The sequence below is a fragment of the Lacipirellulaceae bacterium genome (assembly GCA_040218535.1).
GTDB lineage: Bacteria > Planctomycetota > Planctomycetia > Pirellulales > Lacipirellulaceae > Adhaeretor.
Genome location: JAVJRG010000008.1, coordinates 1 through 230,686 on the forward strand (window position 1 = coordinate 1; position 230,686 = coordinate 230,686).

Here is a 230,686-nt window from a genome sequence, read left to right on the forward strand (position 1 = left end):
AGATACACTGTCACATGCGGTAAACTTTGCGAATCGGCTGCTGTGGCTGGGAAGGAAGCGCTGCTCAGATACACTTGCCTTGCTGGTTGGTGTTTTGCCTTACAGCTGTGGCTTGGAAGGAAGCGCTGCTCAGATACACTAGACACATGAGCTTCCCGCAGCGTCTCCACGCTGTGGCTTGGAAGGAAGCGCTGCTCAGATACACTAAGGGTACTGCCAGGGGGTAGCCGGTTGATGCTGTGGCTTGGAAGGAAGCGCTGCTCAGATACACTACCTCAAGATCAGCGTCGACGGCCTGGTCGGCTGTGGCTTGGAAGGAAGCGCTGCTCAGATACACTCTCTTAATTACGCAACACCCTAGTCGAGTCGCTGTGGCTTGGAAGGAAGCGCTGCTCAGATACACTGCAACGTAGGGAAGTACGGCCCCTTGTTAGGCTGTGGCTTGGAAGGAAACGCTGCTCAGATACACTAGACTTTAATCATTCAATATCGAAATACGTGCTGTGGCTTGGAAGGAAGCGCTGCTCAGATACACTTGGCGTTGAGCGGCGTCAATCACGACGTGCGCTGTGGCTTGGAAGGAAGCGCTGCTCAGATACACTCGGCTCGACCCCATAGGTGTCGTCTCCGCAGCTGTGGCTTGGAAGGAAGCGCTGCTCTGATACACTACTTACCGACGCAATGAACCGCGTGAAGGTGCTGTGGCTTGGAAGGAAGCGCTGCTCAGATACACTCGCACTCACGATGCTGGCCAACGAAGCGAAGCTGTGGCTTGGAAGGAAGCGCTGCTCAGATACACTTAATTGATGAGCCTGACACACCTTTAGTGGGCTGTGGCTTGGAAGGAAGCGCTGCTCAGATACACTGACTGACCAGGACTTCAGTGAGTACGATCCGCTGTGGCTTGGAAGGAAGCGCTGCTCAGATACACTCGGAAGCTATTGACGATTGCCTAGAACAGATGCTGTGGCTTGGAAGGAAGCGCTGCTCAGATACACTCTCAACCACGCGCGAAACGTCCATGAAATGGCTGTGGCTTGGAAGGAAGCGCTGCTCAGATACACTCCCGCCCTTGCCTTTCCGACTCTGGCCGAGCTGTGGCTTGGAAGGAAGCGCTGCTCAGATACACTGAAATGAACCCAAAGCGTTTTGATGCGAGTGCTGTGGCTTGGAAGGAAGCGCTGCTCAGATACACTTGCAAGAGCTTCGCGTGCTGCTTCCTCGGAGCTGTGGCTTGGAAGGAAGCGCTGCTCAGATACACTACCCGTCCTCACCGTAAGTTTCGGTTCGTTGCTGTGGCTTGGAAGGAAGCGCTGCTCAGATACACTCATTCAGGGGCTCGTAAGTTCAATCAAGAAGCTGTGGCTTGGAAGGAAGCGCTGCTCAGATACACTCGACCGTCGTGATCAATCCGGCAGTCGCGCGCTGTGGCTTGGAAGGAAGCGCTGCTCAGATACACTGGTCCACATGACACTCAGGCCGCCGTATGAGCTGTGGCTTGGAAGGAAGCGCTGCTCAGATACACTCCGTGCAAGGTAGGATGCACGACCCGGCATGCTGTGGCTTGGAAGGAAGCGCTGCTCAGATACACTCGACATCGACATCGACATCGGCTGCCCGGCGCTGTGGCTTGGAAGGAAGCGCTGCTCAGATACACTCGGTTGTCGTTGTGCCGCAGGCTGAGGAAGGCTGTGGCTTGGAAGGAAGCGCTGCTCAGATACACTGCCTTCGCTTTAAACAGCGAAGTCGTAGCAACTTGCGGCCACGGTCATAACTAGAAAAGGAGCAATTGGTCGGGGATTTCTTCCACACTTGTGCGATTTCTCCCAAGAAAAACTTCCATTTTGCCAAACTGACGATCGGTCACCGCCAGCAAGCGGACTTGGCCGTCGGGGGGAAGTTGCGCTTCGATCCGCCGACGGTACGAGTCGCTATGTTTCTCACTCACGCAGTATCGGGCATACACGGAAAATTGCAACATGCTAAAGCCCTCGCGCAGTAGCAACTTGCGGAACTGCGTGTAGCGACGGCGGGAGCGACGCGTTTTCACAGGCAGGTCGAACATCGCAAACAGCCACATCGCTTGGTACTCCGAAAGGGCCATCAGTTTACACCTCGGGCAGCACAATTTTTTCGCGCTCCCCTAAAAAGACTTCGGCAAGGGAACTGGCCGTTCGAGCCATCGCGTCGAACACCGTCCGCTGCTCGCCTTCAAGTTTCGCCCGTACGAGAAGCGACTTGATCAAACGCTGCTTCACCGCTGGCGTCAGTTCGCACTGCGGTCCTTCGTCAACGAGCAGGCCCACCACCTCGCGATCCACCAACGGTCGCACCGGTTCCATCAGATCGTCCGCCAACGGATAGGTGGCATACTTGTTGTGATGATGCACGCCGAGGGACGGATGCAACCCGGCGGCACAGATCGCCCGGGCGACAATCGCCCGCAGCACGGTGTATCCGTAGTTGAGCAGCGCGTTGCCATCGTCGAGCGACTGATCACGGCGGAACCCTTTCGAGTCAGCCCCCGTCAGTCTTGGGTCAGCGAACAACTGTTGCCAGTATCGCCGTGCCGCGCGGGCTTCGACATTCGCGGGATCGCCGGAGCGGACCTGACTGACCAGTTGCCCAAGCCCCGCATCATTGCCACGAAGTTCCGAGAGTAAGTTCGATTGAGCGGTGATCTTCGCCCGCACGATTTGCCGCCAGACGCGTTTGCGCACCGGCAACTTCGCGGAGGCCTGGGCGGCGAAGCGTTCGACCTGGGCAAAGTGCGCGGCCAGCGGCAACAACATGCCGATCGGCAAGTGCTTGCCATCGCAGGTGATGAACACGCCACCCGCCGAAGCGATCCCCGCAAGAACCGCATGCGTGTAGTGGACCTGTGGATGCGACACGACCAGCACCGCCACGTCGACCAGCGGCAACCGCGCGGGCGTTTGATCCTTGGCCTCAACCACCAGATTCGCATCCCGCACAAATAACTTCGCGGGCGACTGCGACAGGTCGAGGATGCGGTTGTTCATGAGGCCAGGAATGAGAACGAGGGAATGCCCTCCTGGCCGACGGGAGTCCGGTTTTGTATCTATTTCGCAGGATAATTGGCGAGCAAAGCCGGTGCAAAGAAAAATGCGGCGTGGCTCGGCGGGATTCGCTGCTCAGTTACACTACTTTGCGCTGTTCGCTGCTAGCGTGGCGGCCATACTTTAATCACTCGCCTGACTTACTTCGCCGAGTGGGCCAACCGTAACTTTCTGGCACCCTTCTTTGAATAATGCATTAGCACTCTTGCGAATCCGCGCCCCGGGCTCTTTCTTGCGGACGGTTATTGGGCGGGCGTCGCTGTGGAGGACTAGCTCGACTTGGCTGCCGGAAATCACCGTCACGCGGCAAAGCCGTTCATTTTCCGTGCCCGGCTCTAGCAGCACATGTTCGCCGCCGGCGAGGGAGAATTTGAATTTACGCTGCTTGCCGTGGTCGCGTTGGATGATCGGCTCCTGGCGGGCTTTGCGTTGCATCGCCTCGAAGCGGGAGACGAGCACGCCTTCCCATTTTTTCTCCTTGCCGTTCTTATCCAGCACGGCGACGACCTCCAGGTGATGGTTCGAGCCGGGGTTCACGTAGCGGCGTTTGCTTCCCTTGCCGATCGGCATCGGGTTGTCCGACTTGCGGATGCGGGCGCGGTGGATCGGCACAGTGCGACCGTTCTTGCCGTGCAGCGACGGGTGGTTGTTCTTGTCGGCGAACGCTTTCTGCGGCGTGCCGCCGATCGCTTTGAGTTGGGTGAGAACCGCTTCGCGCACGACCGGGTCGATGATCGCCTCCACTTCACCCTTGCTCATCGCTTCGAGCGGCTTACGGACGGCGTGAAAGGTTTCCGGCTGTTCGGAATCGTCATCCGCTTCGGGACGAGGCTTGCTGAGGATCGTCTCCTTGTGCAACGGGCCGTTGAGCTTTTTGCTGACGCGAGAAGAGACGTTGATCGCGGGAACCAATTCGCGGGCTTCGCTAACCAGTTCGTTGAACGGGTGATCGACCTCGGCGAACAGCTTGTGCTGATCCGGCCCATAGCGTTCTTCGGCTTCTTGTGCCGCTAGGCTTAGTTGTTGGACCGCGCGGGCATCGGTGAGGCCGATAACGATGGCATCAATGGCGTGGTGACGGTGGTCCTCCCGGTCCTTATCGTCAGAGTACCCGATGATCGAGTTCAGGTTCCAGCGTTGCCGCAGGTAGGAGGTCGCGCGACCGGGGCTGACCTGCACTTTGAACTTGCCGAAGCCGAGCTCGTCGCGTTCGATCTTTCCGCCGTAAAGCAGGCCCAAGTATTCCGTGGCGAGCTTGGCGATGTAACGGGTGTCGCTAAGTTGCTTTTTCGTGAACTCGTCCTGCTCGGGCAGTTCCTCAGCCAGAAAGCGTTGCAGCTTGATGCCGCGGGCGTCGCCGCGGAAGCGTTTGACGCGGGCGATCATCTCGTCCCAGTAGTCGGTGCCGTGGTAAGCCTCCCACGGCATGCGATTTCCTTTGCGGGCGTTCTCCTCGTGGTAGCAAAGCGTTTTGTTCGTGAACGAGTTATCCAGCGAACGGCTGAAGGGGATGATGTGCTCGATCTGGAATTGCGATTCGTTTCCGACTAATTGCTTCATGTTGATCGACTTGCCGGAGAACGGGCAGACCCAGCCGCACTCCTCGGCGAGACGCACTTTTAAGACATTGTCGCGGGTGCAGTAGTTTTCGTGCCCCATCTCGCGGAGGATTTTCTCGTACGCTTCTTCGCGGGACTTGGTGTTTTGGTTGCGGCGGTCGGTCAGGTCTTGGCGACGTTTGCGACTGTGCTTCAAGTCTCGGGCCATTTCGACGCGAAACGCCCACGGTTTGTGCTTCGCTTTTTTGAGGATCGCGTTAATCACCTTGCGGAATTCGCTCATCGCCCGTTCGACCGCCGGGTTGCGTAACTCGGGGAAGGCTCCTTCCTTGTGGTAGCCGGTCGGGCGAACCGGGGGTAGCTCGTCGAGCGGCTCAATTGTGGCGAACGTCTCCGGATCGAGTTCCCGCCGGATGGTTTGTAGCGCGAACCCTTCGCGGAGCTTTAGTAAATAACGCTCAATCGTGTGACGGGAGTAGGCCGCGTAGGCATCTTCCAGCTTCGCCCCAGCAGCCGCTTTGGCACGGTCCGCGGGGATGCCTAACTCCGTTTCCAAACGGTTGGCGAGTGCTTGCTCGTTGTCGAACTGAAGGATTTCATCAACGAGAATGTCCTGGTCGTTGGCGGAAAGCTCTGTCCACGATTCGCCCAGCGCGTCTTCGAGCTTTGCGTAAGTGCGGTTGCCGATGAGTTTCTTGTCGCCCGCTTTCTCGAAGTTGAACTCCCAGTGGCGACCGTAATCTTTGGACTTCTTCATGCCAAGCAGCTTCTTGATTGCCGCCCAGGAGAGGCCGTCGGTTTGCAATAGCTCCGTGGCGAGCTGTTGTTTTTGCTCCTCGGTCAGATCGACAATCTCCCCATCGGGAGCGGTGACACGCAAGTCGTTCACCCGCTGCAAGACGCGGAACTCCTGAAACGGCAGACAAGCCGCCGGAGCACGGCGTTTCGTGGGATCGATGCTGCAACGCCCGATTAAGTGTTTTTGCGATTTAAGTGGCCGCTGGAAGAAGATAGCCGCGTGGATTTCTTCTTTGAGTTCGTCGGTGAGTTCCTTATGGTGTTCTGCTTGGGCGTTCCAAATCGCTTCGAACTCTTCCCAAAACATGTGACGGCTGGTCCAGCGGGAACGAATTCTTTGTTCTTCGGGATCCAGCGTAGTGAAGTACGAACCGATGGTTGGAACATCCGCTTTGTCCATGAGCTTATAGAGGTCAGCGATGCCAGATTTCACTTTGCCGGTTTCTTCCTCGTCACCCCCCGCTTTGCGATTGGAGAGAAACCCGCGCCGCTGAGCGAGTTGATAGAGGGCACGCCCGACCGCGTGCAACGGGAGCTTCTCGTCGAGAGCGCGTTTACGGAGTTCATAAGGCAGCAGTTGATCGCTGACGCGGTCGCCGCCGAGGCCTAATTCCTCGCGCAGCTTCTGATCCACTGCCAATAGATGTTCATGCCGTTGGTCGTTCTTGGCGGCTTCGCAAGGCGGCAACAAACCGTTACGGCAGAGTAAATTGAACAGCTTCTTCATCCGCCGCCGCCGCCGAAAATTCTGCCGGCGCGGCCCCCGCGCATCACGCCGAGCCGTGGCACGGCTTTCATCCTTACCCTTCTCAATATCGCCGAGGACGCCCGCCTCGAATCGTCGGACGCCACTAGCCACTAAGCCGAGCGGGTTCCCTTTGTCATCGCAAGCGATCACTGCCCAGCCGACTGATGACGGGCCGAGGTCGATTCCCACGAGATAAGGTTGCCCGTCTTGCAGGTGCTGCCAGGTGTATTTCATCGTTGAGAATCCCAAAGAACAGGTTAGGAAAGTGAGGAAAGCAGGCTTGTCAAAAGAGAAGAAGGAGATACGATTGCTTTTAGTGTATCTGAGCAGCGTTTGCCTCCAAGTCATAGTAAGGCTTTCGCGAGCCGCCAGGCAATGTTCCCCGGAACAACCTGTGACGCCCCCCAGCGGGGCGTTTTTTTTGGGGGGAGGAGAGGGGGGCCGCCTTGAATTCTTGGAACAGCGGCATCACTATTCTATCGAACCTGTGGCCCTTGCGGCAGAGGCTCTAAGGTGGCCTAGGTTAGAGGCGAGGTGCTGATACTGCCTAGCTACCATCGTTCCGTCCACGTGGCCCATCAGTTGCCCCAGAGTGATTGGGTCAACTCCATTAAGCAAACCCTGCGTCGCGTAGGAGTGCCGGAAGCTATAAGCACAGAGCCCAGGTAGATTCATCAGTTTCTGGAACCTTGTAAATCGACATTTCATTGCATCTTTCGTCCACGGCCGATTTCGGAGGTTTCTAAAAAGGGTTCCATCGGGATTCACCCGAGCGTATGACTCTACAATTGCTTGCGCTTTTTCGTTTAGAATGAGAATACGACGACGACGCTGTCCTTTGGATTGGGCCATCGGAAAGATTGCAATTCCATTGGCAAAATCGCAGTATCGAGCTTCTAGTGTACGCGCTTCGATTGGGCGACAGCCCGTCTCCCAGAGAAAAATGAGAAGGTCCCGAAAGCGGGGCTCCTTGAGATGCGTCTGAAGCTCTTGCCAGTCGGAAGGTGATAGGACAACCTCGCGGCGCTGTCTTGGAGGTTTCTCCTCAATGTACATAAGCGGATGAGTATGCAGGAGATTCCTCTTTACTGCCCACGAGAAAGCTCGTTGCACATGGCCAATTGCCTCGTGGCGAGTAGTATTTCCCCACGTAGACTGTCGAGAGATCCACCCTGAGACATGGTCAGGAGATATATCAGCGACTCGAAGACGAGAGCCAACACTCTTGGCAAACGAGCTTAGATAGAAGCGACAAGCGTCGTATGTAGTTGCTGCGCGGTGTGTCTTTACCCAAGCGAGATACGAGTTCAGAAGCTCTTGGACACCCGTCACATAAGTCTTTGTTGCCTCAGAACTCGCCATGAGCTGATGGTATTTGGCGAAAGCAGCTTCCTTGTCCTTTCCAAGGGGAATCTGCTTCCCAGCGATCTGAACGTACCAGCTACGTGTGAATTTTCGATAGAAAGGCTTTGGTTGACGCATTGCGAACCTCATAGGAAGGAGTCGAAACCACTGCGAAGCGGATCGATAGGTTCGCGCCTGAGACCTGACTTGGTGGGTCCCTTCAGTGCAGATTACGCGGGGAAGCCCCCAATTGTTCTGCAAACTCTGCAATTATCTCTGCAATCGGACATTCGAATTGACGTAAGTCCAGTCGGGCTGAGAGGATTTGAACCTCCGACCTCTGCGTCCCGAACGCAGCGCTCTAGCCAAGCTGAGCTACAGCCCGATGGAGTGAGGCTTCGGCGAAAACTTTCGCCTCGCAAAGCCACCTCTTGAAGTATAGAGGTCGGGGAATTCTCGGGGAAGATGGCGGTAACGGCCCTTAAGCCCTGAGATTCTTTGGTGCCGCGGCCTCTCCTGTTGACGGAATGAGAGCGTTCTCAGCGGCCTGTGTATCTTGTACGATGATACTTCGCTCAAGGGCCTTCCATTTGGGGACACGGTTGCGTTGTACGCTTATCTTACGTTACTAACTGGTCGTCGTTCGGGAACGAATTTTTCGTTGGACCCGTCTCGCGAAACCCTCATCGGGCGGGGCAGTGATTGTCATATCACGCTGCTTGATCCCAAGTGTTCGCGGGTGCACGCGGCTGTGCGATCTACCGATGAGGGGTGGGAGATCGTCGATAAAGAAAGCCGCAACGGCATCGCGGTCAACGGTCAAAAGGTTCGACAGGCGACTCTGGGCGAAAGCCATCACATTCACCTGGGGTCCAGTGAGTTCGCATTTCATCTCAGCGACGATCCGCCGACGGCCGAAGCCACCGACCCGCTGATGGTCCAGACGATTGTGCAGGATTTGCCAATCGCCGTTCAGCAGACCAACGAGGAACTCCTCGAAGCGTTACCCACGCCAGAGCAAGTGCAAGAGTTGGTGCTGCTCTATCAACTAAGTATTCAATTGCTCGGGCGCGAGGAACCTGATCAAGTCGTGCAAGTGGCGCTCGGTCTGCTTGCTGAGCGAACCAAGGCGGCCGTGGTGGCGTTTCTTTGGGTGGATGATGGAGGCCACCTTCGCCCGCAGGAAGTCTTGCCTCCCGAGAAAGCTGATCGAGTCACCCTAAGCGAGAGTCTCACCGAGCTGGTTCTGCAACAGGGCCACGCCATTTGGGTCGCGAATCAGCCTGCCGAGCAGCAAACGGCAACTTCCACGGTCAGCGAATACGCTGATGCGGTTTGTGCTCCGCTGGTAAAGAAGAGCCGCGATGGGGAACGCAATACCTTGGGGGCTCTTCATGTCTATCTCGAAGATGGTCGATTTCGGCAGTCTGATTTCGACTTTATCATCGCGGTAGCAAATCTGCTTACGATTGCCCTTGTGCGAGCCCAAGCCAAGAAACGTTTGCAGTCGGAACACGATCGACTCGTTTCCACCTCACCAGGTTACGAGGACTTGATTGGCGAAAGCAAGCCGATGGTTTCCCTGAAAACCAAAATCGAGAGAGTTGCGAAAGCTCCCGGAGCGGTGCTCATCCGCGGCGAGAGTGGTGCCGGGAAGGAACTGGTAGCGCGGGCGATCCATCGTCTTAGCCCGCGGTGCGAACAGCCGCTCGTGTCAGTCAACTGCGCTGCGATTCCTGCGGATCTCATTGAAAGCCAACTATTCGGGCACAAGCAAGGTTCTTTCACGGGCGCTGACCGCGATCACATTGGCTATTTCCAACAGGCCAACCTTGGGACGCTCTTTCTTGATGAAGTAGGTGAACTCCCGCTGGAAGGGCAGGCCAAGCTGTTACGGATTCTTGAAGGGCACCCCTTCTTGCCGGTTGGCGCTACCCAAGAAGTTTCCGTCGACGTTCGGGTGGTTGCTGCAACAAATCGCGATCTGCAGGCGTTCGTTCGGGAGAAAAAATTCCGTGAGGACCTCTACTACCGCTTGAGCATTTTCGAGCTTCAGATTCCTCCGCTAAGGGAACGCGGGGATGACATTGGTCTGCTCATTGATTTCTTCCTGCAGCATTATCGTCGGGAGCGAGGGCGACCGAATCTTCAACTTGATGAGAAAGCTCGCAACAAGCTTGTCAGCTACCATTGGCCGGGTAATGTGAGGCAGTTGCGCAACGTCATGGATAGTGCCGTCGTTTTGGCCGAGGGCGATGAAATCCTACCCAACGATCTTGGCCTCCGCGATAGCGGCCAGCCCGAGCTAGAAACCCTGGAAATCGAAGCCTGGGAAAAGAAGCTTATTGTCGAAGCTCTCAAACGGACCGATGGCAACGTGCCCGACGCGGCTAAGCTGTTGGGCATCGGCAGAGCCACGCTTTATCGCAAGATCGAGACTTACCATATTGAACGCTGATTTTTGAACCACGGAGATACGGAGAACACGGAGAGAAACTAAAAAGCTACCGTGAACTAGAAAATATCCTCTGCTGAGATTTACCTATTTTTAATGCGCTGAGCTTTATGCACCGAATCAATAGAAACCCCTCCGTGTTCTCTGTGCCCTCTGTGGTTCAAATCCTAGCGTATCCATTCATCTGCAGCTTCACGTTGCTCTTGACTTTAGGTAGTCCGTGCATAGCCCAAGAGTGGTCGCGCTTTCGTGGGCCCAACGGCTCGGGGGTAGCAGAGAACGTCAGTTTTCCTGCCGAATGGACTGAGGACGACTATCTATGGAAAGCGGAACTCCCCGGCAAAGGGCACGGGTCGCCCATCGGTTGGGGGGACACGATCTACGTCACCGCCGGCGACTCAGAGAGTGGGGACGTAAAACTACTCGCACTGGACGTGGCGAGCGGTGAGCCCCGTTGGACAGAAACGTTCCCGGGCTCCACGTATCGCATGCACCAGGCGAACAGCTATGCTTCCTCCACTCCCGCGGCAGACGAGCAGCATGTTTACTTGAGCATTGGTCAGGGAAGGCAACTTGTTGTGCACGCGGTGACACATGACGGTAAGCCGGTTTGGAAACGCAACCTCGGCGAGTACGCCGGGGTGCACGGCTTTGGTGTTTCACCCGTTGTCGCCGATGGTGTCGTCTGCGTGCAGTGCGATACGGCAGATGGTGGCTTTCTGTCAGGGCTCGATGCGGCAAGCGGAAAGTTGCTCTGGAAGATCGAACGACCGCCGGGGAAGGCGTCCTATGCAACGCCTTGCGTTTATGAAACAGCCGAGCAGGGCAGGGCGTTTGTTTCCTGCAGTATGGAGGGGGGGATGCAAGCCATTGAGGTCAGTAGTGGAAAGCTGCTGTGGGAATTTCCGAGAGTCTTTCCAGCGAGAACCGTTAGCTCGCCGCTACTCGCGGCCGGTGAAGTCTTCAGCCAATGTGGTGGCGGAGGGAATGGCAAACAGCTCGTCTCGGTTCCGATCCCAGGCAGCGGTGACACTCAGCCCGCTAAGCCTGCGATTTTCAGTCGCAACATCCCCTACGTTCCCACCCCCGTCGTGGTCGAAGATCGGATGTACCTGTGGCACGACCGGGGCAAAGTGAACTGTTTAGGCCTGCTGACCGGAGAAAGTCTCTGGGTTGAAAGGGTAGGAGGTAACTATTTCGGCTCCCCGATCGTTGCCGGGGACAAGATTTATTGTATGAGTGTCGATGGTGAAGTGGTCGTCATTTCCGCGGGAGAGAAGTTTGAGGTACTGGGGCGAAACGCTCTCGACGAACCAACTAATGCAACTCCAGCGGTATTCAAAAAGAAGTTGCTTCTGCGAACCGAGTCAAAATTGTTCTGCCTACCTGATAACGGATAATCGTTTCCCTTTTATTCACCACAGAGGCACGGAGGACACGGAGATGAATTCTGACAGGATTTACGAGATGAACAGGATAAACACTCCAAAATAATCCTGCCGATCCTGTAAATCCTGTCAAAAAACCTCCGTGCCCTCTGTGTCTCCGTGGTTCAATACAACAGGATGAACCAAATACTAGACTATGCGTGGCTCACTCGAAAACCGCCGACGGACCGAATCGCTCACGCGCAATGCGCTTGAAAAGCACCAGCTTACAAGACTCAACGAACTGCTGGCAGCGATTCTGCCGACGAATAAGTTCTACGCGGAGAAACTGCGTGATATCCAGTTACCTCTGCGGAGTCTCGACGAGTTCTTCAAGCTGCCGATGACGGTCAAGGACGAGCTTGCCAGTGAAAAGAAAAGCCGTGAAAAGAAACAAGGTGAAGAACTAGCCCGGCCGGAGAATCTCACTTGGCCTCTCCAGCAGTACGTTCACTTTCATCAGACTTCGGGAACTCACGGAAAGCCTTTGGGAGTTTTCGATACAAGCGAGGATTGGCAGTGGTGGATTGACTGTTGGCAGTATGTGCTTGACGCTGCGGAAGTGACCTCAGAGGACAGGGCTTTCCTGGCTTTCTCGTTCGGACCGTTCATCGGGTTTTGGAGTGCGCACGATGCTTTGGTGGCACGGGGAGCGCTGGTGGTGCCTGGGGGTGGGATGAAGACCCTCGCGCGGCTCGATCTCATGCAACGCACGGCAGCGACGTTACTCCTCTGCACACCGACCTACGCAATGCACTTGGTCGAGGTGGCTGAGGAGCACAAAATCAACTTGGCGAAGTTTGCCGTCAACAAAATCATTGTCGCCGGCGAGCCCGGCGGATCCGTGGCAAACGTTCGCGAGCGAATCGAGACGGCCTGGGATGCCCGCCTGATTGACCATGGCGGTGCCAGCGAGATCGGCCCGTGGGGCTACGGCGATACCCAGGGACGGGGACTCCATGTCTTAGAGAGTGAATTTCTGGCGGAGTTCGTCTCCTTAGAGCATGGTGGTCAGGCGCGGCCGGGCGAACTTTCTCAGATGGTGATCACCGCTTTGGGACGCTACGGGATGCCAATCATCCGCTATCGAACCGGCGACATGGTACGTCCTACTTGGTTGGAAGACGGCACGAATCGATTCGTTCTTCTGCGAGGTGGTGTTCTCGGGCGGACTGACGACATGATGGTCATCCGCGGTGTGAATATCTTCCCCAGTTCCATTGAGCAAATCATCCGCAGTTTCCCCGAAGTGCTAGAATATCGACTCACCGTCCGAAAGCGCGGGGAACTCGACGAACTGGTCGTCGAAATCGAAGATCGTTTGCAAGAACCGACGCGTATCGCGGAGGAATTGAGTCTACGACTGGGCCTAAAAGTTGAGGTCCGCCTTGCCCCCATGATGTCGCTCCCCCGTTTCGAAGGGAAGGCAAGGCGATTCGTCGATCTTCGTCGCGAGTGATTCGATAATGAATCGCTGAGGGTGGCTTAGGACGAGCAGCAAAGGCAACATAAATATGCAACCTGTTTCATTGCAGTTGATTGACGACGACCACTTGCAGATCGTCTGGAGTGACAGCGTCGAGCACGCCTACCCGCTTCGGACGTTACGCGAACGTTGCCCATGCGCGAGCTGCAACGAGAAAAGAAAAGCGCCAGAGCCCGATCCGATGCAATTGACCGTGCTGAAGCCCGAGGAAACCCAGCCGCTGAAGATCACCAAAATGGAGCCGATGGGCCGGTATGCCTACTCGGTTCATTTCAGCGATGGCCACGACACGGGGCTGTTCACGCTGGAATTCCTGCGTGCACTAGGCGAAGAACTCCAGTAACTCCACGCTCCGCGTGGAAGAAAACTTGGAAGCGGATTCCCAGTCCTTATGGTTTCCTATGAGCAGCCAGCGCTGATTGCGGAGTGGAGATTTTGAGCTAGAAGGTTTTCACCCCTACGCCAACCACGCGGAGCGTGGTTTTACTGTTCCTGTCCTGGTAGGCTCGGCAGCCCCGAAAGAGGATTCGCCGGAGCTTCATCAGACTCCTCATCCTCAGCTTCTTTCTTCACGACCAAGTCTTTGCGGCTTAAACGGATTTTCTTGTAGACGCTATTGTCGATCACGTAGTACCAATCGCCGAAACGCTCGTTCAAATCCTTGACCCGCTGTTTTGCTTCTTTGATCTTGTCGTTGTACTCGTCCCGTTTCCGTTGATTCTCTACCTTGATCCGAGCACGTTCCGCTTTGATTTCTTCCAGAGAAGGTTCTTCTGAAGCAGTGTCGTCGCCCTCTTCGTCTTCTTCAGGCTCAGATGCCTCGGGTGCGGATGCTTCATCATCGCTTCCCGCGGCCACATCAGTCGATTCTTGTTCTTCTTCCTCCTCTTCCTCTTCGACAGTTTCGTCAACCGGCTCATCAGCTTCGGTTCGTGCGTCTTCCGCCGATTCAGTTTCTTCTGATTCGCCGCTTGTGTCTTCTTCTTCAGTGCCGGAAGGCAAGGGAGGGAGCTTCTCGTACTCGGGCTCTTCGATCACGTCCTCGTTCAGTCGCGCTGTGACGAACAAGTAGCGATGCACTCCTTCAGTGCCTTCCTCAGCCGGTTCCCCGTCTAACTGCAGGCCGCCGAAGCGGAGCAAGTATTCGACACCATCGTTCATCGTGACGATGATTTCTCCTTCGCTGGAGAGAATCTCGATCGGTCCGCCCGGGACGAGCCGCTTAGGAGCGTAGCCGCGGCTCATCAGGTTCTCCATGGCGGCTTGGCTTTCCAAAAGAAGTTCGCCCGCTTTTAATGAGGCGCTAATCCCCTTAGGCTTCCGCTCGACGTCGATAATCTTGAGATCGTCCAGCGCCTCGGCGAGCTCTTTGAGAGCATCCTGGTTGAGCTCCTCATCCTCAGCTAGCTCAACCTCTTCGATCTTACGAGCTTCAGTGTTGATCGCCCGAATGTTCTCAACGGCCCACTCCGCTTCCTTGCGATCGTAGCTGAACGTCATTTGTTCCCGTCGCTGGAAATCGGTAATGTCGCGGCTCAGTCCCCCCTCGGTCAGCACCATGCCAAGCTCAATCGAGTAGTCATTCATGTCGAGCTGCTTGATGTCAAACGCATTCAGCTTTAACAGATCGTCCTCGATCCAGTCCGCAAAGTTGGTCGTCAAGTTCTCGGCACTCGCTTCGACCACGTAGACGATGTCTTGAGTTCCTTTGCGAACATAACGCTGCTCGGGAGTGCCCTTCACCTCATCGCCGATGATTAGGTCGATCAGTTTCTCATCCTTGTCATCCATCATGGTGACCCGGATGCCAACTCCCTCGCTCTTGGCGTTGAGCCCTTTGGAAAGCGGATCGACGACGCCGAACTTTTCGTGATCTTCCTGCGAGCTAGCCGCAATTCTGAGCACTTCGAGCCCCACCAGTCCTGTGGCCGCATCGGCCATCTGTTCTGCAGCGTCGGCGGGGTAGCCTTCTTTCGAGGGGATGGTCCAAAGATTGTCTTCCTCGGCAACTTCGAACTCGCGAGTCTCGGTGGTAGCTGGGTCAAACTTGATGATCTGCAGCCGCTTTGGCGCTTCGACATCGAAATCGGCCGTCAGTTCGTCTCCAACCAATTGGGCTGGGTCGAATGCTTCCTCAACTCCGCTGCCAAAATAGCCGGCGCCGAGGCTCACGATCGCAATGGCGAGAAAGATCAACGTCTTTGCAGATTCAGTCATAACAAATTGAAGTAATCAGTGGTGGAGAATGCAAACTTGGTTACGAAGCACAAAGGTGGACCGAGGGAGCTACCGCAATCTTTCCTTCGCCACGCCCAGGCGTTCCTGCTCTCGGCGATGGAAGAAGACGGCCGTCGCTAGAAGCAATGGTGGTACGAGTGGGATGAACAGGCCGAGCAGTTTGTACTTGAGTTTGACTCGGTCGATTTGGTTATCCATATCGTTCTTCAGTTCTTTCGCTTTCCGCGTCCGCTCGTTCTCAATTGCCGTTTGCTCTGCGATTAGCTTCTTCCTCGCACGTCTATAAACCTGTGCTGTCTTTTGGTCTTTCTCGTTGCGAGACAGACCCTCGGCTTGTTCGATCTTGTCGACCTGCTCCTGAAAAGCCTTCTGTGCCGCCTCGTCCTGTTCGTCCAGGTCTTCGTTAAAGTCCTTTTGCGTCTTCTCGGCTTTGACCATGTACTCCATCGTCGCGTTCTCAATATCGGTGAGCCGCTTCAGCGGGCGAGTCCTTTTGCGAATATTGATGAACCGATCATCTCCGGCCAATTGGTCGAGGACGTTTAGCATCAGCGTCACGTTTTGGGTCGAGGGCAGGAAGTTTTCCAAGCCGCGGGCGCGAATATCGAAAAAGTCAGGCAGTGTCAGATCAATGTCGGCGACGACGACGACATTGATTTCCTTTTCCTCTTCTTCCTCCGACTCCTCTTCGCGGTCGGCCGGATCGGTCTCGTCGGTGAACTCTTCTTCCAGCACGGCTTCTTTTTCCGCAGGCTTTCCAGAAATCTGGGCCGCGACAATATAGGCATACGTGTTGGCTGGGCCCAGTTCGCTGGTGTCACGCCAAGGCTCCTGATCCCCGCGCTGCTTACCCCTCACGGGCGTTGTTCCGGAGAGCTTCGCGCTGGTGGTTGCCAGCGGCTCGAACTTCAGTTCCGAAGTGCCGTTGCCTGCCTCTTCATCCTGTCGTATCGAACCGGGATAGAGCAGCATGACTTGATTCAAGCCAGAGGTAATGTCGTTATCGTCGTTGAACGGTTCGACCGTATCGTTCCCTTCATCAATGAATACCCAACCGAGGGTTTGAATTCCCCAGGCGGTGAAGTCAGGACGGTAGTTCTGCCAGACAACGCTTGCCGGGTTGAAACTGACTTCGAGCAATTGCCACAGTTGATCAATGTCGCCCTTGGGAATCGGCTGGCCGCCACCCATCCCCATCATCCCCATTCCGCCGCTGACGCGCGGTTCGCCGGTTCCAGGAACCATTTGCCCAGGGAAAAAGAACGGAAACGGATCCTCGAAAATAGCCGTTGGAATTCCCGAGCGAATCGCGTCGATAAAGTTATCCATCTCCGCAGGGCCTAGCATGGAAGGCTGCAAGGCGAGCAAGCAGTCGTACTTCCCGACGATCGGCTTGCTTGGGTCAACGGGCTTAAGCTCATACTGCTTGTCGAGTTCTTCGATCAGCGCGTATCGCCCACGACCCCCCTCGTTCAAGTCGATGTCCATGAACGGCAGGTCGGTGTCGACAATGCCTAGCACTTTTCGCTCTGACTGAGCGACCGTCAGGATTGACCGCACCAGTTCATACTCGACGGGGATGCCTGTATTCACAAAGGGGACGGTCACCTTGTCGAGTCCCGAGGTGAAGCCCACGCCCAAGAAAAAGTCCTGGCTCTCCCCACCCTCGGGCGGCGTGTATTCCTGTGGCGTGATGCCAAAGTTCTTCTCTGCTTTCTCTGCATCGGGGCCGAAGTTGGGAATGCGATGCAGCACGACGCTAATCTTGCCCTCGCCCAAGGCTCGCAGTTCTTCGAGCGTCGTCAGCAAATTGCGCTTGGTCGTCGCATACTCGTCGGGGACATCGGGGCTGATGTAAGCGTCGATTTTGATTTTGCTAACTTCGTCGTTGTCACGCAGCTCAGAGATCAGTCGCACGGTATCAGCAGAGAGCGAGTTCAAGTCCTCGCTTGTCGCGTCGATTCGCGCGAAGTTGTGTTCCTGAACGAACATCGTTATGCCGATGGCGGCAGCCCCCAGACAAAGCGTGCGCACCAAAAAGTGGCCTGCCATGCCGGAGGTCTCCTCCCCAGCGCGCCAATGACGGCGACCAATGAGCACCATGCTGAGATAAATCATCACCGCGGCGATACTCAGGAAGTAGACGACACCGCCAATGCTGAGGACACCGCGCTCGAAATCCTTGAACTGCTCGATCGCACTCCATTGCCGCAGAGCGTCAGCGATCTTGGGGAAGTCTTTGAACACCCAATCCGCCACACCAAAGATTGCCAGCGGCAGGTTGAATAGCGTTCCAAGAATAAATCCAACGGTCAGATTATCCGTCAAGAAAGAGGCCACCATGCCTACCGAAATCATCGCAATGCCAATGAACCAGTAGCCAATAAACGTGCTGACGTAGAGCCCGGGGTCAGGGTTCCCTAAGCCGTAAAGAAACACGACCATAATCGAGAAGGCCGAGAACAGCAGCGACACCGTGAAAATCGCCACGCCGGCGAGGAATTTTCCCAGAACAATGTCGATGTCATTCGCGGGCACGGTCAGCAGAAGTTCATCCGTCCCTTGGCGGCGCTCTTCCGCCCAGATGCTCATTGTGATCGCCGGAATAAACACAAGCATAATGAACGGCAACCAGCGACTCAGTTGATCGAGGTTTGCTAGATTACGCGTGAAGAACTCAGGCGACCAAAAGGTTGCTAGTCCGCTCAATACGGCAAAGACGCAGATAAAGACGTAGCCTGTTGGGCTCGAAAAATAGCTGACGAAATCACGCTTAAAAACAGCTTTGAGAACGGTCCAGTTCATAGGTGGATTCAGTACTCTGAAGTTGGTAGATCGGTGTACGGTTGCGTTTAGGTAGTCTCGACAGCGCCGGTGAGTTCGTGGAATCGTTCGTCGAGGTTGGGTTGCTCAACCGTCAATTCCTCGGGTGTGCCATCGAATACCAAGCGGCCTTCGTTGATGAACACCACGCGATTACACATCGCTTGAACTTCCTGCAGGATATGCGTCGAGAGCAAGATTGTTTTCGTTTCTCCTAACTCGCGGATCATGCGACGGACCTCGCGAATCTGATTCGGGTCGAGACCCGCCGTTGGTTCGTCGAGGATCAGGACGTCAGGGTCATGCAGCAGGGCTTGAGCCATGCCAACACGTTGACGATAACCTTTCGAGAGCTTGCCTATCGGTTTGCGGATGACGCTTGAAAGGTTACAGGTATCAACAACCGCATCCATTCGAGTTTCAAGCTCGCGCCCCGTAAGGCCACGAGCCGTTCCGAAAAATTCTAGCAGGCTATGCGGAGACATGTCCGGGTAGAGCGGGCCGTTTTCTGGCAAGTATCCCAAATGACTTGCACCAGCGATGCGGTCGCTGGCCATGTTGTGCCCAGCAATCCAAGCGGTTCCTGTAGAAGGAGCCAGATACCCGGTCAGCAGTTTCATCGTGGTGCTTTTGCCGGCACCATTGGGTCCCAGAAAGGCCGCAACCTCGCCCCGCTTGATTGAGAACGTTACGTTTCTACTGGCTGCGAAACTTCCGTAGAACTTCGAAAGCCCACGGGCTTCGATCATGGCTTCGGAGCCCGTGGCTTCCGCTCCGCCAAGGCTTGCCTCAGGAGCAGTTTCTGGAGTCGTTGTCATCATCATCCCGTCTTGAGAGTTGTCTCATGGCCGATCGGCGGGCACTACAGGTGGCAGAACAAGGTTCTGTGACCAAACTGGCTCAGGACCGTCCCAGTGTAGATCCTGTTGAAGATACGGCCAGGAAGCACAAGTCGTTACGCCTCAACAACTTGTAATGCCTCATAGCTGTCACCTGAAAATGACCGCCCAGGCTAGCCTAGCAGCGTAACCTTGCCTAATCGGACTGTCTATACCCGCAAATTACGCGGTTATCGCTTATAAATTCGCCTACGCGGACCGAATGGGATTGGTTCGGGAACAGAGGAAAAAAAGTTCAACCCCTCGAATCAGTCGCATGCCGCCGCCATGTCTCGTCGTCACGTTCGGGGAAATCGCTCCGATAGTGGACGCCTCGCGATTCCGTCCGCCGGAGGGCCGCGTCGATCATCACGCCGGCGACCGTGAGCATGTTCTGCAATTCCCAGCCTCGAGGATCATCGAGTTGCTGGGAAAGGACATAGCGCTGCCAGCCAGCGATCGTATCCGCGGCTTTCAATAGACCTTTCTCATCACGTCGCACGCCAACCGAGCGCCACATCAGGCTCTTAAGAGAGTTTCGCACATCTCCCAAATCGAGTATTTGAGAAGGTTTGTCGTTGGTAGGATTCTCTAGCGGGATCGCTTGGAACGTGTCTGACTGTTTGAGCGCTGCCTCGGCGGCGCAGGCACCCGCCCGTGCTCCGTACACGAGACCTTCGAGCAGGCTGTTCGAGGCCAGACGGTTCGCACCATGCAGACCGCTGCTGGTCACTTCGCCAGCAGCCCAAAGTCCCGGCAAGCTTGTCGCACCGTTCTCATCCACCTCAACGCCACCAATCATATAGTGGGCACCGGGCCTCACCGGAATGCGATCTTTCGTGATGTCGATTCCGAATTCTTGGCACTTCTTGGCGATCCCCGGGAATCGACTTAGCACGTGCTGGGGATCAAGGTGGCTTAGATCGAGATACACGCACGGCTGACGTGTTTGCTCCATGTGATTGACAATCGCCTGGCTGACAATATCGCGAGGGGCGAGTTCGGCGCGTTCGTCAATCGCCGGCATGAAGCGTTCGCCCGATTCGTCCACGAGGTGCGCGCCCTCGCCACGAACCGCTTCGGTGATGAGGCTACGACCACTGCCCGCGATATAGAGTACCGTTGGGTGAAACTGCATAAATTCCATATCACGCAGTCTCGCACCAGCACGAAACGCCGCGGCGTGGCCATCCCCTGTGGCAACCATCGGATTGGTCGTTTCACGATAGACCTGCCCGACGCCTCCCGTGCAGAGAATCGTCTGCTTTGCCCAGACGAAAGTCTTTCCGTGATGAGGATTCCATACTAAGGCACCGACACAAGCGTTGGTGTTCGTTGAGTTGGGATGCGTCAGTAAGTCGATGGTGAACGTGTTCTGCCAAATCTGGGCTCCGAGTTCCACGCGAGCACGGCTAATCATCGCTCGCATGATCTCCTTCCCTGTTGCATCACCAAGAGCATGCGCGATGCGCCGCACTCCATGTCCCCCCTCGCGACCAAGGAGCAGCTCGCCATCGTCCTCCGTATCAAACGAAGTTCCCCATTCGATGAGCTGTCGGATATGCCCCGGTGCTTCGCGGACGACCATTTCAACAACTTCACGGTCGCAGAGGTTGGCTCCAGCAACCAGGGTATCTTCGATGTGATCCTCAAAGCGATCTTCAGGCGCAAGCACGCCTGCGATACCTCCTTGAGCGTAGGTAGAATTCGATTCCTTCAACTCGTCCTTGGTGACAACCAGGGCAGACAGCGAAGGATCAATCGCCATCGTCGCCCGAAGCCCAGCGATGCCGCCACCAACGATCAGCACGTCTACAAAGTGGTGAGGTATTCGCTTCGGATGAAAAGGGACGAGGTACTGGGGAAGAGAGTCCATGCTCATGGTTTACCAAATGTGTCATTCCGACGGGAGGCTCGCCGACCGAGGAATCCGGTTTATACTCTCATGAGAGTAAAGAACCTTATAGAGATTGAAGCTTGATTCCTTGGTTGCCGGGTCTCCTCTCGGAATGACATGCGATAGAATTCGCACTTTACTTATCTCCAGCCGCACCTTTGACGTAAGCTCGCACTCGATCGCGATACTTGAGCGGTGCCTGGTTGCGATACGCCTCATTAAGGTTGCGAAGCTTGTCTTTGTTGATGTTTGATTTGAAACGCTTGGGGCCATTGTTTCCCAGCCCCAGACTACGGAGCGCCTCGTTGAGTTCCGTAGCCGCTTCACCTGCGTCATCCCCAGGACCTGCCGCTCGCTCCTTGAGGTTTTTCCAACGGTCGACGAAACGTTGCAACTCATTCTGATCCCAACCGAGCTTATCGAGCATCTTTTCATCGACTTTTTTCTTGGCAAGCTGATCTTCCAGTTTTTCGAGAACCAAGTCGGTCTGCTTCTGTGCGAACTCCAGGTTGGCTGCGTCGCCCGGCTCAGTCTCGCCCTCAGGCGGAGCGCCGTCGCTGGCGTTGCCTTGCGAGGCATTGCCACCCTGAGGTGTACCGTTTGGGCTGCCTGCTTGATTTGAATCGCCTTCAGGCGATTCGGACTTGTCGCCTTGATTCTGTTCAGAAGAGGGTTCGCCGGGAGGTTGCTGACCAGGTGGTGGCGATCCTTGCTCACCTTCTTGGGGAGCATTACCCTCGGGTTGCGCGCCTTGAGGACCGTCCTTCTGGCTGGACTCGCCCCCAGCTTGATCGCCTTGTCCGTCCTTTTGTTCGGAACCTTCGCCCGCCTGATCGCCGCTGGACTCGCCGGTTTGTTTGTCGGCGGCTGTGCCGTCGCCCGCTTGTTCGCCGGTTTCACCTTCGCCGGTCTCATTGGCCGCATTGGCTCCTTCGTCGGCAGCGGTGTTTTCGCCGGCTCCACCCTTGCCTTGGTCGTCCGCTTGCTGGCCGGCGCCTTCTTGTCCTTCGCCGCTTCGGTCGCCGCTTTGGCTGCTTTCGGTATCTGACTCTTGCTTGTCGCGAGATTCGGACGGCTCCTCACTACCAGCTTCCTGGCCTTCCGCCTGGTTGTCCTTTTCCCGCGATTGCTTTGCGCTGGCTTCGGGGGTGCCTTGTTCTTCGCCGGGGTTTTCCCCTCCGCCGGACTCGCTTTGATTGCGATTCGGGTCGCTATCGGGGCCTTCCGAAGGTTCGCCTGCGTTTTGCTTCTCCATCTCGCTATCCGGTTTCGGCTGAGCGGCATCGGGCTGCGCTCCATCCGGTTGCTGGCCCCCTTCGCCAGCAGGCTGTTGTCCCTCAGCACCTTGCTCCTGAGGCTGAGCACCGTTTTCTTTCCGTCCTTCGCCTTCTTGAGGTTTTGCTTGCTCACCCTGAGGATTTTGCGGTTGCGATTCGCCCGCTTGAGATTGGCCACCTTTCGGTTGATCACCTTCAGGCTTGCCCTCTTGAGTTTGCCCGGGTTGATTCTCTCCCGACTCACCCTCACCGTTTGGCTGATTCTGTTGCTGTCCCTCTTGCTCATTCAGATGATCAGCGATTCGTTCAAACGCTTCGCCGTCGTCAGAACCATCTGAGGCCACGGGTTCCTGGTTTTGTTCTCCCTCTTGACCACCTTCCTGTGGGTTCGGATTCGGTTGACTTGGTTGATCACCGTTTTGCTTGTTGCCTTGCTCACCCGGTTGTTGTTGACCTTCTTGCGGCTGGTTCGCACCGCCGCCCTCATTTAAGCCATTCGGTTGGCCCTGTTTGGGATTGTCGCCGTTGGGTTGTTGGCCTTCGCCCCCTTCACCACCTTCGCCGGGTTGGGCCTGATTTTCCTGATTGCCTTCGCCACCTTCTCCCGGTTGTCCTTCACCGCCATTCTCAGCAGTCTTCTCACCAGCTTGGCTACCCTCGCCGCCGGCACCTTCTTGGCCCTCAGCGCCGCCTTCGCCGCCACCTTGATTTTGCTCGCCCTCACCGTTCTGCTCGTTCGGGTCTTGTGCCTGTTGGTCTTGATTGGGAATGTCGGGACGCTCAGCGGGACCAACGATTTTCATGCGGCGGTGTTCGCTAACTCCGAGATTGGCTTCAGGCCGTCGATTGTCGCGAGCCGTCGCCCAATACTCCAGCACGTCGCCCGGCTTGAGACCGACTGATTCAGGCGTGAAAGGCAGACCGCCGGTGAACTTGCCAGTGAAATCTTCATCCAAGAGTCGACCAATCTGAATATCGCGTTCGCCGGAAAGCCCCACCAACGAAACACGACTCACGGCAAAGTCAGGATCGCGTGCTTCGGCTTCGATCCGAATCGTTTCGTCAGATCGCACCTCAATCTCCGGCTCTTTAGGGCTGACGACGCTGACTTCGGGGGCGTAGTCCGGAGTGACCTCGATGCGATACTTGGCGGGGTCGCTGTTCTCACGGCCTTCGGTCGAAATCATCCGCAAGGCGTAGCTTTTGTGCTTCGGCGTGCGGCGATCCTCTTGCAACGCCAACGTGAAGCTAACCGTTGCCCGATCTCCGTTGACGCTCATCGCAAGGTCTCGGCGACCATCAGCGGCGAAATCAACGTGGGCAGATTTGAGGGGCAGATTCGAAACGGCAGAAATCGTCACTCGGGTGCCCTCAACGCCACGAACATCACCCGTGTCGGCAACCGTTTGCGAGGGAAAACCTGTATAGGAAGGATACTCGTAGCGAACCCCAGTCACGACGATCGTCGGTCTGGAGTAAACCGTAATCTTGTGCTCTCGGCTACGAGCGTCGCCAGCCGTGATCCAGTAGATCAAGTCCTGCTGGATTCCGCGTTGAACGCCCCCTTTCTGGCTACCTCGCCGTTTGGCTGGCATGGAAACCGCATAGCGATCAGTTTCCCCTTGACGGGTCATTAGCATTTGCGAGTCGATGATTTGCTTATCAACCGACGAGTAATGCAACTCGACGGGCTCTTCCTCACCGAGGCCAAGTATCTCCGCCGAGACCTCCAGACGTTCGCCTCGGGCAAGACTTGTGTCACCCGGCGCGATGTTTGCGATCTGCACTCGGCTCGGCGCTGCAATATCTGACCAGGGAGCAAGGACTCGCCCGACGGTCGCCGTGGGATCTTTCGGAGAGAACACTCGGTAGAGCGCACAGAGTGCGACGACCGCAACAAGTACGTATCCGAGACGGATGACCGAGGAACGGTCAATCACGCTCGCCATCGGGGATTCGTTCAGTCGATCAGCGGTCTGCTTTTGAATCGCCTGATAGACTTGTGAGGCCATCGGTTGCTTCCGACCGCGGAACAAGAGCAAGCTGAGCAGACTGTTCTTGAGTGTCGGGCTGTTCGACTCAATCGTTTGTGCTGCATAGATCGGATTGATCGGTCTCAGCAGCGGCAGAAACGACCGCCAGACGTGCCAGGCGAGCCCCGCAAGAAATCCAAAGAACAACAGCGAACGTCCAGCAATGCCCAAACCTCCCGGGACGACCCAGTGATCGAGGATTGCCGCTGTCAGTAAGAACAGAAGGATACCGATCAGCATCGTGATGATCCCGGCGGTCAGGTCGACCGATTTCAACCCGCGCCGCGTTTTCTGGATCTGCTGGTCGATCAACTGCTGATCTTGCTGCGGCAAGCTGCCTTTCGCAGACTCAGCAGGAGGTGGCGGTGCAACGGTAGGCATGCGCGAGAGGTAGAGATTCGACAATAGAACGTTTGAAGTGGAAAGATTGAGCCGCGAGGCGTAAGCCCGCGGATAGTCACTTCATTATACGCGAGAAACCTCGAAAAGTGAGACGCTCAAGAGAGTGAAAAAGTTCCCCGAGTCTGCTGGGCTAGGCGGACGTAACGATTTGCTCGACAATTCGGTTTTTGAACCGCGAATGATCGAGAAGAAGTTGCTTTCCCCAACGGCATGGCGTGAACTTGTGAGTGGCCGGCGTCGCGGCCTCATTGCCATTTTGCTGCGCTGCTGTCTCCGCGTGCCAGAACTCGGCTACTCTATGGCAACGTGGTGGAGGAATCGGCAGTACGATCTCGGCAAGAAAGCGATCCACCAAGCGGAAGTCCCCGTAGTTTGCATTGGGAATCTTACGGTAGGCGGAACGGGAAAAACGCCGATGGTGGAGTGGATAGCTCGACAGTTCCGCAAACGCGACGTGCGTGTCGCAATCCTCAGTCGCGGCTACGGGGCAGAGCAGGGGGCTAAGAATGATGAAGCATTGGAGCTCGAACTTGCGCTGCCCGACGTTCCCCATTTGCAGAATCCCGACCGGGTTGCCTCAGCAAACGTGGCTGTCGAAGAACTTGCGAGCCAACTGTTGCTGCTTGATGATGGCTTTCAGCATCGACGCTTAGCACGAGACCTCGACATCGTTCTGCTCGATGCGAGCGAGCCGTTTGGCTACGATCACCAACTCCCGCGTGGAACATTGCGGGAATCGCTAGCCGGCTTGTCGCGTGCGCAAGTCATGATTCTAAGTCGTGCTGACATGCTTGGCTCCGCTGAGCGGCAACAGGTTCGTACCCGTGCACTCGAGTATGCACCTAACGCGACTTGGTGCGAGGTCGTCCACAGTCCAGCAGCGTTGGTGAGTGCAACGCAAGGAGTGGACCCAATCGGAGACTTAAGCACCAAACGTGTCGTGGCGTTTTGTGGAATCGGCAACCCGTCCGGGTTTCGCCATACGCTCAAGTCTCTCGCCTGCGAGCCCGTAGGCTGGCACGAATTTCCTGACCATCACGGCTACACACGAGAGGATGTCGAACTGCTCGCCGAGCTTTGCCGCTGTTCAGACGCAGAACTCTTGCTGTGTACTCGGAAAGATCTCGTGAAGCTGCGAGTCGACCACATTGGCGAAACTCCGCTACGAGCGGTGGGCGTAGAACTTGAGTTTCAAAGCGGCGAAGAGGAGTTAGTCGCGATTCTCGCAGCGCTAGTTCACCGAGCATTCAGTAAATCCACACTCCGTGTGGATGAGTAGCTCGGGAGAGTTTACTTTTTCTTGTGGGCGTATGCCCTCATAGTTTCCAACCAAACACCTTCGCCTACCACACGGAGTGTGGTTATACGATTGGCTACCGTGCTCGGTGGACGACGATTTCGTTCACGACCTGGCTGTCTCCCACCAGGAGCATCGCCTCGTGTTGGGCCACTTGCTTCGCGTGGTAGCTGATGCAGTTGCCTTCAAGCACATAGTGATGATCATCGTTCACGGCCACTTGAAAGCTGCGTAGCGCTCCGGGAATTCTCGCGGCGACTTTCAATGCGATTTCTTCGGCGAGTCTTCGACGAAGTGCCGCTTCTTTCTGGGCGACTCTCAGCAAGGTTTGCAGACGGACGGCCTGATGCGGAGCTGCGCTGACCGTAGGCTTCTCGGGATTAGCGAGTTCCGTGGCGACTTCGGTCTCGGAATCGAGCGGGGCTGACTTCTTGAACGAACGGCTTGTTGTCACATTCGCTTCGTTATGGCTCGCATCATTGCGGAGCAAACTGCTGGTCATCTCGACCTCCTTGAATCCCTCCCCAGGGACTTTCTAGGGCGGTCAAGCCCTAGAAAAATTACGCGGCAGTTCGCCACGACCATCTGCAATCCCTTAAGCGTTGTGAGCGAACTTAGCCTTGCCGCAAGTACCAGGCTATAGACGCAACTTATCCCGAACTTCTTATGACCGTCAACCTGAGTATGTATTCACGGGCGGACAGCTCTTGCGAAAATGACTGCCAGCAGTGCTAGCTGGCGGAGAGCTTGCCGCGGGCGACTAATGCCTCGACGACTTGTGACGCCAACTCTTCGGGGGTTCCGTCGCCGCCGGGCAACGTAATCTCTGCGTTGAGGGGCGCTTCGTAAGGGGCGTCGATTCCCGTGAAGTTTTTGATTTCTCCGGCTCGCGCTTTCTTGTAGAGGCCTTTCGGATCGCGTGACTCGCAAATCTCGATGGGCGTGTCGACAAAGACTTCGATGAATTCGTCTCCGGTCGCTTCGCCCGCGTTGACGGTAGTTCGGACCGAGTCGCGATCTTTTCGATAAGGACTAACAAACGCGGTAAGCGTCACAAGACCAGCATCGGCCATTAGTCGGGCTACCGCCCCTACGCGACGGATGTTCTCTTCCCGATCTTGCTGACCAAAGCCCAGACCGAACCGTTCGCCGAAAGCCTCGTCGAATTGCTCAGCCAACATCGCTGGCGTTGCGTTCAATCCGTGCCGGACATTGTCGCCGTCAAGCACGTACGTACGCACGCCCCGCTCGTGAAGCAACCGATCCACGGCATTGGCGACCGTGCTCTTGCCGCTCCCGGAAAGTCCGGTAAACCAGACAACACAACCGCGGTGACCGTTGAGCTGCTCACGCTGCTCGCGAGTCACGGACGATTGGTGCCAGACAACGATGGGGTCTTCTTTACTCATATTCAACTTTTCATCAATAAGACTCAGCGAGTCCTGCCAGTTCGCAGAGGTTTGCCGACACAACCGGTTCGGGGCAGCTCCATACGAGGAAAAACAGCGCCTCGCGGCACCATCGGCCTACCGGGTGGCCTGCAACGTAGCCTGCTCCCTTGGCGGCGGCTAGGGCGGCTTGGGTGCTGCGAAGTGCCAAACTATTGACTCTCGTGCGAAGTTGTTCGTTAGAGCAAATCGGCGCGCCATCTAAGGCGGATAGCAGCGCTGAGATGGACTGTTCGTAGTCAGCTTCGAGTGCATCGAGCGGCGTTTGGAGGTTGTCTCGTTTGATCGTCTCGTCGCGCAGGAACTTAATCGCTGCTTGTGACAATCCAAGTGCGAGGGTCGAAGTTTGCAGTCCGCCGGTTTTGCCGCCGACGCCTTGCTTCATCACTTCTGGAACAGGACCAGCCAGCAGGTAACGCTCGTCGACCATGACGTTGTCGAGCTTGACTTGTCCCGTGTGGCTTGAAGTGAGGGCGACCAATTGGGCGTGAGGCGGGCAGCTGACTCCAGGCAGGTCGGTCGGAACGACGATCACGATTTGCTCTTCAGTAGCTACTCCCTCCTCGACGATCTGTGCACCAACGACAACATGCTCCGCGTGAGGTCCGCCGGTGACCCAGGGGCTCATGCCGTTGAGCAGAAATCCGTCGTCAGTTTTTTCGGCCCGCAGCAACGGCTCCTTCAGGTGCCGCCCGCTGGTGGTAAGGTGCGAGATGCCCACCGTTGCGAACGAATCCCCTTTGCCGAGGGCGGGCAACAACTCTGCTTTCAGAGCTTCGTTCTGAGAAGACTCGATCCGGCGGCACGCTCCGGTGCGCTGGGTCAAAATAAAGGTCGACGTCAGGCAAGCGGCACTCAGAGCCAAGTGCCCGCGGGTGATCATCCCCTGATCCCAAGCCTGCCCGCCATACTCCGTGCCGATGAACCACTCGAACACACCATACTCGCCGCACAGGCGAAGTTGTCCGGTGGGCCAGTCGCCCGAGCCGTCAAGCTCGCGAGCCAGCTCAGCAAGCTTCTCGCACAGCTCAGTGAGGGCAGGGTCTTCAGGGGTGGTAATTCTGGTAGCGGGCATATCTTAGGGGCGAAATAAAAGACGTTGGACAAAATGGCAGTGGTTGCCACGCGAGGACAATTCGCAAACCACTGTTTGGAAACGATTTGCAACTAGCAGCGACCGAGTTCTGTCGGCGGAATGGAACTTTCTGGCGAGAGAACTGGACAGAATGTCTTAGCGTGACATGCCAACAGAACGCTCACCATCACACATTTTACCGAACAGCGGTGCGTTGGGCAGGTGCTAGTTTTGGGCCATAGGACCAAGGCGAACTTTTAAGACGTGGTGGTCGAACACTGCACCGACACCCTCAAGGCTGAATCTACCTGGGTTTAGATTAGGATGATGTCGAAGTTGACGTTGAAGCGATCTGCTCGTACAAAAACTCGGGTGCAAAGTCTGCCCCATTGGGCCACGTTAACGTTTCTAGTTCGGGATGAACCTCGAATTTTTGGAACTCTTGCAGATCCCTCAGCGGTTCGAAGACGGGACCCCATAGCTCGTCGGCCAGGTCGACTGTGCCTGTTGTTCCATCTTGGAACTTCAGTTGGATACGGTACCCATCAATGTAATTCGCTTGGATGACTCTTGGGATCATGCTTCACTCCAAGGGAGCAATTCGATTGAGTGGATGTCTGCTTCGGGCGAGATTCCAATCTTCCATGAGCTCATCAACATGAGCCTGCCGCCACTCCTCGACGAGTCTGAGTGCACGTCGATTTAACGAGCCTTCGGTCACTTCACCCGTTTGAATATCAATGGCTGCATCTTGCCCCGCATACTTCGCATGAAAATGCGGTGGAGAATGATCATTATAGTAGAGCGCGATGACGATGCCAAAAAAGCGACTTACTTCCGGCATCTTAGCGCCCCCTTACATGCAGCAGCCAACGCTGATTTCGCCTACCGCACGCTCATGTCCGAGCTCAAACCACCCGCGGCAACCAAGTAACCCTTCTCAACGTAGTCAGTCACCATGCGATGCGCGCTGAAGCGGGCAGCGAGCGTCGCGATGCTGTTGGTCATGTAATCAATCCACTCGCGGGGTAAGCCGTCGGCATCGCGACTGTAGAACAACGGGATGATGTCGTTCTCGAGTACTTCGTAAAGATGTTCGCCATCGCGGGCGTCGCCCGCTTCCACATCGGCGTGGGTGGTGCCATGGCCGATGGCGAAACCGTTCCTTCCGTTGTAGGCTTCGGCCCACCAACCGTCGAGAACCGAGAAGTTCAATCCGCCGTTGAGTACGACCTTCTCACCGCTCGTGCCGGAAGCTTCCAGCGGACGGCGCGGATTGTTCAGCCAAACATCCACACCCTGCACCAAGTGGCGGGTGACGTTGATGTCGTAATCCTCGACGAACACAACACGCCCGGCGAAGCGGGGATCGTGCCGTAGGTTGGCAATGTTTTGGATCAGTTTCTTACCGGGCTCATCCGCCGGATGCGCTTTACCTGCGAAGATGAACTGCACGGGACGATCTTCGGCGTTGACGATATCTGCCAAACGATCGAGGTCGTGCATGAACAAGTCGGCTCGCTTGTAAGTGGCGAAGCGACGAGCAAAACCGATGGTCAGTGCGTTCGGGTCGAGGATATTTCGTGAGGCCTCGACGATGGACTCGTCCTCATTGCGGCGGCGGCTCTGGCGGCTCACGCGGCGACGGACGAACTCGATTGCACGGTTTTTGAGCGCGTTATGCGTTTCCCACAATTCACCTTGGTCGACGCCGAAGATGGGCTGCCAAGTGTCTGGGTCGCCCATTTTGTGGACCCAGCCGCTTTCGAAATACTTGTCGTACAGCAGGTGCATCGGATAGGCGAGCCACGAAGGGATGTGGACGCCGTTGGTGATGTGGCCAATGGGGACTTCTTCTTCCACACGCCACGGCCAGAGGTGGGCCCACATGCGGCGGCTGATATGGCCGTGAAGCGAGCTAACGGCGTTGGCGCGCCGCGAAAGCTTCAAGCCGATAACCGTCATGCAGAAGGTTTCGGCTTCGTTCTGCGGCTCGACGCGGCCCAAGCCCATGAGCTGTTCGTAAGAGATGCCCAGCTTCTCGCGTAGTGGGCCTAAATGCTCTTCGATCAGTTTGCCATCGAAACGATCGTGACCGGCAGGCACTGGCGTATGGGTGGTAAAGACCGTGTGCGAGGCGACTTCGCGAAGTGCGTCGTCGAAGGTCAATCCATCGTCGGTCATACGCTCGCGAATCACTTCCAGCGGTGCAAACCCGCTGTGACCTTCGTTCAAGTGATAGACACCAGGCTTGATGCCCAGCTCGCGAAGTGCTTTCACACCGCCGACGCCAAGAACCAACTCTTGGCGGATCCGTGTGCGGGTGTCGCCACCGTATAGTCGGGAAGTGAGTTCGCGATCTTCCGGCTTGTTGCCGTCGACATCGCAGTCGAGCAGGAAGAGCGAGACGCGGCCCACGTTCATCTTCCAAAGCTTTGCTTTGATGACGCTATCGCGCGTTTCGACCTCGATGGTGATCGGGTTACCCTCGGGGCAGAGAGCTTGCTCCATCGGCAGGTTCTCAACCTTGGTGTCGAGATACTCTTCCTCTTGCAGGCCTTCCGAGTTGAGGTGCTGCTTGAAGTAACCTTGATCGTAGAAAAGACCAATGGCTACCAAAGGTACGCCCAGTCCACTGGCAGACTTGATGTGGTCGCCAGAGAGGACACCCAAGCCACCGCTGTAAATCGGGGCTGACTCGTGAATGCCAAACTCGGCAGAGAAATAGGCGACCGGTTTGCTACCCAGGACGCCAGCGTTACGGGCACCCCAAGTGCTTTGAGTGTTCTCAAGATAATCCTTCAGCCGGCGATGGGCCTGATTGATGCGGGTGTAGAGAACCATTTCTGACGCCCGTTGCGAGACCTGCTCGGGGGTCATTTCCGAGAGCAACGCAATTGGGCTGTGGTCAAGCTGTCGCCAACGCACTGGATCAAGGTCGCGGAAGAGGTTGATCACCTCAGGGTGCCAGCTCCACCAAAGGTTGCGAGCCAAGGTCATGCACTTGTCGTACAACGCCTGTGGGGTGATTTCGGTCCAGTTGGCACGGTCGAGGTTGGTTGCGGCGGCAGGGGGGAGTTGAGTTTGGCTCATAGTGAGTTTCCCAAGACTTCTAGTGATACTTGTATTATGCGAGTGGCAGTCATGCCTTTTCGTACAGGTTGAAATGCAGGCGTGGAATTCCAAGAGGTTTTCACGCCAGCAGCGGGCGATTATACCCCATTGACCAGAATCCGCGACGCCAAACCGTAGGGAAAAGCGGAATGTTCGGTTGTGGAAGTTGGCAAGCTGGGGCGAGTTCGTCGCCCGATTGCTCAATCGTTAGGCAACTCTGCGGCGTGTCCGCGCGTTCGCGACGGTTACAAGACTCATTAACCCTGCCAACAACAGGCTGGAAGGTTCAGGAATCGTCTGGGAAACGCGGGTGAAGGTTAGTCTAGCGATCGGTGGTATTAACTGCCCGCGGGAGGGAGTGTCTGTAACAAACACGCTTACTGCATCTCTTCCACCGACCCGAGTGATGGGTTCGTGGGGATCACTTGCAGGGTTGTTCAAGGAGAATGCGGTCCCCTCCTCGGTACCTGCGTCGTAGAAGGAAGTGAACTCAAAGACTTGGCTTTCCACAAAGCCGGGGCCGCTTGGGTCTCGCAAATCGACATCGTGGATCCCAACGAACCAGTCGGGCGTGGGAGCGACCATTGTGAGGAACGTGACAAGCGGGAAATCATCCGAGACATTGATGGTTGGGTTTGATCCGGTGTGCCTTTCTATCGCGGAACCCGCTTGCTGTGCATTGAAGATTTCCCGTTGGATGTTTCTTGTGGAGCCGGTTTCAGCAACATTCTCGACCCCTAGAGTGGCCAATTCTCCAGCAGCCCAGAAGCTAACGCCCGCGTTGTGCACGGCCCCAACGACTGTCGAGAAGTGTGCGCCGTTGGGGTAGTTGAGCGGGTGGTCCGTTGCGTTCCAAAGGTCTTCGAAGAGAACTTCGTAAGTGGCTTCAGCAGCCACGGCGTCAGTCGGAGTGCTCAATTGGAGATGGAAAAACGTTGCAATGGTGAAACAAAAATAGAACCTGCGCATGGGTAGCTCCCGGCGGGGGGAATGAGTACGAATCGTGAACTGATCAATAGAGAGCGGAACCACCAGTTGGTCCCAGCGAGCGGAATGCTTTGGATCAGATTCGTTAGCTACTCAGCAATTCAGTGAGAATGCATTAAGTCAGATTGATTGCACGCGTGCTGTCTGCTACCGAGTTTACCCGGACCCCGGCGGTTTGCAACAAGCTCAGGTGCAGATTCATCAGTGGCGTCTTGCCCTCGAAGCGGCGATGGACACCACCGCGAACATGTCCGCCCCCGCCACCGGCTAGCACGATGGGCAAATCGTCGTGCGAGTGGCGGTTACCGTCGCTGATACCGCTGCCGTAGAGAACCAGCGACTGGTCGAGCAGCGTTCCATGTTCATCAGAAATTGAGTCGAGCTTCTGCAAGAAGTAGAGCAACTGCTCGACGTGGTAGCGATTGATCTTGGCGATCTGTTCGAGGTTTTCTTTCTTGTTCTTGTGATGGGAGAGCGAATGATGACCTTGGCGAACGCCGATAGGTTCGTAGTTAATGTTACTCCCCGCCCGACCGAACATCAGCGTGCCGACGCGTGTCATGTCCGTCTGAAAGGCGATAACGAGCATGTCGGTCATTAGCCGGAGGTGTTCCGCGTAGTCCTCGGGAACGCCTGCAGGACGTTCGAAACCATCGCCTGTCCAGATGCCCGTCCGGGTCTTCGAGGTGGAGTCGAGACGGCGCTCGACGCTGCGGACACCTTCGAGATACTCTTCGAGCTTGTAACGATCGGCACCGCTAAGCTTGCGTTCGAGCCCTTTGGCGTCCTCTTGGACCAAATCGAGAACGCTTTGCTTCCGCTGTTGTCGTAGATGTTTTGATTGGGCTTTGTCCGCTGGCGTGCCGGTATCGAATAAGCGATCGAAAACCAATTGTGGGTTGGTTTCTTGAACGGTCGGCGTGTTGGGGGTTCGCCATGAAATGTTGTGGCTGTAGGCGCAGCTGTACCCGCTATCGCAGTTGCCCGCGTTTTTGCCCTTTTCGACACCAAGTTCGAGCGAGGCAAATCGTGTTAGACCTTGGAAGTATCGAGCGGCTATCTGATCAACCGAGATGCCGACCTGAATGCCTTTGCCGCTGGTCTTCTTCGGTTGCATGCCAGTGAGGAACGTCGATGCGTTGCGTGCATGATCCCCTGGACCGTCGCCGTTTGGCCAACCAGCGTAGTTGTCGAGTCCCGAGAGGATTTGAACTTTCTCACGCAAGGGAGCAAGAGGCTCAAGTGTTGGCGACCATTTGAAATCAGCGCCTTCCCCTCTGGGCGTCCAGGTGGCCATGTCGGCGCCATTTGGAATGAACAGATAGGCGAGCCTAACGGGCGCTTTAGCATTTTCTGTCGCCGCCCAAAGCTTGCGAGGCAGGGCGCTGGGCAACAGTGGCAGTGTCAGCGCGGTGCCAATTCCGCGTAGGAAAGTGCGGCGACTGGCGATCGATAGTTTCGCGGATTCGCTCATTCTCTTAGTCCATCCTCTCGCATTTGAAACGGTGCACTGTCAACCACAGCATGAATCATTGCAGCGAGTGTGTCGCCGTTCTGCTTCGTGGCTGCGGCGATTTCGTTGACCGCACACTCATCATGATACTCTAACCCTCGGCCCAGGGCATAAGTCAACAGTTGGGCAGCGAGAGCTTTACGGACGGCATCGAAATCTTCCAGTAGGACATCTCGTAGGCCCAACGCACCGACAAACTCCCGCCCGTCGGGCAATTTGCCACTAGCATCGATCGGCAGATCGTTTTCTTTTTCGCGGAACTTGCCCAGGGCATCGTAGTTCTCCAAGGCGAAGCCCAACGGGTCCATTCGCTCATGGCAAACGGTGCAACCAGGGGTTGAGCGATGCAGTTCCAGTTGCGCGCGGAGCGACTCAGGCTCCTCGCCAGCTTGCGTCGGTTCTAATTCGGGAACTCCTGGAGGTGGCTCGGGTGGCGGATCGGCGAGTAGGTGTTCGAGAATCCATTTTCCGCGAAGCACCGGCGAGGTTCTGTCCACAAGCGATGCCACCGAGAGCACGCTGGCGTGCGTCACTAACCCGGCGCGACGCTCGGGTGGCAACGTCATCCGTTGGAAAGATTCCGGCGACTTCCCCGCGGGCCACTCCAAGCCATAGTGCTTGGCGAGTCGCGCATCGAGGAAACTGTACTCAGCGGTGAACATCTCTTTGAGCGGCTTCTTAACGCTGAGCATGTGACGCAAGAACAAGAAGGTTTCGTCTCGCATGGACTGGGCGAGGGCGTCCTCAAATTCCGGGAAGACTTGCTTGTCTCGCTCCAGGTCTTCCAGCTTCCTGGTCTCTAGCCACTGCTCGCCGAAGTGGCGCAGGAAGGCATCGCTCTTGCCGCCCTCAAGCAGGCGATCGACTTGCGTGTGGAGTCCGTCGCGGAGTTTCCCCTGGCTGGTGACTTTACGAAGTTGTTCATCAGGCATCGAGAGCGTCAGGAAATAGCTTAGCCGGGTTGCCAGCTGATGATCGTCCAGGCGGTAAGTCGCCCCATTCTCTTCGGCTGTCGCTTCGGCTGGGGATTCGTCGCGGAAGAGAAACTTTGGGGACACGAGCGTTGCTTGCAGGACAAGTTGCATTGCCTGTTGATAGGTTTCTCCTCGAGTTCTTGCCGCGGAGACGAAATCCACGAAGCGGTCAATTTCTTGCTCAGTCGCTGGGCGACGGAAAGCGCGTGACGCAAGTCGATCAATTTGTTTGCGAGTCGGTGCTTGCCACTGGTCTGTTGAGGCCCACGCTTCGGTCGAGGGTTCCCAGCTCAGCAGGGATTTCGACGCCGCCAATCGCTGCTTGCCAACGGGCCCCACAACAGTCAGGGAAAGAACAAACAGATTGCGGTCGCGTCGTGACTTGTCTTTGGCTTTTGGCTCGTAAAGATCGTTAGTAAATGCAACAGCGACTTTTTGCTTGCCCTTTTCGGCATCAAGAGGAATGACATACGTGTGCGGGTCCTCTTCGTCGGCGGCGACGCCGAAAACGCTGAGCGATTTACCACCGAGTTCAATTCGCATTTCCGCCAGCTCATTCGGGTCGCCCGCCTGGGTTGCATAGCAGTTCACACGTAGGAAATAGCGTCCGGTCTTCGGAAAGTCGACCTTCGCTTCGATCGTTCCGTTTGCGTACAACAATCGCGTGTCGTCAGAAATGAGCTGTCCGCCGCGAAGTTGCTCAGCGGTGTAGCTGCGACTTGGTTCGAGGATCGACTCGGGCGCAGGGATCGCCTTAGCAGCAATCTCCTCGGCGGCGTCCAAGTACTTTTCCAGCAACAGGGGTGAAAGCGAAAGCACGTCGCCGTTGTTGTCGAAGCCGTGCCCCAGTTCGTCACGCGGCAAGAGCTCAGAGACATCGAGTTCGATGCCGGTGAGATCGCGTACCGTGTTGGCGTACTCCACGCGGTTGAGTCGCCGCATCGTGACTCTGCCGGGCGATTGCGGTTGCGAGCAGTCGAGCGAATGCAGTTCGCTATCAAGCCACTTTGCGAGTTCAACTTTTTCGCGCTGGCTAGGTTGCTCCGCATAGTCGGGTGGCATATCGCCCCTCTGCAGGCGGTTGAGCACCCGTAGCCAAGTCCGTCGTTCGTCGAGGAGCTTGCCGGCCTCGTTTAACTTTTCGAGATCCATTCCTCCTTCTGAGGCCTCACCCATGTGGCATTCGAAGCAGTAGTTCTCCAGAAGCGGAGTGAGAATGTGCTCTCGCGTCGGGCGAGGTTCGAGGTCCTGCTCGGCAGTCGCCGATCGACTGCACGTGAGAAAGACAAGAACGGCGATGGAGGCACGAATCAACAAAGCGGGGCGTCTTGAGGTGGGATTCGGTGGGACGCAGGTGAGACAGTTTATTTTAGCGGAAAGGCTTACCACTTCCAAATAACGATAAACTAGAAGCCCCGTTTTGCCGCTGAGCTTGCTCAGCGCTCCTGACTTTCAATCGCTGAGCAAGCTCAGGAGCCTAATCTGATGAAATATCAACGCAATTGCGGTTCGAAGCCATCAGGCTTAAAGTGGAGTTCCATCAAGACTCATTTATCACAGAAAAACAGCGACTCTTACGATAACTAATGTCACTCGCAAACGCATACGGCCCGACTCATTTCGGCCTCTCTTTCGAGTTATTCCCGCCCAAGACGGATGCTGGTGTAAAGGCCTTAGGTCGTCACGTCTCCGAGTTGATTGCCTTCAACCCGAGCTATATGACGTGCACCTACGGAGCGGGGGGCTCAACGCAAGATCGAACGCTGGAAATCATCGGCGACGTCCACAGGCAGCACAAAATCCCCGTCGCGACACATTTGACTTGCGTAGGGAGCACCCGCGACGAGTTGCGCGCCTATCTGCAACGGGCTCTCGGTGCGGGCGTTGAGAATGTCGTCGCGTTGCGAGGCGATCCGCCAAAAGGCGAGACCGAGTTCAAGCCGGTGGCCGGGGGATTCTCCTACGCGAATGAACTTGTCGAGTTCATCAGGGCCGAGTTCCCCGACATGGGGATCGCCGTTGGGGGCTACCCAGAGACTCATCAAGAGGCTCCCAGTCCAGAAGCCGACCTCAAAAATCTCAAACGCAAAGTCGACGCTGGTGCCGATGCGATCATCACACAGTTGTTTTATGACAACGCGGACTTCTTTCGCTTTCGCGATCGTTGCGAAGCCATCGGTATCAGCATTCCCATCGTTCCCGGTTTGTTGCCCGTAACTAACGGCAAGCAAATCCAACGAATCGCGTCGTTGTGCGGTGCCACGTTACCGACCGATTTTGTAGCCGCGTTAGAAAAACACGAAGAAGCTTCAGAAGGACAGTTTGAAGTCGGCGTCGAGTTTGCCACGAAGCAAACCGCCGAACTCCTCGAAGCCGGCGTGCCGGGGATCCACTATTACGTTTTGAATAAGTCCGCAGCGACTAAGCGTGTCCTTGAGGCCGTCGAAGTGCCGGTGGGATAGGTAGAGGACACTAACAAACCAAAATGAGAATTTGTTTCGACAAATGCCTAATCGTCGAGGTATGATTAAGACATGGTCACTGCGAATACGATCGATCGCTTTCTTGGGTTCGATACCCAGAAATTTTCTCCGGATATGGCGAATGCAATTCTTGCATTTCAAGCCACGAACGAAGTGCAGCAGCGGGTTCAAGAGCTAGCCGAGAAGGCCAACTTCGGGACTCTCACAGAGGAAGAACGCAGCGAGTATTTCCAGTACATCGAACTCGACGAAGTACTCATGATAGCGAAGGCTCGAGCTCGAAAATATCTAGCCAAGCAAGTGTGACCGGTGGATGCAGCAACTCAGGCTCGAGTTCGTGAGCGTGCTAACGGGCAATGTGAGTATTGCCGTCTGCCCGACCTCTTCACCACGATTCCATTTCATGTGGAACACGTCATCGCGCAAGTTCACCAGCCGAAAGATAGCGAATCGAATCTGGCATGGGCTTGCCCTCATTGTAATTGGAATAAAGGCCCTAATCTCTCGACGCTCGATCCCGAGACCAAAGAGAAAGTTGACTTGTTCAATCCAAGGGTTGACCATTGGAGCGAGCATTTTGCGGTCAAGGATTACGAGATCATTGGGCTTACACCCACGGGTCGTGGCACTGTAGAACTGCTGAAAATGAATCGCCCAGAAAGGATTGAGGTTCGTCGGCAAGTTCTGTAGCTCGCCAAGACTCTCGCTCATTTTGTACTCATGACAGACCTCACCGGCAAAAACTTGGGCGACTACTGCGTTTTGCGACGCTTAGGTGCTGGGGGAATGGCCGAGGTTTATCTGGCCAGTCAGGAATCGCTCGGACGGCAAGTGGCGTTGAAGATTCTTCAGCCTTCGCTCGCTGGTGATGGGAACTATGTGCAACGCTTCATGAACGAAGCCCGGGCGGCTGCCTCGCTGGTGCATGCTAACATCGTGCAGATTTACGAGGTCGGGAAGTCAGAAGGCATTTACTTCATTGCCCAAGAATATGTGGCAGGGAAAAACCTCTCTGAAGTCTTGCAGCGTCAGGGCGCGCTGCCACCGCGGTTGGTGCTGAATGTGTTACGGCAAGTTGCTGCCGCACTGCACAAGGCGGCAGAGCAGGGGATCGTGCATCGCGACATCAAGCCGGAGAATCTGCTGCTCAACAACAGCGGCGAAGTGAAGGTTGCCGATTTTGGCTTGGCACGCGTGCGAGATGCGGGCAATCAGTCGCTCACACAGGCCGGCGTGGCGATGGGTACGCCGCTGTACATGAGCCCTGAACAAATCGAAAGCCGTGGCGTCGATCTACGGAGCGACCTCTACTCGCTGGGCGTGACCGCCTACCACCTGCTTGCCGGTCAACCGCCCCACACCGGCGAGACGGCTTTAGCGATTGCCGTGCAGCACTTGAATGTTGCCCCAAAGCCGCTCTCGGAAGTGCGCGATGATATTCCCGCGGGGCTTGTCGAGGTGGTTGAACGTCTAATGGCAAAGTTACCCGAGGAGCGTTACGCTTCACCCGGCGAACTGCTGACGGACTTGCGAGAACTGGCCACCGCCGCCCAAGGCGAGGGTTGGGGCGACGGGCCGGAGAATTGGCCACTTGCTGAATGGATCACCGGCCCCAACGGAACGGTCACTCCCAGCGGCAACGCCGCCACGGTCGCTTCGACACGCAGTACGACACGCAAGTTGAATGCGGCAATGAAAACCCTGGCGATGCTCCAGCCGCCAAAGAATAGTCGACGTCGAAAAGTAGCGATTATCGCCGGCGCATTAATGGCCGGCTTTATCCTGAGTATCGTCACACGCCCGCGCAACTATCTACGCGAACGCGAGCCCTCATCCGTCGTCAAACGCGACACCGCCTGGGCGCAAATCTACCAGGCCAACCTCGCCCCCAGCGAAGAAGCGTGGCTCGCCGTGGGAAAGAACTTCCCAGATGCCGACCCTTACGAGAAGCTACTCGCCGACCAGGGCTTAGTGCGCTATTACCTGCTTCTCGACGAGAACAACAAAAAGGCGCTCGCCAAGCTACGGGAACTAGACAGTCAAACCCAATCCGCCGACACGCGACTCTCCACCAAGGCGTTCATCAAAGCAGCCTTGGTCGTTACGGAGCATCGCCTCGGCAACGCCACCGCGGCCCGTACCGAGCTGGGCAAACTGACGCCGCAGATGTCGGACCTCTTGCGTGAGTCCGACCGGCGGCTTTATGAGTTACTGCAAACGACGCGGGGCGAGTTGGGGCAGTGAAGCAGGTTGAGCCGCCGCTGAGTCAGCTCGACAAGCAAAGAATACTTGCGAAGAAGCTCTTAGAAGGCAATGAGAGATCTACTCTGTCACTGTAGAGTAGAGAATTGGTTTTGCTCCGAGTGCGTTTTCCAAAGCTGAAACGAGTATGTGAGGCTGCTTCTTGAATTCGACTATGATTTGGAAGTTGACTCCAGGAGGACAGTCTTCCATCCATGTTTCTATAAGGTGGTTTTCATGGCACTTCGTGACATTGAAACCGATGCCGCTGGCTCTCGAAAACGCGAACCTCCAAGAATCGTGCGAGTCGTACTCAAAATCTGGCAAATCGTAGTTGAGTTGCAGGGCTGTGCATACAGACTCAAGGCGAGCATCTGAATTAGTGGCAAAGTACGCGACAGTCATTGAACCGAAAGATTGAAAAAACGACGAGAATTCCACTATTCTTTTGAAATCAAATAATGGGTGGCTGGGGACGAGCCCCGCGAGCCCCCAGTTCTTCAGTGACTGCGAGCATTTGCTAGCTTCAACTCAAGATACACCATCCAACCACGCAGCCGGAATGGTATCTAGTATCAACGGCACATCCCGCACGCCCGCAAACCAAGCGGCGCTGGACCATTTCCATTCCTCGGGCCTCTCGACCAGCCCGCGTCTAACGGGGTTGAGGTGAATGTAATCAATCATTTTCAGTAGCGTTCCACCAAACGTGACGTTTCGATCGTAGCCACCTCCTGATTGCCAAAACAGTCGTTCGGTTTTACTACCACGTTTACGCGAGATTCTGGGAATCCAATCGGGTGCCTCAAGGGCTAAGTATTCAATTGCCTTCCTGGCGACGGGGGCTTTGATGGCCCCGCGAATAGCTGCGATGTCATAAAGGGTTGCGTTGGGATGAATGATCAAGTGAACGTGATCTGGCATGAAGACATAGGCCCAGACTTGAAAGTTCAGCTCACTTCGCGCTGATTCGATAGATTCTGCCATCCACTGGCAGGTTCGTTCTGCCTGAAGGAACTTGAAGCTTTGGTAGCAGGAGAATGTTAGGGCGTGCGCGTGTCCGGGGTCGTTATAGTTGCGACGATGGGTTCGCTTTTGAGTCATCATGAAATTCTAGAGCTTGTTTTTGCTTCTCTGGGGGCTCGCGGTGCTCGTCCCCAGCCACCCTGTCACGGAGTTACTGTAACCCCTTGCTCAGCTCAACTGATCAAGCCAGCGACGGCAATCCTCGAACGTATCAAACACCAACTCCTCAGGCACGAGGCCGGGGATTAGTTCGATGCGGTTGAGCATGTCAGATGGTTGCTCTTTTAAGCCAGAGAAGGCGATCCGTTTGCCCGCCTGGGAGAGTTGTAAGACGGTGTCTTCTAGGGCGTAGAGTCCGGATTGGTCGATGTACGGCACGCGCTCCATTCGAATGACGACTGTCTCTGCTTCCTTGGGCAACGTTGCCGTGAGGGACCGTAAACCAGAGCTAAAGCCGAAGAACAGCGGGCCGTAGAGATGCTTGACGAACACTTTGGGCTCGACGACGACGGAGGTCGGCTCGTCGTCCCAGGTGGGCTCGGGGTCGAGTGGCTTGATGGTTGATTCGGCCTCTGCCAGATCGCTGGCTTGCTTCATGAACAGCAGGCTCGCGAGGATGACACCTGCACCGACCGCGTAGATAAGATTTCCAAAGATGGTGCAGAGCAACACCACGATCATGACAAACGCATCCGCACGCGGGATATGCTTGAGGTGGCGGATGCTCTTGTAGTCGATGATGGCGACGCCAACAGAAATCAACAGACCAGCTAGCACACTCAGCGGGATGTAGTACGCCAAGGTTCCTGCCCCCAGCAAGGCGGCCAACTGGAACAGTCCGTGCGTGATCCCGGCAAGTCGTGTCTTCGCGCCGGCGTTGATGGCAACGACCGTTCCCTTCGTGGCACCAGCGCCAGGGATGCCGCCGAAAAACGAAGCGATGATGTTGCCGATGCCTTGGCCAATCAGTTCCAACTTGCTATTGTGCTGCCCTTTCGTCAGGTTGTCCGCGATGACTGAGGTCAGCAGTGAGTCGATCGAGCCGAGTAGTGCTAAAGTAAAGCCGGATTTGACGATAAATCCGTAGTATTCCGAGGGGACTTGAAAAATGGTGCCGATCTGGATGGAAGGGATTCCTGTGGGAATGTCTCCAATGGTGGGCACGTCCAGGCCGAGAAAGATGGCAGCCCCGGTTCCTACTAGCAGTGCCACAAGTACCGAAGGGACCTTCTTGGTCACTTTCGGAAAGGCGTAATTCACGACGAGTGTGAGGACGCCCAATCCGACAGCCGCCCAATTCAATGAGGCGAGCGGCTCGCTGATTCGCGTCAGAACTTGGACCGTGGACTTGGGAGAAGAGCTCCCCATCAAAGGCCACAATTGTAGCAGAATGATAATGAGTCCCACGCCACTCATGAATCCTGAGACGACAGGGTAGGGGAAGTACCGCACATACTTTCCGACGCCGAGCAGACCAAGGGCTACCTGAGGCACACCTCCCACGAAGAAGCTCGCCAGAATGATCCCAAGGCCAGCTTCCAAACTTCCGGTCGCGTCAATCGCGTAGACAACGATCGATGCAGAGACAACCGTCATCGGACCCGTGGGACCTGATGCTTGTGTCGGCGTACCGCCAAACAGGGCGGCGAACACACCGACCGCAATCGCTCCGTAGAGCCCAGCCTCAGCGCCTAGGCCCGACTGCACTCCGAAGGCAAGTGCTAACGGCAAGGCAATGATTCCCGCGACAAGCCCGCCGCTGAGGTCACCCTTCAGATGTTTCAAGTCGAAACCCATGGCAATTAGATGTAGAGAAGTTCAACTGGAGTACTTGCGACACGCTTAGTCGGCGCAATGTCAGATTCGATTTCTGGCAAGACGCTAGTTTTCATGGGAACCTGTTTGAAAACAAGTCCCGCCAAAGATGAAGGCGTCCTCGTCGCAAGTGACCTGCCGCCACATTCCATTGCAAAGGAATGGCGAAGCAATTCTCAGACTCCAAAGCACCCTTGCCCAGCGGTTTCGGAAGCGCCCCAGAGGACAGGAAAGCCGTGGAAAACAAGCTGTTCCGCGGGCAGCAAAAATACCTGAATGAATACTGAACAAACGTATAGTTTTTGGCCACCTTTTTTGCTAGTTTTATGTCTGTGCGGCAAAGGGTGCTAGCTGACCCTGCTGCCGTTCGGTGCTTATTTTTAAGGCAATTTGCAAGCAAAGGGGACTATCCATGGACCAATCGCGACAGGCAGGCTCAGATCACGGTGGGCGGGTGAACAGCGGCCGACAAGACCGCGATTTCGACATCTTTCTCGCCTCGGAACACGACCCCGAACCCCAGCCCGAGCCGGGCGATTTTTGGATCGAGAATCCAACCTGCGAAGACGACGGCTGGGACGAAGCGGCATAGGGAACCACCAAATCTTTCTCAACCACCTCTCTGTTTCCTCTGTTATCTCCTGTTCATTACTTCTACGGAGTGCCGCTTCGATGCTGTCGCGTGAAATCGTCTTGGAAGTGAAACGGTTGCTCGACGAGGGAGGGCTATCGCAACGCCGGATTGCGAAACTCTTGAAAGTCAGCCGCGGGACCGTAGGGGCCATCGCGAGCAACAAACGCGGTTTGCACGGTCGCGAAGAATTGCCGTACGTTTCACTGCAACTTTTCGCGAAGCTGCCTTCGCGCTGTAAGAAGTGCGGCGGGTACGTTTACGCGCCTTGTCTGCTGTGCCGAGCGCGAGAGTATCGCCGACGTGAAGAGAAGATAAGACGTTTCGAGAAAGTTGCCTAACTCATCCTGCAAAGTTGTTTGCAGCCACGGATCGCACGGATTTCACGGATGATATCTTTCTAACTAAAAATTCGTGTCATCCGTGCGATCCGTGGTTAAAAGCTAAAGCTTGTCATTGAAGAAAGTATAGTAGTGCTCTTCCCTCGCCACTCGCTGAACGTACAAAGCCGCTTCCAGCAAGTGATAGTCGCCCCACATGCAGGATTCGCCATAGGGAATCTTGGCACCGTCGGGAATGTAATCCCAATTGCGAGGTCGATGATAGATCGTGTGAAGCAATAGGCCATCGTGCGCTGGGTCGGTTGCCAGGTAGGGTTCGTCAAGGAGAGTCCGCAACACGGTGAGTCCCGCTTGCCAATATTTCTCTCCGCTTGCGTCTTCGCCGTGATTGCTGAGCCACCGTCCTAACCTGAGCAAACCTTGGCAAGCAATCGCCGCGGCGGAACTATCGACCGGTTCGTGGTCGTTCATGGGCTCAGCGGGTCGATCGAGATAGTCCCCCAGATGGACCAGTCCCGGCGATCCCGTGTCCCAGTAGGGAATGCCATCGGTGGGCGTTTCACACAGGTAGAAGTCGCAAGTCGCCTCTGCGGCCTTTTGCATGAAAGCGACAATGCTCGCTCGACCACCTTGTGCTTCTAACGATTCGTCGGGCACGGTATCCAAGAATTCCAACTGCTCTGCGAAGCCGAGCATCACCCAGGCAAGTCCGCGCGTCCACGTCGTAAATGGCGAGTAACCCTGCTGCGTGCTTGGGCACCGATAACGGCCATCGTTGGGGTTGAAAATGCTCTCGTGGACGACACGTCCGCGGATGTCGTACGCGTCGCGAGGTTCTTCTGAATCCTCACCGTAGTAGACGTTCCACTGAGCTGTTGCGCGCGCGTGCTCGATCAGACGCGCGATCAAGTCGACCGGCTCGTCGTTCTCGCTCAGCACCCGATGGCCAAGCTGGTGCCCGAGGGCCAGCGAACGCAGCGACCGAATCGTGTCCGAAAACAGCGAGTGCGGACCGTTAAAGGAATAGATATACCCGCCTCCCTCATGCGTCCGGCTCCAACGCATCGCTTGCACGGCAGCGGAGGCTTTCAAGGCAACTTCAAAGGCGTGAAGCTGGCCCTCGTCGCGGGGCGTTTTTCCTTCGAGCATCAAGCGGCGGAGATTGCCATAGGTGCTGACGTTATTGAAACCGTGATCATGCACGCCAAAGTGTGTGACGTGAGCGGGCATCGCTTCACGCGTGCCGCGGATGCCGATGTCCAGCAGTTCTTCGTTGCCGGTCGCCTCAAACGCTAGGATGGCCGATCCGTACTGAAAACCTTGTGTCCACTCGGTCCAACCTTGTGCTTCATACTTGCCAGCACGCGTGATGACCGGGGTCGGGGATCCAGGTGTGAAGCTTCTGGCGATGCGCGGTATCTTCTCCGTGGCCAGTTGCCACAGTGTCTGGCACTTAGGAAGTAGGTCTGCAGGAACGAGTTTAGAATCGACGTTAATCATTGAGCATGACTGAAAGAGTGACAGACTGGGCGAGTAGTTCTTGATGAGTTACTATGACTCGCAGAGGCGGTCTCGGCAACGGTTATACTTTCCTGGCATTATCAGCCTATCTCACGTGATCAATATGCCGCATTTGCCGAAGTCGCTGCAGAAAATCGAGAACTATGCTCGTAGCTTCTCGCATCTCGAATGGGCACCTCTATTAGCGTTGTTGTTGGCCGCTTGCTTGACTTGGGGATTTATCGAATTGGCGGACGAAGTGAGCGAAGGGGAGACCGCGTCGCTTGATGAGCAAATTTTGCTCGCGATGCGTAATCCGGCGAACTTGAATGATCCTATTGGACCGGAGATTGCTGAAGAAATCGGTCGTGATTTGACCGCCCTAGGTGGAATCGCGATTCTTGGGTTGCTCACCGTTTCGACGGTCGTGTTCCTTTTCCTTCTGCCTATGCCCAGGGCGGCCATTTATGTGGCTCTCGCAACCACCGGCGCCGTGGGGATCAGTCTCGTTATGAAATCCGCCTTCGCTCGCCAGCGGCCTGACTTGGTTTCACACGGCTCGCACGTCTATACATCTAGCTTTCCTAGTGGCCACTCGATGATGGCCGCAGCGGTATATCTAACGCTGGGTATGTTGCTTGCCCGCATGTTAGCCAAACGACGTTTGCAGATTCTCGTCGTATCCATTGCCGTACTGTTAACCGTGGGCGTTGGAGTCAGCCGTGTTTATTTGGGCGTGCATTGGCCCACCGACGTCATTGGTGGCTGGGCGGTCGGTGGAGCGTGGGCGCTCGTCTGCTGGTACCTTGCTGGCTGGCTGCAGAGCCGCGGGCAGCTCGAACGCGAAGTCGAAGTGCAGAAAAAAACAACGGAATAGCGGTCGTGAAACTGCTCAGCCTTTCACCGGTGCGAGCAGCGGTAACCGCTCGCGCGAAGAGACAACCACGCCACCGGGACGCTCAACGGTAATCGCAAAGAGTGTTGCCTCGTTGACGGGCACACGAGCATCAATGGGAATAAGCGTGTCGGCATTCGCATCGGCGATGTCGAACACCCCACCGTCGACCGGGTGGGCTTCATTCCGGTCGGCGTCAAAAATCCAAAGTTGGTACTGTTCTTTCGTGGGGTCGTTCTTCGCCAGGCCGTGGAAGCGCATGATGCCTTGTTGCGTTTTGGGATCCCAGAGGACTTCCCCTTCCGCAGTCTTAGCCGTTTCGTCGGCTCCGCGAGTCCAACTCACGCGAATGACTTGCGAGCCAGCTTGCTTCTCCGCGGCGGTCAAACTGGCTTGGAGCTGCTCGGGGGAAAACGACTGAGCTTGCGGAGCGGGTCGCAAGATGAACGCAGCGAACAGAATTGATGCCGCCAGCAGCATCAAACCGGCCCAGTTCCTACTGCTTGGCTGCGAGCTTGGCAAGGCTAGGGTTGCTGGCGAATCTGTGCTAGGTGTCGCACTAGAAGCTGCCAGGATTCGCTCTCGCAGCGAATCCGACAAATCTTCGTCTGCCGCAACGGTCGACGCGAGCTGTACCTCGGTCGCGACAATATCGTACTCGTCGCCTGTGAGGTCGCTCTCTAAGAGTAACGCATCAAGTTCAGCTTGTTCTGCTTCCGACAAACCAAAGAGTGCTTGATCGGCGAGGAGGTCATCGAGGCGATCGCTAGTGGGGCCGTTATCACGATAGGAAGTAGTCATGACGAGACGCCTCCCATCGCGTTAGGCTCACCCAATAACCGTCGCAACTGTTGGAGGCCGCGACGGGCATTGGTTTTGACCGTGCCGAGCGGCATGTCGAGTTTCTGACTAATCTCTGATTGCGTCAGACACGCGTTCAATGCGAGGTCAAGAACCTGTTGTTGTTGGTCGGGTAGTTGATTCATTGCATCACGGGCACGAGCGGCTTCGTCGCTAAGCAGGGCTTGTTGGGCCGGGTCGGTTTGTCTCGGTTCTCCGCTGAGGGAACGGTCGTCGGTTTCAATCTCGCGGTCGGTTGCCGAGTCGATTTCCTGTCGTGTGGTCAAGCGGCGACGATGATCAATCAAACGCCGGCGAGCAATCATCGCAACAAAGGTCGTCTCTGCTGCCACGTCCGCGTCGAACCTTGCGGCATACTTCCATAGTTGAAGGAAGATTTCCTGCGTCAAATCTTCCGCGTCGGCATTCCCGCGGCAATAACGACGTGCCAGCGACCAGACCAGCCCGCCATAGCGATCCATGCAGAGCTCCATCGCCGCGGATTCACCACGAGCAATTCTCGGGAGCAAAGGTTCGTTTATTTCCGACAACGGGGAGTCTTTCAAGGGAAAGAAGATGATCTTTCGCGAGAATCGGATTGAGGGCGGGGTCAGTGATGACCCCGCCCTCGTCCGTAAATCTTGCTTCAATAGTACGTGTGCAACCATGTAACTTATTGGGGTAGCAGCACGGCGTCAATCACGTGGATCACTCCGTTGGAACATTCGATATTGGCAATCACCACCTTGGCATTATTGATCATAATGCCTTTTTCATTGGCCACGATCTTCACTTCTTGCCCAAGCACGCTTTTTGCACTGTCTAGCTTCACAACATCCTCAGCTCTCGCTTTTCCTGAGAACACGTGGTAGGTGAGGATGTCTGCCAACTTCTGCTTGTTCTCAGGCATTAGCAAGGTCTCGACCGTCCCCTTTGGCAGAGCGGCAAAAGCTTTATCGGTGGGGGCCAGTACGGTGAAAGGCCCTTCACCTTGTAGTGTGTCAACCAGACCAGCAGCCTTTACTGCAGCCACCAGCGTGTTGAAATCCTTGTTAGCGATGGCCGTCTCAACGATGGTCTTACCGGCCTTTACAGGTGCTGCATTTCTGGCAGAGCCAGCATGTTCCTGTTTAGGCTCTGGCGGCAGCAACACAGAGTCGATCACATGGATCACACCATTCGATGCGACGAGGTCAGCTTTGATGACCTTCGACTCATTGATGAATAGTGCGTCTTTATTTAGCGACAACTTAATTTCCGACCCCGCGACGGTCTTCGCCTGCTTGTGTTGCTTAGCGAGCCCGATGGCTTGCTCCGCACGCACGTCACCGGCGACGACGTGATACTTGAGAATTGTCGCCAGCTTCTGTTTATTCTCGGACTTCAACAATGTTTCGACAGTGCCCTTCGGCAGCTTGGCGAAGGCCTCGTCGGTGGGGGCAAAGACGGTTAGTGGACCTTTGCTCTGCAGCACGTCAACGAGCCCTGCCGCCTTTGCGGCTGCGACCAGAGTCTTGAAATTCTCTGCCCCGGCTGCGATTTCAACGATGTTGGGCTTCTCATGATGTTTGACTTGGAATCGAGTTGTCGCGGCATGCTCCTGATGAGCTACCGTCGTTTCATGAGCTGACGAACACTTATTTGCCGTCTGTTGCTTCGAGTAGGGGCATTCGCCAGCAACGCTTTGACTGGCAGTAAAGCCAATCAGCAGGACCGTTGAGAATGCTAATAGGTGGGAAGTCTTCACGGGAATCTCCTCAATTCATGTTTGTGCGTTAGAAAAAATCTTTGGGCACCCAGCCGACTGCCTCTTGCAGTGGCGTTACAAACATGGATTTCGCAGAAGGCGAAAGAGTGGATTCAGAAATTTGAGTTTTTTGGCTTTCGAACGCAAGCAGTGTAAGAGAGCTTATTGCTTGCCCAACCGTTGCCCGTCTTGAAGCAGGCGCTCGCGGAGTTGTTCGTAGGGGACTTCTTGAACGGTGAGATCGCCATCAATGGCCATCACCGCCGCGGTGGCAGCAGATTGCCCCAAGGTCATGAAGACCGGCTCCATGCGGATTGAGCCAAAGGCGATGTGTGTTGCCGACAGAGCCCAGGGAACCAAAAGGTTTTCACATTCATCGGCTCGCGGCGTTAGTGCGCGGTAAGAGATGCGGTAGGGCGGGCCGTTCAGTCGGCTTTGAATGTCGCCCTCATTCTTCACCATGCCGTTGTGAACGATCCGTTGGGTGTTGTGTGAATCGAGGGTGTAAGCGCCCAAACCAACCGAATCGACGACCGGCAGTTTATTCCGACAATGTTTTTCGGTCATAACAAATTCGGAAGCCATTCGACGTGCTTCGCGCACATACAAGTTGTATGGCCAGTTGTCATTGTCTGAGAATTCATCTTTGGCGAGTCCCCATATGGCGTGGGCTTTGCGGACGTTCTCTGGCACGCGTGGGTGATTCTGCACGGTCCAGACGAGTCCCAACTGCCAATCGCGATGCTTTTCCGCGACTTCTTCTCGTTCCTTGTGATTGAGTGTGGCCCAGTTCCAATCCGGTCCGTAGTTCCCTGCGATCAAGTCGCAGGAAATCCCACTGGCGTTGTTCGAGTCCGTTTTGCGATTGGGCATGAGATTGGTCTCAAAGAACCGGCTATGCTGACCGACCTCGATTGCGCGAAAGAGAATCTCGTAATCTGAGTCGTCATAGTTCGCGGGCTTCTCAATCATTCGGCGATTCGTCGGCACGTCGGTCAGCACCATACGGTAACAATACGCTTGAAAGCGATGATCGCCTGTGCCAACGGGACCACCCATCGTCGGGTTCACGCCTGGCAACAGGCCGCTGCTTGCATCACCGGGCATGACGTAAGGATCGATGCCATCGGGTAGCTGGCAGCCACGCAGCGGACCGGTGATACCGTTGCCAGCTTCGTCGAATTCGGAATTCGATTCCCGCCCCACGCGAAACGATACCTTGGCTGCCGCCATGAGATCGCCCTCGTAAGAAGCATCGATGAACATCTTTCCTTTGACTTTTTGACCATTCTCCAGGTGCAACGCGGTAATGCGTTTGCCTTCCATCGACACACCCGTTTCCAGATCAATCCTTCCCAGAACGATACCGACGCCGGCCTCTTTAACGAGCTCGTCGAAAACAGCTTCGGCCACTTTGGGCTCGAACGTCGAAGCGAGCTGTCGCTCGTCGTCGAGTGCCGGGGGGCCTTGGCCTTTGTTGGCGAACTCTTCTTGCGGTTCGTGTTCCCAGGCTTCCGCTTGTTGGTAGTGCAAATAGACGCGGCGATAGAACTCGTGACTCAGCCCGCCCAGAATGTCCGTGTTGCCAATGTCGGTCCAACCAAGACCGCTGCTCGTCATCCCGCCGAGATGGCCGTATTGCGAAACGAGAATCACCGTCTTGCCCATCCGTGCCGCTTGCACGGCCGCGGTCACCCCGCCCGAGGCGTCGCCGTAGACGACGATATCAGCTTGTAATAGGCGATCCTCCTTTGCCGTGGCGGGTCGATCTCCGAAAGCGAAGAAGCAAACGCATAAGGAAAAGAGAAGCCGTGTCGGGTGATTCAACATGATTCGGGTCAGCAAACGGAGGACGCAGGACGAAATCGCCAACCGTTTATAACACACCCTGCGGCATGAGATGAATTGCTGACAGAAAAACCCTCGTCCCCATCATGTGGTGAGCATGACGTGGCGAGGGCTCGGTTCTCAAGAGAACGTCAGTAGGGGACGCGGCCGTTACTTGCCTAACCTCGAACGTTTTGCCTTGAGTTGCTGAACTCCACCGCCAACGCTCCTGCGAAGGGATTGACTAGCGGACGGGCTCTGCACGCGGGAGCGTTGGAATTGCTGCCCGGTTGCCCGTTGCGTCGAGAAGTTCGAGGACGAACTTCGACCGCGGAACTGCTGCGGGAAGGATTGCCCGCTGCGATTGCTCGGTGGCGAGACAACCTTTTGCGAATTACCGCGCTGCGTCGGTATTTGCCAATTGCGATTCGTCGGCAGAGCGTTCTGGAAGGTACGACTCTGTGGCGTGCTGCCGATTGCTCGCGACTTGCCGGATTGCTGGACCGTGTTGGATGAACCCGCACGGGCTTGCTCGCGCAGCCGCTGCTGCTGATTCTGCAAGAAGTTGTTGATCGTCTGCTGCTTTTCGCCAAGGCGACGATTCGTTTCTAACTGTTGGTTCGCTTGACCTCGGCTTTGCAAATCCAACTGACGACGAATCTGTGTCGCCTGAGACGTCGTCGCGTTCCGATTCAAGTCAGAACGACCCTGGCCGAGTACTTGTGTTTCGGCTCGCAATCGTTGCGTCGAGTTCGTCGTGATCGGCTTACCGGCTTGGTACTTCTCAGGCAAGCGAAGCGTGTCACGGACAAACTGACTGCCCTTCGCCTTACCTGCGTTGGTTGCTTTATGCAGCACTTCCTGCTGAGCACGGAGGCGAGCCAGGTTGCGAACACGATCGGAACCGCGAAGCGCATCGAGTTGCTGTTGTTGGCTGACGCGTTGCAGCTTTGCCTTGGTGTTGTTGTTCGAGGCAAACTGTCCCAGCGGCACTACCAAGTTGTTCAACTTGTTGGTGCTCGCTTGCAGCACGTTCTTGCCTTTAGGACCTTTGCCCTTGAGGACGATCTCGTCCGGCAGGCGACGATCGAAGTTGGGATTGGCACGCCCATCACGTGGGCCGACGGCTCCGGCACCCTTGCGGAGACCGTCGAAATGGTGTCGGTAATTGTCAATCCAGTGCGGATCGCGTCTTCCGTCATGCCAGCGATGGTATGCGAAGAAAGGATCGTAAAAATGGCTGTGTCCGCGGTGCTTGCGGAGGTGAACGTCGTACCACGGTCGCAAACCGAGTTGCGTGTACTTTGGGTGGAAGCCAAAGTAGTAGTGACGGTATGGTGAATTCACATAAAGGCTCGAAAGGAGCAGCGAGGAATTCACGACATGCCGAGGTGTGTACCGCAGGGTGTGCCAGCGATGGTGACCGTTCCAGAAAACCGGCGCGAACAACAGTCCACGTCTTGCCAGAGGGTAGTCCCAAAAACCGGCGACGTAAACGAATCCCCGAGGCGTCCACACATAATGGTCGGGGGTCCAAATCCATCCCACCTGTCCTGCGTACCAATAGCCAGGACGCCAGACGTAGCGGGCTTGGTTCCAAGTCCAACAGCCGGGAATCCAAAAGTGCGAAGTACTCGGCGCTGGGGAAACGGGACCTTGTTCTAAGGTTTGCGGAGGTTGCGGCAAGAACTGCACTTCTTGTTGACCAGCCGCGGCCCAAAACCCGCTAACCCATTGGAAGCCACCAGGCACCTTTGACCAATGGCCGGGAACCCACTGACGTCCTGGAGGGATCTCGCGCCAGACGCCGCTGATCCAAATGAAGTCGTCTTGCTCAACCGAGAACATCCAGTAGCCAGAGAGCCACTGCACGTTGTTCCCCTCAGGTCGTACTTCGGGTGGCAGCTCGTCAATCGGCTCGGGCGGAGCGCGATCAATAATAGGAGCGTCGGCAGGATCGATATCCAAAGCGATCGGTTCAGCGAATGCTTCGTGAATCGGTCCGCGTTCTAATACGTTGAGGTCCTGTTGCGCATCAACTGCCTGCGGTGGTGCTGGCGGAGCTTGCGCGAAGACCGTCCGCGTGAGGAAGACGAGCGCCAGGCTGATCAGAGGAGCAATGACTAAAGTACGAGTAGGCCGTAGCATGGTGACCTCCATCAAATGGTGAATTTGCTTCGCGGGGCAATTGCCCGGTATTCAAGGTTGCAAGCAGCGTGCCGAAGCGATTTTGGCGGTTTTTCGCGGGTTTCTTAGCGAAACCAGAAGTCAATTTCGTTCTGGAGCGTTATCAGTTCGATCACAGGAAAGTAGCCGAAGGCCGGTCGACGCAGTTACGCGGGTGCGTCAGAATCAGGGCTCGATTTTGAACAGGAGGTAGCAGAGGAAGCAGAGTAGAGTCAAAACTATGACTCTGCTGTCTCTGCTACCCCCTGTTCTAAACCAAATGCATAACACGCTAAGTAAATAGAACCTATGTCGAAATATGCCTCATTGCTAATCTTCGTTCTGCTTTTCAATTCCGCTGCTCCTGTCGCGCATGGCGACGCCAGCTCCGACTTCGCCAAGCTATTGGATGACTCTTGGGAATCGAACATCCAGGAGTACCCACTTTGGGCGACCTCCGCAGGGGACCATCGGTTCAACGATAAATTGCCGGCGATTTCAGTCGCCGATGCCAAGCGTCGTAGCGAGAAGACGCGCGGATTTTTAACGCGGTTGGAAGCGATTGATCGATCGCAGCTCAAGCTGGCAGATCAGACCAATTACGACATCTTTGCTCGCCAACTGAAGGAAGATCTCTCCGAGTTTCAGTTCGGGACTCACCTGGTGCCGATCAGCAATCGCACCGGCTTTCACATCGAGTTCCCCGAACTGCGTCGTGATGTGCCGTTGGAGAACACCAAGGACTACGAGAACTACATCGCTCGTCTAAATGGTTTCGGGCAATACGCAGACGGCCACATCGAATTGATGCGTGCGGGGATCGAAGCTGAGAAGACGCTTCCTGCGGTCATTCTAAAAGGCTACGAGCCGACGATCGAAGCACATATCGTCGAAGATCCGAAGAAGAGTTTGCTGTATGAACCCATGAAGGAGTTCCCCGCGAATGTCCCCGAGAGCGAGCACGAGCGTCTGAGGGCTGAAGCCCGCACGGCGATTGCCGAAAGCGTCGTGCCTGGCTACCAACGTTTCGCAGACTTCATGAAAAACGAGTACGTACTTGCGACGCGTGGTTCGATCGGAGCTTCGGCACTTCCCGATGGTCGTGATTTCTATCGTTATCGGGTTCGTCGGTTCACGACGCTCGATCAGACGCCGCAAGAGGTCCACAACATCGGGCTCGCCGAGGTGAAGCGGATTCGTGCGGAGATGGATGACATCATTGAGGATGTCGGCTTCGAGACCCCGGAGGGGAAGGAAACGTTCGAAGCATTCACGGACTTTCTCCGCACTGACCCCCAGTTTTACGCACCCAACGCGGAGCAACTGCTCAAAGAAACGGCAGCGATTCTCAAGCGGGCCGATGGCGAGCTGCCAAAGCTGTTCGGCAAGCTGCCTCGCACTCCCTACGGCTTGCGTCCCGTGCCTGATTACATCGCTCCGCGGACGACGAGTGCCTATTACCAACGCCCGGCGGGTGACGGTACGCGGGCCGGGTTCTTTTATATGAACACCTTCAACATCAAGAGCCGTCCGCTCTACACGTTGGAGGCACTTTCGCTGCACGAAGCGGTGCCGGGTCACCATTTGCAATTGGCACTGCAGCAAGAGATCGAAGGGATGCCGAAGTTTCGTCGCTTCTCGAACTTTACTGCTTACATCGAAGGTTGGGCGCTCTACTCAGAACGGCTTGGGCTGGAGATGGGATTCTACGAAGAACCCTACAGCGACTTTGGCCGTCTGACGATGGAAATCTGGCGGGCGAGCCGGCTGGTGGTCGACACCGGCATCCATTTCTTCGGCTGGACGCGCGGACAAGCGATTGAGTTTCTGCGGTCCAATTCGGCCATGAGCATGCACAACATCGAAGCAGAAGTCGATCGTTACATCGGCTGGCCCGGGCAAGCACTGGCGTACAAAACGGGCGAGTTGAAAATCCGCGCATTGCGAAAACAAGCGGAAGACGCGCTAGGAGACAAGTTCGACATCCGCAGCTTCCACGATATGGTGCTAGCCAGCGGAGCGATTCCGCTGGATGTGCTAGAGGGGAATGTGCAGCGGTGGATTGAGGAGCAGAAGTAGTCAGGCTATTGGTGGCGAATCAAATTGGTCATCCCGACCCGACCAAGGTGATTCCGCCGACAATCAAATACATCACCAGCAGCAACCACCAAGTAAACACGACCAGCCGGTTGGCTTCGTAGCCCAGGGCGTAGCAGACGAGTCCGCCGAGAGCGACGAATGCCAGCAGCAGCGACATTGTCTCTCCGCCAAAAAGCCGACTGAACGCCAGCGTAAGCGCGGCGACGGTAAAAGCAATCAGCATCTGTTGCATCGAGAAGCGGATTTCCCAGCGGGGACGCTCAGTCGCTTGCGTTTCTGCTTTCATCGCGGCGATTTGTTCTGCGAAGCTGCCGGTATCGGAGGGGTCTGCCGCCTCGCCTTCCAGCATGGCTCGCAGCTCCGCCTTGCGGCGTTGGCGGCGTGCGATCAGTGCCCGCTCTTCTTTCATCACGAAGTACCAGCCCACAGCGACCAGAGTCACGAAGCCCCAAAACAGCAGATTACAGCCGCCCATTTGCGTGTAGACGGTCAACCCAATGGCCAGCACCGCGGTGAGAATCAGCAGGTGCTTCATCGAGAAGCGAAACTCGGTCAGCCACTTCGCGTCGAGTTCGATCGGGGCAACCGTCTGCTCGTCGTAGACTTCGTTCACATCCACCGAGAGGCCGGCACGCTTGACTTGGTCCGCCGTGCGTCGCTTCTCATGCTCGAGAACCTCGGGATCAACCGGCTCCAGTTCGAGCTCAAAATCATCGTCGTCATCGTGAGGATCATTTACAGGCATGGTGCTATTGTTGACAGAGAGTTAGGGTAATGACAAGCAGTGTCTATGGACCCGCCCTCCTTTCGATCGCCGTGTTTCCATCCAATGCACTTACTACTCACTGCTCTTGGCAGCTACGGCGATGTTCTCCCGATGGTGGGGATCGGCTCTGCGATGCGTTCTCGCGGCCACGAAGTGTCGATCATCACCAACCCGCACTTTCGACCGGTTGTTGAAGGGGCCGGTCTTGAGCTGGTGCCAATTGGAACGAATGAAGAGTACGACGAACTAGTTGATCACCCCGCACTTTGGCAGCCGATTGCTGGGCCGAAGTTCTTGCTCGAGTTTACGGCAAGTTACCTTGGTGAGCTTTATGAATTGATCGAGGCAAACATTCAATCAGGCGAAACCGTGCTCGGCTCTCATGGGCTCGATCTCGCGGGGCGCATCTATTCTGAGAAGCATCTCGTTCCCCAGGCGACCATTCACTACGCCCCGCTCGCTCTGAGGACGGTTTACGACACGCCGAATTTCATCGGAGCGTTCACCCAACCACCAACACCACGTTGGATGAAGCGATTCCAATTTTGGCTGGGCGATAAACTGATGATCGATAAAGCGCTAGGCGGCGAAGTCAATTCACTACGGTCGGAACTTGGGCTCGCACCAGTGTCGCGTCTCTATCGTCAGTGGCACAACTCACCGCAGCTCACACTGTGCCTGTGGCCTGAGTGGTTTGGCCCCCGCCAGCCCGACTGGCCTGATTCGGCGAGCTTGGTTGGGTTTCCGCTGTGGGATTCTGACGCTGGCACAGAACTTTCCGACGACGTGGTCGATTTTCTTGAAAATGGGGACGCCCCGATCGTTTTCGCCCCCGGGTCGGCGAATACGCAGGCAGAGAAGTTCTTCGCCACGGCTGTCGAAGTCTGTGAGCGGCTAGCACAGCGAGGCATCCTGCTCACGAAGTACCCCGAGCAACTCCCGCAGAATCTACCCGCGACGATCCAACACTTCAGCTTCGTTCCGTTTAGCAAGCTGTTGCCTAAAGTCGCCACGCTGGTTCATCATGGGGGCATCGGCAGTAGTGCGCAAGCTCTGGCAGCAGGCGTTCCGCAGCTCGTCATGCCGATGGCCTACGACCAACTCGACAACGCCACACGTTTGCAACGCTTGGGAGTCGGCGACTGGCTCATGCCCAAACATTTCAATGCTAACAAAGTCGCAAACCGCCTGGCCGTGCTGCTTCAGCATCCCGGCACCCGCAAACGTAGCAAGGAACTTGCACGCCGTTGCGCTGAGAGCAACTCTCTCGAAGCCGCTTGCGAACAGCTCGAGTTGCTTGCTCAGCATGAATGAAAGTCGATCTATCTCCAACTTAGTCGGTCTGCGAAAGCGTTCCTTACAAGAAAAACAATTCGCCCGTCTGTGAGTTTTCTCTCTATTCTCACGCAAGATTGCAGCAACAATAGTGACTAGGCTTGGGGTTCGAGGGACTTGTGATTGTCGCGGCACCTGAAATCTCCTAGGAGCGATTCGATGGCCAAAGTGATGACTAAAAGCAGGTGGGGATGCCTCATCGCGACTCTCTTCTTTCTGACTTCCGTAGGCTGCGAATCGCCTGAGCTGCCGGGTGTAATCGCTGATGATACCGAGACAGAACAAGTGGAAGCTGTCTCAGAAAAGACGGCGACAGCCGACGGCATGAAGCCTGATGCAAACAACCCAAAGCCGCAAGACAAGCAGGTGGCCGCTCCGATGCCGATGATGATGAAGGCTCCCGATCCCGCCTCAATTGTCTTCAAGGATGATGTCTCTTCAAATGTTGAGCCACCAACGGGGCTTGATGGTTTGGTCTTCCTGGATCAGAAAGAAGAGCGAGTGCGGCTAAGCGACTACCTCGGCAAGAAGAACGTGTTGCTGGTTTTTACTGAAGGGTTCTCGAAGATGTTGTGTCCTTTCTGCACAACACAGACCTCGCGGCTGATCGCGAATTACTCGAAGTTTGCCGAACTGGATACGGAGGTGCTGGTCGTTTATCCCGGCACGCGGGATCACATTGACGAGTTTATTGAAGCCGCCACGAAGACCGAGAAGAAGCAAGTCGACCAAGTGCCGTTTCCGTTGCTCTTCGATGAGCAACTGGCCGCGGTTGGATTCTTCGGGATCGAGTCGAACCTGGCACATCCCTCTTCTTACTTGATCGACAAGCAAGGCAACGTGCGCTTTGCCTACGTGGGCGTCGATATGTCCGCCGATCGACCTTCAGTGAAGTTGCTACTTGAAGAAGCGAAAGCCGCCCAGGGAGAGTAAATGCTTCTCAATAGATATCTTTCTTACCCTCACCCTAGCCCTCTCCCGCAAGCGGGAGAGGGAACTTTGGATGGACGCTAAGCTTTTCTCAGGAGCAAGCCTTGTCAGAGTCCGTCTCGTCACAGGAGAAAGCTGCTCTGCTGGCTAAAGAGCGAGGGCTGCTCACTGAGGACAGTTTCAGGCAGGTTCAAGAGCGAGCTGATCAAACGGGTAGCAGCGTCCTCGATGTTGCTGTTGAGCTTGATCTTCTGTCACCCGTGCAGGTTGATTGGCTCTCAGCACTTGCCGATCCGCAAAGTATAGCGCCGGGATACGAGTTGCTCGATGTCTTAGGGCGGGGCGGCATGGGCGTGGTTTATTTGGCACGCCAGGAGAAGCTCAATCGCAAGGTCGCTCTGAAGGTGATCCACCTGGAACGCCTCAACAGTTCGAACGTGTTGGGGCGAACCCAGCGCGAGGCGCAGGTCACCGCCGGTCTGCGGCATCCGCATATCGTCGCGGCTTTCGACTTTGGCATGCATCAGGGGCGTGCGTTTTTGGCGATGGAACTGGTCGAAGGAGAGGATCTCGACTCGTACCTCACGCGGAGCGGGCGTTGCGATGAGCGGGTGGCTTGGTCGATTATCCGCCAAGCCGCGTCCGCGCTGGCCTACGCAGCCGGGCAGGGCGTCGTCCATCGCGACGTCAAGCCGGGCAACATGCTGCTTACCGAACCGATTCCCGGGGTAGAAGTTGGCGAGGGAGTGCCGTTCGTGAAGGTCGTCGACTTCGGTTTGGCTTTCCAATCTGAAGAAGTCGACGCGACACGCCTCACTGCCGCTGGGGGAACACTCGGCACCCCGGCATATATGGCGCCTGAGCAACTCCAATCGACCGATGTCGATCAGCGGGCCGATATCTATGCTCTCGGTGCAACAGCTTTTCATCTGCTTGCTGGAGAGTCTCCCTTTCAGGATTCAACGCCGATGGACGTGATGGTTGCCAAGACGACCGGCAACCAATCCTGGCGTGAGAAACTTCCAGAAGATGTTTCTGAAGCCTCGCGAAAACTGGTCTTATCGATGACCGACCATCAACCTGCAAATCGCCCAGTCGATTATAGCGCGTTGCTCAGGTCGATCGATGAAGTGCTCGGCAAGGCTCCCGTAACGCGCTCTGACTTGTTGGCGACGCAAGTTCTTACGCCAAACCAAACGCGAGCAATCGTCGGGCCGTCCACCATGGCGACGGATACCGTGGCGGACGAATCGATCTCCTCGACAGTGGACACACCAGCTTCGAGATCTGCTGCAGGAAGCAAGAGCGGTATTCTCGTGGGAACGGTGGTCGGAGTCGTCGCGGCAGTTGGTGCGTTTCTGAGTGTACGCGCTTTCTTAGACGCTTCCTGGTCCGCTCCGGATATGCCAAGTGCTGCGAAAAAAAAGGTTGAGCCTGAGTACGTTCTTTCGGACGAGGTGAGCATCCTGTTCAACGGTATTGACGCGCCTTTCGGGCGGGGGATCAGCCCTGGCGGGACTTGGCGGCCTCAGCAGACCGAGGCTTTTGGCAACGTGCTCGTAGGGGACGAAGGTGCTTCTCTCGGTTATGATGTTTCTAAGTTGCTAGGTGCGAGATTTCAAAGTTCCTATCAACTGCAGTTACGCGTGGTGATAGATCAGGACGATGTCGCCGAGATTTCGCTAAACGGCTTACAGGACGTGACGACTGGGAATATTCCCGCGGTTCGTATCTCGGCAGAGCACGCGCAGTTTGGCATGATCAATGAAAGATCGCGAGAATTCGCACCCACCAAAGAGCCGACAGTCATCCAACTGAATGAGTATCAGGATGCCGCGGAGTCGCCCCAAGAGAATCTACTGAGAATCGCCAGCCATCAGGGGCATTGCTTTATCGAATTGAATGGGCAACTCTTGCACACGTTACCTCGGAAAGGCGAAGCAGCGAAAGCTTCTTCCAAGGGTCGCCTTGTGGAAGTCGTGACTCTTTCGGTGAGGCAAGGCAAGCCCTTATTTGCGGATATGAAACTAATTGGGATCCAGCCAAGTCAGAAATGAAACGAGGGTGAGTTAGGATGAGTTCCGAAGGTGAAAGTGCCGACTCGCTCGCTGACCAGGATCGTCCTGAGTTCATGGTCGTCCTCGGTTTGTTGCCGCCCTACACCGAGGAGGATATTCACAAGGCCTACTTCGAGAAGGCCAAAGCGGCACATCCTGACCATGGCGGCAGTACGGGCGACTTTCATCAGTTGCACGAGGCCTTCGAAAGTGCCATCCACTACATTGAGCATCGCACCGACAAACGCTCGTGGATTGCTTCGCAAGTCAAGAAATACATGCAGCAAGACATGGCGCTCCTTCGGCTGAGAGAGCTGGGAGTCGAAATCGAGTATGAGGTCATCGACTGGCTGCGAAAGTCTTTCGGTGACTTCGCGGAACTGACGGAGAAGGTCATCCGAGTACGACTTGCCGATTCGACCGGCGGCAACGAAGTACTCGAATGTATCGCTGAGAACGCCAAAGTTTTTCACGGGCTTCTCAGGCTAGAATTACCGAATTGCCAGGTCGCTGATGCCGCAGTCAGCGCTCTCTCAGGCTTGGAGCTTCTCGAACAACTCGACCTCAGCGGTAATCGCATCGGCAGAGCTTCTCTAGGTGTTCTGCTTGAGCTTCCCGAACTGAAGGAAGCGGTCGTGACCAACACGAACATCGGTTGGTTCGGACGCCGCAAGCTGGGGCGGCTGAGTGTCAAAAAACTGAGTTGATCCGCGAATGGACTTATGCAGGCTGAGGGACATCAGCTGCGTTGATTTCAACATGATCGACACGGTGGCCTGTAGATTTGACATTCATAATTGCGGACTGAATCGCTGATTCAAGCGACTCGGCCTCGCGATGAAAATCAATGCTGAAAATCCCGTTGGAAGTACCAGGGGTCCCATCGTCGCAGCCTGCGGCGAAAAGCGCGTCAGCTAGTTCCTCGGTTAGTTCGACAGCGCCACTGAGTACGAGGCTAAATTCATATTTTGCCATAGTTCATTGCCTTCCGCGTTACGATCCATGAGAGCAACGATTTACTGCCCGGCGGATGTCTTTCGCATGATCTTCCGGATTTCGCGGTGTTGAGTAGACGGCTTTCTTGCAACCATCGCGGCTCTGTTGTGGACAAAAAATCCTGCCCCAGACGTGTGCGCGCCCTGATGCCTTCAGTACTACCCAACCTTTGCTTTCCGCATAACTAATGGCAGCATGAATATGTTTGTTGGGATGTTTGGCCACAGAGTTAGCTCAAGCTGCTGCTACAGTTCAAAGCTTAAAGGTATTATACCCACCTACAGGTTACGCTTACAGAGCAACAAGAGTCCACCACCCAAGGCGATCAGCAATGATGCAGGCTCAGGAACAGCGACGACCGAAAAATCAATATAGCCTGTTGTCCTAGCAACTCCCCCAGGGTTGAAGGCATCTGATCGTTGTATCTGGAGCTCAATACTGTAGTCTCCTGGCTCGAAAGAGCCTAACGAATGCAAATATTCGTGCGGGCCAAAAATAGTTGCGGTGGCGCTAAGTCCATACTCAATGGAAGCGATGACTTTAATGAGATTACCATCTGTGGAATGCTCTACCTGGACGCTTGCGGAGGTTGGGAAGTGCGCCAGTTGGGGTAGTGTGAGGAGCAATGGCGCACCTGATGTTAGTTGGACACTGTTTTGTGAAGGTGTCGCGGGTGGGTCCTGGAACGGTGGAAAGAACTTCCAATAGCGACCAACATCTTCAGGAAATTGCGGTCTTATTAAGGGTTGCCGACCGCCACTACCGTCGCTGGTGATGTTTCCTAATTCAGTTGGTGGGCAGTCTGTACAAGTCGGTACGAAAACCGTGTTTCCATCCGCATCTTGCTCGATAACGAGGAGATTGGAGTACGCTACTGTGCTGTGAGAAAAGAGGACTGTCAAGATTACTTGGTACAGTAATTTCCAGCTCATGATTAAACCACTTTCGATAGCCTGGTACAAACGCCGTATTGCCTTTCTGGCCGAAAGTGAAACGCGATTGTCACTGAAAATCGACGAAATCTGTGAATCGATGCACCTAATAGCGCACAACAGGTTGCCATTGGCTGGCCGTGCGAGTGTCCCCTTGAGGGGTGACAATCGGAGGCGCGGCGGGAGCGACTCCGGCCGCTTGCAGCGAAGCAACACGAGTGGAGATCTCCGGCTGGAAACGATTGATCGTTAACGAACGTTGATAGTTGGCGAGTGCCTGTGCGTGATCGCCGGACATTTCGCGCAGGCGGCCCAAAGCTGTGAGCGCACGGCTATTCTGTGGTTCGATGGTGATCGCTTCGACAAGTTTCGTCGTGGCTTGTGGCAGTTGGTTGCTTTCCTCAAGCAAGCGCGCCAGTTCGATCCGCGGATCGGCTAGCTTCGGGCTCCGCTGTGCCCAACCTTCGAGCAATCGGAATGCAGCATCAGGGCGGTTGGTCTCGCTCAGGAGCACGGCCAGCCCGCGGTAACATTCCGTGTGATTGGGGTCGTATTCCAAGCACTGATTGTAGAGTTGCTCCGCCTGGGCCAGATTTGCCGTGTTGTTTTGCAGCTTGGCGGCTTTGTGTGTTGCCGCGGCCAAGTTGTAGTAGCTGGTGGCGTCTTTGGGATTGGTGGCCACGGCACGCTGGAACTGATCGGCCGCCTGCGCGTAGTTGCCGGACTGATACAGACGCACGCCCTCGGCATTCATCGCGTGGGTATTCATTTGCTGGCAACCTGAAGCAACCAGGCAGGGCAGAGCGGCGGCGAGCAATCGGGAAAGCGTCGAATTCGACATCACGGGCAACGCGCGGAGCGTTCTCCTCGGGCGGTACAGTTAGTTCCGTCGCGGAGCGTAGCGAAGAGTTTTCAGAGCTGCAAGTTCGGCTCAAAGAGGTTGCTAGCAGTGGACTCCTCCTGAGCCGCCAGGCGTAAGCCGGCGGGTTGAACTCTCACTGGCTCAACCCGCCGGCTTACGCCTGGCGGCTCACGGGGCGTTGCAATCGTTACGGCCCTCACAAGTGCGACTTTCGCGTAAGTTTCCGCAGAATTCCAGGGTCGAATCCTTTCTCAGATTTGCAATGTCGCCGAAATCGGGAATGTTTGCGTGACCTCCCAAGTCACTCATAAGCTAAGCTCCCCGCTGGCTCCCCTTCCCGCCTCGCGACCCCCTCGCACAGGAGACTCCCACCGTGGCCAAGACTTCAACTGCACGCAAGACCAAGTCCACTTCGAAGAAGACCGCCAGCTCGACGAAGGCCAAAACTGCCTCAGCGAAGAAGCGTACCGCCAAAAAGCCTGCCGCCAAGAAGTCAGCCAAGCCGCGTAAGGCGAAACCTCCCGGTGAAGAAGAAGTGACCATCGACCGTCGCCGTGGTCAGCGTCGCGAAGAAGCGACAGATGCCGCACCGAAGGCCGAACGTCGCGATAAGGTGCAGCGTCGTCGCCAGATCGATCCCACCACCTGCGAGCGTGATTATTCCGAAGCCGAAGTGGAATTCATGAACGCCATGGACGAATACAAACGGACCAGCGGCCGGATGTTCCCAACCTGCAGTGAAGTGCTGGAAGTGATTACTTCCATCGGCTACGCCAAAGTCACGCCTGCTGAGCTAGCGATTCTCGGTCGTGCTCCCGTCGCACAGGAAACCGAAGAGGGAACTGTTGAGGAAGGAAACGAAGAGGCTGGCGAATTCGCGGAAGAGGCTGAATTGGTTAGCTAAGCTGGAAGCGGAGAAGTGTCCAGGTTTTGAGAACGCCGTGGTGAGAGCCGCGGCGTTCTTTCGTTAAGGAAGGGAATCCGCAACGATGTCGCGTAACTCTTCGGGACTGACTTCACCGAGTTGCTTCCCACGTGCGTCGAGTTTCTCGTTGACTTTGATGGCCGTCTCTTGCATCACGCCATGCGTCTCTTCCGAACCTCCGGCCAACACAAAGTTCTTGCCGCGCGTCAGGCGTTTATGGCCATCTTCGGCATCAAAAGCCAACCCAAGTAGGGCAGCGTTTCTGTTGGGACCCTTTTCATCGGGCTTCTTGGGAAGTCGTGAACTCATGGATGCTTCACTTTGGGTTGCAGTCGATGGCGGATCGTGACGGTCATTGCCGCTCGTACTATCCTAGGCACTGGCAGCACTGAGGCAAGTCGAGTGCTGTAGGACGGCCACTCCTGGCCGTCGCTGGGCACACCGCACTGTGGCTGACGGGCAGGAGTGCCCGTCCTAAGCTGCGATCAATCAGCGACGACGGCTCCAGGCCCGTAAGGCGTTCTCGGCTGCCTCGCGACTATCTTTCGTCGCGTCCTTTTTCGGAAGCGGAGGCAGCTTGCCGGGCTCTTTCTTCTTTTTCGAATCAGAAGCCTCATCGATGGACGAATCCTCTGGCGACTCTTCGTCTCTTACGTCGGCCGTGTCGAGGGCTATGGTTTCCGTCGGTTCGCTGGGCAGCTTGTCCTTTGGCAACGGAATAGCACTGGTCTCGTCCATCTGCATCGAGAGAGTTTCTCCTGGACGTTTGACGGGCTCGTCGGGTCCGAGGAGCCAACTGTCGATATCGAGTTCCACTGAGTCGCCGGTCGGGATGTTGGCGGCTCGCTCAACAGCCTCGGCGACGGACTTCACCTTGGGCAACTTCTCGTTCTTCAGGCCGCTACTAATACGGACCTGAAACTTCAACGGTCCAACGACAAGCTCGTCGCCAGCTTTGAGCTCGACTTCGCCTTCGGTTTTCTGGCCGTTGACGAGCGTTCCGTTGCGGCTGCCAAGATCTTTGACCGTGACGCGATTTTCTCCGCGTGAGATCATGCAGTGCTTGCGACTTATGGACGTACTACCGACGCACAGGTGGCATTCTTGGCTCCTGCCAATGGTGAATTCGCTTTTTTTGACGACGATTTTTGCGCCCTTTTTGGCGCCCGCCAGCACTTTTAGAGTGACTTCCATTGCCCCATTCCAGTCATTAGAAAAGGTGCCTCCCCTCAAAAAAACACACGCAAGGGTGTAAAGACCCCACACGGCAGCTATCAACGCAGCAACGCGTAGCAGCCAACTGCCAGCAATCCTGGCTTGTGATTGAGGATATTATTTCGCTGAGCGAAGCCCCCCACGGGCTGTTCAGCGGGAATAGTCGTTTCGTGTCTGTATTATAAACCAACGCAAATTGTATACAATGACATTCGCGTTAATATAATTCTATCTCAATAGCCAAATAAGGCCATCCTTTGACTCGTAGCTTTCGCGGCGATCCGCACGATTTCTTGTCCATCAAACGAGATCATGCCGTCTTATTGAGAATCGTCGAGCGAGCGTCGACTTCTTGAATGGGGCTATCTCTTGCGGACCCACTCATCGGAAGTAAGTCGTTTCTCAATCTTTGTTTGCGTTGATTCTTGGGATTCCCGAAGAGGCTCAGCCGGATTGAGCAGTAGATCAAGCGATTCTGCAATTCGATTCGCCCAATTTTCACATGCTTTGCTAATGTCGACGTGCACCCCAGAGGCCTCCTGGATGCCTGAAAGTTCCTCCGCATAAGGAGACGCTGACAGCAGCAACGCCCCATGCTGCAATACGGCCCCGCGACGACGTCTTTGAGCGCTGCCTAAGATTTTGATCGAACCGGGTGCAGTTTCAGTCGGCACTACCAAGTCGTCGTCGGTACGTCGCTGAAAACAGAGAAAGGGCTCATCAGGCTCATCTTCTGTGGGCAGTTTCTTGGCGAAGTCGTCCCAGAATTTCAGCGTAATATCCTGTTGAGCTAGAGCATCAATCGCCGCTTGGTGGACGACGCGGTAAATCCGGCTCGGCTCCTGAACTGCGGCGTGGTCTGAAGGCAAGCATAGAGAGTAGGTGAGTTCCTGATCGTGCAGCAGCGTGCCGCCGCCCGACAATCGGCGCACCACCGGCAACGACTGGCTACCCGTGTGCGATTGGCGGTCTTCGTACTTTTGAAAGTAACCCAGCGAGAGTATTGGCTCGCTCCACTGGTAGAAACGGAGCGTTGCAACGCCCTCGTCCGCCGCTTCCTCAAGTAAGCACTCGTCCACAACCATGTTCCGCACACCCGATTGGGGCGGATCGATGATCAAGCGGCAGGGGAACATAGTTCGTAGTTCCGCCTTTAGGCGGCTTACGGTCTACACATTGTTGAAGCTAGAAACCGCCTGAAGGCGGAACTACAAACTTAACTACAAGGACACATTAACACCGGCTGCCGCGCGGCTTGCACTTCATTGGGGCGGCTGATGGCTGTGGTGTGCGGCGATTCATGGAGCAGTTCGGCGTCCTCTTCGGTGATCTTGAACAGGACTTTGGCGAACGCGTCGAGCGTCTCTTTGCTTTCCGTTTCGGTTGGCTCGACCATGATCGATTCGGGGACGGTCAGCGGAAAGTAAACTGTTGGGGCATGGAAGCCGTAATCGAGCAGCCGCTTCGCGAAATCCATCGCCGTGACGTCTTTCTCCTTTTTCATGGCTGCCGCGCTGGCCACAAACTCGTGCATGCAGCGGTCACCCTGTGGGACCGGCAGGATGTTCTTCACCTGGCTGAGTAGGTAATTCGCGTTTAATACAGCATTGTCCGAAACGGCCCGCAACCCATCGGGGCCGTGAGTACGAATGTAGCAGTAAGCCCGGAGCAGCACACCGACGTTGCCAAAAAAGCCGCGAACACGACCGACCGACTTGGGGCGATCGTTGTCGAGGTGATATTTCTCGCCCCGCTTCACAACAACTGGTGCAGGCAAATAGGCTGCTAACTTCTCCGCCACACAAATCGGCCCCGCTCCAGGACCGCCGCCACCATGCGGGCCGCTGAAAGTCTTGTGGGGATTGTAATGTTGCATGTCCGCGCCCCCACTCCCCCCAGAACCCCAGTCTCCCGGGCGGGTCACGCCGAGGATGGCGTTCATGTTGGCCCCGTCGAGGTAGACCAGCCCGCCCCGCTCGTGCACCGCGTCGGCGATCTCCGCCATTGCCGGCTCGAAGATGCCAACCGTATTGGGGTTCGTGATCATCAGCACGGCAATCTGGTCGTCGAGCTTCCCGCGGAAGTCTTCCATGTCAACGCTGCCGTTGGTGAGCGTCTTCACAGTGACGACTTCAAAGCCCGCCATCACGGCGCTGGCAGGGTTCGTGCCGTGTGCGTTGTCGGGCACTAATACTTTGCGGCGTTGCTGGAGTTCGTCGATGTCCTCAAAGTAAGCCGCGGCGACCAAGAGTGCCGCGTACTCGCCATGTGCTCCCGCCGCAGGTTGGAGTGAGCAAGCCGGCAGGCCGGAGATTTCCTGCAGATACTCCTGCATCTCGTAGAGCACATGCAGCATCCCCTGCAGCGTTTCTTCCGGCTGATAGGGGTGCAACGCCGCGAACGCGGGCATTGCCGCGGCCCGTTCGTTCCGCTTGGGGTTGTACTTCATCGTGCAACTGCCCAGCGGATAGAAATGCGTGTCGACCGACATATTCTGGGTCGAGAGGTTCGTGAAGTGCCGCACAACCTGCGGCTCAGAAACCTCTGGCAACTCGGGCGGCGTCTCTGCCAGCGATGCCGCAGGCAGCAAGTTACCGAGCCGTTGCTCAGGGACATCACACTGCGGTAATCGACCACCACGGGCGCCGGGCTTGGAGAGATCGAAGAGGAGCTGGGTGTCGCGGGAGTTGCGCATATCGTTTCGTGTTGGTGTTTACTAATACACGTAAATACTACACTTAGTTTAACGCACAAGAAGGCTACGAGCTACGGCTTGCGGGGTTAAGCAGCTAGCGGGAGCTTTAGTAGAAGTTAAAGTTCAGACCTTCGACAGGACTCTCTGCCTCTTCCGGCTTGGGGGCCCGTTTGTTGTTCAAGCCCTTCCACTTTTCGAGTTCTGCTTGCAATTGCTTGGCCTTTTCGGGCTTGTCCCAAGCTTCGTAAAGTGCAACTAACCGCATTGTCGCTTCGGGCACCATAAATCGGTAGCGAATCGGAATTGAAGCGATGTTTTTGGTGAGGTTCTGATGACTATCCAGAAGCAACGGTTCTGCTTCAGCGAACTTGTTCTGTCCCAGGAATATTTCCCCAAGAAGGCTTGTCGCGTCGTGGCGAACGAACCAGTCCGGAGAACCTTTTGTTGTTTCGCGAATCCATTGCAATGGTTCCTCAGCATTCGAGTGCTTGCCTTGTTTAATCAGGCAGTAAGCGTTGCGCTCAATGGCAAAGAGAATTGAAGCGCCATCTTGCTCACGCCCAAGTTTTTGAAGGTCTGTCGCGTAGGTACCGTAGAGTTCTTGTGCTTCGGAATACATTGCCCTTCGTTCGCACAGAAATGCTAGGTTGTCCGTTGAGGAGAGCGTTTCGGGGTGAACATAGCCAAGCGCTTCACGGCGCAGTTTCACGACTTCTTCCGCTAACGGGAAAGCCTTGTCAAGAAGTCCTAGGGCGATGTAGAGGTGAGCCAGATCATGCATCGTTTGCAGGGTCGAAGGATGTGCCACACCAAGGACTTTCTCGCGAAGGCGAAGGGTTTCCGTGTACAACTCGCGCGACTTCTCCGCTTGGCCTTTGTTCAAGTAAAGACGTGCTAGTAGATGCATCGACTCAAGCGTAAGTGGGTGGTCCCTTCCGAGTTTTCGCTCGAATTCCCCCTTGGCTTCTATAGCAAGGGGGAAAGCTTCTTCAATCCGGCCTGCCAGTAGGTAAATTCCTGACAAATTATGCTTCGAGGTGATGGTTTCGAGATGATCCTCACCGAGCGTTTTGCGTTGCAACGCAAAAGCTTCTTTCTGAAGGCTGAGAGCTTTCTCACTTCGCCCTGCTTGTTGATAGGTGCTGGCCAAGCTCGACAAGGTAGTTAGTGTGTTGATATTCTCTGCGCCAAAAAGTTCCCGCATTAAGGCTAGCGTTTCTTCATAAAGCGCCACGGCTTTGTCAAGCTGTCTCGTTGTCAAATAAGCCTTAGCGGTGTTATGCATTGAAACCAGGGTTTCAGTATGTGTCTCGCCAAGCACTTTCTTTCTCAATCGCAAAGTCTTTTCGTGCAACCTAAGTGCTTCTTCAGACTGCCCCAAGTTGAGTAAGGCTTCCGCGAACTTGTTGCTCGCATCAAGCGTCTTGGGGTCTTCTTCACCTAGATTCTCGACGCGATACTTCAACAACTCTTGAACAAGTTGGGAGGACTTTTTCCATTGCCCTTGACGATGAAGTGATTCAGCTAAGAGTTCCACCGCCCGCACTCGCAGTGGGTGGAAAGGAGGCAAGCTGTCGTGGCTCTCGAATAACATACTTTCCAATTGTTCAATGGCCGCGGCATGCTTCCCAGATTCTTGATAGGACTTTGCGAAACCTAAAACCGATTTCAGCGTGTAGAGATGATCTGCTCCTAAATGTTTCTTCATCAGGCTTTGTGTTTTCTCGTGAAGCAAAAACGCTTTCTTTTTGTCGCCCGCTCCATAGTAGGTGTGGGCTAGGTTGTTCATAGCCAAGAGCGTGGTCGGATGGTGCGGTCCCAGCTGGGCCTTCATCAATTCAAAGACCTCCTGTTGAAGTTCAAGCGCTTTCTCTGCGTTGCCCGCAGAGCTATAGCTGGTCGCCAGATTGCCCATCGAAGCCAGCGTGTCCGGATGGTTAGGCCCCAACTGTGCGGCAAGCTTTTCGTGGGCCTGCTCTTGCAGTTTGAGAGCCTCGTCAGACCTGCCCTCGGCTTCGTAGCTAACGGCTAAATTGTTCACGTAAGTGAGTGTGTTGAGGTGTTCCGCCCCCAAAACTTTGTGTGCCAAGTCTACGGCTTCCTCTTGCATGGGTAGTGCGGTCTTCCAGTCGCCAGATTCTCGATAGGCTCCCGCCAAGCTATCGATCGAGGAGATTGTGTAAGCGTTGTCCGCCCCTAACGTTTTGCGTCGTAGCTCGAGCGTTTTCTTGTGTAACGCTATGGCCTTCGGGAACTCACCCAAGTCGGCATAAATGTTTGCGAGGGTGTGTTGAGCTCGAAGCGTCATGGGGTCATCGACGCCAAGGCTTTCTTGCCAAAGCCGAACGGCCTGCTCGCACAGCGTCTCGGCCTCTTCAGGAACTCCCAAACCTTCATAAGTATTGGCGAGGGTGAACAGCAGGCTCGCCTTCGTTTGGGGGTCGTCGGCGAAGCGTTCGTCAAGCTGCTCTGCCGCCCAATCCATGACTTGAGCGACCGTAAGATGCCGACCGGCGACATCTGGATCGGGGGCTCGGAAAGCGGCTACCAGGAATTCAGAAACGGTTTCAGCCTGTTCCTTAGCGCGAACCGCCTCATCACGGGCACTGAGCGCATCATCCCGCGCCACCTCAAGCTGCGTGTTCGCCTCGGCCAGTTCGACGTTCTTCTCCCCAAGCTTCGCATTGCTCGAAGACACGACCCCCGCAATCGTCGCGGCACTAACAACGCCCGCCACCAGCGTTGCCGCGGCTGAGCCAACCAGCCGTGGATGCTTGCGCATCCAGCGACGTGTGCGACGGGTGAGCGGCTCGGGGAAGGCATGGACCGGTTCGTCCGCCAAATAACGCTCGACATCGTCTGCAAGTGCGCGAACCGTGTCGTAACGGTTAATTGTTTCGAGAGCCATTGCCTTCGCGCAGATCTTGCTGAGCGCGACATCAATTTCCGGATTCCCCTGCCGAGCCGTCTTGCTAGGGCCTTTTTGAACCGCTTCCAAAATCTCTTCCAGCGTCTGGCCCTCAACCGGCTTGCGATTGGTGAGCAATGTGAACAGTGTCGCCCCCAAACTATAGACATCCGCGGCAGGTCCCAACTTGTCGTGCTCGCCGCGGGCCTGTTCGGGGCTCATGTAGTGGGGTGAACCGATTGCCGAGCCCAACTGCGTGGCGTCAACGACACTGCCGGAGCGAGGAACAAGCGGCGATTCGACAGTCGCATCGGTCGTCGCCTCCTGTGGCGATTCTTCAGTAGCTCCAATTGGTTTCGCAAGTCCCCAATCAACGACCAATGTTTCGCCATACTCACCCAGCATCACATTGCCCGGCTTTAAGTCGCGATGCAGCACCCCGCGTTGGTGGGCGTAGTAGACGGCGTTGCAGACATCGAGAAATCGCCCCAACAAACGGCGAAGCCTCACCGTACGATCCGTTTGGTCGCTCGCCTCTTTGCTTTCGTGAAACTGCTTGATCGCCGTGGCCAGGTTGTCGCCCCGGATGAAACGCATCGCATAGTAAGGCCGTCCATCCGCAGAAGAGCCGAGTCCATAGATCGGCACGATCCCTGGGTGTTCCAACCCGCCGGTGATTTCTGCTTCTAAGAGGAACCGCGAACGACTGGCTGCATCGTCAGCGTACTGCGGCTTGATCTCTTTGAGCGCGACTTCGCGGTCCAGTTCCGTATCGAGGGCGACGGAAACCTTCCCGAGGCCGCCTTCGTCATGGGGACGAATAATCTGAAACCGCGGACCATCCGAGGAAGGTTTAGGAGCGTTAACATCACCCCCCGAAGAAGGCCCAACGGTGCCGTGAATGTCCTCGCCTCGTGTCGTATCCGCCATGAGGTACTTCTCCGAGAAAAGAATAGCTGCTCAATAACTATTCTAATATGAACCACGGAGGCACGGAGGACACGGAGTTTTTTAGACAGGATTTACAAGATGAACAGCAAGGTAGGGTATGCCGAGGAACGAGGCATACCATGAACTTGTAATCGGTATGCCTCGTATCTCGGCATACCCTACATGAAAATCCGTGTCATCCGTGAAATCCGTGGCCAAAAACTCAGCTCACCGCAAGTGTTGGCGTTGACTCGTCACTGTGCTTGCCCGAGAGTGCCGCGACTAACCCGTCCATTTCGGCCTTCGTACGCTTCTCGGTCACGGCAACAAGCAGGCAATCGTTGAGTTCCGGGTACCAAGCTCCAAGCGGCACGCCCGCCATGTAGCCAGCGTCAAGGGCGGTCTTAACCAGTTCATCGACTTGGCCTTCCGCGTCGCGGATGACGAACTCTTTGAAGGTGGAGGCTGTGAACGCCAAGCTAAAGCGTTCATGTTGGCAGAGTTGGTCGGCCAAGTAGTGAGACTTTTGTAAACAGAGATTAGCAGTTTCTTTGAGTCCCTGCGGGCCTAGTTGCGAAAGATAAACACTCGCACGCACGGCAAACAACGCTTGGTTACTGCAAACGTTGCTTGTCGCCTTGTCGCGGCGAATATGTTGCTCGCGAGTTTGCAAAGTAAGGACAAAGCAGCGGTTGCCGCGGCGGTCGGTAGTTTCGCCGACGATTCGCCCTGGCATTCTCCGGACGAGCTTCTCATCGCAGGCCATGATCCCTAGTACCGGACCACCATAATGCATTGGCGTTCCTAGCGATTGCCCCTCCGCGACGGCAATGTTCGCTCCGTAGTCGCCCGGCCGTTTCAAGATTCCTAGAGAGATCGGGTCGAACACCGAGATCAACAACGCGCCCGCCTCGCTGGCCGTCTTCGCCACCGCTTCAGCATCTTCAACACAACCGAAGAAATTCGGCTGCTGCAGAACAACCGCGGCTGTCTGATCGTTAACGACGCTGGCCAATTCGTCAGCGTCGATGACGCCCGCAGGGCAGGGCAGGGTGACCAGCTCGACGCCAAGATTTTTCAGATAAGTCGCGATCGTCTGACGGTATTCGGGATGCAAGTTCGAAGGCACAACCACGTTCCCTGTGCGGCGCGAGGAACTGATCGCCATGAGGACCGCCTCGGCGGTGCTGCTGGCACCGTCGTAAAGGCTACTGTTGGAGACTTCCATCCCCGTAAGCCGGCAGATGAGCGACTGATACTCGAACATCGCCTGCAAGTTGCCCTGGCTTGCTTCGGCTTGGTAAGGCGTGTAGGAGGTGTAGAACTCGCTGCGACCGCCAATCGCATCAACCACGGCGGGAATGTGGTGATCGTAGGAGCCACCCCCCAAGAAGCAAACCGCTTGCCCGGCATGTGTGTTTTTCGAAGCCAGCTCCGCTAAGTGCTGATCAAGTTCCAACTCCGAAAGCGCAGGAGGCAACGCCAATGGTCGTGCGAGCTTCAGCTCGCCGGGAATCGGTTCAAAAAGTTCCTCAATCGATTGAACGCCAATCGCGGCGAGCATCGCTTCTTGATCTTCGGGCGTATTGTAGAGATAGGGCACAGCTCAACCTTCTTCTTGGCACTGCTTCTGATAAGCCGCGTAGTCCAACAAGTGATCCGTACTGGCGTCGCTGACTTTAATTTTAGCGATCCAACCCTCTTCGTAGGGCGAGTCGCTCAACTTCTCCAGCGTATCGGGTAGCGATTCATTGACCGCGATCACCTCGCCAGCAACGGGGGCGTAGACATCACTGACCGCTTTTACGGACTCAACTTCACAAAAGGCTTCTTCGGCACTGACCTGCTTGCCTACGGTCGGGAGTTCCATGAACACGAGGTCCGTTAGCGCTTCGACTGCGAATGCGCTGATGCCAACGATGGCGACCTGGGCACCATCCTCCTCAGCGATCGAAACCCATTCGTGCGTTTTGGCGAAATGCAAGTCTTCTGGATTCACTGTATTAGTCCTTTTGTTTGTAGTTCCGCCTTTAGGCGGCAAGGTGCTGGAAGAGGTGTTTATATGTGAGGCCGCCTAAAGGCGGAACTACGAACTCGCTCGCTTGTAAAACGGTAACTTCACGATTCTCGCAGCATGCTGCTTCCCTCGAATATCAACGGCAAGCTCGGTCCCCAGCTTGGCGAACTCACGCTCGACATAGGCCATTGCTATCGGCTTCTCAAGCGTCGGCGAAAAAGTGCCACTGGTCACTTCCCCAACAACCTTCTCGCCGCTGATGACCTTTGCTCCCTCGCGCGCGGGACGCTTGCCTTCAATCTCTAGTCCCACTCGCCCCGATAGATTCTCATCCGAAACTGCTGCAGCAACTGCTTTGCTACCCACGAACTCTCGGCCCTTAGCGTTGACCGCAAAAGTCAGTCCCGCTTGCACAGGATTGATTTCTTCGGAAAGCTCGTGGCCGTAGAGCGGCATCGCGGCTTCGAGACGAAGTGTGTCGCGGGCGGCTAAACCGCAAGCGAGGGCCCTGGCTTTCTCGCCGACACTGAGTAAAAGGTTCCAAATCGGTTCAGCGTAGTTGGCGGAACAAATAATCTCGGCCCCGTCCTCGCCAGTGTACCCGGTGCGGCTGAGGTAGCAGGGCTTGTCTTCGACTTCGGTGTAGGTGCCGTGGTAGTTCTTCAACTCGGTCAGCTCGAAATCGACTAGAGGGTCCAGCAGTTCAATCGCCTTCGGTCCTTGCACGGCGATCATTGCCGTGACGACGGTCAGGTCCGTCATCCGGACTGTTTCGTCCTCAGCAGGCGGGTTCTGTTTCAGATAGTCGCGAAGGGAATCGACGATTTTCTCTCGATTGCTCGCGTTGACGACCAATTGAAAAGCGGGTTGGTCGACGCCTACTTCGCTAGCCTCAGCTTGATCGAGCAGACGGTACACCAGGACGTCGTCTAGAATGCCACCGTCCTCGCGGCAAACCAGCGAGTAGCGGATTTGCCCAGGCTGCATGTCGGTCACACGGCGTGTGAGCAGCCGGTCGAGTAAGCCTTCAGAACCGGCTCCCGAAAACTGGAGCCGCCCCATGTGCGAAACGTCAAACAGACCAAGCCGCTCTCGCACGGCGGTGTGCTCTTCGACGATCGACGTGTACTGCACCGGCATCGACCAGCCGGCGAAATCGACCATGCGTCCGCCATGTTCAGCGTGCCAGTCGTGAAGCGGGGTCTGCAGCAGCGTTTCCGTACTCATGACTGCATTTTAGCCGTTTACGGCTTAGCCGCTAGCGGCGTCGTTTCTTCTTGTGCTTTCCCTTCTGCTTCGATCGCTTGGCGTTCTTGACAATGCGGAAGTCGAGTTCCCGTTTGTCCAAATCCACAGACGCCACCTCGATTTTCACTTTGTCGCCTAGGCGGAACGTATTCCCCGAACGGAACCCGGTGAGCACATGCCCGCTGCGGTCGTACTTGTAATGGTCGTCATCCAGCGAACTGATGTGGACCAGCCCTTCGGCGGGGATTTGCGTTGCCGTGACGAACATGCCGAAGCTTTCCACGCCCGTGACGATGCCGTCCATTTTCTTGCCGACTTTGTCTTCAAAATACGCAAGCAGCTTCACTTTGGTGAGTTCCCGCTCGGCGTTGGTGGCACGTTGCTCTCGCTCGCTACAGTGATCGCCCAGCGAGAGAATCGCTTGATACTCCTGAACCGGTTTCTTGCCTTCGGCCAAAGCTTCGATCAAACGGTGGATCGTCAAATCGGGATAGCGGCGAATCGGCGACGTGAAATGGCAATAGCAATCGGTCGCCAACGCGAAGTGTCCTTCATCTTCGGGACTGTAGATCGCCTTTTGCATCGATCGTAGCGTCGCAAAGTTGACGGCGTGCTGGCGTGGGTCGTCCTTGACTTGGTTCAAAAGGTCTTGCAAAGCGAAGCGACTGGAAAGGTCTTCGGTTTTCAGCCCCAAAGCTTTCACAAATTCAGTCAGCGCTTTCAAACGCCGTGGGTCGGGCGCTCCGTGAACACGCCGCAGGAATATCAGCCCTTCATCGGCCAGACGTTCCGCCACGGCAATGTTCGCCGACAGCATGAACTCCTCGATGATCTGGTGACTCTCGGTGTTCTCTTGCAGATGCGCCCCGCTAACGCGACCGTCCTTATCGAGATCAATTTCCAACTCCGGCATGTGCAGCTCAAGCGCACCCCGTTTGAACCGCCGCTTTCGCAGCATCATCGCTAACGTGTGCATATCGCCCAACAAGCGGTGGACTTCAGGAGTGAGTTTTGACTTCCAATCCTGCGGGTCAGCCAGATACTCGTCCACTTCTTCGTAGGTGAACCGCCGGCAGCTCTTGATGGCGCCTTTATAGACGTCCGTACCAATGCGAACTCCTTGAGGATCAAATTCAATCTTCGCGGTCACGCAGTATCGCACCCGATCCGGCTGCAAGCTCGCCAGATTGTTGGAGATGATCTCCGGCAGCATCGGAATCACGCGGTCGGGCAGATAAACGCTCGTCGCTCGGTCGCGTGCCTCGCGGTCGAGCGGTGTCTTCGGCTGAACGAAGTGGGAAACGTCGGCGATGTGTACGCCCAGCAACCAATGCCCGTTTTCAAGCCTTTCGAGCGAAATCGCGTCATCGAAATCACGCGCTGTGAGCGGGTCGATGGTGATGACCGTTTCACCGGTGAAGTCGGTTCGGTTTTCAGGGATCGACTCGTCGAACTTGACAGCCCTGTCGCGGGCTTCCTCGAGTGCGTCCTCAGAGAAATCACCCGGCAGGTTGAATTCGTGAATGACCGAAATCGTATCAACGCCCGGCTGCCCACGCTGGCCGAGAATGTCAACAATCACCCCCTCGCCGTCACGGACGTTCGAGGGGAAGCGAACCATCTCCATGACGACTTTATCGTCGGTGCGAGCCCCCTTCGCCCCGGGGTCGCCCACGTAGATGGGTTTGGTGAAGACGCCGCCATCGACTTGCACAAGCGCCATATCGGCCTGCTCGAAATACGTTCCCACGAACCGATTGGTCGCCCGTTCGACAATGTCGATCACGCGACCTTCGGGTTTGCCCTTACGCCCGAGTTTGCCGTCGAGGCGAATCCGGACCGTGTCGCCACTGGCCGCATCGCCGGCAGCATTCGCGGGGACGAAAATATCGGAGTCACGACCCTCGCTCTTGGCGGTCCCTTCAGGGCGGACAAAACCGTACCCGCTGTCGTTCCGCCTGAACACGCCAGTGATGTGCTTGGGTCGTTTGTTCTTCGCCGGCTGCTTGCCGACTTTCGAAGCAGGGTGATCTTCCTTCACCGGGCAAACGAGATGACTCGGTCCGTAGGCAAGTTCCTTTTCGCGGACGAGCTTCTTCACTTCCTTCTTAACGCGGGAAACATCGTCGTTCTCCAGCCCAAGCTTCTTGGCGATGACTTTTGGTTTGACGGGGCGGTAACGCTCGTCATTGACGTGGCGGAGAATGGCTTCGCGGAGGTTTGACATAATCTAGAACTTCTTATTTTGGCGCAAAGACGCGAAGGACGCGGAGAATCGCAAAGAGATAAATATTGAGCCACAGATGAACACGGATAATCACAGATGATTATTTCGAGATGAAAACAAACGAGTCAGCAGAATCAAAGTATTTGGATTAGTTCTTAGGAGTTTCTCAGCGCTTCTTTGCGTCCTTAGCGCCTTTGCGTCAAACACTATTAGCTATCAAGACTGACTAACTTCCCCTTTGTACAACTTCCGCCCGATCTGCGAGAAGTATTGCGTCCACGGGCTGTCGACGTTGGGGCAATCTTTCATCAGTTGCGTGAAGCTGGCCATCTTGGCGTCGAAGTTGTCGAGGTGGTGCAGGGCAACCGCTTCAAGGGTCATCGGCAGCTTGCTGCTGCCATACTCGTACTGACCATGGTGGCTGAGGATCATGTGCTTGATCTCGACGATCAGCTTCTCCGGCAACGGCATGCCATCTTTCTTCACCGCCTCGGCGCACTTTTGGTCAACCATGGTGAGCGCCATCGCCATGTGTCCCAGGAGTTGGCCCTCGTCGCTGTAGGCGATGTCGCGGACGTAGGTCAGCTCGTCCACTTTGGCGGCATCGTGCAAGAAGACTCCCAGCAACAGCTTGTCACCATCAAGGTCGGGATAGCGGGGAGCGACCAGCAATGCCAATTCGGCAAGGCTCAGCACATGATCGAGCAAGCCGCCTTGATAGGCGTGGTGATTCTTCATCCCCGCGGGGGCGCGGCAGAACTTCTCCATGAACACTTCGTCATCAAGAAATGCCGCTGCGAGTCGCGCGACCGGGGCTGACTTGATGCCGCGCATGATTTCTTCGAATCGTTCGCGCATCTTTGTGATCTCGCCCGTTTCGAGCGTCATGTAGTCAGACTCGTCCACCTCGTCTGGCCGCGCTCGACGAATCCGGTTGGCGATCAGTTGGACATTCCCCTGAAAGAGCTGCGTCGCGCCGTCCACATAGACGTAGTCGCCGTTCTCGAACGCTTTATAATCGTCCTCGCTAGCATTCCACATCCGGGCCTGCACGGCACCACTGCGGTCGGAAAGCTCGACCTGCAAATAGAGGTTGCCGTTCCGGTTGGGACGAAGCTGCTTCTCGGAAGCGAGGAATACCTGTTGAACTTGAGCGTTGTGGCCAAGCTGACTAACGAATTGACGTTCCATGTGGATAGGGGTTTGGAATTAGGGGCGAGTGCTGTGAAGAATTGAAGGCAGCCGCGAGCTAACAGCTCGCCGGAGCATGGCCAAACAAGCATCCTACCAGAACCAGTCGAACAAAGCTGGGGGCGATTACGCGTTTCAAGGCAGTTCTTCCTTGTTTAGAATGCTGTGTTTGCTGACGCTGCGGCGACCGAGTTTGGTCGCGGCTGTCATGAATGTCGTCAAGCGAACACTCGCCCCTAACCCCTCGCACCTCGCCCATGGCCAAGCAACCCAAATCTGCGATCTCCCCCACCCGAGCCGAGGACTACCCCGAGTGGTACCAACAGGTTGTCAAGGCGGCTGATCTGGCTGAAACCTCCGACGTGCGGGGGTGTATGGTCATCAAGCCGTGGGGCTATGCGATCTGGGAGAACATCCAGCGGCAGCTCGACACACGGTTCAAAGCCACAGGGCACGAGAACGCATACTTCCCGCTCTTCATCCCCATGAGCTTCCTGGAAAAGGAAGCCGAGCACGTCGAGGGTTTCGCCAAGGAATGTGCCGTGGTGACGCATCATCGGCTGGAACCCGACCCCGACGGCGGGTTGCGTCCCGCGCCCTCGGCAGAGCTGCAAGAGCCGCTGATCGTGCGTCCCACGAGCGAGACCATTATCGGTGCGACGTTTGCCCGTTGGGTCGAATCGCACCGTGACTTGCCGATTCTCATCAACCAATGGGCCAACGTCGTCCGCTGGGAGATGCGTACGCGGATGTTTCTTCGGACCGCGGAGTTTCTTTGGCAAGAGGGGCACACCGTGCACGCGACCGAAGAAGAGGCCGTCGAAGAAACGAAGCAGATGCTCGACGTCTACGCGGACTTTGCCGAGAACGTCATGGCGATGCCGGTCATCAAGGGCGAGAAAACCTCCGGCGAGCGTTTCCCCGGGGCGGTCGCCACGTACAGCATCGAGGCGATGATGCAGGATCGGAAAGCGTTACAAGCGGGGACGAGCCATTTTCTTGGGCAGAACTTTGCGAAGGCGCAGGACATCAAGTTCCAAAACGTCGCTGGCAAGTTGGAACACGCCTGGACGACCAGTTGGGGTGTTTCGACGCGGCTCGTTGGCGGACTGATTATGACCCACGCCGACGATGACGGGCTCGTCGTGCCACCGAAGCTCGCACCCGCACACGTGGTTCTGCTCCCTATCTACCGCAAGGAAGAGGAGCGTGCCGAGGTGATGCCGTATGTCGAATTGCTTAAGAAGGAACTCGAAGCACAGCAGTTTGCTGGCGAGCCGATCCGCGTGAAAATCGACGACCGCGACATGCGCGGCGGCGAGAAGAAATGGCAGTGGGTCAAACGCGGAGTTCCGATCCGCGCCGAAATCGGCCCCCGCGACGTGGCCGGCGAAGGCGTGTTCGTCGCCAGGCGTGACGTGGGTGGCAAAGGGCAGGGCACCCCCCGCGGTGAATTCGTTCAGAGCATCTCCCAGACGCTTGCCGAGATTCAGCAGGGCATGTTTGACCGTGCGAAGCAAGCACGCGAAGATGTGAGCGTCAAGATCGACGATCTCGACGAGTTCAAAGCGTTCTTCACGCCGAACAATGAAGAGCAGCCAGAGATCCACGGCGGACTCGCTTACTGTCACTTTGTCGATGCGCCGGAGATCGAAGAGACGCTCAAAGAGCTAAAAGTCACGGTGCGTTGCATCCCGCTCGAAGGCGATGACGAGCCGGGTGAGTGCCTGTTCACCGGCCAACCAAGCCAGCGACGTGGTGTGTTTGCTAAGGCGTATTAAGTTTCCGTAGGGTATGCCGAGGCACGAGGCATACCGGACACAGGTGCATGGTACGCCTCGTGCCTCGGCGGTACCCCACGAACTTCCCATGGGCAGCATCAACTCTCCCAAACCGGTTCTCCTCCTCATTGCTGCAAGCAGTCGCTACGAGTCTGCGCTCACTTGGGGATTGCAACAAGCCGAACAGCAGTTCGGCAAGACGGCCCTCGTAAGTCCCGCTTTCGAATTCACCGAAACGGACTACTATCTCGAAGAGATGGGCACGGATCTAAAGAAGCAGTTTTGGGTTTTCGAGCAGATTATCGATCCGGTATCACTGGCTCACATGAAGCTGGCGACCAACGATCTTGAAACAGAGTACAGGTACAAGAAGCTGCACCCGGAACGTCGGCCGCTGAATCTTGATCCTGGCTATCTGACGCTCGCCAAACTGATTCTCGCTTCGACGAAAGACCACGCCCACCGTGTGTATCTCCAACGCGGTATTTACGCAGAAGTAACGCTCCAGTTCCGCGGCAAGGCTTGGCAGGCGTTGCCTTGGACCTACCCCGATTACCAACGCGAAGATTTCCAGGCGTTCTTCACAGAATGCCGTGAGGTGCTAAAGAAGAAGCTGCAGCCATTTCCGCCGTGAGAAGGTGGTTTGCTACCGGGTGGCTGGGGACGAGTTGAGCGAGCCCCCAGTCGGTGGCTTTCTGGGGGCTCGCGGGGCTCGTCCCCAGCCACCCCTTTCGTTGTGTCGTGCTTCACTGATTTGGTAGTCTCGTGCTTTTTCTAGGTGCTTTTCCTGAGTAGACTACCACTATGAAACAACTACTCGCTTGGATCGGTATTGCGGCTGTCTCTGGTGTCGTTCTTGGGGTCGTGCTCGGCTACGTCGAGGCGAAGCCGTGGGCGTTTTCGGTGCCTGAACCGGGAGGGATTTCAGAGCTCTCTCATGCGGGGCATAACCATGATGAGGACGCGAAAGTTCCCGAGCTCGCGATCGACGAGCCGGTCTTCGAATTTGGCAACATGGAGATTGGCACCTCGCGGCGTCATTCCTTCCCCATCACCAACAAGGGCGAAGTGCCACTCACCGTGAAGTTTCTCAGCAATACGTGCCAGTGCACCGCGGTTGAGCTTGATGGGAAGATGGCCGAGGGGAGTCCTCCTTTGGTCTTGGCACCGGGTGAGTCTTCGACCGTTGAACTCGAATGGATCGCGAAAGGTTCTCCACGCACGTTTCGCCACGGGGCGACCTTCGAGACGAGCGACCCAGCACGCAGGCGGCTAGAGATCCAAGTCACCGGCGAGTTGGTTGATTCAACAAGCCTCAATCCGGCCGTCTTGCATTTCGGGGTCGTGAAAGTGGGACAGCCAGGTGAGGCGAGTCTCACGATCACTTCCTATGTGGAATCGGAATTAAAGATCCTTGAGCACGAGATCGTCGATAAAAGGTTCGCCGAACAGGTAGAACTCGACTTTCAAGAGCTCCAGCCCTTTGAGCTTTCCAACCCAACGGCGAAGGCGGGGCTGCGAGTCGTGGCCAAGTACCAGCCGGGCAAATCACTCGGTCCCTTCCAAGGATTTCTCAAGCTCAAAACAAATTTGTCGCGGGCAAGTCAGTTAACCGTTCCGATCGCAGGTACGGTCGTGGGAGACGTTTCCATGCACGGACCTGGCTGGAAACGCAACAAGGGACTACTCAAACTTCCTCCCATCAAGGGCGACAAAGGAGGTGAGGTCAAGCTGAAGATGGTGGTCCGTGGTTCGGAGGTGGACGGTTCTCAGATTGCCGTTGCCAGCACAAGCCCGTCGGTGCTGAAAGCTGAACTGAGCGAGATCGAAGAAATGCCAGGAGATCTCCGTCATGTGAATCTGACAGTCAGCATTCCTAAGGGCACCCGCCCAATGGCCCGCCTCGGCGGCGATCTTGGTAAGGAAGGGGAGATCGTCGTAAAAACGGGGCACCCTGTCACTCCCGAGTTCAAACTGCGGGTGGCGTTTATCGTGCAGTAGGCGGCTAGACAAACTGCTGTAGGGAACGCCATAGAGGGTGTTCCCTACAGAGAGTCATTGCGACTGCGGTGGCTTGTCGTGCTGGCAAACGGTAGGATTGAGAGTCCTCACCCTTCCTCCATTGCTAGCACTTTGCGGACGCGAAACGACGCATGTCTCGACCACGATTCCTTCTCTTGGCTCTAACACTTTTTTCTTTCGCTCTCTGGGGGATTACCGTTGCTGCAAAGGATGCTGCGACCGAAAAGGGTGGCTACGAGCGCAACACGGAGGAAGCTCGCAAGGCGAAAGACTACGTCGAGTTAAACGGACCCATCTTTGAGGGTTGGACGAAGCCCGAGGTCGCGCTGCTCTTCTCCGGCGAAATGAATGGCTATCTCGAACCGTGCGGTTGCACGGGACTAGAGAACCAAAAAGGCGGTCTGAAACGACGGCATACGTTGCTGAAGCAGTTAGAAGCCAAGGGTTGGCAAATCGCCAAGTTCGACATGGGCGGACTGACGCGCCGACGTGGGCATCAGGCGGAGATCAAGTTCCGCTACGCGCTCGACTCGCTCGTGAAGTTGGGCTACGACGCCGTTGGGCTTGGCTCGAAGGAGTTGCAACTCACGACCGACGAACTGGTGTACGCGATCGCCAACGTCCCGCCTGAGGAAAACCCGCTCGTCTCTGCGAATGTTGGTATCTACAGTTTCGACAGTGGCATGACCCGCACGCACCATGTCGTGACGGTTGGAAATCGCCGCTTCGGGGTGACGTCCGTTCTGGGAAGCAAGTATGAGAAACTGTTGGCCAATGTGACCGACGTCGTCTACCGTTCGCCGTCTGAAGGACTTGCCCAAATCGCTCCGAAGCTGGCTGCTGAGAAGTGCGACACTCAGGTCCTGATGGTCTACGGCACCAAGGAGGAAGCAAAACTTCTGGCCCAGCAGTTTCCGCAGTTTGACTATCTCGCGGTTGCCACAGGAGGGGATGTGCCGCCGCTGAAAATGGAGGCGGTTGGAAACTCCAGCAGCCCAACGCGGATCGTCGAAGTCGGGCACAAAGGCATGTATGTCGTCGTCGTTGGTTTGTACGACGATCCGGCTAATCCGATTCGCTATCAATCCGTTCCGCTTGACGGTCGGTTTGACGATTCCGAAGAGATGCAAGCGATGATGGTGCGATATCAACAGGAGTTGGAACTGCAAGGTCTTGATGGCCTTGGACTCAATGGCAGTCCGCACCCACAGGGCAAGTTCATCGGCAGTGCCGCTTGTGCCGACTGCCATACGACCGCCATGGAGATTTTCGAGGGCACACCCCACTCGCACGCGACCGAATCGATCATCAGCATTTCCGATCCTTCCCGGCATTTCGATCCTGAGTGCCTAAGCTGCCACGTGACCGGCTGGAATCCGCAGCAGTATTTTCCCTATGCCTCGGGCTACATGAGCCTGGAGAAAACACCCCACCTACGAGCCAACGGCTGCGAAAACTGCCACGGCCCCGGTGCGGCTCACGTCGCTGCTGAAATGGGTGAGGTCGACGTCAACGAAGCGGAGCAGGAAGCGCTCCGTGCCGCCCTGCGTTTGAAGATCGTCGAGAACGAGGGAAACAAAGGCAAACAAGTCATGCCGCGCGGCGGCGTGGTCGAAAACTGCATGCGCTGCCACGACCAAGACAACAGCCCCGACTTCGACTTCCAAAAGTACTGGGAGGAAGTGAAGCACGAAGGGGTGGATTGAGTTGGTGTGGCACGCGTGGCCCGGGACGAGCCCCGCGAGCCCTCAGCCCCCCAGCATCCTGGATGTCTACTTCGTTCTAAGCATTAGCCAACCGCCACGCATTGAAGTCTGCCACGGTGTCGTCCTCCTTATTGCCATCGGGCAGTTTGAAATCGAGGAAATTCGTCGGGTCGCATAGCTCAGCGATCGATTCCACGACCACGTCGGGGCCGAAGGCGTACTTCTCCAAATCTTCGCGGTGAGTAGAACCCGTGAGCGTCAGCACCGTGCGGTACCCCATCTGCACTCCGCCCAGGATGTCGGTCTCCATCGTGTCGCCGACCATCACCGTTTGCGAAGTCGTCAGCATCAGTTCCTTGCGTGCGGCTCGCATCATCACCGGGCTTGGCTTGCCGACGCTGAATGCCTTGCGACCGGTCACTGTTTCAAGATAAGCCACGGTTGCTCCGCAGCCAGGGCGCGTGCCGGTCTTCGTGGGGCAATTCGGGTCCATGTTTGTGGCAATGAGCTTTGCACCGCCGAGGATCATGTTCACAGCATGTTCCAGCGTATCGAGCGTAATTGTGCGGCCCTCGCCCACGACGACAAAGTCAGGATCGTGGTCGACGATCGAGTACCCATTCTTATGTAGCGCTTGCAGCAGTCCTCCCTCGCCAATCACATAGGCCGTCCCTTCGGGTTTGTGCTTCGCTAAGAATCGAGCCGTTGCCATCGCACAAGTAAAGATGTGCCGCTCCTCGACATGAATCCCCATCCGTTGCAGCTTCGTCGTCACATCGCGACGGGTCCGTTGGCTATTGTTGGTGAGGAAGAGGAAAGGAATATCTTGGGCTAGCAAGGCGTTGATGAAATCATCCGCTCCGGGAATCAATTGACTCCCACGATAGATGACACCGTCCATATCAATGAGGAATCCGTTCTTGGCCATTGGTTTCTCCAAACATTGAGCGATTCAGCCTACGGACGTAGGCTTCCAGCAATCAGAGAAAGCAACTTATGTGCCGCTTTGCACAAACGAAGGTCGCTTAGGATGCAGGCAGCATTTTGGGCTGTTTCGCCAACAGCCCGATGCTAGCTGCAAGGCCTTTCGGCACCCGTCCGCAAAGAGAATGAGCAGCCTTTTGGAGCGCCATCGGCTGAGTTTCGTCTCCGGCTGCAGAAGTCTCGGAGGCATTGCTGCTTGCTGGACGCAGAGATCGAATAATTGTATACAATATCGGCCTGGACGCTTCCTCCTGAGCGAGCTGTTCTACTGTCTCGGGTCTTTACTCACTAGGAAAGATTGTCGTATGAGATTCTTTGCCTGCATGTTCTTTCTGCAATTCTCTGTATGGAATGGTGTCCGTGCGGCCAATTGGGAGCAAGTCAGCATCCCCGTCGCTCCCAGCGATCACAAGGCCTGGGAGTTGCTCCCCATCTCCGACGACTTTAGCTACAAGGCGCCGCCCCTAGAGAAACCACAGGCATTCACCAAGCGTTGGAAAGACACGTTTATCAATCCCTGGAAAGGGCCTGGACTCACCTCGTTCGACCCGGGCCATTCGTATGTTCTCAACGGGCACTTGGGAATCGCCGCGAGTCGCAAACGCGATACCAACAAGGTCCGGGCCGGAGCGATTTCCTCTAGGGAAACTTTCCGGTACCCGCTCTACATTGAGGCGAGCGTCAAGCTGAGTGGTTTGGTCATGGCTTCGAATGTCTGGATGCTTAGCGCTGATTCGACGCAGGAGATCGATGTGGTCGAAGCGTACGGCAGCCAGCGCCCTACGGAGTCGTGGACATCGCACCGTTTGCACTTGAGCCACCATGTGTTTATTCGCAAGCCCTTCAAAGACTATCAGCCGACCGACGAAGGCAGTTGGTACTACGATGGGACAAATTGGCAACAGAACTTCCATCGCGTCGGAGTCTTTTGGCGCGACCCTTGGCACCTTGAGTACTACGTCAATGGAAAGAAAGTCAGAACGGTCTCAGGGAAGGAGAAGATTGATCCCCACAACTACACTCGTGGAACTGGGCTCAGTAAGCCGATGCATATCATTATTAATACGGAAGACCAGGACTGGCGATCCGACAAAGGTACCACTCCAACCGATAAGGAATTGGCTGACACGAACAAGAGTATCTACTGGGTTGATTGGATTCGCGTTTATCAGCTTGTCGACTCAAAGTGATGATGGATCTCCAATCTTTTCACTGCCAACGGCTAGCTTTCCACAATGAAGCTCATGTGCATTTCCGCATGCCTGAAATGGAACAGGTCCCATTCCTCTCGGCTCAGCTTTCCGAAACCAGGGTGGAGTGCGCGCACGGAGACTTCTCCCATGCGCCCTGTTGCTTTGCGCAAAAGTTCCAAACCTTCATCGGTTGATGTTTCGTCGGGCACGAAGTTGGCAGGGGCTTTGAAACCCGACGGAACTGCGTCGTGTAGGAATTTCTTCTTGAACACGAACTTTAAAAGAAATCTCGCTGGAGCGGGAAGCATTCCACCGCCGCCATCAATCGAGAGGTCGAGCGTTCCGGCGAGATGCTTGTAGATCTGGCCCTTCGACCAATTGCCGATCGTCGGTGCATCCATGTCAGCGAGCCGCTCAGCGTCGGCAAGCACCTCTTCGTGCGATCTGTAACGCACTTTGCGACGTCCTTCGACCTTTTTGGTGTTCACAGGTTCGACGGTAGTAGCCATGTTTCAACCTTTTTAGTCGATCGATAGTTTTGGTATTAGCCAATGATGAACACGAATAAACGCTGATGAGAGATGTTCATCTGTGGTTCCTAATCAGGCGCGCTTCTTGCCCTTATTCTTTTTACCTTTGGCACGAGTTTCTGTATCTTCCTTTACCCTCAGTAGCGTATTCGCCCAAAAGGCTTCGTACTTGCCAATCCAGCGTTCAATGACATCGCGTAGCGATGCAGCGTTGAGCGAGTTGATGCGTTTCCGGCCTTCACTGCGTGTGCTGACGAGATTCGCGTCGCGAAGCACGTCCAAATGCTTCATTACGCCGAAACGGGAGAGGTCAGGGAAGTTTTCGACAATCTCCGTCGTCTGCCGCGGACCATCACGCAACAGGTCGAGGATCTCCCGCCTGGTGGGATCGGCCAGTGCTTTCCAAATGGGGTCGTCGTCTTTTGGCATTTGAATTCTCTGATAGATCGCTGAATTATTCGGAAGCTTCCTTCACGCTCTCCAACACGTGTTGCCAGCCGTAGACGACGCCTTCACGATGCTCGGGGAGGATGTCACCCAAGGCCTGGTGTCGTAGCATGATCTCAGTACCGTCGGCAATTTGTGTTAACCGAAATTGGATATGCCCCGCCACGGCATACGACATAAACATTGGGCCTTGGATTTCGATCAGCGTGGGTGGTTTGATCACTTGAACGAAGCCCCACAGATGCCCCTGGCCGTTGCCAAGATCACGAAACCACCGCCCGCCGGGCCACTGTTCGAGCACCATCGGCATCGGCTCGTTCCGCGGCGTGACACTGTCAACGCTCAGTCGCTTGAGCAGCGAAGCATAAGCGTCGCCAATCGCAGCGTTGATTTCAATCGATTGGGTCAAGTCGAGTTTGAATTCTTCCAGAACGGCCATGCTTTTCTCCTTGCCGAGTAAGGGGGAAATTTAGAAGCGTGCTTTTCACGAAAAGTTATTGACGAGGAAATGACCTCTCGCTATTGTTTCTTGAATGTAACGTGACTGTTTAGTAACGTCAATTGTTTTTTCTGATAAACACAAGGAGCCGTTGCGATGTCCTGCCAACCGAATCCGGTCAATTGGTTTGAAATCCCTGTCACCGATATGGATCGTGCGTCGAAGTTTTACGGCACAGCGTTCGATACGGAAATTACGCCCGCCGAAATAGGCCCAAACAAGATGGGCTGGTTCCCCATGGAGCAGAACGTGCCTGGAGCTGCTGGAACGTTGATTATGGGCGACGGCTACTTGCCTTCCCATGAGGGTTCGCTCGTCTACTTCCACGTCGCGGAAATCGATCCGGCTCTGGAGAAAATTACTACCGCCGGCGGGAAAACCTTGGTTCCACGCACGAGCATCGGCGAATACGGCTTCATCGCCCACTTCGAAGACACCGAGGGGAACCGCGTCGCGCTGCACGAGAAGCCCGCGTAACGATCGCCCGTTTCGCCGCGGTGCTCGCACCGCGATCATGAAGCGTCTCCATAAAATCATGAACGCTGCAAACATGCCGCCGGGTGCCACTGCTGGCTTGCCCAGCAGTGGAAAATATTTACCCGCTTCGCACTGCTAGACGAGCTAGCAGTGGTACCCGACGAGAAAAATTAAAAATGAAAAAAGGGTTAACGGCGTAGAGTGGCACCCGGAGTTCCTTGTCTCCGCTGTAGGCCAGTGCTAAGCTGTCGGCAGGACAGGATTTCCGCGAACAATACATAGTAAGGCGGTGTCGTATTATACGGCCGCGCCACATAACACCGGCCTGACCGATACAATACGGCGACGCGCCGTAGAATTCTTGTTCTGTCGCTCTATCAGCCGAGATTCAATAGCAAATGCACATACATCAATTCACTGTTCGCAACTTCCTCATTCACCAAACAACCACGGTTGACCTGAGCCCGCTCTCCGTTCTTGTTGGCGCCAACGGAGCTGGGAAATCTGCGTTCTTTGATGCATTGCTCAACTTTTCCATGTTGTCACGCGGCAACATACAGCAGGCGTTCGGCCCATACCCGTTTTCCTACAACGCAACGATCTATCGTGGGGCGACTGCTGGTGTGTCTCGCATTGGCTTCGCGGCGACAATGTCCCAAGAACGGGATAGCTCCGAACGTTACAAATACGAAATCACGTACGAGCAGGTCCAAGGGCAATCACCTCCACGCTACTCGATTATCAACGAGAAACTCACCAATGAAACTTCAGGCAGCGTCGAGTTCGATCGGACCGATCCAGATGCTTATGAAATCACATCGAAAATACGATTAGAGCAGGATCGCTGCCTGTTCTCTGCAATTCGACTTGCACGCGCCACGCAAGAATTCTCACCGTTTCTCGACTATTTGACCCAGCAGATCAGCCGCATGAACAAGTTTCGTCTTGACCCATTCTCCCTTGCGACTCCGAGCAGAGTGCCGCAGATTGATAGTGAGCCCACGTCAGGGCTAATTCCACGTATCGGTTACAACGGCGAGGACTTGGCTGCCACACTCTACTATCTGGCCAACACGGAAGACCCCGCGTTTGAACTGATAAAACAAAGGATACGCGACCTCGTAGCTGAATTCGAAGACTTTGAATTCAGTACCGTTGGCACAGACAAAATCGCATTTGCTGTCAAGTACTCGGATCGTCGTGAAACGGTTCCATCTGTTCGGCTTTCGTCCGGCATGCTCATCTTCATCGGGCTGATCTGTTTGGTTTCTACACCTAACAGGCCGCCCGTGCTAATGGTTGAAGAACCGGAGAACGGACTGACACCCCAAGCAATCAAGGTCTTCTACGACGCCGTTAGGTCACTCGCGTTCTCAGATGATATTGAAACACGAAGCCAAGTATTAATATCGTCCCACAGCCCGTTTGTGATTTGTGATGCTTGGAACGGCGAGGATCGCGACTTCATTCATCAGGTCCGAGTGAACGGGGGCCGTTCGCAAGTCCGTAAGTTCAGCGAGGTCATTGGAGAACACGGAATTCAACTCGGCAAGGTTGATGGCGACCGCACGCACCTTAGCCTTAAGAACGCGGAAGATGTGATGTCCGGCCGTTTCGCAGGTTGACCGCTGCAGAACCAAGCCGTGAACCGGAGCACTCGAAATCGCGGTAAGTGAAATCAACGTTTTCCGCTCGTGCCCGATTAAGGCGAACGTAATCCTGCTCATTCGCATTCTCTCAACTAACAGCGGTGTGCCCAACCGCTGTCATTTCGGCCACTCGCCAACTGCCATCCGTGGTCAAAACCCAAAGCTGTTGGACGAACATTCGTTATCACCTGAACCCTGTGGTTTCACTGTTCCTTCACGACAGGCGTCACCGGGATCGAGTCGTCCTTGAACCCTGCCACGCCTTCTTTGAACAGGTGAATCTTGTCGAGTCGGTATCCACCTGAACGCCCGATAATGAAGAAATAATGGTCACCCGCTGGAAGATCGTAGACGGGCTTTGAAAAGTGCCCCTCGCGTTTGGCGACGGTGCCGTAATTGTCGTGCGTGGTGCCGAACGTGAAGCCGATGCCGTCCTCAAATTGCTCGTTCGTGATCGAGTGATAGGTTTTGCGAATGTTTCCGTAGGGCGCCGGGTCGATTCCCATGAGGGTCCAAGCATCATTCCACTTGTCGCGCTCCGGTGCGCCGCGATGAGAGTGTTTCAGTGCCAGATGATACTTGCCAGGTTCAGAAATCCTCAGCTTATAGGTCAGCACACCACGGGCGAGGGAATGAATTACGTTGAGGTTCGCCGTCGCGTAACGGAGGTAACCTTCACCTGAGTATCCCGGTTCGGTTTTCTCGATCACCCAGGCGCCGGTCAGGGGTACGCTCTCAGCTTCAATGACAAGCTTTCCATCTACCTCTTGAAAGACACTCTCGGTAATGGGCAAAGAGATCTCAGGTTCAATTCCAGTAGGTGCTGGAGGAGTCTCTGGATTCTTGCCCGCTGAGCTTGGAATATGTTCCTTACCGAAGAACTCCTTGAGTTCGGCAAGCGTGGTTCGCTTGTCGTCTCCGCTTGCTCCGATGAGCCAGGTAACCATCCCCGTATCGGAAACATCAGCACGCCCCGCTTTCATCCGCTGGAAAACCCACCTCAGGTTCGGGTCCGAGTGATCGCGCAGCCAATGCCACGCTGCGTAATCGGGGTCGGTTTTCAGTCCTGCGTTTTGGTCTGGGATCTTCAAGTGAGTGATATCCGAGTTTAGCGCCAGCACATCATCCAGGTTGTGCTGCCAAAGACGCGGTCGAAAGTAATCGTTGTAGCCACTGTGCGAAACGAGAATAACGTGTGCTAGGGCGGCCTTGTCGACTAGAAGCATGGCCTGGTAAATCAGTTCCATCGGGCCAGCCACAATAAGGTAAAGCGGATCGTCAGCGGTCGATTTACTGATCTCTGAAGCCAGATTCTTGACCGCGTCTTCGGGATGATGCGCGGCATCGAAGAACTTGCTCCGATCGAAACCCCAGCGTGTCTGGGCTCCCATCGCCCCTTTCCACATCTCATTCTTGCTGGCAGCGATCTTCTTGTACTCAAGCCAATTATTGAAATCGTAGTGGACAAGGTTCTCCTGCAAGCCTGCCTTCGCTAGGACTGCAAGTGTCATTGGTGTCGCTCCGATATCGTCCGGATCAGCGTCCGGATTGCCATCGGCGCTAATAGCGATGCGATTTTCGCGCTGCCAGGGAGATGCTCCAACGGCGTCATCAAGCGGCTGTCCAAGCCCCACGAGAAGTGTCGTAGTGAAGATAGGCAGAAGCGAGAATCGGAAACGCATGATGAACGACACCCCAGGAAATACTTGGCTAAAGGTGATAGAGTGCGAAGGGATTCAATGGGATCAAGAATCCGTGATTCCCCGCGTTCAGTTAGATGGGGTAGTGATCGATGGCTATATCGATTCAATCGAGCCCCGCCATGACCTCATCTGGGATATTGAAATTCGCCGAGACGTTTTGCACGTCGTCGTGATCATCGAGCGCTTCCATCATCTTTAAGACCTTGGGCGCGTCCTCAGCAGAAACATCGACTGTTTCCTTAGGCACCTGGGCAACTTCGGAGCTTTCCGGTTCGAGCTTTGCTTGCTCGAGTGCTTCTCGCAAATCGGTAAAAACCTGCGGATCGCAAAGCACCTCGTAGGCGTCTCCTTCACGGCGAATATCGTCCGCTCCCGCTTCGAGCGCGAGCTCCATCAGCGCTTCTTCGCCGATCTGCTCTTTGGAGATCACCGCAACCCCCTTGCGATCAAACATCCAAGCCACACAACCTGTTGCGCCAAGTTTGCCGCCAGCGATCTCAAAAATCTTGCGTACTTCCGGTGCCGTGCGGTTGCGGTTGTCAGTGAGGATTTCGCACATCACGGCCACTCCGGCGGGCCCGTAGCCTTCGTAGATGATCTCTTCGAGATTGCCCCCTTCGAGCTCGCCGGTCCCCTTCTTAACGGCACGCTCGATGTTGTCCTTGGGCATGCTGACGGCTTTGGCATCGTTAATAGCGTACCGCAGCCGCAAGTTCATTGACGGATCGCCGCCCCCGTCACGGGCGGCGATGATGATCGCTTTGGAGAGCTTGCTCCACAGCTTCCCCCGCTTATTATCGATGGCCGCCTTCTTATGCTTGATGCCGGCCCAGTGTGAATGTCCTGCCATAGAAGAGGCTGAGGGATGAAAGGTTAAGTGCTAACGAACTGAAAACTGAACACTGGCAACTGAAAACTCAACTAGCGTGGCTTCCGTTTCTTTTTCACCTTCTTATTAGTCGTTGTTTTCTTCTTGGCAGCGGTCTTCTTGACTTTCTTCTTGGCGACTTTCTTTTTAACGACCTTTTTCTTGACCTTCTTGGTGGCCGCTTTCTTTGCTGGCTTCTTCTTTGCCGTCGTCTTCGCAGCGGCTTTCTTAGTGGGCTTCTTTTCAGCCGACTTTGTTGGGGCCTTAGATGCCTCTTTCTTTTCTGCCTTTTTCGCTGGTTCGGCTTTCTTCGCTGGTTCTGGTTCAGGTGCCTTCTTGGAGGGACGCTTCGGAAGGTTCTCTTTACAGTCCGGGGCGATTTCCAACAGGATCTTACGAATCGCCGGACCGTAAGGACTACGGTTTAATTCGACTCCCAATTGATGCAGGATCGTGCCGACTTCGACGCCCTTGTTCTTCGGCACGGCGCGCTCGAGCCCCGGCACCGAGTACTTCTTCGCCTCGGCATCGGAAATCACGCCGACCACGCGCATCGACTCGAGCAAACCCGTGTTGATTGGGATCGAGTGCCCTGCGAGCCCCTGCTGCACGGCGAAAGCGACCGTGTAGGGCGTGCTGCCGTTGTACTTCGTGATCGTCTTGACGGACTGGCCGATGTTCTGTTTCTTCATCGGCTCGAGGTCGAAGGTGTAATGCGTTTCGAAAACGCTCTGGAGAACCCGTTTGAGTCGAGTCGCTGACTCTTCCGGGTCGTTGAGCGGCTTCATCACTTCGGCCAGTTCTGCCAAAGTGCTCACGCGTACTTCGTTCCAGTCGAAGTAGTCCTTGCTGAGCGATTGGAAAACTTTCTCAGCCGCGTCGTAGGGTGAGTTCTCAGCGACGCAGGCAAACACCAAGTTCTCAAGCAGCGTGCGATCCTTCGGCATCGGCACGGGTTTGTAGTGTTTCTTGGTGACCTTGAGAACTTTATTAATCAAGGAAGCGCGATTGGAAGCTGCCATGGTGATCGATTTCTATATGAAAATGTCAGTTGTTGTTGGTTCTGTTCTTCCGTGTCCTAATGGCTCGTCTCATTCTTCTTCAGTTCCGCCATCACTATCGGGCTCCTCCGGCAAGACCTCATCCAAGACCTTCGCCAGTGCAATTGATTTTTTCACGCCCATGTCGAGCTCGAATTTCAAACGCGGCGTGTAGCGAGTATCAATCCGCTTCGAGATTTTCGACTGTAAGTACCCCGCAGCACTCTGTAGTCCATGGAGGCACAGTTTCTGTTTGGCATCGTCTCCCATGACGGAGACGCTTACTTTCGCCTGACGCATATCGGGCGAAACCTCGACCTTAGTGATGGTCGCGTTCTCGATGCGTGGATCTTTTAAGTCAGCCAGTATAGCCATACCGACAACTTCGCGGATCGCTTGGGCAGCTTTAAGAACGCGGCGGGAGGACATGATGATTCTGGGAAGGGAAGCGATTTGAAACTTGGCCGCGTGCCGCTTCAGCGGCCCGGAACGGGACAAAGCGAGTGAGGGTCAATCAGTCGTCGAAACTACGCCCAATTTCCTCGACACGGTACACATCAAACAGATCGCCTTCCTTCACATCGTTGAAGCCGGCCAGTTTGATGCCGCACTCGAATCCTTCACGAACTTCCTTGGCGTCGTCCTTCTCTCGCCGGAGGGTATCAATCGCGTAATCACCGATGATCGTATTGTCGCGGATCACGCGGGCACGCGCATTTCGCTCGACCGTACCGGAAAGAACGCGGCAGCCCGCGATCGTGCCTGTACGACTGATCTTGAAGGTCTGTTGTACGAGAGCACGCCCGAGATCAATCTCGCGTTCCTCAGGTTTCAACAAGCCTTCGATGGCCGCTTTCAACTCTTCGGTGATCTTGTAGATCACGTCGTACCGCCGGACCTGAACGCCCCGCTTGTCGGCCAGGATGCGCGCCTTTTCATCGGGAACCACATTGAAGCCGATAATGATCGCGTCAGAAGCATCGGCCAGGGTCACATCCGCTTCGGTGATGCCGCCGACGGACTTTTGCAGAAGTTTGATTTTGACTTCAGGGTGATCGAGCTTTTCGAGTTCCTTCTGAATCGCTTCGATCGATCCTCGGACATCGGCACGAAGGATCAGATTCAGTGTTTGGACTTCGCCATCCCCTTCGAGACGGTCGAAAAGGTTCTCGAGGGTGACATGCTGAATGCCCACGTCGAGGTTCGAGCTGCGAGCCTCTTCCGCGCGAGATTCAGCAATCGTGCGTGCTTTGGCAATGTCGTCGAGGACATAGAACGGCTCACCAGCACCAGGCGCTATATCGAAGCCGGTCAGATTCACAGGGACGCTTGGCCCAGCTTCTTCAAGCTTGGCGGTTGGGATCAGCGTGTCGTGCATTGCTTTGACCTTGCCGAAGGCTTGGCCAGAAACGATCACATCGCCCACTTTGAGTGTTCCGTTCTGCACCATGACCTTGGCGACTACACCTCGGTCCGCTTCCTGTTGGGCTTCGATACAGGTACCGAGGGCAGGGCGATCGGGATTCGCTTTGTATTCTTGAAGTTCAGCAACCGTGAGAATGGTATCGAGCAATTCGTCGATCCCTTCGCCTGTGATCGCGCTAGTCTTCACGACTTCGACGTCGCCACCCCATTCACTGGGAACGAGTTCTTGGGCGGTCAGTCCCTGCATTGCCAAGTTCGGATCAACCCCAGGCAGGTCGCACTTGTTCAGGGCGACGATAATTGGAACTTCAGCCGCGCGAGCGTGACTGATGGCCTCCTCCGTCTGCGGCATGATGCCGTCGTCGGCCGCTACGACCAACACGGCAATGTCCGTCACGTTGGCACCGCGGGCGCGCATTTCGGTGAAGGCTTCGTGACCAGGCGTATCCACGAAGGAAATCTGCTGGTCGTTTTTCCAAATCGTGTAAGCACGAATGTGCTGGGTGATGCCGCCGCTCTCGCCGCTGACGACGTCGGTGTCGATGATCTTGTCAATCAACGAGGTCTTGCCGTGGTCAACGTGGCCCAGGAAGGTGATGATAGGTGCGCGAGGTTGCAGGTCTTTCTCGTCGTCGACTTGCTCGCGAATCGCTGAGAGGAACTCATCTTCAACGGTGACCTCGTCTTTAAACTCGACGTTCAAATCAAGTTCTGCAGCAACCAATTCCGTAAGGTCGGGATCCATCACCGCGGTGATGGTCGTCATCACGCCTTCTTCCATGAGGAGGCGGAGAATATCGGTCGCTGGAATTCCACCGGCTTCTGAAAGCTCGCGGACGGTGCAAGGAAGTTGAAGCTGGACGGCATCTTTACGTGGCGCGGCCGTGTTGATGCCGGTCCGCCTGCGGCGAGTTCGGCGTGGTGGGCGAGCCATCCCGGTGCGTCCGCCGGTACGGCTTCGACTGAGTTGTCGCTGCTCGCGTCCTCCAAGCATCGGAGTGTCGCCACGTCGGGGCCGACCGCGACCTTTACCGTCTTTCTCTTTCTCACTCTCTAGGGCATCTTCTGCTTTACGCAAATGGGCCTTGAGCGGCTTGGTTCCAGCTTTGCTCGCCTTGAGTGCATCGGCCGGCAACTTCATGTCGGGCTTCTGAGCGGCCGGTTCGTTCTTGCCAGGTTTGGCAGGTTTGGCGGGCTCCGTTGCGGGAACGGGGGCAAGCTTAATGGCAGGACGTGCGCGTCCGCCGCCTCCTGATTTTCCACCCTTGCCAGATCCCTCGTTGCCAATAACTCGCGGCTTGCCACTGCTGCTTGCGCCGCCAGGGGGAACGTAGTCGCCCCGTTGCATCACGCCGGCAAGTGGTCCTGGGCGGCGTGGTCCTGAATCTTCCTCTGGTGTCGTATCCTTCGCGGAGGCTGAGTCAGTTGCTTCGGCTGCATCCGAAGTGCCCGCTTCAGCGGCGGCGGCAGCTTCTTGTTCGGCTTTCTCTTTGGCGGCTTGTTCAAGAGCCGCTTGGCGAGCGGCAACTACCGGGTCGAGCTTCTTAGGTGTGCTAATCACACGGACTTCTTCAGCCCGTTTTGCATCTTTGGTAGGCCTCTGTGGTGCGACCGGTGCAGCCGGTCCCTTCCCTTTGCTGCCGCTGGAAGGTTTCGAGCCACCGCCGGAGAAATGCTCCTTAATCTTCGCGACTTCGGCGTCGTCGAGACTGGCTAGCGCAGAGCCCTTACCACTGATGCCGATCTGCGTGCAGATATCGACCAGCTCTTTGCTGTCAACTTTCAGTTCCTTGGCCAGTGAATAAATGCGGACCGCCAAATTACTTTCCCCGTGCTCGTTTGTGTTGTGTTTCTCGAGAGTTGCTCTTCCCGTGAAACACGTGGTCGTCGAGCATCTTTATGTGGTGCTAAAAAAACATAGACTTGCGTCCTCCAAGAATCTCTTGACGCTGCCATCGGTGCTCTTCACTGCAAGTTGCTCTCATCTGGGAGCGACCAACAATGGCAAGCAACGATAACACTAAACCGAAGTCTCCTTATTCTCATCTTCAGAAGCCTCTGAGTCCGAAGCTTCTGAGCCGGTCGCTTCAGCTTCCGGGCTTTCCGCTGCAGCCTCTTCTGCTTCGCCTGAAGCCGATTCTTCACCGGTTGCTTCCACCTCTTGGGCAGCCAACGCGGCCTCAGCCTCAGCATGTTCCGCTTCGATCGCCGCCAAACGATCTTCTTCACGTTTCTTCTTGCGAGCTTCTGCCGCGGCCGCTTCGGCTTCTTCCGCCAGCGCTTCGGCTTGCTCGACAATCTTGTCGACTTGCTCCTCGGTCAGGTTGCCCATCGCCATCAGATCTTCCGGCTCGATCACGGAGAGATCGTCGTAGCTCAGGTAGCCCTCTTCGACCAAACGCTCGGCCACTTCCATTTCCAGGCCTTCAATCGCGCTGAAGCCCTCAACAGCACGATCAATCGACTCGGCAAGTTCCTCCTGAGTCATGATTTCGATGTCCCAGCCGGAAAGCTTGCTCGCTAGGCGAACATTCTGTCCGCGACGACCAATAGCCAGTGACAACTGATCTTCGCGAACGAGAACGATTGCACGACCGAGAATCTTACAGAGGATGACTTGCTCAACTTCAGCAGGTTGCAGCGCGTTGGGAATCAAAATCTCAAGGTTGTCGTCCCAGCGAACGATATCAATCCGCTCGCCAGCTAGCTCGTCAACAATGTTCTTGATCCGATTGCCGCGGACGCCGACACAGGCACCGACGCAATCGACACGGGTGTCGCTGCTGCTAACGGCCACCTTTGAGCGATAGCCCGGCTCGCGTGACATGGCGCGAACTTCGATCACGCCGTCGATGATTTCAGGGATCTCTTGTTCAAAGAGTCGCTGCACGAGTTGCGGACGTGTGCGACTGAGGATCACCTTTACGCGGCTGCCCGCCTTGCGAACCTCGAACACGGTGGCTCGCACCCGTTCGTTCACGTGGTGCGTTTCGCCAGGGATCTGTTCGCTGCGTGGCAGGATGGCTTCGACGTTGCTCAGCGTCACGGTCGCCGCCCCACCGTCGTAACGGTGAATCAGTCCGCTGACCATCTCGCCGACCAGTTCGCTGTACTCGTCGTAAAGCGCGTCGCGTTCCGCTTCGCGAATCTTTTGAATCATTACCTGCTTGGCAGTTTGGGCACCGATCCGCCCGACGGTTTCTTCCGAGTCGAGAACCGTGCCGTTGTGCGTCGCAGAAATTTCACCGCTCTCGCGGTCGATGTCGACTTCGATCTCTTCCTCTTCGCCATAGTGCTTCTTCGCGGCTGAGACGAGCGCAGCTTCAATACCCTCGAACACGATTTCCTTATCGATGTTCTTATCACGGTGGATCGCGTCGACAATGCGGAGCACTTCAGAAGCGTTCATGTTGAGAAAGATCCTTTCGCGACGTATTCGCCCGCCGCCGGTCGTGTAATCGAGTTGTCAGATTGTCGGGTCAGGTTGTGTTCGGACTGTATTCCCAAAGTCATTAAGCAGCCTCTGCCAGTAACGACAGACAAGACCTTCCACCCAGCCTTCGTCTCCAATCAAGGCGACAGGAGCGAAGAAATGGCGAAAGGCCTTAGCCCTAAACGACTTAAAGCTCGCTATAGTCAGGCTACTCTACGATGGGAGGGGCTAAGTGTCAATGGGCCAACGGTCGACTTGCCCACTCAGCTGGGCGATGTACTCCTCGAAGTGACTAGGAGCTATAATGCAGGCATGAACGCCCTTCTCCAACAAGCCGTCGAAAAGCTGCAAGAAATGCCGGAAGAGCGGCAGGAACTGCTCGCACGCCTCGTGCTGCACGAAATCCAAGAAGACCGGCTATGGAAGCAATCTACCGAGCAGCATTCAGAAAAACTCAGCCAGTTCGTTGCAGAGGTACTTGCTGAGGACGAGCGTGGTGAATGCGAAGACCTTAATGATGTAGATTCACTGTGATTTCGCGTCTTCACCGATCATTTCGCAAGCGATTCTCCAAGTTGCCACAAGATGTCCAATCGCGGGCACGTATCGCTTATCGCCAGTTCGCCGCTGATCCGAACCACCCATCGCTACAATTCAAGCCGCTTCATACGTCACTACCGCTCTGGTCAGTACGGGTGACTGATTCTTATCGTGCTGTTGGCATCAGAAAGAGCAGCGAGGAGATCGTGTGGATATTTATCGGTTCACACGCTGAATACGATAAGTTTCTCGCTAGTCTGTGAGTATCGCAATTCTTCTGACGATATGAGCCTAGCCTTGTTGCCCAACTACAACCGCTGCCGCCTGCCCCTGGGGCGTCACGCTTAACTTGAGGAAAGAATCGCCTGCCGACGAGCCCGCTGCTGCGATATTCACTGGGGAGGTTGAACCTGGTGACTCGTGATTCAGCGTAGCAAAAAGCTTCCCCTCGCGGAGGGCCATCACGCTTGCGATCAGTTCCACAACACAACTTGCGGCCCCGAGATTCCCAAAGTAACTCTTCGCCGCCACGGTTGGAACCTCGCTTGCGGTTTCGCCACCCACCGCCGCAATCGCTTGGGCCTCCTGAGCGTCCGCCTCAACCGTCCCCAAACCATGAGCCGAAATGTGTCCAAGTTGGTCCGGCTTGAGCTGAGCTTCTTGTAACGCCGCGTTTCCTGCCGTCGCGAGCGACTTGTCGTTTGAGCTTTGCTCAGCAAGCATATCTCCGGCAGCGCTGCCGGTCCCCAGGATTTCCCCATAGATCGTTGCCCCGCGAGCAATCGCCGCCTCACGCTCTTCCAGTAGCAAGGCCCCGGCACCTTCTCCGAGGACCATCCCCGTGCGGTCTTTGTCAAACGGTCGAGAAGCTTTCTCGGGCGGTAGCGAGGCATCAGCCAACTGCTCGGTCTGATCAGCGTGAATCGATTTAAAGGAGTGAATCCGCGTCCCGCACGCGCCGGCAACGATGCGATCAGCATGACCGCGAGCAATCGTTTGCGCCGCCTCGCGTATCGCCAACAGTCCAGAGACTTCTCGCATGGTTAGCGAATTGTTAGGACCGCGCAGGTCGTTGAGAATCCCAATGTGACTGGCCGGCATGTTCGGCAAGAACTTGAGCATCCACAGTGGGTTCATTTCCGGTAGGCCGGTTTGTCCCCACTGGTCGAACCTGAAGTCTGCTTGATCCGCACCGCACTTATTCAAGCCGTTGAGAAAATCATCCGGCGGGCTCAGCATGTAATCGCTGCCGAATACCACGCCGGAGCGTTCCGGCTCCATCGCCTCCTCGGCGAAGCCTGCTTCGTTGATCGCTTGCTGCGCTGCCGCGACTGCCATCATCGTTTCGCGGCACATCATTTTCAGCGCCTTGCGAATCGCCTTCTTGCGATCCTTGGGCAACTCACCGAAGTTGTCGATGTGACCAGTGAAGTCGCGGGCCTCACCGCCGTAGGTAAACTTTCCTTCAATGGCTGGAAGGTTCACCAGGGGAGCCACCCCGCTTCGGCCCGAGGAAAGTGCGTCCCACATCTCAGCAGTGGAGTTCCCGAGTGGGCAGACCACGCCCATTCCGGTGATGACGACACGGCGGGAGGAAGAATCAGGCATGGTTTCGAAGCTTCAAAGATTAGCAGATTTGCTCTAGGGCTTTAGCATATCCGCACTACTAAGTAGAAGCGAGGGGGCCGCAGCGAGCAGTGAGTGAAGTCACAAGGGCAACAAGTTGCCCATGCCACCCCTGAGGGATTAGTTAGGGTGGCATGGGCAGCTTGCTGCCCTTGGATTGTGGAACCAAGTTTCGCAGCCCGGTTTAGTATCGCCCGTGGAACGTCGTCCGGCTGGCGGTACTTGCCGAGGGGCCACCGCCGGCAGCTGTCGTTCCTGGAGTCGCGACAGTCCCGCGGCTTTCGACCATCAACAACGCATCGGCGCGAGGTGGCGATTTGGGCAGCTTGAGCGTGTCCACGATCAAGTTCGGCTTCTCAGGCCCCGGCGACGCCACGACGCCCATGCTTAGCAGCAGCACTTGGTTTGTCGGCCAGCGAAAGCGTTCGTGCAATTGCACCATCGTCATCTGTGGTACTTCCACCTGAGTGCGCTGATTCGGGGCGATCGTCGAAGGCGCTTCCAGTTGCACGGGGAGCATTTTTTCAACCTGGGTGAGCTTCACTTTCACCACGGCATCGGTCGTGGCGGTGTCCATCGACAAGAGCGGGCTGAACTCGAAGTTGAACCCTTCGTCGATCGTCGCCAATTCAGGCTGGTAACCAGGCCAGACGTTGGCCGTCGGGAGGATGCCCTTCGTATAACTACGCGGCTTGATGGACGAGACGATGTGCGACTGGCCGTTGAACACAATCTGATGCGGCGGCGAATGCTCGCGATAGTCGGTACGGCGCTTCAGTTCCGAGAGCAATAAGGCTGCGTCTTCTCGCGCCATGATCCACCCTTGAACGCCGGGCGATTGCACCGGCAGCGGAGTCATCAACGGTAACGCTCGGGCACGCCAGTTCGGGTTCTTCATCGTGATGATCCGTAGCCCAAAACCGTGCTTTTCTGCCGCCTTGTTTACGAACCGATCGACGATATCGGCGACCGTCGCCTGCATCTGCGGCGTGTGATAAACCTTCAGACGTTGCCGATCTGCGCTCAGCAAACCAACCGGATTCGAGTGCCAAGCCTCGTAGCCGGTCTCACGGAGAATCCAATCCACGATCTGCTGTTCAGGATGCTTGGAATTTTCAACCCGCATCGTGTAAGGCGTGATGTCGTACTCTCGCCAAACCTGACCTTGGTCATTCGGCAAAGTTCCCGAACCCTTGGTCACCTGCGCCCGCGTCGCTCCCGCTGGCAGAGCATTCCGCTGCGTCGGCTGAGCCGGCGGCGTCTGGCCCGGAGTGACGGGGCTCTGTGATTGGGAGCTTTGTGTCGCAGAAGCAGGCTTCTGATCGTAACGAGCCGTTCGCACCGATGGAGAACTGCTCCCGCCAGGAGCGCGCCAACCCGTCGCACCGTTCTGAGCGTTTAAGTCACCAGTCGGCAAGACGATAATGGCAACCACAAGTGCTGCGAAAAATCTAAGCATCGGATTCTCTCCGCAATCGCTCTGTTCCATAGGACATCGAGGACGCGGAGTGTAGAAAAGGGCAGGGCGCCCAGCAAGATCGCTGGCAGCAGAATGCTAGCAAACCGCTTGCGGCTTAGCCGTGAAAGGTTAGTGCAAGCAGCTCCGAAAAGGCTTCAAGCAAGAGTTACCGCGAAGCGGTTACCTAACGTAGCCCAGGGTAAGATCGACCGAGCCCCAGCGAGGAAGATCGCCACCCTGGGTCACGATATAGCGCCTAAACATCGACCGAGCAATTAGCGTTCTGTGCTGTGATAGGTCGATCGAGGTCGAAATGAGAAAGGTTCACGGCTTATTGATTCGCTAACCGCGCTTGTATGGCGAATAACTGGGGCACCGCGAAAGCAAAGTCATCTACCAGCACATCCGGGCTAGTCGACTTGAGGTACTGAATTACCTCTTGTGATTGCAGCCAAGCAAGGACCTCGGCATGGGGCTTGGCGGTCGTGTTCCAGAAAGCATTCCACAACTCGCACTTCTTCATCAAGCTTGATTCATTCTGCAAGACAAATGCTGCCAGATGCAAGTGCGCTTCAGTACTGTCCGTGTTTATCCAAGTACTCAGAAACGGATCGATTGTGCTACAGGCGTTTGAGAAGGCACAAAGAACCGTGTCAGCAGCATCTTCAAACGTTCCTGAAATAGGAATGGACAATTGAAACAACCAATAGGCAGAAAAGAAATCCTTCACCGCGTTTTGCTCACTTGTGGGCCAGCTATCCCAATGAGCGCACTCTAACTTTCCGAAGACCACAGCAAGATCGAGGAACTCGTCGCGGTAAGCGATGGTAAGCTCAAGTAACCGCGGTAGAAAATGCTTGAAATGTCGTTGGTTTCCCCAAGTTGTGATCGCTTTGCTCGAATAGAGTTCCAAGTCGTCATAAGTTAGCTTTCGCAGCGGAATGGAAGCGAGCTTTTCTGAACGCTCAGTACTTGCGCAAAAGTCGCAGCCGACGAAATCATCGCCAAGTCGATAAGTGGCAAACGTCGCGTAGAGACTCTCAACGGCTGCGTCGAGTTGACGACGCTGAGATGAATCATGAATCACGACTTACCTCATTTCGACCTCGGTAAGCCAACACGCGAAACAGGCTTTTTGCTCGGTCGATGTATGGCTTTACAAACTAACCCAGGGTGGCGACCACACTCGCCGGGGCTCGTGATGGTCTTACCCTGGGCTACGTTATGGAACCGCTTTGCGGTAATTCAATGCGAGGTACTCTTCGGAGATGGTTTGAGCAAACAGGTTGCTGCTACCGCACAACCCCAGCCACCAGCGAAGCATTGTGCCCGCCGAACCCAAAGCTGTTATTCATCACGCACTTCACCTCACGCTCTTGCGGCGTGTTGGGCGTGTAGTTCAAGTCGCACGCGGGGTCGGGCGTGTCGAGGTTGATCGTGGGGGGGCAAACTTGATCGCGTAAGGCGAGCAGCGCGAAGATCATCTCCACACCGCCGCTGGCACCAAGCAAGTGACCTAACTGGCTTTTCGTGCTGCTGACGTTGGCTACTTTGGCGTGATCTTCGAACACGCGTTTCACGGCGGTCGTCTCCGCCTTGTCGCCAAGCGGCGTGCTGGTGCCGTGAGCGTTGATGTAGTCGACTGCCGTTGGTTCAATGCCCGCATCTTTCACCGCGGCGCTCATCGCTCGGGCAGCGCCGGTTCCTTCAGCGTCAGGCTGGGTAATGTGCCCGGCGTCGGCGCTGGCACCGTAGCCGAGGACTTCGCCGTAGATGTTGGCTCCACGGGCTTTGGCGTGTTCGAGTTCCTCGAAGACGAGGATTCCAGCCCCTTCGGAAAGTACAAAGCCGTCCCGATCCGAGTCAAACGGTCGGCTCGCTTTCTCGGGGGCGTCGTTTCGCGTGGAAAGAGCCTTCATGTTCGAGAAACCGCTGAGCCCGATCGGCGTCAGTGCCGCTTCGGTTCCACCGGTGATCATGATGTCCGCGTCGTCATATTGAATGGACTTCAGTGCGTCGCCCATCGCATTCGCGGCGCTGGCACAAGCCGTGGCCACGGCGTAGTTGGGGCCGCGGAGACCGAAACGAATCGAGATATGTCCCGCTGCCGCGTTGAGCATCAGCTTCGGGATCGTAAACGCGCTCACCCGGTCAGGGCCTTTGAGAATCAAACGGCGTTCTTGGTCCTCAATCTCGTTGAGGCCGCCGATCCCCGAACCGATGATTGCACCACAGCGGTAGGGATCTTCCTTCTCGAAGTCGATCCCCGAGTCCTTGGCCGCCTCAGCAGCAGCGGTCAGGCCGAATTGCGTGAAGCGATCAACCCGCTTCGCTTCGCGAGGGTCCATGTAACCTTCGACAGACCAGTCGCTCTCCTTCACTTGCCCACCGAAGTGGACCTTAAAGTCGCTGGTGTCAAAAGAAGTGATTTGGCTGATGCCGCTATCGCCGGCGAGAATTCGTTTCCAGACGGACTCGACATCGCTGCCAAGCCCAGTCACGCAACCAAGTCCAGTAACGACCACGCGGCGCTTCATCACAAAAACTCAACAAGCAACAGGTTAGGAATAGCGAGAATGCAGCGCACGAGTCGCCGCAGGGAACAGCCTAAAGAGCCCGAGCAGAGGGGGGAATACCAAAATCGACGACGACCCGTAACTACGAGGCGTTGCCGTTCTGCTCGATGAACTCGACCGCTTGTCCAACGGTTTGGATCTTCTCGGCAGCGTCGTCGGGAATGTTCACGTCGAACTCTTCTTCGAGCTCCATGACCAGCTCAACGGTGTCGAGCGAGTCAGCTCCGAGGTCGTTTACGAACGAAGTTTCGGCGGAGATCTTGTCTTTATCGACGCCGAGTTGTTCAGAGACGATGTCGGTTACACGTTCCAATACTGAGGCCACGGTCGGGTCCTCCTTCAACCACTGGGTGTCTGTCGTTAGTCAAATCGCAAGGCCGGTGGACATTCACTTGTCACGGGTGCCCTGCGAAGCAAATAGTACGCTAGCAGCGAATCTTGGCCATACCAATCTGAGCGGATAGATTGTCTACCCGTTACAGCAGTCCGCCTAGAGCCCGCCTCTTTCGCAAGCCTTTCAAAATAGAAGGGGCTTGGGAAGGAGGTCAAGATATACCGTCTCTAAAGGGCATTGTCTAGGTCGGCTGGGGCTCTTTGGAAGGCCCGACGCGTCTAAAAACACACGTCATTCCTCGGTCAGCGAGCCTCCCGTCCGAATGACGAGTATTCTACGCCGTTAGTCCACCATCCAAGGTGATAACTTGTCCGGTAATGTAGCTGGCTGAACCGCTGGAGAGGTACAGCACCGCATCGGCGATTTCTTCGGCTTGCCCCAGTCGCTGGGCGGGGATGCGTTTCTTGACTTCTTCGTCAAGAGCGGGACCCAAGGCGTCGGTCATTTCGGTGGCGATGAAGCCGGGGCAGATCGCGTTGACGGTAATCTTCCGCTTCTTGCTGGCTAGCTCGCGAGCCACGGTCTGGGTGAAGCCAATAATGCCCGCCTTGGAAGCGGAGTAATTCGATTGCCCCGGGTTGCCCATTAGCCCGGAAACGCTTGAGATGTTGATGATCCGGCCAGTCTTCTGCCGCATCATCACGCCGGTGGCCGCGCGGGTGAGCAAGAACACCGAGCGCAGATTCGTGGTAATCACCTCGTCCCAATCCTCGTCGGTCATCCGGGGAATCAGCGTATCGCGGGTGATGCCTGCATTGTTGACGACAATGTCGAGACGCTCCCAATCCGCGTGAATCTTCTCGACGATTGCTTGCACCGCTTCCGAGTCGGTGACGTTGCAAGCGAAAGCCTCAGCAGCACCCCCAGCGCTTGTGATCTCGCCGACGGTCTCAGCAAGCTTCTCTTCGTTGCGAGCGAGGCATGCGACTTTCGCACCAGCGGCACCTAATGCCAAAGCAATCGCCTTGCCGATACCGCGGGAGGCACCAGTGACGAGGGCCGTCTGTCCGCTGAGGTCGACTTTGATTCGGGCTTCAATCGATTCTGGCATTCTTGGTTGTCCTTGGTTATGCGTTAAGCCGACACATTCTCACACGGCATTTTTCGGGCAATCCGCTTCAGCAACCCACGCAGCACTTTTCCTGGTCCGACTTCGTAAAACTGCTCGATCCCATGTTCATCAATCAGCAGTCGGATGGAATCCTCCCAGCGGACTTGGCTAACGACTTGGCGAATCAGCAAATCGCGTATTTTTTCGGGATCGTCATGCGGCTGGGCATCGACGTTGGAAATGACAGGCACGCGGGGTGGTCGGATCTGAACTTCCGCCAGGGCCGCCTTCAATCGCTCAACCGCGGGTTGCATCAACTCGGTATGGAATGCCCCCGCCACAGCGAGCGGGATCACTTTCATCGCACCGGCTTCTTCCGCGAGAGCAGCAACGCGTTCGCAGGCTGGCGTACTCCCGGAAACGACAATGTTCCCAGGGCAGAGCAAGTTAGCGATTTCCAGCACGTCACCCTCACGTGCCTGATTGCAAAGCTCGACAACTTGGTTTCGCTCCATGCCAAGGATGCTGACCATCCCGCTGCTCACTTGGTCAGCCGCATCTTGCATCGCAGCGCCACGTTGCTGAACGAGGCGCAACCCGCTTGCAAAGTCGATCGAGCCAGCAAACACCAGCGCGGTGTACTCGCCAAGACTCAGACCTGCGGTCGCAGCAGAAGTCTCAGCGACTTCCGGCGAATCGACTTTCAATTGTTCTAGTGCAGCCAGGCTACACACGAACAACGCCGGCTGACTGTGAACGGTAGAATCCAGCTCTTCAGCAGGGCCGTTCTTGCAGAGTTCGAGAAGACCGTAGCCGAGGATCTCAGCGGCCTGATCGAAAAGAGCCTTCGCAGCCGGGAGGTTCGCAGCTAATTCGGCTCCCATGCCGACGGTTTGAGCGCCTTGACCTGGAAACAGTAGCGCAGTCTTACTCATCTTCGCCTTCTCGGTGTCGCGATCTGCTCGTGAGGAGAAAGTTACTCAGCCGATTCGACCATCGCACGGCCCTGATAGTGGCCGCAGTTCCCGCAAACGACGTGCGAAAGGGTCGCCGTGCCGCAGCGAGGGCAGGGCTGCAGTTGCTTTGCCTTGAGGGCGTCGTGCGAGCGACGCTTGCCGCTGCGAGAATTGGAATGCTTGCGCTTAGGTACGGCCATCGCGGGGCCTCATCGGAAAGGTTGGCTTTAGTGTGGTTTGTCGAATCGCGAAGCATACCCCGAAAACCGCGGTTGCGAAAGGGCCTCAATCGCCGCATAGCCCGGAGGGTTCTTGTGGGCATCCTTACCCTGTTGTGGAACGTAACTCATTGGCAGGCAATCTGATAGCAAAAGAATAGTCGACAATTTTGAGGAGCGGAAAACTCGATTTGACTCGAATCCGGATTTCCGACTAAGCTCAAAGTCCCGCCAGAGTCCCTCCCCAAAACTTCCCGCCTTAAAGATTCCTTTCCGGAGTTACATACCATGCGCTCGCCTTCTTCGTCGTGTCGTTCCGCATTTACGCTCGTTGAACTCCTGGTCGTCATCGCCATCATCGGCGTGCTTGTCGGCCTCCTCCTGCCTGCCGTCCAAGCTGCTCGCGAAGCTGCCCGCCGCAATAGCTGTCAGAACAACTTGAAGCAGCAAGGACTCGCCCTTCAGATGCATCACGATGCGAAACGCCAGTACCCAACCGGACGGAATAGCACGACGCAGTTTGGCACTTCTTGGGCCTTCCGATTGCTACCCTTCATTGAGCAAGAAGTGTTGTTTGATGCTTACCAATCCAACCAGCGCGTCGACTCCGACGAAAACGCACTCGCGATGCGTACTCCCGTCGAGATGTACTACTGCCCCAGTCGCCGCTCGCCCGAGGCTGATCGAGACTTTGACAACAACGACCAACCCTCGGTCGTCCGTGGTGTTGCTGCCGGGGGCGATTATGCTGCCAACGCCGGCTGGGATGTCCATTTCGGACTCAACGGCGTGCTCACCAGCTTCGAGCCCAGCGTCGTCGCCGGGCCGATGTTCACAGGATCGAAGATCAAGGATCGCTATATCACCGATGGCCTCTCGCAGACGCTCGCTGCAGGAGATCGTCACATCCCTCGAAATCTCGTCGCTGAGCCTGGGCTCGAACACCATGACGCGGGCGATACCGCGTTCTTCCCAGCCGACAATCCACGCACGGTCATGGCAGGTGTGCTCGGTGGCTTGGCCGCGAATGCCGACGACGACAGTAGTGAGAAATTCGGCAGCGAGCATCCCGGCATCGTGCAGTTCGTCTATCTCGATGGCCACGTCGAAGCAATCACCACCGACGCCGATGAAGAAACGCTCAAGAAACTAGCCGCCTTCGGCGACGGCCAAATCATCGGCGACGCGATTTGACCGTAACAACACGCTCCGCGTGGTAAGCAGAAAGTACTCGCGTGCCAGACTCTGTGATCTTGGCAGTTCAGCACGCATCAATCCGTGCTTCCAAGTAGGCTTTGTTCCAGCTGGTTGCACTTTCAAGAGATGCTCCACGCGGAGCGTGGAGTTACAGTCATGCAGCCTCGGGTGGCGGTTCCCCCAGATGCTCGTATCCAGCCGTCGTGAGCTTCCGCCCGCGGGGACTTCGCACGACGAGCTCCGCCCGCAGCAGAAATGGTTCGACTTCGTCCGTCAGCGTGTCCGGGGCTGTGTTCAGCGTATGAGCGATCGCCTCGACGCCCACCGGTCCGCCGTTGAACACGCGGAGGATCGTCTCTAGATACTTTCGATCTTGCCCGTCGAGCCCCAAGGGATCGACGCCCAGCATGTCGAGTGCCGCCTTGGCGACCTCGAAAGTTACTTCGCCATCCGCCTTCGTCGTGGCATAGTCACGCACCCACCGCAAACGGTTGTTGGCAATCCGTGGCGTACCGCGGCTGCAGATGGCAATCTTGCCTGCCGCTTCTTCGTCGACAGGCACTTTTAGTTTCTTGGCGTTGCGGGTGATGATCTCGCACAGCTCGTCTTGGCTGTAGAACTCCAGGTGCTCGCGGACTTGAAATCGATCGCGGAGCGGCGCGGACAGCAACCCGGTGCGAGTCGTTGCTCCAATGATCGTAAAGGGCGGCAACGGCATATTCAGCGTCCGGGCGTTCACTCCTTCACCAAGGGTGATATCGATTCGGAAATCTTCCATCGCCGGGTACATGAACTCCTCGACTGCTTTTGGCAGTCGATGAATCTCATCAATGAACAGCACCGAGCCTTCGGAGGCATTTGTCAAATAAGGCAACAAATCCTTCGGTGCCGCCAAAGCCGCCCCGCTGGCGATTTGCAACGGCACGTCGAGCGCCTTGGGAATGCAAGTCGCAAAAGTCGTCTTCCCCAATCCCGGCGGCCCATCAAGCAAAATATGCCCCAGCGGCTCCTTGCGAATCCGCGCCGCATCCACGGCAATCATGATCCGCTCATAAACTTCGCGCTGCCCAATCATCTCCTCCAGCCGCTGCGGGCGCAATGCGGACTCCTCTTCCTTCGTCGGCCCGGTAAAGGAAGGCCGCTCGGGAGGAAGTTGATCGTCGTCGCCAGAAAGAATCGTTTCGCGGGCCATGTTGAGTTGCGGGTCGTGGGGCGCGAGGCGTTTTGTCATTCCGACGGGAGCCTAGCCGACCGAGGAATCCGGTTTGATACTGTGTGCGTTCTCGATCTCGACGGTCTGAACACCTGTACGCTACCGCCGCACTATATCAAATCGGCTGCAAATCGGGAAAGCGTGAATTTCTTACCAAGGTAGCCGCAGCCCCGGTCTCGATTGTGGTGGCGGCTGCCGGAGAACTCTTGGAACGCAAACATACCGAGCTAATTCCCGGCGACCTTGTAGGTCGCGGCTACCTTCAGTTTCGACAAGCGATCCAACGCAGTAAACTACCCCCATGCTCACCAACGCCCAACGTCTCTGGCTCGAACGAAACACCCGCCGAGCTGACTTCCTTTGGAAATGGGGCCTGGGCATCCTCGCCGTCGGTTTCGTCGTTGGCATTGCGGTTGATGCATCGTTTACAGGTTGGATGGAGCCGCCAGAGCGACAGAACCTATTCGCTCCCGATTCGGAAGAGCCCGAGGAACCCCAGACGCCTCCAGACGATCCTCACTATCAAGATAGGGTCAAACATTGGGAGAAAATCGAGCAGCACGCAGGACGAGGTGAGTGGGGAAGCGTGTTTCTCGCCATCCCCAAAAGTATGCTGCAAGGTTGGGGCAATGTCGGAACGACCGGCCTGGCCATATTGACGGGACTCTGTTGGATGATGTTTCTGCTACAGACGGTTCAGCCTGCCGACGATCGAACTTTCCGTCTTCTCTCATGCATCGTAGGCCTGCTCCTCGGGGTGGTAAGCATCTGGTTCACGCTCTTCTTGATTCTTTACCAAGAAATTGGCTGGGGACTTGCTGAGAGCGACGAGTTTATTCCTGGGCTTCGTTTCTTCGTCCTAGGTGTCGGGTTCCGTGAGGAAGTCTCAAAGTTCATTTGCTTCCTGCCGTTGCTTCCTTGGATCGTTCGCCGCCGCGACGAACTGGCTGCACTGATCGTTGCCGGCTGCGTGGGGTTAGGATTCGCCATGGAAGAAAACGTTGGCTACATCTATCGATCCGCCGGCAGCGGCACATTGGGACGATTGCTAACACCTGCTCCGATCCATATTGCGCTGACAGGGCTCATCGGCTTGGCTGCCTATCGAGCCTGCCGCTGGCCAAAAGAGTGGGGACCGCAATTCGTCGTTGTCTTCCTAGGAGCGATTCTTATGCACGGGGCGTACGATGCGCTAATCGTTTTGCCAGACCTCAAGGATTACAGCATAGGAGCCTTTATCCTGTTCTTCTTATTGCAATGGCACTTCTTCCGCGAACTTCGCGAGCTACGCATAGTGCGCCGCGAGACCATATCACTCAGTGCCAACTTTATCACCTGCGTTGCGTTGGTCGCAGCCGCCACATTCGTTTATATGTCCGCCGCCACGGGTTGGAGCGGGGCGCTCGACATTATGTTCATGTCGGTGTTGGGGCAGGCGATGATGGTTTATCTGTTCCTGCGGGAGATGCCGGAGTCGCTGGTGACGGTGTGAGTGCAAGCCAACTTTCATTCCGAAGGGATGCTAGCTCCGCCGCGGCGGAAGGAATCCGGTCGGTAGCTCATGTTGATATCTCACTCTGTGATGCCTGGCCGACTTCGTGTGCCACTGCTGGTTTATTCAGCGTGGCCTATTGAGCCCGCGTTGCGAATCAATTGAGCTGGGCTGATCGCCTTCATGCTCGTTTTGCTGCAAGTGGAGCCGACGAGCGTGCCACTGGCTCTGCCAGTGCCGAACTTCTGGGTTGAGTAACAAGTTTGAAGAACTACGCAGTTTCGCGACCACAAGCTGATCGATTCCCTCCTAATTGCTTGCAGCCTGCACCCGGTTAGAGCGCCCAAGTCCAAACTTTCTCGGGAGTCGAGCTGTCTGACAGGTCAAACACTGGCAGAGCCAGTGCCACCCGCCGTGGTTTACTCGTCTAAATTCACTTGCGTTTCTTACGACCACCAATCGGCTCGTACATGACGTCGGGAATCTGTCGTGCAAATTCGTCACGCCTTTCCCACATCGAGATATGGCTGGTGGGATCAAAAGGTATGGATGCACTCTTGTATTGAGATTTAAGAAACCTCTTTTCAATATGTTGGAGCACGCGAAAGGTGTAACGATCGGAATCGGAGTCGATTTCGGAAGCTGACTCATATTGAAAGTAGAAGTCTTCCGGACAGGCATACCAATAGGTTTGCAGGAGGGTGCCGGCGTCGATGTAGGGATTCTTCACGAGCTCCATCACTTGCCTTGTATTTGCTTCCCAGTGCATGTTCTCGGCGTAGTATTGTAGCTCGTCCTTACTCTTGGTCGTTTTCAGGAACGTCTTTATTTCACGATCCATTTTTCGCAGGAATTTCGCAACGAGAGCGTCTGCCTCTTTTCTTGATTTCCTGAGCGGCTTCTTTTGCATGATTGCTTCTGATTGCTCCATAACCGCAGTCAGTTCCTCTCCTCCTTCATCGACCAATCGAATAATTTCCTCCCGGCGCCGTTTGGATAACCGCTTTCCGGTACTTAATTCTGGAATATGCCGTTCGTAAGGTTCATCGGATGCTGACTCTTCCGCACCCGTGTCTTCTGCCGGCGGTAGGCAAATCGCAATGCGCGTCAGAAACTCGTTGAAAGAGCCTGCGACTAGGATCGCGTGCGACTTATCAAAGACAGGGTCGCCATGCTCGTTCAAATCGTAGCCGCCCGCATCTTCGTTCCAGAAGTAAACGCACCCCGGCTTGTCGAGCAGTGAGATTGAATAGTAGTAAAGATTGAACTGCCCACAAATCGGAAGGTGCCCTTCTGGCAAAGACGGCGTAATGAACTCTTCGGCAAACAACAGGCTCTTATAGGCTTCTGGCTTGGCATATAAGCCGTAGATAAAATCTACGGGCCGGGTATCTTGCTTTCCGAAGATAGGCAGCTCGACATGGTTGGGGTCGGGTTCGCCGCCGTTTTGCGCCCGCAAGAAGTCTCGATACTCTTGCGGTAGTTTGACGCCTAGCTTTTTCTCGAGCTTTGCCACTTGAGCCTCGGTTGCCGCTCGTTTGCCTTTCGGGCGTTTGATCTTCAGCAGGCTTGGATCGACCTTGACATAACCTTTAGCAAGCTTCTGCTCTTTTAGTTTTTCAGTCGCCTCTTTAGCAGCAGAAGGGGAGGTGAATGTTTTGGCCGTTTCCCGCCCTTGGGTACCCAGTCGACCGTGACGAATCGTTTGTTTTTTGCCACGGAGTTTGTACGACCAGAATTTCCGGGATTGGCCGTCGTCGAAGAAAAAACTTGCTGAGTTCATTTCGTCATCGATCGAGTAACGACCGCCTGGTGGGTAGTATTTGAAGCAGTTTCAAGAATCAGTTTCGTAACCCGAAGCTTGAGCGAGGTGCCATACTATGGGGTTTTCCCCTGGCTAATGCTTCGGGTTGCGAATTTAGCAACGATTTCTAGAGCCGATTGGGGCGAGCAGCAACCAGCCCGACCAGCGCAACACCAAACAGTAGCAACGCACTCGGCTCCGGGATTATTGGGTGTTGCATCCGAAACCCTCGGAAAACACCGTTGTAGGTACCGACGCCAGCGATCCAGCCGTCGTCGTTCACGTCATACGCGTGCCAGAGTTCCCAGCCGGAAGTTTGATCAATCAGGCTGTTCAAATCGACGGCTTGGCCTTGGTAGTAACAGAACGCGTGATAGTCGCCCGTGCCCGAGCCGGGAGCCATGTTGAGTGAACCGACCATCAAGCCGTGGTTGTTGACGGCGCGGCCGAAACTTTCGATCGCGCCCAGCGCCGAGTGATTGACGGCAGACATGCCGCTGGCGGGATCCCAGAGAAAGGCAGTCGTCACTCCTGAATTGGTCGCTTGATCAAAGGCCCAGCCGGCAACCTGTGCGCTGTCGTTGATGTCCATCCCGAAAGTGGGGCCTGTGCCGTTCAGTCCCCCGATGTTGCCGGTGAAGGGAATCGGGTTGCCCATCACATTTCCAATCTTGGTGACGGCACCCGTGCTGGAGCCCTCCCAGCCAACGAGGTTGCCGTTCTCGCTGATACTTTGCGGACGTTTGACTATGTTGGTGACTTCGGGTGTGTAACTGTTCGATTTCCGCCAAACGGTCCCGGTATGCAGAATCTCGGCGCTGAAGCTGTTGAAGGTGTAGGAAGTACCCACGACGACGTTGCTGTTATTGATCGAGACCGCACGGCTGTGATCTAAACTGCTGACGGGGCTTAGGACGGTCGTCACCGGCGTGTTGAGCGAATCTTCAGTGACGAATCCTTTGACGTTGAACGGGAAGGTCGGCTCACGGGCCTCGCCCACCGCGTCGTGAGAATCGTTCATGTCGATCTGGAATAGCCCCACGGGTGTGCCCAGATCGACAATTTGAAAGAACGGCCCCGGTGCGCCCCAATAGGTTCCTTTGAATGGAGCATTCACGTTGCCAAACACGCCCGCGCTAGGCCCCGACCGTCCGTAAACAGAACCGTCAGACAAAATAGCCATCCCTTCGCTGACGATATTGGAAGTGTCAGGCGGCAGCATGTCGACCGGCTGAATCGCCTGCGACGGCGCGACGCAGACGAAAAGTGAAACGAGCAGGGACACGGCACGAACATGCCATTGCTTCACACGGATCGTCTTCATGAGAACTCACCTCACTGTTTGCGGACGGTTGAAAAGAGTCTTCGCAGTCTTGGTCCTCGTTCAGGACCAGCGCGTGGGATAAGCACCGTTAGAATAACGATCCTGTCAGCGAGTTTCAATCAATTTGCGTTTTGCACAACATCGGAAGCAAGCAATTGGGAGCGTTTATGGATTGAGTGAGCGAAAAGATGGTCTGGATAAGCGCTTTCTCGGCTTCGACATCGAAGCACGAGTTGAGTGATGACGCCGTTAGTCAATCTCTCTTGGCGCCAACCTCATTAAGTGCATCGCGCTGCTCGTCGCCACGATGCGAAGAGCCAGCAATGGGAGCGCCTACAAGCAAAACAAACTACTACAACGAACAGACACTGCAGGTCTACTTCAATCGGGCGATCTAATTCTGAAATGTACCGAGGGTCCAACCCAGCCGAGCTTCAAGTCGCGACAAGTCAGCAGTGGCACCCTCGAAGAGGATTGCAGCAGTTCCACCCGCCGGTTTTCACTTAGAGTTGCACAGCAATTTACTTACTCAGCCCTCCACAGTTGGCTAGAATAGGCAACGTCACGACACTTGAATCGACTCGGTAATGAGTCTTGCTCTGGAATTAGTATCATGGTCCGATCAGCTATCACGATCTCGTTCTGTTTCCTTTATTCGATGCTAGGCCAAATCAATTGCCATGCCTCGACCTATTTCAGAGAAGTTAGCTTGATCACAAACGACATCGTGTATGATCCGCATTCTGACATGATCTACGCTTCTGTCCCAAGCGAAGTGGGGATTTTGAGAGGAAACACGATCACTCCTATCAATCCCTACACGGGAGCCCTGGGCAACTCGGTATTCATTTCGAGTGAGCCATCAAAAATGTCAATCGCTGACGATGGCTCTCGAATCTACGTTGCCAGCGAGAGCACGAATTTGGTCACTCCGTTTTTCCTCGACACAATGACGCCTGGAGCTGCTTTTCCTATCGGCTCAGGCGATCGCCGTGTTGACGATTTAGAAGTGTTGCCCGGGAATGCAAGCAGGCTTGCAGTGTCCAGGAGGTCGGGAAATACGAATCGTGGGTTCGCATTCTTTGAGGACGGAGTTCAGTTGCCCGATGCATCGAGCGACTCTGCTAGATACGACCGAATCGAATTTGGGGACGATCCGAGCACTATTTACGGCCATTCAAGCAGCATCAGTGATCGTGACTTTAATGCCTTCGAAGTTAACTGGGCTCCCGATGGGGGATATGTTGGGACCATCTATCAGGCCAAGCGATTGTTGACGCAGAACGGTCTCGACATGGAATATGAAAATGGTCGAGTTTATTTTACAAACGGGCAAATCCTTGAAGTTGCAACACCCGGTCCAATTGGAAGTTTCAACGGTCGTGGTCCAGTCGAGCCAAACTTTGAGAGTGGTCGAACCTACTTCATCGACGGTGATGAGCTAAAGACATTTAGCCAGTCAACTTTTGTACCCCTGGGCTCCATAAGTGTTCCGGAGATGGCTGGTTCGGCACGTAATCTTATCTCACTGGGGACAGACGGCCTTGCTTTCGCAACCGATGCAGGAGAAGTGATTATTGCGAGAGGCAGCCTAGTTCAGGGACCAAGTGCTGACTTCGACGAGAACGGAATTGTTGAAGGAAAAGACTTCCTGACCTGGCAGCACAGCTTCGGCATCGGCTCCAGTTTATCTGACGGAGACGCAAACGGGGATGGAGTGGTTGGTGAAGCTGACCTCACCATATGGGAAGATCAATACTCTGAACCTTCTGGAGCAGCTTCAGTCGCAATCGTGCCCGAACCAACTTCAATAGCCCTTGCTCTGTTGGTGCCTTGCTTGGCGATAAGACACCGTACAAGTTACACCAGATTGGCAAGCTGAAGTAAACGCGGTTATAGCACGTCGGCTGGCAGTCCAATCCGCTATCCGCTGAGCCGTTGTTCTTTTCTTTTGCGGCGCGAACTTAGCACCCGCTATGCCGCTTAATGATGTCACTTCTGCGCCAAGCCATTTTTCACACCAGCTTTTGGCCACCCCCTGCACTAAAATGAACGTACTCCGGCGTTCTCTCGCAACTTGACCTGAGTTCAGCCTGCTTCAGATCGACTTACGTCAATTCGCGAGCCAGTGCAAAAAGGGCTCTTAAGAGCAAAAGTCGCTGCCGTGTCGGCGTCGGCGACGCACAAACTGCTTACCAATAAGAGCTTGCGATTAGTGGCAACCGAGAACCATTTCGACTTTTGCACAGTGAAATCGAGCTGCTGTGCAAAAGTGCAGAAGTCGAGGATCGTCGTAAGTGCTGTGAGCCGTGAAGCGTAAGCTCTCGGGTCGAAGTTGCGGTATTCACAGACCCGTGGGCTGACGCATCACCGCTCAGGAAGGCTTGTATATTTAAGGCAACGCATCAAGAAACTCGTCGAGTGCCATATAGCACTCTTCGGGCAGCGGCCCATTATGGTTGGCGCCTTCGACGCGCATGAAGCGTTTTCGCTCGCTTGCTGCCGCGGAGAAAAGTTTTTCCGCGTGGGCGAAGGGAATCACTTCGTCGGCGGTGCCGTGGGTTTGCAGCAGCGGGCCTTCGTACTTGGTGATGCGTTCCAAGGAATCGAACTTGTTTCGCATGATCCAGCGAACAGGAATAAACGGATAATGCACGGCAGCCGCGTCGGTGAGTTTGGCAAACGTGCGATCAAGCACGAGCCCGCGGACCGGATGTTCAGCAGCCACCGCAATCGTCGCCGCACCGCCGAGGGAGCGACCGATGAGAACGACCTCCGCAGGATCGATGCCAGCCCGTTCAGCAAGCCAAAGCTGAGCGGTCCGCGCGTCGGCGACAACGTTTTCCTCGTGCGGCGTCCCTACGCTCCGACCGTACCCCCGATAGTCCCAAGCAAACACCGCCACGCCAATCCGGTCGTGCAATACTTTCAATCGATTGGCCAACCGCGGAACATCCTCGCCATTGCCGTGACAATAAAGAACGTAAGCCCGCGGAGAATCGTGCGGCACATACCATCCATGCAGCTTCGTGCCATCATCGGCATCAAAGAACACGTCCTCGAACGCAAGTCCCTCGGGTTGCAGGTCCACACCACTAGGGCTCGGGGCGGGAAAAACCAACCAACGTTCAAAGATGCTGAGCATAAGCAAGAGTAGCAGATAAAAAACAAGCAGGTTGCGAATCGTACGAAGAAAGCGTGCCCGAATGGTTAGTTTTGGAGCATCGGTCCTCGGGCTTCCAGATTCAGGGCTCATGGGTCAGCTGCTTCCAAAGATGCGACCAACAAATTCTGAAAACTGAACACTGCCAACTGAGAACTAGGAAGTCCCCGCTCTTTGTTCATAAACCGCCCGGAGGAGTTCATCAACGTCCTTGTACTTTTTCTTTCGCTCCAGCGCTTCGTCAATCAGCCGTCGCGCGTCGGCGTCGGAGTGCCCCAATGCACGCATGGCGTCGAACGCCTCGGAAGCGATGTCGCGCACCTTGTCGCCTCCCGCGGGCAGCTCGCGACCGATGAGCAGCGCGAACTTGGGGATCTTTCGCCTGAGAGTCGCTATGATTTTCTCGGCTGTTGCAGGCCCGATGCCTGGAAGTCCGGAGAGCCCTTTGGCGTCCTGGTCTTCGATCATCGCCGCGACTTCCTGCACGGGGCGAACCATCGCGCGGAGTGCTTTCTTCACACCCACTTTGTCCACGGAGCAAAACAGTTCGAAGAATTCGCGTTCAACCGCATTGAGGAAGCCAATCATCCGCGGGGTCATCCGCCCCTGCATCGGATTGCCTTCCAGGTACTCAATCGTGTGCAGGCTGATTTCCTTGCCGATGTTCTCCTGCACTTGGCGACGGGTGAACTCGGGGATGTAGATTTCATATTCATATGCATCAACGCCAAGCGTAAGAGAGTCGCCGCTCGCGGCGATTGTGGTGCCGGTAATCTTCGTGATCATGGTGTTCTCGTAGCCCACACCTTGGGCGTGGGATGGAATTCGTGGACAGCATTCCCGGCTCATCAAGTTGTCCCACGCACGAGGCGTGGACTACGGAGCAAGCGAACTCGGGTGATCCACAGCGTAACCGTGACAGAGCGCAATCGCCAGGGCGTCGGCGACGTCGGCGGGTTCGGGGAGTTTCGCCAATCGCAGTTCGCGTTGCACGGCAAGTTGCACCTGGCCCTTGGGGGCACGTCCGTTGCCAGTCATCGTTTTCTTGACCTGCGTGGAAGGATAGTCAACGACTTCGAGCTCGGCCATCGCCGCTGCCAGCACGATGACACCCCGGGCATGGCCCATGAGAATTGCGGTTGTAGGCCGATCGTAGTGGCTGTAGAGCTTTTCGATGGCAACCGCTTCCGGCTTGAGCGAATCAATGACCTCGGCGATTCCGTTATGGATTTCCCGAACGCGAGCGGTCAGCGAACCGCGTGTCTTCCCACGCACGACGCCCGCTTCAACGAGCTTTACCTGGCGGCCGGCGATATCAATCACACCGTAGCCAGTGATATTCAATCCGGGATCAACGCCGAGGACACGCATGCTCAGCCGCGACTCCACTCGGCTCCGCCGGCGCGGTCTTCCAACTTCACGCCCGCCGCAGCCAGCCCGTCGCGGATTTTATCGCCGGTGGCGAAATCCTTGTTTTCGCGAGCCGTCTGGCGAAGCTCGATAAGTAGCTGCATCACGCCGTCGAGTGTGCCATCGCCGCCGCCGGACCATTCAGCTTCTCCGCCACGATCTTCAATCGTAACGCCCAAAGGAGCAAGCTGGTCGCGAATCGCGTCGGCAGTGGCGAAGTCCTTGGCGGAACGTGCGGCACTGCGTAGTTCGACCACCAATGTCATCACGGCGTCCAGTAGATCGTCACCGCCACTTTCTTGCGGGGCTTCTAAGAAAATACCCAGCACGTTCGACAGTTCTTTGATGGAAGTCATCAGCAGTTCGAGCGTTGCAACGGCAGCTACATCATCTTTGCCGGCACCTTCTAGGTCGAATTCGTCGCAGTATTTGTTGGCGATCTTGGCGAGTTCAAACAACTCAGCGATCGCGCCGCCCGTGTTGAAGTCATCATCCATCGCGGCGAGGAACTTCTCGCGACATACGCCAGCGGCTTTCAGGGCGGGTATGCTGTCGTCAGTAAGCATCCCGCCGCCGCGCTCCGTGGGGGCGGTCAAGGCGTAGAAGTCACCCTGAGTGATCCGATGGAAGCGTTTGAACAAGCGGTAGAAGGTTTCCAGCCCCGTGGCTGCTTCTTCAATGGCCGGCTCGCTGAACAACACGGTACTACGATAATGCGTACGAAGGAGGAAGAAACGGATACGTTCGCCGCCTTGTTTGGCGATCAAGTCGGCGAGTCCGCCTGCGCCCTTGCTGCGGCTCATTTTTCCGGAGGCTTGTTCTTCTGGGGATTGTTGCTCGGGTGCTGAAGCACCCGAGTCAGAGTCTGATTTGCTTGCGCGTTCGGATTTTCCGCCGATTTTGCCGGCGCTGGCATCACGCCTGAGCAGTCCGTTGTGGGCCCAGTAAGTGACCATTGGTGCGTTGTGGCAGCATTCGCTTTGGGCGATTTCGTTCTCGTGGTGCGGAAAAACAAGATCGAGCCCGCCACCGTGGATGTCGAAGGTTTCGCCCAGTAACTTGCGGCTCATTGCGGAGCATTCGATATGCCAGCCAGGTCGCCCTTTCCCCCACGGGCTGTCCCACGAGGGCTCGCCTTCCTTAGCCGATTTCCAAAGTGCGAAGTCGGCCGCACCACGTTTCTTGGCAGCGCCACCACCACCTTCACCTTGCAACTGATCAAGGCTGCGATTGGATAGCTTGCCATAGTCAGCGTCCTTGGTGACATCGAAGTACACGTCGCCGTCCGAGGCATACGCGAAGCCCTGTTCCACCAGTGACTCGATCAGCGTGATGATCTCGTCCATGCAGTCGGTGGCGCGTGGGAAGTGGTCGATCGTGTCGACACCCAGTGCTGCCAGGTTGTCGTTGTAGTCCTGAATGTTCTCTTCAGCGACTTCCAACATCGAGATGCCGCGCTCATTCGCCTTGTTGATGAGCTTGTCGTCAACGTCGGTGATGTTCACGACCCAATTAACGTCGTAGCCGCAGTAGGTGAGGTATCGCTTCATGCAGTCAAAAATGACCGGCCCGACCATGTGGCCGATATGTGCCTTGTCGTAAACGGTTGGCCCGCACAGGTAGATGCCGACCTTGCCCTTCTCGACGGTTCGGAACGGTTCCTTTTTCTTCGAGAGCGTGTTGTAGATGTGCAACGAGGGGTGCGGCTCAGAGAGCGCTGGTTGCTTCGTGACAGCTTCAGTAGTGGTAGGCATGGGAATCTATTTTCAAGTGTCAGTAATTGCTAGGCAGCCGCAGGCTAACAGCCTGCCGGTGCACATGATTAAACTATGTTTTCTCAACCAACACGACCGCTCGTGCTTCAATCGCTTCTCCGCGACCAACGGGGCCGACGCCTTCGCCGGTCTTGGCTTTCACGTTGATTTGGTTGCGATCGACGTCCATGATTTCGGCGATGCGGCAGCAGATCGCTTCTTTGTGAGGAGAGAGCTTCGGTTCTTGTGCCGCAACCACCGCGTCGAGGTTTGCGAGCTCGTACCCCGCCTCTCTGACTTGGTCGTAGGCGAGCCTGAGAAACTCAGCTGAGTCACGTCCTTGGTTTGCTTGCTCGGTGTTGGGAAACAATTGACCAATATCCGGCAGCCCAACAGCGCCCAATAAAGCGTCTGTCACGGCATGAAGCAACACGTCGGCGTCACTGTGGCCAGCAGTGTGCTGGTGGTGCGGCACATCAATGCCGCCGATCCGCAGTGGGCCACCGCCGGTGGTGCGGTGTGTGTCTTCTCCTAGGCCGATCCGTAAACTGGTCATACAGCGCGGATTATACCGCTTGGCGAAAATACGAACAACGCAAGCTTGCCGATGGGGCTGACCCGCCTAATGACGCAACTAAGCCGCGAGCGGTGTCGCTGCTAAGTCGATCGCTACGGAGCAGGCTTCTTCAGCAGGTTCGCTGAGTTTCACATCTAAGCGGACGCCGTGGGCCATTGCTTGAGCCACTTTCACTTTGGCTTCCTCGAAGTCGCAGGCTTCGGTCTCGACTGAGGGTGCTGAGGCGAGTGGCGGGCAGAAGCCGACGTGCACCGTTGCGTGCTGCTGACCAGCGTCAAATTGGGCCCGGACGGTACCGTAGATTACTTCGTGGTCTTCCTCACGCACCCGGAAAAGCTGCTGTAGGATTCCCTCGTCGAGATCTTTAACAGCCTCTTCGGCGAAGGTAACGTCGCCAAAGAGATGCTCGTTAGATAAGTCCTCGTTGGCAGATGCTTCGTCTTCGTCCAATGGCAAATCGGCGAGTTTGACCAGGGGGTGATCGTTATCGAAGAAAGTCTGTCGCCAGAATTGGTCTGCGATCAGCATCGGCAGCCAAATCAGCCAATCGCTGTTGCGATAAGCCGGATAGCAGCAACCGACGGCCAGTAGGATGAGTCCTGTCGAGGAACCGTAGCCAACGAGGTTGTCCCACCGCTGTGCCGGCTTAGTGCGAGGCGTTCCATAATGCCGCCGCCAGGCGAGACGACCAAACTTGGCGGCGATCGTGGATGTCAGAGCGATGGTGAACAGTGTGCCGCGTGTCAGGTCAGCCGTGGCGAACTCGAACACGCGGCAAATACTCAACACCGTGCCAACAACAAGCATTGCCGCGAAAGTTCCCAGAACGGTCGTCTTGAGGATGACCGACTCGCCCTCATCATTCGTCCGCGCAACCGCGAGCGTTGGCTCGGAAGAGCCCGCTGACCGTTGAGGCTGGGGCGGAAGTTGGGGCTGAGGCAAGGCAGACATTGCCGGGGAGGATAGCGGAATCGCCACCCGGCGAACTATCCCAGTTCGCTAAACCTGCGAGAGTGCTAGCAAAGACTTCGGACTTCAAGCCCCGGGCTTCAGAGCAAGAATGGTAACCGACAAGGCCCTGAAGCCTGAGGTCTGAAGTCCGAAGCCCTCAATGTCTCGGATTCAGCTGAACTAAGCCGAGGCCGTTGCCTCAGCCGCGGCGGACAACTTCTCGGCCACGTCGGTCTTTTCCCAGGTGAACTCGGGCTCGCTTCTTCCGAAGTGACCACCCGCGGCGGTCTTGCGGAAGATGGGGCGGCGCAGTTGCAAATGCTCAATGATGCCCGCTGGGGTGAGGGGAAAATGCTCCTTCACGAGATCACAGATTGCCGAGTCTTCGATCTTGCCAGTTCCCTCGGTATCGACATAGATGCTCACAGGCTCGCTCACGCCGATGGCATACGCGAGTTGCACTTCGCAGCGGTCGGCCAGCCCCGAGGCAACGATGTTCTTTGCAACGTAGCGGGCCATGTAAGCGGCACTGCGATCGACCTTGGTGGGGTCCTTACCGCTGAACGCACCACCGCCGTGGCGACCCCAACCGCCGTAGGTATCGACGATAATTTTGCGTCCGGTTAGGCCGCAGTCACCGTGAGGACCACCGACGACAAAACGCCCGGTTGGGTTGATGTGGTAGATGATATCGCCATCGAACAGATCCTCAGGAAGCTCCGGCTTAATGATTTCTTCGATGATGTATTTGCGAATCTCGTCGTTGGTTACTTCTGGGGCGTGTTGCGTAGAGATCACCACCGTGTCGATGCGTACTGGCGTCGTGCCATCGTATTCCACAGTGACTTGGCTCTTGCTGTCAGGGCGGAGCCAATCGACGTCGCCATTTTGGCGAGCAGCGGTTAGGCGGTTCAGGATGCGGTGCGAGAGAGCAATCGGTAGCGGCATCAGCTCCGGGGTGTCGTTGCAGGCGTAGCCAAACATCAGGCCTTGGTCGCCCGCACCGACGTCCTTCCCGCTTGCTTCGTCCGAATCAACGCCCATCGCGATGTCGGCGCTCTGTTCGTCGATGGCCACCATCACAGCACAATGTTCAGCACTGATGCCCATCGAAGCATCGGTGTAGCCGACGTCTTGGATCACTTCGCGGACGATTTTTTGCATGTCCACGGTTGCTTTGGTGCTGATTTCGCCGGCGATCACGACGACTCCGGTCGTGACCATTGTTTCGCAGGCGACGCGGCTATTCGGGTCTTGGGCGAAAAGGGCATCGAGAACGCCATCGGAGATCTGATCGGCCAGCTTGTCAGGATGACCCATGCTGACAGCTTCACTTGTGAATAGGTATTTTCCGGATGCCACGGGACCAATCTCCTGAGATACGTCTGTTTGGTTAGAACTTTGGAATCGGTCGAGTATAGCGACTGGAGGGGTGGATGAGCAACGGGCCAGGTTGAGGCTTCAGACCTCTGGCTTCAGGGCTCATGCGGTCGACTTGTGAGTCCTGAAGTCCGAAGTCGGAAGCCAGAGGTCTAGCCAGCGCCGGAGATCGGCTCGATAATTGAAAGCGATTCGTCCCTTTGAGAACGTCACGATTTTGCAATCCCCATGGCACGCTGGCCCCGTCACGTCTGGACTTCGATCGTCACCTACGGTTTGGTGTTCGTCGGTTTCCCGCTGCTGTGCTGGTTAGCCTACGTCTGGGTGAGAGGATAATCATCTTGAGCGCCGCCATGACCAAAGATCAACTCCTAGAGAAGCTTGCGCCTCACGGGCAGGAACATCTGGTGGCTTTCTGGGACGAACTTGATGAGGCCGGACAAGCACAGCTTGCGAACCAGATCGAGGCGATTGACTTTGCATTGGTGGCTTCGCTCTATCGAGGTGAAGTTGAGCAACCAGACTGGGGCAAGCTTTCGGCTCAGGCTGAACCGCCGGCGGCAGTGCGGCTCGAAGAGCGAGCAAGCAACGCAAAAACGGCCCTCGGCTTAGCTCCCGAAGAGGCAAAAGAGCGTGGCCAAGCGGCCTTAGCAGCTGGCGAGGTGGGGGTGCTGTTAGTCGCGGGCGGGCAGGGGAGTCGGTTGGGGTTCGAGAAACCCAAAAGCTTGTACCCGATCGGACCAATCTCCGAGGCGACACTCTTACAGATCCATATCGAAAAGGTTCGCGCCATCGGACAACGCTATGGCAAGACACCGCCGTTGTATCTGATGACTAGCCCTGTGACTCACGAAGACACAGTTGAATTTGTTGAGCAGCACCAACGGTTTGGTCTCGACGAAGACGATCTGGTGATTTTCTGCCAGGGGACGATGCCCGCGGTGGATCAGGCGACCGGAAAGGTGTTGCTCTCTGCTAAGGATGAGTTGTTCCTCAGCCCCAATGGCCACGGGGGTACGGTTGCCGCGTTGGCTGATAGCGGGGCGATCGAGCACATGCATCGCCACGGAATCAAAGAACTGTTTTACTTTCAGGTCGATAATCCTCTTGCACCGATCGGTGACGAAGAGTTAATCGGTTCTCACTTGTTGGCTGAATCGGAACTCACGTCCCTCACGATCGCCAAGCAAACCGCCGAGGAGAAACTCGGAAACTTCGTCTCGATCGACGGTCGCCTGCATGTAATTGAATACAGCGATTTCCCAGCCGATGTCGCCGTGCAGCTTGACGACAAGGGCGCGCTGAAGTTTTGGGCAGGCAGCATCGCCATCCATGTTTTCGACGTGGCTTTCTTGGAACGCTCGCTCACGCTCAAGGATTCTCTGCCGTTTCATACGGCTCATAAGCAGGCGGCGTACATAGATGAGCAAGGTGTAACGGTCGAGCCAGATGGGAAGAACGCGCTAAAGTTCGAGCGTTTCATCTTCGACCTGTTGCCGCAAGCGAAACGTCCCATTGTCGTTGAGTTTGAAGAACGCGAGGTCTTCGCTCCCTTGAAGAACGCGTCGGGTGCGCCCAAAGACACGCCAGAGTACGTCCGCTCCTTCATGCTCGACCAGCATCGTCGCTGGCTCGAGTCCGCAGGTGCAAAGGTTGCTGACGGCGTAAACATCGAAATCAGCCCGTTGGCCGGTTACGATGCTCAGGCGGTTGCGGAGTTCGTTAAGCCGGGGCAGGAGTTCACCGAGTCGCAGTACCTCACCAAGTAGGCATAACTTGCGCTGCTAACAGCCGCGAGCTAACAGCTCACCGGAAAATTGCTCGCAACGATTGCCTCCCCTCGTACTCCGGCGACTTGTAAAGTCGCGGCTACTGATTGTTAAGCATGGTGAACCGAGGCTGCTGGCTCGTGTCATTCGAGTAGCTGTTACAATAGATTTTCCCGCCTTTACGAATTCGCTCAGCGAATCCCGCCTGCCGAAAAGTTCACTCATGTCGCAACTGGTCGAAGAGTCGCCTCCTCAAGAGCTCCCAGCGGCGACGCTTCCTGATGCAGTTGCGGATCCCGAGTCTTCAACGACGCAAAGCACAGGAGTGGTTCGTAACTTCGCCTGCCTCGCGTTGCATCAGGTGCTGCTGCGGATCGGTTGGATTTTCAAGACCGAGACGCTCATCATGCCAGCCTTCATGGACTACATCGGCGGCGGCCCGGTGTTGCGTAGCTGTCTGCCAGTGCTGAATCGATTGGGTTTCAGTGTTCCGCAGGTCTTGTTTGCTCGCCGCTTGAAAGTGCTGCCGAAGAAGAAGTGGGTGGTCGCTGTCGGTTCGTTCGTCGCAGCGATTCCTTTTGCAGTTCTGTCCGTTGTTTGGCTGAAGGGCTGGTGGCAACGAGCCGACGGGACGGCGGCTTCTTGGATGCCGTACTTGTTTCTGGCTCTGTACGGATTCTTCTTTGTCACGGTGGGAATCACTCAGCTTGCTGCTCACTCACTACAAGGAAAACTGATTCGCCCCAACCTTCGTGGCCGCCTGTTCGCAACGGCAGTCTTGGTGGGTGCGCCAACTTCCATCCTTGCCGCTTGGATCTGGTTGCCCGGGTGGCTAGAGAGTGCTTCAACCGGCTTTGCTTGGATTTTCGCAATGCCTGCTCTGGCGTTTGCGCTCGGGTCAGTGGCTGTTGGTTCGACGGTTGAGGAGTCGGATGACTTCGAGGAGCAAATCACGCCCCTGGGGCAACGGTTCGTCAACGCCTGGAACACTCGCTATGAGAACCCGAACTTTGCGAATTTAGCGTTGGTGGCTGTGCTCTTCAGTGTGACGTTTATGATGTTTCCCCACTACCAAACCCTCGGACGCGCGGAGGGTCAAGTGCCGCTGACGATCTTGATGAAATGGATCTTCGTGCAACATACCGCCGTGGCAATCTTCAGCTTGGTTGTCGGCCCAATCGCTGACTGGTTGGGGAATCGCGCGGCGTTGCGGCTTACGCTGCTGGGTGCCGCGCTCGCGCCGTTGACGGCGGTCGTGCTTACGCTGCTACCAGAGGAAGCGAGTCGAAGTTGGTTCTGGTTGATCTACGTGCCGATCGGCTTCACGCCGGTGACGATCCGCATTCTCATCAACTACACGCTTGAAGTCGCTCCCGCGGAAGAGCATCCCCGCTATGTCAGCGCGATGGGAATGTGTTTGGCACTGCCCGCGATTGTCGGTTCGGTCCCGGTCGGCTTTCTAATCGGTCAGATCGGCTACGTGCCCATTTTCGCGGTTGGTGCAGTGGTGCTGGCGCTCGCTGGGCTGCAGACTTATCGCCTGGAAGAGCCTCGGCACGAGTAGCGTCCCTATTTCGCCGCGGGTGCTTGCACCGCGATCAAAGTGCCAGCGCGGTGTAAGCACCCGCGGCGAAATGGATCTCTCGAAACGAGGTTCCAACATTCTTCCTCGTTTGTCATACTCCGCAGCCTTCAATTCTGGCGTCGCGTTTCTAAGACTTCGTGCTGCGTGAGTACCTCTGATGAAAATTTTCTTCTCCGTCGGCGAGCCCTCGGGCGACCTGCACGGTGCAAATCTGATCAACTCACTCCGCGCAGAGTTACCTGACTGCAAGTTCGTCGGCTACGGCGGACCGAAGATGACCGCGGCTGGGTGTGAGCTTCACGAAGACCTCACCAAGCTTGCCGTAATGTGGTTTGTGAAAGTTCTGCTCAACATTCATAAGTTTTTGGGTCTGCTCAAGCGGGCTGATCGCTACTTTGGAGAACAGAAGCCCGATGCCGTAGTTCTGATCGACTACCCAGGTTTTAACTGGTGGATCGCCCGTCGGGCGAAGAAGCACGACATCCCGGTGTTCTACTACGGCACGCCCCAACTGTGGGCTTGGGCGGAGTATCGCATCAAGAAGATGCGTAAGTACATTGACCATGCTCTCTGTAAGCTACCGTTTGAAGAGAAGTGGTTTCGTGAGCGCGGAGTCAATGCGACTTATGTAGGCCATCCCTACTTCGACGAGCTACGACAAAGGCCTCTCGATGCAGCTTTCGTCGAACAGCAGCGAGAAGGTGCGGTTCCGTTGGTAACGATTCTCCCCGGCTCGCGTGATCAGGAAGTCGCGGCGAATCTTGACGCATTCCTGCGAACTGCCGAGCTGATTTCGGCACAAGTCCCAGACGCACGTTTCGCGATTGCAGCGTTTAAAGAGTCGCAAGCTCAAACCGCACGAGAATGGGCCGCTCGCGACTTAGCCACAGCTCCGGGTCCGACTAACCGACAAGTCGCGATCGAGGTGCACACCGAACGCACCGCGGAGCTCATTGAAGCGGCAGATTGTTGCTTGGCGTGCTCGGGCTCCGTTTCGCTGGAGTTGCTCTATCACGCTAAGCCAAGTGTGATTCACTACCGCGTGGGGCGATTCGCTTTCTGGCTACAGAAGTTCGTTCGCCGGGTCAGGTACATTACGTTGGTGAACTTGATCACCGCGGAGAATCCGTTCGACACTCGCCCCGTCGGGGTCTACGATCCGCAGGACGTCCGCGATGCGCACGTGTTGCTGCCGGAGTACCTCACCGCGGAAGATCGAACCGGCGAGATGGCGGCCCACGTGATTGAATGGCTGAGGAATCCTGAAGCGATGGAGCGGCGAGTTGAGCAGTTGCAAGAGCTCCGCGAGCGCGTAGGGCAGGGCGGTGCTTCAGAGCGAGCAGCGGATTACATTGCAAACGTTCTTAGTAGATCCCTCGAAGGCAACTCGACAAGCCTTGCTGGTGCGGCGTAAGCTAACGCGATAGTTCTATCCACACTCTCGCTTCTAGCTTCACCAGCACATGCTCTTCGAACCGCCACGGTCGCAGTACGATCTGCACTTCCGCATCTTTGATTTTCCCGTGCGCGTCCATCCGCTGTTTTGGCTGATTGCCGTACTGCTGGGCATCAGTGGAGGAACGAAGGGAACGCCGCCAGTGAAGTTGCTCGTTTGGGTGGCGGCGGTGTTCGTGTCGATCGTCGTCCATGAGCTTGGTCACACTTTCATGCAACGCCGCTATGGAGGAAGAGCACGGATTGTCCTTCATAGTTTCGGCGGCCTTGCCATCAGTGAGGGCGAAGAACAATCTCCGCGCTCCCAGATCGAAATCGCCTTGGCGGGACCGATGGCCGGATTTCTCTTGGCGATTGTTGGTTTCCTGTTGGTGAGGCTCTCAGGGCATGCCATCGGTTGGCAGTCGGGAAGCGAGATCGATTTCGCGGCGATCAATGCCGATCAAGTAATCGCATTCCCGATATTGTTCGGTCAGTTCTTCTGGGAACCCTACGATTCGAAGGCAGCGAATTATCTCGTGTCCTCTTTCATGCAGATCAATATCTTGTGGGGCATCTTGAACCTGCTGCCTCTCTATCCGCTCGACGGCGGCCGTGTTGCGAGGGAACTACTCACGATACAGCAGCCTCATCGCGGCATCATTCTTTCTTTGCAACTCAGCATGATCACTGGGGGAGTTGTCGCAGTCATTGGGTTGTTTAGCGGTAGCCTCTTTATGGCGTTCATGTTTGGTTATTTGGCCTATATAAATTACCGCACGTATCAAAGTTACAGCTCAAGCCGTTGGTAGCCATCAACAGCTTGTCGCGTATTTGGAACACAAGATATTGATCTCTTGCATCTCACATTGAGACTTCGTTCGAGTGTGTCTGACTCAACGCAATAAAATGCGAAGCGATATCAGAGCAGTGTGAAAAGTCTTCTCGCTCAAACAGTGTTGAAACTAAATCCTTGATTGCGAATCGCAACTCGTTACCGCGCCGTGCAAAACATCTCACGGTCTGAATTTGCGATTCAAATTCCGTTTAAGGCATTCGAAACATCGATTTCAGAAAAAAAGTTCAAAAAAATTGAAAAATTTTTTCGTGCCATTCTGCGTTCAACACGCGTGGAAAAACTTGTTGCACGCAGCGCCGTTATCAACCACTTTTTGACGCCAACTAGATCGGCTTAGGAGTTCATTGGCTGCTGCTCGGTGCCCAGTCCTCATCATTCAAACGAACTTTCATTGTAATCTTCTCGGCAAGTTCGTTGGCAGGGAAGTGTTGGGGTTTGTCGAAGGCGATTGGGACGACATTCTCCTCGGGCTTCGTTGTTTTGATCGCATGTTAGGTAGCGGTCTTGTAGTCGGGCCCAACGCGGTACGAGTTCCATTGAGAGTGTTAATGTGCTGCAAATAAAGTGTTTTGCGACCAAGTTCGCCTTCCCGAATGCTGATTAGCTGCGGTGTCGAGGGAGTTGTTTTCGTTTCACATCGAAGTAAGCCAGTGAACGCTTCGTAGCGAGTCGCGAGTCGTTTCATGGCACCTAGCTTGGTCCCTCAGGATCGATGATCGACTCTCCTTCATTGCTCGAGCGCTATCTCAATGCGGCTGCAAAAGGAAGCGCGGACTGTTGTACTTCGAGTTGCGTGCTGTGTCACGAATTTCATGCGTCGTAGTCATTGAAAAGAGTTGAAGTGTTCCCTCATGCTGCGTCTCTTGAACCTATTGGACGGCTCTCTCCAATATTTTTTTGTTGAAAAAGTGTTGCAGAAATTTCGATGATGCGTACAAATACGGCGAACTGATGCATGCACTCGTTTTGTGATCAGTCTTCAACCCTTGTTGATGCTTCTCACAAAACAAGAGCAAGTCTCACGATGCCAACGAAACATGTGACCTGGCGACTGCTTAGCTGGGAAGGATTCGTCAGGCGAGACGGAGACGAGCGGCTTGCTCCGGATGAGCGGTCGTATTGATTAGTTAGTGTGATGCGAGATTTTGTAGCCTGGCCTCAAGAGAACCCTTGAGAGGGTTGCCCGAGGTCGAGAGGCACGCATCGCCAAAACTTTTTTTAGGAGGATTGATTGTGGCCAAGAAGAAGCGAGCTGCTAAAAAGAAAAAAGCAGCACCAAAACGGAAAAAGGCGAAACGTAAGGTCGCCAAGAAGAAGTCGGCTAAGAAGAAGGTAGCCAAGAAGAAGACAAAGAAGAAAGCAGCCAAGAAGAAAAAGGCCGCTAAGAAGAAGACGAAGAAGAAAAAGGCCGCCAAGAAGAAGACGGCTAAGCGCAAGACCAAGAAGAAAGCCGCCAAGAAGAAGACGGCTAAGCGCAAAACCAAGAAGAAAAAAGCCGCTAAGAAGAAGACGGCCAAGCGTAAGACTCGTAAGAAGAAACGCTAGACCGTAGTTTTCTCGGCAACACTATCGAAAAGGGCCGCTGCCTCGCGACGCAGCGGCCCTTTTTCGTAGCCGTCCTAGCCTCGTTCCCACACTCAGCGTGGGAACGAGAGCAATGGATTGGTGGGACTATAACACCGAGAGCGTTGGCATCGGTGGTGCTTCGACGCGGGCACTAGTGATGAAGTCCACTAAGTTGAAGCAGATGCGCTCGTAGTAAGGTCCCGACTGAGCGTCAGTGAGGTTTCCAGAAGTCTCACCTGAGTCGCCACGCTCGCGGATCGGCAGTTGGATTGGAACTTCTCCCAGGAACGGCACCTCAAGTTCTTCCGCCTTGGTGCGTGCGCCGCCACTGCCAAAGATGTCGTACTGTTTGCCGTTGTCGGGGCAAAGGAAGTAGCTCATGTTCTCGACCATCCCGAGAACAGGGATGTTAACCTTACGGAACATGGCGATTGCCTTCACAGCGTCCAGCAGGGCCACTTCTTGGGGCGTGCAGACGACGACGCTTCCAGTGAGCGGCAGGAGTTGCGAGAGCGTAAGGGCGATGTCACCAGTGCCCGGGGGCATGTCGATGATCAGGTAGTCGAGGTCGCCCCAGGCTGTGTCCCGCAGGAACTGAGTCACGGCTCCGTGGAGCATTGGGCCACGCCAAACGACCGCCTCGCCGGGGGGGACGAGGAAGCCCATGCTCATCACCTTCATCCCGTCAGTCTCGATCGGCTCAAGCTGCTTGTTTTCAGCAGTCAGTTTCTCGTCAGGGATGCCCAGTAGGTGAGGGATACTCGGTCCGTAGACGTCGGCGTCCATAATGCCCACTTTGCAGCCGCTCTTGCTTAAGCCGTAAGCGATCGACGCGGCGACGGTGCTCTTACCCACGCCACCCTTACCCGAGCCCACGGCAATTACGCTTTTGGCCCTAAGGCCGATGCTGCCAATCGGTTCAGCAGGTCGATCATGTGGGACAATTTCGACTTTGACTTGAGGAGAACCTGGCAACTTCTCCTTCAGCCGATCTTCAATCGTTTGCTGCGTCTGCTCCCAAAGGGGCGCAGAATAGGTGGTGAGGCCGATCTTGACGGCCACTTGTTGACCATCGATTTTCACGTCGGCAATCTGTTCCATGACTTTTAGGCCACGCCCGGTCTCGGGGTCAGGAAAGTCTGCAAGTAAGTTCTCTACAAGTTGCGGGTCGATGGCCTCGTCTGACATCAAACAATCTCCAATCAGTACCGCTCCGCGGAGCAGAAAGCTGTGTCTTCTGTGGAATATGATAGGAAACTCGCGCGCATCCCGATGCTCAACGAGCAACCCTCTACAATACTGCTACCGCATAAGAATCCAAGGCGTAATGCAGTGTAAACAAGCGAGAGGCCGTGGCTGTGGCTTCCAGCCGCGCTTGCACGGCAATTGGGTAGCATTACTGGGGCAGGATGCCCCAGCCACTGAAGAGCCAGCACAGCGAGCTAGACCTAGCAAGAGAGATCAGCGCATATAAAAACCCTTCGCGGATGGGGCAGCAACCCGCGAAGGGCAAGTTCTGCGTCAGACGAGCCAACGCATGTTAACGATGTTAATGAACGAAATTGGAATTTGCAAGAACTTGGTGATAAATATGCTCTAATTCACGAATAATTCCGTCCAGATTTGTATGCAATTCGACGTAAGCCATTCTAGCAACAAGCGATATGTCGCCCGATCCCTTAGACCTCCTGAAGCAGCTTATCGCCCTGCCGAGCGTGAATCCGCGGTTAACCGCTAACACGGACCCAAACGCAGGAGAGAGCCGCGTAACAGCCTTTCTGCAGGCTTTTGCGGAGGAGCAAGGCTGGCCTTGGCTTCGGCAGAAAGTGCACGACGGTCGTGACAATTTCCTGGCCTTGGTGGGGCTCGCTCAGGAAGACTTGCACGATGCGGCGATACAGGCACATGAAACGGGGAATACTTCGGTAATACTCTTCGAAGCCCATCAAGATACCGTTGCCACAGAGGGGATGACAGTTCCTCCATTCGAGCCACAAGAGCGTAATGGCCGCATTTACGGTCGTGGAGCCTGTGACGTGAAGGGTGGTCTAGCCGCGATTCTGGCCGCGCTCAGCACGATACGGTCTGTCGCCTATCGCAAACCCATTTTGTTGGCCTCTACGATTAACGAAGAGTGCGGTTTCAGTGGAATTCGCGCTCTGAACAAACTTTGGAGCGACGACGAAGGTGAGGTTGTTGAGGCATGGAAGGAAGCGAAGGGCCCACTTCGACCGACTTTGCTAACGTCAACTTTTCGACCAAATGTAGCAATCGTTGCCGAGCCGACCGAGCTAAACGTGGTTGTCTCCCATCGTGGCGTCGTTCGCTGGCAGGTTACAACACACGGTCGAGCGGCTCACTCTTCTCAACCCGAGCAGGGCGAGAACGCGATTTACGCAATGGCCTCCGTCATCGAGTGCGTCAGAAGCTACGAGCGAGAGGTTTTGGCCCAGCGACCAAAAGACCAACGCTGCGGCGGTCCGACGGTTAGTGTTACGACGGTCCAGGGCGGAACCGGAGCGAACACTGTCCCCGAATCGGCAAAGGTGAACATCGACCGTCGCCTCTCTCCTGATGAAACACCGACAGAGGCTTGGCAGGAGATGATTGATTGGATCAACAGCCGGGCTGTTCTAGATGGTTGCCGGATCGAGCACGAAACGCCCTGGATGGAGAGCCACGGTCTGGCTGAGGGAGAGAATCTCGAACTTGCCAATCAAGTTGCAGAGATTGCTACCGAGGTCTGCGGCTCGAGCGAGCTGACTGGAGTACCCTATGGCGCCAACGCCGCCACGTTGGCAGCCGCAGGGATTCCGAGCGTGGTGTTTGGCCCTGGGTCGATTGACCAAGCCCACACCGCTGATGAGTGGATTAATGTGGAGCAGCTCCAGCAAGCGACTGAGGTTTACCGGCGACTAGCGCTCGACTCTCAAAGTGGCTAATTGTCACACCGCGAGCCGACTAGCGTAAGCTGTCTGGTTGGACTCTCTCGCGCTACTGCCCGACCGCTCACGCTAGTCGGCTCGAGAGCTCATGCATCAAAACACATCAAGATGGAAGTGATGCCCGGTGTGGTACTTCCGACGATTCGGATAGTAGTTATGCCAGTGCCGGTTATAAACCGGGATACGCATTTCGGGCGGGTAACGGTGATAGAGGCTATCAGCGCTGCGATAGTACTCATCGCCCCAGAAGTTTTGCGGATAGTACACGTACGGGTAGTGGTAGAACCGATTCCAGTCCTGGGTGGTGTACGTTGAATTCCAGTGGCGGCCGTAGGCTTGTTGGGCGCTGGCTTCTTCTTGCGAGTTGACGCAAGCAAATGCAGCGCAGGCAAGACTTGCCAGGCAGATCCGACGGATCATGATTGCTCCCCTTCGATCAGTTCGCCCTCCGCACTCGATGCGCGGACGCGGGCAGATAAGCTCTTAGAAAGGGAATCGGCCCAAGGAGGGGCTCGGGTTGAGGGAATAACCGCTACGATCGGGAAAAGTTACCAGCTCTGAATGACCAATGACCAAGTCGAAATGACCAATTGCAAGCGACTGGACAGCGTGTCATTGGTCATTTGGACTTGGTCATTGGGTATTCTTTACTCGGGCATTTTCCCTTCAACCAAGTCCTTCTCCCACTGATCCATCAGAGGCCAGTCGATCGCACAGGTGCCGAAGTCGGCCATGTGCAGGTAGGTCTCCAGGCGTGCTAGCGTTTTGTCGATCAGTGCGTTGTCCTTGCGGAAAACGGGGCCGTGGCTGGGGAGGAGCCACTGCACATCGCTTGCCTTGATGCGTTCTAGCGAGGTAATAAAATCGGGGATGCTGCTACCGTGATGGGCGTCGATCGCCCCCACGCAGCCATCGGCAAAGATATTGTCGCCAGAGAACAGCAGATCGCCCATTCTGAAGCTCAATTGGCCGTCGGTGTGCCCCGGAGTGTGCCAAACTTCAAGTTCCAGGCTGCCGATTTTCAGCACGTCACCATCTTTCACTTGGTTCTCGACTTCCACGGGAGGCATTTCCAAATGGATATCCTGGGCAGCAATCTCCGCGAACGTAGCAATCGCATCGCCCGCCTCTAGGTGCTTCGCAGCCAAGGGATGTGCCATGACCGTGGTTTTAAGGAGCTGCTTGGCACTCGCGAGCCCCTGGATGTGATCGACGTCGGCGTGCGAAGCGATCAGCGTCTTGCATTTGCTGAACGGGAAGTCAAGCTCGCGAATCAAGTCAATGCAGTCTTCGACTGCGTCTTCGTAGCCAATGTCGATCAGGGCCCACTCAGCGTCGTCGTAAATCAGATAAACGCTGCAAGTGATGCGGCGCTGGGCCTGATGATTCAGTTCGATAACGTGCGGGAAAAGTGGAGTCCGTTCGAGCATGGCGTCGGGTTTGGCTTAGTCGATTTACAGTAGGTCGTGCTTGAGCAACCGCAATTCTAAAGAGCGCAGCCACACACTGGCAACGGTGACGATTGTTTTCGGGCTTAGAATCGAGCAATCGAGAACAATTCTCAATAGGAGAATCGTCCCTGAGCCGAGATGCGTAAGCACTCGGGTTGTGCTCGAACCAGCATAGACCCGAGAGCTGACGCTCCTCGGCTCGGGTTGATTTGCAAGCCTTACTTGAGAATCGCCGCCAAGCCTTCACGATAGCTGGGGTACTTCAGGTTCACCTCGATAGTTTCCATGAGCTTCGAGTTGCTAATACGCTTGTTAGAAGCTGCCCGGGCAGCGGCGGGCGAGTCCGCGTCGGGCTCAGCGAACTTTGGTTCTGGGGCTCCGATCAAGCGGGCCACTTCGCGATAGTAATCGCCGCGGATTACTGGGGAGCCGTCACTGACGTTGAAGGTTTCAAGCCGGGCCGCTGAAGCGGCACGGCCAGAGAGCCAATGATCGACCGCGACGACGACTCGTGCCGCATCGTCCACGTGTGTGAGGTTGAGCCAACCTTCACTTGGGGCAGCAATCGGTTCGCCCGCTTGAAGCTTCTCGAGGTAGGGAATTCGCCCAGGCCCATAGATTCCCGCCAGCCTCAACACAGCCGCTTGCCGGCTTAGCCGCGAACTGGCTAGGTGATTCTCAGCCGCCAACGATGCCTTCCCGCCAGCCCGCTGAGGATCTGGCGGTGTCGTTTCGTCCACGATTTCTCCGCCTGCGTCGCCATAAACCCCAGTCGTGCTGATATAGACGAATTGCTCGACGCTTGCAGGTAAAGCAGCGAGAACATTCGCAACACCCTGGCTGTAAACTTTATCGATCGAGTGATCAGAGGTCCGATCATATCCCACGGCAAACAAGACGCTCTCGACTTCTGGCAGCTCGCCAAAGCTTTCCGGCTCTGTCACGTCCGCGACGATCGTCTCGTAGCCAAACTCGCGGTAAGCGACCGCCGATTCCATCGAACGAGTAACGACGTAAACGGTATCGCCAGCTTCACGCCACAGGGCAGCGACTCTTTCGCCAAGGTAACCACAACCGAAAACGAGACGGTCCATTTGGTCTAATCTCCGCTATTCTCTAGGCCGGCCAAGTCCAGGGCTTGTTGAAAGCAACGATCCAAGTCATCTGGAAGTTGCATATATCGGAAAACGCTATGATACACGCCCGATTTGACGCCTTCGATGTGGTAGCTGCTTGGAGATAAAGGGCCCTCGTAAGCCAATTCTCTTTTGAGATTCCAAAAGTCAGCACGCTCAAAGCTGCTTGCTAAATTTCGGAATTCGCTCTGACTAATTCGCTTTTCGCAATGCAGCTTCCAGGGTTTGATATCCCACTTCGCTGGGTGACAAGTTTTTGCTGTCAGAAGGAAATCGCCATCAAGGCATTCGATTCTAATGAGCTGATTGACGGCGTCGGGGTACAGGTGCGGTTTGTACGGCTTGTGATAGAACCGGTAAGCTTCATAGCCAGCATCAGACTGGCGTTCTAGCAACAACGGTTCTTGGGCAAGTTTCAAGAGGTACTCGGGCTCGAGGACTCCAAGCTTTCTCGCAACCTGATTGAGCGTATCGGCTGATGTTTCAATTGATTCGTCGTTGAGAGGTTGCTGGTCATCTTTCTCTTTATGACTCATTCAATTCCCCCCGGATCACTCTGCCCCTTTGCCCCGGCTTCGAGATAGGCCGTGAGCATAATCTGCGCCGCGAGTTGATCGAGCCGTGCCTTACGTTTTTTCTTGGTGAGATTCGCCTCACCTAGAATCGCCTCCGCTTCGGAGGAAGTGTAACGCTCGTCGAAGTATTCAATGGGCACGCCAGTCAGTTCCCCGAGCCACTTGCCGAACTGTCGTGCTTCATGCGACTTCTGACTCTCCTCACCGCTGAGGTGGACGGGGAGACCGACGACGAATCGCACGGGGCGTTCTTCTTTAGCGAGTCGAGTGAAGTACTCCTTGTCGAGTCTCTCACTGCGACGTGTGTAGGTTTCGAAAGGACCTGCCATGCCCAGTTCGAGATCCGCTGTGGCAAGACCGATGCGGACGGTGCCGTAGTCGATGCCGATGATGCGAGTTGAAGGCATGCTTACTTTAGGGCATCCTCGATAATTGCTTTGGTGTCATTGAGGAATTGATCGAGATTTGAATAGGGCTCTTCGCCTTCATAGCTGACTGTAGCGCCAAAGTCTTTAGCGAGCGCATAAGAGGCTATCATTGCTGATGCACATTCGATCATCTCACCACCCCAAGTAAATTCAATAGAGCACGTCGCCGAAGGCGCAATAGAATTAAACTCAGCTAAAGCTTCGGCAGATGTTTCATAATAGATTTCAAAGCCCGCTTCTCTGTCACGCAGTTTACACGGCAAGAAACCAGAATCTTCGAAAGGCTTTAGATCTGGATCAAGCTTGAAATCAAAACCGCACTCGTCAATGGATTTTTGCCAATCGCTTTGGCTGGGAACTCGATCTTTCGCAAGCAGTGCGTATTGACTGTTCATATTCGTTCCTCAATTCATCAGACATGATTGCTATAAATACTCAGTCCAACCTCGCGACTCAAGCTCTTTCACAACTTGGCGAATCGACTCCTCATCATCCTTATTCGCGACGAGTGTCGCGTTCTCGGTGTGAACAACGAGGCAATTCTTGAGTCCCAGGGTGACAATCAGGTGGTCGTCTTCACTACGGATGATCGAGCCACTCGTGTTCAAGCCCAAGTGCTTGCCCACCACGGTGTTGTTGTCTTTATCCGTTCCGACGAGCCGTTCCAGCGACTTCCAGCCACCCAGATCGTCCCAATCGTAAGGGGCTTCGATCACGGCGACGTTCTTGGCGTGTTCCATGACGGCATAGTCAATCGAGATGCCGTTGATTGCGGTGAACTCTTTCTCAAACGTTTGCTCCTGCTGATCGGTGCCCCAGGCTTCGACGATTTTCTCTAGATGGGCGAGCATCTCCGGCTGGCGTTTCTTGAGCGCATCGAGAATGGTCTTCGCCTTCCAGATGAAGATCCCTGAGTTCCAGTAGAAGTCTCCCTCAGCGACGTACTGTGTCGCGGTCGCTGCGTCGGGTTTCTCGCGAAACTGTTTGACGACGAACGCGGGTGCCTCGCCATCGTGCGTTTCAATGTGGGCTCCCCGCTGGATGTAGCCGAAGATTTCCGCCGGATAAGTCGGGCGGATGCCAAACGTGACGATCCGATCGGGTTGGTCGTCCACCAGCGAAGCCGCTTGGCGAACGGCCTCTTGAAATCGGCCTTCTGAGCGAATGACGTGATCCGCCGGCATGACCGCCATTGTCGCATCGGGGTCGTTCTTGCTGACGAGCAAAGCCGCGAGCCCGATGCAGGGGGCCGTATCCCGTTTGCAAGGCTCGCCGACGAGCGAGGCGGGGGGAAGCTCGGGTAGCTGCTCGCTGATCGTATCCAACAGTCGTCGATTGGTGACGATCAGTGTTTGCTCCGGCGTCACCAAGTCTCCTAAGCGACTTACGGTTTGACGAATCATTGATTCATCGCCGACGAGGTTCAGTAGTTGCTTGGGACGCTGGGCAGTACTTGCCGGCCAAAAACGCGTGCCGGTTCCTCCGGCCATGATGATTGCGTGAAGCATAGATGGAAACGTTGAATGCGACTTTGGGGAGTTCTTATGGAAAGCCAGTATGATAACGCGTTGCGACCGACCTTCGTAGCCGCGTTGCTACGCAACGCCGGGAGCCCAGGTTTCAGGGCTGTTTACTTTGTACAGATTTCTACTGCCTTGTGGCCCAGGCTACCGGCAATGCGTAGCACTGCGGCTAGGCACGTCATTTAAGCTTGCTTAGCAGGTTTTCCGCCAACTTGCCTGGTTCCTGAGAGCTTGCCACTGCCCCGCTCAATGCGATGCGTTCAATCCCCGCCTCGATCACTTGGTCGAGGTTCTCTGCGTCGATCCCGCCTATAGCGAACGTCGGCAGAGTGATTTCAGTGGCGACTTCTTTCAGATACTCAAGCCCAGAGAACTTGTCGAACTTTTTCGTCTTGGATGGAAACGTCGGTCCCGCTCCTAAATAGTTCGCCCCGTCGATCACGGCTTGCCGTGCTTGGTCAATCGAATGTGTGGAGATACCAATGAGTCGATCAGGACCAATGATCTTTCTTGCAGCAGCGGGTGCGAGGTCTTCCTGACCGAGATGAACCCCGTCGGCACTTGCGGAGGCAGCGATATCGGCCCGATCGTTGATGATTGCCAGAGTTGGTTTGTCGCGGGTCAGCGTGGCAAGTCGTTTGGCCCGCTCAACGAGATCTCGATCATCGAGTTTCTTGTCGCGGAGTTGGATCATACCCACACCCGCTTCGACCAACTGTCCAACGAGCGTAGTAAAAGCGTCTTCGTTTTTGCAGCCATCGATCAGGACGCAGAGCTTGATGTCACGCAGGCGTTCCCGCGAGTTGAGTGTCCGGCCTAGTGCTGCTTCGAACTCGTAAAACCGATAGCGAAGTTGTTCGAACTGAGCCGCCAAATCGCCATCGAAGACTTTCGAGAATTCTTCGAGGCTCCGGAGCGACTGCTTGGTACGCTGGCAACTTGCCTGGCAAACGGCAACAGTGTCCTCCCGATTCGTTTCGCTGTCGGTGGTGATGCTCGCCCCAACATCTCCGGCCATGTTCCGCGTCGCGTGTCGCTGCTCGGAGAGAATCACATTGGACGTCGTTGCCAGATCGTGCCTGAGTTGCTTCACCAAGCCGGTGAGATGCGAGTCGTCTAGGATAAACCGCACGAAGTCGTCCACGACCCTCAGGCCCTCGGTTGCCCGATTGAGCGAGGCATCAAGAAGTCGGATGGTTGAAGAATCAGGTGCTGGCATGAACTTGAGTGGGCAGTAGTCAGGGGGCAAGGGGCAGTTTCGACTGATTCACCAACAAGACTGCCGACTTAGAACTGCCCCCTGCCGACTTTCTCGCTGCAAACCGATCTCGCCCGAACTCGTTATTATCGCTATCTTTAGACTGTTCCCACAACGGGCAAACGGTTCGTCGGCGTCATTTGCTGCGCGGCGAGCGATGGCTTGAAACCTACCCCTAGCGGGCTACACTTCCCCAACCGCTGATTTAGTCGTCATCGTCGCGACTGGGTCGCATGAGGACCGGCAACTGTGAAGCAGCCGAAACTCCACTGGACCGCCTATTTATGGCCAGGACTCCCGCATCTGTGGAATCGGGGGTCTTGGGCAGGTTTGGCGCTGGCGGTAGGATTTACGGTACTGCTGAACGTGTGGTTGGTTTCCACGCTTGTTTGGAACGAGTGGTTACCCGCGAGAGTGAAACCTGCTGGTGCGGTTGTGCTGGCGGTCATTTGGTTGCTCGCATGGGTCGAGGCTCGAGCCGACTGGCGACGGTACTTGGTGGAGTTCGCGGAGAAGGATGGCCTCGACCACGATCAGCGTAGTGAGTTGAGATTCAAAGAGGCTCAGCAGAAGTATCTGGCCGGTGATTGGGTTGGTGCTGAGAAGATGCTGCTGAAGATTCTTAAGAGTGAGAAACAAGATGTCGCGTCGCGTTTGATGCTGGCAACCCTATGGCGCCGCCTTGATCGCACTGAGGATGCTTGCCAGGAGCTAGAACGAATCGAAAAATTGGAAGCCGCGAGTCAGTGGCAAGCAGAAATCGCTGCCGAGCGACGGCTGCTTCAAGAAGAACCTGACGAGATCGAGACACTCGAAGAAGTAACCATTGAAGTCGAAGAAGACCCTCCGGTAATCCTTCCGATTACCAACGAAACCACCGACAATAAGAACGACGAAGAAGACAAACAAGACCAGCGACGAGTCGCTTAACCGTCACGATTGCTGACGGCCCGCCCCGAAGGGAGAAGAGGAATATGTACGAACGCTTTACTGATCGCGCCCGCAAGGTCATGCAACTTGCTAACCAAGAGGCGCAGCGTTTCAATCACGAATACATTGGCACGGAGCATGTGCTGCTGGGACTGATCAAAGAAGGCTCCGGAGTTGCAGCCAACGTGCTGAAGAACTTAGACGTCGATCTTCGCAAGATCCGCCTAGAAGTCGAGAAGCTCGTCCAAAGCGGACCGGACATGGTCACGATGGGCAAGCTCCCGCAAACGCCACGCGCGAAGAAGGTCATCGAATACTCGATGGAGGAAGCGCGGCACTTGAATCACAACTATGTTGGCACCGAGCACATTTTGCTTGGCTTGCTCCGCGAGCAAGAAGGCGTTGCCGCTCAGGTGCTCATGAATCTTGGGCTCAAGCTTGAGGATGTACGCGAAGAAGTTCTCAATCTTCTTGGCCACGGCATAGAAGGTGAGGAGAGCGTCAGCAGCCGCGGCGGTCGAGGTGGCGGCGAAGGTGAGGAGCGTGAAAGTCGCAAGGGTGGCAAAAGCAAGACACCAGCGCTGGATAGCTTCGGTCGCGATCTGACGGAACTTGCCAAGCAAGGCAAGCTCGACCCCGTGATCGGTCGCGAGAAAGAGATTGAACGTGCTATTCAAGTCCTCTGCCGTCGCACGAAGAACAACCCTGTCCTGCTCGGCGAGGCGGGCGTTGGTAAGACGGCCATCGTTGAGGGTTTTGCACAACGCGTGGTAGATGGCAATGTCCCTGAGATTTTGCTTGAACGCCGCATTGTCGTTCTCGACTTGGCGATGATGGTCGCGGGCACGAAGTATCGCGGTCAGTTTGAGGAACGCATTAAAGCCGTGATGAACGAAGTGCGTCGTGCGAAAAATACGATCCTGTTCATCGACGAGCTGCACACGCTTGTTGGTGCCGGTGGTGCTGAAGGTGCGATTGATGCCTCCAACGTCCTGAAGCCAGCCCTCGCACGCGGCGAGATCCAGTGCATCGGTGCGACGACGCTCGATGAGTATCGCAAATACATTGAGAAGGACTCAGCTCTCGCACGTCGTTTCCAGGAAGTGCTGGTCGAACCGACCTCGGCCGAGGACACGATCAAGATTCTCGAAGGTCTTCGCGATCGCTACGAAGAGCATCACCGTGTGCAAATCACCGACGATGCCACCAAGGCGGCTGTTGAGCTTTCCGACCGTTACATCACCGGTCGTTGCCTGCCGGACAAAGCGATTGATGTGATCGACGAAGCGGGCGCTCGTGTCCGTCTGAAGACCATGAGCAAACCGCCCAATCTCAAAGAGATTGACGAAGAGGTCGAGCAGCTCAACGTCGAGAAAGAGGAAGCGGTCGCCAATCAAGATTTTGAGAAGGCTGCCGCGCTACGCGATCAAGCTGACAAGCTCAAGAAGAAGAAGAAAGACATCACCGCCCAATGGCGTGAAAAGTCACGCGAGAATGGTGGCGTTGTTGATGAAGACGTGATCGCGGAAGTTGTCTCGAAGATGACCGGCATTCCGCTAACGCGTATGAGCACCGAGGACACAATTCGTCTGATGAACATGGAGGATGAACTTCACGAGAAGGTCATTAGCCAAGACGAAGCCATCAAGGCGATCGCCAAAGCCGTCCGTCGAAGCCGTAGCGGTTTGCAAGATCCCAAGCGTCCAACAGGTACGTTTGTGTTTGCCGGTCCGACCGGTGTCGGTAAGACATTGCTCGCCAAGGCACTCGCTGAGTTCATGTTCGGCGATGAGGAAGCCCTCATCCAGATCGACATGAGCGAATATATGGAGAAGCACAACGTCAGCCGTCTGATCGGTGCCCCTCCGGGATACGTTGGCTACGAAGAGGGTGGCCAGCTCACCGAACAAATCCGCCGTCGTCCCTATGCAGTTGTTCTGCTGGACGAAATCGAGAAGGCACACCCCGAAGTCTTCAACATGCTGTTACAGTTGATGGAAGAAGGCCGCCTGACCGACAGCTTCGGTCGGAATGTCGATTTCCGCAACGTGATCCTCATTATGACGACCAACGCCGGTGCGGACGCCATCAAGAACGAAGGAGGCTTTGGCTTTAAGAAGCCGGACGCCGACGCGGACTACGACAGCATGAAGGGCCGCGTGGTCGAGGAGATCGAAAAGGTCTTCCGCCCTGAGTTTATCAACCGCGTGAACGACATCATTGTGTTCCGTCACCTCACGGAGACCGACTTGAAAGAGGTTGTCGAGCTGGAACTCTCGAAGGTACGGCAACGTTTGGCAGAGAAGGGTCTCGCCATCGAGCTTTCCGACGAGGCGAAACAGTTCCTCATCAAGAAGGGTTCAAACACGGACTATGGTGCACGTCCGCTGCGTCGGTCCATTGAATCCTTCATCGAGGATCCACTGGCCGAGGAATTGCTCAAGGGCGAGTTCAACGGCAAAGACCTTATCAAGGTCGAGGCGAAGAAGGTGGGCGACAAGAAACAGCTCATCTTTGAGGGCCTTAAGACCAAAGAGGACGAGCCGGAGCCGGTTGGTGCTGGTGTTGGCGAAGGTGATGACGCACCCGCTGAAGACGTTAGCGAGTAGTTTCTCAATCTGACACTGTGATTCCTCAAGCCGCAAGCTTTGCTTGCGGCTTTTTTTGTGGATTGCATATTTGCAAAGTGTGTCTAACTTAACGGCTAGGCGGCAATCCTGAAGGTATGATGTTCCAAACCAAAATTCCGAGCAGCGTTTAGGCGTTTTCATTTCCCTTCAAGCTTTCTGCTGCCGTCCTAGCTTTTCATGTTGTAATCAATGAGCATCGTTGCCAAGCCTGATAAGGCCAACAAAAAGTCAAAGCCTGGCTATCTCTCGACGGTCCCTCCCCAGGAAATCTTGCCGATTATTGACGGCAACTTCGAGTCCACCGTCCGTGGGTTGTACGTCATTGGCGATGTCACCGGCATTCCTTTGGTGAAGATCGCCGCCAATCATGGTGTCGAACTGATCGAGCGGATGGAGAAGCAGGGAGTTTTCAAGACCTCTGGCGGCGACGGTGAGGGTCTTGATCTGGTCATCGTCGGCGGCGGCCCGGCGGGGCTTTCTGCCGCATTGGAAGCTCAGAAAAAAGGCCTGAAGTACGTCGTTCTGGAGCGCTCGCACATCGCCAACACGGTGCGTGGCTTTCCGCCAGGCAAGAAGGTTTACTCCGAACCGCGCTACCTGAAGAACAAGAGCGAACTAGCCGTCGAGGGGGATCGCGAAAAGAGCGAGTTCTTAGAAATGGTCCGCGAGGCGGTGGACTCCAACGATCTCAAAGTGAAAGAAGGCTGTGAAGTTCAAAGGATTGTGAAGCGCGGCGAGCATGACTTCCAGGTGGAAGTGAAAGAGGGCCAGCCTTTTGAAGCACGCAACGTCGTGATTGCGATGGGACGTCAGGGGGAAGCTCGCAAGCTGGGTGTGCCAGGTGAAGAGAAAGCGGAGAAGGTCGTTTACCGACTACACACACCCGAGGATTATCAAGATCAAGACGTACTGATCGTTGGTGGCGGCAACTCGGCCGTCGAAGCGGCGCTCACTTTGATGGATCACAACCGGGTGACCCTCTCCTACCGTCGCGACGAGTTTTTTAGACTGAAGCAAGATAATCGCGAGGCGATCGACGCGGCCATCGCGGCTGGGAAGCTTGAGGTCCTTTTCGAATCGAATGTCACGGAGATTCGTGATGACGCGGTCGACATCGAAGTCGGCGGTGAGCAGCGAACGATCAAGAACGACTACGTCCTCGTGTTGATCGGCACATTGCCTCCCGTCGACTTTTTGCTCGACACAGGCATGGAACTGGACGGCGTCTGGACACTCAAGCGAGGCATCTATTGTGCGATTGGCATCCTGATTGGTTACTTCACTTATTTCCAGGCGAAGCACTATACGTTTATGAAGCCTGCTGAAGGGTCGGAGCAAACGCAGATTCCTGGCTTCGCTTGGCTGTTCGACATGATTCCGGCGAGGTTTTCGAATCTCTACTCGTTCTATTACCTGCTTTATTTCGTCGGGATCGCCGGGTTTGGTATTTATTGGGGATGGCGGTACAAGCACCGCCTCGTCTGGCGGAGGAATCTGTCAAACATTTTCTTCAACTGGACGCTCTGGTGGGGACTGCCCACGCTGTTGGTCGTCGTGCTGGGCAAGAACCCTTGGACGCCACTGTTGACGCGCTCGCTGAATGCTTGGCCGTTGAACATGACGGCTTTTGATTTGGAGCCGATCGCAGGGCAGGGCGAGCCGCCTTGGTGGACAGCGGTAGCGGTGTTTGGCGTGGTATGGGCTGTTTTTCTGACCTTTGTGATCCTGCCGGTCTTCACCCTTTTCTTTGGCAAATACTACTGCTCGCACGTTTGTTCTTGTGGAGCACTCGCTGAGACGGTTGGCAGTGCGTTCCGGCACCGCGGACCCAAGGGGGACACGCCTCGCTGGTTGGAACGCTTTGGCTACGTGGTAATTCCGCTGGCGGTAATCGTAACGGTGCTCCACCTCTATGGCATCGAGAGTCCGTTCGGTTACTACAACACGCTGGTAGGGACGTTCTTTGCCGGGGCGCTGGCCATTGGTGTTTATCCCTTTCTAGGCCAGCGCGTTTGGTGCCGTTTTTGGTGTCCGCTGGCTTTCTGGATGAACTTCTGGGGCCGTTGGTCGCGATTTAAGATCTCCGCGGAGCCGGGCAAATGCATCGACTGCAACATCTGCAACCAGTACTGCCAGATGGGAATTGACATCAAGTCGAAAGCCCTGCAAGGGAAAGCGGTGACGTTGAAAGATTCGCCCTGCGTGGGCTGTGCTGAATGCGTGGTGCGATGCCCGATGGAGATTCTTCACCTGGGGGACGTTCCTGCAGAAAAGCCTTACCCAGGGGGAACTGATGCAGGGCCGGGGAATACCACGTTCGTTTCAATTCATGATTCACTCGACTTGCCAATTTTGAATAACACGACTTTGAAGAATCGAGGGTGTGGAAACTGTAATGAGTAATCGATTGTCCCACGCAGAGGCGCAGAGATCGCAGAGTGAGTAGAGGCCGTTTCAGAACATCAACCGTCCCGTCATGTCGGGATAAGCGTCCAGTTCTCAGGGCAACCGGGGGCTAATGCCCGGCGGCTGATATGTTTTTTACGCTGCTTCTAGGTATCCTGAAAAGCAACTCCGCGTCCTCCGCGCCTCTGCGTGGGACAAAACTTGCGAGAAAGAGATCAATCATGGACAAGAAAAAAGAATATTCAGGCGCGTACCTGTGGTTGGCTGTCGCTTGCTTCGTGATGCCCGTGGCTGTTGCGGTGGCGGCATTCCGCAGTCTTCCCAAGCCTTACACCTACGCGGAGATCAAGCCGGACTCCTCGGGCGTTGACAATCAGCTTTGGGATCAACTCCTTCGGAATTATGTGGCCAATGGACTGGTCGACTACGACGGTCTGAAGCGCGATCATCATTTTGAAATCTACCTCAAGCAACTCGCAAAAGCCCAGCCTGAAAAGCTCGCCAGTGACGCGGAGCGTCTCGCTCTGCACTGTAATGCTTACAACGCCTTCGTGATCAACGGCGTGATCATTCACAAGGTGAAGAATAACGTGCTGACCGACGTGGTGGATCAGCAGGACCTGGACGGCGATGGAGATCGCGAAGAAGACAACGTGTTTTTCGATCTCCAGGAACACATTTTCGGTGGCAAGACGATCTCGTTGAATCATTTAGAGCACGACGTCATTCGCCCAACCTATAACGAGCCACGAATCCATGTTGCGCTAGTCTGCGCTGCCAAGAGTTGCCCGGAGATCCGCCCGGAAGCGTACCTGGGTGAACGTATCGATGAGCAGTTGGAAGATCAGGCTACACTGTTTGCGAACAACCCCAAACATGTCCGCTACGATGAGAAAGAGGGGAAGTTGTACCTAAGCGCGATCCTCAATTGGTACAGCGAGGATTTCGACGCCAGTGGAGGAGTCGTCGGGTTCCTCGAGAAACGTGCGAAGGGCGAGACGCTGCTTGCAGGACTAATGAAAGCTGACCAGGGCGAAGTCGAAATCGTCTATAACGATTACAACTGGTCGCTCAACACGCAGGGCAAGACAAAGACAAGCGGCGGGGGCAAAAGCTTCGGCTCAGGCTCGATTCCCAACGAGTAAAGTAAAAGCAACCCAAATAGCCGTGGAGCTACGCCTCCACCGGAACTTATAGAGCAAAGTTTGAAGCAGTTTGAATTCGGCAACCAAGGGTGGCTGGGGACAGCTTGAGGCTGCCCCCAGTCTTGGATAACTGGGGGCTCGCTCAACTCGTCCCCAGCCACCCGAGGAAGCCACTTGAGCCAACTCACAACGACTCAGCGGCAATTCCAGACCCTCGGCCCACGAGCCTGGTCGGTCCTCGGCGTGTCGTCCTTCGATTCAGGTTGAGGCAGTGGTTCAGCTTCCGGCATGAGGGGATCGTCCACGTCGAGTTCATCATCGAGGTCATCGCCGAAGTCTCCCTCGAGATCGCCGGCCTCAAGGTCATCTTCGCCAAGTAGGTCTTCGTCCTCTGGTTCGTCGACGGGCGACGGCACGGGCAAGGCTTCGTTCTTCTTTACAGGCTTGGTTTCCTCAGCTTGCGGAGTAGCCGCTGGCTTCGCCTGAGCTGGCGTGGTCGCTCGTTCAAGCTGAGGCTGGGTAGGAGTTGGTGTCATCGCAGGTAGAGGTTGCATCTGAGCTGGGTGCGGGGCAGGGTACGCGTGTTGAGGGTAAGGATGAGGGTACGGCATAGCTTGTGGCAGCGAGTGCATCGGCGCCGACATGGCGTCCAAGGCCCATAGGTCAGCGTCGATCGGTAGCGATTGATAGCCGCCACCCATCGAGCAGTTGCCTGTATTGCAGAACGGCCCCTGCTTGGCCGGAATGAATCTCAGTCGCTGCACGTGCGGAGGTTGATACCCCGGAGAGCGAATCATCGGTGCATGGTGCCCAGGTCCATAGCCGTAGCCGAAGTATTGAGGCGTCGAGCTTGGCAGCCGCCACAGTCCCGACTCTCTGGCGTTCGCGGGGCTGAGAAGGCTGTTGCTCAGCAGAAGAACGAGGACAAGCTCGAAGGGCCGACGCAAGGACATGGCAAGTTACCGAAGGTTAAGTTCTGATCATTTCGGAAAAAGGGCTTTTCTTTTGATCGAAATCGTTCGCCCACGGGCATCACTGGCAAACTTCGCTGAGGTGCGGATAAACGTGTGCTAGCAGCGCTCTGCTGCTGACGATCGTTGCAACGCTTTCGATGCTAGCGACCGTTAAGGTTTGCCACGATTCACTAACAGGAATAGCAAGTCGGATTTCCTGTTAGAACTGTCAAATCCCGCTCGATGCATCTCTTTTCTCAGGCCGATGAGAGGCTCGTAAAGCGGCTTCTTTCCCCGCTGGTGGTTGTTCCTCACTGCCTGTTCGGCCCCTCCTTCGACTCATTCGATATGTCAACAAAGCTCTCCCTTGCGATAGCCCTCGGTACGGTCACTCTGCTAGGTGCTTTATCACCTTCAGCAATTGCGAAAGCGCCCCCGTTTACCAGTAGAACAGCGGAGGAGGCACAGGCGAGTAGCGACTTGGGATCAAAGGCTCAACTATCGCTAGGACCTCAACAGAATGAGGAGAATGCCTCACTTGCCGATCAAATTATTCTCGAAGGCGAAGGTAAGGACACTATCGTCGATGGAAAAGCACAGCAGGTGCAGTATCAGCAAGCATTGTCTGGGTGTGATTTCCGCAGCGAAGGCTGCGGCTGTGGCGACTGCAACTACCAATGGCGCTTGCTTCCTCAAGGTGTTATCTACCGCAGCTATCTTGCCGGCGTGAACGAGTCGCGGTTTCGCTCCGTCTGGAACGACCAGGACAATGACGGAGACAACTGGGACATCTCGCTCGGAGGCCGTGCGACGATTCTGCGTTATGGAACTGGGGGTGACGTTCGGCCCGAAGGCTTCGAGATCGGCATCGAAGGCGCTGGCCTCACACGGCTCGATCCCGAGGAGGACCACGACGTTTCGGCGACCGACTATCGCTTCGGCATCCCTGTCACGTGGGGCGATGCGCGTCGCCAGTTTAAGGTCGCCTACTATCACCTCAGTTCGCACGTGGGCGATGAGTTTCTGATTAAGAACCCCGGGTTCACACGGCTGAATTATAGCCGCGATGTGCTCGTCCTTGGCTACTCAGTCTACCCAGACGAGAACTCGTTCATTCCTGGCAACGGAAACTTGCGATTTTACGGTGAAATGGGCTACGCCTTCGTCAACGATGTCTCCGAGCCGTGGGAGTTCCAGTTCGGCATCGACTACGCACCGACCCAAGGAACCGGCTTCCGCGGGGCACCGTTTGTGGCGTTCAACGGCCATCTGCGTGAAGAGGTCGACTTCGGCGGTAACTTCGTCGCGCAGGCCGGTTGGGCCTGGCGACGCAGCGCGGCCAGCGGACTTCTGCGTTTCGGCTTCGAATACTACAACGGCAAAGACGACCAGTTCTCGTTCTTCGACAACAGTGTACAGAAGACCGGCTTCGGGATCTGGTACGACTATTAAGCCGCTCGCGACTTAGCCGTAAGCGTAGTGAACTACTGCGGTGCTGGAACAACGACCGCCGCCGGCGCTACATCGACGGCTTCCACCGCCCTTTGCTCTGGTGGCTGATTGCGAGCCTCCCAATCGACGACCTCACCACCGGCGCGTGTCGCGAAGGCGACCATCGCATCTTTCGCAATGCCGTTGCTGATCCGACTGACACTGCCATCGACAAACGCCCCGAGGAACATCCCCTGCTCGTTCAGCAGCCCCTTGAAGGGACGCTCCGGGTTGAAAGGCAAGTCATCGGGTTTCATCCAATCGACGGCCACGTCCTTGTTCGCATGGACGAAACTGAGCGTGTTGGAAGTTCCGTCGGTGACGTGTCGGAAACCGATTTCCTCATCGCCGTCCCTCATGGTCCCTTCACCAGCGAGTGCCAAATAGCGAGTCTTCCCCTCGGCAGCCATTCCACTGGGGGATTTGAAGACCTCCGGCATTTGAGCGAGGAACTGTTTGTTGTGGTCGCTGTCCCAAGGCTCATCCATCCGAATGTTGTCGTGAATCCAACCGGCCTCCAAGTAGGGCAAGATCACGACTCTCCAACTGAGTATCGCATTACCCTCGTCGTCATAAACATTGTTGGGGAGTTTTCCCATGGCTGACTCATAATTGAGAATGGCGAGTTGAATCTGCCGCATATTATTCGTTTCTTGAGCCGTCTGCGCAGCCAATCGAGCCGAGCTCACCGCAGGAATAATCATCGCTACGCCCAAGGGTGCCGCAGCCATCAGATTTCCGCTGCCGGGTAGCGAGTGATGCGACGTGAAATGGAAACCGTCGCTCTTGTGTGTCCAGGTCGAAACCCCTGGGCGGAGGTGCTTGGCGATTACTTCCACCGACGGCAACACCGTCGTATCAATATTGATGCCCTCGCGGCGCATTTCGCCCGACATCGCTTGCACGCCCATTTGCACCCACGGGTAGATCGATCGTACGAGTCGAGGTGTATCTACATAGAACATCACCGAAGGAGCATCGCTTGCTGAGAGCGGTTCGCGAACCACCTCGTTGTCTGCCAGCGAATCCTCGGCACTCCGCTCCAGCACATCGCGGACGGTCTGTGGCATAAGGCCGAAGACCATCCATTCGTCACTGACGCACCAGGCTGGGGAGAAGGGGAAGGCTTCGCCAACGATTTGTAATGAATAGATCGTATTATCACCAATCTTGGATTCCTGAATCGTTGCCCCGCGACGACCGCCGCTGTTTTGGAATTCGCGGTCCATCTCTGCTTTGGCGAGCTGCATCAGCTTATCGATGGACTGGCTGAGCTTGCTTTGATCTTTCACTTTGACGGCAAGTGCCGAACCGAGCCACGAGCTCATCAGATCGCCACCGGGAAGATAAGCGATCCAAACGTCGTCAAGACTCTTCAGGATATCATCTCGAAGGTTCACGCCTGTCTGGCTCTCGACTTGCCACAAGCCCTGATCGAACTGTTCACGGGCTCGTGGTTCAAAGTCGCTGACGATTCGCAGAGCCGTCTCGATGACTTCATCAACGTCGATCCGTTTTGCAACGGCTAGTAGCGGATCGATGGGGATCGCTTGGAGATCACGCTTCGAGAGTGGTTTGTAGGGCATCAGACCCAACACGCCGGTCCGCTGGCCGTCAGTTTTGAGATGCATCGTGGTCTTGCAAGCCGTCGCGTCGTAGCCGCTACGGGAGTGGACCGCTTTGATGCTCATGAGACCAAGCTTTTCAGCAATGGCCCAGCCTTGTTCTTGTTCAGCAAACGGGCGGACTTTTTCCAAGACTGCCGTTACGTTGAGGTAGCCTAGTGCCAGTTCTCGTTCGATCGGATGCTCGTTACGAAGCTCGGTGAGCCAAGCGGGCGTTTTTCCCGCTTTCATTCGGTCGATGACTGTCTGAGGGGTTTTCTCACCGAGAGCAAGAATAAAGTACTCGTCTTTCCAACCCATCCGTACTGCGGGAGCCTCCGGCGGAGTTTGGGCTCGTTGCCAAGTAATGCCTAGCAGGTTCTCTTCACGGAACGCACGAGGCTCAAGAGCCATCAGGTTTTGAATGGCTTTTTCGATCTCCGCCTTCTTCTCGCCCGCATTGAGGATGAAAGCGGCGGAACCATCCAGCTTCTGCCCCTCTGGGCCGTTGTCGGAGAATTCAACATCTTCGATGTAAAGCACGAAGGGACGCAGCATCAGCCCTTTGATAATCGGAGGCAAACTGCGGGCAAGTGCTTGCTCCTCGCGACCTCCTCGCATCGTTGCCATTCCAACGACTCGCATGATCTGCGATTCGACCTCCTCGGCCAGTCGTTGGATCTGAGGCTCTGCATAGAGTTGTTCGGTTTCGTTTTCGCTCTCAGGGTCGGGAGCTTGCTGGCCGGAGGAGGCCCCAAACCAGAGGCATTTCTCTGGAGCAACCGCCGACAGCGCTGGGTCTGGCGGCAGCGGGGCCCCGCCCAGTGGCATGGCACTTACGGTGCCGGCGAGAAGCAAGGTAATCCAGGTAAAACCAACAGCGGCTGTAGAGGCCATTTTCTTTCTCCGATTTGAGTGGAAACTCGCTGAGCGATGAGAACCAGGTAGGCGGTCGATGGAAAGCATCCTCAAAACGTAGCAGAACGCCGTAAGAGGCTTCGTCCGAGAAGCGAAATACTTGCACACGAAATGGCAAACACCTCTGCGGTGATCCGCGAGCGACTTCCGTAAGTTTCTCCCTAACAAGCACTAATGTCAATTAGCGGAGGAAGCGATCGTCTCTAAATCATTTCTTAACGCAAGCTTCACCACTTCGCAGGTTTCTCTTAACCGTGCGTTCACATAACCCTCTTAATCTCTCCGGCATCGCTTTTTGTCGCTTGAGGAGGGTTCTTAGGCGAAAGCGATTGGACGCCGCCAGATAGCACTTGCTTTTTTATCCCACCCGGCGTCTACCCCGCCTTTTTTGGAGAGATGGACTAATGAAGAAGTTTGTATTTGCGATTTTCGCAAGCCTTGCTGTTCTGGCCGGTCAAGCTCAGGCAGCCTTCGACCTTCAGGTCACTGAGCTGTGGGCTGGTAACGATCCGAATCCAGATCTCACGGACGATTGGTTTGAGATAACAAATGTAGGCGATATGCCTTGGACGGCTGCCGTGGATGGGCCCATTTTTTATGATGACGATTCACAAGCAGCGGCTAGCGCTGCTGCCATCGAAGGTATCCCTTCAATCGCCGCTGGTGAGTCGGTCATTGTTACCATCGGAACACTGATTGGTCCAATCGATTGGAACAGTGTTTGGGCCGGTTTAGCTCCCGCAGGAACTCAAGTTGGTTACGCTGATGGTAGTGGCCTTGGTGGTGGAAACGACGGTGCTACGATCTTTTTGGACGCTAACATGAACGGCCCTGAAGCAGGTGAAATCGTAGACTTTGAAGGCTATATTGACGCCGACGGATCAGCCGGCCAATCTTACGACCCAGTCTTAGGTGCCTACAGCGTAATGGGTCAATTTGGCGCCGTTGGAGCTGGACCGAACAGCAACGGTCAGTTTGCCGTAGGTACGCCCGGTTCGGTACCAACGATCCCCGAGCCAGCTAGCCTGCTACTTGCTGCGATGGCATTCGCTGGAACGGCAATTCGTCGACGCAAGTAAACGACTCCAATGATCGAGGGGACGAGAGCCACTCGTTTCAATAGCGATGCCCTGGGTCCGGCGGCAAGCCGTCGGGCTCAGGGCATTTTCTATAGCCATTGCTTCCAACAATAAGTCAATGCAAAAGGGTAAGATCATGCTTGGTCTATCTCCGAATCGTCTTGCGACTCAACCATTCTTGATTGTGGTCTTCGGTATGCTTGTCTCTTCGCAAGAGGCGGCTGCTGAGGATCTCCTCTTCGGCTTCAATTCGAATGGTCTAACAGGCTTGTCTACGGCAGAGATTCCACTACAGGAGTCACAACTGAGCGTTTCGGCATTACCGCTTGGCACCGTTTTTAATGAGGTCGACAACTCGGGGCTTGGTATCGACTCGCGGAGTCTTTCCAGCGATGGCGACATCACCAAGCTGAATCGAATTGGTGGCGTCAACTCGCCCGATTTCGAAGCAATGACCTTCTCTTTCAGCCGATCTGGGGTCCTAGAGAGTATCAACCTTGACGGTTTGAAGGATGAGACGTTGGAGTATTTCTCGCTTGAGCTGCCGAATGGTGTTGCCTTGTCCTTGTTCGATTTCGAAGTCGAGCTTCGGCTCAATCAACAAGGATTTCAACTATCGGATCTTGGTGTCCCCAATCCAACTCTTGCTGACGGATCGAGGGACGACTTTGTGGGATTGGATATCCCGTTTCTTGCAGGAGAAATCTTCACCCTAACCTATAGGGAAATCGACTATGACAACGCCGTGCTGCCGGGCTATCGTCCCGAAGATGACTTTGGTAGGCCGACCGGCGACTTGCCAAATGGGGCTCGTCTGCAAGGACTTGGATTTACGACGGTACCGGAACCACATGCTTGCTGGTTGATCCTCGGTTTGGCGCTTTCGTCAATCGTGTTTAGATCAAGCGAGTAGCCAGCAGATGCCATCGATGCCTGGCGGTTACAGTCTAGGCGTTCTCGGCTATAGGTCGTCGACTGACGCGAGCTCAGCTCCGTCGCGGCTGGAGAGAGCGATGTAAACCTCGAATGGGGTATCGTCGCTCAGGAAGTGAACGGAGCCGTCACACATAAGAATGTTGACGCCCCCTGGATGGTCTGAGAACATCTCTTCTTTGGCGAAATGAACTTTTTCAGAGGGGTTGATCGCGGAGGTGTCACCGAGAGCGGGAGTTTGTGGAGTAACATCGATTCCGCTGATGTTCTTCTCGCTAGCCCATGCTCCTGAAAGTTCTTTGGTAGGAGTTTTGTTGGGCTGGCCCAGTGCGGTTAGTTCTTCTTCACATCCCTTGCCGGTCGATTCCACGACGATAAAGGTGTTGCTCAGACCATCGGTAATTTGACGTGCAGAAACGACATCTGCTGAGCATTCCTTTTGTGGGTTAAAGATGCAGTCGAAGTTCCCATCGTCCTGGCCGGACTCAATATCGAGCAGCACGCCGCGAAAAATCTCGAAGAACGAGCTGTCGGTTCTTGTGTACTCGACGCCATTAACTGGATTTTGAATCTCGGTTCCAGGCCCTTTGTTGCCCATGTAATCCATGCAGGCTAGGCCGTCACCACCAACGAGCGATCCGATTCCTTCGATTCTGTCGTCCTCGCCACGAAAGACTTGCCGCCGTCCGGTACTAGGGCAGATGTAGGCAGGAATGACAGTATTCACAGGTCCCGTGAAATCGGCCATGTTGTTGGGTTGCTGTCGCAGATCAACGGTGAAGTCGATCCGATCATAGAGCGGTTGCTGCTCCATGTAGGAAAGATGCCAGACGGGCCAAGCTAGGGCAGCGTTTTCTTTCAAGCCAGCCGGTTTGAATTGACCTGGGGGGAAGTTTCTGTTGGTGGACTCATAGTTTAGTAGTCCGAGGCCGATTTGTTTGAGGTTGTTCGTACACTGCGATCGTCGAGCGGACTCTCTCGCTGCCTGTACTGCTGGGAGTAGCAGCCCAACGAGAACGCCAATAATGGCAATTACGACCAGCAATTCAACGAGGGTAAATCCTCGTACAACTTGCGAACGAGACACGTTGGTTTTGCTTCGAAGAATCACAGTGACTTCCTTCCTATGGAATTCTCTTGGGACAATTCGCTTCGAACGAATAATCAGAAGCGCTAAAGTGCACTTCTCTTGGGGCGAGATAGGCTGAGAGAGATGCTACAGAGCAATCCCAACAAGCAGGCAGTTGGCTCTGGCACTGCGTTCAAAGAGGCTGTGCCGGCCGGTGAGAAGGTTTCGCCGTAGTTGGCGGCCCATACGTCCAGGTCCTGGCGATCAACGATTCGGTCGAAGAGCCCGTCCTCATCGGGAGTATCCCCGTGACGGCGGGTCGCATCATTGGCGACACCGTCGCGCTCGATCTGCTCGAAGCCGAAATTTTGCTGCCACATCAGGAAATCGCCACCGTCCACATCATTGTCAAATGAATTCGTGCTTTCGTCGTATTCAAAGTCACCATCAAGGACAAAGAGATTGGAAGCTCCTCGGGTGTTGACCATGGGGATTCCATAGGGTGCCCCCTGTGTGGTCTCGACAAAGTTGTCTGTCCCGATTGGCGGATCATGGAATGTACCGGCCTGACGATAGTCACCCGACCCTGTTGATCCAGTTTGCCCGTCAGCAGTGAGATTCGAAGCGTGCCAGTCTCGCACTCCTGATCCGGTGCTATCGCCCCAACGCCCGACATACTCGATTTCAAAGCCGGTATCGACGAAGACTGCTCCTGGCTCTCCGTTACCGCCGTTTCCAGGCAGCCCGTTACTGAAATTGATCGGTGCGTAAAGCCTTCCGTCTGACTCGCTTGCTTCGCTGTTCACGCCGATCGAGTCGAGGACAGTCCACCCGGTTGGGAATGTGTCGTCGCTCATGCCGTCGTCACCGTTGTCGAGGTCTTGATCGAGAACTGGTGCGGCCCCTGTGCCGATATCAATGAGCATGGCCGTGAAGCCGCTGTTTTCTATTTCTCCTTCTCCCCCGAGATCGGAGTGACCAATTGTGCTCGTGGGCCCAGATCCGAAATTCAACGCGGTTCCAGTATTCACCAAGACATTGGTTCCCGCCGGCTCGGGATCGTAGAACATGTCGCTGGCAGCCTGACGCAAGACGAGAAATCCGTTGCTGCCAAGCGACTGAGTGGTCAGATCGAAAATGTTTTCGATCACACCCGCATTCGAGGTCGCACTGCTCTCGTTCTCGAGAAAGATCAGGTATTGCCCGGCCAGCGAAGCACTATTGCTACCACGCAGTTCGATGTACTCGAAGACTTTGTCACCGGAGCTTCCCGGGGGATCAAAGTAAATCTCATTGATGTAGGTCTGTGCAGATAATTGCGCCCCATAGGAAGCAAAAGTAAGGACAGCAAATAAGAGCCAGCAAGTACCGTGACGAGGAGAGCCACCTAATTTCTTCATGAAACAACGCCTGTGGGGTTGGAGACCTTGCGGAGGGCGACAACTGTACAACGTTCGTACCGTCTACAGCTTGAAGCCGAGCAACATAGGCATCGTTTGCGAGGTTTTGGTTAAGACAGAATGAATTTTTCATGCAGGAAAAGCAGCCAGTTTCGTCCTCATCTCATCTTCATCATTTGTTCACAAACTTTTGGTTTAATCCTCATATTGGAGTTCTCCTCACATCGCTTCCCTTACGCAGAGCTGACCTACCGTGATGGCATCCGTTCGCGTCTGTTGTGTCACCGCTTTCTGGTGTTTGACATTGTTGGGTTCCCAGCAGAGTCATGCCGACGCACTTGAGGCGAGACTTGCCTGGCGTATGCGGCCTCAGGTTGAGACCGTCGAGATCGCCGCGATTGACCAGTCGTCACAGCGTCTGTTCGTTACCACGGAGCAGGGGATCGTGAATCTCCGTTTGTCCGATGGGCAACTGGCAAACGAGCGCCTTCCCGTGCCCGCCGGTTACCACGCCACGAGTGTTGCCGCCAGCGGAGGGCGGATCGCCCTGGCGTTGGCCGCTGAAGATAAGAGGCAAGCCGGGCGAATCGATCTGTTTGAATCCGCCACAGGTGAGTATCTCACTACCTTCCCTGCAGGCTCGCACCCCGACATGGTTTGCTTCACGCCTAATGGCCGTTATCTGCTGTGCGCTAACGAAGGCGAGCCGACCGACGCTTACGACTACGATGGCGAAGGAAGCGTCACCGTGGTTGACTTGGCAGGTTCGCACGACCTTGCGGCGGCAAAGGTCTCGCTGTGTGAGTTTACGGAGTTTAACTCGCAAGCCGAACAACTTCGGCAACGTGGCGTTCGCCTCTTCGGCCCCAGCCAGTCACGCCCGGATGGACATGCCACAGTTGCTGAAGACCTGGAGCCAGAATACATCACCTGTTCGCCTGACAGTCGACGTGCCTGGGTAACGCTGCAAGAGAACAATGCGATCGCGGAAATCGATCTCGCAACGGCTCGCGTGACAGCGATTCATCCTCTCGGTGAGAAAGACTTTCGGCACGTTCCGGTTGGATTGGCTGGCAACCCCGCCTACGCAACGACCGGGCTTGATGCGAGTGATGCGGACGAGCATCTCCAGGTGCAGCTCTGGCCAGTGAAAGCCAGCTACGAGCCCGATGCAATTGCCTCGTTCCAGCACGAGGGGCAGAATTATCTTGTCACTGCCAACGAGGGAGATCCCCGCGAATATGCGGCGTATCATGAAGCTGCACCTGCGTGCGAGCTGATCAAGCTCAAGCAGAAGTGGGATGATCGTGCCGCAGCACGGCACCTGATGCAGCCTGAGTACTTAGGGCGGCTGCAAGTTTGCATCGACCAGTGTGACCCGGATGGGGACGGCGACATCGATGAGCTTCACGCGTTCGGCACACGGAGTTTCTCGGTTTGGCGAGCTTCTGAGGGCAAACTCGAATTAGTGTTCGACAGCGGTAGCGATTTTGAACGCGTTCTCGCCATGCGAGCCATCCACGATGCCCTGCCGACGGAACTCGTTGACAATCGGAGTCATGTACGCGGACCAGAGCCTGAGGGAGTCGTGCTTGGTGAAATAGCCGGTCGGCGTTACGCCTTTATCGGATTGGAACGCGCCAGCGGAGTGATGGTGTACGACCTGACGGAGCCGCTCAGCCCAACCTTTTGCTGTTACATTCCTCCCGCGGAGGAGAAGGGTCTCAAGGACATTTCTCCCGAAGGCTTGGTGTTCGTACCAGCGGACGAGAGTCCCACAAGAGGTGCGATGCTTGTTGTTGCCAACGAGTTTAGCGCGACAGTCACAGCCTATGACTTGCGGTTGTCTAAATAGCTTCAGTCACGCCAATTCTTCGAGCCGACCTAAGTCCAACTGACAGCGTCGGCCCATCCGCTCCGCTAGTCGCTCGCTGTGGGTGACGACCACGAGCATTTTGCTCTTCTCACGTTGTAGCTCAAGTAGGAGCTCTGAGATCGAATCGGCGGTCGATTGATCAAGGCTGCCGGTTGGTTCGTCGGCTAGTAATAGAACAGGGTCGCGAACCAGAGCCCGGGCAAGTGCGACGCGTTGGCGCTCTCCTCCAGAGAGTTCTGCCGGGCGATGGGAAAGTCGTTGCTCAAGGCCGACTTGTGAGAGTAAGTCCTTGGCAATTTCGACTTCTCTTTCTTCGGCAGTTCCCGTTGCCAGGAAGGAAATCAGTACGTTTTCCAGAACCGTGCATTGAGGCAACAGGTGATGCTCTTGAAAGACGAAGCCAATTTTTTCCGAACGGTACTTGGCAAGTTCAGTGTCGCTCAATGAATTCGGGTCCACCCCGTCAACCGAAAGGCTGCCAGAGGTGGGCTCGTCGAGCGAGCCGAGCAACGCAAGCAATGTACTTTTGCCGCAACCGCTGGGACCAAGGATAGCGAGGTTCTCGCCCGGTGTGAGTGTCAGGGAGACGTCCCGCAGAACCTCTAAGGGCTCGGCAGATGTTGGGTAGCTCTTTGAGAGATTCTTTGCGATCAGTCCGCTCATGGCGACTATTGTGGCCTGCTCGTTCATGAACGTCTACGTGCCTCGTACCCCTAGAATCTCTAAAAAAACGTAGGGCTATCTGTTGTCACTCTATTACGTTTGTGAGCGTTTCCTCTTTACAGTGAAAGCTGTTCGCTGTCTCCTAGCGTAGTCTCATACTTATTCAGCTTGTGCAGAAGAGGAGTGCCACATGAATTTAAGGCCTGTTGCTTGCCTCGTGGCTCTTGGATTCTATGCGAGTTGCCTAGGGGGCATGTCATTTGCCAAGACGCTACGGACAATCGTTCTCAAAGGCGACAGAGCGCCCGGAACCCCAACTGGACTAAACTTTTCCGCTTTCAGTAGCCCTTTTCTAAACAATAATGGTTGCGTGACATTGCAGGCCACGATCTCGGGCCCAGGGGTTTTTAGTAGCAATAGATTTGGAATTTGGTCCGAGGGGACCACGGGTGATTTGGCGTTAGTTGCACGCAAGAACGACGCGCTACCTGGAGCAATTACAGGCAGGTTTCTTGGGTTCCAGAACCCCGTTTTGACTGAAGATGGTCGAACGGCATTCCTGGGTTCATTCTCTAGCCCAAGCATGACTGACAGCAGTGCCCTGGGTATTTGGGCGGAAGATTCTTTTGGGGTTGTTGGGCTTGCTGCTTATGAGGGAGCACAAGCTCCAGGCACTACGGTAGGTACTACTTTTGACCGAATAGATAGCGTACTTCACAATTCAGCCGGGCAAACAGCATTTCGTTCTTACGCAAGAGGAGACAGTTCTGGCAGGGGCATCTGGTCCGAGGGTGGCGGCTCGGGGCTGCGGCTCATAGCACGAACTAGAAGTACTCACGCCCCTGGCACACCCACGGGGACGCAGTTCTCTTCGATCAGCCCGATCTCGTTTAATGGCGCAGGGCAGACCGCTTTCTCTGGCTCGCTCATTGGTTCTGGAGTGATAGGCCTCAATAATCGTGGCGTCTGGTCTGAGGGCTCTGGCAAAGGTCTGCAACTTGTGGTTCGGTCTAGTAATCAAGCACCTGGAACGCGCAGCGGAGTGAGATTTTCTGGTTTCTTTACCGACGTGCGAATTAATGATGCTGGTCTCGCCTCTTTTATCGGGTACATCAGAGGACCCGGAGTGACCGGTGGCAATGATCAGGGGATATGGTCAGAGGCTGCAGGTTCAGGAGTTCAACTTGTTGTACGCAGTCGTGATCCTGCGCCTGGTGCTCCTGTGGGTGTCGAGTTCGAGAGTTTCGAAAATCAAGTCATAAATGGTGCTGGCCAGACAGCTTTCATCGGCGAACTTTTGGGGACAGGGGTCGACTCAACGAACGATCGGGGATTGTGGGCGCAATCAAGCGGCGGAGAACTGGAGTTAGTTGCCCGAACTGGCGACGCTGCACCGGGAACACCAGCGGGGGTAAACTTTGCCAGACTTGGCACCTACGTTTTCAACAGCTCGGGCCAAGTTGCATTCAGCGGCTTTCTCACTGGAACAGGCGTTGATAGCACAAACGACGTTGGAATCTGGGCGCTAGATTCCTCTGGCACCCTTGCCTTAATTGCCCGCGAAGGTGACGCGCTGGATGTGGGCAATGGCACCGCGATTGACTTGCGCGTGATCAACGATATTTACTTTGCTGGAGGCTCTGGTAACGAGGATGGTTATCAAAGTGGATTCAATGAAACCGGTCAACTGGCTTTCACTGCTTCCTTCACGGACGGAACCTGGGGAGCCTTTGTTTCTAACCAAGTAGCCATTCCAGAATCAGCCTCGGTGATATTGATCAGCGTGATGTCGATGGTTGGGTTGTTCACTCGACATCGAAGATTCTCGCTAGAAAAATGAAGTGATTTGCTGCTTAGGAATTAAAGCCGGGATCATCGGGACTTCGGGCTGAAAGCCCCAAAACACCCAGTCCATAAAAGGTGTACTCAACGTCTGCCACTTGATCCCAGGCTGCGGCAAGGAAGCCTCCCGCCGGTTGCTCGACGCCTAGAGCGAATCTCCGTGCTGCCTCGCGGTCAAATTCATCCAGCCTTCCTAGGGTGTCCAGCGTTTGCATCGCGGTGAACGTGCTCAGCAGGTCGGCGATCGGGATGCGTGTGTTCGCGGCGACTCCGCCCTCTTCGTTCTGCATTTCGAGTAAGAACTCAGCTGCGGGCTCTCTGATATGCTCGGTTATCTGAGGTTGCCCGGCGATTTCATGAAGGATCCGCAGCCCCGCGATGGCTGCTGCTGTAGGATTTACACCGCTGCGTCGCATGGCTCGGATTTCGACGAAACCCCCTTCTTCGCGTCGTTGGGAAAGAAGGAATTCACGAAGATGCTCAGGCATTGGCGGAGTCTGCTCAAGAAGTTGGTAGACGAGCAATGAGAGGAAGCTCTGGTAGGTGCTGCCGGCAGCGCCTTCGAGGGTCTTTGCGTAACCGCCATCTTCGGTACGGAGCTCTTCGAGCAAAGCAAGGACCTTCACTTGCCAGTTGCTATCAGTTCCATCAAGTGGATCAATTCCGCTGGAGAGCTCGATTTGCTTTGCTGAAAGAACCAGGGAGATGAGGTCAATGATTGAGGTGTTTGCACTGAGTTGCCCCTGAAGAAATACGGCTGCAGATTCAGCCAACTCTCCATTTAGCTCGCCCAAGACGGCTAAGCTGCGTAGGGCGAACGCTGTGTAGTAGAGATCGCTCGAGCCATCGCGTCCTGTGAAGCCTCCGTCCGGTTGCTGTTGGGAGCGCAGCCAGGCCGCGTGTCGGCGACGTGTCTCAGGATGCTCTTCCAGGCCTTCGGCAATCGAGACGACCAATTGCAGAAGGTAGGAGGGGACCACGGTGAATTCGATTCTCTGCCGGAAGCTTACGCTCCGGGCTTTAGGCCGCGTGGGTTTGCAGCTTTTCGATAATCTCGTCCGGCAGCGGCACGGCGGCGATTGGCTCGCCGGGAGTCACTCGGCAGCAAACACACGTTACTGACCCGGTCGCAACTTTTTGGTTTTCGTGCGTAAAGGTGAAATCGTAAGTCACGCTACTCTTGCCAATCTTCACCACGGAAACGGCGATGTCGAGGACATCTTCGCTACGGGCGGGAGATTGATAATCGCAGGTCGCACTCACGCGAGGGAAGCTGAGCTTTTGGCCCTCGTGCTCCATGTGGACGCTAAAGCCTAGGGAGCGAATCATCTCATGCTCTGCCGATTCCATATAATGGAAAAACGAGGCAAAGTGCATGATGCCTGCCATGTCGGTATCGTGAAACTCGACAAGGCGTTGTGTCTTGAAAGGCTCTGCCATGATGGTTGGAGCCCCGGAGAGAATTGAAGAGAGAGAATCGAGAACTCTCTCTGTCTAGAGCGAAGCTAACTGCCTACGTAAGGAAGCAGTGCCATGAAGCGAGCCCGTTTGATTGCCTTCGAAACGGCGTGCTGGCTAGCAGCGTGACAACCCGTCTTACGTCGGCTCACGATTCGGCCGTGACGATTGGTTAGCTTGCCCAGCAAATCGAGATCTTTGTAATCAACGAACATCGGTCGAGGGCGTACACCATCAACACAGACAGGGTCCTTGCGAGCAGCACGAGCGCGTTTTGCCATGGTTTCTTCTTGGGGTATCGAATTAGAAAATCGTTGGTAGCACCGAATTTTAGCCGAAAAAGCCCTCTTCACAAGTCGAAATAAGTGCTTCACAGCCCTTAATCCGGCAGAGAGAGAGTCTCTGCAAGAAAAAGGCCGGTCGACAGCTTTCACTGGCGACCGGCGCGTTTTGCCTCTTCGTTGATTTCAACGCGATTTTTCAAGCTAAGCTACTCGCTCAAATGGAAGCGCCAGCCAAGCCTCGTTGGAATTCTTCTTGGGTAGAAGATTATGCTCGAATTCAACCACCATGCGGGTTAATTGAGCCACTGAATCGGCCTCCATCACGTCAAAAACACGGCGGCGGCGGTTTTCGACCGTTCTGAGGCTCACGTCCAGACGTTTCGCGATCGTGCGGTTCTTCTGGCCATCGAGCATTAACTGCAGCACGGCTCGATCTTGCGGTGAGAGCTTCCGGAGTCGCTCCTCAAGCGAGGCTTGGTGTTGGCTGCGACGCAGTTCTTTTTCACTCTTGCAGATCGCTTCCTGAACAAAAGTCCAGAGGTCGTCATCCGCGTAGGGCTTGTCGAGCACAGAAACTGCGCCGTTTCGTAGCGATTTTACCGTTACGGAAGTCTCCGCGTAGGCTGTGATAATCACCACCGGGAGGTTCAGGCCCCGTTCCATAAGGCGACGATTCAGCTCTAAGCCGTCGATCTTTGGCATCCTCAAGTCGAGGACAACACAGCCGGGACGGTCGTTGGAGACGTTCGCCAGAAAATCTTCGGGAGACTCGTAAGACCGGACTTGGTAGCCAAAGCTGTGGACGAGCTCCGAGACCGCTCGGCATGCTTGGGGGTCGTCGTCGACAACGTAAACAATTGCTTCTTTGCTTATAGTTTTTTCAGACATTTCAGGTACCTCCTCAAACCGATCCGCTATCACGCTGCGTGCGTAACCAGGATCGCTCGCTAGAATGCGAAAAACATCGAAAAAAGGAAGTCGCTTCCATCCGCGACGAGTTCCGGTTCGTCAGCGGGGCGAGTATGAGAATGATAGAAGCGAGAGATGCGGTTAGTATCCGCACTTCCCGAAAAAGAATGGTGGTCAGCCGCAGTAGCCGTCCGTGAATGAGCGTAACTTCATATATTGCAGTGGTTTATAAATTGATCGATTCTCGGCGATAATGACCCCAAAGAGGTGCCGATTGCTACGATCTTCGTGTCAGGCCTACTGCAGGTCGAGAGTGAGTCGTACGAGTTCGGCCACCGAATCGGCTTGCATCTTGTCAAAAACCCGACTGCGGTGGTTTTCGACCGTACGGATGCTGACATCCATTTTGCGGGCGATGACCTTGTTGGCCTCGCCTGCTACTACTCCGTCTAATACACATCGCTCTTTCTCGGTGAGGCTTGCCAGGCGATCACGTAATGCTTGCTTCCTGAGCTCGTCTTGGTAGACCTCCGCGTCAACTTGGAGGCCCCTGCGTGCCGCGTTCCAGAGGGCATCTTCGTCGCACGGTTTCTCTAACAGCGTGAAGGCACCATTGCGGATGGCTTTAACAGTTAGCGGCGTTGTGGCGTGGGCGGTTATCACCACGACGGAGATAGTGATCCCCATTTGTTTGAGGTGTTCCTGAAGCTCGATACCGCTCATGCCAAGCATGCGAACATCAGTCACCAAACAGGCCGGACGGCGACCATCGTAACTTTCGAGAAAAGACTCTGCCGATTCGAAATCTGCAACCTCGGCATCTAGCGTTTCCAGAAGGGCCCTCACGCCACGACGTGCTTGCTCGTCGTCGTCGACAATGTAAATGATTCCTCGAGGATTGCTCACGACAGATTCTCCGCATCGGGTGACGATGGTGATTCTGTTACGTCGATCGTTGCTTGAAGAGTTTGTTCTTGACGATGAAGTGTGTGGTTGCGATAAGGCAGCTCGATCACAAAACAGGCGCCATCCTGATCCTGTGCGTGCTGAACGTAGAGCTTGCCGCGATGCGCCTGGACGATGCTTTTGCAAATACTCAGTCCGATCCCAGTTCCATTGTCCTTCGTGGTGACGAAAGCATCGAAGATCTGCTCCTCTTGATCCTTCGCAATTCCCGGCCCTGTATCTTCAAACTCGATTCGAACAGACTTCCCTTGCAGAAAAGTACGAACTGTCAGTGTCCGCCCAGCGGTGGGAATCTCAGACATTGCCTCGTAAGCGTTGGTAATGAGATTCACAAAAACTTGTTGTAGTTGGATTCGATCTCCCGAAATCTCTGGGAGATCCTCAGCGAGTTGGGTTACTGAGTAAACGTGCGTTCTCCGCGTCTCATAGGCGAGGATGCTGAGCGACTCACGAATGAGTTCATTGACGGAGAGTAACTCTACGTAAATCTCACTTCGTTTCGTAAAATCACGGAGTCGGTGGATAATCTTGCCTGTGCGATTGATCGCCAAGGTAATCTCACGCATACATTCAACAGCTCGCTCTGCGGCATCTTCTCTACCGCTTTCTAGGTGCCGCCGCGCGGCTTCAGCAAAAGCACTGGCCGCATGCAAAGGTTGATTCACTTCGTGAGCGATCCCCGCAACGAGTTCGCCCATGGTCGCGAGTCGAGAGACGTGGGCAATCAGCAGCTCCTTCTGGCGTAGCTCGTCCTCAGCTTCCTTAAGCGCAGTGACATCGCGCCCCACAGAAAGATAGGCTGTCGGCTGACCCTCTTCGTCGAAAAAAGCGCGATCCGTCCATTGAGCCCAGCAAAGTTTACCATCGGGGCGCAAAACACGGTGTTCGTAAGTCACCGAGTTGTTTTGAGGCGTGAGCTGGTGCATCGCGTTCGTGAAATTCTCGACGTCGTCTTTGAAAATCACGGGCATAAAGGGCTGGTTGACGAGCTCTTCAGCGGGCTTCCCTAAGTAGCGAGCATAGGCTTCATTTACAAAAGTGCGACGCAAGTCGGGTGTCCAATGAACAATGAATTCAACTTGGTTTTCGACGACGCTCCGATAACGCTCTTCACTTTCGACGAGTTTCTCATTGATCGCTACCAGTTCGGAAGTGCGTTCGGCAACTCGCTCCTCTAAGTTCTCTTTAAGTTGCTTCAGCTCATTGGTCGTATTGGTAATCTCAGTGATATCGCGGGCAATGCCTTCAAGCGAAGTGAACTCACCGTCTGGGCCGTAAAGCTGTCGCACTTGTAGTTCGAGCAGACGCGTGCCTTTATCGGCATGATCCATTTCGACGACAAGGCGATGGAACTTCTTGCCCGCATAGATGTCTTGACGGACATTTTCAGCCCGTTGGCGACCTTGATACTCTTCTTTGACGAGTTCGCGCCAATTTCGACCAAGGACATCCTCCGGGTTGTAGCCCATGACGTTCTTCACCGAAGGGCTGACGTAAGTGATGACGCCCTGGTTGTCATGGGTGTAAATAAAGTAGTCGCCTCGTATCCCTTCCACCAAACGACGATATCGCCGTTCGCTCTGCCGTAACGAGAGCTCCGCTTGCACGCGGTGCGTATCGTCGTGAGCCATGCGCTCTGTTGCGACATGAACCTCAGCGTCGTCGAAGATCTTTCTTTCTCTTGCGGCAAGATAAAGCTCCTCGCCGTTGCGTTTTCTCGCGACGCAACGGTGCATCGGAATCTCTCCGGGCCAGAGCCGATCAGAGAGATCTTGAATCAGAGCGTGGACGGGATGATTCATGACTAGAAAGTCATTCACATGTCGCCCGATCATTTCTTCGGGCTCGTACCCCAAGATTTCCCGCACACTCGGCGACATGTAGAGAATCACGCCGTCAGGTGTAAGCCGATAAAGAAGGTACTCTCGTTGCCACGCGTTGAACCAAGATGCGTAGTCAAATTCTGTCGCTGTCGGATTGTGCGTTGAGTCGCTTGGCATGGGCAGCGTCAAGGGAACGGGAAAAACGCGAAGTCGTTCACACGTAATTCATTCTAGTCGAACTTTGCTTGCGATGACCAGCAACTACTTATGAGCAAGCTTCCTGTAGAGTTCTAGCGTTTGCTCCGCCATCGTCTGAGCATGAAAGTGTTCTCGAACAGCCGCGTGGCCGGCTTCGCCCAACCGTTGTCTCTGCTGATGATCGGTGAGGAGCTCACGCAGCCTTGCTGCTAGTTCACCGGTATCAAGAGGGGTATGTAGCAAGCCTCCACCGGTACGATCAACAAGCTCAGGGAAAGTTCCATGCGCTGGAACGACCACAGGCGTCCCGTTGGCAAGTGATTCTAAGACCGGTAGTCCTTTGCTCTCAACGTAGACCGTGGGGGTGCTCATAATGTCCAGGGATTGCAGGTACTCGATCTTTTCCTCGCGGGTGAGTTCCCCACGGTAAGTAAATCGCCCCGAGAGGGGACCTTTTGCAATTCGCTTTTCCAACTCCGACAAGTAGCGACGATCGCCCGCCCCTAGGTAGCCTGCGGCGTGGAGTTCGAAAGAAAGAGCTGGTGTCTCGGTTGCTAACTTTTCGCAGGCCTCGACGAGCAGGTGCAGTCCCTTCTCATGACAGATGCGGGCCAAGTATCCGATGCGATAGGTTTGACGCTTGTCGATTAGTTCTTTTGGCGTTGCAGCATGTCCCTCTAGGTCGAGCCCATGTGGAATCACTTCGATCCGCTCCCGCGGCACAGAGAGATACTCCGACATGTAGTCCGCATAATATCCGTTGAGTGCCGTGAACGCGGCAACCTCGGCGGCGCGTTCCCGGAGCAGTTCGCGTGCTTGCTCGTAGTACGGCGGTGTCAGTTCTTCGAGAAAGATATCTTCGCCAGACAGTGCGCAGACAACAGGCGGCCCGCACCGCTCGTTGATCATTCGCGCCAGGCCGAGCATCATTGAGTTTGACAGATGGACCACGTCGGGCTTCACGTCGTCGATAAGCCAATCAACGAGCTTCACAAGCTCCTTGCGCTGATTTCCTTGCTCGCCACGTAGCATGGAAACAGTCATCGGCCCCAGCTTTGCAGGGTCGACGCTCGCACCACGTCCGGCAAGCAAGCGGAGCAGGGCAGGGTGGTCGAGACAACGATCCAACCAACGGGGCGTGTGACGAAAGATCGGAATCTTTTGTTGCAGGTAGGCGTTAATGCCTCCGAAGAAAACCTTCTGCTCACTGACATCCTGTTCGTCCGTGCGAATTGGTGTGTAGATTGGGGCGAGGATAACGTCTTCACCCCGCTTCAACAGAGCCGCTGCTAGGGTGTTGTCGTGTAGACAACTTCCGCAATACATTCCGGCGGCACCAGCGGCGAGATAGGCGATCTTCATGTTTATTCGTGGCGCAGTGCCTCGATCGGATCAAGCTTGGCCGCGCGGACTGCTGGGTACACGCCAAACAGGACGCCCACAAGAACCGAGATTGAGAACGCCACTGGAATCGACCAGCCAACGACGGTCGGTTCGACTTCACGAATAATGTCAGGCAAGCCGTTCATTTGTTCGGGGAACCGATACTCAAGCAGGGTTCGGATCTCTGTGGTAAGCAATGTGCAAAGCAGGCCTCCGCCGATCCCTAGCAAGCCACCTACGACGGAAAGCATCACGCTCTCGGCGAGGAATTGTCGTGTGATGTCGCTCCGCTTGGCACCCAAGGCACGGCGGATACCGATCTCTCTCGTGCGTTCCGTAACAGTGGCGAGCATGATATTCATGATGCCGATGCCTCCGACAATCAAGGAGACAGCAGCAATCATCCCGAGAAAGATCACAAACATCAGCCGTGTGGTTTCCGCCTGCTTGAGTAACTCGAGGGGGACGGTAATCGAAAAGTCCGGCAGCGTGTGGTCGCGCTCGATCGTGTCGCGCACAACGTCGGCAGTCGGTAAGACGGCTTCACGAGTTTCGACTTCAAGATTGAACCGACTCACTTCAACCAAGTCGCGTTGAAATGAACCAGGTTTGGTGACAACGATCATGTCGCCGAGACGTCTCCAAAGCGACTCGATCGGGATGTAAACGTCATTGGAAAAGTCTTCCGTCGCGGTTGATCCGCCCACTGCCGAGGAGGAGTTCCGTTTCTTCATCGTGCCCACAACGATGTAGAACTCCTCGTCGATCATGATGCGTTTGCCGATGGGATTCCCAAAAGGAAAAAGCTGACGGGTGCTCCCCTCTGCCAGCACGCAGTAGTTGCGCTCCGTTCGGCCATCTTCCTCGGAGATAAAGCGCCCTTGGTCGATCTCCATGCGAGAGACCTCGGCATACTCAGGGGTGCAGCCGATGAGCCGCCCCTCAAATTTCCGAGTCAGATAGCGAAATTCTTTGGACAGAATGCGGATCGGTAGAGCGCGTTTCAACGTGGGAATCGTGTCGCGGACCCGCTCATAATCAGCTCGCGTTAAGCCGTAACCCCCGTCCTGAACTTCATCGCTCGAGGGTTTGACGGTGCTGACGATGATGTTTCGTGCGCCGAGTTCGGCGATTTGTTCTTCGGCTTTGCGACCGATTCCGTCGCCGATGGCCAACAGCCAAATGACGCCTGCGATACCAATAAAAATACCAAGCACCGTCAGCCCGGAGCGCAACGGATGCAGCAGCAGGCTCTTGATGCTCAGTCGCAAAGTGCGGAGAAGTCGAATCAAGGGACTGCCTCCGCGTAGGATGCGTTCTGCACATCCGACTGGACAAGCCCGTCGCGCATGGTGATGCTGCGGCGTGTCTGCTCGGCGACTTCAGGCTCGTGAGTCACCATCACAATTGTGCGACCTTGGCTGTTGAGCTCTGACAGCAGTTCCAAAATCTCCTGCGTGGTTGCCGTATCGAGGTTGCCTGTTGGTTCGTCGGCGAGAATGAAGCGGGGATCGTTCACCAAACTGCGAGCGATCGCCACCCGCTGCTGCTGACCGCCTGAAAGTTGCATAGGACGGTGGTCCAGGCGGGTGCCCAAGCCGACCTTCTCCGCCAAGGCAATGCACTTCTCGCGAGATTCTCGACCGAGCTTCCCGCTGTAATACAGCGGCACTTCAATATTCTCAACAACCGTCAGTGCCGGGAGCAGGTTGTACGACTGAAAAATAAACCCGATTCGCGTCGCGCGAATCTCCGCGAGCTCGTCGTCCGACATCCGGGCGACATTGTCTTCTCCTAGCAGGAACGAGCCACCCGTGGGGCGATCAAGACATCCCAGGAGGTTCAGCAGTGTACTCTTTCCCGAACCCGAGGGACCCATAATCGAGATGTAGTCCCCCTCTGGCACATCGAAAGAAACACCACGCAGCGCACGGACCGTCTCGCCACTAAGGTAGTAATCCTTCTTCAGGTCACGAAGGCTAGCGGCGAGAGGTTGCAAAGGCGTGTACTCGAAAAATGGGACGCGGATGAACGCAGATCGGGCGGATTGACGCGGATGTAAACAAGATTGATTCGAGGATTGTCACGGAAGTCGTATCCGACCGATCAAACGTCAAATCGCTTCTTAAGAATTAACCTCTTCGAAGATCAGCGATCATCCGCCAAATCCGCGTTCATCCGCGTGCTATTCTCATTCAGCCACCCTTTGTCTCGGCGTTCGCTTCGACCGTTTCAACGGCGACCTTGGGTAGCATCCCTTGCGGTTCTTTTGTCTCTTTGACTTCTGGAAGCGGCGGAAGATTGACTTCGGCGAGCAGGCTCTTTGGGTTCATCGCTACCGTATCAGATTCCTTCAGGCCTTCGCGGATGACGAAGAACTTATCGTTGGTTGGCCCCACTTCGACTTGCTTGGCGACCCACTTGTTCGCATCGCGTATAAAGCAGAAGAAATCTTTCCCGTGGGAGTAAACACTTTGCACGGGAGCTTGGATAACGTCGTCCTCCTCCAGGCACTTGATCGTTACGGAGGCGGTCATGCCCGAGCGCAGCTTTTCATCGGGTGAATCGATCGTGACGAACGCCTTGTACTCTTTCACATTCGCCTTGCGCCAGCTTGAAGGTTCCGCATAGCGATTCACGCTCTCAACTTCTCCGGTGAACGTGCGATCTCCCAGACCGACAGGGCTGATTTTCGCAGGCATCCCCGGCTTGACGAATTGAATGAGCGACTCGTTCACGGTCAGTTCGACGCGCATCGAGGAGGGGTCGGGCAGCTTGATGATGGTTTGCCGTTCGCGAATAACGGCACCCTCTTCAACGACAAATTCTTCGCCGCCAAAGCGATTTCGATTATGAGCGTAAGTCACGACGCCGTCCTCGGGGGCGACGATCATGCACTTGGCGATCTGATCTTCGATCTCTTTCAGTTTCGCCAATTCCAGCTCGTGACTCTTCTTGTCAGACTCCCACTTGGTCTTGGCAATGATGATGTCGCTTTCCAACTGCTTGAGCATCTTTGCTTTGGTAAAGTCTTCCAGCACGCGAAGCTTGGTCTTGGCGGCTTCTAATTCCTTGCTCGACTTCTCAACGGCGAAACGGTCCGCTTCCAGTTGCAAGTCATTCACATAGCCTTTAGCGGCCAGTTTCTTGCTATACTCGAAATACTCCTTCGCTCGGTTAAGGTTCTCCTCGGCGACGAAGATCTCGCTTTCGATCGTTTGTTTCTCTTGGACAAACGTGCCCTCGAGGTATTCCGTCTTGGCAATGACTGCTGTTTCGTAAGTATTCTTGGCCTCGACAACCACTGAAAGGTTTGTGTTGGCTGTGATCTGCCGTGAGGTACGCTCCGTATCTAAAGCAGAAGAGTCGAGCTCGACGAGGAAGTCGCCTTTCTTGACTTTCGTCCCCTCTTCAACGATCCGTAGGATCGCCAAACCGGGCGTATTTTGAGTCTTCACGGCAGAACGAACTTCGACAACGCCAGCAGATTCAATCTCGCCACGCTCAGTGACCGTCAGCTTGAAGTCATCTCGTTTGACCTGGAACGTCACCGCGACCGTGTCCTCGCTGGTGTCAGACCGATTCTGCCACCAGTAGTAGCCACCACCGCCAGCAGCAGCGAGCAATAGCAAAGCAACCAAGATGCCTGTCAGGCTGCTGCCGTGCCGTCGAACTCTTTGGCGTGGTTGTCGAAGAAAGCTCATAGAACCGATCGTGTCGAGAAAGTCTGCGGTTGCGTATTTCGATTATACGCTAATCGCTTAGGCGATGTATTCCCTGCGTTCCTTTTCCCAGCTATTCCACCGGAGGCAAGCGGTACAGCTCAACCGCTCGAACCGGTTCCCAATAACCCACTGGCTGGACCCAACTGGCCCCGTCGATTGACCCGTCGAGCGATCCCTCGAGTGCTTCAGGCTGATCGAGCTCGGGACCCGCAGGCGGTTTGGGCAACGGTTCTGCAGGTGGGGCGATGCTTTCGGGAAGTTCCAACGGATCGACCAGTTCGCCATCGAAGGACGTTTCCGGTGGTTCCGCGGGTAGGCAGAGGTCAGCAAGCAACGCCTTGTAGGGAATCTCCTGTTCGATTCGCAGGCCGGCCGGATCGAGTTCCATGAGGCCAAGATCGTGTTCCAAATTCAATCGTTGAACTTCGTAGTTGACCCAGACACTCAGGAAGTCGTTCTGGACGTTCAATAGATCAGAGAGAGATTGCACAAGGTCGCGGGCGGTTGTCGCTCCGAACTGTTCTTCGACTTCCGGCTTAGGAGGCTGGGAGAGTCGCAGTTGGGTGAGATCGACCTGCGAGATAGCAACCAGCACAGCCGCTCGACGGAGTTCGAAGTTGACTTCGTTGAGGCGAAGTTGGCGAAGCGTATTTCGTAGTCCCAGTGAAACCCCGTCGCGGAATTGATAGTAGTTGCGGCGTGCTTGTTGGTACTCAATCAGCGCTTGTCGATAAATGTTTCGCTCAGCGATACGAGTAATCGGCGGATCGAATTGTAGGCCGACTTGTAATCGCCCACGTGTATCACGCAACCGGAAAGGGTTATCACCGACGTTGCCGATGTCGCCATTGAACACCAGGCCAAAGTCGCTCTTGAGATCGTTGGCATTGAAGTAGATCAGCCGCCAGGAATCGACTAGTTGGGCACGTGCATTGGCCCAATCGCGACGATAGGCACTGGCGATTTGCAACGCCTGCGCTGAAGTCAACTCGGTTGGCTCAATTGAGACAGACTCGAGTCGGGTTGCCGCTTGGACCAACGACAATTCAAGCAGCGTGCTGGAGAGTTTGGTGAATCCTTCCACCATTCGGTTCAACTGTTCGGAGTTGTCCGTTTCCTTGCCAGCAATCTCTGCGAGTTCTGTCCAAAGCGACTCCAGTCTCCGCTGGAGCAGAAGATACTCCGCCTGTCGCTTTTGCGCCCGGGCTTCTAGCTGGCTGACCTCGAACAGCGCCGGGTCAATGTTCGCCTCTCTCGCCTCGTCTCGCTGAGAAAGACTTTCCAGCGACTCTTTTCTTGCAGGTAGTTCCTTCTCAAACGTGAGGAAGTCTTCCTCGACCGCTGCTAGTTGCTGCTCAACGAGTCCTCGCAGTCGGACAAGCTCGATTGACCAATCCATGTCTTCGAGAATCGGCCCAGCGTTTTCGTCAGCTTCGGCTAACTCGGCTCGAAGCCCGCGCAGCTCGTCGAGCAATTCGCTGACTTCGGACTGAACCTTGTCAAGTTCTGGATCGACCAGTTGGAAGCGGTCGAGCAATGGATCCTGCACTCTCAGCGGCAAGTCAGGTGGTAGGCCGAGTGAAAACTTAAATCCATCAAGTGACGCCTGATAGAAGGTTTCTGCCGTCAGCAGTTGGCTCTGTGCATTGAAGAGTGCTTGTTGTGCGAGTTCCACTTGGAAACGATCGATGCGGCCAGCATCATACGAGGCTTGTAATTGCTCGTAACTCTCACGCAATGCAGCGACGTTCGCTCTCTGATTGCGAATCTGTTGAGCACTCTGCAAAAGTCCCAGGAATCCACCCGCGCCTTGCGCACCCGCACCGCCTGTGAAACCGCCTCCGGCACCACCGCCGCCCCCGCCGAAATTGTTGAATCCAAAGTTTCCGACGTTTCCGAAACCACCACCGCCGACACCGGTAAACCCTTCCAGGCCGCTGCCGCCAAAGAAGCCGCCGCGTCGCGAGGCACCTTGACCTGGATCGCGTCCGGTGAGGATGTTCAAGTAGAAACCACGCCGGAAGCGTTCCATGCTACGCACGTTTGCCAACAGTGCACGCTCGGAGATTGTCAACGTCTCTAGAACGCGGGCACGTCCCGCTCCACGGAGCAGTGGTTGGACGAGTGAAAAGTTGAGCAAGGTGTTGCTGGAGTAATCATCAGGACCGGCGAACTGCCAGACGAGTGAGTTCGCCAACCCGACGACCAATTGCCCGCCAGTCGCTGTGAGACGCTGCGCGCGAAACTGATTGCCCGGTCGGGATGGGGCTACAACGAGCTGGCTTGAAGAGTCGCCCGTCCCGCTTCGGTCTCGCCCGTCAGCCGTAAACAACACCTCTGAGCCGCCAAAGAATTGCGTGTCGAATCGGAATCGCTCGAAGGAGACGTCGAGCGCTGAGAGATACAACTCCTCGAGCTCGCGCTGATATCGTGTCGAGTGCAGCAACGCCGTGCTAACTGCATCGCGCGAGTCGAGCGTCAGAAAGCCTTCTTCATCCTGCGGAACGAAGGTCAACCACTCTGGATTCTCAACGAAGGGGGTCTCCGGCAAGCAACGCCAACATTTCGAGCCTTTTTTGCAATCCACACAGTCCATGTAGCGGTGCGAAAACGGATCGTCAGGCGGCATTGGCTCGCAATCAGGATCGAACGGGTCGAACATTCGCGAACGTGGATCGATCGTGATGTGGAAGTCTTCGGGCAGCGAGCCGAGCGTATTGGCTTTTTGGGCGGTCAAACATTCAGCCTCAGCGTCGGCTTGCTGCCGATACTTGGGCAGTGCCCCGCACTTGAAGCAAGCGCAGCCCGAGGAAAGTAGGGCGAGAAGCAAAAGGATCGAGGAGCTACGCATCAGGCGGCTCCTTTCATCCAGGTAATTCCCCCGGTCGTGAGGCTGGTCAAGAGTGTCACGCCGCCGATGGCCAGTTGCCAAGTCTGTCGCCGCCGATCTTGTCGATCTTTGCTACAAGCGATCAACCGTCGCTTTCGCATGGCTTCAACGGAGGCACTGACTTGAGCTGTGGAGACGCCGAGTGCTTCTGCGAGTGACTTCTGGTCGACTTTTTTCCCGGAGCGCAAGTGCCACAACAGGCGGAACTCGACTTCGGAGATTTCTCTTGAGCCGATCAGTTGTTTCAGTCTTCGCGTCGCCTCGCGGCCCGTCGCGATTTGGTCGCAGAGAGAGTCGATTTCTTCGACGCTGATGCATATCGGCTGCGGTGATTTTGAATCGTTCATCTTTGAACGATTCGGCAACGCAGCAGCTCAGCCTTGAAAGATTCGGAGACGGATGATTCAGAACTGAACGATTCAGCAGTGCTAGCACAGTAACACCACGCTCCGCGTGGTTGGAATTGCCAGTGGACGACAAATGAAAGTTGACAGTTTGCTGGCGAGTCACCGTCAAAGCATCATCTAGGGACTAGCGAGGGGCTAACCACGGGGACCGTGGTTTTACTGTAGTTGCACGCGACACAGCCGCTGGTGATTCGTCATATACAGTCGCTTGCCGTTTTCGCCGAACGCACAGTTGGCGACCTTCCCCCCGGGCCGGATTGTGCCCAGGTGCTTGCCCTCAGGACTAATAATCAAGACTCCGCCTGGTCCTGTAGCGAAGAGATTACCCGCGGGATCGACTTTCATTCCGTCGGGCATCCCAGGTCGGTCCTTTGCAAGCTCACTGGCGTCGAAGAAAACGCGTCCCTTGCCGATTGTGCCGTCTTCTTGGATCGGATAAGCGATGATTACCGGCTTTCGTGGGTCGGATTGAGCCACGTACAACGTCTTCTCATCCGGTGAGAGCGCGATGCCGTTGGGGGCGTGCAATTCCTTTGTCAGTAGCGTGACTTTGCCGTCCGTACCCAGTCGATAAACGCCTTGAAAGTCGAGTTCCTTCCGAGGGTCGTCCCACTTGCCATGCAGACCGTAGGGTGGGTCTGTGAAATAGATGGCACCGCTGGAATGAACCGCCAGGTCGTTAGGGCTGTTGAAGCGTTTACCCTCATAGTTATCGATAAGAGTTTTGTACGCGGGCTTTGCTTCGCTGATCGGAACGTCGAGCAACGCCAAGCGACGATCACCATGCTGGCAAAGCAGTAGCCCTCCCTCTCCGTCCAGTGAGAGGCCATTCGAGCCAGACTCTGGGCTGTTGGTCGCTTCGCCCGTGAAACCCGAGGGCTTCAGGAAGTCGGACAGTCCCTTCTGTTCATCCCACCGGTGGACTACGTTATTCGGCACATCAGAGAAGAGCAAAAAACCATCGCTGATCGCGTCCTTTTGAGGAATCCAAACGGGTCCCTCGCTCCAAGTGAAGCCTTCAGCAAGGACTTCGATCTTCGCGTCAGGCGGCACGAGCGCGTCCATGGCCGAGTCAAGCCGTTCAATCTCCCCGGTGGCCTTATATTCCTTTGCGAAAGTCGTAGAGCAAAAGAAAGCCAGAACGTTGACCAAGACGAGAGACAAAAATCGAAAGTTTTTCACGAGAGATTCCTGGGTTAGGACACGGATTGCACGGTGAGACGGATCAAAATAAATCCGTGTTCGAATACAAACGTTACCACTCAACCAAGCTCAATCATCGCCTTCAGCACGCCCGTTTCTGGTTTGGTAAGCGAATCGAACTCGTCCACGACGCGCTCAAAGGGTGTCCGATGCGTAATCCACGGGTCGGTGTCGATCGTTCCTTCTTCGATCAGACTGATGATACGCGTAAAGTCTTGCGGCAACGCGTTGCGTGTTCCTTTGAGGGTCATCTCCGGGCGATGCAAGGCAGGGTGGGGGAACGTGATGTCTTCCGTCGTCACCCCTAGATACACCAGGGTGCCGCTTTGGGCGACGTAGCCTAGAGCACCGGCCATTGAGTGTTTGTTGCCCGTCGCGTCACAAACCAGAGCGTACTTATCGCCGCCAGTGATCGCTTGCATCTGCTCGACTTCGCTGCCATCCGCTTTGAAAACAATCGTGTGAGCCACGTCGTAAGTCTTCTTGCAGAATTCCAAGCGCGACTCGACCATGTCCATGATCGTGACAATGGCACCAGTGAGCCGGGTGAACTCGAGCATCGCCAGCCCAATCGGCCCGGCACCAATGATCAGCACGTGTTCGTCCTGCTCCGGCTGGCCACGCTCCGCCGCATGGCAGCCGATGGCTAGCGTTTCAACGAGTGCGAGTTGCTCGTAAGAGAGCTTGTCCGATTTGTGAAGTTTCTCGGCCTTCAGCTTGAAGCGTTCGCATAGCCCGCCATCGAACATGACGCCAAGCACTTGCATGTTCGCACAACAGTTGCCACGGCCCTTACGGCAAGCGTAACAATTGCCGCAGTTCATGTAGGGTTCCACGCTGCATCGATCACCTACCTTCACGTTGGTTACGCCTTCGCCGACAGCCAGCACTTCAACGCCAAGTTCGTGGCCGGGGGTGCGTGGGAAATCAAAGAAGGGGAACTTCCCCAAATAAGCGCTCGTATCCGTACCGCAGACACCCATCCGATGCGTGGCCACCAACGCCTCTCCAGGACCTGGTTGGCCTGGGTCTTCAACGTCAACTTCGGCAAGTTTCTTCGGTCCTTGGAACTGAACGGCTTTCATGGGATATAGTCTGCTGATAGGTTGTGAAAAACTTAAAGCGGCTAGATTATGTTGGTAATAAATTGACTGCAAGTCGATGCTGAGTTTTCTTCTCTAGTTATAATTCGTTTTGTCTATCGTATTGGAAACAAATTGTACCAGTACAATTACCGTGTTTTAGAGGGCTGTTATGAGTATTGAGGGAAATCAGTCACAAGAGGGCTGGTATATCCTGCAGATTACTGGAGGTCCGTACACAGACTCACAACTGAAACAGCTGATGAGCGAAGCAGAAATCGAGCAGAACACACTCCTGACACATACATCTAAAACTAAGAATCGTATCATAGAAGCCAAGCAGATACGCGAATTGCGAGAGTTAGCGAAAAGTAAAGCACACATCGCACCTACTCCCGGAGTTGAAGTTTGCGAATTCAAGGGAGAAATACTAGGCATGACAACTCTTGAAGACTACACCCTGCGTCATCATAGAACACTCACCGAACACAACGAGCCAACTCCACAACGAACCGATCTCATGTGTCCTTCGGCAGTTGAATCCGTGTTCGCTGAGACTTGGTATAAAGAGGCTGGTATCGTCCACGCCCGCATAGCCTTTCCCTTTGAGTCAATTCAATCTGCCTACGATGAAAGTCGTTGGTTTGCTGTTGCAGGTAAAATTGAAACGGTCGCCGGCGCGCAACTGAAAGATTTGATACATGGTTTTATTGATGGAGTGCTATTCAAGGTGTTTGGCTACTTCGATTCGGCAGAGTTTTCATCTGTGAAGAGAGCGTTTCTCACTAAGTATGGTGAACCGACTGAATCTTCCATGATGGCCCATCAAAAATCGTATGGAGCCGTATTCAACGGTGAGAGAATCGTTTGGAATTTTGGTGATTGCACAGTGTTGCTCAATCAGTTTTCTTATGATTTAGATACTGCCGACTTTCATATACTTCACGATGCACTGACCAACGAATTCGCATCTAGGGATCCGGGGCCTCAAGTTGATGATTTCTAGAAATCTACGATGAAATGATTGCGCCTTTTGGATGTCTCATTCTGATTCGCCCTGCCAAGTAAAATAAAATCCTGCATCACAAAAGAATGAATATGAATTTCTAAATCAGCAAGGAATCTAATGGCAACCACAGAAACAGTCACGCAAGAAACTACTGTCCTGGGACTCACCCCTTCCTTCGGATTTGGCGACCGGATTGGGCTCGCCACGCCCGGTCATGTCGCGGCGATGCGTGCAGCGGGCGGAAGCATCGCCCCGATGTTTGCTCAGCAGTCGATTCGCGAAATGGCCCGCACCAACCGCACGCCAGAGGGCGTCATGAGCGACGCTCTCCAAGCCGCGGCGTCGGCAGGCTGGGACAAGCCTCAAGGCTCGGACGCAGACCATTTGAAAACGCCCGAAGATGTCGATCGCACAGCAGCCGTTGGCTTCAAGTTTTTCACGATCGACCCTTCCGACCACGTGGATCAGCAGGCGGACGACTACGACGCGCAGGCAGTCAAGGAAAAGTTTGCTGCAATTGCTGACAGCGTCACGTGGCTCGGCGGATACGAAGGCAAGGAAGTGACGCTCCCTTCGGGGACAAAACTCACCTTTGATCAGCAATCGCTGCAACGTGCCGGCGTGAAGTACGGTAAGGCTCTTGAGGAAGCGATCAAGCTGGCGGACTACATCAAGAGCGTCCAGGAAGCTGCTGGTCGAGACTACGAGATCGAACTGAGCGTCGACGAAACGGAGCAGCCAACAACGCTTGTCGAGCATTGGATCATCGCCGAACAATGTCTCACCCGCGGCGTGAAGCTCGTTTCCCTTGCGCCGCGATTTATCGGTGAGATGGAGAAGGGTGTCGACTACATCGGCGATGTCGAGGCTCTCGAAGCCTCCATGAACGACCATGCCGCGGTTGCCGCCGAGCTGGGTCCCTACAAGCTGAGCCTGCATTCAGGCAGCGATAAAGTTTCGATGTATCCGTCGCTTGCTCGTGCGACGAAGGGGCAGTTCCACGTGAAGACTGCCGGAACCTCTTACTTGGAGGCACTTCGAGTCGTCGCGTTGTGCGACAAGCCGCTGTTTCGAGAAATGTGCGAGTTTGCCCGCGGTCGATACGAAACTGACCGGGCGACCTACCACGTTCACGCGACGTTGGAGAATGTGCCGGCACCGGCTGACTTAAGCGATGACCAGCTGCTCAAGGAATACCTCGAACGCTGGGAAGATGTTCCTGCAGGCAAAGGTTTCACCAATGCGGGACGACAGATTTTGCACTGCACTTTCGGTTCGACGCTGACTGACGAGCGTTTCGGCCCCGCCCTGCGTGAATGCCTCGAAGCCAATCAACAGGTTTATAACGACGTGCTTGAAGAACACTTCGTGAAACACCTCGAAGCGTTGCAGGTTTAGATACTTGGTGTGCCACTGCTGGCTTGCCCAGCAGTGGCACCTGTCCACTAACCGACTTATCTCAGAACCATCATGCTCGACACCGGCATCCTCAACCCGCACGTTAATCATCTCCTCAGCCGCGTTCGGCATACCAATACGTTGGTGATTGCTGACCGCGGATTTCCTTTCTGGCCGCAGATTGAGACGGTCGACATCTCACTCGTCGACGATGTTCCGTCGGTCTTGCAGGTACTCAATGCTATTCGCAAGAACTTCGTCTTTGGTAAGGCATGGATGGCTCAAGAGTTCCTCGATAATAACGACGAGGCGACGACTGACGCCTTTGCGAAAGCACTCGATGGCATTCCGCTTGCTCATGAGCAGCACGACACGTTCAAGTTGCGGGTGCAAAGTGCCATCGGCCTCATTCGAACTGGTGATACCGTGCAATACGCCAACATGGTTTTGGAGTCCGCTTGATGGCTGACTCGGAAGCCAACAGCGTCAGGATCATTGATTCGCACCACCACTTCTGGCACTACACGCTGGAAGACTACGGCTGGATGGACGACTCGATGGTGGCGATCCGCCGCGACTTTCTGCCAACGGATCTCCAGACAGAAATCAGCAACGCGGGGGTCGAAGGAGTCGTCTCCGTCCAAGCACGGCAGAGCCTTGAAGAAACCCGTATGCTCTGCGATTTCGCCGGGCAGCACGACTTCATCAAAGGAGTTGTTGGTTGGGTGCCGCTTCTGACCGACGAGCTTCCCGCGGCACTGGAGGAGTTTTCCAGCGAGACGAAACTCAAAGCCGTGCGTCATGTCGTTCAGGATGAGCCCGATGACTTCCTTCTGCGAGACGATTTCAACGAAGGCGTAGCCCTGCTTGCTGCCAACGGTCTTGTCTACGACGTGTTGATCTTCGAACGTCAACTGCCCGCAGCGATTGAGTTCGTCGACAAGCATACCGATCAATCGTTCGTCCTCGATCACATTGCCAAGCCGAAGATTGGAGCAGACGAACTCGAACCCTGGCGCACAAACCTCCTCAAACTGGCCGAGCGAGAGAACATCGTTTGCAAGCTCTCTGGCATGGTCACCGAGGCGGACTATCAGTCTTGGACGCCTCAGCAGTTGCAGCCTTACTTGGAGACGGTTTTGGAAGCGTTCGGCCCAAAGCGACTTATGTTCGGTACTGACTGGCCGGTTTGCACACTTGCTTGTGAGTACCAAGAATGGGTTCGCATCATCCGAGAATTCGCCGCTCCCCTTACTGAAACGGAACGTCATGCGTTGTTCTTCGAAACGGCAAACCAAGCTTACCACTTGCAGCTCGATTGAAAACGTTCAATCAAGATTCGTCACTAGCCCGCGACCTATGCGTCGCGCGGTGCGTCTGGCGACGGTAGCTACGTACTTGCTAGTAGTCGTCGCAGGCTCGAACGTGATTTCTGCAAAGGAGAATTACACCATCGAGTGGAAGCCACTCTTCAACGGCAAGAACCTCGACGGTTGGGACACATGGCTCCGCGCTCCACAGGAAGAAGGCGCAGAAAAGGGCGAGCCGCTGGGGCTGAACAACGATCCGCGGAAAGTCTTTACCGTAGTCGATGGGAAGCTTCGAGTTTCAGGAGAAGTTTTCGGTTGTATCTCCTCCAAAGAGGAATACGCAGACTACGAAATCCGTTGGAAGTACCGTTGGGGCGAGAAGAAATGGCCACCTCGGCTCAATCAATTGCGAGACAGTGGCTTCCTTTATCATTGCTACGGCAAGCACGGTGCTTTCTGGAATGCTTGGAAGGCCTGCGTCGAGTATCAGGTGCAAGAAGGTGATTCAGGAGACTACTACTTTCTTGCTGGTCCTCGAGGAGAAGTCCGCGTGGCGGATCCCAAGAAGGAAGGCTACGGCAAAGATTACTCCGCGACGGGTGAGCTAACGACGCAGAGCCAGCGTATTGTCCACAGCGGCAGTCGCCGTCATCGCCACGGCGAGTGGGTGGACTGTCACGCCATCATTCGAGGTGACACGTCCGTTCATATTGTTGAGGGCATCGTTGTCAACCGGGCCGAAAAGTTACAGGGGAGGGTGGATGGCAAATACGTGCAGCTCAAGAAGGGGCACCTGCAGTTCCAATCTGAAGCAGCCGAGATTTTCTACAAAGACATTGAGTTGCGTGATCTCCCGCAGGGCGGATCGGGAGAGCACTCGTTAGAAACGCTTACCGTTTCGAGTAAGGGGCTAACGATCACCGTGCAAAACGGGGTCCAGCATCAGGCCTACCTTCCCGCGATTGAGTTAATCGGGAAGCACAGCAAGCACTTCGAGCTGGCGGACTCCCCCTTGCCCGTTCGACTTGGTCCTGGCGAGGTGTTGCTCTTGGAGCTGAGGGCTGCTGAGGGGTTTGAGATTGGGGATGACCTCGACCTGAAGTGCCGTCTGGAGAGCCTCAACGGGCCTGTCGAGAGCTCAATTCTCGACATTTCTGAGGGTCTGTAGGCCCGAAATCCTGTGCTATATTTGAGCTTAAGTCTCGCTGCCCCGGCTCGTAGGGTTGAGTCTCGGCATCTTTCGAGGCGAGGACCCAATGAGCACGACCAACCTTCAACAAACGCAGTTAGAAGATACCAAAGCGGGGATTCCCAGTCTTGGGATGTGCCTGCTGCTGGTTGTCGTCTACCTGCTTCTTGCTGAATTCGGCCACGCGCTTTCCTTTGAGAGTAAAGTGGCAACGTTCTGGCCGCCCAGCGGCTTGAGCCTCGCGGCTTTACTGCTCTCGTCGAAGCGAGGATGGCCTCGTTTGATCGTTGCTATTCTTACCGCCAATCTAATTTCCGATATTGGCTTCCATGAAAAGACTCTGCCGCAATCGCTCGGCTTCGCAATCGCTAATCTAGCCGAAGCTTTGCTAGGAGCTTTTCTGTTTAAGATTTGGTATCCGAAGCGAACCACCCTGGCTTCCTTTGGTGAGGTGGCGGCCTTCGTTCTCCTGTGTTGCACATTGGCTACGGAGATCGGCGCTACGATCGGAGCGGGGGTTCTTTATTACGCTTTCGATCTCGATTACTGGGAGAGCTGGCGAGTTTGGTGGAGTGGCGATGCGATCGGGATGTTGGTCTTTGCTCCACTGTTCTTGTTATTACTGTCGAAAACCGCTCAGAGACCCAAGGATTGGCAAGAGTACGCGTTGCTGATCTCGCTGGTCGTACTTATTGGCGGAGTCACGCAGTTGGTTGTCGGTCAGCAGGACAAACCGATCGCAACCCTGATCGTACCTCTGCTGATCGTCGTCGCGTTGCGTTTCAAGATGTTTGGAGCGGCGCTGGGTGTGGCGGCGATGACGATCGTCGCCGTCTGGGATACCTCACAGGGAAGCGGGCTCTTTGCCAGCCTAGGTGAACTTGGTAACCAAGCCTTTGCGCTGCAAATTTATGTGGCGACGATGGCCATCTCTGCTCTGACGCTTGCCGCTGCTGCTTCGGAACGTGACCAACAAGCGAAGCTACTACAAGAGCAGCGAGAAGAGATGACAAAGATTATCGACACCTTGCCCGCCTACATTTGGTTCAAGGACACGAATAATCGGATGCTCAAGGTCAACCAGGCCGCAGCAGAAGCCACGGGCTTGCCGCGAGAAGAAATCGAAGGAAAAACGGCGAATGAGATCTATCCCAACCAAGCCGACAGTTATTACGACGGAGACCGCCAAGTGATGGCCTCCGGGCAATCCCTCACGGGACTGATCGAGGAACTTCCCGCGAAGGATGGCCGCCGTTGGATGAGCATCGACAAGCACCCCGTAAAAGCTGCGGATGACAAGGTCGAAGGCATTATCGTTGTTGCCACGGATATCACCGAGCGTCGCAAGGCGGAGCGTCAACTACGTCTGAATCAATTCACCACCGATCAATCCCCCAATGCCATTTACTGGGTCCGCAGCGATGGCCGTTTTGTGTACGTCAACGAAGCAGCTTGTCGGATGCTCGGCTACAGTCGCGAGGAGCTGCTGGAGCGCCGCGTCAGCGACATTGCTCCCGAGTACCCCGCGGAGACTTGGAACGACTACTGGAACATGATCAAGGGGAAAGGGTACCACGAGATTGAAACCCAACACCAAGGTTCCGATGGAGTTCGTCATGCCGTTTCGATTCAAATTCACTTCGTCGACAACGAAGAGGAACCACTGCTCGTTGCCACTTCTCGCGATATTTCTGAGCGAAAACGACAGGAACAGGAACTTGCACGCATTCGCGAGCAACTTCAACTTGCGATGACCGGCGGAAACGTAGGACTGTGGGACTGGGATATCGTTGGTGAAGACGTTTACTACTCGCCTGAGTTCCACGATCAGCTTGGTGAGCCACGCGAAACCCTCTCGGGCCTCGAAGACTGGAGGTCGCGCCTTCATCCAGACGATCTTGAGCAGGCGCTGAAACGCGTCGAAGAGCAGTTCGAGGGGCGGTATGGAGATTCCGAATACGAACAGACCTTCCGCATGCGTCATGCTGATGGAAACTACCGCTGGATCCGCTCGCTGGGGCAGTTATTGCGCGATTTGCAGGGGAATCCCCTACGAATGATCGGGGTACACGTCGATGTGACGGAGAATCATGAGCTATTGGAGAGAGTGCGAAGCGCCTATCGCGAACTCGACAGCTTTACGTACATAGCCTCTCACGACCTGAAGGCCCCCTTGAGAGCTATCGATAACTTATCAAGCTGGATCGCCGCTGATCTCGAAGATCAACTTCCAGAGAAGTCCGCTGAGCATCTCTCGATTCTCAGGCAACGGACCCGACGCATGGAACTGTTGCTGAATGATTTACTTGAGTATTCGCGTGTGGGTCGCAGTAAGTTCCATGCGGAGGAAGTGGACACGGACCAACTTGTAAAAGACGCTTTCGAGTTGGTGGCACCCGCAGAAGGTTTTCGGCTGACCACCAGTGAGCTACCCGTTTTCGACACGGTTCGGCCTCCGCTCGAACTTTGCTTGCGAAATCTGATCGACAATGCGATCAAACACCACGATCGGGGGGAAGGTAATATTACCGTCGGATGCGAGGTGCAAACACACTATTATCGATTCTCGGTATCAGACGATGGGGCTGGAATCCCCGAGGAGTTTCATGACCGGATATTTGGTATGTTTCAGTCACTCAAGCCAAGGGACGAAGTCGAAGGTAGTGGTATAGGTTTAACAATGCTCAAGAAAACTGTAGAACACTATGGTGGAGAATTGAGTTTGAAGTCGAAGCCGGGGGCGGGTAGTACGTTCTCATTCACTTGGCCGAAGACACTTCGAACCGCAAGTAAAGTGACTTCAGAGGAAGCCTACTTGCCTGGATAAGTACCATGAAAGATCCGAAGGTATTGCTTGTCGAAGACGATCGCGTTGACGCAGAGGCCGTCAAACGCGCCTTCGAAAAGCAAAGGATCTCGAACACACTGATCATGGCGAACGACGGCATTGAGGCTTTGGAGATTCTTCGCGGAGAGCAGTCAGAACCGCTTCAGCGACCTTTCATCATTCTTCTCGACCTCAACATGCCTCGGATGAATGGGCTTGAGTTTCTCAAGCAACTCCGCGCTGACGAAATGCTTCGTGATACGATTGTCTTTGTCCTGACAACCTCTGACGATCCTCGAGACAAAGTAGCCGCTTACGAGAACCAAGTGGCTGGCTACATGGTCAAGTCACGCGTTGGGGAGGATTTCCTCAAGCTTACCGAACTGCTAAGTCAATTCTGGCGAATCGTCGAAATGCCACCGGCGCCACATTAGTGTGCTGAAAGCCGATCAAAGGATTTTCTCAACGCGGACTTGGCGTTCGACCATCAAGTTTCCTCGCTTTACTGCGGTTTGGCTCAGTCTTGCAACTGTTTCGTCAAGCGACGATTCGCTGCAAACCAGCGCTACCGAGCGAAATCCTCCCAGCCACCAACGGTCGTCGCTCACGTGAACATGGTCTCCCGGCTGAATGGACAACTCTCGCATGGTCTCCGCGGGAAGTTGCAAGGTGGGTTCGGTTCCGGGAACGATTTCCATAGGTAGAACTTGCGAGCGACCAATCTTTTCGTAGTTCGGCTCACCGTTCTTGAATCGGCGAATCGCCTCTCCTAGCGATTGCATGACCAGTCCAATACGGGGCGTGGTCTCGCGAGCGGAGGAAAGCGTGATGGCAATTGCCGGTACGAGTGTGGCGACTAAGCCAAACAGTGCACGAATGTAGCTGTAGCCGTTGTCGCCGGGGACCCCGTGGGAAAAGGGCCGAACCAGCATCGGAAAGAAGTGAGAAAGGACGAGTGCGACGAAACCGATAATCACTGACCAAAAAGCAGCACGACTGGTCATCCGTGGCCACAAACATCCGAGGACGATCGCCACAACCAACGGCGGGGCCACGGTGCTCGTGAAAGCCGACAACGCCTGGTAGATCGAGTCGAACCGTGTGAACAAAGGCAACAAAGCTACACCTAAAGCGGCAGAACCAATCGCAACGTATTTTGCCACTTTCAAATACTCATCATCGGGACGATTTGGACGCAGCGTCCGCCACACATCATTGACCGCAACGGCTGAAACGGCCGTGATCAATGTGTCGAGCGTACTCATCAACGCCGCCACGACTGTGGCGACGACCAAGCCGAACAGCCCGGGCACCCGGCAAACGCGCCGCGTTACACGGACGAAAATGTTCTCTGAGAGTTGCTTCTCCGCGGTGGTCACTTCGCCGTTCTCTTCCGGAACGTCTTCGAAGCCTTCGTTCTCTGCGGTCATCTGTCCTGATTCGACCAGCGAGCGACCGATCCAGCCCGCGTTGCTTACCGCTACAGCAGCCAATGGCATCATGACGATGACTACCACGAGCATCGCCTTGCGGCCATCACGGACTGAGCGTGCGGACAGGAAACGCATGAGGATTCCCTGGTTGATGAAGTAAAACGCGAACGTACCGACGATCGCGTCGTTCCAAAAATCGCCCACGAAATTCAAGTCAGCCGAATCATTGAAGTTGGCGAACGGCAATCGGTGTGACTCGGGGAGATTCTCCCAGAAAGGTGTCCAGCCTCCTAATTCCCACAGACCGAGCGCGAAAATCCCTAGTCCTACAGCCAGCAAGAGAAAACCTTGCAGGAGGTCGGTCATTAGGACGGAGGTCTGCCCGCCAGCGTGAAGATACAGCCCCGAGACGACTGCCATCAACGCTGCGGTCATCACCACGTTCCAGCCAAACAGTCCGTAGAAGAATTGGCCAATCGTATAGAGGTTAATCGCAACGTAACCCTCCAGGTAGAGCAGCATCAAGATCATCACGAGTAGCCGCGTTCGTCGATCAAAGCGACGCTCGAAATACTCGGGGATCGAAGCGATCCGGTTGTAGTAGACGATTGGCAGCCAACCCAGGAGAAACAAGGGAAGCACAAACCACTCGTTGGTGTAGGGCAACACCGCACACGTGCCGAAGCGGTAGCCTGTTTCCGCATACTGGACGAAGCTGTAGGAGCCGACGAGCGTGGCGATGCAGCTTACTGCGATCAGCCACCAACTAAATCGCCGCCCAGCGAAAAAGAAATCGTCGGTCGTGTTCGTGAACTTCCCGAACCACATCCCGACCGCGACGATGGCCACGAAATAAGCCACTAGCACGATCCAGTCCCCGGCAGACATTGTGACGCCAGCGGCGAGTAGAAAGGAATCACGGAGCATTGATGCCTCTTCTCAGAGAGTGGGTGGCTGGGGACGAGCGTAGCGAGCCCCCAGTAGCGTTGGGGCGAGTATCAGCTAATCGCAATTCTTATCCAAGCAGCATGAACCGCAGCAGACAACAGTGTGCCGCAAACCAGAACGATAATCAGGCGTCGATCGGTCCAAAGCGACCAACGGACGGCCCCGCTACGCAAACTGAGCACAAGCGACGCGACTAGCAAACAGCCACCAATGCCGTAAAAATAGAGCCAACTAATCCAAGCATCGTGCATGCGGATAATCCAACCGGGTGCTTTCTGTGTGTTCAGGGAAGTTGGCGTTATCTTAGCCGTTCGGGTTTGGTTTTGAACAGGAGAGAACGAAGGCAACCAGAGAGTAGGAATCTCTTTGATGCCTTTTCTGACTACCGAGGTAAACTGAAGTTGCCGTTTTAGCCGCGTCACTCGTGCCGCGCTCGCCTCGAACTAGCAATCATGGTCGACCACCAATGAACAATCGTCTTCTGACTCTACTCTCGACTTTCATGCTTTGCTCCTTGGAGCTTGGCGTAGCAACCCAGAGTGCTTACGCTGAGCCTATGCGATTCTACTGCGGCACCTATACAACTCGCCTAGGGCACGTCGATGGCAAGGCAAAAGCGATTGGCATTTATGAACTTGATGGCCAGTCCGATGAGATTCGCTCGCTTGGCCTGTCCCCGCCGATAACCAACAGTTCGCATCTCTGCGCATCGAAAGATGGAACCAAGCTTTACGTCAGTAGCGAAGTCGTGGAGTATGAGGGGAAGGAAGATGGCTATCTGACGGTCTTCGACGTCGATTCCGAAACGGGGGCACTGACATTTCGCCAGCGTGTGAGCTCAAGCGGTCCAGGGCCTGCTTACGTTCATCTTGATCAGTCAGGAAAGTATCTGCTGCTGGCAAACTACGTCGCGGGGAACGTCGTCGTTTATCCGATCTTCCCGGACGGCACACTTGGAGAGCCGACTTCCAAGGTCGAACATCGCGGCAGCAGCATCAACGCCGCTCGGCAGGAAGGGCCGCACCCGCACTCGATCGTTCCCAGTCCTGACAACCGTTTCGTTTATGTCCCCGACCTGGGAATCGACCGGATTGTCGCTTATCGCCTTGACTCGGAAACGGGTCGGCTTGAAGCAGCCTCGGAGTTCGACGCCAAGACGCCTCCCGGCAGTGGCCCGCGGCATTTCGTATTCGGTGCGGGCGATCAGTCTGAAGGAGGCACCTTCGCTTACTGCTCGCTGGAGCTTTCTTCCGAGTTGGCCGTCTATCGAGTGACGGAGGGCAAGCTCACGGAAGTCTCTCGACAGTCTACCTTGCCTGAGGAGTTCACCGGCGAAAGCACGACAGCAGAGGTTCGCGTCAGCGCGGACGGCAGGCATGTTTATGTTGCCAATCGAGGCCACGATAGTATCGCCGTATTCGACTTGTCTAAAGATCCCGCAAAGCCGAAACTCGTGGAAATCGTCAAGACCGCAGGGCGTACGCCGAGAAACTTTGGTCCCTCGCCCGACGGGAATTGGCTGGTCGTTGGGAATCAGGATTCGCACACGCTCGTCACTTTCCGACGTGACCAAGCCAGCGGCAGACTGAAGCAAGTGAGCGAACCGGTCGAGAGCCCTTCGCCAGCGCTGATTTACTTCGTTGAGCCCCAGGAGTAAGGAAGTTAGGGTGGCTGGGGACAGCTTGAGGCTGCCCCCAGACTATCGAACGACTGGGGGCGAGCTCCACTCGTCCCCAGCCACCCAGTCGTGACGCGACGGTGGCTACAACTTTCCAAACGCCTTACTAAGCCCAAACACTGCAAACGCAAAAATCGAGACCACACTCACCCACAAAGCCAGGTCGTAGAGCTTCCCTGGTCGAACCTCAGCGATCTCTTCTGCCCGCCGAAAAGTGATTGCCGCGAAAGCTACCAGTAGGACTAACGCCGAAGTCGCAACACCGCCAAGAATAACCATCATCACAGGTTCATCGTATTTCAAAAAAACCAGCGCCCAGGTGATAGGAAAGAACCAGGCTAATACCGCGATGGTCCTCCTTCGTGAGGCGTTGTCGTGAAAGTTGGTCCACCCGAGTTGGCCGGTTGCATCACCAAAAATTCGCGTCCAAGCGGCCAAGGCTGAAAAGAGCGTCGAGAACAAAACGATAAACGCACCAAAGAGGAACAAACCTCGCGCCCAAGGACCGAGCGAATCCGTATACATCGTCGCCAGCGTCGAGATGACCTCCGGCCCTTGCGGCTCTAGTCCTTGTCGGTTGAGCACTGCAGCCCCCAACAAATAAAAAGCCGTGGTGACGATCGTGTAAGCGACCATCGAGAGCAGGGCGTCGGCATACATGACCCGGATCCAGCCACGTGCACGTCGTTGCCATGCCGGATCGCTGGGCTTGGCTTCGCCGGTGTACGACGCGTATCCCTTTTCCAACAGCCAGTAGGTGTACTGCATCACTTCATCACCGCCGACACCCGTCAGCCCAAATGCACCAAACAGTACGAGCACGGCCCCTGCAGGCATTCCTCCTTGCAGGCCACTGAGCACATCTGACGCGCTAATGGAGTATTTCGTCCACTGCAATGCCACGACCGACGCCAGTGTCATCACGGTGAATCCGGCCAGCAGTACTAGCGAGAAGCGTTCGATAAATGCGTAGCGATTCAGCGAGACGGGCAACGCAACTGAAAGCACGGCCAGCCAACACCACACGCCAATTGAAACTCCAGGAAAAACGAGATTCAAAAGAATTGCCAGCCCGCCTATAATTCCGCCGACCTGGAGGACCTTAATCGGCTGAATGGAGAGCCAAAGCCAGAGCGACCAGCTCAGCCGTCCCCACTTTGGGCCGCGCAACTCGTTGAATGCGTCGAGCGCTGTTTGGCCAGTGAGAATGGTGTGCCGTCCGAATTGAAGCTGCAGAGCCACTTTAATGACGCAACTCAACAGAATCGCCCATAGCGCGATGAACCCGACCTTCGCTCCCAGAGCCGTGGTCGCAATCAGTTCTCCTGAACCGACAATCGAAGCGGACAACAGGAAGCCGGGACCAAGATAAGGCAAAGTCTGCCTGAAGTTCTCCGGTGGTTCGCGGACTGTATGCGGGTCGAGCGTGTAGGGAGAGCTAGAACTCAAGAGGTCCGCCAGATGAGACTAGAGTAAGCGACTCTCCCAAGTTCCCTCTCCTGCTTGCGGGAGAGGGTTAGGGTGAGGGTGGAAAAAGTATTCTAGGAGAGTCACGACAAATGTGTTGCCCTATCTTACTCTTTCTCTGACGGTTTTTCTTGACCTTCCTCAGATTTCCCTTCCTCGAACTTCAAAGCCGCGGAGTTCATGCAGTAACGCAGTCCTGTTGGCCTCGGGCCGTCGTCAAAGACGTGTCCCAGATGGGCTTCGCAGCGGTTGCAATGGACCTCGGTACGGACACCAAACAGCTTTCGATCTTCCTTGGTGCCAACGTTCTTGTCGTTGATCGGAGCAAAGAAGCTTGGCCAACCCGTGCCGGATTTATACTTCGTTTCCGAGTCAAACAGAGGCAGCCCGCAACAGACGCAGTTGTACACGCCTTTTCGCTTGTTGTCCCAGTACTCGTTCTTGAAAGGACGCTCGGTGCCTTCCTTCCGCGTTACGTAGTACTGCTCATCCGTGAGGCGGCTCTTCCAATCGACGTTTTTCCAGTCGACATTGTCTCCGTCAGTCTTGGCGGTCGAGGATTCTGCTCCTTTGAGCTTGTCAGCGAACACCTTGCGAAACTTATCCATCTTGGGGCGAATCACCATTTGGCAATAACCGTTGCCTGGGTTTAGCTTGAAGTAATCCTGGTGTTCTTCCTCGGCCGGATAGAACTTGTCGAACTTGGTGATCTCCGTAACGATTGGGTTGGGGAAAGCGCCAGATGCGTCGAGCTTCTTCTTCAACTCCTCGGCGGTTTTCTGTTGTTCTTCGTCGTGAAAAAAGACGGCAGAGCGATACTGAGTACCTGTGTCGGCGCCTTGGCGGTTCAGTGTCGTCGGGTCATGCGTTTTCCAGTGGACTTCCAACAAGGTCTCGAAGCTAACTTCCTTCGGATCGTAGGCGATCTGAATGACTTCAGCGTGACCAGTTAGTCCCGAGCAAACTTCGCGGTAGGTCGGATTCTCAGTTTGGCCACCAGAGTATCCGCTAGCGACACCTTTTACTCCCCGCAGCTCGCGGAACACAGCTTCGGTGCACCAAAAGCAGCCGCCTCCGAATGTTGCTTTCGAAAGCTTGGGATCGTCGAGTGCCTGCATATCAGTTTTCCTTGTCATCTGATGATCGACCGATTGCGTTTGAGCTTCCTTTGTCCCAGACCCAGAGAACAGTTGCCCCTGGGCGAGGACGTAACCTGCAAACAGGCAAAGCGATAGGATCGTAACAAATCCGACGAGGCTTTTCCTGTCGGGGGCGGTTGGCGTAGTCATGAGTTTTCCTCAGGGATCGCTCGCGGGCTCTGTCGCTATTCTACCAAAATGCGGTTCAGCGGCGACTTAGGTTCTGGGGGCGTTTAGCTTTCTTACGCCTGCCCGCCTGCTGAGGTTTGCCGCTTCGCCTTATTCTGACCGTCGACTAGTGAGATGGCTAACAGAACTCGGGAGAAACGGACCGTCTGGTTGGATTCTACGGCGTGACGAGCTGGTAAATCAGTCCGTCTGTCTGCATGAAGTACGACTCCCCCTTGGCGTCTTGGCCAAACGAAGTGATCGGCAGCCCCTTCTCTCGCAAGACGTGATTCTTGCGCACCTGCTTCGCCTCTCGATCATAGTCAAGGGCGTAGATCCGTCCTGTGATGTAGTCCGCGTAGAGATACATCCCCGTAAGCTGCGGTAACGCTGTACCGCGATAGACGTGCCCGCCGGTAATCGACTTGCCTTCGCTGTGATTGTATTCCCAGACAGGGTCAACCTGTTCTTCACCTTGGAAAGGTTCGCTGATCTTGATGCCGGCTTTACTCTTGAACGCATGATTCCCTTCGCGTGTATTCCAGCCGTAGTTCTTACCGGATTCGAGAATGTCGATCTCCTCCCAGAGGTTTTGTCCCACGTCCCCGGCCCAGAGTTCGCCTGTCTCGCGGTCGAATTCCATTCGCCAGACGTTTCGTAATCCGTAAGCCCAAACTTCGCCACGTCCGAGCTCTGGTTTCCCAGCGAACGGATTGTCTGCTGGGATTCCGTACGCCAATTCTTCTCCGTCGAGGGTCGACTTCTTTTCGACGTCGATTCGCAAGACGCTTCCCAGGAATGTCTTGGGGTCTTGCCCGTTGCCGTGAGGATCGTCGTATTTCCCGCCATCTCCGATGGCAATATAGAGCATTCCATCCGGGCCAAAAACAATCGTCCCCCCGTTGTGATTCCAATAAGGTTGCTCAATGGTCATAAGGATCTCTTCGCTCTCAAGGTTGACTTTGCCTTGCTTCGAGGTGAAGCGCGAGACGACGCTGCGGCGAGGACCGCCAAACTTATTGTGGTCAATGGAGTAGTAGACGAACATTTGGCCGTTGTCCGCAAAAAGCGGATGAAATGCCATGCCGAGCAATCCTTGTTCATTCTCATTCTTGTCAAACAGCACGCGGTCGCGGATATCGAGAAGCATCTCCGGAGATGAATCCGCGGGACCATCCAGTACTTCCACCGTCCCAAGTTGTCCCATCACGAGAATCTGCCCCGAGCCGTCACCCGGTGCTGTCAAGTAAATCGGCTGCGTGAACTCGTGACCCCCAAAAGCAGGGCGAAAATCAACGGCCAGTTCGTGCTGTTCTTTCGCTTGAGTCGCGGAAATGATCACGAAAAGCAAGAGAAACGAGAAAAATCGATGCATGTGAAAAACCTTCATGAAATTCGCTCTTAGTTAAACGAAGGAATACTAATCAACGCTGATGAACACTAATCATAAAAACCATCATTAGCTCGAATTAGCGTTCCAGAAAATCCGTGCAATCCGTGTTAGTCCGTGGCCAAGAAAATAATTCCACCCACGTTAAAACCCTCGCCCCTTCGTAAAGCCGCGTCGAGGCAGCTTGGGACGTCCTGATTTTCTTCGTTGCTTGTTCCGGATTGAGCCCCGTCGTTGCATACCGCGTTGGGCGGCGTGACGTAACGCCTGGCCGGCGACCTCGGTTAGCACGCGGAAAAGTACATGGGACATTTCGCTATTGATGAAGTCATCAAAGCCACCGCCCCGTTGTTCATGCCAGGCTGGGGCGAACTCTTGGCTCTTGCGTATTGCCGACCATAATCCCTCAAGACCGATTTGCCCGTCAAGATAGCGTCCGACGTGATCTTCAACGTCAAACCGTGGGTCGAACAGCGAACGACGGCTGTCGAACTCCTCCTCGCGAAACCGTTGTTGGACGCGTTGCAATCCGGAGAGCTTCTCATCCCAGTGCTCTCGCTTCCGTGACTCGACGTCTCCTTGCCGTTCAGTCTCGTTGAGTCGCTCATTGAGCCATAGCACTTCGGCAACGATCGTATCGTCTTCGGGTTCGGGGGTCATTCGCGATCGGCGTTCCAAGCGTGTAGGATCCATCTTGGAGAGGAAGAACTTCATCTTCGCCAACGCCTGCTCATGATACTGATTCTGTGGCTGCCGTAGTTGCAGCAGTTCTTCTTCCAAGCGGATCAGTTCATCCTGTTCTTTGGCGATCTTGTCAGTCAGAGCATCACGTTCGCTACCTAGCTCTTGCCCCTCGCGCATGACGGCGGTCAGGCCAATCTCATCAGAGTTGCGATCCTCAATAGCCTCAACCTGCTCCATCAGGACGTTGAACTGTTCACGGCGACGTTCGACTTCTTTAGCCATCAACTCGGGCGTGACTCGCAGGAAGTTGTAACTGCGGCGAGCCCGTCGGAAGTCGATCATCTTCGCGACCCATTTATCAAGGACGTGAGTGAGCCCCTCTTTCTCGTATTCGGCTGTGCCATAGCCGCGCTCGTTAAGATACTTGAACAAACGGCTCGTCTCGTAAGCGGGCAGCTTTTCATTCGCTTCTTGTTTGGCTTCCGCGACGCGCGCTTCGTTGCGTTCGAGTTCGATCTCCGCCTCGAGTGCCCTTTTCGAGAGTTCGCGAAACTCATCACTGGCGTGCAATCGCTCCGCTAGAAGCTCCTCGAGCCGCTCACGTTCGGCGACTTTTTCATTGAGCGCTTCGGTGACCTGCTCAAGAGATTGCTCATTGCTTTCAATCGACTGCTCTTGAGCGGTGATCTGCTGGCTAAGCTCTCTTTCGCGGTTCTGCTTGCGCTCAAGGATCTCGAGAAGCTCCGAGCGAAAACCCTCAAAGGTTCCTAGAACCGTTTCAGGGCTTATGTCCGGCAGGTAGTGTTTCGCAAGATCGGCCAGTGCCGCAGTGCGACGACCTACCAGCTCTGCCAGTTGATCGTCGATCTGCTTCATCCCGGTGAGATGCTGATCAATTTGACGCCGAAGTCGACCAATGCACCGGTCGAGCGATTTCCCAACGCGGCTACCTGCTTGTACGTCCCCTACCATTGCGTGAGCTGTCCCCCACGCTCGATAGCCGTATCGCTCGAACCATTTAAGCGAACCTGTAGATTGCGCTCGCCACGTTTCTTGATGCCGAAGATACGCTCGTCGAGTAAACCATCCGCCTGCTTGTCGGCTTTCAACCGATTGTAAACGTCTTCGGGGACTTGTTCCGCCCATCGTGACGTCGAATTCGTCTTGCCGGTTTGCCGGTCACGGATGGGTACTTTGACTGCTGTTCCATCGGGAGCACGCGCCTCAACAATCACGTAATATCCCGAGCGGACAGTCTTGGAGTTAGCGTCGGTATAATCCATCGGGAAGGCAGATTCCTCGCCGGGAGTGCTAGGGATTGTAAGTTCGTACTGACGCATCAATGCCGCTAAGAGTTTCTCTTGCTTGAGGCCCAACTCTCTGAGGTCTTCGATCTTTCCCTCATCACGCAGTACTTTTGCGGTAGCTAGGGCGGCAGCCGCCTCTTCTTCGATGCTCGACTCATCGGAAACTTTACCTATAGCAGCGACGTTTTTCTCGACGGCTTCGTAGGCACGACTCGCTAGTTTCGCCTCGCGTCGCTCACCTGGTAAGAAACCAGCAACCAGCAATCCCCAGAACGTTGCCACAACGACCCCGATAGCAATCGCCCACTTCATAATCGTGCCGCGGCGCACATAGACATGGGCCAGGGCCGTCTCAAAGCTAAGCGGCGGTTCTTCGAACGTGTGCAGGCGATCGTAGTAATGCTCGACTGCCGCATCGACTTGCTCGGGCGTCACCGAATCGCCACTTACTTCTGCGGCGGCAAGCAACCGTTGGCGAAGCTCGTCCTTGAGTTCATCGAGGTTCAATTGCTGCTCGACCAGCGCCTGTTCGCGCCGGAGAGCCCCGGCGACGTCCATGATTCGCGTCATCTCGGCCAGCGTGAAATCCTCACCCTGCTCGCGCATCACGTCGCGGGCCAGCTCGACCTCTACGGGGTCGAGCTCAGCCGGGGGAGCTTGCTGCTGGTATTGTTGACGAGCCATCTGCGTAAACCTCGGCAAGGCCAGATGAAGGAAGGTAGGGGCAGCAATTTAGAGCGACTTTAACGCCGGCGAAGCAAGATCAGTCAACTCACGACGAAGAGCCAAAAGACTTTCTCCTGTACCTCGAACGTGATAAGCTGAGTCACACTAGACACAAGTTTACCAAAGCCCCAGTCTGCCGTCCAAGCGGTGCGATCATATGCCGTGTATCCTGAAAAACTTTTGACGGGATTTACAAGATGAACAGGATTTAGTTATTTCGCTTCCGAAACCATAATCTTGTCGATCCTGTAAATCCTGTCAGAAAAAGTAAGTTTGTCTCTTTGTGCCTTCGCGCCTTTGCGAGAGACCAAAAACTAATCCAACCAAGCAACAGGAGCCCTCATCATGGCCCAAGCCACTGCCACCCAAGAGCGTGAAAAGTCCGTCTTGCAAGAGGCCGATAAGCACGAGAAGAAAATGTCTGGCTATCTCGACAAGGCGGTCGAGGTGCTCGAAAAGTTTGGCCTAAAGGATAAAGATGATGCGCCCGTCGAGCTGATACGACTGCTCGAAGAAGTCCGCCACGTCGACGAAGCACGCGCCCTCGCGATCGCCAATACGATCCAGCACATGGCCAAGTTTAATGCCTTGGTGCGTGAGAATGTCGAGAACATCAACGTCGGGAACCGATACCTGGAAATCAGCCAGATGTTCGATTCGATTCGCGAAGACTCGAAGGCACTCATCGGGCAACTCGACGACGGCAAGATTGGCATTACCGAAAAGATGGCGAACCTCTGGATGCGCATCCGCAGAGGTTCGCCCTCGGCACGTTTCGAGAAAATTGTCGACGTCTACCAAGACGTGTGTAAGGAGACGAAAAACCAGCTCGAACGCGAACAGACCATCATGGATGGCTACATCGATTTCCGCTTCGCACTGAAAGAAGCTGAGATCCTCGCCCGCGAGTTGCTCGAAGCTCAACTACCACATCTTGAGAAAGCGAAGGAAGGCCTTGCCGCATCGCAAAAAGCGATCGACGACTTTGATGGAGAAGAAAGCGAATTGGGTCGTTTAGAACTTGCTCGCGATGAGGCTCGCAACGCCTTCCAGAAGGAAGACCGCACCTATCAGTTGCTCAAGGACATCTCCGAGAATCTTTCGATCGGTTACGACGTCGGCGAGACGCTTGTCACTAAGCTGAAGCAAACGCACGACGTGAAGGACCAAGTGTACCGCCGGGCGGTGACGTTCTTCACCACCAACGAGCATGTCTTTACGATCCTAGGTACGGTTTATACCTCGCAACAGGGGCTCCACGAGGCGGCCGCTTCGACGGAAGCTCTCAAAGAAGGCGTCAACAAGAGTTTGGAAGATGTTGCCGAATTGGGTCGAGAACTGGAGCGTGCCGCTCTGAAAGCGGGTTACGGTTCGACTGTCAGTGCCGAGTCGTTAGAAAAGCTTGTCACAGCGATTAGCGATTACCAGGTCGAGTCTCTCCAGATGATTGCAGAACTCCGTAAGGAAAGCGAAGCCAACGCGAAAGAGATTCGCAAAGTCGTTGAGAAGGGTAAGAAGCGCTACCAGGAGACGCTCGCACGCTTCGCGCGAGGCGAAGAGATCGAGTAGCCGAAGAAGTTAGGAGAAGCCCTAGCCCCTAGCGCAAGCTAGGGGTTTTCTTATGCGCGATTGCCGTGCGAACTCTTTGCTGAACCCCTAGCTTGCGCTAGGGGCTAGAGGTTCTGATATTGCTTTTCCCTCAGCTCTGACTCATGCAGATTCTTTATGCTCGATTTCCTCTCCGAACACAACCTCGTTGAATTTTTTACCGACCTCAACTCTCTTTGGTTGACACTGGCAATCGTTGGCTTGCTGGCATTGTTGGGTAAAGCAGCTGACGAACTTGTCGGCCAAGCAGTTATTCTTTCCGAGCGATCGGGCCTGCCGAAGATTGTCATCGGGGCAACCATCGTCAGCCTAGGAACCACCGCTCCTGAGGCGGCCGTCTCGGTACTTGCTGCACTGCAGGGTGATCCAGGACTAGCACTGGGGAACGCAGTAGGCTCGATCATCTGTGATACGGGGTTGATTCTTGGCGTCGCAATTCTCATCTCCCCGCCGCTTCTGCCCCCAGGAATCGTCAACCGCCAAGGCTGGTTACAAATTGGGGCGGGGGTCCTACTGGTGGCAGCCAGTTTTCCTTGGGATGGGAGCAACCCATTCACTGAGGGGGGCAACATGCCTCAGTTCATGGGGTTCGTGTTTGTCGCGTTACTTGCCGGCTATCTGTGGCTCTCGGTAAAGTGGGCCAAAGAGTCCCCTGTCGGTGGAATCAGTGCCGAGGTTGCCGAGATGGAAGAGCAAGTGCACGGGGCAACTGCCCCCGTGCCGCTAGTAGTTACCAAGCTACTTTTTTTCGTCGGTCTGGTGGTGCTGAGCAGCCATATCTTGATTCCCGCGATCAAAATCGCTGCAGAACGCCTCGGGGTACCCGCCTCGATTGTCGCGGCAACACTCGTAGCTTTTGGGACCTCACTTCCAGAACTCGTTACCGCGGTGGTTGCCTCCCGCAAAGGTCACGGTGACTTAGCCGTGGGGAACGTTATCGGCGCGGACATCCTGAATGTGCTGTTCGTCGCTGGTCTCTCGGCAGCAGTTACCAAGCAAGGACTAGAAGCCCCGCCGTGGTTCTTCAAGATTCAATTCCCAGCGATGCTTCTGATACTCATCTTATTTCGTGTCGGCGTGGTCGTCTCGGGAACGCGGATGAAACGCAGCTTTGGCTGGCTATTGCTAGTGAGCTATTTGGTCTACACCGTGTTGAACTTCGTGATCAAGCAATAATCGTAGCCCTATCGCTCCGCGATAGGAAAGCTGCTTTGGAAAAAGCGTTGCGGTTGGGGGAACATTGTCGTAGTTGACCATCCTATGATTTCGCATTTCTTCTCGCGGAGCGAGAAGGCTACTTTGGCGTGAACCGACTTAGCAGCCAATCTCCCCAGCGAGCTGAAAGCCCCGAACTCGCAAACAATAGTTTCGACTTCCAAGGGACCACCAATTCAGGACGACGCTTTTCACAGGCGATGAGAATCCTCTCCGCCAGTTTTTCAGGATCGACCGCTGAGACTTTCGCCCCGCCTCCTGCACCTGCTGCTTCGCTTGGCAAACCCTCGGCCGCTTTCTGATAGCGGCTCACGTTGCTGTCCTTGATGGGGCCGGGGCAGACGAGCATCACATGCAGCCCCGCTTCCTGATTCTCGAGGCGAAGCTGTTGCGTGTATGCGGCTAAGGCATGTTTACTCGCCGGGTAAGCACCGAGATAACGCGGTGCTACTTTGCTAGCGAGCGAGCCAATGTTGACCACGTGGCCTTTCGCTTCAAAAAGCAACGGTGCGAACGCTCGGGTCATTCGGACGGTAGCGAGAAAGTTCACGTCCAAGAGTTGTTGAAAGTCGTCAGTCGTCGTATCAAGCACTTTGCCGCGTGAGCTTCTTCCAGCGCAGTTGCATAACAGATCAAGCGCCCCAAATTCTTGAGAGACCTTTTCGCGTAAGCGATCGACGTCTTCCTCCCAGGCAACATTCGTCGGGGCAACGAGAACTTCCTTTGCCCCGAATTCGCGGAGCTGTGCGGCGGCTATTCCAAGTCGCTCCTGGTTGCGAGCAGCCAATGCTAGTCGTGCCCCGCGCTTCGCCAACGCCGTGGCAATCGCCAGCCCGAGCCCTGCCGAGCCGCCACTGATGAGGCATCTTTTTCCTTTCCAGTATTGTTCCGCCATGTGGCTGCTTCTGTTTTGGTATCGGTTTTGCCGGTTATTGGAAAGATTCGCCTTCTGTGAACCGCAATTCTACACAGAATTGCTAGCCGAGTGGGAGCGGGAAGTATGTTTGAATCGCGGCAGTCAGCACCCCTCTTGGGGCTGATCGTTTGCCAAACCACTCTGAAACGATGTATTCACAGGACGCCAGTTTAGGACCACAATGACAGCCGAAGCCATAACAGTTTCATCCCCATCAAGTCCTCCCACCTTTGAGTCGACGCTCGATTCACCAGAGAGTGCCTTGGATCGGGCAGCGCAGCTTACTACGGAGGCTGCCTCCGATTTCCGAACTGCCTCGAACCCTGCCACGGACCCTATGCCGCTGATTAACGACTATTGTGCTTGGGCGCGCACGAAGATTATCGCCACGATTGGCCCCTCCTGCTGCGAGAAGAGCCAGATCACCGGTCTCATGCGTGCCGGGGCGGACGTCTTCCGGCTAAACATGGCTCACGCGGGGCCCGAGCAGCAGCAAGTGTTCGTCGATCGGATTCGGGAAGTTGGTCAAGAACTGAACCAACCGGTAGGCATCCTTGTGGACCTCGCTGGGCCGAAGTTCCGTTTGGGCGAAATCGAAGGCGAGAGTATCTTCTGCGAGCGCGACCAAGAGTTTTGTTTGGTAGCGAGCGATCCTCAAGGGCCGTTTGAGCTGACCACGACTTATGACCCGCTCATCGACGAACTTTCAGTGGGCGATCTCGTCATGCTGGCTGATGGCACTGTCGGCATGCAAGTCGAACAAATTTCGCCCGGTCGGGCCAAAATGCGGGTCGTGCAGCCGGGCTTAATTCGAAGTCGTCAAGGGATCAACTTGCCTGGTGTGAAACTCAGCGCGCCAGCGATCAGCGTTGATGATCACCAGAACGCAATTTGGGCAGGCAAAGCGGGCGTTGATTTTGTGAGCCTCAGCTTTGTGCGTTCTCCTGACGAAGTGCGCAACCTGCGTGACATCCTTCGTTCTGCCGGATCGAAGGCGTTAGTGATCGCGAAGATTGAAAAACGAGAAGCGCTCGATCGCCTCGACGACATCGTCAAAGAGTCAGACGGCGTGATGGTCGCCCGAGGTGATTTGGGCGTAGAAATCGACGTCGCGCAGATGCCATTGGAACAGAAGCGGATCATCCGCTGCTGCCACGATTATCACCGCCCGGTGATCATCGCCACGCAAATGCTCGACAGCATGCACGATTCGGCCCGTCCTACACGCGCTGAAGTCACCGACGTGGCGAATGCAGTCCTCGATGGTGCCGACGCGTGTATGCTCTCCGGCGAAACGGCCATCGGCAATTATCCGTTTGAAGCGGTCTCGATGATGAACCGTATCGCCATGGCCACCGAAGCGAGCATGGAAGGCAAAATGCTCCGCGATGCCGGCGGCAAGCGAGATGACGGGCTCCATAAGATCACCCAGGGTGTGGTGCGGGGTGCGGGCACGATGGCCCAAGTCTTGGGAGCGAAGCTGGTGGTTGTTTCCAGCCACTCAGGAAGAACGGCCTTAGCGCTTTCTCAGCAACGTAGCTTTGTCCCCACGATTGGCGTCAGTACGAATGAATCGACGCTCCGCAAGATGTGCCTCTACTGGGGCGTGACACCTCTGCGTGGCGCCCCGGCGTGCGTTGTCGAAGAACTGATCCGCTACATGGACAAATGGGCCTGCGAGGCCAGCGTCACCAAACCCGGCGATGCGATCGTGATCGTTGGCGGCTCGCACCTTACGGCAGGCCCCGACGCCAGTGATGAAATGGCCAGCGGCGTACACGATATTGTGATCGTGCATGAAGTTGAAGGGAAGTAGGCGGAGCGTAGCCCGCGATTACCGACGAGCGACCTTCTTGCTCTCTTTGATCAGCCGCTCTTCAAGCCGCGACACGTAGTGCATGCTACTTGTCTTGCCGGCAAAGCCCAGCACTCGTCGATCAACTTCGTGATTTTGTGAGATCACTCGGCCTCGGGCAATATCGAACCGGACTTTCCCTTTGGTCATCCGTTCAAGAAGTAAAGACTCAATGTAAGGTTCGATGGGTGTCAGCACTTGATAGGTGACTTCGATCGTGGCAACGCCAGACTTTACGCTCACGAGCTTGCAGAGTCGCCGCGTTTGCACTTTCATTTTGCCACCATTCTTTCGCTCCATCGTGAACTGATAGTCCCGATCCCATTTCCCACCGACCGCAATCGGTTTCTTAGGAAGTTGCAACGTGATGGGCATGTCCTCAGTGACTTTCGGCTGCGGATGCTTTTCCTCACGCTGGACGATTTCCCCCGAGGGCTTGATCCGAACCAACGTCAACGGTACACCCACGGCAGACGCGGCTTGCTGAAAAATTGCCGGCGGATTCTTATCCTTGGTGCTGTCATACTTCGCGACGCCCTTTTGTGGTTGGCGGTTGGTCATCTTGATCGACTCAACCACGTGCATGAACTCAATTTCGCCATTGGGCAGCACATCGGTCACCTTCCATGCTTTTACTGAGTCGCTGACCGACTCAACATCCTGGGTGGTCTCTTCGAGTGTCGTGCTGACGTTTGCTTCGTGCTTGACTTGATACCGAAGCACGTCCCCCATGGCGAACTTGTATTTCAGTTCGTACTTCTGGGCGGCGTGAAGGCTTGCCGTCGAGAGAAAACCGATCACTAGAGTGGCTAAGAGAAATAGTTTGGGTCGCGAGAAGCTCATGCGGGTGCATCCTTGCACAGTTAGGTTCAAAAAAAGTTGATCACTTGCTTGCGATTAGTCCGTTAGCCTACCGCCCCAATGCAACTTTTCACGCAAAGTGCGATAGTAGCCTCGGCCACTGACTTCAATGAGCTTGAACTCAGCGGCTGATCGCTTCACGACGATCCGATCCTCTGCGGTCAGTTGGCAGATCACCTTACCGTCGACCACCAGTGTAGTCCCTTCGTTCGGATCAGGCACTGCCAGTTCGTAGACTCTGTCCGCCGAATCCACCACTGGTCGATTCGTGAGCGTGTGGGGGCTAATGGGAGAAACCACCACGGCCTGCATCGCCTTACTGAGAATGGGACCTCCCGCGGAGAGATTATGGGCCGTAGAACCAACGGGAGTGCTCACGATCAGTCCATCACAGCTATAGGTAGTGGCTAATTCACCATCAACCACCAACTGAACTGCTAGCATTGCAAACGGGGGACCCGCGAGGACGGCTACTTCGTTAAGCGCCAGCGCGCGGCAGAATTCTTCATCCCCGCGCATGACGACACATTCAACCATCAAGTGGGGCACAACCTCGTAATCGCAGCAGGCCAAGCAGGGTAACACTTCGGCCAAGTGATCGGGTTGAATGCCGGCGAGAAATCCTAAGTGCCCGAGATTCACCCCAATCACCGGCATCTGCCGATAGCCCATGAGATGTGCGGTCCGCAGCATCGAACCGTCGCCCCCCAAGACCAATCCGAACTCGGCCTCGACTTCCGGAAATTCTTCGCCGGAAAGATCATCAATCTCAGCAACAACTTCGAGATGTGCATCAATCGTTGGCCGCAAGTCATCGGCCCGTTCGCGAATTTCCGGACGGCTACGATCAGCAAGCAGGATCGCCCGGGGGCGATCCGTCGAGGTGGTGAAGGGCTGGCTCATGTCTCACAGCATAGCAAGTCGAAGAAGCGTCGCCCAGCAATGGGAAGCCCGTTCGCGAGCTATTGAGCAACAACGGACGACTTGACGCCAATAGCTTCGCGGCAAGTCTTCACAATCCCTGCAACGCTCATCCCGAGGTCTGCAAGCAACTCATCTCGCTCGCCGTGCTCAACAAACACATCGGGGATCCCTAGCCGGATTACACGACTCGCATCGACGCCCGCTCCGGCAGCGGCTTCTAGCACTGCACTGCCGAACCCGCCTGCCAAAGCCGCTTCCTCAAGCGTCACGACGAAAGGACATTCTCTGACGGCTTTCAGAATGGTTTCAGTGTCGAGCGGCTTCAGGAAACGAGCGTTGATCACACCGACGTGCAGACCTTCTTGCTTCAGCTGCTCTGCCGCCTCGACACAACGGGAGAGCAGGGCACCGCACGCGATCAGGCAGCCATCTTCGCCCCAGTCGAGGACTTCCGCTTTTCCATGTTCAACCGGTGCGATATCGCGGGTGATCTCGACAGCCTGCGCTTTGGGGTAACGAATCGCACACGGCCCGTCGTGCTTCAGTGAGAAGTCGAGCATCGCTGGTAAGTCAATCGCATCGCCGGGGGCCATCACCGTCATGTTTGGGAAGACGCGAAGGTAACCGAAGTCGAAAACGCCGTGATGAGTCGGTCCATCGGGCCCCGCCAAACCACCACGGTCGAGCATGAACGTGACGGGGAGGTTTTGCAGAGCAACTTCCTGAAAAATGTGATCGTAAGCCCGCTGTAAGAACGTGCTGTAGATATCAACAATGGGCCTTGCCCCCGCCTTTGCTTGGCCGGCGGCAAAAGCGACCGCGTGAGCTTCACAGATTCCAGTATCGAAGAACCGCTCAGGGATTTGTTCTCGCACTGCATCGAGCTTGTTCCCTTGGCACATGGCTGCCGTGAGGACGGTTACTCGCTCATCGGCTTTCATCTGAGCGAGAATCGCCTCAGAAGCCACATGCGTGTAAGCTCGGCTCGAACTCTTCTTCATCGCAACGATTTCTTCGTCACGACGTTCAAACTGTGGCGGCGCGTGGAAGGTCACCGGATCAGATGCAGCCGGCTGGAAGCCGTGTCCTTTCTCGGTGACGACGTGCAGCAGGACAGGCTGATCGATTTTTTGCGACAACTTGAGGTACTTGCGCAGGAGTCCGATATTATGACCATCGATGGGGCCAACATAGCGGAAGCCGAGGTCCTCAAACATCATTCCGCCGCTAATCCCCGCCTTGGCAGCTTCCTTGATTTGCACGAGAAAGCGCTCTGCCGGGTCGCCCAGCAGTGGCACTTTGTTGAGAATCTTGGCAACGACGTCTTTCGAGCCATCGTACACCGGGTTCATGCGAAGACGATCGAGATAGTCTGCGACGCCACCCACCCGCGGGCAGATTGACATGCGGTTGTCATTCAAAACGACCAGTAACTTTTCACCTTGGCGACGAGCGTTGTTCAAGGCTTCGAAAACGACACCCGAAGGAAAAGCACCGTCACCAATCACGGCAACGCTGTGACGCCCTTCTTCTTTGCGAAGCAGATCATCACCACTAGCGAGTCCCAAGGCTGTCGAAACGCTGGCTCCAGCGTGGCCGGTCATGAACAGGTCGTACTCACTTTCCGCCGGATTGGGGTAACCCATGAGGCCCCCCTTGGTGCGGATCGTTTGGAATTCGTCATAGCGACCAGTGATCAACTTGTGGGGATAGATCTGATGACCCGTGTCCCAGATGAGTCGGTCTTTACGAAAGTCGAACGTCTGGTGCAGTGCGAGGCAAAGCTCCACGACCCCCAGGTTGGAAGCAAAATGAGCGCTGCGACAGGCAATGAGATTGCACAGTACTTCACGCATTTCTGTTGCCAACTGTTCCAACTGTGGCAAAGAGAAACCTCGCAGATCGTCGGAGCTGGCGATCGTTGGTAGCAGAGGCGGTTTCTTAGAGGAACTTGGGGTAGTCATCGTGTCTTGTGAAAACTCTTTCGCTGTTACTTCATCTAATGATTTCGCTGCCCAACATAGTTTGCCAATTCCTTCAGCGACGACGCAGCTTCTCCTAAAGAATCAACCGCAGCGCAAGCCTCGGTGATTAACTGGCTGACTCGTTCTCTACTATCTCCTACGCCTAGCAGTTTGGGAAAGGTCGATTTTCCCTGTTGTGCGTCTTTACCGGTCTGTTTGCCGAGTTTCTCGGTCGTGCCGGCCACGTCCAAGAGGTCGTCGACGATCTGAAAGGCTAATCCTAGCTTTTTCCCATATTCATCCAGAGCGGACAACTTCGAGGTCTCGGCATTTGCGGTCAGGCCACCAAGTTTCAGGGAAACCCGAAACAGTGCGCCCGTCTTACGGGCATGAATCCATTGTAATTGGTCGAGCGACAATTCCTGGAATTCTGCCGACAAATCGTCGGCTTGCCCGCCAACCAAGGCCGTCGCACCTGCGGCTTTGGCTAACTCTGAACAAGCGGCAGCAGCGATTTCAGGAACTTCAATCTGTGTCGAAAGCACCTCAAACGCGCGGGCTTGGAGGGCGTCTCCGACGAGAATCGCTGTCGCCTCGTCAAACTTCTTGTGGCAGGTGAGTCGTCCGCGGCGGAGATCGTCATCGTCCATCGCGGGGAGGTCGTCGTGGACCAACGAATAGGCGTGGATCATCTCCACGGCGATGGCTGCCGGCAGGGCGGCTTCCAGACCGCCGCCGCACGCTTTGGCAGCGAGTAACACAAGCTGCGGGCGTAGTCGCTTGCCAGGGGCCAACAACACATAACGAATCGCGTCGGCCAATCGCTCGGGGCAACCTTCGGAGTAATCAACCGCTTCGGCAAGCGCGGACTCGAAGGCGAGTAGATCCTCAGGCGAGACCAATGTCGGCGGGGCAGGGTGGGTTTGCATCATCAATGAATTCTTGCAATCAAAACTCGGAGTGCTATTGAGTTGTATTTCGCCGCGTGTGCTTACACCGCGATGCTGTTTCGGTAGCCCGATTCAGAACAACGAACTCGCGTCATCTTCGTCGGAAGACTTTCGCGCGGTTCGTCGACGGGCTCTCTGCCCAGCCTTCTTGGTGAGGTCGCCCTCTTCACTCTCATCATACGCCTGCGTGTTTGCAACGCCTTGCTCATCAACGGAAGTGACCAACTCAATACGACGCTCGGCGTCTTCCAATAGCGCGTAACATCCTTTGACTCGCTTCACGCCTTGCTCGTAGGCGGCCAGCGAATCCGAGAGCGGCAGTTGCCCACTTTCGAGTTTGCCAACAATGCTTTCTAGCTCCGCCAGAGAGTCTTCAAAACTGAGCGTCTCGCCCGTTTCCTTTTTCTTCTTGACGACTTTTTTCTTTGCCATGATGTTGTGTTTTCTGTAGGGTTTCCATCTCTTGCAATGTTATTCCTTAAGAATCGAACCGCAGAGGCACGGAGGACACGGAGGTTTTTTAGACAAGATTGACATCATCACCATGATTGTGCCTCGCTTACTTCATCTTGTTCATCTTGTTCATCCTGTAAATCCTGTCAAAAACTCTCCGTGTCCTCCGTGCCTCCGTGGTAAAGAAACTTCAGGCTTAATTCGTGACTGATTCAACGCGACTGACGACCGAACCATTAGCTAACCGCGTAAGCAACTCTTCCCCCACCTTGACTCGACGGCTGTCTGTGAGCAGTTCCTCATTCTTGGCCAATTGCGTCAGGCTGTAACCTCTGGAAAGCACGCCTAGCGGACTGAGTACTTCGAGCTTACCGGCAAGGCCAAGCAATTCCGCCTGTTGGTTTCGCAGCGTCTGATTCAGCGAAGTATGAAGCCGTTTGTCGATCTCGTCGATTTGACGCGAAAGGTTCCTCACGGACTCTTCGGGCCGCTCGAAGACAGGGCGTGAAGCGAGCCAATCGACTCGATCACGAAGTTGCTCGACCATTCGTTTCGCGAGTCCGTGCAGTCGTTGTTCGAGCGCGCGGACTCCGCCAAGAAAGTCTTCCGCTGAAGGGACCGCCAGTTCGGCCGCTTCGCTGGGTGTAAGCGCCCGGACATCGGCGGCTAAATCTGCGAGTGTGACATCAATTTCATGACCCACTGCCGAGATCGTCGGCACGCGTGAAGCCGCTAGGGCGCGAATGACCGGCTCCTCATTAAAGCACCACAGATCTTCCATGCTGCCGCCACCACGACCGACCACCAGGACATCGACCGGCTTGCTCAGGCGGTTCGCATCTTTGATCGCGGCAGCGATTTCCTGGGCAGCTGTTTCTCCCTGAACGCGCGTTGGGAAGATCAACACCTCAATGCCCCGCCACCGTCGGCGGAGAACTTCGAGGAAGTCGCGAATCGCTGCACCCGTGGGACTCGTGACAACACCGATCCGACGGGGGAATTTCGGCAAAGGCTTTTTCCGATCGGTTCGAAACAAGCCCTCCTTTTCCAATCTCTCGCGAAGTTTTTGCAAAGCGAGTTCGAGCGCACCAACGCCCAACGGTTCGATCTTCTCGATCACCAGTTGGTAACTGCCCCGTGGCGGGTAGACATCCAGCCGACCACGGCAGACAACCTCTAAGCCATCGTAAAGATCGAACTTCAATCGCGAGGCGGTTCCTCGCCAGACGACCGCTCGCAGTTGTGCGGCTTCGTCCTTGAGAGTGAGATAATAGTGCCCTGACTGGGGTCGCGAAAAGTTCGAGATTTCGCCCGAGACCCAGACAGAGCCGAACTCTTGTTCCACCATCCCCTTTAACTGTGCCGTGATTTGGGAGACCGACAGCACGGACCGAGCGGCATCAGCAGGCTCAGGTCTCGTTGCGGTAGGCATGGCTGGACCGCCGAGTCACGTTGGCGGTTGAACGGGCAAAAGTCGTGAGATGTAAGCCCGCCAGTATACGCGAAACGCCGGGTGGCTTTGTAGGCCGCCCCGGCGTTTCAAATAACTCTTTTCTGCTCTGTTACACGTAACCGAACTAGCGGTCTAGGCTTAACCGGAAGCCTCTATTGTCAAGAGAAGATTAGCCGTTGAGCTTGCTAGGCACGGAGTTAGCCTCCCTGTGACGCTCCGAATCACGCAGCACGTTCCCCCGGGGATTTCGTTTCTCCACACGGGTCAAGGCCGCGACGAGCAAGCTCGTCGGCTAGCACCGATTGCTTGTTCAACGCGTTCTCTGGTGGCAAACCCTGACGTTTCGCCTTCACTTCACCCTCGCGACTCCCACCGCTCGCAGCCCAGTCTTCGGCTTCTGAGGTCAGCCGATTAAGTGTCTGCTCGACGCTTACACGTTGGTCTTCGAGTTCCTCACGACTCAGACCTGCGGGAATGTGTATCTCGGGGCTCACCATTGCACGCACGCGTGAGAACGGTTTGGGAATCGCGAACTGATCCCAGCTCTTCGCCCGCCACGGTCGATCGTAACCGAAGCCGAGCGCCACAATCGGCATCTGCATCCGCGAAGCGAGGAACACCGCCCCTTGGGCGAGTTCACGTCGCGGTCCGCGGGGGCCATCGGGCGTGATCGTCAGGTGCATACTCCGACCACGACGCGACATTTCGCGTAAGGCGCTCGTCGCTCCGTTGTAGGTCGAACCCCGCACGCATTGAAAGCCGAGCCGCCGGCCAACTTGATCGAGAATGTCAGCATCGCGATGTTTGCTCAACAGCATCGAGAGGTTACAGTTCCCGCGCAAGTAAAGTGGCGTGAGCAGGTACTCGTGCCATAGAACATAAATTCGCGGGCGATCAGCCGGATGGTGCGCATCGACCAACGGATCCTGAAAGACGGCCCGATAGTCGAGCGTCCGCATCCAAGCTCGAATGCCCCACGAGGCGAGCAGGCCTCCTGCGCGGATGGCCAGTTTCGGTTTGTCCTCTTGTCGCGTTTTCTTCTTCATTGTTCTCAGTAGTTCTTCAATTAGCCGGTGAGATCGAGCGAGTTTCCCATCTCTCCTGTTGGGTCTTTCGCCAGCTTGGGCGATTTCGTTTCAATTGACTCGGTGGCTTCTTCATTTGCATCGGGTCCGGCTTCCCAGAGGCGGCGACCGTCGGCGTCGCGTTCACTCGTTTCTTGGTCTTCTTCGGTGGTGCCGATCCCGGAGGCTTCCTCTGCTTTGAGATCGGTTTGCTCAGTGCGCTGCTGCGCACTCGTATCTTGTTTGGTGCGTTCAGTCGCTCCCGCTTTCTGCGACAGCGGTGCCCCAGCCGCGCTCGCGTTGACGGAAACATTGCTGGCGATGTTCATGGCAAGTTTCTCCAATGCCATTCACGGTCAAAAAATTGAAATCTTTCTGTCTATCGTTTCGCCGCCGAGCTCGCTCAGCGTTCGCTAGTTGTCAATTGCGTCGAACTTGCCCCGTTGCTGTTCGTGGTGCTAACTGCGGACGGTTCGCAGGTGCTGCCTCGAAGTCGCTTTGGATTTGGTTGAGCAGTTGGCTAATCCCTGGGAACGGCTGCTTCTGAACGATGGGGTCGCTAAACGTGCCATCAACATACAACTGCAAGATCTGCTGATTTGTCCTTTTCACTAGGTTTTTGATCACCGGAATCTGATAGTCGGTTGGTCCGACTTCCGCGTGGAAAACCAGCTTCAACTCATGATCGAAATTCGTGTAGCCTTTCCCCTTCAAGTTGACTACGTCCCCCAGGAAATCGAGCTGATCTAAATAAATATGCTGCCCATCAAGTCGGAAGCGAATATCTCCCTCGCTAAAGGCGCTTTTACTGAGCCTGCCGTTGCGTAGGGTTTTCAAGAGACGCAGCAAAACCGGCGACTCGTAAATGTCTGCCTCACGAAGATGAATATCTCCCTTGCCGGTCAGTGCGTGGAGCGAACGTCCTGCCCCGGTGATTTCGACATCCGCATCGATCTTGCCACTCATCTGTTCGGTACTACCAAAACGCTCGACAACCAAACGTGAAAGGTCAACGCCCACGAGGCTCGCTTCTGCTTCGTAACGAGGTAAGCCGTAGTAAGTTACCTTGGCGTTAGCGGCGATGCGGCCATCGTAAGCAGTGGCTGTCAACGGTTGGGGCGGCCTACCCGACTGGGCGGATGCCTTTCTACCAAGGAGGCACTGGTTGTCATCCGCCCACATCGGTCCTTTGACGTTGGTGAATTGAACGCCCTCAAACATGACTGTGTCGAGGTCAAGATCGCCACGGGAATAATTCCGCTGCCCATCGGACTCACCAACCAATCGAACCGTGCCGTGCAGGTTGTGCAAGTCGATGCCGCATTGCAGGTCGGTCTGCTGGCAATTGAGTTGGAAGTCCCAGTCGGCGACGACTGGAGCCATCGGAGAAGCGTCTTTTCGGAAGGAAAGAATCCCTTTGTCGATGCGAAAACTTCCGGTCGGTTTGAGCGAATCGATCAACTTGCTCAACTTCGGCGGCAGAGCCGTTAGTAAATCACGTCCTACGGCGATCCGATCGACCGTAAGCCCCACCAACTGCATCTGCCAAGCACCTGTGGGAGAAAAGAAACCGTTGCCATTGGTTAGGATCTGTGTCCGCACGTGCCGCCCGCGGACTTGATCGAGAGTGATCGCCCCTTCGTCATAAGTGATCAGCCCGGAGACGTCTTCCATCAAGTAGTCGAAAAACCGTGGCCGCAGCGATGCCGTCTCTGGTCGTGGGCGAATGTCTGCCCGAATCCGCGGTTTGCCTTGCCCGGTGCGATAGTCCACGTCGGCGGTGAAATCAACGTGCCCTCGAGGTCGCAACTCTGTCCAGGCCTGCTGGACATGCTCGTCGAAGGCTTCGAAGAGGTTATCGTCCAACGGAACCTGTTCGCCGGTGAACCGTAGTGCGAGAACCGATCCGACAGTGGCAGGCTGTAAATAACCTTGGCAACGAATCTGCCGACGCCCTTTGGAAACCAAGTCACGGAAAGTCCAACGGTCGTCTTCCGCATAAACCTTGCCGTTGATCCCCCGCAGTGGGTAGGGGAATCGATCGTAGTTCACTGCTAGGTCAACGAGGCTCATATCGAGTGTCGTTCGCGGCTTCGCACCATCCTGATGGCGATCTATTCGCCAGTTGAAGTCGATCTTCCCGTTGGGATGAAGCGACTCGATGACTTCACGAGGCTTGGGTGGTAAAGCCGCCAGCATTTTCTTTTCGATCTCAACCTGCTTCCCGGTGATGGTTGCCCATCCACGCGCTTCAGGCTTCGGATCGAAAACCTGACCTTTAATTCGAATCGGTTGTCCGCCGCCGTAACCAGTAAGGTCGAGGTCGAGTCGCAAAGGATCGAGACCCTTTCGGGGGACGACCACGATCGAGCCATACCCGTCATGCAGCCGATAAGGAAATTTATCTGATGTGAAAGAGAGTTCGGTACCCGAAAGAGTCGCGTTGGGACTCCATGTTCGACCGTCGAAGCTCGCCTGCAGTGTGAGGTCAACGACGCCCTCGGGTTGGAACTTAGCCCACTGAACTTGCAGCAACTCTGGCAGAGATTTACGCAGCGACTTATCAAGTGGCAGTTGGACTACACGGGCGGCCAGTGTTGTCGGAGCCGCTGAGGACAGTCCATTACGGCGGGCTGCTCCGGCAACGGCAGCGGGACCGCATTGGGCGTGAAAATCTTTGATGGCGAGCTGATTGTCGACAAGTTCAACTTGGCAGCGCAGATTCGTGAGTGGTCGTGGAAGGCGAGGATGCTCCGCGCGTCCGCCGGCAATCTGTAACTTGGCCGCAGCTTGCGGAGCAGTCTTCAAGTCGCCGGAGACTTGCACGTAGCCCGTCATTTGATAGCCGAGTTTTAGGCCGGCTAGAGAACGTCCGTGTGGCGAGTGCGTCAGGTGATGATTTAACCATTCTTGGAGGTCATCGTCGAAGGAGAACGAATCGATCCCCAATTCGCCGCGGTACGCGCCGGTGGCCGGATCGAAGGAAGCGCGTAGCCTGGCTTTTCTTAGTTGCGAGCCAGAGAGCGTTCCGTTGACCGCCACTCGCTGATCGCTTGCGGGGCTTTCCTTGCTTGACCCGGCAATCGCTAAATTCACATCCCGCACCACAAGCGGCGGCAGTTTGCTCTTTGCTAAATCCGTGTAGGTGAGAATACCGCTTTCGATGATGATCGGCGGACGGCGCAGTTGCGTTTGCGGTAGCGGCAAGAAGTCTTCCAGATTCAGCCGCCCGCTGGGGTCACGTCTCACCGAACACCGCGGACGACGCACAACAACCCGCCGTACTTCGGGCACTCCTTGGACCAATTTGGTCAGACTCGCATCGCATTCCAGCAGCAGTTCATCCACGGACAGCAGATGGCTATGCGATTTGGAACTTGCCGCTTCGTCGAATTGCAGATCGTAGATCGCAATCCCATGCCCTTCGATTAGCCGGGCTCCTCCGACGCTCACCTGCAGGTGCGGAAACTTCTCTGCGAGTGCCACTTCAGTTCGCTGACGGATCTCGTCCCCCATGTGCGTGTAGTAGTACACGCCAATAACGGCCACCACCAAGATCACGGCAAGCAAGCCGAACTTGAAAACGGACCAGCAGGAGTTAACGAAACGAGTGAGGATGGCAGCTTCCTTGCAGCTTCTACGTCAGCGCGCATCCCGCGCGCACAGTCCTGCCAGATACTAGAAAGAGGCCTTGAGGCTAGCAATACGGTTCCGCATTGAGCCGCGGTGCTTGCACCGCGTTCAACATGGGCTATTGGCTACTGCTTGGCCTTATAAACTCGCAGTTCCCGCCCATCGCATTGTGCTAGCAGGTTTGCGGGGAGAGAATGCTTCTTGTCATCGTGTACACATTGACAGAGTTCTGCTAGCAATCTCCAGGTCGCATCCGTCATGCCTTGCTCTGGGAAGCCTATTTCTCTCCACGCTAGCCGCAGCACTTCGATAACAAGGGTGTCGGAACGATCCAGAAGTGAACTCACACTCAAGGTGAAACCGTGTCGCTGATCTTCGCCGTCTTTAAGACGGCACTTTTCATAGAGCTTGCGTGCCTGCTGTTCGACCAATTCGTATGTTTCGCCAGCTTGCCTTGAGAGCCTCATCAAAGCGTCGTCAATGCCCTGGTTGAATTCTTCACGCAACAACGGCAACAAATCGTTCCGCAGCCGATTGCGAGAGAACGCGTTGTCCGCGTTGCTTGCATCTTCACGAAAAGGTTGGTCGATCGAAGCGAGATAATCAAGGATTTCCTCGCGAGTACAATTAAGCATAGGCCTCATGAGCGTTACGCTCGGTGAGAGCGGTCTCGCTCGGCTCATCCCGCGCAGACCTCGGAGGCCAGTTCCCCGCAGCAGCCTAAATAGGATGGTTTCCACCTGATCGTCGCGATGGTGGGCTGTCGCCAAGAAGCGGGCGCCCAGGGTGTGAGCCTCCTCGGTCAGTACGTCGTACCGAAGGTCACGCGCAGCACTCTCAATCCCATCGCCATCCTCCGCAGCCTTCACTACCACAGCTACTCGCCGAGCGACGAACCTCACGCCCAACTGCTGACACTGCTCTGCGAGCCATCCTTCATCCTCATCCGATTGCGGGCCTCTTAGCTGATGATTGACGTGGACGGCAGTGACGATGCCGGGCCCTCCGCATTGGTCTTTAAGAGTCCAAATCGCCCGCAACAGTGCCATACTATCGGCACCCCCGGACACGGCAACGACCACGTTAACGGACCTCCAATCGCTCAGTGGCCAGCTTTCCTCAATGCTGGCTTCGACCGTATGCCTTGGCGATTTCATCGGGTATCAGCCAGTTGTGAAGGATATGCTTGGAGGCAGGTGGGCAGATTTTTCGTAAAGTGTTGCTGCGCTTGTAGTTTACACAGTTTTTGCTATCATGCCTGCAGCTTCACAGAGGGCACTTGTGGCCTTGGTGAAACGTGTTTCATGTCGCTTCGTACTTGCTCAGCGATTTGAACGCAAACAAACGACGCATCTCAGGCAAAACATGCTTTCGCGCGGTTTGGCAGAGCGTTGTGGATGAAAAGAATCTTTATTGATTTGTTGACGGTAGGATCCTTCACTTTTTCTTGTGGCGTTTGCGACGGACGAGATGATGCTACTCTTCACACTTTTGCTCGGTTTACTGACACGCTTCGTGTCGTGGCTTAGCTTGCGTGTCGAGTCCATCGCTCAGAATATTTCAAACAGTTTCGCCACAACCGCGGAGCCGCGGATTGAACGACTCGCAAACTTGGTTCAAGGTCTGTGCGACCAGTGGACTGAGCCACGCGTTTCTTCGGGATCGATTCGCTCTGGGTCGATCGACTCGGGGCCTAGCCAATCGATTCTGGCGGGCCGATGTCGCTCCGACGGATTTCAAAAGAAGTGGTTACTGGCCTGGGACTCTCCGGGCCCAGTGACATCACTGAGTTCTTCACTGGGAATTGCCATTCGACAAGTTCGGTTCGGCGATTCGACAGAACAGTGTTGGCGGTTCCGCTAGCGTTACCAAGTCAATTTTAGTTTCTCCCTCCACAAGCTCACGCCCTCTTGCGTGATTGCCAAGGTCGATACCCAGTCTTGGGTTTCTGCACCTGTCTGTCGATGCGATAACGCTATTGATAGATATTCTCGGAAAGGGTCCGAAGCATGAATAATCAATTACTCTCACTGATTCTGTCGTCACCACCACTTGCAGCGATTGAAGGGTTTCAAGTGGCACTAGTTGCCCTTGTCGCGGCCGGTATGGGCATGGGGCTGATCAAGGGCCTCGATTACCTGCGGAAACGCGATGCGGACAAGGAAGCAGCGGACATCATCGGGCGGGCTGAGGTCGAAGCTGCTGCTCGACGTAAGGAAGCAGCCGTCGAAGCTCGAGAGATGGCCTTGCAGGAAAAGGCTAATCTCGAAAAAGAAAATGAGGAGATTCGTCGTGGCCTGCACGACCGCGAGCGAAAGCTCGATAAGCAAGAAGACGGCCTTGCTCACCGCCAGGAACAGATGCAGAAGCAAGAAAAAATGGTCGAAGCCAACCAGCGACGGCTCTCCGAGAAAATCGAAGACGCCGACCAACGCCAGAAGGAGCTCAACGACCTGCTCGATCTCGAACGCCAAACGATGCACCAATTGAGCGGCCTCAATGCGGAAGAAGCCGAGGCGAAGTTGCTCGAACGGCTTGAAAAAGAGCTTGTTCGTGAGCAAGGCGCAATGATCCTCAAGTACGAAAAGCAGGCGGCTGAGAAGTGCCAGGCAGTTGGTAGGGAATTGCTGATTACCTCCATCCAACGCTTTGCCGCGGCCCACACGGCAGAATCAACGACCAGTACGGTCGATATTCCCAACGACGATATGAAGGGCCGTATCATCGGTCGCGAAGGGCGCAACATTCGAGCGCTCGAAAAAGCGACTGGTGTCGATGTGATCATTGACGATACACCCGGCGTGGTGATTGTGAGTGCCTTCGATCCCGTGCGACGCGAGATTGCTCGCATCTCGCTGAACAAACTGATTGCTGACGGTCGGATTCACCCAACGCGTATCGAAGAGCTGGTAGCCGAGACGGAGAAGGAAATTGACGGCGAGATTCGCAAACATGGCGAGGAGGCAATGCAAGAGGCACAAGTCTTCGGCCTGCACGACCGAGTAATCGAACTATTGGGACGGCTCAAGTACCGAACGAGTTACAGCCAAAACGTGTTGCGCCACTCCATTGAGGTGTCGTTCATCACAGGCATGCTTGCTGAAGAAATGGGGATGGATGGTGAATTAGCCCGCCGTGCCGGCTTGCTACACGACATTGGCAAAGCGGCCGATCACGACTTGGAAGGCGGCCATCCGAAGATTGGTGCTGACCTCCTGAAACGCTTCGGCGAGGGGCCGGAAGTTGTTCACGCAGCACTGGGCCATCACGACGACATTCGCCCCGATATGCCATACACCGTACTGTGTGCGGCGGCCGACGCTTGCAGCGCGTCGCGGCCCGGAGCCCGTCGCGAGACGCTCGATCGCTACATCAAGCGAATGCAAGAATTGGAAACAATCGCCACGAACTTCAGCGGCGTTCGTCAAGCCTTCGCCATCCAAGCGGGCCGCGAGGTACGCGTCATCGCCAGCGCCAAGGACACCACTGACGAGTCCGCCGCGAAGATCTGCCGCGATATCGCGAAAGCGTTTGAGGAGCAACTCACGTATCCCGGTGAGATCAAGGTGACCCTCATTCGCGAAACGCGCGTCACCGAGACGGCCCACTGATATTCTTTGCGGTACGTTTTGCAACATTGCTAGGCCCCCTCATGCGATTACTCTTCATCGGTGACATCGTCGGCAAGCCCGGGCGGGAAATCGTCATTGAGGCGGTTGGTAAGCTGCGCGAGGAGCATCAACTCGACCTGGTGATCGCTAATGCGGAGAACGCCGCCGGCGGATCGGGCCTGACTCCGGCGATCTACAAAGAGCTGGTCAAGGCCGGGGTCGATGCCATTACGCTGGGAGATCACGTCTATAGGCGGAAGGAAATCTACACAGTGCTTCAACGGGAAGAGAACATCGTGCGGCCAGCGAATCTTCCCGCGGAGGCGGTCGGCAGACAGTGGACGACGGTCACGGCGGCCGATGGTACGATCGTGGGGATTTGTTGCCTGCTCGGGCAGTTGTTCATGAAGCCGATGGACAACCCGTGGCGGGCGGCTGATCGGGTGTTGACGGAAATGCCGACCGACGTGCGGGTTCGCTTCGTTGATTTCCACGTCGAGGCAACCAGCGAAGCCCAAACGATGGGCCGTTACCTCGATGGTCGTGTTTCAGCTGTCCTTGGCACACACACCCACGTCCCAACCGCCGACGAATGCTTGCTTCCTGAGGGGACCGCTTTCCAATGCGACGTCGGCATGACGGGCCCCCATGAAAGCATTTTGGGACGACGCATCGACCGCGTCATGGAAACTACTCTGACCTCCAACCCGACCCAATTTGAAGTCGCCTCAAAGGACGTGCGGCTCAACGGGACTATCGTCGAGATTGATCCCCAAACGGGGAAAGCGACCTCTATCGAGCGTCTCTGCTATCGCAGTGGGCAGAAGTAGGTATTCTAGCTCGCGGGCTAGGCGTTCTGACACTGCTCTTGCAGTACGCTTCGCTATTTCCTAACGTCCGTGGCCTATGAGTCCTTATGGGTGACAAGCCTACCAAGTCGGAGGGAGAAGATCGGCTTCCCGGGCGCCTACGCTTAGCGTTATTTGCCTTAGCCTTGCTTCTCGCTGCACTGCTAGTGATGGCCAGTCGGCTCGCGCCAGACCCTCGTGGTTTTGGCACCCACGAGCAACTTGGCTTGTCGCCGTGTTGGATTCATCAGCGAACAGGAATCACTTGCCCCTCGTGCGGCATGACCACAGCTTGGGCACATGCTCTTGCGGGACAGATACTACCAGCAATCCAATCAAATCTTGGAGGAACCTTACTCTGCGTCGTCGCACTTGTAGTCGCTCCCTGGCTGGCACTTTCTGCCATCGTGGGACGTTGGCTCCTATGGCGACCGAGCCTCAAACCAACCGTCATCGTCGCTACGGCCATTTTGACGGTGACGGTCCTTGATTGGCTCAGAAGAGTGTTCCTCTGACTTACCCAGATAGAATTTTGCGAACGAGGAATAAGGAAATGACTCGCTCTCCGAGAACGGCACTCATCCTGTCGGTGATTATCAGCACGGCATGCATCGCCTCGACCGGATGTTTGCATTCGTTGGTCGCGACTGGCATGTATATCTTCCAAGGCGGCAATGTCGTTGACGCGTCTTGCGACGAATTGGAAGGCGAGCGGGTCGTCGTCCTCGTACGCCCCCCGGCATCCAACGAATACCGTCACGCCGGCGCTGCCCGAGCGTTGGGCTCGCGTGTGAGTAACTTGCTGGAAATCAACGTCGACGGCATCGATATGGTCAGTCAGCAAGAAGTCGACAACTGGATCGATGAGCAGGACTGGGAGAATTTCAAAGACTTGGGTCGCAGCGTGAAGGCCACCCGGGTTGTTTATGTCGAGCTTGATAGCTTCGAGCTCTTCAAAGGCAAAACGCTCTACCAGGGCGACGCCGAGTTGAAAATTTCCGTCTACGACATGAAAAACCGCGGCAAGCTCATGTTCGAGCAACCCTTGGGGCAGGTTCTCTTCCCCAAAAACAGCGGCATCCCCGCCGCCGACAAACCGGTCCAACACTTCCAGAAGCAGTACATCGAAGTGTTGTCGAACCTGATTGCTGAGCACTTCTACGACCACAACCCCAACGCGACGTTCGCGTTGGACGCGGTGGCGAACAAGTAGCGTACAGGCCAAAGCGTCAGCGCCGGGATTTAGGGCTTGGGTTCATCCTCAGCAGGCCAGGGGATCTCGACTTCAATGCCTGGCCGCAGAGATTGTGCGATTGCGATCTCATGCGGTTTCATGACATGCTCAAACCGAACGCTCTTTAGGTTCGGGAATTCCGACAAGCTGCGTAGAGATTCTTCCGATAGTCGTGCCATCCTGAAATAGAGAGATTCGATCGGCAAATCGCGAGCGTTCGCCATAATATAATCGGCACCTCTGCAGTCATAGAATCCGAGAATCTTAAGATTCTCAAAGCTTGAAATAGCTTCGGAACTATCTGAGGTAATCTCGACCATATCGAAGTGGACCTCAAGAATGTTGCTTGCGCAGTCTGAATCCTCGGCGAGCATCGGGAGTAGCAAGATGTCAAAAATGTGCGCTTGCTGCTCGCCTTTCTTAATAGCTTCGAATTGTTCTAGTCGTCGCTCAGCTTTTCGCTTTTCGTATGCTAGATTCGACTGTTCGGTTTGGTAATCGATCAAATACCAAAAAAACGTTGCGAAAGAGACAGCAAGCAACGAATACAACAGGAGATGCCGCAACCAACGATTTCGTGAGTGAGGAGGATTCATGGTCACCGCAAGGCTCACCTTTGATTGATTCTCAATTGGTGAGTAAGCAGCCCCGTAGAATCCCGAACACGATGATGGCTAGCGCCCACCATCCAACAGTTTCGGTCGGCTTGCTCGGATCGTTCTTGCTCATGTGAAGCTCTCGTATTAGCAAGCTCTACAACGGGGGAGGATCTCTCCGCGGTGGCCGTTGCGGCATCTGTGGCCGCATGCGTGGTCGTGGGTTCACGTTGCCGTTGTTTTGGTTACGCTCCTGCATCGGCGTGTAAGACTCTCTCCACTCCCAGCCTAGCGGCGTCTTGAGTTCTTCCTTGGCAAACATGGCCCAAGGCGTGCCGGGGTGGTCTTCTTGCACGCGTTGGAGATACTCAATCGCCTGCTCGGCGGTTTTCTCTAAGCGGCTACTCGCGTAGTCGTTGCCGGCCCGTAGGTTCCAGACGTTGTTCCGCTCGCCCTTGAACTTCATGCCCTGTTTCGCCTCGGCGAGCATCATGTTGTATCCTGCCGTGCGGACTTGGACTGCTAGAGCCCTGCCGACGGCCAAGTCGTAGCCCGCCTGCCAGCGTGGTTCGCGGACTTTCTTTCGATCGGTTTCTCCTAGTAGCAACCGCTGGCAGAGGCGATCGATCTTCGGCTGGAGTAGCGCGGCGTTTCGTTGGGCACGGGAGAGCAACTCAGCCAGTGAAGCTTCATCACGTTTGGGGAACCGCAACTGCACGTTTTCCATCGGCGAAGTCCACGACATTTGAGCCGCTTCGACCAGGGCCAGCTTCGCACGGTTGTTTCGCACCAGTTGCATGTATTCCTGGACCGGAACGTAGTCTGGCTGGTAGCGGCGCATCGCATCGGGATCGAAAAAAGCCGTCAGCTCCGCGGAAAGGTTATCGATTTCACCTCGACGAATCCGCCGACCGACCTTCCGGTTCGGATGAGCAGCAAAGTACAGCCCGCCAGTGTCGTAGCAGAGCCGGGTGAGGGCGTACGGACCGAAGCCGGAATCGACCAGATCATCGTCATCGCCACGCCCCACGAAGTTGAGCTTCAACCGCTCGGGCAGGAGGGACTCGGGGCCCAGCGAGACGGGGACCCATTGCGGACGCTGGTCGTAGTTCGGGTCAGGATCAACATACTTCACGTAGGCAGTCTTGCGGCCAAACGGGGCAGGGCGGCCGACGACGTAAACGGGGATCGAAGCGCGTTGGCAGGCGTTTACTGTGGCGTCGAGCTGGTTGACGTCGTTCCCGGCTTCGTCGGTGAACACAACAAACAACACATTGCGGCTACCGCGACTGGCCGTGCGATAAGGTCGGAACTTCTCAGCCGCCATCGCTACGGCGGTGAAAACATTCTCTTGACCCTTCTTGGGATCATTCGGGTCTTCCCGCACGGCCTTCACCGCGGCTTGAATCTCTTCTAACTGGTCGGTTGGCTTTGGCGTAATAAGCTTGGGCTGGGAACCAAATCCGACGACGGCAGTCAGCAGCGGCTTATCCTTGTGTTTGCGGAACGCTGGGTTCTTGGAAGCTTCGACCACTCCAAGTTCATCGTAGATGCGTTCGAATCGTTTGGAGATGCGTTCTCGTTCTTTCTTCAAACTGCCCGACTCATCGAACAGCCAAACCACCAGCGTCGGAGCTTGCTCTAAGGAAATAAGAATCTCATGCGTAATGCGGTCGATCGCTCCTTGAGCTCCGGTGGCACCCACGCTCCCAACACCCTGCGTTGGGGTGCTAAGCGAAACCTCAGGCCCTTGCAGAACGACCTGCTCCAGCTCAATAGCAGGGAGTTCACCCAGGTCGGCAATCGTATCCGCTTCGATGACGACCAACGATTCCTCAGCAAACTCAGGAGCCGCCGCCAACGCGGACGCTTCGCCGCCTTGACTCAGAGCTCCCATTTCTTCCATTGGCTCGTCGGCAGACAGAAATTCCTCGGTGAGGATTTCTTCTTCGATCAGTTCGACCTGTTCGTAAGTCAGATCGAGCTCCTTGCGCGAACTCGGCAAGGCGAGCGTCGCGATGGCGAGCAACGCCAAAAGCAAGAGATGCATGCCAAAGCTGGTGATCCACGCTGCGGAATCACGATCCAGCAGCGGCGGCAAAGGCTCTCCGCATTCGGACTCTTCAGCGGAATTAAAGCTCTCAAGCGTAGCCATGCCTAATCTTTCTCTGACAGGCACGCCCTATTCGCACGTCGTACAGAGTCGACGAGCTTTGTGCGGCCTGAGTAGGAGTATCCCCGTTCCTGCTCTATTTTGTGCCAAGCGTGGCGATAGGACAAGCAAACAAGCCCTTCGGGCCTAAGGAATCGGCTGAATTCCTGCTTAATCCGCAAAGTTCGCCTACCAAGTCCACCAGAAGTGATTCGATCCTCGGGACGATTTCTTCTCCGATTTCTCGCGCAGTATAATGAAAGTGAGCAACTAATCTCCGCAAACAAGCTCGTTCGCGGTTCCCTCAATACACATTCGCGCTACTTAGTAAGGATTGGGTATGCATAGAACTCTCCGTTTCATTCTCTTCATTTCACTCTGCTCATTCGTTGCAGCGTTGGTTCCGATCTCAGCAAATGCCCAAAGCAGCGCTGAACCGGAAAGCTTATCTCTGAGCACGAAAGATGGGGTCCAAATCAAAGCGACCTACTATCCGAGTTCCGTGGGCGAACAGGCGGTTCCGGTTGTGGTGATCCACGATGAAAAAGAGTCGCGAGCGGTATTCGAGGAGTTCGCTCTGATGCTGCAAAGCCCAACGGCCCCTACAGGACAGAAGCGAGACGCCCGAGCGGTTCTGACGGTCGACCTCCGCGGTCATGGCGAAAGCCGCACTGCCGTTGGACGACGCGGTGATACGATCGAACTTGATGCGAGTAAGTTTCGGCAGAACGACTACGCGGCGATGGTCCTGCAAGATATGGAAGCGGTCCGCAACTTTCTCGTGAAAGAGAACAACGCACGACGACTCAACTTGAACAAGCTGTGTGTTGTGGGAGCGGGTATGGGAGCAAACGTCGCAACCCTGTGGGCGGCTCGTGATTGGAGTATGCCTCCGCTGGCCCGCGTCAAACAGGGACAGGATGTGAAAGCGTTGGTTCTGATTTCACCGCAATGGAGCTTCCGCGGATTGCCCCTCAAGAATGCGATCCGTCAGCCGGGAGTGCGTGAGCGAGTTTCCTATTTCATCGCCTTCGGGAGCGAGGACAAGAAGTCAGCCAAAGACGCAAAAACCATCTACAAGAATCTAGAAAAGTTCCACCCCGATCCCGCCCGTGATCAGCCTGAGAAGAAAAGCCTCTATTTCATTGATAACTTGAAGACAAAACTCAAGGGCAGCGAACTGATAACGAAGCAGCAATTCAAGCTGCAACCTTATATTGATTACTTCATCGAGCAACGACTCGTGAAGCAGGATTACCCTTGGATCAATCGTAAGATCAAGTGAGCTTGTTGGCTCCCTGGCCGGGGTGCTTAAGCACCCCGGGCAAAAGCTTTTACTTCGCAATTGGCTTCGCAGGAATCACAATCTCCACACCAATCGGCAGTAAGTGGGGGTTTGTGAGTGTTTCTCGATTCAAGTCGAAGATCTCCAGGGCGCGTCGCTCATCATCCAAATAACGTCGAGCAAGCCGTTCGAGCGTGTCGCCGTTGTGAACGACGTGGATTCGTAGATCGGTAGCTGCTGGCTCCGATTCGGCCTCATCGGGCGACTTCGCATCTTTGGACACTTGAGGCTCGACTGAGGTCGGCAGCATGGCTGTCGAGTAAATTGGCCGCTTTCCATCGGCAAACAGTTGAGCATTGCCTTGCATCAAGCTTCTGGCTGCCCGTACTTCCTGGGTACTCGGTTCAGTGACTGGCGGTGCCACTGCGAGCGGAGGAATCGTTGCAGCGACTGGAGAGGGCTCACTCTTCACAAGCGCTGAAGCGAGCGTGCTCGGCAGTCCCTCTGAGGGCCTTGTCTGGTGCAAACTCTCTGGCCGACTTTCCTGGACAGGCTCCAAGGCGATTGGACCGGGTAGTTGACTTGTGCGCGTCGACGATGCAAGGGCTGGCTGCGAAACAGCCGACACCGGGGCGACTTTTGTAGCTGGCTGCACCTCGCCGCTACGACGGAATGGCCAAGCGATGAGGAGTCCCAACGACAGGACGATTGCTGCTGTCGTGATTTTTCGGCGCCGAGAGATCATGAAGTTGCCAACGGAGAGAACGATGCACGCAGCAAAGAACGGTGCATTATCACTCTTAGAGATCGGCAACGTGCCAGCTAAGACCTGAAATTAGGTCAGACCGGCACCTCAACAAAGACGAGCATGCATGAGTTCGCACTGGTTGCGCAAACTTTGCGGAATCAGGCTGGGCCGTACTGCCTAGGCGTTACGGTTCGCTGCCGCAGCGGCTTCGGCCCGTTGGCTCATCCAGAGCAGCGCTGGCGAAGCAATGAAGATCGAGCTGTAAGTACCCACGAGTACGCCAATCACCAAGGCAAAGGCAAACCCGTGGATTCCGTCTCCTCCCAAGAAGTACAGAATCAGCACTGTCAGCAAGGTAGTCAGCGACGTCAGCAAGGTACGCGAGAGAGTTTGGTTGATACTCTCATTGATCATCTCTCGCGTAAGCGTCGGGCTCTTTCCTTTCACCTCGCGAATACGATCGAACACGACGATCGTATCGTTGAGCGAGTAACCGATAATCGTTAGGAAGGCCGCTACGATTGGCAGGCTGATCTGGAACTTATCAATCAGCAGAGCACTGGCGATCCCCGGGGCACCGTTGACGAGGTACCCCGTCAAAGCAATCACGCCCAAAGTCACCGCCACGTCGTGTACAAGTGCCACAACAGCGGCCAAGCCGTAAATCACCCTTTGAAAGCGGAACCAAATGTAGCCGATGATGCCCAGTAGGCTGATCACGATCGCAGCGATGGCATCTTTGCTCATGCGACCCGCAACACGGCCACCGATTTTATTGGCCAACGGGAAGACCGGCTCTGCGTTGGTCTTGGCTTGTAGCTCGGTAAGTACCTCGCGAGCCTCTGCTTCGGGAAGTGCTAGTTTAATCTCCCAAGTGGCGAAACCACGTGATGTGCTGGTGTTTTGCAGGTACTCATCGTTGCTCACGGCAACAGCAGTTCCCTGGTGCCCGGTTGCCTCGAGAGCTTCGTTAACCCGAAGCATCAACGAGTCGTAGCTGACGCCACTCTCATCGTCGTTGCCGCTGAAAGTGAGAACCGCTGAGGTGCCGTTTTCGAAAGGGTTTCCTTCGCTTGTGAAACCAGACTCGGCTGTCTCCTCCGCTTCTTCAGCGGATTCTTCACTGCTGTTTTCATTAGTCGAGGTTTCTTCGCTGGCCTCTTCTTCAGCGGGCTCGCTCGTCGTTTCAGCTTCTTCCGCTTCGCTAGTCTCTTCTGCCGTTTCTTCTGCAGTCTCTTCGACTTGAAGCATCAGCGGAGCAACGGGCAGCGTGCGAAGCAGGCTCGCCATGCTAACGTTACTATCAGCTTGTGCTGCCTCTGTGGAGGCTTGGTCGTCACCTAGAGGAGTGACCTCGTCGAAGTCAACATTGTATTTACGAAGGTTGTCTCCGATGGTTTCTTTGATGATCTCCTGCACCTTCCCAACTTCTTCGGCGACGGACGTGACTCGGTATTGAGTGTTGCCCTCGCCCACACTCACTAGCGACATGTTTTTGTCTTTTAACTCAGTTTCATCGAGCAGTGCTTTGACTTCGGAGAACTCCATTGGCTTGTCGAGAACCATCGTGACGGAAGTACCGCCAGTAAAGTCGATATTCAGCAAGTCAGTTCCGCGGCCAGAGATGCCGAAGATTCCGATGCCGATTACAATCGCGGAAAAGACCGCAGCAATGCCTCGCTTGCCGAGGAAATCGATGGCCGTCTCGCCCAAGATGCGGCCCATGCTGAGGCCCTTGAGGTACTTGAGCTTCTCGGCGATGTCGAACACGAGTCGCGAAAGGAAGATCGCCGTGTACATACTCATGATGATGCCCAAGATGAGTGTTACGCCGAAGCCCTTCACACTATCAGGAGCAAACTTATAAATCACGATTGCTGTGATCAGCGTCGTGATGTTGGCGTCCACGATCGTTTGCGTCGCCCGCGCGAAGCCGTTGCGGATAGCCATTCTCAATGCGGCACCGCGTCCTAACTCTTCGCGGATGCGTTCAAAGATCAGCACATTCGCGTCAACCGACATACCAACCGTCAGTACCAAACCGGCAAGACCCGGCAGTGTGAACGCACCTTTGATGAGCACCATTGTGCCGAGGATCAGCAGCAGGTTCACTCCCAACGCGAGACAGGCAACGAAACCAGCAAAGCGATAGTAAAGCAACATAAAGACCACGACCGCTGCCAAGGAAACGCCAATCGCTAGCTTCCCTTTACGGATGGTTTCAGCTCCCAATGTAGGACTGATGCGCTCTTCGCTAATCGGATCTTCGTTCAATCGGGCAGGCAGACTACCAGCGTTGATAATGCCAGCGATGAACTTGGCCTCTTCTTCGGTGCCAACTCCGGAGATTTCACCGTTGCTGCTAATGCGACCGTTAATCGAGGGGGCCGATTTTAGCACGTCGTCAATCAAAATGCCCAGGTTGTACTTCGCCCCGGAAGCTTGCGGCAAATGCCTGCCCGTGAGCTGGCCAAACTTGTAAGCCCCCAGCGTGTTCATGGTGAACTGCACGTTGGGCTGGTTTGATTGATCGACGCCCACGCGGGCTGCGCTGACATCTTTACCAGTCACATCAAGGCCATCATCAAGCGGAAGTAGAATAAGTACCTGCTCTTTGTCGCCGACCTTCCGCTTCACATAAGTTCCTTCCGTGTCGCGACCGATTGGGCTGTCCTCGCGGAATGCAACCCAGCGGGCGACCGGTTCGCCGTCAAACTTCAAGATTCGCTCCCCCGGTGGCAAGGCCAGGGCAGCTTTGATCTTGGGACGGTGGTTGCTAAACGCGTTGGAGGCGGTGATACGAAATTTCAAGAGGCCGGCTGTTGAGATATTGCGTTTGATCTGTGCCAACTCTTGTTGTGTCGCTGATGGAATGATGATTTCAACCTGACCGCGACCGTATTTGCGGATAGTTACTTCCTTGGTGCCGCTGGGATCGACGCGTTCAATCAGCGCGGCGATCATGTTGTCCATATTGACTTCAGCGTTTTCCTCTTCTTCTGCGGCACTTTCTTCTCCGCCGTCGCCTTCGGCTTGATCTTCAGCAAGCTCGTAAATCAGCGTAATACCGCCGCTCAGGTCAGGGCCGAGCTTCACCTCACCGGTTTGATACACCACCGCCGCGGCAGCAATCGTTCCCAAAGCGAGCGAGATCTTCCAGCCGTGATCGGTCATCCGCCACTTCTTGGCCAGCCAGTTACCAATCATGGTTGGTACAACGAACAGGGCGATGACAACACCCAGCGTGATGATCCCGGGGCCGAGCCCTTGCTCAGCCGCGTTGGCGGCCACGTCCGAGGGGTCCGTCGAGATGATCTTCCGATCCGCCTCGTCAACAGGCTTCTCTTCAGCCTCCTGCTCGACTTCGGTCTCGCTGCCGGAGAGTTCCTGACCGACTGACGGCGTCGTGTAAGCAAGCGGCAATACAATCGCTAGTCCGACGATCAAGAAAGCCTGCATGAGTGAGTGTGAAGAGAAAAGTCTTGTAACCATTGCTTCAATCAACCTGTAAAAATGGGTGCCGCGGTGAGTCGCGGACTGACCGTATTGTTTCGCTACTTCTTATCCGCCTTCGTCTCGTCGGTGACAATCTCTTTGATGGCACTCGTGCCGATCCGCATCTTCGCGCCGGTGGCTTCGTCGATTTGAATCGTGACGATCTGCTGTTCTTTCTGGATGTTCGTGACCGTCCCGTGGATGCCGCCGATCGTGATCACGCGGTCCTTGGTTTTCAGATTTGCAATTTGGTCGCGGGTCTCGTTCTGTGCCTTTTGCTGCGGTCTGAGCACCATGAAGTAGAACAGAAGCAGGATGATCGGCAGCAGCGTCGTGAACGGCAGCCCGGCAAAGCCGCCGGGGTCAGCCGCGGGCTTCTTGCCTTCGGTTTCCGCCAACAGCCAGAAGCCTTGAGCCACCAATCCGCTGGAGAGAAAATCGCCGGTTAAATACTGAAGAACTGCCACGCCTGTGTTTCTTTGCCAGTGTTTCTTTGATAGTTGGGTTTCTTATCTGCCTGTGCTACTTATCGGGAGCCTCAGCCCGGCCAGAGAGCTACCTCACTAGCTAGGCGAAAAATGGTTCGCTGGAACCAAGCGGGTCATCATAAATCCTAGCGCCGTAAGCAACAAGGGCGTTTGCAGGGCGTTAGTGGGCAGTCGGCAGGGGGCAGTAGGCAGTCTCGACTACCCCTAGCCCGCGAGCTACGCCTCGCGCGGAGAACTGGAGTACGCGTCGCATACCTCTCTAGCAAATTCCCGGCGGAGGCGTAGCTCCGCGGCTAGGGGAGTAAGCGTCTCTTGAAGGGCTCAATCTTTGGCCCAGCCAGCCACTTTCCTCGCGTGAAACTCCTCAAAAGCGTCGGCGACAATCGCTTCGCGGGCTTCGGCCAGGAGGCGTTGGTAGTAGGTGAGGTTGTGAATCGAAGCCAGCACCGGGCCGAGCATCTCATTCGCTTGAAATAGGTGCCGAAGGTACCCACGGCTATGGCGGCAAGCAGGGCAGGGGCAATGCTTTTCGATAGGTTCCTGCTCCAACGCGTACTTGGCGTTCTTCAGTCGCCGTGGCCCCTCGTCGGTGAAGACGAGCGCGTTGCGCCCATTGCGGGTGGGCATCACGCAGTCGAACAAGTCGATCCCGCGCTTCACGGCCTCCAGGAGGTCCTCGGGCTTGCCGACACCCATCAGGTAGCGAATACGATCGGTCGGCAGGTGAGGCGTGGTCGCTTGAATCGCGGCATACATCTCAGGGGGCGGTTCACCGACGCTCAAACCGCCCACGGCGTAGCTCGGGAAGTCGAGAGCCACCATCGCCTCGGCACACTCGCGACGAAGCTGATGGTCGAGCCCTCCCTGGACAATGCCCAACAACATTTGGTCTTCGCGTGAATGAGCCCTCTGACAACGTTCCGCCCAGCGGACACTCCGCCAAGTGGCGTCGGCAACGGCTTCGGGAGTGTTCGGCAGTGCGATCACATGATCGAACGCCATGATTAGGTCTGCGCCCAGATTCTCTTGAATCGACATTGAGCGCTCGGGCGTGAGCTCGATCTTTGAGCCGTCAATGTGCGACTGAAACGTGACTCCGTTTTCATCAACTTTCGAGCGATCCGCCAAACTAAAGACTTGAAACCCACCACTGTCGGTGAGGATCGGCCCTGACCACTGCATGAATCCGTGTAGGTCGCCCAACTGTGCGACCACTTCGTCACCCGGGCGAAGATGCAAATGGTAAGTATTCGCTAGAACCATCTGCGCGCCGGTTTCAGCAACGCGACCGATATCGACACCCTTAACCGTGCCTTGCGTGCCCACGGGCATGAAAGCGGGAGTCTGAACCGTGCCATGCGGCGTGTGCAGCGTCCCACGTCGAGCGTCGCGGTCGGTATGCAGAAGGTCGAACTGGAAAGATGACATCCGAAACTCCAGTAGCCGCGACGACTTCAGGCGAGCCGCGACCTAACAGGTCGCCGGGAGTTGGCTCGATGGATTGCGTACCGTTAGGCTCCGGCGACCTGTTAGGACGCGGCTAGGTGCAATTGAGAGCGGCTGCACGAGCAGATGACTACTCGCCCCGCAGCTTCAGCCCGGCGATGGTTAGCTTCTCGCGGACCTCATTGAGGCTCGTCACGCCGAAGTTCTTGCATTCCAGCAGGTCGTCGCCGGTGCGACGGACGAGTTCGCCGATGGTGGTCAAACCGAGTCGGACCATGCACTTGCGAGCACGGACAGAGAGGTTCAGCTCGGCGATTGGGCGATCAAGCAGGGCCCGCTCGTCGTCGCTGAGGGCGTCGTTTTGATAGGCGGGCTCTTCTTGCCACTTGGTTTGAGCGAATTGGCCGAGCTCCAAGCCTTTCGAGTTGAGCATCTCGCGAATTTCCACGAGCGACGTCTCGCCGAAGTTCTTACTGGAGAGCAAATCTTGCTCGCTCGTTTCGGTCAGGTCGCCGAGGGTCATGATGCCCATCTTTTCCAGGCAATTACGGCTGCGGACCGACAGTTCGAAGTCGGTCACGGGAACGCTTAGCACCTGGGCCAAGCGATCTTGGCGGCGGCGAGCTTCCTCGTCGTACAGCATGTCCTTCGAAGCGTCGGAATCTTTAAAGTACAAGCGGGCACGTTCGTGGGCCGGATGCACGTCAAGGATGCGCTGGTAGCACTGCTTCGCACGTTCGAACTGGCCGTTGTCTTCGTAAAGCAAGCCGAGATTCAGCAGAGTGCCGATGTGGGTCGGGAATTGGCCGGAGGCTTTCTCGTAAAGCTGACGAGCGTAGTCGTCATTGCCGTGACGATCGTTCACCAGTGCCAAGCCAAAGAGAGCGCCAGCGTGGCTGTCGTCCGACTCCACGGCACGCTCCAGTAGGGCAATCGCTTCAGTCGGGTTACCGCCCAAGGCAGAAACAGTTGCCGAACGCTGGTAGAGGTATTCAGCCGTTTGCTCGACCGCTCCCGAAAGATCGTCGAGCGTCTTCAGTGCTTCTTCGTTTCGCCCAAGATAACGGAGGGCTTCCGCTTTCGCGAGAGCGACATCGTCCTTGTTGTAGCCGGCTCGCTCAGCCGATTCATAGGCGGTGAGTGCCTGATCGTACTGGTCGAGAGCCAAATGGGCTCTTCCGAGATAGAAATGCGTCAAAGCGCCGCCATCGGCGTTGGTGAGCGTTTCGATCGCGTTGCTATAACGACCGACGAGATATTCGCAGACGCCAAGGCGGGCCGAGGCTGCTGGGGTGCGGGTTTCCTGATCGCGGAGCTCGGCGGTTGCCTCGCGGAGAGTGCGGAAGTTCGCATAATCAGCACTCATCGCCGCGGCGATTTGCTTGATTTCGTTCGGGCCGAATGTACTCGGTGAGACAACAATTTGCTTAATATCAAGATCAAGAACTTGCGACATAATGAATCTCTTAGGCTCCGGGCAGAACTCAGATATCGGCACTCAAAACGACAATGACAGCATCAACGGCAAGAGCCAGCGGCGGGAGTCGAACCCGCAACCCCTGCATTACGAATGCAGTGCTCTGCCAATTGAAGCTACGCTGGCTGATGCGGCGAATCTCATACATTAACGGATGCGTGTTTTTCCGGCAATGGGCGGCGATTTGCGTCAAGCTCTCCATTTTCTGCCCGCAAAGCTCTAATTCTGACCGATTACCATTTCCCAGCCCGTGTTACTAGAATGGGCCTTATTCCCGTTACGGACTCTCGTTTCCAGGAACTCATATGACTCGATTCTGCGCCCTCCTACCATTCGTTCTGCTGGCACAACTTCTCCAACCGCTTGTCGGCTTCGCCGCGAGCGACACCGAGCGGCCCAACATCCTCTACATCATGTCAGACGATCACGCCGCCCACGCCATCGGTGCCTACGGTGGCCGGCTGTCGCAGCTCGACCCGACACCCAACATTGATCGCCTCGCCAAAGAAGGCGTTTTGCTACGAAACTGCTTCTGCACCAACTCGATCTGCGTGCCAAGCCGCGCGACGATCATGACAGGGCAGTATAGCCATACCAATGGCGTGAAGACGCTGAACTATGCCCTAGAACCAGCCCGCCAGACCCTCGCACATGAAATGAAAAAGGCTGGCTACGAGACGGCCATCATCGGTAAGTGGCACCTTAAGGCAGAGCCGGCAGCCTTTGACTACTACTGCGTACAAGATGGTCAGGGTTCGTACTTCAACCCCGAGTTCCGCTACCCCGGTAAAAAACCGTGGCCGCAGAATACCTTCACTCCACGCAGCTATGACGACGTTCACTCCTCTGACATCATCACGGACCAATCGCTGAAGTGGCTCAAGCGAAGGCAGAAGCAAAGAACCGGCAAACCCTTCTTCCTGATGCACCACTTCAAAGCGCCGCACGACAACTTCGCCAATGCGGAGCGTTACGACTGGCTGCACGAAGGCGTCGAAATCCCTGAGCCGTTAAGCTTATGGGAGCGTGGCAACCATGGCCCACTGGGCCGACCGCAGTATGGGACGTCGGTTTCTTCAAGAAATTCGCGTCGAAACATGGGCCATCACATGCACGTTCCTGCCGATATGCCGGAGCCAAACTACACCCGCGAAAGCTATCAACGTTACCTCAAGAAATACCTGCGTTGTGTGAAGGGAGTGGATGACAACATCGGTCGGCTGCTCGCCTATCTTGAAGAGACGGGCGAACTCGACAACACGATTATCATCTACACCGCAGACCAAGGCTTCATGCTTGGCGAGCACGATTACATCGATAAACGCTGGGCTTACGATGAGTGCCTGAGGATGCCCTTTGTGATTCGTTACCCAAAGCGTTTTGCGGCAGGCACGGTGAAT

At 55.5% G+C, this 230,686-nt stretch carries 182 protein-coding genes, 2 tRNA genes and 1 CRISPR repeat array (1 of these 185 cut by a window edge); of the genes, 62 read left to right on the forward strand and 122 right to left on the reverse strand.

The features are described from left to right. The first annotated feature begins 39 nt into the window (after positions 1 to 39). Positions 40 to 1,724: direct repeats of the CRISPR family, unit length 36 nt; unit sequence GCTGTGGCTTGGAAGGAAGCGCTGCTCAGATACACT. Between the two features lie 50 nt (positions 1,725 to 1,774). The 4 genes from cas2 to RIB44_09475 form a co-directional block, all read right to left on the reverse strand. Next, positions 1,775 to 2,104, reverse strand: coding sequence for a CRISPR-associated endonuclease Cas2 (gene cas2, locus RIB44_09460; protein MEQ8616806.1), 330 nt, complete (start codon positions 2,102 to 2,104; stop codon positions 1,775 to 1,777). 4 nt (positions 2,105 to 2,108) lie between these two features. Beyond that, the gene (gene cas1 / locus RIB44_09465) at positions 2,109 to 3,023 is read right to left on the reverse strand and encodes a type II CRISPR-associated endonuclease Cas1 (protein MEQ8616807.1); all 915 of its coding nucleotides are present in this window, start codon (positions 3,021 to 3,023) and stop codon (positions 2,109 to 2,111) included. Between the two features lie 180 nt (positions 3,024 to 3,203). Continuing rightward, positions 3,204 to 6,419, reverse strand: coding sequence for a type II CRISPR RNA-guided endonuclease Cas9 (gene cas9 / locus RIB44_09470; GenBank protein ID MEQ8616808.1), 3,216 nt, complete (start codon positions 6,417 to 6,419; stop codon positions 3,204 to 3,206). 1,420 nt (positions 6,420 to 7,839) lie between these two features. After that, positions 7,840 to 7,914, reverse strand: a tRNA-Pro gene (locus RIB44_09475). 222 nt (positions 7,915 to 8,136) lie between these two features. On the opposite strand from RIB44_09475, the gene RIB44_09480 reads away from it, so the two are divergent. The 4 genes from RIB44_09480 (at position 8,137) to RIB44_09495 (ending at position 13,240) form a co-directional block, all read left to right on the forward strand. After that, entirely contained in the window at positions 8,137 to 9,987 is a 1,851-nt protein-coding gene (locus tag RIB44_09480; GenBank protein MEQ8616809.1) for a sigma 54-interacting transcriptional regulator, read from the forward strand. 143 nt (positions 9,988 to 10,130) lie between these two features. Then, positions 10,131 to 11,384 (forward strand): PQQ-binding-like beta-propeller repeat protein, encoded by a 1,254-nt coding sequence (locus RIB44_09485; protein MEQ8616810.1) that lies wholly within the window; start codon positions 10,131 to 10,133, stop codon positions 11,382 to 11,384. 184 nt (positions 11,385 to 11,568) lie between these two features. After that, the gene (locus tag RIB44_09490) at positions 11,569 to 12,870 is read left to right on the forward strand and encodes a phenylacetate--CoA ligase family protein (protein MEQ8616811.1); all 1,302 of its coding nucleotides are present in this window, start codon (positions 11,569 to 11,571) and stop codon (positions 12,868 to 12,870) included. A 55-nt stretch (positions 12,871 to 12,925) separates the two neighbouring features. After that, a complete protein-coding gene (locus RIB44_09495) occupies positions 12,926 to 13,240 on the forward strand; it encodes a DUF971 domain-containing protein (GenBank protein ID MEQ8616812.1) in 315 nt (104 codons plus the stop codon). Positions 13,241 to 13,380: 140 nt separating this feature from the next. Here RIB44_09495 and RIB44_09500 read toward each other — a convergent pair whose 3' ends face one another. The 5 genes from RIB44_09500 to RIB44_09520 all read right to left on the reverse strand — a co-directional run bounded on the left by RIB44_09500 (position 13,381) and on the right by RIB44_09520 (position 24,424). Next, on the reverse strand, positions 13,381 to 15,114 hold the full coding sequence (locus RIB44_09500; GenBank protein ID MEQ8616813.1) for a DUF4340 domain-containing protein: 1,734 nt from the start codon (positions 15,112 to 15,114) through the stop codon (positions 13,381 to 13,383). A gap of 69 nt (positions 15,115 to 15,183) precedes the next feature. After that, positions 15,184 to 17,940 carry a Gldg family protein gene (locus RIB44_09505; GenBank protein ID MEQ8616814.1) on the reverse strand — a complete coding sequence of 919 codons (2,757 nt, stop codon included), beginning with the start codon at positions 17,938 to 17,940 and terminating at the stop codon, positions 15,184 to 15,186. A 47-nt stretch (positions 17,941 to 17,987) separates the two neighbouring features. Then, entirely contained in the window at positions 17,988 to 18,707 is a 720-nt protein-coding gene (locus tag RIB44_09510) for an ATP-binding cassette domain-containing protein (GenBank protein ID MEQ8616815.1), read from the reverse strand. A 385-nt stretch (positions 18,708 to 19,092) separates the two neighbouring features. Beyond that, positions 19,093 to 20,712: an L-aspartate oxidase gene (gene nadB / locus RIB44_09515; GenBank protein ID MEQ8616816.1), complete on the reverse strand. Its 1,620-nt coding sequence runs from the start codon at positions 20,710 to 20,712 to the stop codon at positions 19,093 to 19,095. Between the two features lie 157 nt (positions 20,713 to 20,869). Continuing rightward, positions 20,870 to 24,424, reverse strand: a complete 3,555-nt coding sequence (locus RIB44_09520) for a hypothetical protein (GenBank protein MEQ8616817.1) — start codon at positions 24,422 to 24,424, stop codon at positions 20,870 to 20,872. Positions 24,425 to 24,548: 124 nt separating this feature from the next. Between RIB44_09520 and lpxK the strand changes: the two genes are divergently transcribed. Further along, positions 24,549 to 25,724 (forward strand): tetraacyldisaccharide 4'-kinase, encoded by a 1,176-nt coding sequence (gene lpxK / locus RIB44_09525; GenBank protein MEQ8616818.1) that lies wholly within the window; start codon positions 24,549 to 24,551, stop codon positions 25,722 to 25,724. A gap of 94 nt (positions 25,725 to 25,818) precedes the next feature. On the opposite strand, the gene RIB44_09530 is transcribed toward lpxK, so the two are convergent. From RIB44_09530 to RIB44_09570, 9 genes are all read right to left on the reverse strand, one after another. After that, complete coding sequence (locus RIB44_09530; protein ID MEQ8616819.1) at positions 25,819 to 26,244, reverse strand: hypothetical protein; 426 nt, start codon at positions 26,242 to 26,244, stop codon at positions 25,819 to 25,821. 229 nt (positions 26,245 to 26,473) lie between these two features. Then, complete coding sequence (cysC, locus tag RIB44_09535; GenBank protein ID MEQ8616820.1) at positions 26,474 to 27,151, reverse strand: adenylyl-sulfate kinase; 678 nt, start codon at positions 27,149 to 27,151, stop codon at positions 26,474 to 26,476. Positions 27,152 to 27,164: 13 nt separating this feature from the next. After that, positions 27,165 to 28,265: an acyl-CoA dehydrogenase family protein gene (locus RIB44_09540; protein ID MEQ8616821.1), complete on the reverse strand. Its 1,101-nt coding sequence runs from the start codon at positions 28,263 to 28,265 to the stop codon at positions 27,165 to 27,167. A gap of 319 nt (positions 28,266 to 28,584) precedes the next feature. Next, the gene (locus tag RIB44_09545; protein MEQ8616822.1) at positions 28,585 to 28,845 is read right to left on the reverse strand and encodes a DUF2442 domain-containing protein; all 261 of its coding nucleotides are present in this window, start codon (positions 28,843 to 28,845) and stop codon (positions 28,585 to 28,587) included. A 3-nt stretch (positions 28,846 to 28,848) separates the two neighbouring features. Then, positions 28,849 to 29,109: a DUF4160 domain-containing protein gene (locus RIB44_09550; GenBank protein MEQ8616823.1), complete on the reverse strand. Its 261-nt coding sequence runs from the start codon at positions 29,107 to 29,109 to the stop codon at positions 28,849 to 28,851. Positions 29,110 to 29,150: 41 nt separating this feature from the next. Continuing rightward, a complete protein-coding gene (gene glgP / locus RIB44_09555) occupies positions 29,151 to 31,358 on the reverse strand; it encodes an alpha-glucan family phosphorylase (GenBank protein MEQ8616824.1) in 2,208 nt (735 codons plus the stop codon). A gap of 228 nt (positions 31,359 to 31,586) precedes the next feature. Continuing rightward, complete coding sequence (locus RIB44_09560; GenBank protein MEQ8616825.1) at positions 31,587 to 32,297, reverse strand: spondin domain-containing protein; 711 nt, start codon at positions 32,295 to 32,297, stop codon at positions 31,587 to 31,589. A gap of 184 nt (positions 32,298 to 32,481) precedes the next feature. Further along, positions 32,482 to 33,840, reverse strand: a complete 1,359-nt coding sequence (locus tag RIB44_09565) for a DUF1552 domain-containing protein (protein ID MEQ8616826.1) — start codon at positions 33,838 to 33,840, stop codon at positions 32,482 to 32,484. Continuing rightward, the gene (locus RIB44_09570) at positions 33,837 to 36,170 is read right to left on the reverse strand and encodes a DUF1592 domain-containing protein (protein ID MEQ8616827.1); all 2,334 of its coding nucleotides are present in this window, start codon (positions 36,168 to 36,170) and stop codon (positions 33,837 to 33,839) included. Before RIB44_09570 ends, RIB44_09565 begins: the two co-directional genes overlap by 4 nt. 269 nt (positions 36,171 to 36,439) lie before the next feature. On the opposite strand from RIB44_09570, the gene metF reads away from it, so the two are divergent. The 4 genes from metF (at position 36,440) to RIB44_09590 (ending at position 39,580) form a co-directional block, all read left to right on the forward strand. Next, on the forward strand, positions 36,440 to 37,315 hold the full coding sequence (gene metF / locus RIB44_09575) for a methylenetetrahydrofolate reductase [NAD(P)H] (protein MEQ8616828.1): 876 nt from the start codon (positions 36,440 to 36,442) through the stop codon (positions 37,313 to 37,315). 72 nt (positions 37,316 to 37,387) lie between these two features. Beyond that, positions 37,388 to 37,642 (forward strand): hypothetical protein, encoded by a 255-nt coding sequence (locus RIB44_09580; protein MEQ8616829.1) that lies wholly within the window; start codon positions 37,388 to 37,390, stop codon positions 37,640 to 37,642. Between the two features lie 3 nt (positions 37,643 to 37,645). After that, positions 37,646 to 38,026, forward strand: coding sequence for an HNH endonuclease signature motif containing protein (locus RIB44_09585; protein ID MEQ8616830.1), 381 nt, complete (start codon positions 37,646 to 37,648; stop codon positions 38,024 to 38,026). Positions 38,027 to 38,056: 30 nt separating this feature from the next. Further along, a complete protein-coding gene (locus tag RIB44_09590; protein MEQ8616831.1) occupies positions 38,057 to 39,580 on the forward strand; it encodes a serine/threonine-protein kinase in 1,524 nt (507 codons plus the stop codon). Positions 39,581 to 40,108: 528 nt separating this feature from the next. Here the strand turns inward: RIB44_09590 and RIB44_09595 are convergent. Further along, positions 40,109 to 40,681, reverse strand: a complete 573-nt coding sequence (locus RIB44_09595; protein ID MEQ8616832.1) for a transposase — start codon at positions 40,679 to 40,681, stop codon at positions 40,109 to 40,111. Between the two features lie 90 nt (positions 40,682 to 40,771). Next, positions 40,772 to 42,400 (reverse strand): SulP family inorganic anion transporter, encoded by a 1,629-nt coding sequence (locus tag RIB44_09600; protein ID MEQ8616833.1) that lies wholly within the window; start codon positions 42,398 to 42,400, stop codon positions 40,772 to 40,774. A 430-nt stretch (positions 42,401 to 42,830) separates the two neighbouring features. Between RIB44_09600 and RIB44_09605 the strand changes: the two genes are divergently transcribed. Next, positions 42,831 to 43,010 (forward strand): hypothetical protein, encoded by a 180-nt coding sequence (locus tag RIB44_09605; protein ID MEQ8616834.1) that lies wholly within the window; start codon positions 42,831 to 42,833, stop codon positions 43,008 to 43,010. A gap of 80 nt (positions 43,011 to 43,090) precedes the next feature. Next, positions 43,091 to 43,390, forward strand: a complete 300-nt coding sequence (locus RIB44_09610) for a helix-turn-helix domain-containing protein (GenBank protein MEQ8616835.1) — start codon at positions 43,091 to 43,093, stop codon at positions 43,388 to 43,390. Between the two features lie 102 nt (positions 43,391 to 43,492). Here RIB44_09610 and RIB44_09615 read toward each other — a convergent pair whose 3' ends face one another. Then, a complete protein-coding gene (locus RIB44_09615) occupies positions 43,493 to 44,890 on the reverse strand; it encodes a glycosyl hydrolase (GenBank protein MEQ8616836.1) in 1,398 nt (465 codons plus the stop codon). Between the two features lie 124 nt (positions 44,891 to 45,014). Here RIB44_09615 and RIB44_09620 point away from each other — a divergent pair, with 124 nt between their 5' ends. Continuing rightward, a complete protein-coding gene (locus RIB44_09620) occupies positions 45,015 to 45,767 on the forward strand; it encodes a phosphatase PAP2 family protein (GenBank protein MEQ8616837.1) in 753 nt (250 codons plus the stop codon). 15 nt (positions 45,768 to 45,782) lie between these two features. Here RIB44_09620 and RIB44_09625 read toward each other — a convergent pair whose 3' ends face one another. The 5 genes from RIB44_09625 to RIB44_09645 all read right to left on the reverse strand — a co-directional run bounded on the left by RIB44_09625 (position 45,783) and on the right by RIB44_09645 (position 52,347). After that, the gene (locus RIB44_09625; GenBank protein MEQ8616838.1) at positions 45,783 to 46,586 is read right to left on the reverse strand and encodes an anti-sigma factor; all 804 of its coding nucleotides are present in this window, start codon (positions 46,584 to 46,586) and stop codon (positions 45,783 to 45,785) included. After that, positions 46,583 to 47,107 (reverse strand): sigma-70 family RNA polymerase sigma factor, encoded by a 525-nt coding sequence (locus tag RIB44_09630; GenBank protein ID MEQ8616839.1) that lies wholly within the window; start codon positions 47,105 to 47,107, stop codon positions 46,583 to 46,585. The genes RIB44_09625 and RIB44_09630 overlap by 4 nt, the downstream gene beginning before the upstream one ends. Before the next feature lie 191 nt (positions 47,108 to 47,298). Next, on the reverse strand, positions 47,299 to 48,372 hold the full coding sequence (locus RIB44_09635; GenBank protein ID MEQ8616840.1) for a fasciclin domain-containing protein: 1,074 nt from the start codon (positions 48,370 to 48,372) through the stop codon (positions 47,299 to 47,301). A gap of 162 nt (positions 48,373 to 48,534) precedes the next feature. Further along, the gene (locus tag RIB44_09640) at positions 48,535 to 50,202 is read right to left on the reverse strand and encodes an FAD-dependent oxidoreductase (protein MEQ8616841.1); all 1,668 of its coding nucleotides are present in this window, start codon (positions 50,200 to 50,202) and stop codon (positions 48,535 to 48,537) included. A 168-nt stretch (positions 50,203 to 50,370) separates the two neighbouring features. Next, positions 50,371 to 52,347 carry a YXWGXW repeat-containing protein gene (locus RIB44_09645; protein ID MEQ8616842.1) on the reverse strand — a complete coding sequence of 659 codons (1,977 nt, stop codon included), beginning with the start codon at positions 52,345 to 52,347 and terminating at the stop codon, positions 50,371 to 50,373. A 327-nt stretch (positions 52,348 to 52,674) separates the two neighbouring features. On the opposite strand from RIB44_09645, the gene RIB44_09650 reads away from it, so the two are divergent. Beyond that, positions 52,675 to 54,444 (forward strand): DUF885 domain-containing protein, encoded by a 1,770-nt coding sequence (locus tag RIB44_09650; GenBank protein ID MEQ8616843.1) that lies wholly within the window; start codon positions 52,675 to 52,677, stop codon positions 54,442 to 54,444. Positions 54,445 to 54,472: 28 nt separating this feature from the next. Here RIB44_09650 and RIB44_09655 read toward each other — a convergent pair whose 3' ends face one another. Further along, positions 54,473 to 55,210 (reverse strand): hypothetical protein, encoded by a 738-nt coding sequence (locus RIB44_09655; protein MEQ8616844.1) that lies wholly within the window; start codon positions 55,208 to 55,210, stop codon positions 54,473 to 54,475. 84 nt (positions 55,211 to 55,294) lie between these two features. On the opposite strand from RIB44_09655, the gene RIB44_09660 reads away from it, so the two are divergent. From RIB44_09660 to RIB44_09675, 4 genes are all read left to right on the forward strand, one after another. Further along, positions 55,295 to 56,545 (forward strand): glycosyltransferase, encoded by a 1,251-nt coding sequence (locus RIB44_09660; protein MEQ8616845.1) that lies wholly within the window; start codon positions 55,295 to 55,297, stop codon positions 56,543 to 56,545. Between the two features lie 180 nt (positions 56,546 to 56,725). After that, positions 56,726 to 57,499 (forward strand): peroxiredoxin family protein, encoded by a 774-nt coding sequence (locus tag RIB44_09665; GenBank protein ID MEQ8616846.1) that lies wholly within the window; start codon positions 56,726 to 56,728, stop codon positions 57,497 to 57,499. 101 nt (positions 57,500 to 57,600) lie between these two features. Next, positions 57,601 to 59,553, forward strand: coding sequence for a serine/threonine-protein kinase (locus RIB44_09670; protein MEQ8616847.1), 1,953 nt, complete (start codon positions 57,601 to 57,603; stop codon positions 59,551 to 59,553). 17 nt (positions 59,554 to 59,570) lie between these two features. Beyond that, the gene (locus RIB44_09675; GenBank protein MEQ8616848.1) at positions 59,571 to 60,260 is read left to right on the forward strand and encodes a hypothetical protein; all 690 of its coding nucleotides are present in this window, start codon (positions 59,571 to 59,573) and stop codon (positions 60,258 to 60,260) included. Positions 60,261 to 60,273: 13 nt separating this feature from the next. On the opposite strand, the gene RIB44_09680 is transcribed toward RIB44_09675, so the two are convergent. The 3 genes from RIB44_09680 to RIB44_09690 all read right to left on the reverse strand — a co-directional run bounded on the left by RIB44_09680 (position 60,274) and on the right by RIB44_09690 (position 62,322). After that, complete coding sequence (locus tag RIB44_09680) at positions 60,274 to 60,528, reverse strand: hypothetical protein (protein MEQ8616849.1); 255 nt, start codon at positions 60,526 to 60,528, stop codon at positions 60,274 to 60,276. A gap of 299 nt (positions 60,529 to 60,827) precedes the next feature. After that, on the reverse strand, positions 60,828 to 61,481 hold the full coding sequence (locus tag RIB44_09685) for a hypothetical protein (protein MEQ8616850.1): 654 nt from the start codon (positions 61,479 to 61,481) through the stop codon (positions 60,828 to 60,830). 106 nt (positions 61,482 to 61,587) lie between these two features. Then, the gene (locus RIB44_09690; protein ID MEQ8616851.1) at positions 61,588 to 62,322 is read right to left on the reverse strand and encodes a tetratricopeptide repeat protein; all 735 of its coding nucleotides are present in this window, start codon (positions 62,320 to 62,322) and stop codon (positions 61,588 to 61,590) included. A gap of 394 nt (positions 62,323 to 62,716) precedes the next feature. Here RIB44_09690 and RIB44_09695 point away from each other — a divergent pair, with 394 nt between their 5' ends. Further along, positions 62,717 to 63,247, forward strand: coding sequence for a hypothetical protein (locus tag RIB44_09695; GenBank protein MEQ8616852.1), 531 nt, complete (start codon positions 62,717 to 62,719; stop codon positions 63,245 to 63,247). A gap of 63 nt (positions 63,248 to 63,310) precedes the next feature. Here the strand turns inward: RIB44_09695 and RIB44_09700 are convergent, their stop codons facing one another. The 10 genes from RIB44_09700 to RIB44_09745 form a co-directional block, all read right to left on the reverse strand. Next, the gene (locus RIB44_09700) at positions 63,311 to 63,577 is read right to left on the reverse strand and encodes a hypothetical protein (protein ID MEQ8616853.1); all 267 of its coding nucleotides are present in this window, start codon (positions 63,575 to 63,577) and stop codon (positions 63,311 to 63,313) included. Positions 63,578 to 63,757: 180 nt separating this feature from the next. Next, positions 63,758 to 64,462, reverse strand: a complete 705-nt coding sequence (locus tag RIB44_09705; protein ID MEQ8616854.1) for an FHA domain-containing protein — start codon at positions 64,460 to 64,462, stop codon at positions 63,758 to 63,760. 383 nt (positions 64,463 to 64,845) lie between these two features. Continuing rightward, the gene (locus RIB44_09710) at positions 64,846 to 65,619 is read right to left on the reverse strand and encodes a hypothetical protein (protein MEQ8616855.1); all 774 of its coding nucleotides are present in this window, start codon (positions 65,617 to 65,619) and stop codon (positions 64,846 to 64,848) included. 80 nt (positions 65,620 to 65,699) lie between these two features. After that, a complete protein-coding gene (gene gcvPB / locus RIB44_09715; GenBank protein ID MEQ8616856.1) occupies positions 65,700 to 67,178 on the reverse strand; it encodes an aminomethyl-transferring glycine dehydrogenase subunit GcvPB in 1,479 nt (492 codons plus the stop codon). A 106-nt stretch (positions 67,179 to 67,284) separates the two neighbouring features. Next, the gene (locus RIB44_09720) at positions 67,285 to 71,016 is read right to left on the reverse strand and encodes a serine/threonine-protein kinase (protein MEQ8616857.1); all 3,732 of its coding nucleotides are present in this window, start codon (positions 71,014 to 71,016) and stop codon (positions 67,285 to 67,287) included. Positions 71,017 to 71,239: 223 nt separating this feature from the next. After that, entirely contained in the window at positions 71,240 to 72,619 is a 1,380-nt protein-coding gene (gene gcvPA, locus RIB44_09725; protein ID MEQ8616858.1) for an aminomethyl-transferring glycine dehydrogenase subunit GcvPA, read from the reverse strand. A gap of 3 nt (positions 72,620 to 72,622) precedes the next feature. Continuing rightward, positions 72,623 to 73,015, reverse strand: coding sequence for a glycine cleavage system protein GcvH (gene gcvH / locus RIB44_09730; GenBank protein ID MEQ8616859.1), 393 nt, complete (start codon positions 73,013 to 73,015; stop codon positions 72,623 to 72,625). An 87-nt stretch (positions 73,016 to 73,102) separates the two neighbouring features. Further along, a complete protein-coding gene (gene gcvT / locus RIB44_09735) occupies positions 73,103 to 74,260 on the reverse strand; it encodes a glycine cleavage system aminomethyltransferase GcvT (GenBank protein MEQ8616860.1) in 1,158 nt (385 codons plus the stop codon). Positions 74,261 to 74,291: 31 nt separating this feature from the next. Next, complete coding sequence (gene rnr / locus RIB44_09740; protein ID MEQ8616861.1) at positions 74,292 to 76,508, reverse strand: ribonuclease R; 2,217 nt, start codon at positions 76,506 to 76,508, stop codon at positions 74,292 to 74,294. A gap of 216 nt (positions 76,509 to 76,724) precedes the next feature. After that, the gene (locus RIB44_09745; GenBank protein MEQ8616862.1) at positions 76,725 to 77,699 is read right to left on the reverse strand and encodes an OB-fold nucleic acid binding domain-containing protein; all 975 of its coding nucleotides are present in this window, start codon (positions 77,697 to 77,699) and stop codon (positions 76,725 to 76,727) included. A gap of 257 nt (positions 77,700 to 77,956) precedes the next feature. On the opposite strand from RIB44_09745, the gene proS reads away from it, so the two are divergent. The 4 genes from proS to RIB44_09765 all read left to right on the forward strand — a co-directional run bounded on the left by proS (position 77,957) and on the right by RIB44_09765 (position 83,208). Next, positions 77,957 to 79,480, forward strand: a complete 1,524-nt coding sequence (gene proS / locus RIB44_09750; protein MEQ8616863.1) for a proline--tRNA ligase — start codon at positions 77,957 to 77,959, stop codon at positions 79,478 to 79,480. Positions 79,481 to 79,568: 88 nt separating this feature from the next. Beyond that, a complete protein-coding gene (locus RIB44_09755; GenBank protein MEQ8616864.1) occupies positions 79,569 to 80,114 on the forward strand; it encodes a DUF4416 family protein in 546 nt (181 codons plus the stop codon). A 170-nt stretch (positions 80,115 to 80,284) separates the two neighbouring features. After that, a complete protein-coding gene (locus RIB44_09760; protein ID MEQ8616865.1) occupies positions 80,285 to 81,481 on the forward strand; it encodes a DUF1573 domain-containing protein in 1,197 nt (398 codons plus the stop codon). Positions 81,482 to 81,633: 152 nt separating this feature from the next. Beyond that, entirely contained in the window at positions 81,634 to 83,208 is a 1,575-nt protein-coding gene (locus RIB44_09765) for a multiheme c-type cytochrome (GenBank protein MEQ8616866.1), read from the forward strand. Positions 83,209 to 83,284: 76 nt separating this feature from the next. On the opposite strand, the gene RIB44_09770 is transcribed toward RIB44_09765, so the two are convergent. Further along, complete coding sequence (locus RIB44_09770; protein ID MEQ8616867.1) at positions 83,285 to 84,136, reverse strand: HAD-IIA family hydrolase; 852 nt, start codon at positions 84,134 to 84,136, stop codon at positions 83,285 to 83,287. A 361-nt stretch (positions 84,137 to 84,497) separates the two neighbouring features. On the opposite strand from RIB44_09770, the gene RIB44_09775 reads away from it, so the two are divergent. Continuing rightward, a complete protein-coding gene (locus RIB44_09775) occupies positions 84,498 to 85,382 on the forward strand; it encodes a family 16 glycosylhydrolase (GenBank protein ID MEQ8616868.1) in 885 nt (294 codons plus the stop codon). Positions 85,383 to 85,414: 32 nt separating this feature from the next. On the opposite strand, the gene RIB44_09780 is transcribed toward RIB44_09775, so the two are convergent. From RIB44_09780 to RIB44_09790, 3 genes are all read right to left on the reverse strand, one after another. Then, positions 85,415 to 85,894: a DUF1569 domain-containing protein gene (locus tag RIB44_09780; GenBank protein MEQ8616869.1), complete on the reverse strand. Its 480-nt coding sequence runs from the start codon at positions 85,892 to 85,894 to the stop codon at positions 85,415 to 85,417. A gap of 93 nt (positions 85,895 to 85,987) precedes the next feature. Then, the gene (locus RIB44_09785) at positions 85,988 to 86,344 is read right to left on the reverse strand and encodes a metalloregulator ArsR/SmtB family transcription factor (GenBank protein ID MEQ8616870.1); all 357 of its coding nucleotides are present in this window, start codon (positions 86,342 to 86,344) and stop codon (positions 85,988 to 85,990) included. 25 nt (positions 86,345 to 86,369) lie between these two features. After that, the gene (locus tag RIB44_09790; GenBank protein MEQ8616871.1) at positions 86,370 to 86,801 is read right to left on the reverse strand and encodes an SRPBCC domain-containing protein; all 432 of its coding nucleotides are present in this window, start codon (positions 86,799 to 86,801) and stop codon (positions 86,370 to 86,372) included. Between the two features lie 156 nt (positions 86,802 to 86,957). Here RIB44_09790 and RIB44_09795 point away from each other — a divergent pair, with 156 nt between their 5' ends. Together RIB44_09795 and RIB44_09800 are read left to right on the forward strand one after the other, a co-directional pair. Continuing rightward, positions 86,958 to 87,338, forward strand: a complete 381-nt coding sequence (locus tag RIB44_09795) for a VOC family protein (GenBank protein ID MEQ8616872.1) — start codon at positions 86,958 to 86,960, stop codon at positions 87,336 to 87,338. A gap of 398 nt (positions 87,339 to 87,736) precedes the next feature. Beyond that, positions 87,737 to 88,963 (forward strand): AAA family ATPase, encoded by a 1,227-nt coding sequence (locus RIB44_09800; GenBank protein ID MEQ8616873.1) that lies wholly within the window; start codon positions 87,737 to 87,739, stop codon positions 88,961 to 88,963. 227 nt (positions 88,964 to 89,190) lie between these two features. Here the strand turns inward: RIB44_09800 and RIB44_09805 are convergent, their stop codons facing one another. The 6 genes from RIB44_09805 to nusA form a co-directional block, all read right to left on the reverse strand. Then, positions 89,191 to 90,669: a hypothetical protein gene (locus RIB44_09805; GenBank protein MEQ8616874.1), complete on the reverse strand. Its 1,479-nt coding sequence runs from the start codon at positions 90,667 to 90,669 to the stop codon at positions 89,191 to 89,193. Positions 90,670 to 90,793: 124 nt separating this feature from the next. Next, on the reverse strand, positions 90,794 to 91,540 hold the full coding sequence (locus RIB44_09810) for a YebC/PmpR family DNA-binding transcriptional regulator (protein MEQ8616875.1): 747 nt from the start codon (positions 91,538 to 91,540) through the stop codon (positions 90,794 to 90,796). Between the two features lie 71 nt (positions 91,541 to 91,611). After that, positions 91,612 to 92,580, reverse strand: a complete 969-nt coding sequence (locus tag RIB44_09815) for a hypothetical protein (protein MEQ8616876.1) — start codon at positions 92,578 to 92,580, stop codon at positions 91,612 to 91,614. 69 nt (positions 92,581 to 92,649) lie between these two features. Further along, on the reverse strand, positions 92,650 to 93,027 hold the full coding sequence (gene rbfA / locus RIB44_09820; protein MEQ8616877.1) for a 30S ribosome-binding factor RbfA: 378 nt from the start codon (positions 93,025 to 93,027) through the stop codon (positions 92,650 to 92,652). An 85-nt stretch (positions 93,028 to 93,112) separates the two neighbouring features. Beyond that, complete coding sequence (gene infB / locus RIB44_09825; GenBank protein MEQ8616878.1) at positions 93,113 to 95,842, reverse strand: translation initiation factor IF-2; 2,730 nt, start codon at positions 95,840 to 95,842, stop codon at positions 93,113 to 93,115. A 201-nt stretch (positions 95,843 to 96,043) separates the two neighbouring features. Continuing rightward, the gene (gene nusA, locus RIB44_09830; GenBank protein ID MEQ8616879.1) at positions 96,044 to 97,432 is read right to left on the reverse strand and encodes a transcription termination factor NusA; all 1,389 of its coding nucleotides are present in this window, start codon (positions 97,430 to 97,432) and stop codon (positions 96,044 to 96,046) included. Between the two features lie 336 nt (positions 97,433 to 97,768). Here nusA and RIB44_09835 point away from each other — a divergent pair, with 336 nt between their 5' ends. After that, positions 97,769 to 97,990: a hypothetical protein gene (locus RIB44_09835; GenBank protein ID MEQ8616880.1), complete on the forward strand. Its 222-nt coding sequence runs from the start codon at positions 97,769 to 97,771 to the stop codon at positions 97,988 to 97,990. Positions 97,991 to 98,287: 297 nt separating this feature from the next. On the opposite strand, the gene RIB44_09840 is transcribed toward RIB44_09835, so the two are convergent. The 8 genes from RIB44_09840 to rpmF form a co-directional block, all read right to left on the reverse strand. After that, positions 98,288 to 99,604, reverse strand: a complete 1,317-nt coding sequence (locus RIB44_09840; GenBank protein ID MEQ8616881.1) for a beta-ketoacyl synthase N-terminal-like domain-containing protein — start codon at positions 99,602 to 99,604, stop codon at positions 98,288 to 98,290. Positions 99,605 to 99,806: 202 nt separating this feature from the next. Beyond that, positions 99,807 to 101,081 (reverse strand): hypothetical protein, encoded by a 1,275-nt coding sequence (locus RIB44_09845; protein ID MEQ8616882.1) that lies wholly within the window; start codon positions 101,079 to 101,081, stop codon positions 99,807 to 99,809. A 331-nt stretch (positions 101,082 to 101,412) separates the two neighbouring features. After that, positions 101,413 to 102,168, reverse strand: coding sequence for a hypothetical protein (locus RIB44_09850; protein MEQ8616883.1), 756 nt, complete (start codon positions 102,166 to 102,168; stop codon positions 101,413 to 101,415). Between the two features lie 205 nt (positions 102,169 to 102,373). Next, positions 102,374 to 103,618 (reverse strand): beta-ketoacyl-ACP synthase II, encoded by a 1,245-nt coding sequence (gene fabF, locus RIB44_09855; GenBank protein ID MEQ8616884.1) that lies wholly within the window; start codon positions 103,616 to 103,618, stop codon positions 102,374 to 102,376. A gap of 121 nt (positions 103,619 to 103,739) precedes the next feature. Then, positions 103,740 to 103,982 (reverse strand): acyl carrier protein, encoded by a 243-nt coding sequence (locus RIB44_09860; protein MEQ8616885.1) that lies wholly within the window; start codon positions 103,980 to 103,982, stop codon positions 103,740 to 103,742. A gap of 343 nt (positions 103,983 to 104,325) precedes the next feature. Continuing rightward, entirely contained in the window at positions 104,326 to 105,102 is a 777-nt protein-coding gene (gene fabG / locus RIB44_09865) for a 3-oxoacyl-[acyl-carrier-protein] reductase (GenBank protein ID MEQ8616886.1), read from the reverse strand. Positions 105,103 to 105,125: 23 nt separating this feature from the next. After that, positions 105,126 to 106,037, reverse strand: coding sequence for an ACP S-malonyltransferase (gene fabD, locus RIB44_09870; GenBank protein ID MEQ8616887.1), 912 nt, complete (start codon positions 106,035 to 106,037; stop codon positions 105,126 to 105,128). A gap of 41 nt (positions 106,038 to 106,078) precedes the next feature. Beyond that, complete coding sequence (rpmF, locus tag RIB44_09875; protein MEQ8616888.1) at positions 106,079 to 106,258, reverse strand: 50S ribosomal protein L32; 180 nt, start codon at positions 106,256 to 106,258, stop codon at positions 106,079 to 106,081. Positions 106,259 to 106,564: 306 nt separating this feature from the next. Here rpmF and RIB44_09880 point away from each other — a divergent pair, with 306 nt between their 5' ends. Beyond that, positions 106,565 to 107,470 carry a DUF1559 domain-containing protein gene (locus RIB44_09880; protein MEQ8616889.1) on the forward strand — a complete coding sequence of 302 codons (906 nt, stop codon included), beginning with the start codon at positions 106,565 to 106,567 and terminating at the stop codon, positions 107,468 to 107,470. Between the two features lie 157 nt (positions 107,471 to 107,627). Here the strand turns inward: RIB44_09880 and ruvB are convergent, their stop codons facing one another. Then, positions 107,628 to 108,704: a Holliday junction branch migration DNA helicase RuvB gene (gene ruvB / locus RIB44_09885; GenBank protein ID MEQ8616890.1), complete on the reverse strand. Its 1,077-nt coding sequence runs from the start codon at positions 108,702 to 108,704 to the stop codon at positions 107,628 to 107,630. 283 nt (positions 108,705 to 108,987) lie between these two features. Here ruvB and RIB44_09890 point away from each other — a divergent pair, with 283 nt between their 5' ends. Next, positions 108,988 to 110,178: a PrsW family glutamic-type intramembrane protease gene (locus RIB44_09890; GenBank protein MEQ8616891.1), complete on the forward strand. Its 1,191-nt coding sequence runs from the start codon at positions 108,988 to 108,990 to the stop codon at positions 110,176 to 110,178. Between the two features lie 433 nt (positions 110,179 to 110,611). Here RIB44_09890 and RIB44_09895 read toward each other — a convergent pair whose 3' ends face one another. Continuing rightward, positions 110,612 to 111,961 (reverse strand): DUF4274 domain-containing protein, encoded by a 1,350-nt coding sequence (locus RIB44_09895; GenBank protein MEQ8616892.1) that lies wholly within the window; start codon positions 111,959 to 111,961, stop codon positions 110,612 to 110,614. A gap of 148 nt (positions 111,962 to 112,109) precedes the next feature. Continuing rightward, a complete protein-coding gene (locus RIB44_09900) occupies positions 112,110 to 113,306 on the reverse strand; it encodes a PEP-CTERM sorting domain-containing protein (GenBank protein MEQ8616893.1) in 1,197 nt (398 codons plus the stop codon). A 1,099-nt stretch (positions 113,307 to 114,405) separates the two neighbouring features. On the opposite strand from RIB44_09900, the gene RIB44_09905 reads away from it, so the two are divergent. After that, positions 114,406 to 115,188, forward strand: a complete 783-nt coding sequence (locus RIB44_09905) for a hypothetical protein (GenBank protein MEQ8616894.1) — start codon at positions 114,406 to 114,408, stop codon at positions 115,186 to 115,188. A gap of 510 nt (positions 115,189 to 115,698) precedes the next feature. On the opposite strand, the gene RIB44_09910 is transcribed toward RIB44_09905, so the two are convergent. The 7 genes from RIB44_09910 to metK form a co-directional block, all read right to left on the reverse strand. Beyond that, positions 115,699 to 116,562 (reverse strand): alpha/beta hydrolase, encoded by an 864-nt coding sequence (locus RIB44_09910; protein ID MEQ8616895.1) that lies wholly within the window; start codon positions 116,560 to 116,562, stop codon positions 115,699 to 115,701. 63 nt (positions 116,563 to 116,625) lie between these two features. Further along, positions 116,626 to 117,255, reverse strand: coding sequence for a Holliday junction branch migration protein RuvA (gene ruvA / locus RIB44_09915; GenBank protein ID MEQ8616896.1), 630 nt, complete (start codon positions 117,253 to 117,255; stop codon positions 116,626 to 116,628). 90 nt (positions 117,256 to 117,345) lie between these two features. Then, complete coding sequence (ruvC, locus tag RIB44_09920) at positions 117,346 to 117,840, reverse strand: crossover junction endodeoxyribonuclease RuvC (protein ID MEQ8616897.1); 495 nt, start codon at positions 117,838 to 117,840, stop codon at positions 117,346 to 117,348. Between the two features lie 2 nt (positions 117,841 to 117,842). Next, the gene (cysS, locus tag RIB44_09925; protein MEQ8616898.1) at positions 117,843 to 119,633 is read right to left on the reverse strand and encodes a cysteine--tRNA ligase; all 1,791 of its coding nucleotides are present in this window, start codon (positions 119,631 to 119,633) and stop codon (positions 117,843 to 117,845) included. A 73-nt stretch (positions 119,634 to 119,706) separates the two neighbouring features. Further along, on the reverse strand, positions 119,707 to 120,189 hold the full coding sequence (gene ispF, locus RIB44_09930) for a 2-C-methyl-D-erythritol 2,4-cyclodiphosphate synthase (protein ID MEQ8616899.1): 483 nt from the start codon (positions 120,187 to 120,189) through the stop codon (positions 119,707 to 119,709). A gap of 78 nt (positions 120,190 to 120,267) precedes the next feature. Then, positions 120,268 to 121,161, reverse strand: a complete 894-nt coding sequence (locus tag RIB44_09935; protein MEQ8616900.1) for a hypothetical protein — start codon at positions 121,159 to 121,161, stop codon at positions 120,268 to 120,270. 180 nt (positions 121,162 to 121,341) lie between these two features. Then, complete coding sequence (gene metK, locus RIB44_09940) at positions 121,342 to 122,523, reverse strand: methionine adenosyltransferase (GenBank protein ID MEQ8616901.1); 1,182 nt, start codon at positions 122,521 to 122,523, stop codon at positions 121,342 to 121,344. Between the two features lie 359 nt (positions 122,524 to 122,882). On the opposite strand from metK, the gene RIB44_09945 reads away from it, so the two are divergent. The 5 genes from RIB44_09945 to RIB44_09965 all read left to right on the forward strand — a co-directional run bounded on the left by RIB44_09945 (position 122,883) and on the right by RIB44_09965 (position 129,733). Next, entirely contained in the window at positions 122,883 to 124,310 is a 1,428-nt protein-coding gene (locus tag RIB44_09945) for a UTP--glucose-1-phosphate uridylyltransferase (GenBank protein MEQ8616902.1), read from the forward strand. 223 nt (positions 124,311 to 124,533) lie between these two features. After that, positions 124,534 to 125,874 (forward strand): MFS transporter, encoded by a 1,341-nt coding sequence (locus tag RIB44_09950; GenBank protein MEQ8616903.1) that lies wholly within the window; start codon positions 124,534 to 124,536, stop codon positions 125,872 to 125,874. Between the two features lie 178 nt (positions 125,875 to 126,052). Further along, the gene (gene lpxB / locus RIB44_09955; protein MEQ8616904.1) at positions 126,053 to 127,309 is read left to right on the forward strand and encodes a lipid-A-disaccharide synthase; all 1,257 of its coding nucleotides are present in this window, start codon (positions 126,053 to 126,055) and stop codon (positions 127,307 to 127,309) included. A 49-nt stretch (positions 127,310 to 127,358) separates the two neighbouring features. Further along, on the forward strand, positions 127,359 to 128,141 hold the full coding sequence (locus RIB44_09960) for a site-2 protease family protein (GenBank protein ID MEQ8616905.1): 783 nt from the start codon (positions 127,359 to 127,361) through the stop codon (positions 128,139 to 128,141). A 1,280-nt stretch (positions 128,142 to 129,421) separates the two neighbouring features. Further along, positions 129,422 to 129,733 (forward strand): hypothetical protein, encoded by a 312-nt coding sequence (locus RIB44_09965; GenBank protein MEQ8616906.1) that lies wholly within the window; start codon positions 129,422 to 129,424, stop codon positions 129,731 to 129,733. Between the two features lie 126 nt (positions 129,734 to 129,859). On the opposite strand, the gene RIB44_09970 is transcribed toward RIB44_09965, so the two are convergent. Continuing rightward, positions 129,860 to 130,942: an Mrp/NBP35 family ATP-binding protein gene (locus RIB44_09970; protein ID MEQ8616907.1), complete on the reverse strand. Its 1,083-nt coding sequence runs from the start codon at positions 130,940 to 130,942 to the stop codon at positions 129,860 to 129,862. 476 nt (positions 130,943 to 131,418) lie between these two features. On the opposite strand from RIB44_09970, the gene RIB44_09975 reads away from it, so the two are divergent. Then, positions 131,419 to 132,696, forward strand: coding sequence for a M20 family metallopeptidase (locus tag RIB44_09975; GenBank protein MEQ8616908.1), 1,278 nt, complete (start codon positions 131,419 to 131,421; stop codon positions 132,694 to 132,696). 96 nt (positions 132,697 to 132,792) lie between these two features. On the opposite strand, the gene RIB44_09980 is transcribed toward RIB44_09975, so the two are convergent. From RIB44_09980 to RIB44_10015, 8 genes are all read right to left on the reverse strand, one after another. Next, a complete protein-coding gene (locus tag RIB44_09980; protein MEQ8616909.1) occupies positions 132,793 to 133,119 on the reverse strand; it encodes a calmodulin-binding protein in 327 nt (108 codons plus the stop codon). A 227-nt stretch (positions 133,120 to 133,346) separates the two neighbouring features. Further along, positions 133,347 to 134,129 (reverse strand): MBL fold metallo-hydrolase, encoded by a 783-nt coding sequence (locus RIB44_09985; protein MEQ8616910.1) that lies wholly within the window; start codon positions 134,127 to 134,129, stop codon positions 133,347 to 133,349. A 239-nt stretch (positions 134,130 to 134,368) separates the two neighbouring features. Beyond that, a complete protein-coding gene (locus RIB44_09990) occupies positions 134,369 to 135,244 on the reverse strand; it encodes an SDR family oxidoreductase (GenBank protein ID MEQ8616911.1) in 876 nt (291 codons plus the stop codon). A 5-nt stretch (positions 135,245 to 135,249) separates the two neighbouring features. Next, positions 135,250 to 135,822 carry a hypothetical protein gene (locus RIB44_09995; protein MEQ8616912.1) on the reverse strand — a complete coding sequence of 191 codons (573 nt, stop codon included), beginning with the start codon at positions 135,820 to 135,822 and terminating at the stop codon, positions 135,250 to 135,252. Further along, positions 135,819 to 136,268: a Holliday junction resolvase RuvX gene (ruvX, locus tag RIB44_10000; GenBank protein ID MEQ8616913.1), complete on the reverse strand. Its 450-nt coding sequence runs from the start codon at positions 136,266 to 136,268 to the stop codon at positions 135,819 to 135,821. The genes RIB44_09995 and ruvX overlap by 4 nt, the downstream gene beginning before the upstream one ends. A 2-nt stretch (positions 136,269 to 136,270) precedes the next feature. Beyond that, positions 136,271 to 136,684: a hypothetical protein gene (locus tag RIB44_10005; GenBank protein ID MEQ8616914.1), complete on the reverse strand. Its 414-nt coding sequence runs from the start codon at positions 136,682 to 136,684 to the stop codon at positions 136,271 to 136,273. A gap of 30 nt (positions 136,685 to 136,714) precedes the next feature. Beyond that, positions 136,715 to 137,797, reverse strand: a complete 1,083-nt coding sequence (locus RIB44_10010) for a mannose-1-phosphate guanylyltransferase (GenBank protein MEQ8616915.1) — start codon at positions 137,795 to 137,797, stop codon at positions 136,715 to 136,717. Positions 137,798 to 137,990: 193 nt separating this feature from the next. After that, positions 137,991 to 139,031, reverse strand: coding sequence for a thiamine phosphate synthase (locus RIB44_10015; GenBank protein ID MEQ8616916.1), 1,041 nt, complete (start codon positions 139,029 to 139,031; stop codon positions 137,991 to 137,993). 288 nt (positions 139,032 to 139,319) lie between these two features. Between RIB44_10015 and RIB44_10020 the strand changes: the two genes are divergently transcribed. From RIB44_10020 to RIB44_10035, 4 genes are all read left to right on the forward strand, one after another. Continuing rightward, positions 139,320 to 140,000, forward strand: a complete 681-nt coding sequence (locus RIB44_10020; GenBank protein ID MEQ8616917.1) for a hypothetical protein — start codon at positions 139,320 to 139,322, stop codon at positions 139,998 to 140,000. A 44-nt stretch (positions 140,001 to 140,044) separates the two neighbouring features. After that, the gene (locus tag RIB44_10025; GenBank protein MEQ8616918.1) at positions 140,045 to 142,609 is read left to right on the forward strand and encodes an ATP-dependent Clp protease ATP-binding subunit; all 2,565 of its coding nucleotides are present in this window, start codon (positions 140,045 to 140,047) and stop codon (positions 142,607 to 142,609) included. Between the two features lie 210 nt (positions 142,610 to 142,819). Beyond that, positions 142,820 to 145,033, forward strand: coding sequence for an NAD(P)-binding domain-containing protein (locus RIB44_10030; GenBank protein ID MEQ8616919.1), 2,214 nt, complete (start codon positions 142,820 to 142,822; stop codon positions 145,031 to 145,033). A 224-nt stretch (positions 145,034 to 145,257) separates the two neighbouring features. Beyond that, complete coding sequence (locus RIB44_10035) at positions 145,258 to 146,181, forward strand: DUF547 domain-containing protein (GenBank protein MEQ8616920.1); 924 nt, start codon at positions 145,258 to 145,260, stop codon at positions 146,179 to 146,181. 194 nt (positions 146,182 to 146,375) lie between these two features. On the opposite strand, the gene RIB44_10040 is transcribed toward RIB44_10035, so the two are convergent. Then, positions 146,376 to 147,134, reverse strand: a complete 759-nt coding sequence (locus RIB44_10040) for a hypothetical protein (GenBank protein MEQ8616921.1) — start codon at positions 147,132 to 147,134, stop codon at positions 146,376 to 146,378. A 348-nt stretch (positions 147,135 to 147,482) separates the two neighbouring features. Here RIB44_10040 and RIB44_10045 point away from each other — a divergent pair, with 348 nt between their 5' ends. Further along, positions 147,483 to 148,586, forward strand: coding sequence for a DUF1207 domain-containing protein (locus tag RIB44_10045; protein ID MEQ8616922.1), 1,104 nt, complete (start codon positions 147,483 to 147,485; stop codon positions 148,584 to 148,586). Between the two features lie 32 nt (positions 148,587 to 148,618). Here the strand turns inward: RIB44_10045 and RIB44_10050 are convergent, their stop codons facing one another. Then, complete coding sequence (locus RIB44_10050) at positions 148,619 to 151,126, reverse strand: DUF1559 domain-containing protein (GenBank protein ID MEQ8616923.1); 2,508 nt, start codon at positions 151,124 to 151,126, stop codon at positions 148,619 to 148,621. 425 nt (positions 151,127 to 151,551) lie between these two features. Here RIB44_10050 and RIB44_10055 point away from each other — a divergent pair, with 425 nt between their 5' ends. Next, positions 151,552 to 152,226: a PEP-CTERM sorting domain-containing protein gene (locus RIB44_10055; protein ID MEQ8616924.1), complete on the forward strand. Its 675-nt coding sequence runs from the start codon at positions 151,552 to 151,554 to the stop codon at positions 152,224 to 152,226. Between the two features lie 136 nt (positions 152,227 to 152,362). Continuing rightward, a complete protein-coding gene (locus RIB44_10060; protein MEQ8616925.1) occupies positions 152,363 to 153,139 on the forward strand; it encodes a hypothetical protein in 777 nt (258 codons plus the stop codon). Positions 153,140 to 153,187: 48 nt separating this feature from the next. Here the strand turns inward: RIB44_10060 and RIB44_10065 are convergent, their stop codons facing one another. Next, positions 153,188 to 154,246, reverse strand: coding sequence for a DUF1559 domain-containing protein (locus tag RIB44_10065; GenBank protein ID MEQ8616926.1), 1,059 nt, complete (start codon positions 154,244 to 154,246; stop codon positions 153,188 to 153,190). An 86-nt stretch (positions 154,247 to 154,332) separates the two neighbouring features. Continuing rightward, a complete protein-coding gene (locus tag RIB44_10070; GenBank protein ID MEQ8616927.1) occupies positions 154,333 to 155,628 on the reverse strand; it encodes a hypothetical protein in 1,296 nt (431 codons plus the stop codon). Positions 155,629 to 155,884: 256 nt separating this feature from the next. On the opposite strand from RIB44_10070, the gene RIB44_10075 reads away from it, so the two are divergent. Beyond that, entirely contained in the window at positions 155,885 to 157,483 is a 1,599-nt protein-coding gene (locus RIB44_10075) for a choice-of-anchor I family protein (protein ID MEQ8616928.1), read from the forward strand. Positions 157,484 to 157,489: 6 nt separating this feature from the next. On the opposite strand, the gene RIB44_10080 is transcribed toward RIB44_10075, so the two are convergent. Beyond that, positions 157,490 to 158,167, reverse strand: coding sequence for an ABC transporter ATP-binding protein (locus tag RIB44_10080; protein MEQ8616929.1), 678 nt, complete (start codon positions 158,165 to 158,167; stop codon positions 157,490 to 157,492). 583 nt (positions 158,168 to 158,750) lie between these two features. Here RIB44_10080 and RIB44_10085 point away from each other — a divergent pair. Further along, entirely contained in the window at positions 158,751 to 160,007 is a 1,257-nt protein-coding gene (locus tag RIB44_10085; protein ID MEQ8616930.1) for a hypothetical protein, read from the forward strand. A 13-nt stretch (positions 160,008 to 160,020) separates the two neighbouring features. Here the strand turns inward: RIB44_10085 and RIB44_10090 are convergent, their stop codons facing one another. The 14 genes from RIB44_10090 to RIB44_10155 all read right to left on the reverse strand — a co-directional run bounded on the left by RIB44_10090 (position 160,021) and on the right by RIB44_10155 (position 176,340). Continuing rightward, complete coding sequence (locus RIB44_10090; protein MEQ8616931.1) at positions 160,021 to 160,989, reverse strand: terpene cyclase/mutase family protein; 969 nt, start codon at positions 160,987 to 160,989, stop codon at positions 160,021 to 160,023. 40 nt (positions 160,990 to 161,029) lie between these two features. Beyond that, entirely contained in the window at positions 161,030 to 161,449 is a 420-nt protein-coding gene (locus RIB44_10095) for a thioesterase family protein (GenBank protein MEQ8616932.1), read from the reverse strand. A 65-nt stretch (positions 161,450 to 161,514) separates the two neighbouring features. Beyond that, on the reverse strand, positions 161,515 to 161,748 hold the full coding sequence (rpsR, locus tag RIB44_10100; GenBank protein MEQ8616933.1) for a 30S ribosomal protein S18: 234 nt from the start codon (positions 161,746 to 161,748) through the stop codon (positions 161,515 to 161,517). Positions 161,749 to 161,952: 204 nt separating this feature from the next. After that, on the reverse strand, positions 161,953 to 162,639 hold the full coding sequence (locus RIB44_10105) for a response regulator (GenBank protein MEQ8616934.1): 687 nt from the start codon (positions 162,637 to 162,639) through the stop codon (positions 161,953 to 161,955). Between the two features lie 318 nt (positions 162,640 to 162,957). Further along, positions 162,958 to 163,566, reverse strand: coding sequence for a response regulator (locus RIB44_10110; GenBank protein ID MEQ8616935.1), 609 nt, complete (start codon positions 163,564 to 163,566; stop codon positions 162,958 to 162,960). After that, positions 163,563 to 165,626, reverse strand: a complete 2,064-nt coding sequence (locus RIB44_10115; GenBank protein MEQ8616936.1) for a PAS domain S-box protein — start codon at positions 165,624 to 165,626, stop codon at positions 163,563 to 163,565. Before RIB44_10115 ends, RIB44_10110 begins: the two co-directional genes overlap by 4 nt. Positions 165,627 to 165,710: 84 nt before the next feature. Beyond that, positions 165,711 to 167,009 carry a glycosyltransferase family 4 protein gene (locus RIB44_10120; GenBank protein ID MEQ8616937.1) on the reverse strand — a complete coding sequence of 433 codons (1,299 nt, stop codon included), beginning with the start codon at positions 167,007 to 167,009 and terminating at the stop codon, positions 165,711 to 165,713. Between the two features lie 2 nt (positions 167,010 to 167,011). Beyond that, positions 167,012 to 168,322: an ABC transporter permease gene (locus RIB44_10125; GenBank protein MEQ8616938.1), complete on the reverse strand. Its 1,311-nt coding sequence runs from the start codon at positions 168,320 to 168,322 to the stop codon at positions 167,012 to 167,014. Continuing rightward, positions 168,319 to 169,029, reverse strand: a complete 711-nt coding sequence (locus RIB44_10130; protein ID MEQ8616939.1) for an ABC transporter ATP-binding protein — start codon at positions 169,027 to 169,029, stop codon at positions 168,319 to 168,321. Before RIB44_10130 ends, RIB44_10125 begins: the two co-directional genes overlap by 4 nt. Before the next feature lie 196 nt (positions 169,030 to 169,225). After that, positions 169,226 to 170,734, reverse strand: coding sequence for an efflux RND transporter periplasmic adaptor subunit (locus RIB44_10135; GenBank protein ID MEQ8616940.1), 1,509 nt, complete (start codon positions 170,732 to 170,734; stop codon positions 169,226 to 169,228). A gap of 91 nt (positions 170,735 to 170,825) precedes the next feature. Beyond that, positions 170,826 to 173,606, reverse strand: coding sequence for a TolC family protein (locus RIB44_10140; GenBank protein MEQ8616941.1), 2,781 nt, complete (start codon positions 173,604 to 173,606; stop codon positions 170,826 to 170,828). Further along, complete coding sequence (locus tag RIB44_10145; protein MEQ8616942.1) at positions 173,606 to 173,992, reverse strand: helix-turn-helix domain-containing protein; 387 nt, start codon at positions 173,990 to 173,992, stop codon at positions 173,606 to 173,608. The genes RIB44_10140 and RIB44_10145 overlap by 1 nt, the downstream gene beginning before the upstream one ends. Positions 173,993 to 174,208: 216 nt before the next feature. After that, complete coding sequence (locus tag RIB44_10150) at positions 174,209 to 175,234, reverse strand: SMP-30/gluconolactonase/LRE family protein (protein MEQ8616943.1); 1,026 nt, start codon at positions 175,232 to 175,234, stop codon at positions 174,209 to 174,211. 80 nt (positions 175,235 to 175,314) lie between these two features. Beyond that, on the reverse strand, positions 175,315 to 176,340 hold the full coding sequence (locus RIB44_10155; protein MEQ8616944.1) for a zinc-binding alcohol dehydrogenase family protein: 1,026 nt from the start codon (positions 176,338 to 176,340) through the stop codon (positions 175,315 to 175,317). A gap of 169 nt (positions 176,341 to 176,509) precedes the next feature. Between RIB44_10155 and RIB44_10160 the strand changes: the two genes are divergently transcribed. The 7 genes from RIB44_10160 (at position 176,510) to RIB44_10190 (ending at position 184,504) form a co-directional block, all read left to right on the forward strand. After that, positions 176,510 to 177,343 (forward strand): hypothetical protein, encoded by an 834-nt coding sequence (locus RIB44_10160; protein ID MEQ8616945.1) that lies wholly within the window; start codon positions 176,510 to 176,512, stop codon positions 177,341 to 177,343. 120 nt (positions 177,344 to 177,463) lie between these two features. Then, positions 177,464 to 178,744 (forward strand): tagaturonate epimerase family protein, encoded by a 1,281-nt coding sequence (locus RIB44_10165; protein ID MEQ8616946.1) that lies wholly within the window; start codon positions 177,464 to 177,466, stop codon positions 178,742 to 178,744. A 72-nt stretch (positions 178,745 to 178,816) separates the two neighbouring features. Continuing rightward, positions 178,817 to 179,206: an RbsD/FucU domain-containing protein gene (locus RIB44_10170; GenBank protein MEQ8616947.1), complete on the forward strand. Its 390-nt coding sequence runs from the start codon at positions 178,817 to 178,819 to the stop codon at positions 179,204 to 179,206. After that, positions 179,206 to 180,066, forward strand: coding sequence for an amidohydrolase family protein (locus RIB44_10175; GenBank protein ID MEQ8616948.1), 861 nt, complete (start codon positions 179,206 to 179,208; stop codon positions 180,064 to 180,066). The genes RIB44_10170 and RIB44_10175 overlap by 1 nt, the downstream gene beginning before the upstream one ends. Further along, positions 180,014 to 181,222, forward strand: a complete 1,209-nt coding sequence (locus tag RIB44_10180; protein ID MEQ8616949.1) for a DUF1080 domain-containing protein — start codon at positions 180,014 to 180,016, stop codon at positions 181,220 to 181,222. The genes RIB44_10175 and RIB44_10180 overlap by 53 nt, the downstream gene beginning before the upstream one ends. An 88-nt stretch (positions 181,223 to 181,310) precedes the next feature. After that, entirely contained in the window at positions 181,311 to 184,070 is a 2,760-nt protein-coding gene (locus RIB44_10185) for a PAS domain S-box protein (protein MEQ8616950.1), read from the forward strand. A 5-nt stretch (positions 184,071 to 184,075) separates the two neighbouring features. Continuing rightward, a complete protein-coding gene (locus RIB44_10190; protein ID MEQ8616951.1) occupies positions 184,076 to 184,504 on the forward strand; it encodes a response regulator in 429 nt (142 codons plus the stop codon). Between the two features lie 15 nt (positions 184,505 to 184,519). Here the strand turns inward: RIB44_10190 and RIB44_10195 are convergent, their stop codons facing one another. Beyond that, entirely contained in the window at positions 184,520 to 186,430 is a 1,911-nt protein-coding gene (locus RIB44_10195) for a sodium:solute symporter family protein (protein ID MEQ8616952.1), read from the reverse strand. Between the two features lie 71 nt (positions 186,431 to 186,501). Beyond that, positions 186,502 to 186,702, reverse strand: a complete 201-nt coding sequence (locus tag RIB44_10200) for a hypothetical protein (GenBank protein MEQ8616953.1) — start codon at positions 186,700 to 186,702, stop codon at positions 186,502 to 186,504. Between the two features lie 215 nt (positions 186,703 to 186,917). Between RIB44_10200 and RIB44_10205 the strand changes: the two genes are divergently transcribed. Beyond that, positions 186,918 to 188,108 (forward strand): lactonase family protein, encoded by a 1,191-nt coding sequence (locus tag RIB44_10205; protein ID MEQ8616954.1) that lies wholly within the window; start codon positions 186,918 to 186,920, stop codon positions 188,106 to 188,108. A gap of 105 nt (positions 188,109 to 188,213) precedes the next feature. Here the strand turns inward: RIB44_10205 and RIB44_10210 are convergent, their stop codons facing one another. From RIB44_10210 to RIB44_10230, 5 genes are all read right to left on the reverse strand, one after another. Then, positions 188,214 to 189,578 carry an Nramp family divalent metal transporter gene (locus RIB44_10210; GenBank protein ID MEQ8616955.1) on the reverse strand — a complete coding sequence of 455 codons (1,365 nt, stop codon included), beginning with the start codon at positions 189,576 to 189,578 and terminating at the stop codon, positions 188,214 to 188,216. 125 nt (positions 189,579 to 189,703) lie between these two features. Continuing rightward, the gene (gene msrA / locus RIB44_10215) at positions 189,704 to 190,885 is read right to left on the reverse strand and encodes a peptide-methionine (S)-S-oxide reductase MsrA (protein ID MEQ8616956.1); all 1,182 of its coding nucleotides are present in this window, start codon (positions 190,883 to 190,885) and stop codon (positions 189,704 to 189,706) included. 196 nt (positions 190,886 to 191,081) lie between these two features. Then, positions 191,082 to 192,278: a PQQ-dependent sugar dehydrogenase gene (locus RIB44_10220; GenBank protein ID MEQ8616957.1), complete on the reverse strand. Its 1,197-nt coding sequence runs from the start codon at positions 192,276 to 192,278 to the stop codon at positions 191,082 to 191,084. A gap of 159 nt (positions 192,279 to 192,437) precedes the next feature. Continuing rightward, positions 192,438 to 193,949: a hypothetical protein gene (locus RIB44_10225; GenBank protein ID MEQ8616958.1), complete on the reverse strand. Its 1,512-nt coding sequence runs from the start codon at positions 193,947 to 193,949 to the stop codon at positions 192,438 to 192,440. Further along, on the reverse strand, positions 193,943 to 194,968 hold the full coding sequence (locus tag RIB44_10230; protein ID MEQ8616959.1) for a DUF6384 family protein: 1,026 nt from the start codon (positions 194,966 to 194,968) through the stop codon (positions 193,943 to 193,945). The genes RIB44_10225 and RIB44_10230 overlap by 7 nt, the downstream gene beginning before the upstream one ends. A gap of 387 nt (positions 194,969 to 195,355) precedes the next feature. On the opposite strand from RIB44_10230, the gene RIB44_10235 reads away from it, so the two are divergent. Both RIB44_10235 and RIB44_10240 read left to right on the forward strand, forming a co-directional pair. Next, entirely contained in the window at positions 195,356 to 196,579 is a 1,224-nt protein-coding gene (locus RIB44_10235; protein ID MEQ8616960.1) for a cell surface protein, read from the forward strand. Between the two features lie 156 nt (positions 196,580 to 196,735). After that, a complete protein-coding gene (locus RIB44_10240; GenBank protein ID MEQ8616961.1) occupies positions 196,736 to 197,794 on the forward strand; it encodes a sodium:calcium antiporter in 1,059 nt (352 codons plus the stop codon). Positions 197,795 to 197,912: 118 nt separating this feature from the next. Here RIB44_10240 and RIB44_10245 read toward each other — a convergent pair whose 3' ends face one another. Continuing rightward, positions 197,913 to 198,728, reverse strand: a complete 816-nt coding sequence (locus RIB44_10245; GenBank protein MEQ8616962.1) for an SDR family NAD(P)-dependent oxidoreductase — start codon at positions 198,726 to 198,728, stop codon at positions 197,913 to 197,915. A 202-nt stretch (positions 198,729 to 198,930) separates the two neighbouring features. On the opposite strand from RIB44_10245, the gene pyk reads away from it, so the two are divergent. Continuing rightward, positions 198,931 to 200,565: a pyruvate kinase gene (gene pyk, locus RIB44_10250; GenBank protein MEQ8616963.1), complete on the forward strand. Its 1,635-nt coding sequence runs from the start codon at positions 198,931 to 198,933 to the stop codon at positions 200,563 to 200,565. Positions 200,566 to 200,583: 18 nt separating this feature from the next. Here the strand turns inward: pyk and RIB44_10255 are convergent, their stop codons facing one another. The 10 genes from RIB44_10255 to tilS all read right to left on the reverse strand — a co-directional run bounded on the left by RIB44_10255 (position 200,584) and on the right by tilS (position 213,063). Then, a complete protein-coding gene (locus RIB44_10255; GenBank protein MEQ8616964.1) occupies positions 200,584 to 201,447 on the reverse strand; it encodes a hypothetical protein in 864 nt (287 codons plus the stop codon). A 54-nt stretch (positions 201,448 to 201,501) separates the two neighbouring features. Beyond that, a complete protein-coding gene (locus RIB44_10260) occupies positions 201,502 to 202,368 on the reverse strand; it encodes an NAD(+)/NADH kinase (GenBank protein ID MEQ8616965.1) in 867 nt (288 codons plus the stop codon). Positions 202,369 to 202,427: 59 nt separating this feature from the next. Next, positions 202,428 to 204,353: a 1-deoxy-D-xylulose-5-phosphate synthase gene (dxs, locus tag RIB44_10265; protein MEQ8616966.1), complete on the reverse strand. Its 1,926-nt coding sequence runs from the start codon at positions 204,351 to 204,353 to the stop codon at positions 202,428 to 202,430. Positions 204,354 to 204,388: 35 nt separating this feature from the next. Next, on the reverse strand, positions 204,389 to 205,285 hold the full coding sequence (locus RIB44_10270; protein MEQ8616967.1) for a polyprenyl synthetase family protein: 897 nt from the start codon (positions 205,283 to 205,285) through the stop codon (positions 204,389 to 204,391). A 90-nt stretch (positions 205,286 to 205,375) separates the two neighbouring features. Beyond that, on the reverse strand, positions 205,376 to 205,735 hold the full coding sequence (xseB, locus tag RIB44_10275) for an exodeoxyribonuclease VII small subunit (GenBank protein MEQ8616968.1): 360 nt from the start codon (positions 205,733 to 205,735) through the stop codon (positions 205,376 to 205,378). 217 nt (positions 205,736 to 205,952) lie between these two features. Then, positions 205,953 to 207,188, reverse strand: coding sequence for an exodeoxyribonuclease VII large subunit (gene xseA, locus RIB44_10280; GenBank protein MEQ8616969.1), 1,236 nt, complete (start codon positions 207,186 to 207,188; stop codon positions 205,953 to 205,955). Positions 207,189 to 207,430: 242 nt separating this feature from the next. Continuing rightward, positions 207,431 to 208,255 (reverse strand): lysophospholipid acyltransferase family protein, encoded by an 825-nt coding sequence (locus RIB44_10285; GenBank protein ID MEQ8616970.1) that lies wholly within the window; start codon positions 208,253 to 208,255, stop codon positions 207,431 to 207,433. 20 nt (positions 208,256 to 208,275) lie between these two features. After that, positions 208,276 to 208,602 (reverse strand): hypothetical protein, encoded by a 327-nt coding sequence (locus tag RIB44_10290; GenBank protein MEQ8616971.1) that lies wholly within the window; start codon positions 208,600 to 208,602, stop codon positions 208,276 to 208,278. 91 nt (positions 208,603 to 208,693) lie between these two features. Continuing rightward, positions 208,694 to 211,834: an AsmA-like C-terminal region-containing protein gene (locus tag RIB44_10295; protein ID MEQ8616972.1), complete on the reverse strand. Its 3,141-nt coding sequence runs from the start codon at positions 211,832 to 211,834 to the stop codon at positions 208,694 to 208,696. Positions 211,835 to 212,031: 197 nt separating this feature from the next. Further along, positions 212,032 to 213,063 carry a tRNA lysidine(34) synthetase TilS gene (gene tilS / locus RIB44_10300; protein MEQ8616973.1) on the reverse strand — a complete coding sequence of 344 codons (1,032 nt, stop codon included), beginning with the start codon at positions 213,061 to 213,063 and terminating at the stop codon, positions 212,032 to 212,034. A 316-nt stretch (positions 213,064 to 213,379) separates the two neighbouring features. Here tilS and RIB44_10305 point away from each other — a divergent pair, with 316 nt between their 5' ends. From RIB44_10305 to RIB44_10325, 5 genes are all read left to right on the forward strand, one after another. Continuing rightward, the gene (locus tag RIB44_10305; GenBank protein MEQ8616974.1) at positions 213,380 to 213,769 is read left to right on the forward strand and encodes a hypothetical protein; all 390 of its coding nucleotides are present in this window, start codon (positions 213,380 to 213,382) and stop codon (positions 213,767 to 213,769) included. A 146-nt stretch (positions 213,770 to 213,915) separates the two neighbouring features. Continuing rightward, positions 213,916 to 215,517, forward strand: a complete 1,602-nt coding sequence (rny, locus tag RIB44_10310; protein ID MEQ8616975.1) for a ribonuclease Y — start codon at positions 213,916 to 213,918, stop codon at positions 215,515 to 215,517. A gap of 41 nt (positions 215,518 to 215,558) precedes the next feature. After that, positions 215,559 to 216,347: a TIGR00282 family metallophosphoesterase gene (locus RIB44_10315; protein MEQ8616976.1), complete on the forward strand. Its 789-nt coding sequence runs from the start codon at positions 215,559 to 215,561 to the stop codon at positions 216,345 to 216,347. 86 nt (positions 216,348 to 216,433) lie between these two features. Then, on the forward strand, positions 216,434 to 216,880 hold the full coding sequence (locus tag RIB44_10320) for a DUF2752 domain-containing protein (GenBank protein MEQ8616977.1): 447 nt from the start codon (positions 216,434 to 216,436) through the stop codon (positions 216,878 to 216,880). A gap of 38 nt (positions 216,881 to 216,918) precedes the next feature. After that, positions 216,919 to 217,578 (forward strand): hypothetical protein, encoded by a 660-nt coding sequence (locus tag RIB44_10325; GenBank protein ID MEQ8616978.1) that lies wholly within the window; start codon positions 216,919 to 216,921, stop codon positions 217,576 to 217,578. A gap of 29 nt (positions 217,579 to 217,607) precedes the next feature. Here the strand turns inward: RIB44_10325 and RIB44_10330 are convergent, their stop codons facing one another. Then, the gene (locus tag RIB44_10330) at positions 217,608 to 218,195 is read right to left on the reverse strand and encodes a hypothetical protein (GenBank protein MEQ8616979.1); all 588 of its coding nucleotides are present in this window, start codon (positions 218,193 to 218,195) and stop codon (positions 217,608 to 217,610) included. Positions 218,196 to 218,352: 157 nt separating this feature from the next. Further along, on the reverse strand, positions 218,353 to 220,350 hold the full coding sequence (locus RIB44_10335; GenBank protein MEQ8616980.1) for a vWA domain-containing protein: 1,998 nt from the start codon (positions 220,348 to 220,350) through the stop codon (positions 218,353 to 218,355). A 337-nt stretch (positions 220,351 to 220,687) separates the two neighbouring features. Here RIB44_10335 and RIB44_10340 point away from each other — a divergent pair, with 337 nt between their 5' ends. Continuing rightward, positions 220,688 to 221,632, forward strand: coding sequence for an alpha/beta fold hydrolase (locus RIB44_10340; protein ID MEQ8616981.1), 945 nt, complete (start codon positions 220,688 to 220,690; stop codon positions 221,630 to 221,632). Between the two features lie 49 nt (positions 221,633 to 221,681). Here RIB44_10340 and RIB44_10345 read toward each other — a convergent pair whose 3' ends face one another. The 6 genes from RIB44_10345 to RIB44_10370 all read right to left on the reverse strand — a co-directional run bounded on the left by RIB44_10345 (position 221,682) and on the right by RIB44_10370 (position 229,412). Further along, positions 221,682 to 222,377 (reverse strand): LysM peptidoglycan-binding domain-containing protein, encoded by a 696-nt coding sequence (locus RIB44_10345; GenBank protein ID MEQ8616982.1) that lies wholly within the window; start codon positions 222,375 to 222,377, stop codon positions 221,682 to 221,684. A gap of 180 nt (positions 222,378 to 222,557) precedes the next feature. Then, a complete protein-coding gene (gene secD / locus RIB44_10350) occupies positions 222,558 to 225,839 on the reverse strand; it encodes a protein translocase subunit SecD (protein ID MEQ8616983.1) in 3,282 nt (1,093 codons plus the stop codon). 95 nt (positions 225,840 to 225,934) lie between these two features. Next, a complete protein-coding gene (gene yajC, locus RIB44_10355; protein MEQ8616984.1) occupies positions 225,935 to 226,342 on the reverse strand; it encodes a preprotein translocase subunit YajC in 408 nt (135 codons plus the stop codon). Positions 226,343 to 226,684: 342 nt separating this feature from the next. Continuing rightward, positions 226,685 to 227,791, reverse strand: a complete 1,107-nt coding sequence (tgt, locus tag RIB44_10360) for a tRNA guanosine(34) transglycosylase Tgt (GenBank protein ID MEQ8616985.1) — start codon at positions 227,789 to 227,791, stop codon at positions 226,685 to 226,687. Between the two features lie 148 nt (positions 227,792 to 227,939). Further along, entirely contained in the window at positions 227,940 to 229,265 is a 1,326-nt protein-coding gene (locus RIB44_10365; protein ID MEQ8616986.1) for a DNA-directed RNA polymerase subunit alpha C-terminal domain-containing protein, read from the reverse strand. 73 nt (positions 229,266 to 229,338) lie between these two features. Beyond that, positions 229,339 to 229,412, reverse strand: a tRNA-Thr gene (locus RIB44_10370). Positions 229,413 to 229,591: 179 nt separating this feature from the next. Here RIB44_10370 and RIB44_10375 point away from each other — a divergent pair. Further along, positions 229,592 to 230,686, forward strand: the 5' portion of a protein-coding gene (locus RIB44_10375; protein ID MEQ8616987.1) for a sulfatase. The gene runs 459 nt beyond the window's last position; only the first 1,095 of its 1,554 coding nucleotides appear in the window; its start codon is at positions 229,592 to 229,594; its stop codon lies off the right edge, out of view.

Bases quoted from the DNA above. Each gene is read 5' to 3' on its own strand.
- RIB44_09590 (MEQ8616831.1), top strand. From the start codon at position 38,057: ATGACAGACCTCACCGGCAAAAACTTGGGCGACTACTGCGTTTTGCGA.
- RIB44_10035 (MEQ8616920.1), top strand. From the start codon at position 145,258: ATGGACAAGAAAAAAGAATATTCAGGCGCGTACCTGTGGTTGGCTGTC.
- RIB44_09960 (MEQ8616905.1), top strand. From the start codon at position 127,359: ATGCTCTTCGAACCGCCACGGTCGCAGTACGATCTGCACTTCCGCATC.
- RIB44_09910 (MEQ8616895.1), bottom strand. From the start codon at position 116,562: ATGAGCCCTGAATCTGGAAGCCCGAGGACCGATGCTCCAAAACTAACC.
- RIB44_10095 (MEQ8616932.1), bottom strand. From the start codon at position 161,449: ATGGCAGAGCCTTTCAAGACACAACGCCTTGTCGAGTTTCACGATACC.
- RIB44_09980 (MEQ8616909.1), bottom strand. From the start codon at position 133,119: ATGATCCGTCGGATCTGCCTGGCAAGTCTTGCCTGCGCTGCATTTGCT.
- RIB44_09550 (MEQ8616823.1), bottom strand. From the start codon at position 29,109: ATGCCGGAAGTAAGTCGCTTTTTTGGCATCGTCATCGCGCTCTACTAT.
- fabD (MEQ8616887.1), bottom strand. From the start codon at position 106,037: ATGAGTAAGACTGCGCTACTGTTTCCAGGTCAAGGCGCTCAAACCGTC.
- cas1 (MEQ8616807.1), bottom strand. From the start codon at position 3,023: ATGAACAACCGCATCCTCGACCTGTCGCAGTCGCCCGCGAAGTTATTT.
- rnr (MEQ8616861.1), bottom strand. From the start codon at position 76,508: ATGTCAAACCTCCGCGAAGCCATTCTCCGCCACGTCAATGACGAGCGT.
- RIB44_09770 (MEQ8616867.1), bottom strand. From the start codon at position 84,136: ATGGCCAAGAACGGATTCCTCATTGATATGGACGGTGTCATCTATCGT.
- RIB44_10200 (MEQ8616953.1), bottom strand. From the start codon at position 186,702: ATGCACGATGCTTGGATTAGTTGGCTCTATTTTTACGGCATTGGTGGC.
- gcvT (MEQ8616860.1), bottom strand. From the start codon at position 74,260: ATGAGTACGGAAACGCTGCTGCAGACCCCGCTTCACGACTGGCACGCT.
- RIB44_09680 (MEQ8616849.1), bottom strand. From the start codon at position 60,528: ATGGCAAAATATGAATTTAGCCTCGTACTCAGTGGCGCTGTCGAACTA.
- rpmF (MEQ8616888.1), bottom strand. From the start codon at position 106,258: ATGGCCGTACCTAAGCGCAAGCATTCCAATTCTCGCAGCGGCAAGCGT.
- ruvA (MEQ8616896.1), bottom strand. From the start codon at position 117,255: ATGATCACGAAGATTACCGGCACCACAATCGCCGCGAGCGGCGACTCT.
- RIB44_09890 (MEQ8616891.1), top strand. From the start codon at position 108,988: ATGCTCACCAACGCCCAACGTCTCTGGCTCGAACGAAACACCCGCCGA.
- RIB44_09895 (MEQ8616892.1), bottom strand. From the start codon at position 111,961: ATGAACTCAGCAAGTTTTTTCTTCGACGACGGCCAATCCCGGAAATTC.
- RIB44_09650 (MEQ8616843.1), top strand. From the start codon at position 52,675: ATGTCGAAATATGCCTCATTGCTAATCTTCGTTCTGCTTTTCAATTCC.
- proS (MEQ8616863.1), top strand. From the start codon at position 77,957: ATGGCCAAGCAACCCAAATCTGCGATCTCCCCCACCCGAGCCGAGGAC.
- xseB (MEQ8616968.1), bottom strand. From the start codon at position 205,735: ATGGCAAAGAAAAAAGTCGTCAAGAAGAAAAAGGAAACGGGCGAGACG.
- RIB44_10365 (MEQ8616986.1), bottom strand. From the start codon at position 229,265: ATGTCGCAAGTTCTTGATCTTGATATTAAGCAAATTGTTGTCTCACCG.
- rbfA (MEQ8616877.1), bottom strand. From the start codon at position 93,027: ATGTCCTCCCGCCGCGTTCTTAAAGCTGCCCAAGCGATCCGCGAAGTT.
- RIB44_09800 (MEQ8616873.1), top strand. From the start codon at position 87,737: ATGCACATACATCAATTCACTGTTCGCAACTTCCTCATTCACCAAACA.
- RIB44_10030 (MEQ8616919.1), top strand. From the start codon at position 142,820: ATGAGCATCGTTGCCAAGCCTGATAAGGCCAACAAAAAGTCAAAGCCT.
- rny (MEQ8616975.1), top strand. From the start codon at position 213,916: ATGAATAATCAATTACTCTCACTGATTCTGTCGTCACCACCACTTGCA.
- RIB44_09795 (MEQ8616872.1), top strand. From the start codon at position 86,958: ATGTCCTGCCAACCGAATCCGGTCAATTGGTTTGAAATCCCTGTCACC.
- RIB44_10315 (MEQ8616976.1), top strand. From the start codon at position 215,559: ATGCGATTACTCTTCATCGGTGACATCGTCGGCAAGCCCGGGCGGGAA.
- RIB44_09510 (MEQ8616815.1), bottom strand. From the start codon at position 18,707: ATGATCGAAGCCCGTGGGCTTTCGAAGTTCTACGGAAGTTTCGCAGCC.
- RIB44_09495 (MEQ8616812.1), top strand. From the start codon at position 12,926: ATGCAACCTGTTTCATTGCAGTTGATTGACGACGACCACTTGCAGATC.
- RIB44_09785 (MEQ8616870.1), bottom strand. From the start codon at position 86,344: ATGCCAAAAGACGACGACCCCATTTGGAAAGCACTGGCCGATCCCACC.
- RIB44_10005 (MEQ8616914.1), bottom strand. From the start codon at position 136,684: ATGAACAGTCAATACGCACTGCTTGCGAAAGATCGAGTTCCCAGCCAA.
- RIB44_10105 (MEQ8616934.1), bottom strand. From the start codon at position 162,639: ATGTCTGAAAAAACTATAAGCAAAGAAGCAATTGTTTACGTTGTCGAC.
- fabG (MEQ8616886.1), bottom strand. From the start codon at position 105,102: ATGCCAGAATCGATTGAAGCCCGAATCAAAGTCGACCTCAGCGGACAG.
- RIB44_09545 (MEQ8616822.1), bottom strand. From the start codon at position 28,845: ATGATCCCAAGAGTCATCCAAGCGAATTACATTGATGGGTACCGTATC.
- RIB44_10045 (MEQ8616922.1), top strand. From the start codon at position 147,483: ATGTCAACAAAGCTCTCCCTTGCGATAGCCCTCGGTACGGTCACTCTG.
- RIB44_09705 (MEQ8616854.1), bottom strand. From the start codon at position 64,462: ATGGAAGTCACTCTAAAAGTGCTGGCGGGCGCCAAAAAGGGCGCAAAA.
- RIB44_10270 (MEQ8616967.1), bottom strand. From the start codon at position 205,285: ATGATGCAAACCCACCCTGCCCCGCCGACATTGGTCTCGCCTGAGGAT.
- RIB44_09805 (MEQ8616874.1), bottom strand. From the start codon at position 90,669: ATGCGTTTCCGATTCTCGCTTCTGCCTATCTTCACTACGACACTTCTC.
- RIB44_10235 (MEQ8616960.1), top strand. From the start codon at position 195,356: ATGGCCCAAGCCACTGCCACCCAAGAGCGTGAAAAGTCCGTCTTGCAA.
- RIB44_09845 (MEQ8616882.1), bottom strand. From the start codon at position 101,081: ATGCTTAGATTTTTCGCAGCACTTGTGGTTGCCATTATCGTCTTGCCG.
- secD (MEQ8616983.1), bottom strand. From the start codon at position 225,839: ATGCAGGCTTTCTTGATCGTCGGACTAGCGATTGTATTGCCGCTTGCT.
- RIB44_10195 (MEQ8616952.1), bottom strand. From the start codon at position 186,430: ATGCTCCGTGATTCCTTTCTACTCGCCGCTGGCGTCACAATGTCTGCC.
- RIB44_09765 (MEQ8616866.1), top strand. From the start codon at position 81,634: ATGTCTCGACCACGATTCCTTCTCTTGGCTCTAACACTTTTTTCTTTC.
- RIB44_09840 (MEQ8616881.1), bottom strand. From the start codon at position 99,604: ATGCCTGATTCTTCCTCCCGCCGTGTCGTCATCACCGGAATGGGCGTG.
- RIB44_10145 (MEQ8616942.1), bottom strand. From the start codon at position 173,992: ATGAACGATTCAAAATCACCGCAGCCGATATGCATCAGCGTCGAAGAA.
- glgP (MEQ8616824.1), bottom strand. From the start codon at position 31,358: ATGAGCCAAACTCAACTCCCCCCTGCCGCCGCAACCAACCTCGACCGT.
- RIB44_10340 (MEQ8616981.1), top strand. From the start codon at position 220,688: ATGCATAGAACTCTCCGTTTCATTCTCTTCATTTCACTCTGCTCATTC.
- pyk (MEQ8616963.1), top strand. From the start codon at position 198,931: ATGACAGCCGAAGCCATAACAGTTTCATCCCCATCAAGTCCTCCCACC.
- cas2 (MEQ8616806.1), bottom strand. From the start codon at position 2,104: ATGGCCCTTTCGGAGTACCAAGCGATGTGGCTGTTTGCGATGTTCGAC.
- RIB44_09745 (MEQ8616862.1), bottom strand. From the start codon at position 77,699: ATGGAACGTCAATTCGTTAGTCAGCTTGGCCACAACGCTCAAGTTCAA.
- RIB44_10285 (MEQ8616970.1), bottom strand. From the start codon at position 208,255: ATGAAGAAGAAAACGCGACAAGAGGACAAACCGAAACTGGCCATCCGC.
- RIB44_10070 (MEQ8616927.1), bottom strand. From the start codon at position 155,628: ATGAAGAAATTAGGTGGCTCTCCTCGTCACGGTACTTGCTGGCTCTTA.
- dxs (MEQ8616966.1), bottom strand. From the start codon at position 204,353: ATGACTACCCCAAGTTCCTCTAAGAAACCGCCTCTGCTACCAACGATC.
- RIB44_10260 (MEQ8616965.1), bottom strand. From the start codon at position 202,368: ATGAGCCAGCCCTTCACCACCTCGACGGATCGCCCCCGGGCGATCCTG.
- RIB44_10060 (MEQ8616925.1), top strand. From the start codon at position 152,363: ATGCTTGGTCTATCTCCGAATCGTCTTGCGACTCAACCATTCTTGATT.
- RIB44_09755 (MEQ8616864.1), top strand. From the start codon at position 79,569: ATGGGCAGCATCAACTCTCCCAAACCGGTTCTCCTCCTCATTGCTGCA.
- gcvPB (MEQ8616856.1), bottom strand. From the start codon at position 67,178: ATGCGCAACTCCCGCGACACCCAGCTCCTCTTCGATCTCTCCAAGCCC.
- RIB44_09660 (MEQ8616845.1), top strand. From the start codon at position 55,295: ATGCACTTACTACTCACTGCTCTTGGCAGCTACGGCGATGTTCTCCCG.
- ispF (MEQ8616899.1), bottom strand. From the start codon at position 120,189: ATGACCAGTTTACGGATCGGCCTAGGAGAAGACACACACCGCACCACC.
- RIB44_10155 (MEQ8616944.1), bottom strand. From the start codon at position 176,340: ATGAAAGCCGTTCAGTTCCAAGGACCGAAGAAACTTGCCGAAGTTGAC.
- RIB44_10160 (MEQ8616945.1), top strand. From the start codon at position 176,510: ATGAGTATTGAGGGAAATCAGTCACAAGAGGGCTGGTATATCCTGCAG.
- RIB44_09780 (MEQ8616869.1), bottom strand. From the start codon at position 85,894: ATGGCTACTACCGTCGAACCTGTGAACACCAAAAAGGTCGAAGGACGT.
- RIB44_10115 (MEQ8616936.1), bottom strand. From the start codon at position 165,626: ATGCCAAGCGACTCAACGCACAATCCGACAGCGACAGAATTTGACTAC.
- RIB44_10335 (MEQ8616980.1), bottom strand. From the start codon at position 220,350: ATGGCTACGCTTGAGAGCTTTAATTCCGCTGAAGAGTCCGAATGCGGA.
- RIB44_09710 (MEQ8616855.1), bottom strand. From the start codon at position 65,619: ATGTTCCCCTGCCGCTTGATCATCGATCCGCCCCAATCGGGTGTGCGG.
- RIB44_10140 (MEQ8616941.1), bottom strand. From the start codon at position 173,606: ATGCGTAGCTCCTCGATCCTTTTGCTTCTCGCCCTACTTTCCTCGGGC.
- RIB44_09645 (MEQ8616842.1), bottom strand. From the start codon at position 52,347: ATGCTACGGCCTACTCGTACTTTAGTCATTGCTCCTCTGATCAGCCTG.
- RIB44_10225 (MEQ8616958.1), bottom strand. From the start codon at position 193,949: ATGGTAGGGGACGTACAAGCAGGTAGCCGCGTTGGGAAATCGCTCGAC.
- RIB44_10120 (MEQ8616937.1), bottom strand. From the start codon at position 167,009: ATGAAGATCGCCTATCTCGCCGCTGGTGCCGCCGGAATGTATTGCGGA.
- RIB44_09605 (MEQ8616834.1), top strand. From the start codon at position 42,831: ATGGACCAATCGCGACAGGCAGGCTCAGATCACGGTGGGCGGGTGAAC.
- RIB44_09880 (MEQ8616889.1), top strand. From the start codon at position 106,565: ATGCGCTCGCCTTCTTCGTCGTGTCGTTCCGCATTTACGCTCGTTGAA.
- RIB44_09640 (MEQ8616841.1), bottom strand. From the start codon at position 50,202: ATGTTGAATCACCCGACACGGCTTCTCTTTTCCTTATGCGTTTGCTTC.
- RIB44_09505 (MEQ8616814.1), bottom strand. From the start codon at position 17,940: ATGAACTGGACCGTTCTCAAAGCTGTTTTTAAGCGTGATTTCGTCAGC.
- RIB44_10305 (MEQ8616974.1), top strand. From the start codon at position 213,380: ATGCTACTCTTCACACTTTTGCTCGGTTTACTGACACGCTTCGTGTCG.
- ruvX (MEQ8616913.1), bottom strand. From the start codon at position 136,268: ATGCCTTCAACTCGCATCATCGGCATCGACTACGGCACCGTCCGCATC.
- RIB44_10240 (MEQ8616961.1), top strand. From the start codon at position 196,736: ATGCTCGATTTCCTCTCCGAACACAACCTCGTTGAATTTTTTACCGAC.
- RIB44_10040 (MEQ8616921.1), bottom strand. From the start codon at position 147,134: ATGTCCTTGCGTCGGCCCTTCGAGCTTGTCCTCGTTCTTCTGCTGAGC.
- RIB44_10230 (MEQ8616959.1), bottom strand. From the start codon at position 194,968: ATGGCTCGTCAACAATACCAGCAGCAAGCTCCCCCGGCTGAGCTCGAC.
- RIB44_09760 (MEQ8616865.1), top strand. From the start codon at position 80,285: ATGAAACAACTACTCGCTTGGATCGGTATTGCGGCTGTCTCTGGTGTC.
- RIB44_10085 (MEQ8616930.1), top strand. From the start codon at position 158,751: ATGACTGACAGCAGTGCCCTGGGTATTTGGGCGGAAGATTCTTTTGGG.
- RIB44_09900 (MEQ8616893.1), bottom strand. From the start codon at position 113,306: ATGAAGACGATCCGTGTGAAGCAATGGCATGTTCGTGCCGTGTCCCTG.
- RIB44_10025 (MEQ8616918.1), top strand. From the start codon at position 140,045: ATGTACGAACGCTTTACTGATCGCGCCCGCAAGGTCATGCAACTTGCT.
- nusA (MEQ8616879.1), bottom strand. From the start codon at position 97,432: ATGAACGCTTCTGAAGTGCTCCGCATTGTCGACGCGATCCACCGTGAT.
- RIB44_09720 (MEQ8616857.1), bottom strand. From the start codon at position 71,016: ATGGCGGATACGACACGAGGCGAGGACATTCACGGCACCGTTGGGCCT.
- cas9 (MEQ8616808.1), bottom strand. From the start codon at position 6,419: ATGAAATACACCTGGCAGCACCTGCAAGACGGGCAACCTTATCTCGTG.
- tilS (MEQ8616973.1), bottom strand. From the start codon at position 213,063: ATGAAATCGCCAAGGCATACGGTCGAAGCCAGCATTGAGGAAAGCTGG.
- RIB44_10330 (MEQ8616979.1), bottom strand. From the start codon at position 218,195: ATGAATCCTCCTCACTCACGAAATCGTTGGTTGCGGCATCTCCTGTTG.
- RIB44_09490 (MEQ8616811.1), top strand. From the start codon at position 11,569: ATGCGTGGCTCACTCGAAAACCGCCGACGGACCGAATCGCTCACGCGC.
- RIB44_09625 (MEQ8616838.1), bottom strand. From the start codon at position 46,586: ATGACTACTTCCTATCGTGATAACGGCCCCACTAGCGATCGCCTCGAT.
- xseA (MEQ8616969.1), bottom strand. From the start codon at position 207,188: ATGCCTACCGCAACGAGACCTGAGCCTGCTGATGCCGCTCGGTCCGTG.
- RIB44_09565 (MEQ8616826.1), bottom strand. From the start codon at position 33,840: ATGAGCGAATCCGCGAAACTATCGATCGCCAGTCGCCGCACTTTCCTA.
- RIB44_10135 (MEQ8616940.1), bottom strand. From the start codon at position 170,734: ATGAGCTTTCTTCGACAACCACGCCAAAGAGTTCGACGGCACGGCAGC.
- RIB44_09630 (MEQ8616839.1), bottom strand. From the start codon at position 47,107: ATGGATCGCTATGGCGGGCTGGTCTGGTCGCTGGCACGTCGTTATTGC.
- RIB44_10320 (MEQ8616977.1), top strand. From the start codon at position 216,434: ATGGGTGACAAGCCTACCAAGTCGGAGGGAGAAGATCGGCTTCCCGGG.
- RIB44_10180 (MEQ8616949.1), top strand. From the start codon at position 180,014: ATGCGTTGTTCTTCGAAACGGCAAACCAAGCTTACCACTTGCAGCTCG.
- RIB44_10165 (MEQ8616946.1), top strand. From the start codon at position 177,464: ATGGCAACCACAGAAACAGTCACGCAAGAAACTACTGTCCTGGGACTC.
- RIB44_09615 (MEQ8616836.1), bottom strand. From the start codon at position 44,890: ATGATTAACGTCGATTCTAAACTCGTTCCTGCAGACCTACTTCCTAAG.
- RIB44_09810 (MEQ8616875.1), bottom strand. From the start codon at position 91,540: ATGGCAGGACATTCACACTGGGCCGGCATCAAGCATAAGAAGGCGGCC.
- RIB44_09815 (MEQ8616876.1), bottom strand. From the start codon at position 92,580: ATGGCAGCTTCCAATCGCGCTTCCTTGATTAATAAAGTTCTCAAGGTC.
- cysC (MEQ8616820.1), bottom strand. From the start codon at position 27,151: ATGAGTAAAGAAGACCCCATCGTTGTCTGGCACCAATCGTCCGTGACT.
- RIB44_09995 (MEQ8616912.1), bottom strand. From the start codon at position 135,822: ATGAGTCATAAAGAGAAAGATGACCAGCAACCTCTCAACGACGAATCA.
- RIB44_10190 (MEQ8616951.1), top strand. From the start codon at position 184,076: ATGAAAGATCCGAAGGTATTGCTTGTCGAAGACGATCGCGTTGACGCA.
- RIB44_09935 (MEQ8616900.1), bottom strand. From the start codon at position 121,161: ATGTCTGCCTTGCCTCAGCCCCAACTTCCGCCCCAGCCTCAACGGTCA.
- ruvB (MEQ8616890.1), bottom strand. From the start codon at position 108,704: ATGACAAAACGCCTCGCGCCCCACGACCCGCAACTCAACATGGCCCGC.
- RIB44_10325 (MEQ8616978.1), top strand. From the start codon at position 216,919: ATGACTCGCTCTCCGAGAACGGCACTCATCCTGTCGGTGATTATCAGC.
- RIB44_09610 (MEQ8616835.1), top strand. From the start codon at position 43,091: ATGCTGTCGCGTGAAATCGTCTTGGAAGTGAAACGGTTGCTCGACGAG.
- rpsR (MEQ8616933.1), bottom strand. From the start codon at position 161,748: ATGGCAAAACGCGCTCGTGCTGCTCGCAAGGACCCTGTCTGTGTTGAT.
- cysS (MEQ8616898.1), bottom strand. From the start codon at position 119,633: ATGCCTACCACTACTGAAGCTGTCACGAAGCAACCAGCGCTCTCTGAG.
- RIB44_10255 (MEQ8616964.1), bottom strand. From the start codon at position 201,447: ATGAGCTTCTCGCGACCCAAACTATTTCTCTTAGCCACTCTAGTGATC.
- RIB44_09540 (MEQ8616821.1), bottom strand. From the start codon at position 28,265: ATGCCCGCTACCAGAATTACCACCCCTGAAGACCCTGCCCTCACTGAG.
- RIB44_09620 (MEQ8616837.1), top strand. From the start codon at position 45,015: ATGCCGCATTTGCCGAAGTCGCTGCAGAAAATCGAGAACTATGCTCGT.
- RIB44_09990 (MEQ8616911.1), bottom strand. From the start codon at position 135,244: ATGGACCGTCTCGTTTTCGGTTGTGGTTACCTTGGCGAAAGAGTCGCT.
- RIB44_09950 (MEQ8616903.1), top strand. From the start codon at position 124,534: ATGTCGCAACTGGTCGAAGAGTCGCCTCCTCAAGAGCTCCCAGCGGCG.
- RIB44_10345 (MEQ8616982.1), bottom strand. From the start codon at position 222,377: ATGATCTCTCGGCGCCGAAAAATCACGACAGCAGCAATCGTCCTGTCG.
- RIB44_09775 (MEQ8616868.1), top strand. From the start codon at position 84,498: ATGAGATTCTTTGCCTGCATGTTCTTTCTGCAATTCTCTGTATGGAAT.
- RIB44_09690 (MEQ8616851.1), bottom strand. From the start codon at position 62,322: ATGTCGAATTCGACGCTTTCCCGATTGCTCGCCGCCGCTCTGCCCTGC.
- RIB44_09975 (MEQ8616908.1), top strand. From the start codon at position 131,419: ATGTCGCCCGATCCCTTAGACCTCCTGAAGCAGCTTATCGCCCTGCCG.
- RIB44_09655 (MEQ8616844.1), bottom strand. From the start codon at position 55,210: ATGCCTGTAAATGATCCTCACGATGACGACGATGATTTTGAGCTCGAA.
- RIB44_09595 (MEQ8616832.1), bottom strand. From the start codon at position 40,681: ATGACTCAAAAGCGAACCCATCGTCGCAACTATAACGACCCCGGACAC.
- RIB44_09600 (MEQ8616833.1), bottom strand. From the start codon at position 42,400: ATGGGTTTCGACTTGAAACATCTGAAGGGTGACCTCAGCGGCGGGCTT.
- ruvC (MEQ8616897.1), bottom strand. From the start codon at position 117,840: ATGCGTGTCCTCGGCGTTGATCCCGGATTGAATATCACTGGCTACGGT.
- RIB44_10245 (MEQ8616962.1), bottom strand. From the start codon at position 198,728: ATGGCGGAACAATACTGGAAAGGAAAAAGATGCCTCATCAGTGGCGGC.
- nadB (MEQ8616816.1), bottom strand. From the start codon at position 20,712: ATGGACTCTCTTCCCCAGTACCTCGTCCCTTTTCATCCGAAGCGAATA.
- RIB44_09675 (MEQ8616848.1), top strand. From the start codon at position 59,571: ATGAGTTCCGAAGGTGAAAGTGCCGACTCGCTCGCTGACCAGGATCGT.
- RIB44_10050 (MEQ8616923.1), bottom strand. From the start codon at position 151,126: ATGGCCTCTACAGCCGCTGTTGGTTTTACCTGGATTACCTTGCTTCTC.
- RIB44_09835 (MEQ8616880.1), top strand. From the start codon at position 97,769: ATGAACGCCCTTCTCCAACAAGCCGTCGAAAAGCTGCAAGAAATGCCG.
- RIB44_10010 (MEQ8616915.1), bottom strand. From the start codon at position 137,797: ATGCTTCACGCAATCATCATGGCCGGAGGAACCGGCACGCGTTTTTGG.
- RIB44_09985 (MEQ8616910.1), bottom strand. From the start codon at position 134,129: ATGCTCGAACGGACTCCACTTTTCCCGCACGTTATCGAACTGAATCAT.
- RIB44_10170 (MEQ8616947.1), top strand. From the start codon at position 178,817: ATGCTCGACACCGGCATCCTCAACCCGCACGTTAATCATCTCCTCAGC.
- RIB44_10220 (MEQ8616957.1), bottom strand. From the start codon at position 192,278: ATGCATCGATTTTTCTCGTTTCTCTTGCTTTTCGTGATCATTTCCGCG.
- RIB44_09790 (MEQ8616871.1), bottom strand. From the start codon at position 86,801: ATGGCCGTTCTGGAAGAATTCAAACTCGACTTGACCCAATCGATTGAA.
- RIB44_09530 (MEQ8616819.1), bottom strand. From the start codon at position 26,244: ATGACCAGCAGTTTGCTCCGCAATGATGCGAGCCATAACGAAGCGAAT.
- RIB44_10055 (MEQ8616924.1), top strand. From the start codon at position 151,552: ATGAAGAAGTTTGTATTTGCGATTTTCGCAAGCCTTGCTGTTCTGGCC.
- RIB44_10175 (MEQ8616948.1), top strand. From the start codon at position 179,206: ATGGCTGACTCGGAAGCCAACAGCGTCAGGATCATTGATTCGCACCAC.
- lpxB (MEQ8616904.1), top strand. From the start codon at position 126,053: ATGAAAATTTTCTTCTCCGTCGGCGAGCCCTCGGGCGACCTGCACGGT.
- RIB44_09665 (MEQ8616846.1), top strand. From the start codon at position 56,726: ATGGCCAAAGTGATGACTAAAAGCAGGTGGGGATGCCTCATCGCGACT.
- RIB44_10185 (MEQ8616950.1), top strand. From the start codon at position 181,311: ATGAGCACGACCAACCTTCAACAAACGCAGTTAGAAGATACCAAAGCG.
- RIB44_09970 (MEQ8616907.1), bottom strand. From the start codon at position 130,942: ATGTCAGACGAGGCCATCGACCCGCAACTTGTAGAGAACTTACTTGCA.
- RIB44_09520 (MEQ8616817.1), bottom strand. From the start codon at position 24,424: ATGCCTACCGTTGCACCGCCACCTCCTGCTGAGTCTGCGAAAGGCAGC.
- RIB44_10075 (MEQ8616928.1), top strand. From the start codon at position 155,885: ATGGCATCCGTTCGCGTCTGTTGTGTCACCGCTTTCTGGTGTTTGACA.
- RIB44_10205 (MEQ8616954.1), top strand. From the start codon at position 186,918: ATGAACAATCGTCTTCTGACTCTACTCTCGACTTTCATGCTTTGCTCC.
- fabF (MEQ8616884.1), bottom strand. From the start codon at position 103,618: ATGAAGCGCCGCGTGGTCGTTACTGGACTTGGTTGCGTGACTGGGCTT.
- RIB44_10290 (MEQ8616971.1), bottom strand. From the start codon at position 208,602: ATGAACATCGCCAGCAATGTTTCCGTCAACGCGAGCGCGGCTGGGGCA.
- msrA (MEQ8616956.1), bottom strand. From the start codon at position 190,885: ATGACTACGCCAACCGCCCCCGACAGGAAAAGCCTCGTCGGATTTGTT.
- RIB44_10015 (MEQ8616916.1), bottom strand. From the start codon at position 139,031: ATGCCAGCACCTGATTCTTCAACCATCCGACTTCTTGATGCCTCGCTC.
- RIB44_10080 (MEQ8616929.1), bottom strand. From the start codon at position 158,167: ATGAGCGGACTGATCGCAAAGAATCTCTCAAAGAGCTACCCAACATCT.
- metF (MEQ8616828.1), top strand. From the start codon at position 36,440: ATGTCACTCGCAAACGCATACGGCCCGACTCATTTCGGCCTCTCTTTC.
- RIB44_09500 (MEQ8616813.1), bottom strand. From the start codon at position 15,114: ATGACTGAATCTGCAAAGACGTTGATCTTTCTCGCCATTGCGATCGTG.
- tgt (MEQ8616985.1), bottom strand. From the start codon at position 227,791: ATGTCATCTTTCCAGTTCGACCTTCTGCATACCGACCGCGACGCTCGA.
- RIB44_09700 (MEQ8616853.1), bottom strand. From the start codon at position 63,577: ATGAGTTCACGACTTCCCAAGAAGCCCGATGAAAAGGGTCCCAACAGA.
- RIB44_09580 (MEQ8616829.1), top strand. From the start codon at position 37,388: ATGGTCACTGCGAATACGATCGATCGCTTTCTTGGGTTCGATACCCAG.
- RIB44_09685 (MEQ8616850.1), bottom strand. From the start codon at position 61,481: ATGAGCTGGAAATTACTGTACCAAGTAATCTTGACAGTCCTCTTTTCT.